A 216,787-nucleotide genomic window follows, 5' to 3' on the forward strand; every position below is an offset into this window, starting at 1 on the left:
GATCAACATCAAGCTCGACAAGACGGGCGGCCTGACGGAAGCCCTGGCGATGAAGGCCGAGGCCGAACGCCTCGGCTTCCGCATCATGATCGGCTGCATGGTCGGCACCTCGCTTGCCATGGCGCCTGCCGTGCTGCTCGCCCAGGATGCCGATTTCGTCGATCTCGACGGCCCGCTGCTGCTTGCCCGCGACCGCGAACCCGGCCTGCGCTACGCCGCTTCTCTGGTCTTTCCGCCGGAAAGCGCGCTCTGGGGCTGAAGGTAGTAGGCCGAGATGACCAGGCCGAGGCCGGAGAACGCGACCAGCGCCATGACGTAATAGCTGACGACCCCGAGCCAGGCATAGAGATAACCCGACGCGAGCGTCATCAGCGCCATCGCCATGCCGACATAGAAGAAATAGGCGCCTTGCGCCGAGGATTCCTGCGTCTCCTGCACCGTCGCCATGATCCGACGCTGCACGCCGGTATGCACGAAGGCATAGGTGAACCCGTGAAAACATTGCAGCAGGAAAAATCCGGCAAAACCGGCATTCATCGGAAACAGGATCCAGCGGCAGACGCTGACGGCGCAGCCGAAGCGGATCAGCGTCCAGGCGTTGAAGCGCCGGTTGAGACGCTTCGACAGGAAGAACACCGTCACCTCGGAAGCCACGCCGGCGCTCCAGAGCAGGCCGACCTGAGCGCCTGAAAAGCCAAGCTGATGCCAATAGATCGAGGAGAAGGCGTTGAGCACCGCATGGCTCGACTGCTGGATGGCGACACCGATCAAAAGCAGCAGCAAATGCGGCTCGCGCAACCCGCTGCCGGTGGCGGCTGGAATGTTGATCGGTTGGCCGCGGCGCCGCGTCGGCCCGATGCGCGGACAGAAGATCGCCATCACGACGGTCATGGCAAAGCCGAACACCATGACGACGAGCACCATCCCGCCACCGAACCGGCTGACCAGCTGGCCGCCGACCAGCGTCGAGACGATGAAGGCAATCGAGCCCCAAACCCGCATCGACCCGTAATCGAGCCCCCAGCGGCGCACGCCCGAGATGACGATCGACTCGACGACGGGCACATAAGGCGCGAAGGTGGCGCCCTGCAGTGCATAGACGATCGTCACCGGCCAGAAGCTCGTCGTCCAGAACAGCGCGATCGCCGTCAGTAGCGAGAGGCCGCCCGACCAGAGCAGCACGTCGGCGCGCTCCTTCAGACGGTCGGCGATCATGGCGACGACAGGCGCCACCAGCACGCGAACCACCATCGGTATGGCAAGGATGATGCCGATCTCGTGGTCGCTGAAGCTGTGGGTTGCGAGCCAGACGGGAAAGAACGGCAGAACGATGCCGTTGACGAGCAGCGGCGCGCAATAGGAAAGCGCGCTGAGCAGCCGGAAGCGCGGCGGCGCTCCCTCACTCGGGGAATATTGAGCGGGAATCATCGGTGGACCTGAAGGAAACTGATCGTTGTCCTAACACACCACCCTGGAGGCGACTATTGCGAGAAATAGCCGTACTGAAACGTTTTAGAAAATAAATTGGGCCTGTCGCCTGACGGTAACGGCTATATTCTTGGGCAGCGCAGGCGCGAATGCGCCGGCGCCGAAATCAGGCGACCAAAATCAAGCAGCCAAAATCAAGCAGCTTGGGGGGCCAGCTTGGCATCTTCGAGATGCTCGAGAGCAACAAGCGCCGGCACGCTGCTGGCAAGCGACCGCCAGGTGATCAGTTCGAACGTGCCGTCCTCATGCTCGGCCACCGCCGTGCAGCTTTCCACCCAGTCACCGGTATTGATGTAGCGGATGCCGTCCATCTCCTGGATGACGGCATGGTGGATATGGCCGCAGATCACGCCGTCGGCGCCGCTCTTGCGGGCTTCCTCGGCCACGACGCGCTCGAAATCGCCGATGAAGTTGACGGCATGTTTGACCTGCAGCTTCGCCCAGGCCGAGAACGACCAATAGGGCATGCCGAGGCGGCGGCGCACCGCCGCCAGGATGATGTTGATGCGGATCGCCGTATCGTAGGCCCAGTCGCCGAGATAGGCGAGCAGGCGGGCGTTGCGCACCACGACGTCGAATTCGTCGCCATGCAGGATCAGATATTTCTTGCCGTCGGCGCCATCATGCATCATGCCCTCGACGACCTCGATGCCGCCGAAATGCATTCCCGGGAAGGCGCGCAGGAATTCGTCGTGATTGCCGGGAATATAGACGACGCGCGTGCCCTTGCGCGACTTGCGCAGCAGCTTCTGGACGACGTCATTGCAGACCTGCGGCCAATACCAGCTGCGCTTCAGGCGCCAGCCGTCGACGATGTCGCCGACGAGAACGATCGTATCGGCCTCGTGATAGCGCAGGAAATCCAGCAGGAAGTCAGCCTTCGCGGCTTTCGAGCCGAGATGGACATCGGAAATGAAGAGCGTGCGGAAATGTCTGGGTTCCATCATGTCTATCACGAGCTGTCGCTCATGCCCCATCTTTCATCTAGCCTTCCAAAACCAGACTCGTGTTTCAGGAAGATGACAAACTGGGGAAAAGCCCCGCAAACCCGATCCAACACAGGCAGGTAGCGTATCGACGGCTGCTTCCTTCCGACAATATTGCCCTCTCCATCGAGCGCGTTCATGATGGCGGCGATTCCATATCCGACAATGCGGGATGGCTGATGCGTCTCTTTCTCGTTCGCCACGGCGAATCTCTCGGCAACCTCAACGAACAGGCCTATCGCCAATTCGGCGATCACAACGTGCCGCTGACGCAGTGGGGCCATCGCCAGGCAGTGGAAGCCGGCGGCGCCATCGCCTCCTATTTGAAGGCATTGCCGGGCGCGGATTTCGGCAAGCTGCAGATCTGGTACTCGCCATTCCTCAGGACGCGGCAGAGCAAGGATGCCTTGCTCACAGCCTTGCCCGAGAGCGTCGTCGGCGAGATCCGGGAGGATTACCTGCTGCGCGAACAGGATTTCGGTCTTTTCACCGAAATCTACGACCACGCCGAACAAAAGCAGAAATTTCCCGAAGAGTTCGAAAAATGGGCGAGGATGCGCAGCAACAGCGGCAAATTCTACGCGCGGCCGCCGGATGGCGAGAGCCGGGCGGATGTGGCTCAGCGGGTGCGCCTCTTCCTCCAGACCGTCATGCGCGACGCCGAAAACAGCAGCGACAACGTCGTCATCGTCGGCCATGGCGTCACCAACCGGGCGGTCGAAATGAGTTTTCTGCACCGCCCTGTCGAGTGGTTCGAGCGTTCCGACAACCCCGGAAATGCCGATATCACCCTGATCGAAGGGACGCGCTTGCAAGGATACGAGTCGATCCTGCTGCACCAGGCCTCCGACCGGCAGCCGGGCCAGGAAAATGAACTGCGCGATGCCTATGGCGCCGACGTGACGATCACGCCGAAGACCCGCGGGTAGCCCCTCCCGCGGTCGCCGGGTTTCCTATCAATTTCCTCAGGCAGCACGCACGGCAGCCGCCGGTTTGACGTTCTGGTTCATGCGAAACAGATTGTTCGGATCATAGCGTAACTTGATTTCGGCAAGGCGCCCGTAATTGGCGCCGTATGCCGTCTCGACCCGATCGGCCTCATCCTCCGGCATGAAGTTGATATAGGCGGTGCCGACTGCATGCGGTTTTGTTGCCTCGAAGAGTTCGCGCGCCCAGCCGATGCAGCTTGCGTCCATCACAGCCTCCCGCCAGCGCGCATGCACATTCATCACGAAATGCGAGCTGCGCTGCGGAAATGCGGTGGCTTCCGTCGGAATGCGGCCGGCCGCACCACCGACATGGCCGATGAATATCTCGCATTCCGGTCCCGGCAGTTTGCGCACCGCGTTGAGCAAGACGTCGATTGCTGCATCCGGGAGGGAGGCGAAATCCTGGCTCTTCCAATAATTGCGCGCACCTGGTGCAAGCAACGGATCGAATGCCTGCTGCCAGCCGGTGAACGGCACCGGACCGACGACATCGGCAATTGGTTTTCCGATCGCCCGCAATCTTTCCGTCGCCTTTTCTCCGGCCGCGATATCCCCGCAGTAACACATGGCGAGCGCCAGGATCTCCTTGCCGTGCCATTCCGAGGGGAGGAACGGCAGCGGCGGCGCCTGTCGCATCACCACCCAGCAGGTCAGTTCGTCGGGTGCCGCTTCCAGCGCCTGCCGGTATTCCCTCAGCACCTTTTCGGCGTCCGCGAAGGGATGCACGACCAGTCCGGCCAAAACCTCGGAATGGAGCGGGTTGAGCTGGAACTCGAAGGAGGTGACGACGCCGAAATTGCCGCCGCCGCCGCGCAAGGCCCAGAAGAGGTCCGGCCTTTCCGGCTCGCTCGCCTTGACCAGTTCGCCATCGGCCGTCACCACGTCGACCGAGACCAGATTGTCTATCGTCAGTCCGAATTTGCGGGTCAGCCAGCCGAAGCCGCCGCCGAGCGTCAGGCCGGCGATGCCGGTGGTGGAATTGATGCCAGTCGGCAGCACCAGCCCGAAGGCCAGCGTTTCCTGGTCGACATCGGCAAGGGTTGCGCCCGGCTCGATCCTGGCGCGGCGTGTCTCTGGGTCGACCCGCACCGATTTCATCGCCGACAGGTCGATGACGACGCCGCCCTCGCAGACGGCGTTGCCGGCAATGCCGTGTCCACCGCCGCGCACCGAAACGAGCAGATTGTTGTCGCGTGCAAACCGCACGGCGCGCACGACATCGGCAGCACCGGCGCAGCGAGCGATAAGCCCGGGCCGGCGGTCGATCATCGCATTCCAGATCGCCCGCGCCTCGTTGTAATCCATATCTTTGCTGGTCAGGAGATTGCCGCGAAATCCGGCGGCAAATGCATCGATGGCCACGTCATTGACCATCGTCTGCCCCTTTTGCAGGTTCGTCAGGTTCAAATTGTCCATGATTTCCTCCATGCGACCGGCGCCCCGCACCGTCGCGGCGGAATATTGCGCTTGCTGCGACCGTCAAACAAGTTTTCCAAAAGGATTAGCTAGCCGCTGCTCCTGCCACGATACGCCACAACTGGTTGTACCGTGGGGCCACCCCACGAAAACTTCTCCCATCCCCCATTTCCATACTGTCGCCTGTATCCGATTGATGTATGGAGGAACTTCAAAAAAGACGTGCACGGAGGCGGCAATGGATCACCAGGAAAAATCCAAGACGGACAAGAACCTGACGAGCGGCGATCTCGACGAGCAGGCGCTGTTCTTCCACCGCTATCCCCGCCCCGGTAAGCTGGAGATCCAGGCAACCAAGCCGCTCGGCAACCAGCGCGACCTCGCGCTCGCCTATTCGCCCGGCGTCGCCGCTCCCTGCCTTGCGATCCGCGATAATCCGGAGATGGCGGCCGAATATACCTCGCGCGCCAATCTCGTTGCCGTGATTTCCAACGGCACCGCCGTGCTCGGCCTCGGCAATATCGGCCCGCTGGCCTCAAAGCCGGTGATGGAGGGCAAGGCCGTGCTCTTCAAGAAATTCGCCGGCATCGACGTCTTCGATATCGAAATCGACGCGGCAAGCGTCGAGCAGATGGTCTCGACCGTCTCCTCGCTGGAGCCGACCTTCGGCGGCATCAATCTCGAGGACATCAAAGCGCCTGAGTGTTTCGAGGTCGAGCGGCGCCTGCGCGAAAAAATGAAGATCCCGGTCTTCCACGACGACCAGCACGGCACGGCGATCATCGTCGCCGCCGCGATCCTCAACGGCCTGGAACTCGCCGGCAAGGCGATCGAAAACGTCAAGATCGTCGCCTCCGGCGCCGGGGCCGCCGCCCTTGCCTGCTTGAACCTGCTGGTCATTCTTGGGGCAAAACGCGAAAACATCTGGGTCCACGATCTCGAAGGCCTCGTCTATGAAGGCCGCACCGAGCTGATGGACGAATGGAAATCCGTCTATGCCCAGAAGAGCGACACGCGCACGCTGGCCGAAAATATCGGCGGCGCCGATGTCTTCCTCGGCCTGTCGGCCGCCGGCGTGCTGAAGCCGGAGCTGCTGGCGCAGATGGCCGACAAGCCGCTGATCATGGCGCTCGCCAATCCGACGCCGGAGATCATGCCGGATCTTGCTCGTGCTGCCCGTCCCGACGCGATGATCTGCACCGGCCGCTCGGATTTCGCCAACCAGGTCAATAACGTCCTCTGCTTCCCCTATATCTTCCGCGGCGCGCTCGATTGCGGCGCCGAGACGATCAACGAGGAAATGAAGATGGCGGCGGTGCGCGCCATCGCAGCCCTTGCCCGCGAAGAGCCGTCCGATGTCGCCGCCCGCGCCTATTCCGGCGAGACCCCGGTCTTCGGCCCGGATTACCTGATCCCCTCGCCCTTCGATCCCCGCCTTATCCTGCGCATCGCCCCGGCGGTCGCCAAGGCTGCCGAACAGAGCGGCGTGGCCCGCCGCCCGATCCAGGATTTCGACGCCTATCTCGACCAGCTGAACCGCTTCGTCTTCCGCTCCGGCTTTGTCATGAAGCCGATCTTCGCCGCGGCCAAGGCTGCCGAGCGCAAGCGCGTCATCTTCTCCGAAGGTGAGGACGAACGTGTGCTGCGCGCCGCCCAGGTGCTGCTCGAAGAAGGCCTCGCCGAACCGATCCTGATCGGCCGCCCGCAGGTCATCGAGACGCGCCTGAAGCGCTACGGCCTGCGCATCCGGCCGCTGCAGGATTTCGAAGTCATCAATCCGGAAGACGATCCGCGCTTCCGCGAATATGTCGATCTCTATTTCTCCCTCGTCGGCCGCCGCGGCGTCATCCCGGAAGCCGCCCGCACCATCGTGCGTACCAATACGACCGTGATCGGCGCGCTGGCGCTCAGGCGCGGCGAGGCCGATGCGCTGATCTGCGGCCTGGAAGGCCGCTACGAGAAGCATCTGCGCGACGTCCGCCAGATCATCGGCAAGCGTAAGGATGTCCGCGATTTCTCCGCCCTCAGCCTGATGATCTCGCAGCGCGGCGCCACCTTCTTCACCGACACCTACGTCACCTTCAATCCGAGCGCTGAGGAAGTGGCCGAGTCGACTGTGCTGGCGGCCGAGGAAATCCGCCGTTTCGGTATCACGCCGCGTGCTGCCCTCGTCTCGCATTCCAACTTCGGCTCGCGCGAATCCGAAAGCGCCACGAAGATGCGCAATGCGCTGCAGCTGGTGCGCGACACCGCGCCCGACCTCGAGGTCGACGGCGAAATGCATGGCGAAAGCGCCATCACCGAAGCGCTGCGCAAACGCGTCATGCCGGATACGACGCTGCATGATGAAGCAAATCTGCTGGTCTTCCCGAACCTCGATGCCGCCAACATCACGCTTGGCGTCGTCAAGTCGATGACGGACGGCCTGCATGTCGGCCCGATCCTGCTCGGCACCGCCCTGCCCGCCCACATCCTGGCGCCCTCGGTCACCTCGCGCGGCGTCGTCAACATGGCGGCGCTGGCCGTCGTCGAGGCATCGCAGCCGGCATAGCCGGCTGCGAACATATCAGCCGCCCGCTATCGACAGGCGCCCTCTATCCGCAAGCGCGTCCGCGCGTTCATTGCCGATAATTCCCGAATGGCCCTTGCACCAGGCAATGCTTACCAGGGCGTTTTGGGATAGCTGAAGATCGACCGTTTTCCAGAGCTCCGCATTGTCGATCGTTCGCCTTCGCCCATTCCAATTCGGGCTGCTTTTCTTCCAGCCGTTGTTCTTCCAGATATGTCGCCGGCTGTTGCAGCCTTTGACGGCATAGATGGAATCCGACCAGATGACCGCGGCTTCGCCGGCTGTTTGGCTATTGATCCACATGGCTGCCCTCAGAACGGCGGTCAATTCCATCGCATTATTGCTGGAATCTTCAACGCCACCGAAACCGGACGCGATTTCCACCGCATCGCGGTAAGCGACAAACGACCAGCCTCCATGCCCGGAACCGGGCTCGTAACAACCGTCCGCGAAGACGTGAAGGCCGTGTCGGGATTCCGGTACACCTGATGCCGGTGCGAAGGGTGGGATCTCGTCGCGAATGCCTGTCATTTTCACCGGGTCTTGGGCGATTACTGGATAAGGTCGCGAAAATACGCTAGGATTTCATCTGAGCTTATTAAGAGAAACACGTTAAGGGAAAACGCGCGGCCGTTGAAGTCGCCCGTGACCCATCGACACTTTCTCATCCGGAACGAGCCGTGAATCGCCGAAACCTGTCTCTTGCGCTTCTTCTTGCCGTCGCAGCGCCCGCCGCCGCGCAGACCAGCGCCATCTGCGAGGACCTGCGCGGCCGTCTCGCCGATCTGCCGCGATCGATCGGCAACGGCAATGGCCCGGAAGCGCGCCAATATGCCAGCGCCATGGCCGAGCAGAACCTTGAGCTGCGCAAGGTGCGCAACGACCTGCGCAGCTACGGCTGCACCTCGGGCAGCATGGTGGTGATCGGCGGCGAGAATGCCGGTTATTGCGACGAGCTCTCGCAGGCCGAAGCCCGGATGATCGACAATATCCGTTATCTCCAGGACCGCCGCGCCGAGCTGCGCGCCCAGGGCGGCGGTGATGACGGCGCCCGCCGCGAACTGATGGCCGCTCTCGATCAAAATGGCTGCAACAGCGAAAATTTCTATGCGCCCGACGAGCGCAGTGCCAACGACCCCGCCCCGAGCGTCGAGGAACAGGCGATGCGCGCCGATACCTTCATACCGCTCGGCGGCGGTGGAGAGCTCGATCCGCGTTACGGAATGCCGCGGGCCGAGATGATGTCGCCGGTCAGCACCATGTGCGTGCGCAACTGCGACGGTGGTTTCTTTCCGATCAGCTCAAACGCCACCTCGGTCGATTTCGGTCGCGATGCCCAGACCTGCGCCAAGATGTGCCCCGGCATCGAGACGGAGCTCTTCTATCGCGACGTGACGAGTACCGAAGCCTCGAACATGATCTCGGTTGCAACCGGCACGCCCTACAGCGCCATGAAGAACGCTTTTGCCTACAAGAACCGCACGCCGGGCGAAAAGACCTCCTGCGCCTGCAATCTCACCGCCTATTACGACGAGATGCGCGGCAAACAGGCGGTAAGCCAACCGCCGCAGCAGGGCTCGATCACCACCATCCACACCAATCCGCCGGCGAAGGATACCGCGGCAGCCGCCGCGCCGCAGCCAACGGTTCCGGAGCGTCCCTACGACCCCACGCAGAACAAGGTCCGCCAGGTCGGCCCGCAGTTCCTCGCCGGCGACCAGGGCTCGATCGATCTTGCCAACCCTGCCGCACCAGGCCCACAGCCGCAGCAGCAGTGATTGGCTACGGCTCGCTCCGTCCCCAACCGTCATGAAACACCAGCTCCTCAAGCGGCAGCCGCTGCCGCCAGCCTTTGACGGAAAGTTCCGGCTCGTCATAGAGCCGATCGACGAAACCGGCGCAGAGCCAGGCGACCACCTCGATATGCTCGGGTATGCCGAGAATGTTTTTCAGGTCGCCTTCACGAAAGATGCTGACCCAACCGATGCCGATCCCCTCAGTGCGGGCCGCAAGCCAGAGATTCTGGATGGCGCAGACTGTGGAATAACTATCCATCCTCGGATTGTGCGTGCGCCCCAGCACCACGCTGCCGCTGCGGGTCGGATCGCAGGTCACACATATGCCGAGCGGCGCCTCGACGATGCCTTCGAGCTTGAGCGAGCGATAGGCCTGCCGCCGCTCACCCGTAAACATCTCCGCAGCTTCCTCATTGGCCTTGGCAAAAGCATCCCGCACGCGAGCCCGAACTGTTGGGCTTTTCACCAGAATGAAATTCCACGGCTGCATGAAGCCGACGGAGGGTGCGTGGTGGGCGGCCGTCAGCAGCCGTTCCACCACGTCGTCGGGCAAGGGATCGGGCAGGAACTGGCTGCGCACGTCCCGCCGCGTCATGATCGCATGATATACGGCCTCGCGTTCGGCCACGGAAAAACCGGACGCCACTGACAGGGCATCCTCATCAAAGGGTCGCATCGTCAAATCCCCAACAACGCAACCGCCCGCCGTCCGCGCGGGTTGGGTCTATCTTGCCAGGCCGGTCTTCTGACTTGGCGTCATCCACCTGCCGCAGCCTTCCCGGCAAAAGCCAGTGGCATGATGAAACGGCAGACGTCGGCCTTACAGCGTTGGGCACGTTCCGGTCTTGCACCGGATTCCCGATTCTCCCGCTTTGACGGCGGGCACCTGACGGCGCATCTATTTCAGGAAACGGGTGCTGCGGCAAGCCAGGAATCCCTTCTCCCCAGCGGGGGTCCGAAGGACGGGTTGAGACCCATGGCTCATGGGGCTCGGGCTCGGCGCGCCCTGCTCTTCCTGATGCCACTGATGCTGCAACACGGTTTCGGGCTGATGCCGCTGCAATCGGGCTCGGTCACCTTCGAAGAGGCAATCGCGGAAAACAACTGAGCAAGGCCAATCTTCGGCGGGTTCAACGGCAAATTGACACGCACGTGCTCCCGTATGCCATTCCACTTTATCATTTATTCACACATCAAATACACACTGCGTTTGCGCGTTTTGGGTTGCTATCAGGACATGGGCATGAGCGCTCGTGATGTGACCGTCGGCGTGGATGCCCGTGTTGACATGCCGGTCGGGAAATAAGTCCGATCGAGCCGCAATCCCAGGCCCCCGCGGAATGTTCCAATTTTTGAAAACGATGCCTCTGACAGCCAAGCTGGCGGCGATTATCGTGACCGTCAATCTCTGCGGCATTTCCGCTTTTGCCACCTATACCTGGATGTACGAAACCAGGGCGTTGATCGATGGCGCCAAGGCGAACTGGTCCAAGGATACCGAGCAGTTTGCGTCACTGGCCGCCGGCGGCGTGAAATGGGGCAAGGCGAATGCTGTGCGCGAGGCCTATTCGCTCTACCGCGACGACCCCTCGCTCGACCTGGTGCAGTTTGCCGCCTTCAACGCCGAACCTGCCGCCGTCGATACATGGACGCGCGACGGCGTCGGCGGTCTGCCCGCACCGGCCGATCTGGCAAAGAGCCTCAGCGCCAAGCCTGAGAAAACGACGATCGATGACAGCGGAATATCGGCCGGTATCGTGACGATCGTTGCGCCGCTGCCGCTGGATAAATCAGGCAAGGCGACCGGCTACGTCGTCACCAACTGGTCGGTCGAAAAAATCGCTGCCGAAGTCAAGCAGAAGGTCCTGATTTCGCTGCTGACGCAATTCATGATCACCGCCATCGCCGTTGTCGCTTTCCTTCTCGCCATGCGCAGCCTCGTCGGCCGCCCCTTGAGGATTCTCAGCGAACGGATCAGCGCGTTGCAGAAAGGCGATCTGGCCTCTCCCGTCACCTACCGGGAAAATGGCGACGAGATCGGTTTCCTCGCACGTGCCTTGGAAGTTTTCCGTAACGAGGCGATTGCCAAGGTCGAAAGAGAGAAGGCCGCGGCCGAGCAGACCGCTTCATTCGATGCCGAACGGGCGCGCAACGCATCGTTGACGGAAGAGGCCAGCAACGCTCAGCGGCTGGTCATGACCGCGCTCGCAAATGAATTGGAAAAGCTCGCCGCCGGCGACTTCTCGATACACCTGGCCGATCTCGGCCCGGAATTTGATAAACTGCGGCAGGATTTCAACCGCATGGTCGAAGCGGTTGCGGCCGCATTGACCGAGATCAAGATCGCTTCCGTCGCGGTTGAAGGCGGGTCGAGCGAGCTTGCCTCCTCCGCCGATCAGCTCGCCAAGCGGACCGAGCAGCAGGCGGCAGCCTTGGAACAGACCGCCGCCGCACTGGATGAGGTGACCACCACGGTCAGAACGTCGTCGCAGCGGGCCGAAGATACCGGCAAGCTGGTCGAGGAAACCAAACGCAGCGCCCATGTCTCGGCGACGGTGGTGCGTGACGCGATCGGAGCGATGGACCGGATCCAGACCTCCTCCAGCCAGATCGGCCGCATTATCGGCGTCATCGATGAGATCGCTTTCCAGACGAACCTGCTGGCGCTGAATGCCGGCGTCGAGGCGGCGCGCGCCGGCGAAGCCGGCAAGGGCTTTGCCGTGGTCGCACAGGAAGTGCGCGAACTCGCCCAGCGCTCCGCCAATGCGGCAAAGGAAATCAAGAACCTGATCAACGTCTCCGGCCAGGAAGTGGCAGCCGGCGTCGGGCTGGTGAACGAAACTGGCGATGCCCTCCTGAAAATCGAGGAGCAGATCAACCGCATCAGCGACAGCATCGCTTCCATCGTCCAATCGTATCGCGAACAGGCGACCGGCCTGCAGGAAATCAACGGCGCGATCAATCAAATGGACCATGCGACGCAGCAGAACGCGGCAATGGTCGAGGAGACCAACGCGGCCTGCCAGGAACTGCTGATGCAGGGACGTCTTTTGCAGGATTCGGCCGGCAGGTTCACTGTCGGCGCCACCGCGGCCAGCCAGCCCAAATTCGCTCAACCCGTTCGCCAGTCTCGCCCCGAGCCCAGAGCCTTCGTGCAGCGGCATGCAGGAAATGCCGCCGTTGCCGCTGCTCCCGGTGCCTGGGAAGAGTTCTGACCTCGTCTTCGCTCGATAAACTTTTATGCCTCATCACCCCATAATCAGGAAGGGAACAGTTATGAAGAAAGTTGTGTCCGTATTGCTTTTGGCCTGCACCGCAGTTGCCATGACCACCGGCGTATCCATGGCGCAGGATGCGAAGCTCGCCCCGATCTCCGACTACGTGACAAGCGATGTAAAGCCCTGGCTGAACGACCCTGCCATCATCGAGGCCATCAAGGCGCAGAACGTCGCAAATGCCAATCTCGGCCAGGCCGACATCGACGCCCTCGACAAGAAGTGGCGCGCCGAGGTCGATGGCTCTGACCATACGATGATCGACGGCGTGCTCGGCAATGCACTGTCGAAATTCCTTCAGGAAAAGAAGGCTGCCTCCAACGGCAAGATTTCGGAAATCTTCGTCATGGATGCCAAGGGCCTGAATGTCGGTCAAAGCGATCCGACTTCCGACTTCTGGCAGGGCGACGAAGGCAAGTTCCAGAAGTCCTTCGGAGCCGGCAAGGACGCAGTCTTCGTCGATGAGATCGAAAAGGACGAATCGACCCAGACGCTGCAGTCGCAGGCAAGCGTCACCATATCAGATGACAAGGGAACGCCGATCGGCGCCATCACCGTCGGCGTGAACGTCGACGCCCTTTAATTTCCTGCATTTGACCTGTTAAAAGGCGCAAATTCACATTGCCCGGACGCATATGCGGTTCGGGCGATGTGCATAAAAACACGCTGCCCAACTTCAGAAAATTCTGCGTGACATCATGCGGCGGCAACGCTACATACGCCTGATGTCGACCACGTCTATCTACGCCTCGCGATTTTATTGGTACCGCTGCTCACAGCGGATGCGGGTCTATGCGTAACTGAAGTCGACGCGACGACAACCCGAACAGCCGCTAGTCTACCTGGCGGCTTTTTTGTTCCGCACGGTATGACCAAACAGGAGCCATACCGTGTCTGATACCATTGATGATCTGCGAATCCTCGAGATCACCCCGCTGACCAAACCTGCCGATATCATTGCGGAAATCCACCGCGACGCCGGGGTCACCGAGACCGTGACCAGCAATCGCGACGCGATCCATAAAATTCTCCAGGGCAAAGACGATCGCCTGGTTGTCGTCATCGGCCCCTGCTCCATCCATGACCCGGTTGCCGCCCGGGAGTATGCCGAGCGGCTCAAGGAGCAGCGACAGCGTCTCTCGGACGACCTCGAAATCGTCATGCGCGTCTATTTCGAAAAGCCCCGCACCACCGTCGGCTGGAAGGGCTTGATAAACGATCCGCATCTCGACGGCAGCTACCGCATCGAGGAAGGGCTGCGCATCGCCCGGCGGCTGCTGCTCGACATCAATGCTATGGGGCTTCCGGCCGGCGTTGAATTCCTCGACACGATCACGCCGCAATACATTGCCGATCTTGTCAGCTGGGGCGCAATCGGCGCCCGCACGACCGAAAGCCAGATCCACCGGCAGCTCGCCTCCGGCCTCTCCTGCCCGATCGGCTTCAAGAACGGCACCGATGGTAGCGCCCGCGTCGCACTCGATGCGATCCTGGCCGCGTCGCAGCCGCACCATTTCCCCGCCGTCACCAAGGACGGCCAGGCGGCAATCGCCTCGACGACAGGCAATGAGGACTGCCACATCATTCTGCGCGGCGGCAAACAGCCGAACTATGAAGCGGCCGACGTCGAAGCGGTGGTCGGCCAAGCCGTCAAGCTTGGCATGACCCCACGCATCCTGATCGACGCCAGCCATGCCAATAGCGGCAAGGATCCGATGAACCAGCCGAAGGTCGTCCACGACGTCGCCGGCCAGATCGTCGCCGGCAATGACCATATCAAGGGCATGATGATCGAGAGCAATCTCGTCGCCGGCCGCCAGGATCTCGTGCCGGGCAAGTCGCTCGTCTACGGCCAGTCGATCACCGATGGCTGCATCGGCTGGGACATGTCGGTAACGACGCTGGAAGATCTGGCGCAATCCGCCCGCGCGCGGCGCAAGGCAGCCGTCGCAGCCTGATAGACAGCACCAAGCGCGGCGGGCAGACACCCGCCCCCAACAGGGCGGTGGGTGAGTAACGTGGGGTTACTAACCCACCGCCCCGCCATCATGGGTGGAGCCGGGCCGGATCGCCAGCACGCGGAATAGGAGCAGATTTAATAGAGCAGCCTTAGAGCCATTGAAGCGGGCTCGTGTTTCAGTCGCAACCCTGTAATAGGTACGCATGTTGTCGCGCTCTTTTTAGTAAGTCCACTTCAAGCCCCATCTGCATTCGTCCGTCATGCACTCACGGATCTTCGATTCGTACACATCGAGTTGAAATGCCTCGCCATTGATCTCACCGGTGATCGAGCCGGTTTTCCCCTTGTCCTTCGATATGAGTTCAAACGTCCCTGCCCGACCATCCAGACAGTAGATATTCCCGCGATAGGTTCGCTCGCCGGTTTCCAGCTTCCAGAAATTTGTCTTCACCTGCGATACGCTGTAGCGACCCCTGCATTGCTGCCTTTCGGCCGAGCCGATTTCAACCGTTCCACCCATCTGCTCACTCTCGTTGCTTGCTGTCACCTTTCCGAGTACCGGAGTACCCGTTGCGAGGTAGCTTCCCTCGACACCACGGACAAAAAGATATGAACATCCTGCGAGCGTGAAACCCATTGCCACCACGGAGCCGGCGATCGTGAAACCACGCAGCGTCGACGCGCATCTAAAGACAGCCAGCAAGTCTATACCTCCAGGTTCATCTTCATGTTTGCGGATGCCAAAAGAGCGAGCAGCAGCAGTGGACGACCAGTCGTTACCAGCCAGTACAGCACTGATATTCAGGTCACAATATTTCCCCACAATAGGAAGCTGAATAAATGCCACAGCTCATCTTGAAATAGAATACACCGTCCGCTTCGGCGAGTTACACGGAACTGGAGGCAGCAACTGCAATCAAACCTTGGCAGTCCCCCAATCATCCACCCCTCAAAAGCGTGCGCATCAGCAATTCGAAGATGAGGCCGGACGCGACATTGTCACGCACACTGTGACGTGCAATCCTGCCGAATAAACATTTTCGATAGCGGACGCATGCCTGTAGAAACTCTTCCATCTCCACCTTGGTGGAGAGTAGCGATTGCGTTAATCGTGGTTCCCTTAATCGCGTCCTTCGCGTACGCTGTTTACAGCCCACTGTATCAGGGCCTGCCGGATATAGCGGCAAGGATCCGATGAACCAGCCGACGGTCGTCCACGACGTCGCCGGCCAGATCGTCGCCGGCAATGACCATATCAAGGGCATGATGATCGAGAGCAATCTCGTTGCCGGCCGCCAGGATCTCGTCCCCGGCAAGCCGCTGGTCTACGGCCAGTCGATCACCGATGGCTGCATCGGCTGGGACATGTCCGTCGATCCGCTCGAGGATCTGGCCAAAGCCGTCCGCGACCGCCGCAAGGCTGCTGTTGCGGCCTGAGTGGCTTCATCAGTTGCGGCGGGGCAACCCCCGCCGCCCATTCACAAAATGGCTTGTGGAGTCGGCGGCTTCGATGCAATCGTAACGACTTATAATGGAATATTTTAAGGACAAGAAGCTTGATTGCCGCTCCTACTCGCCTGCTTTTTGCCTGCTGTATAGCGTCAGCCTTGGGATTCAATGCCGAGCTCGCCAACGCTGACACAGCTGATAGCCCAAGTGTTTTTAAGCTAGGTAGTTCACTAGATGAGGCCCGTCGCATGTCCAGCGAGCGGGGTTGGAAGGTGAGAGTGCTTTCACCTGACCTTCCCGGTCAATGGTATGTTGATGGCGCAGAGGTTGGTCTTTTCGTTTGCGATAACAACCAAATCGTCGGGGTGACAAAAACTCGAGATGGAGGCGTTGATGAGTTCGCCTCGATCGTGTTCTATTCGTTTACATCCAAATATGGTCGACCTGAGACAACCGTAGTGAAATTTCCACTGGGACCGACCACAGTTTCAAGTATCGATTCAAAATTCCCCCCTTCTGGAGGCGAGTCTGTTTCGGTGCAACTCCAAAGCATCGGAGGGCATTCAAGAGTTACTGTGCACCGCGCTTCTGAAACATTGTGTCCGGCGGAAACAGACCCCGCTAATCAGTGAGTGCCCACCACCCCGTCATCAAATGGCGATGCGCCGCTCTCAAGATCTCGCTGGAAAATACCTGACATAAGCAAACTCGTCACCGTCTGGTGACCAGCAGGGCACGTTGATCGTGCCCTGCCCGCCGAAGAGTTCGAACAGCGTCTTCAAATTGCCGCCGTCCATATCCATCAGCCGCAGCCGCACGTCGAGATCGCGCGGATGGTCGAAAACCGATGGGTCGTAGGACAGGATCAGCACCTTGTCGTTTTTGGGCGACGGGTGGGCGAACCAGTTGCCGTGATTGTCCGAGGTTACCTGCTCCAGCCCGCTGCCGTCGGGGTGAATGCGCCAGATCTGCATCAAACCGGTGCGGCTGGAATTGAAATAGATCCACTGCCCGTCGGCGGAATAATCCGGTCCGTCATTGCGGCCCTCGCCATGCGTCAGCCGCGTCTCGGCGCCGCCGTCGACGGCGATCGTATAGATGTCGAAGAGGTCGTCACGGATGCCGCAATAGGCGAGTTGGCGGCCGTCAGGCGACCAACCGTGCCAATAGGAGGGCGCGTTCTCGGTAACGAGCCGCGGCGTGCCGCCTTCGATCGGCAGGACATAGATCGTCGACTTGCCGAATTCGGTCTTGTCCGAGATGACAATCTCAGTGCCATCAGGTGAAATGCCGTGATCATTGTTGCAGTTGACGGCAAAGCCGGTATCGACCTTGACCACCTCGCCGCCATCGAGCGGCAGCCGGTAGAGCAGCCCGTCGCCGTTGAGCAGCAGGTAGGAACCATCAGGCGAGAAGTTCGGTGCCTCCACCAGTTGGTCCGTCTGCCAGACTTCGCGCGCCCTGCCCGTCCTGACATTGTAGATCTCAACCGAGCTGCGCATGTTTCCTCCCTGATAGCCAAAGCTTAATGCCTAGAAGTGTCAGCGGTTTTCGGGCGACATCATGCTCTATTTCCAGGCATGATGCCGAAAAGTGTCAGCGGTTTTCGGACGACATCATGCTCTATTTCCAGGCATGATGCCGAAAAGTGTCAGCGGTTTTCGGACGACATCATGCTCTATTTATTGGCGCTCAGCGATCCCGGAACCGGTTGGTGATCGGATAGCGCCGGTCGCGGCCGAAATTCTTCTTGGTGATCTTCACGCCGGGCGCCGATTGCCGGCGCTTGTATTCGGCAAGATAGAGCAGGTGCTCGACCCGGTGAACGGTGGCCACGTCGTGGCCGCGCGCGACGATCTCTTCGACCGCCATCTCCTTCTCCACCAGGCATTCGAGGATATCGTCGAGCACCGGATAGGGCGGCAGCGAATCCTGATCCTTCTGGTCGGGACGCAGTTCGGCCGATGGCGCCTTGTCGATGATATTCCGCGGGATCACCTCGCCGGACGGCCCCAGCGCACCCGGCGGCACATTCTCGTTGCGCCAGCGCGACAGTGCATAGACCTGCATCTTGTAGAGGTCCTTGATCGGATTGAAGCCGCCATTCATATCGCCGTAGAGCGTGGCGTAGCCGACCGACATTTCCGACTTATTACCAGTCGTCACCACCATCGAGCCGAACTTGTTGGAGATCGCCATCAGGATGACGCCGCGCGCACGGCTCTGCAGGTTCTCCTCGGTGATGCCGCTGTCCGTGCCGGCGAAAAGGCTGGACAGCGCGCTGCTGAAGCCCGTCACCGGCTCTTCGATCGGCACGATGTCGTAGCGGCAGCCGAGCGCCTTGGCGCAGTCGGCCGCGTCCTTCAGCGAATCCTCGGACGTGTAGCGGTAGGGCAGCATGACGGTGCGCACCCGCTCTTCGCCCAGCGCATCGACGGCAATTGCCGCACAGATGGCCGAGTCGATGCCACCGGAAAGGCCGAGCACCACCGTCTTGAAGCCGTTCTTGTTGACGTAGTCGCGAAAGCCGAGCAGGCAGGCGCGGTAATCGGCCTCTTCGCCTTCAGGAATATGCGCCATCGGCCCTTCGGCGCAGTGCCAGCCCGCTTCGCCGCGCTTCCATGTCGTCACCGCCAGTGCGGTCTCGAACTGGCTCATCTGGAAGGCGAGCGACTTGTCGGCGTTGAAGGCGAAGCTGGCGCCGTCGAAGACCAGTTCGTCCTGGCCGCCGAGCTGTGCGGCATAGACCAGCGGCAGACCGGTTTCGATCACCTGTTTCAGCACCACCTGATGACGGATGTCGACCTTGCCGCGATAATAGGGCGAACCGTTCGGCGACAGCAGAATCTCAGCCCCGCTTTCGGCCAGCGTCTCGCAAACGCCGAGCTCGCCCCAGATATCCTCGCAGATCGGAATGCCGATGCGTACGCCGCGAAAATTCACCGGCCCCGGCATGGCGCCCTGGTTGAAGACGCGCTTCTCGTCGAATTCGCCGTAGTTCGGCAGATCGATCTTGTCGCGCACCGCGATCACCTTGCCGCCGTCGAGCACCGCGACGGAATTGTAGCGCCCGGTCTCGTCCTGCCGGGGAAAACCGATGACGACGCCAGGCCCGCCATCGGCGGTATCCGCCGCCAAACTCTCCACCGCCTTCCAGCAGGCACGGATGAAGGCCGGCTTCAGCACCAGATCTTCAGGCGGATAGCCGGAGATGAAAAGTTCGGTCAGGACGAGCAGATGCGCGCCCTCCCGGCCCACATCGGCGCGCGCTTCGCGTGCCTTGGCGAGATTGCCGGCGACATCGCCGACCGTTGGGTTCAGCTGCCCGATGGCGATGCGGAAGGTATCAGAAAGAGCGTTTTCCTGTGTCATGTCATTTATTTAGCCTGCGCCTTCCGCGACCGCAACATGTCGATGTCGAAAGCGGTCTTGGCGCTGACGAAATTTTTGTGAACGGACGCGCCGCGGCCTCGCGGCATAGACACGCATTGCAATTTGCCGGAGGAGCGGAATACTGCACGAAAAAGCCACTGCATCGATAACGGGCACCGGAAACAGACCATGTCTAATCTTTCGAACTTCATGCACCATCATTTCGACAAGCCGGCCGACCAACTCGGCGACACCGAAAAACGCGTGCTGGCGAAGGCGCACGAGCGCAAGGTCATCTCGACCGACGTCAATGCCGCCTTGTCTGCCAAGACCTCGTTCGGCGAGCGTGTCGCCGACGGCATTGCCCGCGTCGGCGGCTCCTGGTCCTTCATCATCGCCTTCCTGGCCTTCCTTGTCATCTGGACGTTGATCAACACCATCATCCTGGCGACCGGCGCCTTCGACCCCTACCCCTTCGTCTTCCTGAACCTGATCCTGTCGATGATCGCAGCCATCCAGGCGCCGATCATCATGATGTCGCAGAACCGCCAGGCCGAACGCGACCGCTTCGAGGCCGCCAAGGATTACGAAGTCAACCTCAAGGCCGAGCTCGAGGTGCTCTCGCTGCACCAGAAGATCGACATGCGTGTGCTGTCCGAGCTGACGGCGCTGCGCGAGGACGTCGCTCGCCTCAGCGCCGAGCTTGCCGCCAAGAGCTGAACGCCCACGCAAGGATCAATCGCCCGGGCCAGCAAACAGGATAAGATTTCCATCCGGGTCGAGCACGATGAAGTTTCTGGCGCCCCAGGGTTCTTTCCTCAAGTTTTGATGAAATGGCACTCCAGCAGCCTGGAAATCCAGGAAGAGACGCTTGATATCGTCCGATGTATCGACGGTAATCGAGGCTGAAAGCAGATGTTCCCGTTGCCTGATGTCGCCGATGAACACAGGCTCGCACACCTTCCTCAGGGCGAGTTGCGCGTTGTCGCGGATAACCTGCCCGTAAAAAGGCGGATCGCCGTAAAGGAAATCGATCTTGAACCCGAGTTGGCTGGTAAAGAATTCACACGACGCCTCAATGTCAGCAACGAACAGCTGCGCCGATGTCGAACGCAGAATGGGCTCAGCTGCGGATCGCTTTTTCGGATCTGCCATGACTGCGGCTCCTGTTTTGAGCGCCTGCCATCCCTCGAACCCCAATTGACGCGCGATCAGATCCTGCGCATCGGCGAGCTTGAAACTAGCTTCCAGCACTTCCCTGTCATCAAGATGCTGGAAGCGCGGCAAGGCCACTCTGATTTCAGCCGCCACCGGATAGTAGCCTTCACGATGCCACCGCAGATATTGCTTGGCCTGTTTTTTTAGGTTTTCGAGATTCGGCATAGGCGCAACTGTTGATACAGTGTAGGCGGGCATTGCCCTTTCGGTATTGACCCGAAGCGCCCTACGCAGCACGCTGAATCTAGCCTTGGCAACCGACTATTGTCAATCTAAATGGGGAACCTGTCATATTGCGGCAGGCCATCTGATATCTCGTAGAAATCGCCCTTGTCGGCGCAGTAAATATGGTGGCTGAAGGCAAGACCGCTTGGTTCGTCGAAGGCGACCGCCATCACGGAAACCTCGGCCGATTGATCGCCCTGCCAGAACAGCGCGGAACCGCAATTCGAACAAAAGCCGCGCTGGGCTTCGGCGCTCGAGCGATACCAGCGGATCGCGCCGGCGTCTTCCACCGAGAGGGCTGCGCGCGGCACGTTGACTGCGGCATAATAGAACCCGGTCTGCCGGCGGCATTGCGAACAATGGCAGCCGACGACCGGTCCGGGCTTTGCCCCAACTGAAAATCGCACGGCGCCGCAAAGACAGCCGCCTGTATGCCGTTCGGTCATGATCGCTCTCCCCTTTATGAGTGAAAATTGCCGCCGATCGCGCTTGCCGTCAAATCCATTCCGCTCAACAAAATCATCAGAAATCTTGAAGGTCGACCGTGGTTTCACTGGAGACATCCTGTTGCTGGTCGACAACAATCACCACCCTCCTCCCATCGCCGGTTGCATCAATCGCCGTTGTAGGCGATAATTGCGTTGCAATTCATACAACCTGCGGGAGACTGACATGAGAGCGACCCTGTCCAAACAGAAAGGAAACATCGCCCACAAGGACATTCTGCCTCATGAATATTCGGTTCGCCCGCGCGAGGAAAAGCTCGCGACGCCATAACCCCTTCCTGAAATTCTTCGCCGACCATTCGAACGCCGCCGACCGCGAGCGGCGCCGGTCGCGCATGAGAAAATTCCTCTCCTACTATCGCCCGCATCTGCCTTTGCTGCTGGCGGATCTGCTTTGCGCCATCCTGGTCGCCGGCACGGCGATCGCGTTGCCGCTCTGCGCCAACGTCGTCACCAGCCGGCTTCTCACGCTGCCTGACGCACCACAAGCTTTCGCACACATCCTTGCGATGGGCGGCGTCATGCTGGCCGTTCTGGCGGTCCAGATGGTCGCTATCTTCTTCGTCGATTATCGCGGCCACGTGATGGGCGCCCGCATCGAGGCGACGGTCCGGCAGGAGCTCTTCGAGCACTGCCAGAAGCTCTCCTTCAGCTTCTACGACCGCCAGCGCACCGGCCAACTGATGAGCCGCATCACCAATGATTCCCTTTGGTTGGGCGAGCTGTTTCACCACGGTCCCGAGGATCTTTTCATCGCCGTGCTGAAATATGGCGGCGCCATGCTGGTACTATTCTTCATCGATCCGCTCTTGGCCGGCCTGATCCTGCTGCTGACCCCTATGGCGGTGATCTATGCGCTCTATTTCAACCGGCGCATGAACCGCGCTCTGGAAGCCAGCAAGCACCAGATCGCCGCCGTCAACGAGCGCGTCGAGGATGCGCTCGCCGGCATCCGCGTCGTTCAGTCCTTCGCCAACGAGGCGCTGGAAAGGGAGCGCTTCGCCGAACAGAACCGGCGCTTCCTGCAAAGCCGGGCCGATGGCTACCGCAGCGAGGCTTGGTTTTCGGTCGGCACCGAAACCTTCGCCCAGCTCGTCACCATATTGGTGATCGTCGTCGGGGGCTTACGCATCCTGACAGCGGAACTGACCGTCCCCGATATGCTGACCTTCCTGCTCTGCGTTGCCGTCCTTGTCGACCCCGTCCAGCGGCTCGCCAATTTCGTGCGTCTCTGGCAGGAAGGCTATACCGGTTTCATCCGGGCGATGGAAATCCTGGAGATCGACCCTGATATCACCGATCGGCCGGCCGCCCAGCCGATGCCGGCGCCAAGGGGAGAGATCAGTTTCTCCAACGTCGCCTTCGGCTACGAGGCCGATGGCCCGCGCGTGCTGGAGCGGGTTTCTCTCACCATCGCCCCCGGCGAGTTCGTTGCTCTCGTCGGTCCTTCCGGGGTCGGCAAGAGCACGCTTTGCGCGCTCATCCCACGCTTCTACGATGTCGAAGCAGGCGCAATTCGCATCGACGGCACCGATATCCGCGATGTGACGCTGGCCTCGCTGCGGCGCCATGTCGGGGTGGTGCAGCAGGATGTCTATCTCTTTGCCGGCACAGTGGCGGAGAACCTGCGCTACGGCAGGCCCGACGCCAGCGATAGGGAGTTGGAAGCGGCCGCCCGCGCCGCCAATGCGCACGACTTCATCACAGCCCTGCCCGAAGGCTATGACACCGATATCGGCCAGCGCGGCGTCAAGCTTTCCGGCGGCCAGCGCCAGCGCATCACCATCGCCCGCGCCTTCCTCAAGGACCCGCAGATCCTGATCTTCGACGAGGCGACCAGCGCCCTCGACAATGAAAGCGAGCGGGCGGTGCAGCAGGCATTGCTCAGCCTGGCGAATGGCCGGACCACCCTGGTCATCGCCCATCGCCTGTCGACCGTCCGCCATGCCGACCGCATCCTGGTGCTGACGGCAGACGGCATCGTCGAACAGGGCACCCATGACCAGCTCATGGCGCAAGATGGCGTCTATGCCAATCTGCACAGCGTACAGGCGAGCATTTGAAATGCTGGATGCTTGAGCATCAGAGCGTCAATTTGGCGAGAAAGCCACCCCACGCTCCGGCATCCTCGGCCTTGTGCCGAGGATCTGCTGCAGCAATTGCAGATGCTCGAGACAAGCCCGAACACGACGCCGAGACCAGGAGCAAAAACTGTAAAAAAAGCCCGGGCAAACCGGGCTTTTTTTCATTCATTCGTGCCGGCCTCAGCCGTTGGCGACCATGCGCTTCTCGTCGCGGCCGCCCTTCATGCGCTCGGCAAGCAGGAAGGCGAGTTCGAGGGCCTGGTCGGAATTGAGGCGCGGATCGCAATGGGTGTGGTAACGATCCTGCAGGTCGTCGGCGGTCACAGCGCGGGCGCCGCCGGTGCACTCCGTCACGTCCTTGCCGGTCATCTCGACATGGATGCCGCCGGGATGTGTGCCCTCGGCGCGGTGGATCTGGAAGAAGCTTTCGACTTCCGACAGGATCCGCTCGAAGGGACGGGTCTTGTAGTTGTTGAGCGTGATCGTGTTGCCATGCATCGGGTCGCAGGACCAGACGACCTTGCGGCCCTCGCGCTCGACGGCGCGGATAAGACGCGGCAGGTTTTCGGCGACCTTCTCATGGCCGAAGCGGCAGATCAGCGTCAGCCGCCCGGCTTCATTAGCCGGATTCAAGATGTCGATCAGCTGCAGCAGATCGTCGGCCTGCAGCGAAGGGCCGCATTTCAGGCCGATCGGATTCTTGATGCCGCGGCAGTATTCGATATGCGCATGGTCGGCCTGGCGTGTACGGTCGCCGATCCAGATCATGTGGCCAGATGTGGCATACCAGTCGCCGGAGGTGGAATCGACGCGGGTCAGCGCCTCCTCGTAGCCGAGCAACAGCGCCTCATGGCTGGTGAAGAAATCGGTCTCGCGCAGGCTCGGGTGATTTTCCGAGGTGATGCCGATCGCCTTCATGAAATCCATGGTTTCACTGATGCGGTCGGCAAGCTTGCGATAGCGCTCGCCCTGCGGGCTATCCTTGACGAAGCCGAGCATCCACTGATGGACGTTTTCGAGATTGGCGTAGCCGCCCATCGCAAAGGCGCGCAGAAGGTTCAGCGTCGCGGCCGACTGGCGGTAGGCCATGGCCTGGCGTTCCGGGTTCGGAATGCGCGATTCCTCGGTGAACTCGATGCCGTTGATGATGTCGCCGCGATAGGCCGGCAGCGTCACGTCGCCCTGCTTCTCGACATTCGACGAACGCGGCTTGGCGAACTGGCCGGCGATGCGGCCGACTTTGACGACTGGCAACTGCGCGCCGAAGGTCAGCACGACCGCCATCTGCAGGAAGGCGCGGAAGAAGTCGCGAATATTGTCGGCGCCATGCTCGGCAAAGCTCTCGGCGCAATCGCCGCCCTGCAGCAGGAAGCCGTTGCCCTCGGCGACATTGGCGAGATGCTTCTTCAGGCGGCGCGCTTCACCGGCAAAGACGAGCGGCGGATAGCTGGCGAGCGTGGCCTCCGTTGCCGCCAAAGCGGCCGCATCCGGATATTCGGGAACCTGCAGGATCGGTTTTTGCCGCCAGCTGCTCGGGGTCCAATTCTCTGCCATCTCACTTACCTCACTCACATCCGTCCCTGGGATGCACCTATCCTTGATTGCGGCGGCTTATAGACCTTTAGATCGGGCTTGCAAAGGCCATTCCCCCGAAGCTCCACGCCGTGCCGCCGCCGTCGGCCGAAGCTCGCATATAGGTAGCAAAAATCCGCGATTCCATCGTTAAACCAGCATATACCACGTCGATTTCCCGATATTTCAGACTTTGAATGTAAAACGGAAGGAGTTTCAACATCGGGGACATGTGATGGCGCTCCTTCCGCCCGGCTTCGTATCAGATCGTTCGGGCAATTTCGGCATCATGACCGCATTGCTGATGGTGCCGCTTCTTGGCACGGCGGGCATGGCGGTGGATTTCGGTCACGCCATGAGCCTGCGCACGCAGCTCTTTGCCGCTGCCGATGCCGCCGCCGTCGGCTCGATCTCCGAAAAATCCGGCGCAGTCGCCGCCGCCATGACCATGAGCGGCAATGGCACGATCTCGCTCGGCAAGACCGACGCCCGCAGCATCTTCATGTCGCAAGTATCGGGAGAACTGGCGGACGTTAATGTCGATCTCGGCATCGACGTTACCAAGACCGCCAACAAACTGAATTCGCAGGTTTCGTTCACGGCAACAGTGCCCACGACCTTCATGCGTGTTCTCGGCAAGGATTCGATCACCATTTCCGGCACGGCAACGGCCGAATACCAGACCGCGTCTTTCATGGATTTCTACATCCTGCTCGACAACACCCCCTCGATGGGCGTCGGCGCCACCGCGACCGACGTCGCCACGATGGAAAAGAACACCAGCGATAGCTGCGCCTTCGCCTGCCACGAAACGGAAAACAAAAACAATTACTACAATCTCGCCAAGAAGCTCGGTGTCAGCATGCGCATCGACGTCGTGCGTCAGGCGACCAAGGAGCTGACGCTGACCGCGAAGTCGACGCGCGTTTCCGACAACCAGTTCCGCATGGGCGTCTACACCTTCGGCACCAAGGCCGAAGATGCCAATCTGACGACAATATCCGATCCAACGATCGATCTCGACAAGGTCCGCGGCTATACGGACGCGGTCGATCTGATGACCATCCCGAAACAGGGTTACAATAACGACCAGCAGACGAGCTTCGACAACGCGCTGACGCAGATGAAAACCATCATCACCACCCCCGGCGACGGCAGCACTGCCACGACGCCGCAGAAGATCCTGTTCTTCGTCTCGGACGGCGTCGGCGACAGCGAAAAGCCGAAGGGCTGCACCAAGAAACTGACCGGCAACCGCTGCCAGGAGCCGATCGACACCTCCTTCTGCCAACCGCTGAAGGACAAAGGCATCAGGATCGCGGTGCTCTACACCACCTACCTGCCTCTGCCGAAAAACAGCTGGTACAATACGTGGATCAAGCCCTTCCAGGGCGAAATTCCGACAAGAATGCAGGCATGCGCTTCGCCGGGTCTCTATTTCGAGGTGACGCCGACCGAAGGTATTGCCGATGCGATGAAGGCGCTCTTCCTCAAGGTCATCCGCGCGCCGCGCATCACCAGCTAGGCGCACACAGAAGACTCAGACGCGCTGCCCGTCACGGATCCGATAGGTCGGGGCATACATGGTGACGAGCTCTTCGGCCGCCGTCGGATGCAGCGCCATTGTCTGGTCGAAATCGTCCTTGGTGCACCCGGCCTTCAGCGTGACGCCGAGCAGCTGCGCCATCTCGCCGGCGTCGTGGCCGAGGATATGGGCGCCCACCACCTTTCGGCTTGCCGCATCGACGATCAGTTTCATGATCATTCGCTCGGCTCGGCCGGAAAGCGTCGCCTTCAGCGGCCGGAACTGGGCGCGGTAAACCTCGAGCTCGCCGTGACGCTTGCCCGCCTCCTCTTCCGAAAGACCGACGGTGCCGATCTCCGGCTGCGAGAAGACGGCGGTCGGGATCAGCTCGTAGTCCGGCCGGGTCGGATTGTTCTTGTACTCGGTCTCGATGAAGCACATCGCTTCGTGGATGGCCACCGGCGTCAGCTGTACCCGATTGGTGACATCGCCGAGCGCATAGATGTTTTCGACATTGGTGCGGGAATAGTCGTCGACGATAATGGCGCCGCGCTCGTCGACGGCGACGCCGGCCGCCTCGAGGCCGAGGCCTTCGGTGTTCGGATCGCGCCCGAGCGCCAGCATGACGACGTCGGCCTTCAGCGTACCGCTGTTCAGCGTCTCCAGAACGAGCCCGCCCTCGCCCTTCGAAACCTTCTGCAGCGTGTCGTGGCAGAGGATGCGGATGCCCTTGGCGACCATCGCCTCATGCAGCCCGCGCCTCAGATCCACGTCGAAGCGCGACAGGATCTCGGCGCCGCGATAGATCAGCGTGGTCTCGACGCCGAGGCCGTGGAAGATATTAGCGAACTCGACAGCGATATAGCCGCCGCCTGCTATCACGATCGATTTCGGCAGCTCTTCGAGATGAAAGGCCTCGTTGGAGGAGATGCACAGCTCGTGGCCAGGAAGGGCTGCATGCGGGTTCGGTCTTCCGCCGGTGGCGATCATGATCGTCTTTGCCGTCACCGTCTGACCTGTTTTCACAAGCCGCACCGTATGGGCGTCGACGAGTTCGGCGCGCGTTTCCAGGATCTCTGCATTGGCGCCGGCGAGGCCCTTCTTGTAGAGGCCCTCAAGCCGGGTAATTTCGGCATCCTTGGCCGCCACCAGCTTTTTCCAGTCGAAGCTGCTTTCGCCGACCGTCCAGCCGAAGCCGGCCGCATCCTCGAAATGCTCATGGAACTGCGAAGCATAGACGAAGAGCTTCTTCGGCACGCAGCCGCGAATGACGCATGTGCCGCCGTAGCGGTATTCTTCGGCGATCGCCACCTTTTTGCCGAGCGAGGCGGCGACTCGCGCGCCGCGCACGCCTCCGGAACCGCCGCCGATGACGAAGAGGTCGTAGTCGTAGGAAGACATGAGGAGCTCCGGAAGGGAATCGCAGGAAGGATGTTCCTGATATAGGGGCGATCGACCTGAAAATAAAAGCCCGCTCCTCTCATCATCCCGTTCCCCTCGCCGAATCTTCCCGGCAAACGGTTGACCCGGTCGCCTGAGGCTGGCAGGCAATCCACGCAGTAAAAAAGAAGCCGGAGCAAACGATGGATCAAACTCTCTTCGCCAACCTGTGCAAGGCTGGCAAATTCAAGGAAGCGCTCGGCCTCGCCATCCAAGGCCACGAGAACGAAAAATACGCGCCGAGCCGCTTCGCGATGGACAAGAAAACAGGACTGCCGATCTTCTACCGCGGCAATAAGCGCGTCGAGCCGGATGAAACGGGCGTATGGCAATTGGCCAAAAGCTTGAAGGATTGGGGCTGAGCGTCCGGCGCATCTGAGACGCCCGTCTCTTGGGGCATTGCCGCTTTCAACCGGTGATGCGGAAACCCGTCGGCATCTCCGCAAGCTGGGTGGCTTCCGTCTCGACGCCTGAAACCGATGCCCCCGTAGGCCCGCGGCTGAAACGCTCGATCATTGTCGAGATGGCGATATCGGGGCCCGCGATCAGAGCGGCGACAGATCCGTCCACTTCATTGCGCACCCAACCTGTGAGCCCGAGCCGCAACGCCTCATCACGCGCCCACATGCGGAACCCGACACCTTGAACCCTGCCGTATACCCGCACTCGCACAGCCTCGTCATGAGCAGACATGTTGCCTCACCAAAACCTCATCGGTATGCGGCGTCCATCATAGCAAAAAAGCCCGGACGATGCCGGGCTTTTGCAAATCCGCTGAGGCAGGGGCCTTACTTCTGGGCAGCCGGCGCGGGAGCCGGTGCAGGAGCCACTGGGCTGTCGGTTGCCGGCGGCGGCGCCTTGATGACCTTGGAGAGCTCGGCATTGCTCTGCTTTTCCAGGTCGCGGGAAATGCCCTGCGCCCAGATGTCGGCAGCCTTCGCCGTCTCGCGGGAGGCGACGGGGCCGTCGCGCAGCAGCTTCTTGCCGACATCGGAATTATAGAAGTCGGCGATCGCCTTCAGTTCGTCGGCGGTAAAGGTCTTGGCATAGGTGAGTGCCGCCTCCTTCTCCAGATCGCCGCGGCGCGGCGCCAGCGCCAGCGCCTGCGCATCGACTGTCGAGGAAATGATGTCCTGGTAGTTCGGCGAATCCTGGATCAGGCCGGCCTTCAGGCGCTCGGCCAGACCGGGCAGGATGTTGTCGAACTGGGCGGTGGCGCCGATCGCGTCGATCGCGGCGCGAGACGCCTTCAGTTGCTCCTCGGAGACTTCCTGCGCCTTGACGGCGGAGCCGAAGGCAAGCCCGGAAAGAACGATGGTCGCAGCGGCAAAACGGCCAAGACCTGCAATGTTCATCATGAGTGTATGCTCCTGTTATCTGTTTGCCTGCAGCGTGCGCGCACCTGCAGGACCGGCAATGATCGCAAGTGCCGCCATATTGATAAAGAGCCCGTGTTCGACGACGCCGGGTATGGAATTCAGCTCGCTCGAAAGCGCCTCTGCATCAGGAATGCGGCCAAAAGATGCATCGATAATGTGATGGCCGCCATCCGTGGTAAACTCTCCGTCACCGGATTGGCGCAGGCTGAGTTCGCCGGAAAGGCCGAGCCGGGCAGCGACCTTCTCGATCGCAATCCGTGTCGAGACCAGCCCGAACGGATTGACCTCGATCGGCAGCGCGTAGGCGCCGAGCGTGTCGACCAGCTTGCTCTCGTCGGCAATGACGATCATCCGCTCGGAAGCGGCCGCGACGATCTTTTCGCGCAGCAACGCGCCGCCGCCGCCTTTGATCAATCGGAGCGCCGGATCGACCTCGTCGGCGCCATCGATCGTCAGGTCGAGTGCCGGCAGTTCGTCAAGCGACTTCAGCGGCACGCCGAGTTCGACGCAAAGCCGCGCCGTCCGTTCAGACGTCGGAACGCCTTCGACCCTGAAGCCGCCAGCGACCTTCTCTGCCAGCAGACGAACGAATTCTTCCGCCGTGCTGCCCGTGCCGATGCCGAGCCGCATTCCATCTTCGACATGGGCGAGTGCGGCCGCGGCGGCCTTGATCTTCATTTCGCGCGCATCCATGCGCCGCCAGCTCCTGATATTGCGTTCGATGTGCTGTTTACACGGCTCGCCTGGCAAACGAAAGTCAAAATCATCACGGAAAATGAAAAGCCGAAACAAATGCCTGCGGCCTTCCCGGCGAGCATCCCGGCGTTGCTTTCCGCCGCGCGATCGCCTACCTCAGGACCGATCCATCGTTCCGGGGCGACCTGTCGTTCCCTGCATTCGTTCTGCCGAGGACCACCCGTGGCTTCAGAACGACCCATCGCGCAAAGAGACAAAGCCTTGACCCCTTCTCACGCTCGCCCGGCACTCATCGTCTTCGATCTCGACGGTACCCTTCTCGACACCCATACGGATCTGGTCGAGAGCCTGAACCATACGATCGCAGCCCTTGGCCTCGACCCGGTCAGCTATGACGACCTCACCCATCTCGTCGGACACGGCGCGCGCGTGATGATCGAGCGTGCCTGCCGCCTGCGCGGTCATCCGCTCGAAAGCGACGCCCTGCCGCCGCTGGTCGAGCGCTTCGTCGCCCACTATGCCGCAAACATGCCCGGCCGTACCGAGCCCTATCCCGGCCTCGTCGCCGCGATGGACCGGCTTAAATCTGCCGGTTACCGCCTCGCCGTCTGCACCAACAAGATGGAGAGCCTGGCGCTCGGGCTGCTCGACAAGCTCGATCTCACCGGCTATTTCGCCGCCATATCAGGCGGCGACAGCTTCGCCGTACGCAAGCCCGACGCCCGCCACCTCACCGGCACCATCGAACGCGCCGGCGGCGACATCGCCCGCACCGTGATGATCGGCGACAGCATTAACGACATCGCCGTCGCCAGAAATGCCGGCGTGCCGTCGATTGCCGTTCCTTTCGGTTATTCCGATGTGCCGGTTTCCAACCTCGACCCGGATATAATTATTACCCATTACGATGAGCTGACGCCGGAACTGGTGGAGAGGCTATTGCGGGAGTTTGCGGCGAAGGTCGCCGTTTAGATGCGAGGCGCCTCTGACCGGTTTCCGTGCACCCCCCTCTGGTCTGCCGACCATCTCCCCCACAAGGGGGGGGAGATTGGCCAGAGGCCTGATTTTCGCACATCACTAACGTTGCGCAGTTTCCGGCGCTGATTATTTCTGGAAACCGGCGCTCCCGGTCAATCTCCCTCCTTGTGGGGGAGATGTCCGGCAGGACAGAAGGGGGTACCACACTGCACACCCTATCCGAAGGACCACTGCCAAAAACAAAACGGGCGGCCCAAAGACCGCCCGTTCAATCACCCAATAAACCTACGTCAGATCTGCGCGCCACGCGCCTTTGTCGTCGCGTCGAAAGCCTTGTCGACATAGGCATCGCGGCCATAGACGTCGTCGAAATATTCCACCACGCCGTCCTTGTTCGGCCAGGCGGTGAAATAGGAAACGTAGACCGGGATCCTCTGCGGCACCTTCACCGCATGGTTCTGGCCGGTGGCGATCTGCTTGGCGACGTCGTCGACGGTCGTGCCGAGCACGGCGGCGGCCATCGCACGCGGATTGGCGAGACGCACGCAGCCGTGGCTGAGCGCCCGCATATCGCGTTTGAAGAAGCTCTTCGACGGCGTGTCGTGCATGTAGATCGCGTGGCTGTTCGGGAACAGGATCTTCAGTTCGCCGAGCGCATTGTCGCTGCTCGGCGGCTGGCGCACCGAGACGTTATCGGTCGAGCCGTACCAATCGACACTCGATGAAGCGACGGCATGGCCGTTCACCTCGACCTCATAGCCGAGCTGGTCGAGATAGTTCGGATCCGAACGCAGCTTTGGCAGCATCTCGTTGATGATGATCGACTGCGGCACGCCCCAGAACGGGTTGAACTCCACGGTCTCGATCTCGTCGTCGAAGAAATAGGTCTGATTGTTCTTGCCGCCGACAACGACGCGCATCGACAGCTGTTCCTTGCCGTCATTGTGGTAATAGACCATGTAGGCCGGCTGGTTGATCATGACGTAGCGGGAACCGAGATCCTCCGGCAGCCAGCGCGCCTGTTCCATGGCGACGACGAGCTTGTCGATCTTCGAGGCATTGGTATCGCCGCCGGTCATGGCGCGCACGGTCGCCTGGCCGATGACCCCATCGGCCTTCAGTCCGCGTTCCTTCTGGAAATCCTCGACCAGCGAGACGATATCGGGTGAATAGTCGATGCTGCCCGCGTAAGCGGCAAGCGTTGCCGCGTGATCGGTCTTCAGTGTTTCGGAACCGTGCTTGCCGATCGCCTTGACGATGTTGGCAATCTCCGGCGAGCTCTCACCGGGCTTCAGCAGCTTGTCGAGCGAAACAACGATTCGCTCCTCATTGCCGCCATCGGCGGCGCGAAGCTTGGCAAGCTCCGACTTCAGCGCCTCGAACTGCGGACCGTCAGGCGAACGATTGGCGATGTAGGCGCCGACATCGGGGCTCATGCGGGCAAGCTTCAGCACCGGCGCCAGGTTGACGGCCTTGCGCTGGAAGTCGTGATAGCCGGAAATTTTGTTCGGATCGACGCGCCCACGCACGGTGTCCTGCACGAAAGCCAGCACCTTGGCCGACAGTTCGAGCTCGAACTGCGTCAGCGCCCGGTCACGGAAGGCCGGATCGGGATTGGCCGGGTCGATCGCCGGCGTCTGAACGACGTAATCCGCCGGGTCGAGACCGACGGAAGCCGCATCGGCAAGGGCGGCCATCGCCGACTTGGCGCGGTCGTTGATCTGGTTGCCGTCGACCCAGACGAGCGGATTGCGGCTGTCGCCGTAATAGGCTTCGAGCGCTTTTGCGACGTCGGCGTTGGCGCGCACCTTGGCCTGCGCCAGGAAACGTCGCTGCACGGCGGGTTCGGCGCTGGCATCGCCGCTCGCGGAAACATCGGCGACCGCGCCGGTAACAATCGGATCGGCGAACTTGCTGGTATCGACGAACTGCAGCGTTTCGGTTTTATAAGTATAATAACGCGGGCCGCTCACCTTCGGCAGCGGCGCTTCCGGATCGAGCCCGCCGAGCGAGCCGCCGACGCCGTTGCGCGGCACCGGACGACCGGGCGCCTGATCCATGAAGATGGTGCTCTGGGTCCGCTGCCTGTCGCCGCGCAGCATGTCCATCAATGTATAAGCATGCGCTGGTGCGGCACTCATAACTGCCACGCCGCAGGAAATTGCCAATGCGGATGCCGCGCTTTTCAAAACGAACGTCATATATCTTCCAGTCCCGGTGTCATGCTGTTCTCAGCTCAAATCCCGCGATACTCAGCGTCCGGCTCATTGATCAGAAACCGGCCTGCGCCGCCAGCGCCGGCGGACTCAATTTTGTGTGACGGAGACCCTGCACGGCGCCGTGCAGAAGTTCACACAAAATTATGAAATTATTAGTTAATTTTTTACCCAATTTTCGCATCCGGGCCAGTGGGGCGAAAACGCTCAGACGCATAAAATTTTCAAAGTGGCCTAAAAAGCACGCCCCATAACCCGCGCAAACATGACTTTCGATTTCAATATTTCGTAGGGCGTCCGGTTTTCTTGTCGGGCTTTCCAACCTATAAGACCTCATCCTTTGAAGATGACCGAAAACAGCATGTAAAGGGAAGGCAAGGCCGATGACCGCAACCCGTACCGAAACCGATACTTTTGGCCCGATCGACGTCGCCGCCGACCGATATTGGGGCGCCCAGGCCGAACGTTCGCTTGGCAATTTCAAGATCGGCTGGGAAAAGCAACCGCTGTCGATCGTGCGCGCACTTGGCATCGTCAAACAGGCGGCCGCCCGCGCCAACATATCCCTCGGCCAGCTCGATCCCGCTCTCGGCCAAGCCATCATCGATGCCGCCCAGGAAGTAATCGACGGCAAGCTCGACGAGCATTTTCCGCTTGTCGTCTGGCAGACCGGTTCGGGTACGCAGTCCAACATGAATGCCAACGAAGTAATCTCCAATCGCGCTATAGAAATGCTCGGCGGCGTCATGGGTTCCAAGAAGCCGGTGCACCCGAACGATCACGTCAATATGAGCCAGTCGTCGAACGACACCTACCCGACGGCGATGCACATCGCCTGCGCCGAACGGATCGCCCATCACCTGCTGCCCGCCCTCAAACATCTGCATGCCGCCCTCGACATGAAGGTCACGGAATTCAGCCACATCATCAAGATCGGCCGCACCCATACCCAGGATGCGACGCCGCTGACGCTCGGCCAGGAATTTTCGGGTTATGCCGCCCAGGTCGGCTCCGCCATCAAGCGCATCGAAATGACCCTGCCCGGCCTCTGCGAGCTTGCCCAGGGCGGCACTGCCGTCGGCACCGGCCTCAATGCGCCGATGGGCTTTGCCGAAAAGGTCGCCGAAGAGATCGCCGCCATAACCGCCATGCCCTTCGTCACCGCGCCGAACAAGTTCGAGGCGCTCGCCTCGCATGACTCGATGGTGTTTTCCCATGGCGCCATCAATGCGGCGGCGGCCGCGCTGTTCAAGATCGCCAACGACATTCGCCTGCTCGGCTCGGGCCCGCGCGCCGGCCTCGGCGAGCTGGCGCTGCCGGAAAACGAGCCCGGCTCCTCGATCATGCCGGGCAAGGTTAACCCGACCCAGTGCGAGGCGCTGACGCAGGTCTGCATCCATATCTTCGGCAATCACGCAGCACTAACCTTCGCCGATAGCCAGGGCCATTTCGAGCTCAACGTCTACAATCCGATGATGGCCTATAATTTCCTGCAGTCGGTGCAGCTGCTGGCCGACGCCGCCGTCTCCTTCACCGACAACTGCGTCGTCGGCATCGAGGCGCGCGAGGACAACATCAAGGCAGGCCTCGAACGCTCGCTGATGCTGGTGACCGCACTCGCCCCGAAGATCGGCTACGACGCCGCCGCCAAGATCGCCAAAACAGCGCATAAGAACGGCACGACGCTGAAGGAAGAGGCCCTTGCCAGCGGCTTGGTGACATCGGAAGAGTACGACGAGATCGTGCGCCCGGAAACGATGATCGGGCCGAAGTAGGAAGGTCGCAAAGGCCACAGCCGCCGCCCATCCGGCTGCCGCCACCAACCGGGGTCGAGCCACAGGTCTCGACCCGTCCTTCGGACCCCCGCTCGCGGGGAGAAGGGGATATGCCGCAACGCCTCGACTCCCTCCAGCCTATAGCAAGGCAAACAGCGAAAAATTGTCCATCACGACAGAATTGCCCATGAAGTCGAAACGGATTTCTTCGATGTCTTCGAGATTGACCTCGAGAGTGGGGCCGGTGACCTCGAGTTCCTGCTGATAGACGATCTGGCCGTCGTTCAGCGCGGTGAGCGTCAGGTGAAAGGGCGCTGCCGACAATTCGGCAATCGAAACGCTCTGAAAGGTGAATTCCCCGCCATCGAGCATTTTCAAGCTTACGGGCGCAGAACCGGGCGATAGAACGGTATCGCTGAAACCGTCCTCGGTGATGGCGTTGACGCCCGGGATCGTGTCGTAGACGATGCCGTTCAGAAGCGTCACCTCGTGGCTGCCATTCACCGAGAGCGCAAAGTTGCGATAGTCAGGCAGAGAGAAATTATCGGCTCTCGATAAGACGCCCAGATCGTCGAAATTCAGGATTTCGTGGTATTTTTCGCCTACGTCGACGCCGTCGATCGCAAGGGTCAGCACGCCGAGGTCCGTGCCTCCTGAGCCATCGGACATCTTGAAGCTCAGCTTCTCGATGAGCTGATCGTATTTCGTTAAATTTTTCACGACGTCGAGCGTGTAGTCCAGCTCGTACTCGAAGTGACCGTCAGGTTTCAGTTTGAAGGTTCCGTATTCGCCCCTTATGATCGTTTCGTGGTCAGGCCCATGTTTGGCGTCGATACGCACGCCATTGACGAAGCGAACATACATGTCCGCTCCCTCGGGATCGCTGGAGAGGCGCAGCAGATTCCCACGGATCCAATTGTCTTCGAAAAAAACGAGAAGGTCGTCGACAGCAGTTGGCTTTGCATTTGTCATTGGAAGCCCCGGCAAGTTAACGCTGCCGGGAATATGTACCGGCCTCGAACAGAAGGCAACTTGAAGTCGTCTTTTTGTCGGACCGATCTCGACGGTTCGCCTCATCCGCCGCGCGTGGTCCTGATTGCTTTTGCCCCGCAGCGGATTTAGACCGGTTCCAATCTAGCGACGCCCTACCAGAAAGGTCACTTAGATGGCTGACGATCTCTTCCCCCTCGGCAAGGATGCCACCCTCTATCGCAAGCTCAGCGGCGACCATGTCTCGGTCGACACGTTCAAGGGCCAGGAGATCCTGACCGTCGAGCCGGAAGGCATCCGCCTGCTTGCCGAAACCGCCTTTGCCGACATCAACCACCTGCTGCGCCCCGGCCATTTGAAGCAGCTCGCCTCGATCCTCGACGACCCCGAGGCGACCGACAACGACCGCTTCGTCGCCTACGATCTCTTGAAGAACGCCAATATCGCCGCCGGTGGCGTGCTGCCCATGTGCCAGGACACCGGCACGGCGATCATCATGGGCAAGAAAGGCCGCAGGGTCTGGACCGAGGGCGAGGATACGGCGGCGCTGGCCCGCGGCGTCATGGACGCCTATGAGAAAAAGAACCTGCGTTACTCCCAGTTGGCACCGGTCAAAATGTTCGAAGAGAAGAACACCAAGAACAACCTGCCGGCCCAGATCGACATCTATGAGGAAGGCACCGACGCCTACGAGTTCCTCTTCGTTGCCAAGGGCGGCGGCTCGGCCAACAAGACCTTTCTCTATCAGGGCACGCCTTCGCTGCTGACCCATGACCGGATGATCGACTTCCTTAAGGAGAAGATCCTGACGTTAGGGACGGCAGCCTGTCCTCCTTATCATCTGGCGATCGTCATCGGCGGCACCTCGGCCGAGATGAACCTGAAAACCGTCAAGCTCGCCTCGACCCGCTATCTCGACGAACTGCCGACCGAGGGTTCCGAGAGTGGTCACGCCTTCCGCGACATCGAGATGGAGAAGGAAATCCACAAGCTGACACAGCAGATGGGCGTCGGTGCCCAGTTTGGCGGCAAGTATTTCTGTCATGACGTGCGTGTCATCCGCCTGCCCCGCCACGGCGCCTCGCTGCCGATCGGTCTCGGCGTCTCCTGTTCCGCCGATCGCCAGGCCAAGGGCAAAATCACCCGCGACGGCATTTTCATCGAGCAGCTCGAAACCGATCCGTCGAAATACATGCCTGAAATCGACGAGGCGAAACTGTCTGAATCGACCGTCCGCATCGACCTCAACCGGCCGATGGCCGACGTGCTGGCCGAGCTCTCCAGGCATCCCGTCAAGACCCGCCTGTCCCTGACCGGCACCATCATCGTCGCCCGCGACCTTGCCCATGCCAAGATTCGCGAACGGCTGGAAAAGGGCGAAGGCATGCCCGAATACCTGAAAAATCACCCGGTCTATTATGCCGGTCCCGCCAAGACGCCGGCCGGTTACGCCTCCGGCTCCTTCGGCCCGACGACGGCCGGCCGCATGGATAGTTACGTCGACCAGTTCCAGTCCTTCGGCGGCTCGATGGTGATGCTTGCCAAGGGCAACCGCTCGCGCGCCGTGCGCGAGGCCTGCAAGAAACATGGTGGCTTCTACCTCGGCTCGATCGGCGGCCCCGCCGCCCGCCTCGCCCAGGACTGTATCCGCAAGGTCGAAGTGTTCGAATATCCCGAACTCGGCATGGAAGCAGTCTGGAAGATCGAAGTCGAGGATTTCCCCGCCTTCATCGTCATCGACGACAAGGGCAATGATTTCTTCCAGGAATTGAACCTGGGGTGATTGCGGCAGGTGCCATTCGACGCCCAGCGGATTTTCTACCGCAGCGCCCCGTTCGAAATATCCGCCGCATTCACCACGTCACCGTCATCCACCCTCGCCAGGATTTCCGTCCGGAATGCGCTGGCGAGGAAGCCGCTCTGCTCCAGCAGCAACGCGCCTACGGTCATGACGGCGACGGTGAGGATGGCGAAAGAAATATGGCGCGACCTTTGCATGTTTCACGCCTGAATTTGCAGGCTGTGACCGAGGCCGCGGTCGGCAAGTATCGTTACAAAATACCCGTTCTGAAATATGAGGCGGCCAAAACAAGCTGTCGACAAGATGAATATGATCCCCAACGCACAGAAGAACTGTAAGTTTTTCGGACACTGCTCCCGCGTAACGGGTATGCACCGTCTCGCAAAATATACATTTTCCCGTGCAGAATCATAGGCCTGCATGAAGAATTGGCCCATGAAGCAGTTGTCGTATGTAATCTTTGGTATATGTCGCTTTAATCTTTTCCCAAGAAATTTAAGCTAACAACTAAAATATTGCCTTTGAATATATGAGGAGTATCGCCGGATGAATACGGCTGTCGCGCCCAAGGTGCAGGTTCCCGACGTAGCGGGCCAGATCACCTATGCCATGCGCTCGATGGGCGTTGCGCCGATACCGCGCAATTACGAACTCTTCTACGAGGCCTATATCGGCTCCAATCCGACCCTCACCCGCGAGCTCGCGGCGCTCGGCGCCCAGGCCACGCAGGCCGAACTCGACGCGCTCGGCGCGCAATATTTTACCAGCAATCCGGCCCGTGTCGTCGACGACGCCCATAGCCGCATATCAGGCGAACTGGATGGCCTGTTGCGCATCCTGAGACAGGAACAGAGTTCGCTGGAAAGCTATACAAGACTGCTCGGCGAGACCCATAAGCGTATCACCTCGAAGAGCAATGCCAGCGTCGAATTGATCGAAAACGCCATCGAACTTTTGAGCCAGGCGACCGGCGACACCATGGCGCATGGCGAACGCACAGTCGAGGACGTCGTCCAGCGCTCGCAGGAGATGGATCAGGTCCGCAAGGAACTCGACGAATACAAGCGCATCGCCAACACCGATTCGCTGACGCGCCTTTCCAACCGCCGCGCCTTCGACGAGCGCCTGGCCGCCGTCTTCAACAATCCCGGCATGCGGCCCGTGACGGCGCTGCTGCTCGCCGACATCGACAACTTCAAGAAGATCAACGACACCTACGGCCATCCGGTCGGCGACAAGATCCTCGCCACCGTCGCCTCGGTGATCCGCAGCAACGTCAGGCGCGACGTCTTCGTCGCCCGCGCCGGCGGCGAGGAATTCGCCCTCATCATCGACGGCAATACACCGGAGGAAATCACGGCGATCGCCGAGCGCATCCGCCGCACGCTGGAAACGACGCCGTTCAAGAATTCCCGCACGCGGGTGAATTACGGTCCGATCACCGTGTCGATCGGCATCTGCATGGCCTCCAGCGCAGAGGATGCCGGCGAACTCTACAGCAAGACCGACATCGCCCTTTACGGCGCCAAGAATGCCGGCCGCAACTGCACCATCCTCTATCAGGACGGCATGCAGAAGGATTTCACCAAAAGCTGGCTGATTTACAAGAGCTGAGGCAATTCCGCGCCACGGGCCGCTTTACCACATCGTCTTCGCCGCGCGTCCGGGCCATTCCCGGTCGTAGGTTTCCTGGTCGAAATCGGCAACGGCGGCCTTCAGCATCTGTCCCGGGCTCGGCAGGCCCGCCGGATCGGCGAAGTGCGCGGCATTCCAGAGCTCCGCACGCATCACCGCCCGCGCGCACTGGAAATAGACCTCGTCGATCGAAATCACCACGACGGTGCGCGGATGTTTGCCGTCCATCTCGAAACTTGAAAGCAGCACGGCATCGTCGGAGACGACGCCGCGGCCGTTGATGCGCATCGTCGTATTCGAGCCGGGGATCAGGAACATCAGTGCCAGCCGGGGATCGCGCACGATATTGGAAAGCGAATCGACGCGGTTGTTGCCGCGCCAGTCCGGCAGGTGCAGCGTCGCGTCGTCGACGACGCGCACCACGCCGCCGAGATCGCCGCGCGGTGAACAGTCGAGCCCCTCCGGCCCGACGGTCGCAAGTGCTGCGAAGGGCGAGATCTCGATCATCTCCCGATAGAGCGGCGTCAGTTGCTTTGTCACCTTGTCGACCGAGGCCTGCGATAGCCCGGCGCCATAGATCGTATTGAGTTCGTCGATGTTGCTGATGATTTTCATAAGGCGTCCCGCCGCGGCTTGATCTTGCGACGGACGCTACAATGCCGCGCGCCGCGCCGGAAGCTCAAAAAACGGAATGATCTCCGCATCTTTTTTGATGCTTTCGCAGGCAGCACCCGCTTCGCTTAGATCGCCCGCCAGAAATGCCGCGATCGCGGCAAGGACAGGGACCGCGGCGACGATCCGCCGATGGCCGAAGCCATTCGCCCAGAACAGCCGGACATTCCCGCCCGCCGCGCCATAACGCCTGGCATGGGCCGGCGACACCTCCTTGTCGTCCTCGGCGTGAATGACCAGCACCGGCCGGCCGATGGCGCCGGCGGTGTTGCCGGCGTCGAACGCGTCAAGTCTCCGACCGGTGACGCGGTGAACCTCATTCTCCAGCGCCGCCTGCGCGGCAGGGCGAAGACCGATCATCCGGCCGAAATCGGTAAACAGCCAGCGCATCTCGCTCGGCGCGCCGATCAGCACCAGCCGCTCGCAGGTAACAGGGGCCACACCGGCCAGCAGGCCTGATGCCGCCACCATCAGCGCCGCACCGCCGAAGGAATGGCCGATCACAGCATCGAAAGCGCCGAAGCGCTCTTCGGCAGCGGCAATCGCCCCGACCGCAAGCCCCATATGCAGGAAACGCCCGCCCGCGCCTCCGTGACCGGGAAAATCGAGCGCCACCACCTCGGCACCGGTCGCCGAAAGCATCGAAATGAGCTCGGCCATATATTCCGCGCTCGAACCCCAGCCGTGTGTCACCAGGAAGCGCTTGCGTTTGCCCCGCGCCCCGCCGTTAAGCCGATAGGCATGGGCTTTCGCTCCGCCGGCAAGCGTGAGGGTGAAACGTTCGGCCCCGGCAAGCCGGGCCGCGCCCGCCGCATGCGCCGCCTTCGCCCTTGCTCCCTTCGGCCGCGGCGACGGTGTGCGGCAGAACAGCCGGAACGCCGCCCTGCCCGCCAGATCAGGCGAAACCGCCTGCAGAGCCGAAAACCCGAGACGGGTGACCTCAAGCGCAAAATTTGCCATAGTGAGAATCCAAAAGACTGTTCAACACTGAACAATAAAGTACAACGATGAACAAAAATCAATCCCTTCCCTGGGATCATCCGCGTTTTCGCAGCTGGATCGCGGTGGCGCGCGCCTGCCAGCTGATGCAGCAATCGCTGTCCCGCTCGCTTGCCGAACTCGATATCAAGCCGCCGCACCTCGATATCCTGGTCAATCTCTACCGTTTCGAAGGCATTTCGCAGCAGGAACTGGCCCGCAAGCTGCTCGTCGGCCGCTCCAATATGAGCATGCTGTTGCCGCAGATGGAAAAACGCGGGCTGATCGAGCGGCGCGGCGATGAACGAGACAAGCGCGTGCTGCGCCTCTATCTTACCGGCGAAGGCCGCAGGCTGACCGAGGCGGCGATGGCGATCCAGACCGATCTCATCGAACGCACGCTCTCCGACGAACCGATCGAACAATGCATGGCGACCGCCACCTCGATGGAGCGCATCGTCACTATCCTGCTCAAGGATCTCAGCGACGAGGATTGATGATCAATGCAGCGTCGGCGCTGCCGCCGTACCGGTCAGCGAGCGGTATTCCCAGGCAGCGACGATGATCAGCACCAGCGTCGCCAGAATGCCCAGCAGATAGATCTCGATGAAGGGCGCTGCGAAGGCAAACAGGATCAGCAACACCAGGCCGGCAAGATGCGACAGCGGCAGCCGGCCGCTGGTCGCGCCCTTGAACCAGAGATTGCCGATCAGGAACAGCCCGGAGCCGCCGAGCACCGCCGCAGCAATGCCGAGATCGCCGGTCTCGTGCGGATGCGAGAACATGAACTCGACCGCCACCGCATGCACGATAATGCCGGCGAGGATCGGGATATGCCCGTAGGTGAAGGCCTGCCGCGCCAAGCTCCCCGGCGTCGCCTCATGTTCGATTCGGTGAGCGGCACGCTGGTGGCCGAAGCGGAAATACAGCCACCACATGGCGACCGTGCCGACGAAGCCGGTGACGAAGACGATGCCGGTCAGCCCTGAAACCGGCAGCTCCGAAAAGGTGCGGCCGGAAACCAGGATCGCCTCGCCGAGGCAGATGATGACGAAGAGCGCGCAGCGCTCGGCCATATGCGCGCCAGAAACATCCCAGTCACTTGGCCTCGAGCGGCCAAGCCCCGGCATGGCAAAACCTGCGGCCGGCCCGGCATATTCGATGGTGAGCGCGATCACCCAGGCGATCAGCCGGGCCTCATGCTCGAGCAGCCCGCCGGCAATCCAGAAGACGGCGGCCACTGCGAGCCAGGTGGTGATCCGGATGAAATTCAGCGTATTGGCGCGGTCGACGCGCGTCATTGCATAGGTGGCAAACAGCGAGCGCCCGACCTGCATCGCCACATAGGCGCCGGCAAAGAGCAGCCCCTTGTCGCCGAAGGCTTCGGGAATGGAGGCCGACAGCAACAGCCCGAGCATCATCAGCGCCACCAGCATGCCGCGCACCGGCATCTTGTCCGGATCGAGCCAGTTCGTCACCCAGGTGGTGAAGATCCACACCCACCAGACGGCAAAGGTCATCAGCGCCGCTTCGGCCGCACCGAGCGGCGTATAATGGGCGGCAAGCGCATGCGACAGCTGCGAGATCGAAAAGACAAACACCAGGTCGAAGAACAGCTCAAGGAAGGTCACCTTGTTGCCGCTCGCACTCCCCTTGGCGCGCAGCCAGTTCTTTCCCGTTTTCGTCATATCGCCCCCGATACTTATAAAATTTCAGCGTGAGCGTCAGCGCGGCTTTTCCGCCGTGTCGCGGCTCATGCCCTTTTCGCTGAGTTCATCCTCATAGGCCGAAAACAGCTCAGCGCCCCGTTCGCCGAGTTCGCGCAGATAGGTCCAGGTGTAGATGCCGGTATCGTGCATGTCGTCGAAACCGATCCTCACCGCATAATTGCCGGTCGGCATCATCGAAATGATCGCGACGTTGCGCTTGCCTGGCACCGTCACCTTCTGCCCCGGCCCATGCCCCTGCACCTCGGCCGAGGGCGACAGCACGCGCAGCATCTCGGCCGAGAGGTCGTAGCTCTGGCCGTCGTTGAAGGTCACCACCAGCCGCTGCCTGTCTTTCGAGACGCGGAGTTCGCTCGGCCAGATATCGCTCATCTCTATCACCCTCATTCTCTTGGAGAAGTAGGCGTTCGTCTTTTTCGAGGCAAGCGTAAATTAGCGTGGACGAAATCCGTTTCCCTTGACGGCGCAATCACATATGCACACATAGAAAGATATCGCTTGAAAATCCGGTCTGGCGCGCTTCAGATCCGCTCGCGGAGGAATTGGTGAATACGAGAATCGGAACGATAGGCAATGCATCGCTGCTGGCGGCGGATGCACATCCGATGATCGACCCTTTCGGCCGGGCCGTCACCTATCTCCGCGTCTCCGTTACCGACCGCTGCGATTTCCGCTGCACCTATTGCATGGCCGAGAACATGACCTTCCTGCCGAAGAAGGACCTGTTGACGCTCGAAGAGCTTGATCGGGTCTGTTCCGCCTTCATCGCCAAGGGCGTGAAGAAGATCAGGCTGACCGGCGGCGAGCCGCTGGTGCGCAAGAACATCATGTATCTGGTGCGCCAGCTCGGCCAAAAGATCGGTTCCGGCCTCGACGAGCTGACGCTGACCACCAACGGTTCGCAGCTCGCCCGCCATGCCGAGGAGCTTTATGATTGCGGCGTGCGCCGCATCAACGTCTCGCTCGATACGCTCGATCCCGACAAATTCCGCAAGATCACCCGCTGGGGCGATTTCGCCAAGGTCATGGAAGGCATCGACGCCGCGCAAAAGGCCGGGCTGAAGATCAAGCTCAATGCCGTGGCGCTGAAGGATTTCAACGAGGCCGAGATGCCCGATCTCCTGCGTTTTGCCCATGGCCGCGGCATGGATCTGACCGTCATCGAAACCATGCCGATGGGCGAGATCGAAGAAGACCGCACCGACCAGTACCTGCCACTCTCCAAGCTGCGCGCCGACCTCGAAGACCAGTTCACCCTCACTGATATCGACTATCAGACCGGCGGCCCGGCACGTTACGTCAGGGTCGCAGAAACCGGCGGCCGCCTCGGCTTTATCACGCCGATGACCCATAATTTCTGCGAAAGCTGCAACCGCGTCCGCCTCACCTGCACCGGCACGCTCTACATGTGCCTCGGCCAGAACGACGCCGCCGACCTGCGTTCAGCCCTGCGCGCCACCGAAGACGACGCCCTCCTCCTCACCGCCATCGACGAAGCCATCACCCGCAAGCCGAAGGGCCACGACTTCATCATCGACCGCACCCATAACCGCCCGGCCGTGGCCAGGCATATGAGTGTTACGGGGGGGTGAGGCCCGGTCCCCGCAAAGCGGGGAGCGATCGATCCAGTGAATCGATCGCAGGGCCGAACGCCCTGAGCCCAAGCGAAGGGCCGGGATACGGTGCGGCTTGCTCCCTGCTGCAGCACAGCGGCCAAAGAGAGCCTGACGATGAGGAGGGTTGGAGGATGCCGCACCCCAGTAAGAGGCGCTGGCGGATGCCACACCCCCCTCTGCCCTGCCGGGCATCTCCCCCACAAGGGGAGAGATCGGATGGGCGCAACGGCTTCCCCAAACAATGACGGATCGGTATGCCGCGCGTCGGTAGAGCGGGATCGACGGTCCAACCTCCTGCCGATCTCCCTCCTTGTGGGGGAGATGCCCGGCAGGGCAGAGGGGGTATCCCACGGTGAAACCTTGAACTAAGTTGTGCCGCCAGATGCGCCGGCGTCGTATGCATGCAAGGAACAGGTTGCAGCAGGTCGCGGGCACTCGGCGCAATCACCCAGGCTTACGCGCACAAATCGCAAACCGATCCTGCACCATCCGCTCGAGCCCCCTCAGCAACGGCATCTTGCGCGCCTGCGCCCAGTGAATGTCGCCAAGCTTGCGATCGACCACAATGTCCACGAAACCGGCCTTGCGCAAAAGATCGACGATCGCTTCGGCCGGCATCTCCTTGGCAAAGTGCACGCGGGAACGGATCTTCTGGTGCCGCGCCATCATCTCCGGCGACATATGGCTTGCCGCCGGCTTGCCGGTCAGCCTCGTCCAGAGCTTCTGCAGACCCTTGACCCAGGTCTCCTTGCCCATATTGCCGTCGACGATCAGCACCTTTCCGCCCGGCTTCAGCACCGCGAACCATTCCTTGAAGGCCGATGCCGGGTCCACCAGTGTCCAGACGAGATGCCGGTTGGTAATGGCGTCGTAGCTGTCCCGCGGCTCCATCGTGTTTTCGGCGTCGCCGGAAACGAAGCGGATATCGGTGCCGCGCTTCTTCGCCTTGGCGCGCGCCTGCGCCAGCATCGCATCCGACCAGTCGAGCCCGGTGACCTTGAAGCCGACATCATGCATCAGATGCGAGATGACGGCGGTGCCGCAGGCCACATCGAGCAGCGGGCGCCCTTGCCCCTCGCCGAGATGCTTTCTGATCAGCCGCTGCCAGCCCTTCCGTTCGCCTTCCGAAAAAATTTCATGGCCGACGCTCTGGTCGAAGGTATCAGCCCGTTCCGACCAGAAGTCGCGGATTTCGTCACGGATGGAGTAGTTTGTATTCATGGAATTCATCGCAGGCACCCCGGCAGTGGATCAGTTTGGAAACGCTCTAAAACATATAACTTGATTCATAAAGTCATATTTCTTATGGCTGCGGACATTATTCAGACCTCGGGGAAATTTCCAGATGAATTTCGTGAAAATATTGGCAGTCTCGGCAGCTGCGCTTGCCGGCTTGATGCCGCTTTCGGCTTGGGCGCAATCCTTCACCATCAAGGATGTGGCAGGCCGCGAAGTGAGCTTCGATAAGCCGGTCGAACGTGTGATCCTTGGGGAGGGCCGCATGCTCTATGCGGTCGCCCCGATCGAGAAGGAAGATCCGTTCGCCAAGATCGTCGGCTGGCGCAACGATCTCTGGACCACCGACAAGGATGGCTTCAATGCCTATGTCGAGAAGTTTCCAAAGGGCAAGGACCTGCCCTTCCTCGGCAATCTGACTGACGGCACGCTGCAGACCGAAACGGTCGTCAAGCTGCATCCCGATGTGCTGCTGCTGCCGATCGGCAACAAGACGGCGGCCGACGAGGTGAAGCTCGAAGAGATGCTCGCCGGCATCGGCGTCAAGATCGTCTATATCGATTTCCGCGAGCACATTCTCGCCAACACCGAGCCGAGCCTGAAGATCCTCGGCAAGCTCTTCGGCCATGAGGATCGCGCCGAAGCCGTTGCCAGCTTCTGGAAAGAACAGATGGCGCGCGTGACCGACAAGTTGAAGACCGCCAATCCGCCGAAACCTGACGTTTTCATGTACCGCGCCGCGGGACTGGTGGATTGCTGCGGCACGTTCGGCCCCGATAATTTCGGCATGATGGTCGATTGGGCCGGCGGCCACAATCTCGGCTCCGATTTCCTGCCGGGTTATACCGGCTCGATCAATGCCGAACAGGTCGTCGCCTCCAATCCGGACGTCATCGTCGTCACCGGCTCCAACTGGAGCCAGACCAAGGATGCCAAGGACTTCGTCAATGTCGGTCCGAACGCAGCCGCAACCTTCGGCGACAGCCGCAAAGCGCTGATCACGCTGATGGAAAACCCCGCCTTCACCGGCTCCAGGGCGGTTGCCGGCGGCAATGTCCATGCGATCTGGCACCAGTTCTATACCAGCCCCTACCAGTTCGTCGCCGTCCAGCAGCTGGCCAAGTGGTTCCACCCGAACCTCTTTGCCGATCTCGATCCGGATGCCACCTTCAAGGAATTCCACGAGAAATTCCTGCCGGTCGCCTATCAGCCGGGTTACTGGGTCGACGCCAAGGCGGGCAAGTAATCCCCGATGGCCGAGATCGCCGCAACATCGATCGACGCGGAAGCCGGGAGGGAGCGCTACCGCGCCCTCGCCCGGCGCAAACTGCTGATTCTGGCCGCCATGACGGCAGCACTCTGCCTGTCCTTTGCCGTCGATCTCGCCTGGGGGCCGGCCCGCTACAGCCTCGGTGAGGTTGTCGCCGCCCTCCTCGACCCCACTTCCGTTTCCGACCAGGTGCGGGCCGTCGTCTGGAATATCCGCATGCCGGTCGCCGTCATGGCGATCGTCGTCGGCGCCTCGCTCTCCGTCGCCGGCGCCCAGATGCAGACGATCCTCGCCAATCCGCTCGCCAGCCCCTTCACGCTCGGCATCTCGGCCGCGGCAAGCTTTGGTGCGGCACTGGCGATCGTCACCAGCGTTCCGCTTCTGCCGGTCGCCGCCGGCCTGCTGGTGCCGGTCAATGCCTTCATCATGGCGCTGATCGCCACCCTCTTCATCCATTTCGTCTCGCAGGCCCGCGGTGTGTCGGTGCAGACGGTTGTGCTGCTCGGCATTGCGCTGGTCTTCACCTTCAATGCGGCTCTCGCCTTCCTGCAATATCTCGCCTCCGAACAGGCGCTGTCTTCAGTCGTCTTCTGGACGATGGGCAGCCTTACCAAGGCGACATGGCCAAAAATCTGGGTGACGCTCGCCGTTCTCTTGGCCGCACTCCCGCTCTTTGCCCGCAATGCCTGGGCGCTGACCGCAATTCGCCTCGGCGAGGACAAGGCCGCAAGCTTCGGCGTCAATGTCCGCCGCATCCGGCTGGAAACCATGCTGGTTGTCTCTCTGCTTGCCGCCGTCCCGGTGAGCTTCGTCGGCACCATCGGTTTCGTCGGCCTCGTCGGGCCGCATATCGCGCGCATGATCCTCGGCGAGGATCAGCGCTTCTTCCTGCCGGGCTCGATCCTTTCGGGCGCGCTGCTGCTGTCGCTGACCTCGATCGTCTCGAAATCGATCATCCCCGGCGTGGTCTTCCCGATCGGCATCATCACCGCGCTGGTCGGCGTGCCCTTCTTCTTCTCGCTCATCCTCTCGAACAGGAGCCGGTCATGGTAGCGCTTCAATTGCAGTCGGTCGGCGCCTATCACGGCCGCAAGCTCTTCGTCGAAGGCGTGACGACGCCGATGATGAAATCGGGCGAGATCGTCGCGGTCATCGGCCCGAATGCCGCCGGCAAGTCGACGCTGTTCAAGCGCATCACCGGCCTGCTCAAGGGCCCGGGCCATGTTGTGGTCGAAGGTTCGAAGGCGAAAAACGCCATCAGCTACATGCCGCAGGATACCTCGGCCAATGCGGTGCTGACCGTCTACGAATCCATCCTGCTCGCCCGCAAACAGGGCCAATCCTGGGCCGTCGGCGACGGCGACCTGCGCTTCATCGACGAGATCATGGCAGCGCTCGATATCACCGCCATCGCCTTCCGTGACCTCGGCGCGCTCTCCGGCGGCCAGCGCCAGCTCGTCTCGATCGCCCAGGCGCTGGTCCGCGAGCCGGAAATCATGCTGATGGACGAACCCACAAGCGCCCTCGACCTCCACCGCCAGGTGGAAGTTCTCGATTTCATGCGCCGCCAGGCCCGCGCCAAAGGCATGCTCGTGCTGATCGCCATCCACGACCTCAACCAGGCGCTGCGCTTCGCCGACAAAGTCCTCGTCATCGCCAACGGCCGCATGCGCGCCTGCGGCGCCCCAAGGGATGTCGTCACCGCCGAGATGCTGCGGGAGATCTATAGGGTCGAAGCCCGGGTTGAGAAATGCTCGCTGGAATATGACCATGTGATCGTGGATGGAACGGCGCATTGACCCGGTGAGCCTATCCTGAGGCGCCAATACCCGAGAGAGCCTCATCCTTGTACGCTGCCATTGCTGTATAGCGGGGTTGTGCGACGGGAATGCGTATTTCAGGATGAGAGTGGACGGGCATGCCGTGTGGCACCCCCTCTGTCCTGCCGGACATCTCCCCCACAAGGGTGGAGATTGGCAAGTGGCCTGATCCTTGCTCCCTCTCAGTCGGCAGCGACAATCACGTTGCTTTAGTTGTTTGGAGAGGCCGTCACGCCCAGCCGATCTCCCTCCTTGTGGGGGAGATGTCCGGCAGGACAGAGTGGGTGCCAAACGGCACGCCGGCAAAGGAAAAAAGAAACTGTCTCACGCCCAAGAGAGCCTCATCGTTGCTGAGGCGCGAAGGACGAGGCGGGCACTTCATCACCCTGCCCCCGTCAGTCGATCAATCGCTGCGCCGTAAATTTGTCGGTCACCAGCATGTCGATCACCCCGACGCGGAGAGCGCCTGAAATGGCGTCCGTCTTCTTGGCGCCGCCGGCCAGCGCAATGACCCGGTCCACCCGTTCGAGATCCTCGAGCGGAAGTCCCATGACCCGGTCATCCAGCGGCGTCTTGACCGGCTTGCCGTTCTTGTCGAAGAAGCGCAGCGAGATATCGCCGACGGCTCCGGCTTCCGCGAGATCGGACAGTTCGCGGGACGAAAAGATGTTGCCGGAGCGTGCGAGAAGTTCGGAGGGTTCGACGGCTCCGATTCCGACAATTGCAAGCGTGATGCTGCCGAACAAGTCGATCGTCTCGCGGACGAACGGATCGGCCTGCATCAGAAGCTTTGCCTCCCTAGATGGCGTAACGCCCTGCACGGCGAGCAGTTTTGGCTCGGCGCCGGTCAGCCGGGCAAGCCGCGTGGTCAGCTGCGTCGCATGCGTCTGCACCGAGGGATCGCCCATGCCTCCAAGGGTTTGCACGACATACTTCGCCTGAGCGCTCTTCTGCGGATGAATGTTCTCGACCATCTTGAAGATGGTCTGGCTCCAGCTCGAAACGCCGATGATCTCGCCTGGCGCGAGCGTCACCTCCAGGAGATGAGCCGCGGCCTCCCCGATCCGGGCCATGATGGCGCCGTCCCGATCTTCCGTGCACTCGACGACGATCGCCTCCGGCAAATCATATTTCTCGCGAAGCGCGCCCTCGAGTTCGCTGTAGGTGCCGACGGGAGGCGTCACGCTGGTTCGCACGATATCTTCCGCCTCGGCACGCTTGAGCATGCGCGACACCGTCGCCTGCGACAGGCGAAGGTGTTGCGCGATCTCCGCCTGTCGCCGCCCCTCCAGGTGGTACATCTGGGCGACCCTCGATATGAGGCGGAGTTCGTTGAGGCGAGTCATCGCTAATCCTGGCGTGAATTTTTATTCATCATTAGCCGTTGTATCGCGTAACGTCGAGCGGGCAAGCGCATCATTCCATGTATCCAGAAGCACCGCTCGATCCACGGCTTCCGGGTCGATGACGTGCGAGCTCCGCGGCAGCTCCGCGATGACATCGAGATCGCTCCACAAGCCAAGTGAGAGACCCGCAAGATATGCAGCCCCCAAGGCCGACGCCTCGGGTGCTTCGCATTGGATCACGGGATGTTCGATGAGGTTGGCGACACACTGCATCAGGAAGCGGTTCTGGCTCGGTCCGCCATCGACATAAAGCGCCCCGAGCTCGCCGCCGCTTTGTGCCCGCATGGCGGCGATCACGTCGTGCACCTGCAGGGCGATCGAGTCGGTGACCGACCGCGCCATTTGCGCTCGCGTCGTATTGAAGTTGATCTGGGAAAACAGCGCACGGGCGTCGGAATTCCAATAGGGTGCGCCCAATCCGACGAATGCCGGCACGAAGCCCGGTCCGCCCGGTTCGGCGCTCGCCGCAAGCTCGACAAGGGCAGCCACATCAGAAAGGCCGAGAATGCCTGCCATCCAGGGGAGACTGGCGGCGCAAACGAGAATATTGCCTTCGAAAGCGAAAGTCGGTTTTCCCCCGATACGCCATGCGACGGTGGTTGTGACGCCATTGCGTGGGGGAATAAATTGCGCAAGCGTCGTCATGACCGAAGAGCCGGTTCCGAAGGTTACCTTGCCGTCGCCCGGCTTGAAGGCTCCATGACCAAACAGCGCCGCATGACTGTCGCCGATCGCGGCCATGATCGGAGTGCCATCCGGCACGCCCGGCAATCCTTGCGTCCTGCCGAAATCGGCAGAGCTGTCGAGCACTTCGGGCAGCAGCGCGATATCGACGCCGAAAATCTCGCCGAGTTCCTCGCTCCATCGCTGCTCCCGGAGATCGAACAACTGGCTCCTGGCGGCATTGGAAGCATCGCAGACATGCCGGCGTCCGCCCGTCAGGCAGTGGATCAGCCAACTGTCGACCGTTCCGAGCCGCACCGATCGCCCAGCCGGAATACGGTCGAGCAGCCATCGGAATTTCGACCCCGGAAACATCGGATCCAGTGGCAGGCCTGTGAGCGTCTGCACCCGGTCAAGCTGGCCTACGGCAATGAGCCGTTCGCAATCCGGTGCCGTTCGACGGCACTGCCAGCTGACCACCGGTCCAAGGGCTTCTCCCGTTTCGGCATCCCAGGCAGTGACGGACTCACGCTGGTTGGAAATCGCCACGGCCGCGATAGCCACGTCAGGGCTGGCCTTCAGGCAGGCGTCGATCGCCTCGCAGACCGATGCGTAAAGGCGGCCTGGGTCCTGTTCGACCCAGCCCAGCTTCGGATAGGTGATGCCGACTGGAGCCGAACCTCTGCCGACGATTTCTCCCTTTTCGGATACGAGAACCGCCTTTGAATTGGTCGTGCCCTGGTCGATTGCCAGAATTGCCCGCATTCCATCCTCCCTGGATCAGGTGGCGGCCGGGACGTCAAGAAAACGTCCAGGCTGATCACATGATCCCAATTATTTCCGCCTGAGCAGCGACTCTGCCGCGTCGGCGATTGCGGCCGGCGCCATCCCGAATTCGTCGAGCAGGAACTCTGCCGAACCGGTCGGAGCGTAGATGCCGGGAACGCCGAGACGTTTCATCGGGACTGGAGCATTGTCGACCACCACTTCGGCGACCGCGGAACCGAGCCCGCCAAAGATCGAATGTTCTTCGGCCGTGACGATCGCTCCGGTTTCCCTAGCGGCAGCGATGATGGCGTCCTCGTCGATCGGACGAACCGTTGCAAAGTTGAGCACTCTGGCATTGATGCCGCGATCTGCAAGGATCTCGGCGGCCTTCAGAATTCGATGCGTCAAAGTACCGTTGGCGATAAGGGTGACGTCGGAACCCTGGCGAAGGAGGTTTGCCTTGCCAAGTTCGAACCTATGACCCTCCGGAAGCAGATCGGGCACACCGACGCGCGACAGCCGCAGGAAACAGGGCCCGTTATAGGCGGCCGCCCACTCGACCGCGGCAGCTGTCTCGATGCTGTCACAAGGCGCAATCACCGGAAGATTGGGCAGAACCCGCGTCCAGGCGAAGTCTTCGATCGAGTGGTGGGTCGGGCCGAGTTCGCCATAGGCCATTCCGGAAGAAATGCCGACCAGCTTGACGTTGGCATTCGAATAGGAAATGTCGGCCTTGATCTGCTCCAGCGACCGCCCCGTGAGAAACGGCGCGGCGGCGCAGACGAACGGAAGGCGTCCGCCATTGGCAAGGCCCGCTGCAACCCCCACCATGTTCTGCTCGGCGATACCGACATTGACGAGGCGCTCTCCAAACTTCGCCTTGAAGCCGCCGAGCTTGGAGGAACCGACGGAGTCGTTGCAGACGGCAACGATCGTTTCGTTTTCGCCTGCCAGCCGTTCAAGCGTGGAGGCGAAGGCGTCGCGGCAATCGTAGAGCTTGGGTGCGTTGATTGGCGCGTTCATCACAGTGCCTCCGACAATTCTGCCAATGCCATCTCGTATTGTTCTCTGCTCGGCACCTTGTGGTGCCAGTCGACCCGGTCCTGCATGAACGAGATCCCATGGCCCTTGTTGGTATGGGCCACAATGCAATGCGGTCTCGATCCCCGGTGTTCGAGGGCCGAAACCACTTCGCTCATCTTGTTGCCGTTGATCTCGGAGACCTCCCAATCGAAGGCCTCGAGCTTCGGGCGAAGCGGGGCAAGATCGTTGGTTTCGGAAAGTGCGGCGCCCTGCTGGAACCTGTTATGGTCGATAACCAGCGTCAGGTTATCGAGCTTGAACTGTGCGGCCGCCATGATCGCTTCCCAGTTTGAGCCCTCCTGCATCTCACCATCGCCGGTGACGACGTAGGTGTGATATTTGGCGCCGGAAAGCTTGGCGGCTTTCGCCATTCCTATTGCAACGGGAAGACCGTGGCCGAGCGGCCCGGTATTCGTTTCGACGCCGGGAACCTTGTTGCAATTCGGATGCCCGTTCAGCCTGGAATGCGGCTGCAGGAAGGTGGAAATCTCTTCCTCCGGGATGAAGCCGCGTTTGGCGAGCGTCACATACAGAGCACATGCCGTATGTCCCTTTGAAAGAACGAACCTGTCGCGGTCGGGATGTCGAGGGTGATCGGGCCAAACATTCAGCACACGAAAATAGAGGGCGGTCAAAATGTCGATGACCGACATTTCCCCGCCGATATGGCCGGCGCCCGCTTCGAAGACCGCCTGGAGATCGCGCAATCGGATCTCGCGAGCGACCCGCTCGAGTTCTGTCGTTTCCATGAATTCCTCTTTGTGCATAAATATTCAGTCATCAATATTTTTGCATAAGAAACCGATTAGTCAAGCCTTTTAAGCGACGACGGCGGGATAGACGTCGGGAAAATCCGGTTGACAGCCATGTAGCAACTTGTTAATGAATTTTCCAGCATCGGTGAATATTTATTCTACAGATGACCTAGCTGTTAGCCTAGTGCAGAGGGAGGAACAATGGTGGCGCTCGATATCAATGAAAACGGGCTTTCGTCCGGCGCCTGGTTGAGCAAGCTCAAGGGAGCCACCGGCCCTCTTGTCGGGCTGCTCGCGCTTTGCGTCTTTCTGAGCCTCAGCACCGACACGTTTCTTTCGGTTCGCAACGGCCTCAACATCCTCGATCAGATCACCGTCCTCGGCATCATGGCCGTCGGAATGACCTTCGTCATTCTGATCGGCGGCATCGATCTCTCCGTCGGCTCGGCACTCGCTCTTGCGATGATGGTCATGGGCTGGACCGCGAATGTCGCCGGCCTGCCGCTGCCGGTCGGGATCGTCTTTGCCCTGGTCGCAGCGGGGGTTTCGGGGCTGATCGTCGGACTTCTGGTGACGCAGTTCAGGGTTCCAGCCTTTATTGCCACTCTCGCGATGATGTCCGCGGCTCGCGGCGTCGCCAATATGATCACCGACGGCCAGCAGATCGTCGGATTCCCCGACTGGTTCATGATGCTGGCAATCGACCGCCATTTCGGGGTGTTGACCGCCACTGTGTTTCTCATGCTCGCGGTTGTTCTTGCGGCGTGGCTTTTCCTGCATTTCCGGTCCGAAGGGCGGATGCTCTACGCGGTGGGCGGAAATCCGGAAGTCGCGCGCCTTGCGGGCATCAACGTCCCGCTCGTGACGATTGGCGTCTACATCGTCAGTTCAGTCCTGGCAGGGCTTGCAGGCATCGTGCTCGCCGCCCGGCTGGATTCCGTCCAACCATCAAGCGGTCTGGGCTATGAGTTGGACACCATCGCTGCCGTCGTCATCGGCGGAACCTCGCTCTCCGGCGGCGCCGGCGGCATCGGAGGAACGCTGATCGGTGTTCTCATCATCGGCGTCCTTCGCAACGGTCTCAATCTTCTCAACGTCTCGCCGTTCCTGCAGCAGGTGATCATCGGCATCGTCATCGTGCTCGCGGTCGGGGCGGAGACCATTCGTCGGCGTCGCGCCTGACGTACTGCGTCCGCCGCGTCGGCGGGCCTGGAATTCCGTCCCAGGAGTTTGGGGCGGATCAATACCCCGAGGGGGAGGACATACCCGAGGGTTCCATCAAACAACGGAGGAAATACAATGAAAATTGCGCGCACCATGCTCGCGTCCGCTGCCCTGCTCGGCCTCACGCTCGGCCCCGTACACGCCGCGGAACTGAAGAAGCTCGGCCTGGCCGTTGCCAACCTTCAGGCAAACTTCTTCAACCAGATCAAGCAATCGGTCGAGGCCGAAGCCAAGAAGCGCGGCATCGAAGTCATCACCGTCGACGCAAAGGGCGACGGGCCGACACAGGTCAACCAGATCCAGGACCTCCTGACCCAGAAAATCGACGCGCTGATCTACATTCCGGCAGGTGCGGCGGCTGCGACCGTTCCGGTCAAGCTCGCCAAGAGCGCCGGCATTCCGGTCGTAAACGTTGACCGCAACGCCGAAGGAGCACCCGGCGATACCTTCCTTGCAACGGATTCCGTCGCCTCTGCCAAGGCGGTCTGCGACTACATTCTGAAGGAAGCCGGCGGCAAGGGGAAGATGGTCATCATCCACGGCCAGAAGGGCACGACGCCGGAGGTCGACCGCTCGAAGGGCTGCGCTGAATCTCTGAAGGCCTATCCCGACGTCAAGGTTGTCGCCGAGCAGTTCTCGAACATCTGGAGCCAGGATGAAGGCTTCCAGATCATGCAGAATATGCTGCAGGCAAACCCGGACGTTTCGATCGTGTTCGCCCAGGCCGACGGCCTCGCCCTTGGCGCCGCCCAGGCGATCAAGGTTGCCAATCCTTCCCAGAAGATCGTGGTCGGCGGCTTTGATGGTGACACCGCGGCTCTCGAAGCGCTCAGCAAGGGCGTCTTCAACGTGACTGCGACCCAGCAGACGCAGAAGATGGGCCGTGACGCGGTCGAAAATGCCGCCAAGCTTGTCGCCGGAGAAAAGGTGCCGCCGGTCCAGCTCCTGGATGCCACGCTGACAACCAAGGAAAACGTCGCAGGCTTCATCGCCAACCACCCCTAGCGCCTTGGCCCCGAAAATCGGAATCGATTTTCGGAAGCACAACGGCGCTCTAATAAAGTCAGGTCTTGAGGAGGTGTGCCATGACTGATCCGGTTCTTTCCCTGAAGGGCATATCCAAGTGGTATGGGCCGCTCCAGGTTCTGAAGAATGTCAGCTTGGACGTCTATCCGGGCGAAGTGGTCGCACTTCTCGGTGAAAACGGAGCGGGCAAGTCGACGCTATCGGGCATCATCGCCGGCTCGCGCACGCCGTCCGAAGGATCGATGACATGGCTGGGGCAGCCTTATGCCCCGGTCACCCCAAGAGAAGCCATCGACAAGGGCGTTGTCCTGATCCATCAGGAGCTGCAGCTTCTGCCGCAGCTGTCGATCGCGGAAAACGTCTTCATCGGACGCTGGCCGATGAAGAACGGCGTCGTCGACCGTGCCCAGATGGTGCGCCGCGCCCAGGACCAGCTCGCTCGCTTGAACCTTCACATACCCGCAACGCGGACCGTCGCCGGCCTTTCCACCGCAAATCAGCAGCTTATCGAGATCGCCAAGGCGCTGGCTCTCAACGCAAAGCTCCTGATCCTCGATGAGCCGACAGCCGCCCTTGGCGGCGCCGAGACGGAGGCTCTCTTCGAACAGGTTCGCAAGCTTCGGTCGGAGGGCGTCGGCATCGTCTACATTTCCCACCGCATGGAAGAGATCAAGCAGATCACCGACCGTATCGTCGTTCTTCGCGACGGGGAGCGGGTGCAGGAATTCTCAGACAGCGCAACCCCGGTGCGAACGATTGTCGAGAGCATGGTCGGACGCCCGCTTGACCGCTTATTCCCTGCCCTGCCGGTCCCGACAGATCGTCCGGTCCTCCAGGTATCCGGGCTAAGCTCGCCGGACAATTCGTTCCGTGACGTTACCTTCGAGGTGCGGGCCGGGGAGATTCTCGGCATCGCCGGATTGGTCGGCGCCGGCCGCACCGAATTGGTGCGTGCGATTTCAGGAGCAGATCCGATCAGTGCGGGTTCGGTCACGCTGGAAGGCGAGGAACTGAGGCTGCGCGATCCGGCGGACGCGATCGCCAAGGGCCTGGTGATGGTCCCGGAAGACCGTAAGGAACAGGGCCTGATCGTCGGGCACCGGATCAGCGAGAACATTATCTACGCCAATCTCGACAAGCTGGGCGGTGGTTGGATTACACCACGCATCAAGCGCTCGTTTGCGGAGAAGGCAGTCGCCAAATTCGGCGTCAAGGGCCGTGCCGAGCAGTACGCCTCGGACCTGTCAGGCGGCAACCAGCAGAAGGTCGTGATCGCCAAGTGGCTGACGCGCGATCCTAAGGTCGTCGTGCTCGACGAACCGACGAGAGGCATCGACGTCGGCGCCAGGGCGGGCATCTACGACATCATCGTCAATCTTGCCAAACAGGGCGTCGCAGTCATCGTCGTCAGCTCGGACCTCGAGGAAGTTCTCGGAGTCTCCAATCGCATTCTCGTGCTTGCCCAAGGCAAACAGGCGGGCATTCTCAATCGTGACGAGGCGAATGACGTTTCGGTCATGGAGCTAGCCACCATCTAAAGCACTTTTGCCGGGAATTGCGTGAAAACAAAACAGACAGAGAAAGGAAGAGCGGTGTCCGACATCACTCTGAACGCCCCGAAGCTTTTCGATCTCAGCGGCCAGGTTGCCATCGTTACCGGGGCTGGGAGCGGCATTGGGCAGCGCATTGCCATCGGCCTTGCGCAGTGCGGCGCGGACGTGGCGCTGCTCGACCGTCGGACCGACGACGGGCTGGCCAATACGGCCGAACATATTCGCGCCGCCGGCCGCCGCTCGATCCAGATCGCGGCGGATGTCACCAGCAAGTCTTCCCTTGGAGAGGCGATAGCACGGACCGAGGCAGATCTCGGCGCATTGACGCTAGCCGTCAACGCAGCGGGCATCGCCAACGCCAAGGCGGCCGAAGAGATGGAAGAGGACCAATATCAGACGTTGATGGATATCAACCTAAAAGGCGTCTTTCTCTCCTGCCAGGCCGAGGCTCGCGCCATGCTGAAGAATGGACGCGGCGCCATCGTCAACATCGCTTCCATGTCCGGTGTGATCGTAAACCGGGGGCTGAGCCAGGCGCATTATAACGCCTCCAAGGCGGGCGTGATCCATATGTCGAAGTCTATGGCGATGGAATGGGTCGACCGCGGCATTCGCGTCAACACCATCTCCCCCGGATACACGGCAACGCCGATGAACACCCGTCCGGAAATGGTCCACCAGACCAAACTCTTCGAAGAGCAGACGCCGATGCAGCGCATGGCAGCTGTGGACGAGATGGTCGGTCCGGCTGTGTTCCTGCTGTCGAATGCAGCAAGCTTCGTGACCGGCGTCGATCTTCTTGTCGACGGTGGTTTCTGCTGCTGGTGATGCGGTGAAAGAGCGCTTTGCCGGCAACTGGAAAACGGTCTCGCTTCCTCCCTGGCTGAGATCGCGGCGCTGAAGGGACCAACGGGCAAGACGGCGTGCGATATCGTCGTCTGCCCGCCCTTCACGTCGATCGAACAGGCTGTCGCTTTAGCTCCAAGAATGCTCGCAGGCAGCTCGCGCCCAGATTTGCTGTTTATGTCAGGATACCGGAAGGAAAGAGCATGAAACGCTTCGAACAAAAGACTGTCGTCATTACAGGGGGCAGCCGCGGCATCGGCGCGGCCATCGCCAGGCGCTTTGCCCGCGAAGGCGCCAATCTCGTCGTTTCGGCCAACGAGGACCTCGTCCACGGCGTCGCCGAGCAGATCCGCGCCGAAGGCGGCAAGGCGATCTCCTTCATCGGCGACGTCACCGACAAGGCGAGCGTCACCGCCCTCTACGATGCTGCCGAGGCGGAGTTCGGGTCCGTCGACGTCTCGATCCAGAATGCCGGTGTCATCACCATCGCCCGCGTCGAAGACCTCACCGAAAACGAATGGGACAAGGTCATGGCCGTCAATACCAAGGGCGTCTTCCTCTGCGCCCAGGAAGCGATTGCAAGAATGCGCAAGCATAAGCGCGGCGGCCGCATCATCAACACCGCCTCCGGCCAGGCCCGCGACGGCTTCATCTACACCCCGCATTACGCCGCCTCGAAAATGGGCGTCGTCGGCATCACCCAGAGCCTGGCCAAGGAAGTCGCGACCGACAAGATCACCGTCAACGCCTTCTGCCCCGGCATCATCGAGACCGATATGTGGGCCTATAACGACCAGGCCTGGGGCAAACTGCTCGGCAACTATGCCCCCGGCGAATTGATGAAGGAATGGGTCGAAGGCATCCCGATGAAACGCGCCGGCTCCGGCGAGGACGTCGCCGGCCTGGTCACCTTCCTCGCCAGCGACGACGCCGCCTACATCACCGGCCAGACGATCAATGTCGATGGCGGCTTGATCATGTCGTAGGGGACGGCGGCACTGAATCTAGATGGAAGATTTGCCTTGAAGCAGCCATATGCCTTTCGCTTGCCGCTCAAGGCGTTCGTCGCCGACGCTCCTCACCCCCCTCATCTGCCCTGACGGGCATCTTCTCCCCGCTGGGGAGAAGGGGGAGCAAGCTGCTTGCCTTCGTTCCGCGACGAACGTCCCAAAAGAGGCGAGACGCCACTACGAGTCCCTTCTCCCCAGCGGGGAGAAGATGCCGGCAGGCAGATGAGGGGACTACGCGGCACATCTTTCATTGCCTGCCATCGGTGAGCGCAACGGATGGCAAAATGAACGCACACCCCCTCGCCCCATCCTACGTCCTGCTGATCGAAACCCCACCATCCGCCAGCATCGCCGTCCCCGTCACGAAGCTCGCCATATCCGACGCCAGGAACAGTGCCGCATTGGCGATCTCTTCCGGTTGTGCCATGCGCTTCAGCGCATGCAGCCCCTCGACGAAAGCGAGCACTTCTGCCGTCGCATCCGGCGCGTTGGTGATGCTGGCCGGCGTGTCGGTGCCACCGGGAAGCAGGGCGTTGACCCGGATCTTTTGTCGCCCGAGCTCGGCGGCGAGCACCTGCACGAAGCCGATCAGCCCCGCCTTGCTCGCCGCATAGGCGGCCATGCCAGGCATGCCGGCGGTATGGCCGACGAAGGTCGAGGTGAAGATCAGCGATCCGCCGCCTTTGCCCATCGCCGCCGATTGGTGTTTGGCACCGAGGAAGGCGGCAGTAAGATTGGTCTCGATCGTCTCGCGCCAGCCCTCCAGCGACAGCCCGGCAACCGGCCCCATCTCGCCGAGAACGCCGGCATTGTTGAAGGCAATGTCGAGCTTGCCGAAGCGCGAGACCGCCGTGTCGACGAGCCTTGCCTGCAGCGCCTCGTCCCTGACATCACCTGATATGGCGACGGCCTGCCCGCCCTCCGTCTCGATCTCGGCGACGACGGCATCGAGCGCCTCTTGTCGCCTTCCGGTGACCACGAGTTTTGCGCCCTGCCGCGCAAAGAGCGTCGCTGCCGCACGGCCGATACCGGAGCTTGCACCGGTGATGATCGCGACCTTGTCGTTCAGAAGTGTCATGTCCGTTTCTCCTCAATTGTCGAGGCATCTGAAATCTCAAACATCAGGCAAGGCAGCCACCCGTTTCCCGCGCGGACAAATGAAAAACTAGGGATGGCCGATGATTTCAGCCGGCGATCAGGTCGGCCGCCGAACGAGGGCGGCAGCCTCGATCGCCACCTCGAAATAACGAAATTCACGTTGTAAAACGATGCTTTGCTGCGGTTTCCGCATGCGCCCTGCCGCACTGTCAGTACCATTGTGCGCTGCATCATCGATTTATCCCGGGTGTGACATTCATCCGATTCCCTTGATGTATCTTCCCGACTAAGAAGGGGCGCACAGGTAAAGGGAATCTCTTCATGCCGCGGTCACGCAATACTGAGGGCGCCATCTATATGAGCATGGCGATGGCCGGCTTTTCCGCAAGCGACGCTCTCTCCAAATCGGTGGTCGCCTATATGAACGCCGGCGAGATCATGTTTCTGCGCGGCCTCTTCACCAGCCTGCTCGTCTATCTGATCGCCCGGAAAATGGGGGCTCTGCGCTCCTGGCGCATCGTACTGCAGCCGATCATCATCCTCCGCATCATCTGCGAGATGTTGTCCGCCGTCACCTATATTACCGCGCTCGGCATGATGCCGATCGCCAATGCCTCGGCGATCCTGCAGTCGCTGCCGCTGGTCGTCACCTTCGGTGCGGCGCTTTTCTTCCGCGAGCCCGTCGGCTGGCGGCGCTGGTCGGCGATAACAGTCGGCCTCGTCGGCGTGATGATCATTATCCGCCCTGGACCGGAAGGATTCACCGCCGCCGCCCTGCTCTGCGTCGGCGCGGTATTGACGACGGCCGGCCGCGACCTCGCCACCCGCTCGATCGATCCGGAGATTCCCTCGCTGATGATCACCGTCATCACCGCCATCTCCATCTCCTTTTTCGGCGCTCTGCTCATCCCCCTGCTCGGCGGCTGGCAGCCGGTCAGCGCGACTTCGCTCGGGCATCTCATGCTCGCCTCGGTGCTGGTGCTCGTCGGATACCAATCGGTCATCCTCGCGATGCGCACCGGCGAGATCTCCTTCGTCGCGCCGTTTCGCTATACCAGTCTGATCTTCTCGTCGCTGCTCGGCTTTTTCTTCTTTGCGGAAGTTCCGGACAACTGGACGCTGCTGGGGGCTGCGATCGTCATCGCTTCCGGCCTCTATACGTTCTATCGTGAGGCCAAGCGCCGCGTATCGCCGATTGCGCAGGAATCCGCGCCGCGCTCACCGGTTTGAGGCAGGGTGATGACTGAATTCTCGCTCGACAGATCCGATATATCAGGCGTCGTGTTGGCCGGCGGCCGCTCGCAGCGCATGGGCCGCGACAAGGCGGGCGTCATGCTCGGGGCCGAAAGCCTGCTCCACCATGTGCTGACCCGCCTTTCGCAGCAGGTCGGCCCCGTTGCCGTCAATGCCGATGCCGCCGCCGAGAATGTACCCGTCGTTCCCGACCGTCTTCTCGGCAAGGTCGGGCCGCTCGCCGGCATCCATGCGGCGATGGTCTATGCGACCAACCTCCCCGCGATCACACATGTCGCCACCGTCTCGGTGGACTGCCCGTTCTTCCCGGCTGATCTGGTCGCCCGGCTGGCGTCAGCGCTCGAACACCCGTCGCAGATTGCCGTTGCCGCCTCAGAGGGCCGCAGCCATCCCGTCTTCGGTCTCTGGCCGGTGACGCTCGCCGCCGATCTTGAAGCCTGGATCGCCACCGACGAAAAGCGCCGGGTACGCGACTTCCTGTTGCGGCATGACGTTACGGAAGTAAGCTTTCCCCTGCATCCGACACGCGCCAGCCTGCTCGATCCCTTCTTCAACATCAACACGCCTGACGATCTCATCGAGGCGGAACGCTGGCTGGAGGCCCTTCGCCCATGACCGCCCCTAAAGTCTTCGGCATTGCCGGCTGGAAGAATTCGGGCAAGACGGGTCTCGCCGTCCGCCTGGTGACCGAATTCACCCGCCGCGGCTACAAGATCTCGACGATCAAGCACGCCCATCATGATTTCGACATCGACAAGGTCGGGGCCGACAGCTACCGCCACCGCCAGGCCGGCGCCCACGAGGTCACCATCGTCTCCGGCACCCGCTATGCCATCATGCACGAGTTGCGCGGCGCGTCCGAACCCGCGTTCGAGGAAATCCTCGCCCGTCTCGCTCCCTGCGACCTCGTGCTGATCGAAGGCTACAAGCGCGAGCCGATCCCGAAGATCGAGGCTCGCCGACTGGAGGCCGCCAACCGCCAACCGCTGGCGCCGAGCGATCCCCATATCTCAGCCATCGCCGCCGATCATGCCGTCACGGATACGGCCCTGCCGGTCTTCGATCTAGACGACATAGGCGCCATCGCCGATTTCATCGCTGGCATCGTCGGCCTTGAGACGCCTCGGCCCTGAGCCGCGGCTATCGAACCTGGGAGGCGGATCCGCTTTGCTTGCCACCGCCTTGCGGATTTCCTTGGCAAGCTGGGCTTGGTTATAGGGCTTCGCCAGTCTCGGAAGATCGATGTCGGTGCCGGCGGGCAGATCGGCATAGCCCGTTGCCAGCACGATCGGCAGCGCCGGATCAATGTCCCGCGCCGCCTCGGCGAGTTGTGCGCCGGTCATGCCGGGCATCGAGTAGTCGGTGATGACAAGATCGAAATGCTGACCGCTGCGGATCAGCTCCAATGCCTCGGAGCCGGAATTTGCCTCGAAGACCTCGTGACCGAGATCTTCGAGCATGTCGACCGAACTCATGGCGATCAAGGCATCGTCATCGACCAGAAGGATCTTCAGTCTGGATGCAGCCTGCGGGACGGAGAACTCAGCCTCAGCCGGCCGCTCGGGGCGCCGTTTGGTAGCCGGGAGCCACAATTCGGCGGTCGTCCCCACTCCAAGCTCGCTTGTCAGAAGAAGTGCGCCGTTGAGCTGAACGGCAAGTCCGTGGATCATCGATAGGCCGAGGCCCGTGCCCTTTCCGACTTCCTTGGTCGAGAAAAATGGATCGACGGCCTTCTTCAACGTCTCCGCATCCATGCCGGTGCCGCTGTCGGCTACCGCGAGGACAAGATAGGCTCCCTCACTGAGATCGCCGACATTGCCGACAACCTCTTCCTCGCGCAGCGATATGGACAGCCTTCCCCCCTCCGGCATCGCATCGCGGGCATTGACGGCAAGGTTGAGCAGCGCCAGTTCGAGCTGGTTCGCATCGACCAGCGCCGGCGGCAACGTCGCCGGCAGGATAGTCTCGATGCTGACAGAAGATCCGACCGAGCGCCGCAGCAGGTCGCTCATGCCGGAGACCAGTTCGGCGAGATCGACGGGCCTGACCTGCAGATCCTGCTGTCGGGCAAAAGCCAATAAGCGCTGCGTCAGCGCCGCCCCCCGGCGCGCGCCCTGAAGTGCCCCATCGACCAGACGCGTCGCCTTGGCATCTCCGGCTACGTGCTTGCCGAGCAACTCCAGATTTCCGAGAACCACCATCAGCAGATTGTTGAAATCATGCGCAACCCCGCCTGTGAGTTGGCCGATCGCTTCCATTTTCTGTGATTGGCGAAGCTGTTCCTCGGCTCTTTCGCGCTGGGCGACTTCCTCGAGCAGGGTCCGGTGAGCGGCCTCGACATCCCTGGTCCGTTCCCTGACGCGCTCTTCGAGGTTTTCATTGAGTCGCTTCAGTTTTTCCTCGGCGAGCTTCCTGGCGGTCGTATCGGAGCAGACGCCGACGAGCTTCCTGGCGGAACCATATCTGTCGGCATGGAGCTGCGCATGAACCTCGGTCCAGTGCTCTGACCCATCCGGCCAGATCGTCCTGTGATCAATCGAATAGTCTCGTCCCGTGTCGATCGTCTCGCGCAGGCGTGCCTGCACGAGGTCTCGGTCGTCTGGGTGAATGCTTGCAAGTAGGTCGTCGTAGGTCACTTCGTCGTTCGGCCCTCGGCCGAAGATCGCCTTGCATGTCACCGAGACTGCCAAAGCCCTCGAGGATAGTTCCAGCTCCCATGCCCCTAGATGACCGGCGGCCAACGCCGTCTGCAACCGCCGCTCTGCGTCGCTGAGAGCCTCGAGTTGAGCGCGCGCCTCATATTGGCGCAGGCGCCCCTTTAACGCGGTTCGGACAATGCTGATGAAGGAGGTCGCATGGAATGGCCTTTCCAGAAAGGTGACGTTGCCGAGAACCTCGGAAAGCCGGGCAGCGGCCGGATTTCGCTCAGGCCCGCCGCCACGTGTCGTGAGTACGATGAACGGTAGGTCTGACCAACTCGGCTGAGCCGAAACCCAGGCGGCAATCGGCCTGAGATCGCGCGAGCGAACGGCCTCTTCCGTCAGAACGCCGAACGCTATGTCATCGCTGAGTGAAGACGCGAAAATGGAAAGGTCCGCGGTAGCAATCGAGGCCAACCCGGCCTCATCGATCAACGATGTCGCCACCCAGGCATCGCGGCCGCCGGGGCTGTAGATCAATGCTTTCGGTTTGCCGGAATTAGGAATTGCCGCTATCCCCACCATCGGTCGCCAGGAGCGGCGTTGCTGTCGCGATGAATTCTGGAACGCCGCGAAGTACGCCCTGGAACCCGACGAGAGGATCTCCGAACCGCAAGCCGGAAGCGTCGATGCGATACTCCCGGATGGTGTCCTCGTGAAAGCCGGTCCTCTTCTTGATCACGGAGACCGCCCGCCGCACCTTTCCCGCGGCCTCGAAGTAGCGCAGCAGAATGACGGTGTCGGCGAGATAGGTAACGTCGACGGGTGCCTTCATGTCACCGACCAGCCCGTGCTGGGCAACGGTGAGGAATGTGTTGGCGCCTTGCCTGTTCAGATATTGCAGCAGCTCATGCATGTGAAGGATCAGCGAATTCTCATCCGGCATCGAAGCCTGATAACCGTTGATGCTGTCGATGATCACGGTTTTCGCATCCGACTTGTCCACGCAACGGCGCACCCGATGGGAAAATTCGCCCGGTGACAGTTCAGCGGCATCGAGCTGTTCGATGTGGATGAGACCCGCATCCCTCATCGCTTCGAGATCCATGCCGAGCGCCTTCAGTCGCGCAAAGAGCAGACCGAGTTCCTCGTCGAAAATGAAGGCCGCCACTTTTTCGCCGCGCGCCACCGCCGCCATCAGGAATTGAAACGAGAAAGTGCTTTTGCCTGTCCCGGCAGGCCCGAGGATGAGTGTGCTGGAACCCCGCTCGAGGCCACCCCCCAGGAGAAGGTCCAGTTCCGGGATATCGCAGGAAATCTGGTCGCGAAGGTAACTCGACCTGTGTTCGGCGGCGACCAGTCGCGGAAACACCATGACGCCGCCGGTCTGGATGATGAAGTCGTGATAACCGCCGCGGAAGGCCTGGCCTCGGTATTTCATGATCCGAAGGCGTCGGCGCTCGGAGCCGTAGCTCGGCGCCAGTTCCTCGAGATGGATGACACCGTGCACGACGCTGTGCACCGTCTTGTCGAGCACGTCGGCCGTTAGATCGTCGAGCAGAAGGACTGTCGCTCCCTGCCGGGCAAAATAATGCTTAAGCGCCAGGATCTGCCGGCGATAGCGCAGTGAACTTTGGGCGAGCAGCCTTATCTCCGACAGGCTGTCGAGAACCACACGACGTGGCTTGACTCGCTCGAACGCGGCAAAGATTTCCTTTGTCGTCTCTCCGAGTTCGAGATCCGAAGAATAAAGCAGGCTTTGCTGCTGGTCGGCATCCAGCAGGCTTTCAGGAGGCACGAGCTCAAAGACCTCGATATTGCCGTCGATCACCATGCCGTGCGATGCCGCGCCGGCCCGGAGCTCGCTCTCGGTTTCCGAGAGAGTGATATAGAGCCCCGGCTCGCCGAGCCGTGCGCCTTCAATCAAAAACTGTAGCGCGATGGTCGTTTTGCCCGCTCCCGGATTCCCCTCCAGGAGAAACACGTGGCCCGTCGAAAGGCCTCCTGCCAGAATTGTGTCCAAACCGGACACACCGGTGCGGGCTTTCGTGGCAGGTGCAGCAGTATTCATTCATTGTTTCCTTCAGTTTTAAGTGTGAATTAGTGGCGAGCGATAGAATGTCAAATCGCCGGCACAGCATGTTTCGTCCCGGCAAAGAGGCTGTCGGGGCGTTGGTACAGGTGCTGTGTGGATACCCGCTCGTTGGCGGGACTCTGAGAATGTCGGCCCTATCCTCGATGGCGAAGCGCATCGACAACAAGGGTGAAGGCCGCCGAGGCGTGCCGGCGGCTCGGATAATAGAGATGGTAGCCGGGAAACGGCGGGCACCAATCCTCCAGCACCCGCACCAACCGCCCATCGGCAAGATGCGCCTGAACGGCGTCTTCAGGTAGATATGCCAGCCCCGCTCCGGCGAGCGCGGCATTCAGCCGCAGGGCGATAGTGTTGAAGGTCAACTGTCCTTCGACGCGAACCTTCAGCTCGCGCTCGTCCCGCTCGAATTCCCATGCATAGACACTGCCATGGGTCGGCAGGCGCAGATTGATGCAGTTGTGATCAGGAAGATCCTGCGGCATGAGCGGCTTCCGGCGCCTTTCGAAATAGGCGGGAGCGCCGACCACGGCCATGCGCATGTCAGGACCGATTCGCACCGCGATCATGTCCTTCGCCACCTGTTCGCCCAGCCGCACGCCGGCATCGTAGCGTTCCGCAACGATGTCGGTCAGTCCGTAGTCGACGATGATCTCGACATTGATATCGGGATAATCCGGCAGGAGCCTTTCCAGGGCGGGCCAGAGGATCGCATCCGCTGCATGCTCGCCGGCATTGATGCGGATTGTGCCGGCCGGCTTCTCCCGATAGGCGCTCAAGGCGGCAAGCTCGGTCTCGATCTCGTCGAGCCGCGGGCCGACGGTGAGAAGCAGTCTTTCACCAGCCTCCGTCGGCGAGACACTGCGCGTCGTGCGTGTCAGCAGTCTGAGCCCAAGCCGCTCCTCCAGCCCCCGGATCGTGTGGCTGAGCGCCGACTGCGACACACCGAGTTTCGCCGCCGCCTTCGTGAAGCTTTGTGCGCGGGCAACGGCAAGGAAGGCGATCAGGTCATTGACGGCAGGACGCGGCATTTATGAAACTTTCTCATAGGTCCTTGCCATTCCTACCATCTAATCGCGATCAAAGACACGCGCTAAATATACCTCCATCTTCGATTGAGCTCGTTCGCCGCGTGCGGACGAGCGTTCCCCACGCTCCGGCACAGGAAGGAAAGATCATGGAAATCAAACGAAGCGCCTCGCAACCATCGGCCAAGGGACCGGCGGACTGGTTCACCGGTACGGTGCGCATCGATCCTCTCTTTCAGGCGGATCCGGCCCGCGCGGCCGGCGCCAGCGTCACCTTCGAACCCGGCGCCCGCACCGCCTGGCACACCCATCCGCTCGGCCAAACGCTGATCGTCACGTCAGGCTGCGGCCGCGCGCAGCGCGAAGGGGGGTCGATCGAGGAGATCCGCGCCGGCGATGTCGTCTGGTTCGCACCGGGTGAACGCCACTGGCACGGCGCATCGCCGACGACGGCAATGACCCATATCGCCATCCAGGAACAGCTCGACGGCAAGGTCGTCACCTGGATGGAGCATGTCACCGACAACGAATACCAGGATTAGGAAGGAAGAGGCGATGCAGACACGTGAACTCGGAAAGAGCGGGCTCCAGGTCTCGGCCATCGGTCTCGGCTGCATGGGGCTGAGTTATGGTTACGGCCCGGCGACGGATATTCAAGAAGCGGTGGCGCTGATCCGGCAGGCCTTCGAACGCGGCGTCACCTTCTTCGATACGGCCGAAGCCTACGGCCCCTATAAGAATGAGGAGCTTCTGGGAGAGGCACTCGCCCCCTTCCGCAGCGAAGTGGTGATCGCCACCAAATTCGGCTTCAACTTCGATGCCAATGGCGGCCAGAGCGGCATGAACAGCCGCCCGGAACAGATCCGCGCGGTTGCCGATCAGGCGTTGAAGCGCTTGAAAACCGATGTCATCGATCTGTTCTACCAGCATCGCGTCGACCCGGATGTTCCGATCGAGGATGTCGCCGGCACGGTCAAGGCGCTGATTTCAGAAGGCAAGGTGAGACATTTCGGCCTCTCGGAGGCCGGCGTTCAGACGATCCGCCGCGCCCATGCCGTCCAGCCGGTGACGGCGCTGCAGAGCGAATATTCGCTGTGGTGGCGCGAGCCCGAGCAGGACATTCTGCCGACGCTCGAAGAGCTTGGCATCGGTTTCGTGCCGTTCAGTCCGCTCGGTAAGGGCTTTCTTACCGGCGCAATCAGCGAGACGACGACTTTCGACAGCAAGGATTTCCGCAACATCGTGCCACGCTTTTCGTCAGAAGCGCGCAAGGCCAACCGGGCGCTCGTCGATCTCCTCGCCGACATCGCCGCAGACAAGAAGGCTACCTCAGCCCAGGTGGCGCTCGCATGGCTGCTGGCGCAGAAACCCTGGATCGTACCGATCCCCGGCACCACCAAGCTGCATCGCCTCGAGGAGAATATCCGGGCCGCCGAGGTCGAACTGACGGCCGAGGATCTCGGCAAGATCGAAAGCGCGCTCGCCACCATCAAGGTGGAGGGCGATCGTTATCCCGCGCATTTGCAGGCAAGGGTCAATCGCTGAAAAGCGGAAGCGGCCACCACCCTTTTCGTCATGCTCGGGCTTCTGCCCCAAGCATCTGCAGCCGGTCGATCAATTGGTGGCAGATCCTCGGCACTCGGAAAGTAGCGACCCAACCGCGATCCGCCGGCCGACAGGCACACGCTATGACATCGCGAATATACCAAGACCTGCTACGTCACAGGTTTTGGTCGCAGACGGGCGTCGTACAGCAGGTGAATCTGGCGGCAAGTCATTGGTCGGTCGTGTCTTCCCGAACCTGCAGAATGCGGTCGATAAGACCCCATTCCACAGCCTCTTCCGCTGTCATGAAACGGTCGCGGTCCATCGCCTGCTCGAATTCTTCGTAGGTCCGCCCGCAATGTTCGGCGTAGAGCCGTGTCATGCGATGCTTCGTCCGTCTCATTTCTTCGGCATGGATGAACATATCAGATGCCTGTCCCTGGAAACCGCCCAATGGCTGGTGAATATGGATGCTGGAATTGGGAAGCGCTGTCCGCTCGCCCGGCTGGCCTGACATCAACAGGAACGAGCCCATCGAACGGGCGGTCCCCATGCATAGCGTATGCACCGGCGCGCGGATGTAGCGCATGGTATCGTACATCGCGAGACCGCTGGTCACGACGCCACCTGGCGAATTGATGTAAAGATGGATCGGCCGCTTGGGATTTTCAGCTTCAAGAAACAGCAATTGCGCGCAGACGAGCGCGGAGACGGTATCGTTTACCTCGCCGTTGAGGAAGATGATCCTCTCTCGAAGCAGACGGGAATAGATATCGAATGATCGCTCCCCTCTATTGGATTGTTCGACGACCATTGGGACGAGTTGCATCGCTTCGCGCATTGGCGAACTCCAATTCTTCCGGAAATTGATAGGAAAGGCCTGCCGCGTCAGGCGGCGAGCATCAGGGTCTGGCTGTTGCTGTTGGCGACGGTTTTCGCCAGCCGCTCCAAGGTCGCGCCGGTCAGCTCGTGGATGATCCGCAGGCTGATTCCGCCCGACGTATTCGGGGCGATCGTGAAGGTGACAAAGCTTTCAAGGAATGGTGGGGTGTCGTCGCGCAATCTGTAGCGGACTTCCTTGCCCGGTGTCTCGGAGACGGATTGCGGATCGGCAAGCGCTTCTTTCGGCAGCCACCTCTCCCGAAATTCGGCAATGCTGATCGCGCGCCAGACTTTTTCCGGCGCCGCGTCCAGCTCGTATTGCTGTTCGAATCCGGTTTTCTGCACCTTGGCCTTGATGTCGTTCATTGGTCCATATCCTTCAGCAAGAGCTTGAGAGCGTCAATACGGGTGGGCCAATAGGCACGATATCTAGCCAGCCATTGGACGATGAGGCCGAGCCCGTCCGGATCGACTTCGTAATTCACGAAACGTCCCTCCCGCTGTTCGCGCACAAGTCCTGCCTCCCGCAACACGGCAAGGTGTTGGGACATCGCCGGCTGGCTGATATCCATGCCCTGCCTGAGTGCGCTGGCATTCATGGTGCCGTTCGCCAGCCTCTCGAAAATCGTGCGGCGGGTTGGATCGGCCAAAGCTCGGAAAATATCATGTTCCATCACAGCGTCACATAAGCACACACTTATGTGATTTGCAAGTCCGCTTCAGGCTTTTGTCAATTCGCGGGCAAAGGCTGCGATGGGCGAGGAACGGAGACGTTGCGGCATGTCCCCTTCGCCCCTCTTGCGGGGGTCCGAAGGACGGGTCGAGACCCGTGGCTCGACCCAGGCAAAGGTGGCGGCAGTCGGATGAGGGGCTGCTCGCCGATCTTTGGGCGGGGGGTATCAACAAACCGAATCGACCGTCGTCCCTTGCGGCCGCTTTTGCATCACCGCCGCGGCGCCGGCGCATTCTCCTGAAAAGCCGGTATCGCCTCGAGCCTGCCGACAATCTCCGCAATATTCGGCCACCGCGCGAGATCGAAGCCCATGCGCCGGGCGCTGATTGCCTGCGGGAAGAGGAAGATATCGGCGATGCCAGGCCGATCCCCGACCGCGAAGGCGCCTTGCCGGCGGCCGGCGATCATCGTCTCCACAGCCGCCATTCCCTCGCCGACCCAGTGGCGGCTCCAGGCGGCAACTGCATCGGCATCCGCCTGGAAGGCGGCGCCCAGGTGCAGGCCGATCCGCGGCGGCAGCAGCGCATGGATCTCGGCTGCGATCGCCAGCGCGATCGACCGCGCCAGCGCCCTGCCCTCCGCCGTATTGGGCAGCAGCGGCGGCTCGGGCTTGATCTCGTCGAGATATTCGACGATCGCCAGCGACTGGGTGATGAGGACGCCGTCATCCGTCAGCAGGGCCGGCACCAGCCCCTGCGGATTGACGCTGCGATATCCGGCCTGCCGGCTCTCGGCCTCTTCACCGAGAATGGTGACCGGCAGCGCTTCGGCCGTCAGCCCCTTCAGGGCGAGCGCGATGCGGACTCTCGACGTCGCCGAAGAAATTTCGTTCTGGTAGAGCTTCACTGTCCTTCTCCCTGATGGCCTGAAGTGGAAACCGCAGATGCCACTGTGACCAGGCCGGCAAGCGGCGAAGGCTCCCGCGAGCTGATGTCGTAGATGCAGGGCGCGGCGAAGACCGTCGCTCCCAAAAGGCAAATGATCATCAATCTCATCAAATCCTCCGTCGACGAGGCCCGATCGGCGTCGTCTCGCTGGCTTTCGGCTTCGATATTCTGCCCGCCCACGGCCAAGGGCCTTGGGCGGGCAATGCCATCGGTCAGGCGACGGTCAATTCGACATGGATATTGCCGCGCGTGGCCTTCGAATAGGGGCAGGTCCGGTGTGCCTCATCCAACAGCGCCTTTGCGACATCCGCTTCGATACCCGGCAGGCTCACTTTGAGCCGGGCTTGCAGGAAATAGTCGCCGTCGGTCGTTCCGAGATCGACCTCGGCATTCACCGCGGTCTCGGCCGGAAGCCGGACCTTCAGCTTGCCCGCGGCAATGCCGATTGCGCCGAGAAAACAGGCCGACCAGCCGGCAGCAAAAAGCTGCTCGGGGTTGGTGCCGGGCCGCGTGCTGCCGGGAGGCGAGAGCTTGATATCCAGCTGGCCGTCGTCGCTCTGCGAAGCGCCGTCACGCCCGCCGGTGGTGCGGGTCTTGCCGGTATAGAGAACCTTGTCGATCTTAGTCATGGAACACTCCTAGTGTTGCGTCGTTAAAGGCGACGCGGGTTGACGGAGTGTGGTTTGACCGATCGATATATCCGGCATGTTTCTGAAATCAGCCGAAGTGTCACAAAACGTAGCATTCGGTATCCCGGACATTTTCCCATACAAAACCGCCGGAAAAATTCCGACGATCGCAATCGTCACCGAAGGGTGACTTCTGCAGCCAGCCCGCCGCCGGCGCGATTGTAGAGCCGCAGCGATCCGCCGATCTTGGCGGTCAACTGCTGGGCGATCGCAAGACCGAGGCCCGTGCCGCCGGTCTCCCGGTTGCGGGATTGCTCCAGCCGGAAGAAAGGCTGCATTGCGGCCTCGAGCATGTCGTCTGGAATTCCAGGCCCCCGGTCCATCACCGTGATGACGACATCGTTTTCCGCGTTGTGTTCGACGCTGATTTCGGCAGCGCCCGCAAATTTCAACGCATTGTCGATGAAGTTCGACAGGATACGGCGAAGGGCATGCGGCTTGGTCAGGGCGGCGCCCTGAACCAGCCCGACGACCGTGACTGCCTTTCCGGTGTCCTGATAATCGTAGGCTATGCTGTCGATGAACGAGGCGAGATCGATGCGCGCATTCTTCTCGCCGTTGCCGTGGGCGCTGCGCGCATAGGCGATGCCGTCCTGGACGAGGCGCTGGATCTCGCCGAGATCCTGCACCAGCTTGTCCCTCTCCGGCGAATCCTCCGCCATGTCGGCGCGCAGCCGCATGCGGGTGATCGGCGTCTGCAGATCGTGTGAGATCGCCGCCAATATCTGCACGCGCTCTTCGAGGTAATGGGCGATCCGCTCCCGCATCGCATTGAAGGCGCGGGCCGCATGCGCGACCTCGCTCGGACCCGCCTCGCTGAGCGCCGGGCCATCCTTGTTGGGGTCGAGGGCATCGGCGGCGGCGGCAAGCGCGCCGAGCGGCCGGATCGCCTGGCGAACCGCAAACCAGGTACAGAGGATGAGCAGCAGCATCTGGATGACGAAGACATAGGGCAGCCATGCGGCGATCGGCATGACGCCTCTCGGCGTGACATCGATCGTCAGAGGCGTTCCGTCGCTCAATGTCAGATGCGCCTGCAGCCGGTTCACCTCGCCCGGAATCCGTTCGATACTGATCGGAAAGCGGTGCCCGGCGGCCGCCTCTATCTTGCCTGCGATCTCCCTTGCCTTGCTGGAGCTGTCGGGCACACCGGCCAGACCAGGTCCGAGTTCGAAGCGGTAATTGCCGCGGCTCAGCCAATCCAGCAGGTCGCCGCGCTCACTGGACGGCAGCCGGTCGAGAACGGCAATCGACGTTGCGACGTCATTCTCCAGCGTGCCGAGCATCACCGCCTTGGCCGACATGGTGCGCTCCATATAGAGCACACTGAAGGAGAGCCCGTAGGCGAAAGCCAGGCCGATCAAAAGGATCAGAAAGATCCGCGATCGCAACGTCCTCGGCCACGTCAAAGCCGAGACTGAGGGGATTGCCGCTCTCATTGGCGCGGTTCCGAGATTTCGACCGGAACGGAAAATACATAGCCTTCGCTGCGCACCGTCTTGATGTAAGTCGGTTCGCGCGCATCGTCCCCCAGCCGCTGCCGCAGGCGGCTGACCAGGAGATCGATCGAGCGATCGAAGAGGTCGGCGTCACGGCCCTGCGTCAGGCTGAGAAGCTGGTCGCGATTGAGCACCCGCTGCGGGTGATCGATGAAGACGCGAAGCAAGCGGTATTCGGCGCCGCTGAGCGCAATCGCGGTCCCCTCCTTGTCGAGGAGATGCCGGGCGACCGTATCGAGCCGCCAATCGCCGAAGCTCAGCAGCTGCCCCGCCTCGCTGATCTGCAGATTGGGCGGCAGCATGCGCGTCCGCCGCAGCACTGCCTTGATGCGGGCAAGCAGCTCGCGCGCGGCAAAGGGTTTGGGAAGGTAATCGTCGGCGCCCATCTCCAGCCCGAGGATCCTGTCCATCTCGTCGGTGCGGGCCGTCAACATCAGGATCGGGATCGCCTTGTGCCGGCCGGAGCGCAACTCGCGGCACAGCACCAGCCCGTCGTCGCCGGGCATCATCACGTCCAGCACGATCAGGTCAACGGCATTGGCTTCGATAAAACTGCGCATCTGGCGTCCGTCCGCGGCAACGCTGGTCCTCAGGCCATTCTTCTGCAGATAGCTCGACACCAGCTCGCGGATTTCGCGATCGTCATCGACGATCAGGATGTGATCGACATGATCCATTTTGCCTATTCCTCAACGATACTGCGGTCGCGCCCTCCGCCTCGCTCCGGTGTCGAGACGGCTGACGCGACCTACGCATATTCCATCGACCGGAGCAACGAGGCTCCGCGACGACCTAAAAACGATCGACGTCGATGACCGCCTGCGCGAAGGCCTGCGGCGCTTCCTGCGGCAGGTTATGGCCGATGCCGCCGCCGATGGTGCGATGCTCGTATCTGCCGGAGAATTTTGCGGCATAGGCGGAGGGCTCTGGATGCGGCGCACCGTTTGCATCACCCTCCATGGTGATCGTCGGCACCGAAATCATCGGTAAGGCGGCAAGCGTCTTTTCATAGGCATCGTATTTGGCTTCGCCTTCGACAAGCCCCAGGCGCCAGCGATAATTGTGGATGACGATCGCGACATGGTCGGGATTGTCGAAGGCGGCGGCCGACCTGTCGAAAGTCGCATCGTCGAATTTCCACTTCGGCGAAGCCGTCTGCCAAATCAGCTTTGCGAAATCATGGGTATTACTCTCGTAACCCAGCCGCCCACGTTCGGTTGCAAAATAAAACTGATACCACCAAGCCAGTTCGGCCTTCGGCGGCAGGGGCTTCAGATTGGCTTCCTGGCTGCCGATCAGGTAGCCGCTCACCGATACCATCGCCTTGCAGCGCTCCGGCCACAATGCCGCCATAATGTTGGCGGTCCGCCCGCCCCAGTCATAGCCGGCAATCACCGCCTTCTCGATATCGAGCGCATCGAGCAGCGCGATCATGTCGGCAGCCAGCGCCGACGGCTGGCCATTGCGAGCCGTCTGGTCGTCCAAGAAGCGGGTCGTGCCATAGCCGCGCAGATAAGGCACGATCACCCTATAGCCTGCCGAGGCAAGCAACGGCGCAACGTCGACGAAACTATAAATATCATAGGGCCAGCCATGCAGCAGCAGTACCACCGGGCCATCCGCCTCCCCCGCCTCGGCATAACCGATATCGAGCACGCCTGCCTTGACCTGCTTCAGCGCTTCGAACGACGTATTGGTTCCGGCTTTCACATCAGGCAGGGATACGGAGCCCTGCGCCGACTGGGCAGCCGCGGTGCGGGCCACGCCGAATTCGACTGCCGCAAGTGCGATTGCCGTCATGCCGAAGAAACGGCGGCGGTTATGATTGATTTGCTCTGACATCGGTCTCTCCTGTCGAATGACTCACGGCGCACAGAAGGCATTTGGCTTGTATCACCGATGTGTCGCAAGCCGTCGCCTTTTGAATGCGGATGTAGCTCCGGGCCGCGGAGATACAGTCTGATACAATCCCGCCGTCCGGGCAAAGCATCCCACCGTCCGCAGCCATTGTCGCTGCCGAAACGGCAATTGTGTCGTTTTGTATCGCCCCGCCCGACCGCAACACTTCGCTACAATTTCGGCAAAACCGGACACATCGGCGATACGTCCGCCAGGCCATATCGCCGCCGTGCTGGTTCAGGCCCATCGCCGTCCAGAGCCCGATCAATCGGTTTCAAAGGAAACGATGATGACACTTCTGATCATTGCCTATCTCGGAGGCGCGCTGACGATCCTCAGCCCGTGCATCCTCCCCATCCTCCCCTTCGTTTTCGCCCGTGCCGGACAGTCCTTCGTCAGGAGCACGCTGCCCATGCTCGCCGGCATGGCCGCCACATTCGCGCTGGTCGCAACGCTTGCCGCCGTCGGCGGCAGCTGGGCCATTCGCGCCAATGAATATGGCCGCCTCGTCGCGATCGTCCTGCTGGCGCTCTTCGGCGCCAGCCTGCTTTCGCCGCGTTTCGCCAGCACGCTTGCCCGGCCGGTCGTCGACCTCGGAAACAATCTTCTGAACGCCTCGGGTGGTGGACGCACCGCCACGGTGAAGAGCGCACTTCTCCTCGGCGTCGCCACCGGGCTGCTCTGGGCGCCCTGCGCCGGACCGATCCTCGGCCTCATTCTGACCGGCGCCGCCTTGCAGGGCGCCAACCTGCAAACGACCTTCCTGCTCGCTGCCTATGCCGCCGGCGCCGCCAGCTCCCTTGCCGTCGCCCTGCTTGTCGGCGGCAGGATATTCGCCGCCATGAAGCGTTCCCTCGGCCTTGGCGACCGGATTCGTCAGGTGCTCGGCGCTGCGGTACTGGCCGGCGTCGCCGTCATCGCGCTCGGCCTCGATACCACCCTGTTGGCACGGCTTTCCTATGCCAACACCGCGTCGCTGGAACAGGCCGTGCTCGACAGGCTGCATGCCAAGCCGCTGGGCGGCGCATCCGCAGCGATCGCGAGCAACGACGTGATGGTTGCCGATGCGAACAAGCCCTTCCGCGCCGATCTGCCCGTCGAAGGTTATGCGCCTTCGCTTGACGGCGCTGTCGAGTGGCTGAACTCCAAACCCCTCACCACGGAACAGCTGCGGGGCAAGGTGGTGCTCGTCGATTTCTGGACCTATTCCTGCATCAACTGCATTCGCACGATCCCCTATGTCAAAGCCTGGGCGGAAAAATACGCGGATCAAGGCCTCGTCGTGATCGGCGTGCACGCCCCGGAATTTGCCTTCGAGAAGAAGGTCGACAACGTCAGGAAGGCGGTCGGTGACTTCCAGATCGGCTATCCCGTCGCGATCGACAATGATTACAAAATCTGGCGCGCCTTCGAAAACAGCTATTGGCCGGCCGCCTATCTGATCGATACCGAAGGTCAGATCCGCTACCACCATTTCGGCGAAGGCAATTATGGCAGGACCGAGAAGGCCATTCAGGACCTGCTGCGCGAGGCCGGCAGCCAGACGACGGCCAGCGCGCCGGTGGCACCGGACGCCAAGGGCGTGGAAGCAGGGCCCGACCTCAGCAACATCCGCTCCGGCGAGACCTATCTCGGCTACGAACAGGCGGCGAATTTCGCCTCTCCTGAAGGGCTCCAGGCCGATACGCCGCACACCTATTCGATCAGCGAGCCGAGCCTCAACGGATGGGGTCTGTCGGGAAGCTGGGTTGTCGGCCGCGATCAGGCCACGCTCGATCAGGCCGGCGGCGGCATAACCTACCGTTTCAGCGCGCGCGACCTACATCTTGTTCTTGGGCCCGGCGGCAACACCAAACCGATCCGCTTCCAGGTGAAGATCGACGGCAAGGCGCCAGGCCCGGACCGCGGCTCCGACATCGATGCCGACGGCAACGGCACGGTGACCGCGACCAGGCTTTACCAGCTCATCCGCCAGTCCGGCACCGTCACCGCCCGCAACTTCGAAATCCGCTTTCTAGATCCCGGCGTCCAGGCCTACGCCTTCACATTCGGCTGAGCCTGAACCCCGCAATATCCCGATCCTCGACAACGACCCAAAGGAATGACACCCATGAACAGACGTCTTCTTTTCACCGCAGCCCTCGCATTTGCCACCACCTCAATCGCGTTTGCAGCCGAGGCTGCCGCGGTCAAGAACATCGTGATCGTCCACGGCGCGCTGGCCGACGGCTCTGGATGGCGCAAGGCGACGGAGATTCTCCAAAATCGCGGTTTCAAGGTCACCATCGTCCAGGAGCCCCTCACCTCGCTCGACGACGATGTGGCGGCAACGAAGCGGGTTCTCGACCTCCAGGACGGACCCATCCTGCTCGTCGGGCACAGCTATGGCGGCATGATCATCACCGAAGCCGGCAATGATCCGAATGTGGCGGGTCTCGTCTATGTCGCGGCATTTCAGCCCGACAAGGATGAGAACGTGCTCAGTCTCGCCAGCTCTAAGCCCACCGGCGGCATGGATATAAAGGAAACCAAAGACGGCAAATATCTCTATCTCGATCCGGCCGCCTTCGCCGCGGATTTCGCAGCCGATCTTCCCAAGGCCGAAACCGACTTCATGGCAAGGTCGCAGGTCTTCGTCTCGAAGCAGGCCTTCGCCGCCAAGATCGCTCAACCGGCCTGGCGCACGAAGCCCAGCTGGTCGATCGTCGCCACGGAAGACCGCTCGATAAACCCCGAACTTGAGCGCGACATGGCAAAACGAGCCGGCAGCGACGTAACCGAGATCAAGGCCAGCCACGCCGTCTTCGCGTCCCAGCCGGAGAAGGTCGCTGAAGTTATCGAAAAGGCAGCCAACAAAGCCGGTGAGTAGAACTCCGGCAGGCAGATGAGGAGGTGAGCGGCAGAGCCGCGAATGCCATGCCTCAGCCCCAGCGAGAACAAAGCCAATTGCCCCTCCCCATAATGGAGAGGGGCAATTGGTACTTACTGGTTGGCCGCGACCGGGCGGACCAGCGCGGTGACGCGGCGGATGGTGACGCGGCGGTTTTCCTGTTCGGGGCCTACCGTATTGACCTTCAGGTAGCGCTCGCCATAGCCCTGCGTCGCCAGGTTTTCCGGCGGGATGCCGTAGACGTCGGAGAGCACGTTGGCGACCGATTCGGCCCGCTGGTCGGAGAGGACCAGGTTGCTCTGATCGGAGCCGACGGCGTCCGTATGGCCCTCGATCAGGAAGGTCTCGCTCGGATCCTTCTTCAGCACCTGGCTGATCGCGTCGGCGACCTTGCGCAGGGTGCGCGCCTGGGTCATCGGAATATCGGCGCTGCCGGTGGCGAAGGTCACCGTATCGAGATCGATGCGGCGCACCTTGTCACGGATACGGGCGGAATACTTCACCTCATCCAGCGAATAGACGCGCTCGACCGGCTCGACGGGCGGCTCGCTCAGGAATTCGTAATAGTCCCGGTCCGGGTCGCTGCGGGTGTCGATAATGTAATCGCTGAGCGGCACGCGCAGCCGCATCGGCGGCAGGTCGGCGCCCGGATCGTCGAAATAGTCGCGGTCCGGATCCTCATAGAGGTCCTGCGAGTAATAGAGCACGCTCTCGCGCCCGCGCGCATCGACGCGCGACCGCTGGATGATATCTCCATAGCGGTTGCGGATCGTGACGATGCGGTAGCCTTCCGGCCGCGTAATCGTCTCGCGGTAGCGATCGCCCGAAAGCTCTTCGTAGCTCGGCCGCTGGCCGTCGCGCAGGAAGCGCCTGTCGTCGTCGCCGCGCACGATCACCTGATTGTTGTACTGGATGATCACGCGGCTGTCGTCCTGGCTGTCGCTGTACCGCGCGCCGTCAGGGCGGGCAAACCGCGGCCGCTCGTCGAGCTTCGTGCCCTTCTCGCTGGTCACCGCTTCGAGCTTGACAGGCGCTGGCGCCTTGGTGCCGGTTGCGGCCTGCGCTTCGGCATCCGAGGTCGGCACCTTGAAGTCCTGGCTGTCGGCGCGCTGCTTGTCACGGTCGCGACGGCCTTCACGGCCCTTTCCGCGGTCGGCATCCTTGTCGCTGTCGAGCACGGCGGCACCGTTCTCGACCGGCAGCACGACGGTCTCGTTGCTCTTGGCCGGATCTTCGGCGATCTTCTTGCGGCGCTGCAGTTCCTCGGGCGAAACCTTTTCCGGGGCCGGAATGGCCTGCTCTACCTGCTGGCCGCCGCTGGCATCCGGCAGCGGCTGGGCGGTGTCAGTCGCGGGCGCGGCCGGCTGTTCAGCCGCAGGCTTTGCCACCGTGCCGTCCTTCGGCTTTTCAGCGGGTGCGGCCTCCGGTGTCACTGCTTTAACTTCAGGCGCTTTATTTTCGGTCGCCTTGCCTTCGGTCGGCTTATCCGCGGGTGCTGCGGTTTCGCCCTTTACCGGCTTCTTCTCTGCCGGCGCCTCGGCGGCGGGTTTTGCCTCGGGCTTGACCTCGGGTTTGGCTTGTTCCTCGGCCGGCGTCACGGCATCGGGCGCAGCGGTCTCGGCCCTACCCTTGCCTTTGTCCTTGCCTTGGGCCTTGTCCTGCCCTTTGGCCCGCTTGCCGCCCTCCGGCTTGGCTTCCGGCTGCGCCTGGTCCGTCTCCGGCTGCGCTTCCTTTGCTGCCGGCTGCTGTTCGGGCTGCGGCTGAGCCTCTGGCTCGGCCTGCTTCTTCGGCTTCCTCGGCTTCTCCTGCGTTACAGGCTGCTCCTGCTGCGGCGCGGCCTCCGGCTTTGCCTCGGGCTGGGCTTCCTGCTTGGCCTTCCGCTCCGGCTTGCTTTCGGCCTTCGGCGCGGGCTCTTCCTTCGGCGCTTCGGCCTTCGGCTGCTCCGGCTCCGCCTTGGGTTCAGGCGCCGGTGCCTCCTTGCGCTCGGCTTTCGGCTTTTCGGCAGGCGCCTCCTTCGGCTGTTCGGCAGCCGGGGCTTGTTCGGCCGGAGCCTCTTCCTTCTGCTTCTTCTTTTTCTTCAGAAGCTCCTCCTCGGACGGCGCGTCCTGCGCCACCTCGAAGCTGCCCTGTTCGACCTGACGAACGGCTGCGGCCTCTGTCGCCACGCCGCGCGCGGCCGCCATTGCCGATGCCGGCTGCAGAGCCAGCGAAAGGGAAAGCAGCGGAAAAGCCGCACTCGCGAACAATCTTGATTTCATGCCCATCGGGTATCCTCGATCCTGTTTGAGCTTCCTGAAGGCCGACAGGCCCTGTTTCCGCCCCTAGCGTCGCAATGAGGCGAAACGGCGAAATGGCAATCGCCGAGCCGCCGATTTGTTCCGGTTCTAGGAAGCCGCGGATTAACCTCGCGTGAATGTTGCAGTCTGCCGGCGTTCATCTCGCCTGCTATTTGCACCGCCCAATTGCGATGGGATTTGTGTTGCAATTCCATAAAAAAAAGTCTGATTATCGCCGCAAGGCGGTCTTGGACCGTTGAACTGCGGCCGTCAGCCCATGAGAAAAAGAGCGACGGCTACCAACAGAGAGGATCCTCATGCATATCTCCACCCGTATTTTCGCGGCAGCCTCGATCGCGGCGATGTCCCTTTTCGCCGGTTCGGCCATGGCCGATGGCGAGAAATATGTGATCGGCACCGATTCGACCTATCCGCCCTTCGAATTCGTCGATGCCAGCGGCACGATCCAGGGCTTCGACATCGACATCACCAAGGCGCTGTGTGCGGAGATGAAGGCCGAATGCTCCTTCGTCAGCACCGACTGGGACGGCATCATTCCGGCGCTCAACGCCAAGAAGTTCGACATGATCGTTTCCTCCATGTCGATCACCCCGGAGCGCCTCAAGCTCGTCGACTTCTCCAATAAGTACTACAACACCCCTCCGGCCATCGCCGTGCCGAAGGATTCCAAGATCACCGATGTTGCCGGCCTCAAGGGTAAGGTGATCGGAGCACAGACCTCCACGACCCACGCCAACTACGCCGAGAAGCACCTCGCCGACACCGAGCTGAAGCTTTACCCGACGGCTGACGAATACAAGCTCGACGTTTCCAGCGGCCGCGTCGATGCCGTCATCGACGACGTCGTCGTGCTCTCCGAATGGGTCAAGTCCGACGCCGGCGCCTGCTGCAAGATCCTGACGACCCTGCCGGTCGACAAGGAAATCAACGGCAACGGCGCCGGTATCGCCATCCGCAAGGGTGATCCGCTGAAGGAAAAGCTCAACACCGCCATCGCTGCGATCCGCGCCAGCGGTGAGTACAAGAAGATCCAGGACAAGTACTTCGATTTCGACGTTTACGGCGAATAAGAAATTCGGTATCTGCCGATGAAAGCTACTGCATAATTCCTTAAATCTGAATCGATTTAAGGTTAAAATTATGCAGCCATTCAAAATGTTACAGCGTCCTTTGCGCGTCTAAAAAGACGCGCGGCGCTGTAATGGCGGAAGGCTTGCTCTTCCGCCATTTTTGTTTGACAAAGGTGGCAAGATCAAAACGGCAAAAGCCGTGAGGGGAATTCACGCATGGGCGGATTATTTTCCGCGCTCGGCTCCTTCTGGAGCTCACTTGTGCACATTTTCGATCCGCTATGCGGACCCGTCGGCATCTTCACCTGGTTTGGTCAGTCGACGCTTCTTGCGTGTGGCGATACCGGCTGGGGCGACGAGATCGCGCTCGGCCTGCAGATTACCGTTTCGGTGGCAATCGTCACCTTGCCGATCGGCCTCGTCATCGGTTTTCTGGTCGCGCTGGGCCAGCAGTCGGAGGAAAAGCCGCTGCGGCTGGCGGCCGGCATCTACACCACAATCTTCCGCGGCCTGCCGGAGCTTCTGACGCTCTTCATCATCTATTACGGCATGCAGATGCTGATCCAGTCTCTGCTGTCATTCGTCGGCTATGACGGACCGCCGGTCGAGATCAACGCCTTCCTCGCCGGCGTCATCGCACTGTCTGTGGTCTTCTCCGCCTATTGTTCGGAAGTGCTGCTTTCAGCCTTTCGCGCCATTCCCGATGGCCAATATGAGGCGGGATACGCGCTCGGCCTGCACCGTGGCCGCACGCTGCGCCTGATCGTCCTGCCGCAGCTCGTGCGCATCGCGCTGCCTGGTCTGACGAACCTCTGGATGGTGCTGCTGAAGGACACCTCCTACGTCTCGATCATCAGCCTTTCCGATATTCTGCGCCAGACGAGCGTCGCTGTGCGCGTGACCAAGGAACCCTTCTTCTTTTATGGCCTGGCCTGTTGCCTCTATCTGGTGCTCGCCGTTCTCTCCTCCTTCCTGCTCGTCTATGTCGACCGCTGGGCCAAGCGTTCGGAGGTCCGGCGATGAGCTACGCTGAAACATTGATCCCGCCGCAGCCAGCCCCCCGTACAGTGGCGAAGCCAATGACGACGGCACGCCTTGCCGGCTACATCTTCGTTGCCATTTGGGCGCTGTTTGCCGCGCTGCTGATCTACACTGTCATCAATGGTTGGGATCTGGAGAAGTTCACCCGCTACGGGCCGCGTTACCTGCATGGCCTCGGGGTGACGCTCGGCCTCGTTTCCATCTCGGTCATCTGCGGCGCCGTCCTGTCGCTGCCGCTCGCCATGGCGCGCCTGTCGAACAATAGGGTGCTGAACTGGCTCGCCTATGGCTATATCTATTTCTTCCGCGGCACGCCGCTGCTTGCCCAGCTCTTCCTGGTCTATTACGGCCTGGGCGTGTTTCGGCCGCAGTTGGAGTCCGTCGGCATCTGGTGGTTCTTCCGCGATGCCTGGTATTGCGGCATCTTCGCCATGACCATCAATACCGCGGCCTATCAAGCGGAAATCCTGCGCGGCGCGATCGAAAGCGTACCGCACGGCCAGCGCGAAGCGGCCGCGGCACTCGGCATCCACAAGCTGATCGCCTTCCGCAAGATCATTCTGCCGCAGGCTCTCATCGTCGCACTTCGCCCTTATGGCAACGAGATCATCCTTTTGATCAAGGGCTCGGCGGTCGTCGCCATTATCACCGTGCTCGACCTGATGGGCGAAACCCGCTACGCCTTCTCCCGCACCTTCGACTACCAGACATATCTCTGGGCGGCGATCTTCTACCTCTCCATTGTTGAGGCATTGCGCCATGTCTGGGCCTGGATCGAGCGCCGCCTGACCCGGCATCTCAAGCGCTGATGCATGACGCCCAAAAGTGGGTCGCGGTTTTGGGATAACGGCATGCATTAAACAAAAGCCGGCTGGCAGCACTCTCGGCATCGTGCTGCCAAGCCATTGATATTAAAAATCAATTGTCCTTTCATGAAGTATCTGTAAAGTTTCCGTTAACCACTCGCATGTTTCCCTATCACGTAGCGCTAATAAGCGCGCGAGTGGGAACGAGAAGAAGCGGAACACAATGCACAAGGACATGGAAAAACAACTGCAGGGCTATGGTTTGACGACCGCCCAAATCCTCTACCACCTGCCGGACCATCCGGCGATCCTGCAAAGCTACCTCTGGCAGGAATATGATCTCGCCCCGGATTTCCCCGAAATGCGCGGCTTCCTGAAATTCTGGGAAGAAAAGCTCGACGGGCCGCTGCATTCGGTGCGCTACGTCCACCGCAAGCTGATCTCGGCGACCGAGTGGCGGGCGCTGAAAGGCGAGTTCATCCTCCACTGATCCGAGCCCGCTATTCAGACATGCGCCTCGCCATGACCGAACTCGCCCTCATCGCGGTCGGGGCGCAGGGCAAAGGCGAGCATGCCAAGATAGAAGGCGAGGACGATGGCAATGACGAGAAGGCCGGGAATAGGCCCGAGCACCGCATTGTCGATGACATAGGTCCATGATTGCGCCTGCAGCGCTGGCATGCCCTCCGTCTGCAGTTTCGGCGTCGTGATCTTCAGGCACCAGGCAAGCAGCAGGATCAGGTACATCCAGCCGTAATTGCGCTTGAGACGGCGGTGCATCGCCTCGTGATAGCTTAGCAGGAAACGCGGCTTGCGCAGGCTGCTGGCGATAACCGTTGCCCATTCGTTGCCGGCACTAGCGTCAGGCGCCATGATCTGGGCGAAATAACAGCGCTCGACCTGGCGAATGCGGGCGCGGTAGATGTCGAAGAAGCGGTAGCGGCGCGCCTCGATCATCAGAAGCAGCGTCACCAGCATTATCCCGAAGAGCAGCACACCGTGATGCGAGGTCGGCGTCGACAGTGATACCGACAGCAGCGCCGCCACAACGGTGATCGCCCAGTTCGACGTCCGGTCTATACGGTCGCGCCAGCTCGTCATCCGCCCGAGTTCGCCGCGGTAATAATGGCTGAGCGAGTTGGTGATCTCGCCAGGCGTACTAGGAAGCAGCACTGCGCGCCCAGCCTCGCCTTCCATTGTCGACAACGCCCTGTCTTTTTCCGATTTCATGGCCTTTCCTCCCTCATCTTGTTCTCAGCCATTCTGCGCCCACAGCCACGGCATTGCAAAACATCGAAAGCCGCCTTAGACGCATGGCTGAAACAAAAGGACGATGGACCGCGATGGCAAAGAAGATCGACGAAGAAGCCCTTGGCGAGGCCTATAACCGCGCGCTGGCGCTGGAAAAGGCCGGCGATGTCGATGCGGCCGTGGCAGCCTATGAGGAAGTCCTGGCGATCGATCCAGACGATCACGGCGGTGCGGCCGTGCGCATCGCCGCGATGGGCCGCGGCGAAACGCCGGTCAGGGCGCCCGACGCCTATGTCGAGACCTTGTTCGACCAGCATGCCGAGGTTTTCGAGGACGTGCTCGTCGAGCAGCTCGGTTATCACGTGCCGATGCTGGTGCGTCAGCGCCTGCAGGCGCTGAAGCTCGGGCCGTTCAAGCGGCTGCTCGATCTGGGCTGCGGCTCGGGCCTCACCGGTGGCGCGCTGCGCGACCTCTGCGAGGATATGACCGGCCTCGACCTTTCGGAGAAGATGGTCGAGATCGCCCATGAGAAGGATCTCTACGAGACACTCTTCGTCGCCGAGGTCGAGGATTTCCTCGACGACAATGATGAGGAAGCCTTCGACATCATAACTGCAACCGACGTGCTGCCTTATCTCGGCGCGCTCGAACCGCTGTTCTTCGGCGCTGCCGAGAACCTGACGCCCGGCGGCCTGTTCATTTTCTCCTCGGAGACCTTGGCCGAGGAGACCCTCGCCGGCCGCGCCTATATGGTCGGTCCGCACCAGCGCTTCGCCCATGCCGATGCCTATGTGAAAGAGCGCCTCACGGCCACCGGTTTTGAACTCGTCGAGATCTCCGATATCAACGTGCGCATGGAAGACGGCCAGCCGACGCCCGGCCATCTGGTCATCGCCAGATATATCGGCTGATACAATAGTTACACGATCGGCGAACTATCTGTTGCGCATTGCTTTCCGAGCTGATACTTAGTCGGCCGGTAAAGTTTTCCAAATAGGAAAGGTCGCCGCATGTCGCTCGTGTTCTATGGGCATCCGCTCGCCTCCTTCTGCCACAAAGTGCTGATCGCGCTTTACGAAAACGGCACACCCTTCGAAAACCGCCTCGTCGATCTGTCCGACGAGGCCTCGCGCGCCGATCTTTTCCGCTTCTGGCCGGTCGGCAAGATGCCGCTGCTGCGGGACGAAGCGCGCGACAGCACGGTTCCGGAGACGTCGATCATCATCGAGTATCTCGACCACTATTATCCCGGTCCTGTTTCCCTGCTGCCGCTGGAAATCGACCGGGCGCTGCAGGTCCGCCTCTGGGATCGCTTCTTCGACCATTATGTACAGGCGCCGATGCAGACCATCGTCAGCAATCGTCGGCGCCCCGAGGGCAAGGAAGACGAGACAGAGGTGGCAGCCTGCAGGGCGACGCTTGCCACCGCCTATGCGATGATCGAAAAACAGCTCTCCGAGACCTCATGGATCTCGGGCGAGGCCTTCACCATGGCCGATTGCGCCGCAGCCCCCGCCCTCTTCTACGCCGAGACGCTGGTCCCCTTTTCAGAGGAGCAGCCGAAGCTTCGCGCCTATTACGATCGGCTTCTCGCCCGCCCATCCTTTGCAAGGGCGCTGGAAGAGGCCCGCCCCTATTTCAAATTCTATCCCTACCATGACAGGCTGCCCAGCCGCTTCCGGGATACTGCGGGATGATCGACGGCCAGGCGGGTCTCGACCGCATGTTCCACGCGCTTTCCGATCGCAGCCGCCGCGGCATGATCGACCGCCTCGGCCGCGGCCCGGCTTCCGTCTCCGAACTGGCCGCGCCGCTAGCGGTTGCCCTGCCGACGGTGATGAAACATCTGCAGGTGCTGGAGGAAAGCGGCCTCGTACTCTCCGAAAAATCCGGCCGGGTGCGAACCTACCGCCTGCAGCAGGACGCGCTTGCCACGGTCGAGCGCTGGGTAGAACAGCGAAAGAACCGCTGGACCGCCACCTTCGACAGGCTGGATCAATATCTCGCCGAAGAACCGGAGACCCTTTCCGAATGACGACACGATCCGCCGAACACGCCACCCTCGTCATCGAGCGCCGCCTGAAGGCGCCGGTCGCCCGTGTCTTCCGCGCATGGTCGACACCGGAGGCCAAGCGCCAATGGTTCGCCTGCCACGGCGAATGGGCGCCACTGGAATACAGGCTCGACTTCCGCCCCGGCGGTACCGAGCGAAACTATGTCGCCGATAGCGAGGGGCTTCTGCATGCTTTTGACGCCCATTACATCGATATCGTGCCGGATACTCGCATCATCTATGCCTATGAAATGAAGCTCGGCGAAAGACGTATCTCCGCCTCGCTCACCACCGTCGCCTTCGAAGCCGACCCCGAGGGAACCAGGATGATTTTCACCGAACAGGTGGTCTTTCTCGACGGCTACGCCGACAACGGCGCCCGCCTCCAGGGCACCGAAATCGGCCTCGACAATTTCGAACTTTTTCTCGAGCGCGAGGCGAGCCCGATCCATTAGTCCAACCGAGCCTCAGCCGCTTGATTTCTTCCGGGAGGCGACAGCCTTCGCCGAGGTATTCAGCGCTGCGGCGGCGCGAAAGAGCGCCTTCAATGCCTCCTCGTCGATCTCGTCGCCCTCATGGAAGTCGATGGCGCGCCGAATGTTGCCGTCGAGGCTGGAATTGAAGAGACCTGAAGGGTCCGGCAATGAGGCGCCCTTGGCGAAGGTCAGCTTCACCGCGCTCTTATAGGTCTCGCCGGTGCAGATGATGCCGGAACGCTCCCACACAGGAACCCCTCGCCACTTCCATTCCTCGACCACCTCGGGCTCGGCCTGCTTGATGAGCGCACGGACCCGGGCGAGCATATCGCCGCGCCAATCCTTGAGCTCCTCGATCCTCGCATCGATCAGTTGAGAGGGAGATGTTCCCCCGTTTCTGTCGCCGGAATCGCTCTTCTTCATGGTTGCGGTCGCTTTCTTCATGTTTGTCGCTCTCCCGTCACTCGGCATCGAAGACCTCACATCCGTTCCCCAGGCAATCGGCGCGCCTGTTCCACCCAGGAGACGATCTGCGCCTCGTCGAACGGTTCGTCCTCGCGGATGTCGAGGTAACGCACGTCCTTCTGCTTGGACGCGCCGGGCGGCAGAGGATGCAACGATGCCCCCTTGAAGAAGGCCACCTTGATGTATTTCGTGAAGCAATGGATACCGAGGAACCAGCCCTGCCCTTCGATTCCGTAGAAGGGCGAGTTCCATTTGACTGCCTTGTCCACATTGGGCACGGTACGCGTGATCAGTGCATCGAGTCGGCGCCCGACGTCGCTTTTCCAGCCCGGCATCGCGGCGATATAGGCCTGCACCGGAGCGTCGCCGTATCCCTTGGCGATCTGAGGATTGCCGCCCGAGAGCAGGGTCGGCTCTGCAGCGGCCGGCTTGGCGGCGGTCTTGTTGGTGAGCTTCACTTCGGTGTTGGACGTCTTGCCGGCCATTGCTTCACTCCTATCTCCCACGCCACCTGGCGGCATAGGGCAGCAGGAAGAGGTAAAGACCGGTCAGCAACAGCAGGCCAAGCGGCAGCAGCGCCAAGAAGCCCACCCAAACGGTCGATTTCTCCTGTACCATGGCGATCATATTGAGAACGACCGCCACGGTAAAGGCAACGGACAGCCAGCGGTGGATCTGCCGTAACCAGTTGTTCCAGTTCAAAGGGACCTCCCCGGTTTAAATCAACCAAGACGATGGGCGGTCTCACTCCACCCGCGCCAGCACCTGCTCCAGATTTGCAAGGAATTGCGTCCACCCGCTCCTGGCGCCGCCGTAAGCCTGCCGCTGATCCGGTCGGAAACCCGACTGCTCCATGCGCAGATGCGTGCCCGTGCCGGTCGGAGTGAGAGTCCAGGTGACGGTGCTTTCGAGACCGTAGGCATCCCAGCTATAGGACAGGGTCTTGTTCGGCTCGACCTCCAGGACTTTACAGTCGACCGAACCCCAATCGGCATTAAAGCTGAAGCGATGATCAACGGCCGGCTTGAAATCGCTCTTCATCAGCCACTCCTGGATCAGATGCGGCTGCGTCAGCGCCCGCCAGATCTTTTCCGAAGGAAAAGGGATTTCCCGTTCGATGACGACGGAGCGCGTTTCTGTCGATATGTCGGTCATTGATCCATCCTTTTCAGCAAATCTTCGAGATCGTTGAAGCGGTTTTGCCAGAACCCGGCCATCTCACTCGTCCAATCGACCAGCGGAGCAAGTGCGCCGAGCTGCGCGCTATAATGCGTCTGCCGGCCTTCGTGGCGGTCGCGCACCAATCCGGCCTGCTTCAGAATGCCGAGATGTTTTGAGACGACCGGCTGCGAGACCCCGGCCCGGGCTGTCAGAGCCCCAACCGTCTTCTCGCCTTCGCGGCACAGCCGCTCGAACAGCGCCCTCCGAGTTGGATCGGCAAGTGTCCTGAACAGTACGTCCGGAGCATTGGACATTTGGAATTCATACCTCTTCAGCTATGAATTAACGTATAGCTGTGGAGGCATATGTTCGTCAAGCACAAACACAAGAGAGATGACAGCTGGGCGCAACGGCTGTCGGCCACAGAATGCATACGAGTTCGGGAAGGCTTCCGCCAAGCCTGCATAGCCTGCTGACTATACATCGATGTTGTTCGCCGAATGTCCCGCAGCCCGCGGCCTTGTCGCTGGTGACAAAAAGCCGAAAGCCGCGAGCGGCTTCCGGCGATATCGAGTGCTGCGTCTTCGGTCGGGCTCAGGAACCGGAGACGACTTTCAGATTGCCGCCGTGGCTGCCGCCTGCGAAGATCTGCTTGCGACCAAATTCGTTGTTGAAGGCCAGGCGTTGCTGCTCGCGGGTGATGCCAAGCTCGGGGAAAAGCAGCTCGGCGACGCGATAGGCCTCTTCCAGATGCGGATAGCCGGAGCCGATCACCGTATCGATACCGATCTCTTGATATTCGCGCAGGCGCGCCGCGACCGTCTGCGGCGAACCGACCAACGCCGTGCCGGCACCGGCGCGCACCAGACCGACGCCGGCCCAAAGGTTCGGCGAAACCTCGAGCTTGTCGCGGCGGCCGCCGTGAAGGGCGGCCATGCGCTTCTGGCCGACCGAGTCGGATTCGTGCACGAAGCGCTCCTGCGCCTCGCGGATCGTATCGTCGTCGAGATGACGGATCAGCCGCTCGGCCGCCTCCCATGCCTCTTCGTCGGTTTCGCGCACGATGAAGTGCAGGCGGATACCGAAGCTCACCTCGCGGCCGCGCTCGGCGGCCGCCTTGCGCACCTTGGCGACCTTTTCGGCCACCTGCGCCGGCGGTTCGCCCCAGGTCAGATACTTGTCGACGCGGCCGACCGAAAAATCGATGCCGGCATCCGACGAGCCGCCGAAATAGAGCGGCGGGCGCGGGTTCTGCACCGAGGGAAAGCCGAGCCGCGCATTGGTTGCCTTGATGTATTTGCCGTCGAAGCTCGCCGTGCCCTTGTCCAGCAACTCCTCGAACACGGTGAAGAACTCCTCGGCATGGGCATAACGCTCGTCATGCTCGAGATGGATGCCGTCGCCGGCAAGCTCCGCCGGGCTGCCGCCGACGACGATGTTGAGCAGCAGACGGCCGTTGGAGATGCGGTCGAGCGTCGTCGCCAGACGCGCATAATAAGCAGGCGACGCCGTGCCGGGGCGGATCGCCACCAGGAACTGCAGCTTCTCGGTCTTGGCGGCAAGCGCCGCCGCCGTCACGAAGGATTCCTCGCAGGCAACCCCGGTCGGCAGCAGCACGCCGGAATAGCCAAGGCGGTCGACGGCCTGGGCGATCTGCGTGAGATAACCGATCTCGGGCGCGCGGTTGAGATCGGCGGAACCGAGATAGGTGCCGTCGCCCGACGTCGGGATGAACCAGAGGAAATTGATGGGATCGGATGCGGCGGTCATGGAAACGGTCCTTTGTTGCGAAATTTTGAATCAGGTCGCGCGGCCAACCTGGCCCTTGGCAAGCGACGACAGCAGAATATGCCTGCGCGCCGCCGCTGCCGCGCGGATGCTTGGGAGGATCGCGAGGCGGCGGGAGGAGTGCCGGTTCTTTGTCTGCGCGTGAACATCTGAAATATCCTGTCGATCGATGGCGGCTGGCCGGGCCATCAGGTGCCACCTTCGATCGCGAGAATATTGGCATAGACTACAAATTATATCGATAACATCAAGTTGCCATTGTCATCCGCTTCGAGGAATAATTTTTCCCGTTCCGGCGTTCGTCGGGAAGCGCCTGCTGATAGCGGCGGGTCTCGCCGCTACCGCTCCCGACGTTCGGCGGCCAGTCGCTCGCCAATAAAGCCGGCGCCGCCCGCAAGGCGCGTCGCAAGCAGGCTCTGGGGATCCACCACGCGCCAATAGGGTGTGACCGTCGAAACAAGCTCGCCCTTTTCCAGCGCGCCGAAGGAGATCTCGGCGATCGCCCGCAAATGCCGCTGCACAGTCACCGGGCAACAGGCGTCCGCCCCGTACTGGCTGGCCAGACGGCGGCGAAGGACGCCGCCCTCGGTGAAAACACCTGCCGGTGCCAATCGAATCTGCTCTGCGACCATCTGCTGCGATGGGATAAGCATCGACTGCATTCCACTGCGGCCTTTGCGCCGCTGCTTGATCATCGGAATTTCGCTCATGTCTCCCCCGGAAACATTGTCGTCCTGCTCAATCTAGCGTCCGAGCAAATGACGGCCACCCACGGCGCGTCAATTGGAAGGAAGTCGGTCTTCACGGCTTTTCTGCTCCGGCCGTTTCGGTTAATCCTCAGGGCCTCGCACTCCCGATAAGGACAGGACATATGGCTAAAGTCGCATTCATCGGTCTCGGCGTCATGGGCTTTCCCATGGCCGGTCATCTGAAGACGAAGGGCGGCCACGATGTCACCGTCTACAATCGTACGGCCGAAAAAGCCGCCGCCTGGGCAGAGAAATTCTCCGGCAAATCCGCCCCCACTCCAGCCGAGGCCGCCGCGGACGCCGATTTCGTTTTCGTCTGCGTCGGCAATGACGAAGATCTCCGGTCGGTGACATCAGGCAAGGACGGCGTCCTGCACGGCATGAAGCCGGATTCGGTGCTGATCGACAACACCACCGCCAGCGCCGAAGTCGCCCGCGAGCTTTATGCCGCCGCAAAAGAAAAGGGCGTCGACTTCATCGACGCTCCCGTCTCCGGTGGCCAGGCCGGCGCCGAAAACGGCGTCCTGACCGTCATGTGCGGCGGCGACGAGGCCGTCTTCGATCGTACCAGGCCCATCATCGACGCCTATGCCCGCATGGTCGGTCTGATGGGGCCGGCAGGCTCCGGCCAACTGACCAAGATGGTCAACCAGATCTGCATCGCCGGCCTCGTCCAGGGCCTTGCCGAAGGGCTGCATTTCGGTAAGCGCGCCGGCCTTGATATCGAAAAGGTCGTCGAGGTGATCTCCAAGGGGGCCGCCGGCTCCTGGCAGATGGAAAACCGCCACAAGACCATGAACGCCGGCAAATATGATTTCGGCTTCGCGGTCGACTGGATGCGCAAGGATCTTGGCATCGTGCTCACCGAAGCCCGCCGCAACGGCGCCAAGCTGCCGGTTACCGCCGTCGTCGACCAATTCTACGGCGACGTCCAGGCGATGGGCGGCAATCGCTGGGACACATCCTCGTTGCTCGCCCGCCTCGAAAAATGATCACACCCGCCTCCGGCGCAGCCGACTTGATCGCGCATCTCGAAACGCTGCGTTCGGAGGAGAATGTCGCCGGCATGGCGCGCTTCGGCATCGTCACCACACGCGCCCTCGGCATCTCCAATCCCGATATCAGGGCGATCGCCAGACGGGCGAAGAAGAATCACGCCAGAGCGGTCGAGCTCTGGCAAAGCGATATCCGTGAAGCCCGCCTGCTCGCACTCTGCACCGCCGAGCCGAAACGGTTGACGGCGGAAGAAGCCCGCAATTGGGCCAATGACTTCAGTTCGTGGGAGATCGTCGATTGCGCCGCCGATCTCTTCGTCGAGGCCCGGCTGGACGAACTCATCTCAGAATTCGCCGACGACGAGCGCGAATTTGTCAGGCGCACTGCTTTCGCCATGATCGCAGGTGCCGCCGTCCATCGCAAGAACGAGCCCGACGCCATCATTCTTGCCTGGCTGCCGCTGATCAAGTCTCATTCCGGCGATTCTCGAAACTTCGTGCGCAAGGCGGTCAATTGGGCACTCCGCAGTATCGGCAAGCGCAATCTCGCCTGCCATGCACCGGCGCTCGTCCTTGCAAAGGCGCTGGCGGAAAGCGCTGACAAAACCGCCCGCTGGATCGGCAAAGATGCCGTCAAGGAACTGGCCGGCGAAAAGCTGCTGGCACGGCTGAAATAAGCGCATGCCGGTTCCAAGGCTGAAGCCTTCTCAATGCTGCCGGGATTTTTCCACCAGGAAATCGATCAGCACCCGCACTGCCGGCGGCATCCCCTTGGCGGTGGTAAAGACGATATAAAACTGGCTTTCCTCCGACTGCCAATCCGGCAGCACCCGCACCAGCTTGCCGGCCTGGAGATCGGCTTCGCAGGCGCTTTCGAGCAAAAGCCCGAAGCCAACGCCGGCACGGGCGGCGTCGAGTATGGCGGTCATGCTGCGGCAGGTGAGCCGCGGCTGATGCCGAATCACTCGTTTGGCGCCATTCGGCCCGATCAATTCCCAGCTGTGAAAAGACACCCATGACGTCATCGCCAGCGTCGGAAGGTCGGCCAGCTCGTCCACGCAATTCAGGCCGCCGATGCGCTCGACCAAAGATGGACTTGCGACGAGAATACGCCGCGCCCGGTCGAGCTTGCGCATCGTCAGGCTCGTCTGCGTCTCCGGCTCGTTGGTCGCCCTCACCTCAAGATCGATCCGTTCGTTGATGAGGTCGGCGCGCCGGTCGGAGCCGATGATCTGCAATTTGATCTTCGGATAACGCTCCAGGAATTCAGGCAGGATTCCGCCGACCGAGATGTCGACGAGACCGAGCGGGCAGCCCATCCGCACCACGCCTTGCGGATCGGATTGAGCCTCGCTGACGATTGACTTGGCGCGGTCGGCCTCCTGCAAAATAGTCTGGCATCTTTCGTAGAAAGCCTGGCCGATCTCCGTCACCCGGAAGTGACGAGTCGAGCGCTCTATGAGCCTTGCGCCAAGCCCGTCCTCGAGCCGGCTGACCCGCCTGCTCAGCTTCGAACGCGGTATCTTGAGATCGCGACTTGCAGATGCGAAGCCGCCGCTGGAGACGACAGCGGCGAAATAATAGTAGTCGTTGAGATCGTCCATAAGAACAAGCTATCCGCGAGAAGGAATGAATGCCAGCCCCCTGCCAAAGGTTGTATCCCCTCACCAAAAAAGCTGTAATCACATTGTCGGCATTGGATTTTCTTTTCGCGACCTGTTGCGGCAAAGCCAGCCGGCGGCGAATACGGCCCATCCGCGCGACGATGCTATCGACAGATAAGCTCGCTTGAAAATTGAAATGGGAGTGCCTCAATAACAAGGCCGGCAAGAAGCCGGCGTGCGATCAGCAACGAACCGGTTCGGCTTACCTGAAAAGGTTTCTGAGAAGCGTTCAGAGGACTGTGCGTTAAAAACGCTGCAAGGACGGTCCGGCAGGGAAGACCGGACCCGTCCCCGTAGCTGATCGGAGGTCACTCGGATCAGAAACTGATTTGAAGTGCCCCCGGCCCGGAGACCGGGGGCATCCACTAAGTGGATTAGAACGAACGCTGCAGACGGAAGTAGCCCGTCGTGGAGTCGTCAGCATCTTCCGGATCGAGGTACTGAACCGAAGCCTTGGCGTAGAAGTTGTCGACGATCTGGTAATCAACCGTCAGACCAACCTTCCAGGCATCGCCACCGCTGAAGTCGTCGCCAGCAACGTAGTAGTCGCCGTAGTACTGGACGCCAGGAGTGATCTTGAGCTTGTCGGTTGCCTTGATAGCGTATTCGGCAGCGACAGCCCATTCAGCTGCGGAGTAGTACGAGTTCGGGCCGGAAGAGTACACAGCAGCGAGGCCGAGCGTACCGGGACCGATGTCAACCGTACCCATAGCGCGGATTGCGCCGTCTTCGTTGTCGAAGTCCCAGCCGCCGGTGACCTGGTAGCTGAACGCACCGGCCGTGCCGCCAACGCCGAAGGCAACGCCAACGTTGTTAGGTTCTTCGTCCGTCTTGTAGAAGCCGTCTTCCAGCTCGTCGACGCTGATGCCAGCGTAGAAGGTGCCGCTTTCGTACTGATAACGCAGCGAGTTGTGCAGCGTTACGATCGAGCCGATGTCGTCGGTTTCACCCGAGAGACCATCGTCCCACCAGCTGTAGAAGAGACCGGCGCGGAAGCCCGCGACGTCGAGGTAAGCGGAATCGAGGATGGCGTTCTGATCGGTGGCGTTGTCAGCATTGAACTGCATGACGATGACGCCGGTCAGCGGACCGTACTCGGTGTCGCTCTTGGCCGTGAACTGAACCTGACCGCGAGTGACGGCATCCCAGTCGGAGTCGTTACCGCGCGTCAGCGAATTGCCAACCCGATCGCCAACGTTAACCTGGAAACGGATGTAGCCTTCGATCTTGAGGCAGGTTTCGGTGCCCGGGATGTAGAAGTAGCCGGTGCCGTAAGCGTCGCAGACGCGAACATATTCAACCGGTTCCGGCTCAGCAGCAACGATAGCGTCAGCTGCAAGAACCGGCGTCGATGCAGCAAATGCTGCTGCTGATGCAAGCAAAACCATTCTGATGTTCATTTACCAATCCATTCCTTTGTCGATCGGGGCTGGCTTCCAATCGGGTAGTCGATTTGAAGCCGGCCCAGTTTGAACAGCCATCTCGGCGTGCGGATCGATCGAACCGCCAAACCGTCATCCCATACACCGCCTTATCAAGCAATTCTCGATACACGTGAGATCGGCCAACCGAGGCTACTTTCCCCGTAAGCGTGATTTTTATACAACAATTTCAATTATCTAGGCCAAAGAACAAGCCAAGCGGCCCCGCGACGGAAATCCTCCATCGCAAGCCGCAAACGCTATAACCCATCTGTCAAAATCTCCACCGTTCGACCCCCGTCGAACACAATGGTGAAGCGCATAAACTCTACCGCCGGCCAATCAACACATACAAGGCAGCGGTTTAGAACATAGTGTCCTGAATTCGATACCAATGAGACGAAATGATGACACAACGCTCACGGGTTCCGGGTCAACATAGCCCCGTATTCGTTACCAGGCTATTTATTTTTTAGAATTTGGTGAAATTCAAGCGTTTTTTCGCTATTTCTAGGACTTTTCTGCAGTCTCGACCACATCATGCCTGGCGCCAGGATCGTGATCGGCGCAGGCAAACGTGGCCGGATTGCCTCAGGAACTCAATCCTGGCGCGATTCGCCGTGCGGCCGCAGGCCGCACGGTGGTTCAGTCCTCGTTGGATTTGGCGTTGTCGAGAATCATGTAGTCGAGCGGCAGCTGCGTCGAATACTTGATCTGCTCCATCGCAAAGGCGGAGGAGACGTCGCGAATCTCGATCTTGGCGATCATCCGCTTATAAAAAGCGTCATAAGCGGCGATATCGGGCACGACGACTCGCAAGAGATAGTCGACATCGCCGCTCATCCGGTAGAATTCCACCACCTCAGGGAATTCGGCGACCACCTCGGAAAAGCGCCGCAGCCATTCGATCGAATGGGTGGCCGTGCGAATCGACACGAAGACGGTGACTTTGGTGTTGACCTTCTCCGGATCAAGGATGGCGACTCGCCGCTTGATGACGCCGTCTTCCTCCATCTTCTGGATGCGCCGCCAGCAGGGCGTCGTCGAAAGACCGACTTTCTTTGCCAGATCGGCAACGGCAAGGGTCGAATCTTCTTGCAGCAGACGCAGTATTTTGCGGTCGAGGCGGTCCATGCGCACAACAGTCCTTTCGAATTATTTTTCTTTGTATAACGCGATTCCGCACGGCGAAAAGAATTTTGTTTCAGGAAAGCAGTATTTTCGTCCGCTCTCGCAGGACCGGGAGCAGTTCATTCTCGAACCAGGGATTGCGCTTCAGCCAGCCGCTGTTGCGCCAGCTCGGATGCGGCAGCGGCAGCACCGCCGGCGACCGGCTAGACAGGAGGTTGACCCGCCATGCCCGCACCGTCTCGGTCATATTATCCAGCCGCTCGCCGGCCATATGCCAGGCCTGTGCATATTGGCCGATGACCAGCACCAGTTCGATCTGCGGCATCGCCGCAATCACCCTTTGCCGCCAGAACGGCGCGCATTCGCGGCGCGGCGGCAGATCTGCACCCTTGTCGTCATAGCCGGGAAAGCAGAAACCCATCGGCACGATGGCGAATCGGTCGCGGTCGTAGAAGCTTGCCCTGTCAACGCCGAGCCATGACCGCAGCCGGTCGCCCGAAGCATCGTCGAACGGCAGGCCGCTCTCATGCACCCGAAGCCCGGGCGCCTGCCCGGCGATCAGGATGCGCGCAGTCGACGAAATCACGGCCACCGGCCGCGGCTCGTGCGGCAGCCGATATGCGAGACCTTTCGCCGGCGCGTCACGGCAGATGCGGCAGGAGGCGATCTCCAGTCGCAACATCTTCAGCGTGGCTTCGTCGGTCATCGCTTCACTCCCATCCGAAGATCCGTCTGATGAAGCGCAGCGGGCCGCCGGAATCGGAACTCTGGCGCGCATGGTCGCGCACATCGCGCGGCCGCTCGAAAGTCCCGGCCCAGAGCCCCGCCTTCGCCGCTCTCGCCTCGGCCTCCTCCCGGCCATAACCGCCATAGGAAATCGCCATGCCCTGGCGCACCATGGCGGCGTTTATGTCGCCGCCCACCCCGCTCCGGCAGATGACAAGCAGCCTGTCGTAGCGGTCGCGCCTGCTGCCCTGGCAAAGCGTACCCGATGCCATGACCATGCCCTGCAGCGCCTCGCGCGCCGCCCGCCCGCAGGCCCAGGCATGTCCCGCTCGCTCGCAGCTCTGGTTGAGTTCCGGTGCATCGATGCCTTCAAGGCGCAAGCGTGCGGCTCCCAAAGTCAGACTGTCGCCATCGGCAGCATGGAAAGCGCCCGCATGCTCGATCTTTGCTGCATCGTTGAACTTGGCGGCGATCAGCGCCAGGAGCGCCAGCAGGGCAAAAGCGGTCACGCCGTCGCGAATCAGGCGCAGGCTCTGTGTCACGCTTTCGCCTCCTTAAAAAACAAATCCTTGGTAAAGATGGCAAACATCTTCTTAAGAATTGTCGGTTAAGCTCTTATCCACCCTGGGATGAAGTTTCAACGTGCACATGAGTACCGGCGTAAGCACATCGACCGACAAGATTATCGTCGACAGGTCGCGCAGCCACCGCAATAAGGCCGTTTCCAAGGCCGTGCGGCAAACGCGCGAACGTCTTCAGTCCGGCCATGCGTCCAACTCCTCCTTCGATCGTGACGTGCTCAAGATGTATGTGGCGTCCGTGCTGCAAGGCGCGACGATCATGCCGCTCTTCGTCGTCATCATCACGGCGCTTGGCGTTTATTTCACCCAAAACACGCAATTGCTCTTCTGGGCGCTACTGACGCTCACCTGTCACGCCGGCAATATCCTGCTTGCGCGGCGCGCACGGCGGCAGGAAATCACCTCCGAGAGCGCCCGCAAATGGCGCCGCCTGCTGCTGTCCGGCCAGTTCCTGCTCGGCTGCTGCTGGGCCATATTCGCCCTGCAGGGCTGCGATACCTGCGAGCCGTCGAGCTTCATCCTTTATAAGGGTGCGACGCTCTTGGTCGCGCTCTCCGTCACGGCAATGTCGAATTTCATGCTGACGCCTGCCGTGCTCGCTGCCTTCGCGCCGGCGGTCCTGGCGCTCGCCGCCAAGAGCGGCCTGTCGCGCGACCTCCTCGAAATCAGCCTGACAGGGCTATTCACCAGCACCCTGGTCTTCTTCAATTATATCAGCGACCGCCTGTTCAAGTCGAACCTCAAGATCCTTTCTTATCAGTCGGAGAAGGACGACCTGATCGCCGAGCTTGAAGTGGCGAAATCGATGTCGGACGAGGCGCGCCGCCGCGCCGAAGAGGCAAACCTCGCCAAGTCCCGCTTCCTTGCCTCCATGTCGCACGAGCTCAGGACCCCGCTCAACGCCATCCTCGGCTTCTCCGAAGTGATGTCGGCGGAAGTCATGGGGCCGCTCGCCAATCCGACCTACAAGGAATATGCCGGCGACATCCACCGCTCCGGCCAGCATCTGCTCGATCTCATCAACGAGATCCTCGACCTCTCGCGCATCGAGGCCGGCAAATACGAGCTGAGCGAGGAGGCGATTTCGCTTCTCGATATCACCGAAGATTGCATCGGCATGGTCCAGCTGCGCGCCCGCGCCAAGAACATCGCCATTTCGGATCAATTCGAACGGCAGTTGCCGGCCATCTGGGCGGACGAGAAGTCGATGCGCCAGGTGGTGCTTAATCTTCTCTCTAATGCCGTCAAGTTCACGCCGCAGGGGGGCGAAATTCACGTCAAGGTCGGCTGGACTGCCGGCGGCGGACAATACATCTCCATCAAGGACAACGGCCCCGGCATTCCGGAAGAGGAAATTCCCGTCGTCCTGTCGGCCTTCGGCCAGGGCTCGATCGCCATCAAGAGCGCCGAACAGGGCACCGGCCTCGGCCTGCCGATCGTCCAGGCGATTCTTGCCAAGCATGACGGACAATTCGTGCTGAAATCCAAACTGCGTGAAGGCACTGAGGTCATCGCCATCCTGCCCGCCAAGCGCGTGCTGCAGAGCCTGCCGGCTGTCGAAGAGGCCCAGGCGGTCGCCCGCAAGCGTAAGAGTTTTGCCTGACTCAGCCGCGCATGTCTGCCCGAAAACTGTGAGCGGTTTTCGGGCAGATATCATGCTTGATTTGTGGGCGTCATGACTGAGGCCCGGTCGGTCTAAGTTACCCGAGAGTGAAAAACAGGTGCTTGGCGAGGACGAAGCCGAGATAGAGGCAGCAGGCGGCGATCATGCAGCTCACCGCGAAAGAGCCGAGATCCTTGGCATGTTTGCCGACGATCGAAATCTCCGGCGAAATCCGGTCGATGACCTCTTCGACGGCGGTATTCATCGCCTCCATCGAAAACAGCCCGAGAAACAGAACCACCGCAACGACAATCTCGCCGGCGGTCGCCCCAACCAGCGCCAGCGCCGCGATCGAAACGACGAAGAAACCGAGTTCCTGGCGGAAGGCTGCCTCTCTCAGAACACGCAGGAAGCCTGCCCAAGAATAGCTGGCGGCGGCGGTGAAGTGCCGAAATCCGGTCTCTTTCGTCACCGCAGGCTTCATCAAGGCGCCCCTCTCCTCTTGCAGACCGAGGCTTTGCCGCCCCGTTTGATGACCCGAATACGCAGATACCGAATCCATCTAGTCGGCGCAAGCGAAGCCGCGCGGCCTCAGTCTTTGTTGGTCACACCGGCCTGGGCGAAGGTCGCCATGCCGGAATGGCAGGCGGCGGCGGCTTTGACGATGCCGGCGGCGAGCGCCGCCCCGGTGCCTTCGCCGAGCCGCATGCCAAGCGCCAGAAGCGGCGTCTTGCCGAGCATCTCGATCGCGCGCAGATGTCCGGGCTCGGCGGAAACATGGCCGATCAGGCAATGGTCGAGCGCGGATGGATTGGCGGCTTTGAGGATCGCCGCCGCAGCGGTTGCGACATAACCGTCAATCAGCACCGGGATGCGCTCCATGCGGGCGGCGAGGATGGCGCCGGCCATCGCCGCGATCTCACGGCCGCCGAGCCGGCGCATGATCTCCAGCGGATCATCGAGATGATCGCTATGCAGCGCCACCGCCTTTTCCACCGCCGCGATCTTGCGCTCCAGCATTTCGCCTTCCGAGCCGGTGCCGGGTCCGACCCAGTCTCGCGCCGAACCGCCGTAGAGCGCATAGTTGATCGCTGCGGCAATCGTCGTATTGCCGATGCCCATTTCGCCGATGCAGAGCAGGTCGGTCCCGCCGGCGATCGCCTCCATGCCGAAGGCCATGGTCGCGGCGCAATCGCGCTCGGAAAGTGCTGCTTCCTCGGTAATATCGCCGGTGGGGTAATCGAGCGCCAGATCGAAAACCTTCAGCCCGAGATCATAAGCGACACAGATCTGGTTGATCGCAGCCCCCCCGGCGGCAAAATTCTCGACCATCTGCTGTGTCACGGCTGGCGGAAAAGGTGTGATGCCCTGCCTGGTGACACCGTGATTGCCGGCGAAGATCGCCACCAGCGGCCGGTTGACGGCAGGGCTACGGCCCGTCCAGGCGGCAAGCCAGAAGGCGATTTCCTCAAGCCGTCCGAGCGCACCCGGCGGCTTGGTCAGCTGCGCGTCGCGGTCGCGCGCGGCCACCAGCGCCCGGGCATCCGGCCCCGGCAGGTCGCGGAGCAGGGTACGGAAATCGTCGAACGGCAGGCCTGAAACGCTCATCTGTGCGGTTTTCCTATGAATCCGGGTATTCTTGTTTTCACGCAAACCACTTGTTTGCGTCGAGCAAATCAGCTTCTTTGCGGGTCGCACTCTCTTAAAGCGGGCCGGCGGGGCGAACAACACCAAAAGCACCGCCGCGACCATAAGCCGGGCCATAAGTGAAACCTTGGGCAGAACGAAGCAGAATGAAGATCAAGGACCATGCGGTCGACACCGCCCGCGCCGTCGCCTTCCTCAGCCGCATCCCCATGCCGCAATCGCTGTTCAAAACCTATGACGGCAGGCTCGGCCGGCTGGTGCGCGCCTTTCCCTTCGCCGGCATCGTCATCGGCTTTATCCCCGCGCTCGCCCTGCTCCTTCTTCTGGGGCTGCGCGCCGATCCGCTGATGGCGGCGCTGATTGCGCTTTCCATCCAGGTTGTCATCACCGGCGCGTTGCACGAGGACGGCCTGGCCGATACCGCGGACGGCATCGGCGGCGGCAAGAGCCGCGAGCAGAGCCTCGACATCATGAAAGACAGCCGGATCGGCACCTATGGCGCGATAGCGCTGATCCTCTCCTTCGCGATCCGCGCCGCAGCACTTGCCGCCATTGCCCGCCACGCGTCACCGCTCACTTCAGCCCTTGCCATACCCTCCGTCGCGGCGCTCAGCCGCGGCGCCATCGCCTGGCACTGGCAGCGGTTGCCGCCGGCCAAGGCCGATGGCGTGGCCGCCTCGACCGGCCAGCCGGACGAGGCGGCGATGCAGTTTGCGCTCGCCGCCGCCGGGCTCATCGCAGCGCTTCTGATCTGGCCGGCCTTCGGCCTGCGGCCGCTGGTCGCAAGCCTGCTTGCCGCCGGCATCATAGCGCTTGCCTTTACCGCCCTCATCCGCCGCAAGCTTGCCGGCCACACCGGTGACACGCTGGGCGCGACGCAGCAAATTTGCGAGATCGCCGCGCTTTGCGCCCTTGCCACGGCTCTTTGAAACTCCGATATGTCCTTCATGCGAACACCCTGCATTCACGTCTGCTCGCTGGTTTCGGCTACCGGATTTTGCGCCGGATGCGGCCGGACTCTTCAGGAAATCGGCAGCTGGGCGAGCTACTCCGACAGCGAACGAAGACGGATCATGGCCCTGCTGCCGGCACGGCTTGCAGGCGCCGCCGCGGTATCGAACGACATGGAAACGGGCCATACCAGCGGGCCGGAGCAGGTTTTATGATCCGTTTGACCGTCTTCCTTGTCGTGATCGGCATCGGCCTTGCGGTGCTGATCGTCAACAATGACAGCAGCCGGATCCTCGGCCTGCAGAGCGATGACTTCGTCCGCGTCGTCTATCTGCTGCCGATCGCGCTGATGCTGTCTGCCGGCATCTGGGCAAGCCGGCGCAGCCTCGGGGAGACGATGCGCCAGATGATGATCTGGCTGGTGATCATCCTGGCGCTCGTGACCGTCTATCTCTATCGTCAGGAAGCGCTCGGCGTCGGCAACCGGCTGCTCGCCGGCCTCGTTCCCGGCCGCGCCGTCGTCGTCACCACAAGCGAAGGCGGCCAGGAGATCATCCTGCACAAGCTGCTGAACGGCCATTTCGAGGCCGATGTCGCCGTCAACGGCCAGACGATCGAAATGCTCGTCGATACAGGCGCCAGCATGGTGGCGCTGTCGCACGCAGATGCCGAGCGGATCGGCATCGACCTCTCCCGCCTCACCTATTCCATGACCGTGATGACCGCCAACGGCCGTGGCCGCGCGGCACCCGTCACGCTCGACCAAGTGGCGATCGGCCCGATCGTCCGCAACAATGTCGCAGCCAGCGTCGCCGAGGACGGCCGACTCGATCAGAGCCTGCTCGGCATGAGCTTCCTGGAAACGCTGGGCTCGCTGCAGATGCAGACCGACGAGTTGCGCATGCGCGACTGAGCCGCAGCGCTCGCGATCTGCTGTCGCCGCGGCTTTACGGCAGCGCTCGCATCTGTCACCTTCACGCGCAACAACAAGACCACAAAGAGCAAAAAGAAACTTCTAGTCTGGTGGCACCCCGCATGCTCGACCGGCCTTCGCTTCAGGCGAAAGCCCTGACCCATGGGTGCGACAGGAGTTTCGCAATGAATTCACTCTGGCCGATCGTCATCGGTGGCATTCTGCCCGCTGTTTTCTGGGGCATCACCGCCATCTTCCAGAAGCAGAGCGCCACGGCCGCCACCGGCTCCGCCGTCTATCTGATCGCCTTCGGCGCCGCCTGTGCTCTGGCCGGACTGATCGCCGCATTGATCTGGCGCCCCGCCCCTTGGACCGCCGAGGGCCTCGCATTTGCCGCCACCGCAGGCGCCTGCTTCGCCGTCGGCACCGGCCTCATCAGCTTCACGCTCTTCGCTTACGGTATCCCGGTCTCCAAACTCGCCCCGATCTGGAGCTGCAACGTGCTGGTGACTCTGGCAATCGGCGCCCTGTTTCTCGGCGAAGCCGCCGAGCTCAACATCGTCAAACTCGTCGCCGGCACTCTGCTCATCCTGTCAGGCGCCCTGCTCGTCAGCAGCGCCTGAGGGGGAAAGGCGCAACAGAGGCGGCCCCTTCGTCGCCAAAATGCTCCTGCGTTGCAGCAGGTTCCGCTTTATTGATATCCTGCATCAAGGCGCCTGCGCGCCCACCGGAGCTCGAGATGAATCCACGACAATTGAAGACATTCCTTGCGGTCATCCGGCACGGGAATCTCACGCGCGCCGCTGCCGAGATCAATCTCGCCCAGTCGAGCCTCAGCGACCAGATACAGGCATTGGAGGAAGAGCTCGGCGCAGAGCTTTTCCTGCGCTCTCGTCAGGGTGTCGTCCCGACTCCGGCAGGTGCGGCGCTGAAGGCCTATGCGGAGGAAATTCTGGCACTGAACGACGAGGCGAAGGGCGCCGTCCGTGCCGCCGCCGGCAACGCCGAACAGTCCATCAGCGTAGGCACGCTTGAAACCATTGCCGCCGAAAGGCTGGCACCGTGGCTGTCGCTCTTTGGCAAGCAGAACCCGGGCCTTGGCCTGAAGGTCAAGATCGGCGGCAGCGGCGAATTGCTTGCGCAATTGCAGGCGGGCTTGATCGACGTCGCCTTCACCTTCGATCGCGGGCAGCGGGACCAGCGCTTCGCCATGCACCGAGTCTCCAGCGAGCCGCTGGTGCTGATCGCCGGCAGTCATTTGCAGGCCCGGCCACCCGAAAGTCTCGCAGCATTGAGCACGGCGCCCTTCATCGCCACCGAAACCGGCTGCGTTTACCGCCACCTGTTTGAGACCGCCTTTGCCGAGGCAGGTGTGCCTGCGGCGCCTATCGTTACGGAAGCCGACAGCATCGCGACGATCATCCGGCTCGTTGCCTCAGGCGCCGGTTATGCGCTGGTCCCTGCTCTTGCGGTCGGGCCGTCCGCGGCGCGCGGCGATGTCATCGAGCTGCCATGGCCAGGCGAACCACCCACGGCCGCGCTGGTGATGATGTGGCGGCGCCGGCGGGTGCAGCCGCCGGCGCTCGCCCTCCTGCTGCAATCGGCAAGCGACGAATTCATGCCGGTCAGACCAACCGGTGCCCGCCTTCGACATGCAGGATAGTGCCAGTGGTGAAGCCGTTGCCGATCAGGAAACGGATCGCGTCGGCAATATCTCCCGGCTGGCCGACACGCCCGGCCGGCAGGCGCTGCGCCATCGCCTCCAGCGTCGCATGCTTGGCGTCCCCGGCAACGAAGTTCCAGATCGGTGTATCCACCCATCCCGGCGATACGGCATTGACGCGGATCGGCGCCAGTTCGACGGCAATCGCTCTGACCAAGCCTTCAAGCGCCGCATTGACGGCAGCGACCACCGATCCGCGTGCTGCCGGCCGATAAGCCGCGACACCCGAGGTAAAGGTGATCGATCCAGACGGCGGCAGATGGTTCGCACCATATTTCGCGAGCAGCAGCGGCCCGTAGAACTTGCTCTCGACCACCCGTTGCGCCGCCGCGAGATCGATCGACGGCAGCAACTGGTAGGCGCCTTCGATATCGGCCGCGGTGCTGACGATATGGTCGACCGGTCCGCTCTCTTGAAACAGCGCCGCGACTTCCTCCTCCCGCGATATGTCGACGACCTTGGTCGCAAGCTTCGGACGCTCGCCAAGCTGGCGGCAGGCCGCCGCAAGCCTGTCTGCGCTGCGTCCCGCAATCGTCACCGACGCCCCCTCGTCAAGCAGGCGCATGGCAAGCGCCAGCCCCATGCCGGAGCTGCCGCCGACGATTATCACCTTCGAACCTTCGATCCCGATACCAGTCATCTCGCTTCTCCATTTGGTTGGGAAAGCAGATGCCTTGGACCGAAGCAGAAGAAAAACGGAAGAAACCGATAGCATCATCGGATTTTCCGATGATGCTATCGAGCGATCAGTTGCGCAGCCGGTAGCCGGTCTTGAAGATCCAGGCGAGCGTGCCCAGGCAGATCGCCAGGAACACCGTGATCATCGCCAGGCTGATCGCCGGGTTGACGTCGGCGATCCCGTAAAAACTCCAGCGGAAGCCGCTGACGAGATAGAGCACCGGATTGAGGTGGCTGACAGCCTGCCAGAAGGGCGGCAGCATATTGACCGAATAGAAGCTGCCGCCGAGGAAGGTCAGCGGCGGCACGACCAGCATCGGAATGAGGTTCAGCTGCTCGAAATTGCCGGCCCAGATGCCGATCATGAAGCCGAAGAGGCTGAAGGTGACGGCCGTCAGCAGGAAGAACAGGATCATCATGAAGGGATGCTCGATCCTGACGTCGACGAAGAGATTGGCGGTCAAGAGGATGATGAAGCCGATGATCATCCCCTTGGTCGCCGCGGCCCCGACATAACCGAGCAGGATCTCGGTCATCGCCACTGGCGCCGACAGCACCTCGTATATCGTGCCGGTGAATTTCGGGAAATAGATGCCGAAGGAGCCGTTGCTGATGCATTGGCCGAGCAGCGTCAGCATAATCAGGCCGGGCGTGATGAAGGCGCCGTAGGAGACGCCCTCCACCTCCTGGATGCGTGAGCCGACTGCGGCACCGAAGACGATGAAATAAAGCGAGGTCGAGATGACGGGAGAGATGACGCTCTGCAGCAGCGTGCGGCGCGTCCGGGCCATCTCGAAGAAATAGATGGATTTGATCGCCTCAACGTTCATTTGCCTGCTCCTACCAGCGCCACGAAAATGTCTTCGAGCGAGCTCTGCCGCGTCGACAGATCCTTGAAATGGATATTGTTTTCACCCAGCCGGGTGAGCAGCGTCGCGATGCTTTCCTGCTCGTTGTCGGCGTCGAAATCATAAGTCAGCCGGCTGCCCTCCGCCTCCAGCGTCAGTCCGTTGCCGGCAAAACAATCCGGAAGCCGCTCGAGCGGTTCGGTGAGATCGAGGATGAGCTGCTTGCGGCCGAGCTTGGCCATCAGCGCCGCCTTGTCCTCGACGAGCAGCAATTGCCCGCCATTGATGACGCCGACACGGTCGGCGATTTCCTCGGCTTCCTCGATATAGTGCGTGGTCAAGATGATGGTGACGCCCGAGGACCGAAGGTCCTGTACGACATTCCACATGTCCTTGCGCAACGTCACGTCAACACCGGCGGTGGGCTCGTCGAGGAAAAGGATATCCGGCTCATGCGACAGCGCCTTGGCGATCAGCACTCGCCGCTTCATCCCGCCCGAGAGCTGGCGCAGCATATTGTCCTTCTTGTCCCAAAGCGAAAGCGCGCGCAGCACCTTCTCGATATGGGCGGGATTGGCTTTCTTGCCGTGCAGCCCGCGCGAAAAGCTCACCGTGTTGAATACCGTCTCGAACTGATCTGTGGTCAGCTCCTGCGGCACCAGTCCGATCATCCCACGCGTGGCGCGGAAATCCTTCACGACATCATGGCCGGCGACCAGCACCTTGCCGCCGCTCGGATTGGCGATGCCGCAGATGATGGAGATCAGCGTTGTCTTGCCCGCGCCGTTCGGCCCGAGCAGTGCCAGGATCTCGCCCTTTTCGACGTCGAGGTTGATGCCTTTGAGGGCCTCGAACCCGTTGGCGTAGGTCTTGGTAAGATTCTGAACGGAAATGATGGGGGTCATGCGTTACTCTTGAGGATTATCGAAGTATTTCGCTCGCTATATAGTCGCTTCATGACGCTTTAACATCCTTTCGAACGTGAACACTGCATTCGCCTTGCTCACACAGTTCCTTATGCAAGCTGATGTCCGCTGGTGCAGTCAGCCCGCTGGCGCGGTGACGTAGCCGGCATCGGGTCGTCGCGACGGACGGCCTGTCGGGGACAAAGAAAGGCAGCGGCCGGTTTCGGATGTCATCATCCGGTGATCTTCATGCCCGATAAGAAGACCGAGGCCAGCACCGGCATCCGCCCCGCCGCCCACTCCTTTGCGGAGCCGTCTCCGGGTGTTCTCGTTGCACCCTTTTTCGCTGCCTCGGCATGTAGTTAAAGTTATTGTTCAGTCACGAAGTGTTTGGAACCGGCCAGTATCCCCCTGTCCAGCCGCGTTCGTCTTAGCCGGCCCTGTGCCGGCTTTCTTTTTGTGGGCTTCGTAGTAACGCAGTGGCCGCCCTCGTCCTTCGAGGCCCTGCGGAATACCCCTCACAATTCGTCGTAATTGAACCAATCGAAATCCGCGACCCTGCCGCGCCCTGACGTGTCGAAAGCAAAGACGCCGGCAAAGGCGCCGGTGAAGGAGCCGTGTTCGCCGCGCCCGCCCTCGTCGGAAATCATGCCGGCATCGAGCACCGGACCGATCGGCTGCCAGGCGCCCTTGCCCTCGGTCTGCCAGAAAAATTGCAGATCGTTCTCTCGGATTTCCATGGCGAGCTGGACACGACCCTCGGCGGCGATCGGAATCCCGCTTTCGGCGGGAAAGCTGAGGCGTCCGTTCGGATAGTCGCCATTGCAGGAGAGGATCGTCACGCAGCGGCCGAGTGTTTCGTGAAGCGTCACGGCGACGGCGTGGAATTTGTGGCGGTTGTAATAATGCGTCAGCCCGGCGACCTGCTGATAGGTGTCGGGTGAGAATTCGACCACGGTTTCGGCGCGGAAGCTGTGATGCTCCTGCCGGCGAGCGACCAGCGACTGTTCGAACCACGAGCCGATGCTTTCACGCCCGATCAGGCGGAGATGGCCGGGGCGGCCCGTCAAGTTGAAAATGCGGTTGGGTTCGGGCGTGCGCAGCCACTGGAAATCGCCCGGCAGCGTACCGCCGTCGAAGCTGTATTCGCTGCGCATCGGTTTCTCCGAAGGCACGGCGCCGAAGAGGCCAGGCACATCGACATCGGGCACGGAGGTACCGTTTTCGAGATAGAGCCAATCATTGTCGCGCCAGACGCATTTCTGCAAGGCGGTTTCGCGCCCCAGCGTGCAGCGCCGCTTCGGCGGCAGCGGCCGGCCGCAGAGATGCGTGTGATAGGCCTCACCGTCCGGCGTTTCGACATATTGGCCATGCCCTGCCCGTTGCAGCACCGCGCCCGGATGATTCTTGGAGGTGATCAGATGCATGTTCGGATGCATCTCATAAGGCCCATCGATGTGGCGCGAACGCGCCATGGTGACGGCGTGGTCGTAGCCGGTGCCGCCCTCGGCGGCCGTCAGATAATACCAGCCGTTGCGCTTGAAGAGATGCGGGCCTTCGACGAGGCCGAGCGGACTGCCGGCGAAGATGTTCTTGATCGGCCCCTTCAGCGCCTTGGTCGCCGGATCCCATTCCTGCAGCAGGATACCGTCGAAGGCCGGCGATTTCGGCGAGCCGCCGTAGCTTTCGGTGCGGTGGTTCCACTGCATGTTGAGGAACCACTTGCGGCCGTCCTCGTCGTGGAACAGCGAGGGATCAAAGCCGGAGGAATTGACATAGACGGGGTCGGACCATTCGGCTTCGATCGAGGGCGCGGTGACGATGTAGTTCGGCGCATCCTTGAAACTGCCGTCGAAGCGCTTGACGTCGGTATAGACGAGCCAGAACTGGCCATCGGCATAGGAAAGGCACGGCGCCCAGATGCCGCAGCTATCGGGATTGCCCCGCATGTCGAGCTGCGATCGGCGCTCCAGCGGCCGGCGCACCAGCGTCCAGTTCACCAGGTCACGTGAATGGTGGATCTGCACGCCGGGATACCATTCGAAGGTCGAGGTAGCGATGTAATAGTCGTCGCCGACGCGGCAGATCGAAGGATCGGGGTTGAACCCCGGCAGGATGGGATTGCGGATCATGGATGCGGCCTCCAGGTTATTGTTGTGGTACGTACGTCAAATGCGATTTGCTAACGGACACTGCCGCCGCTCGCTCTATCTCCGTCGTGGGCATGGAACTACTCCGACAAAGAAGAAAGGAAGAAGGCGCTGCCCCTTGCCCCTTCTCCCCCGCGGGGAGAAGATGCCGGCAGGCAGATGAGGGGGTGAGCGGCGAAGCCGCGAATGCGCTGAGCGAAAGTGAAGGCAAGCAAGGGCGAGCCGTGTGGCCCCCTCATCCGACCCTGCGGGCCACCTTCTCCCCGCTGGGGAGAAGAGGACGCAAGCAGCGCCCCCATCGTCTTTCTCTGACCTTCCCCCTTTGACATGACAACTTCCCGATCTCAAATCACCGTCGCTATTCCCGCTCCGCCGACTTCGCCCACAGATTGATATCCGCCTCACGGGCATAGACGTCGATCTCGGCAAGCTCCTCGGCCGAAAATTCGAGATTATCCAGCGCCTTGACGCAATCGACGATCTGCGACGAACGGCTGGCGCCGATCAGCGCCGAGGTCACGCGTCCGCCGCGAAGCACCCAGGCGATCGCCATCTGCGCCAGCGTCTGGCCGCGCCTTTCGGCGATCTCGTTGAGCTTGCGGATATTGTCGATGATCGACGGGCGGATGTAGTCCCTCTTGAGAAAATGGTTCTGCGCCGCGCGGCTGTCTTCAGGAATACCGCCGAGATATTTCGTCGTCAGCATCCCCTGGGCAAGCGGTGAGAACACGATCGAGCCCATGCCGACATCGTCGAGCGTATCGAGCAGCCTGTCGTCCTCGACCCAGCGATTGAGCATCGAATAGCTCGGCTGGTGGATCAGGCAGGGCGTGCCGAGATCCTTGAGGATGGCGGCGGCTTCGCGCGAGCGCTGGGAATTGTAAGAGGAGATGCCGACATAGAGCGCCCGGCCGGAGCGGACAATATGGTCGAGCGCGCCGCAGGTTTCTTCCAATGGCGTTTCCGGGTCGAAGCGGTGCGAATAGAAGATATCGACATAGTCGAGGCCCATGCGCTTCAGGCTCTGGTCGCAGGAGGCGACCAGGTATTTGCGGCTGCCCCATTCGCCATAGGGACCCGGCCACATCTCGTAGCCGGCCTTGGAGGAGATGATCAGCTCGTCGCGAAGCCCGGCAAATTCGGTGCGCAGGATCTCGCCGAAGGCGGTCTCGGCGCTGCCGGGAGGCGGGCCGTAATTGTTGGCGAGGTCGAAATGGGTGATGCCGAGATCGAAGGCCGTGCGGCACATGTCGATCTTGCGGTCATGCGCCGTGTCGCCGCCGAAATTGTGCCAGAGGCCGAGGGAAACGGCCGGCAGCTTCAGGCCGGAACGGCCGACGCGGTTATATTTCATCTTCGAATAACGGTCTGCAGCCGGTTTCCAGCTCATCTGAGGTCTCCTTCGTACAAAATCGTGTAATCGTCACGCGACATCCTCAGCCCAAGAGAATGCCGAGACTTGCCCCTCATCGCCTGCCGGCACCTTTGCCTGGGTTAAGCCACTCGTCTCAACCCGTCCTTCGGACCCCCGTAAACGGGCGAAGGGACATGCCGCACCGCCTTCCTTAACCTCAAACTCGACGCCGTGTGTGGCACGTCCCCTCTCCCCGTGTTTACGGGGAGAGGGTTAGGGTGAGGGGCAGCCGTCGACGCGAACCGGACAACCACGGGACAGGCCCAGGGATGACGGAACTATTGTAACAAGCGCGCCGATACGGCAAGCGCACGGCGCGAGTTTGTACTATCTCAACAGCGCCTGCGCCTCTTCGATACCCAGCGCGGCCGGCTGCGTGCAGGTCGTGGTCAGGTCGATGAAGCGCCCCTCCTCGCCCGATTTCAGGATCGAGGTCATGACGTCGACCCCATGCAGCGTGCGGTCGAGCGAGCAGCGTGCGTCGCGGCCTTCGATCAGCGCCATCGCCATGTCGGCAAGACCGGCGGTGCGGTAGTTGGCGCGCGCCCCGTTCGGGTTTTCCTGGTTGATCTTCCCGAAAGGATGGTCCCAGTCTTCCAGCGGCTTAATCTCCTTGTCGCGGCCGCTTGCCTCGACCGTGCCGCCGAAGAAGTTCGGGTCCGGCACGTAGAGCGAGCCGTCGGTGCCGTAGAGCTCCATATTGGCATGGCGGTGCGACCACACATCCCAGCTCGCCGACAACGTCACGGTGGCGCCGCTGACGAATTCGAGCAGCGCCTGGATCGTCGTCGGTGTCTTGACCGGAATGATCTCGCCGTTGCGCGGCTCGCTGGTGATGGTACGGGTCGGCGACGCCATCGAGGTCATGGCGCCGACGCGTTTGACCGGGCCGATCAGGTTGATCAGGTTGGCGATGTAATAGGGGCCGAGATCGAGGATAGGACCGCCGCCCGGCAGGAAGAAGAAATCCGGGTTCGGATGCCACATCTCCATGCCCGGGCTCATCACGTAGCAGGCGCCCGAGGTCACCCGGCCGATGCCGCCGTCGTCGATGAACTTGCGGGCAAGCTGATGGGCGCCGCCGAGGAAGGTATCCGGCGCGCAGCCGACGGCAAGGTTCTTTGCCTTGGCAAGGCGGCGAAGTTCCTCGCCCTGCTCCAAGGAAAGCACCAGCGGCTTTTCCGAATAGACATGTTTTCCAGCTTCGAGGATTGCCTTCGACACCGGAAAATGCGCATCCGGGATCGTCAGGTTGACGACGACGTCGATCTCGTCATTGGCAAGAAGCTCATCGATCGTCTGTGCTTTAACGCCGTATTCCTTGGCGCGCGCCTCGGCCGCCTGCACGTTGATATCGGCGCAGGCCAGCACCTTCAGCCCCTTGAAGAGCGGTGATAGCGAGAAGTAGGTGGTGGAGATATTGCCGCATCCGATGATGCCGACGCCAAGTTCCCTGGTCATGATGTGCCTCAAAAAGTCTGGAAGGATGCGATCGAGCGGCTGATATTGCGGTCGATATCTTTAGGATTGTCATGTTCGACGACGAAGTGCTTGGCCTTGGTGGCGCGCAGCGCCGTCGTCAGCTTGGCCCACTCGACCTTGCCATGGCCGACATCGGCCCAGCCGTCCTCATCCGTCGCTTCACCGGCCGGCGCGATGTCCTTGACGTGCACGGCGGTGATGCGCGGCCCAAGCTTTTCAACCCATGCGAAGGGATCGGCGCCGCCGCGGATGACCCAGGCGATATCGGCTTCCCAGGAAATATCGGGCGCGCCTTCAAAGATGCGCTCGATCGGCAGCGAGCCGTCGGCCAGCTTGACGAATTCGAAATCGTGATTGTGCCAGCCGAATTCGTAGCCGGCTTCCTTGAAGGGCTTGGCTATCTCCTGCAACCGCTTGCCAAAAGCAAGCCAGCCGGCCGCGTCCGAGGGGCGCTGCTCAGCTGCCAGATGCGGCGCGTAGATCGAATCCATGCCGAGGATCTTGGCGATGTTCAGCGACTTCTGCACGTCCTTCTCGAGGAAGTCGGGGCTGAAATGGCCGCTCGCCATCACAAGGCCGTTCTTGTCGAGCTCGGCGCGAAGGCTGTTCAGTCCCGCATCGTCGAGATCGGCATAAATGCCGCCGAAGCCCTCGACCTCGGCATAGCCTGCCTTGCCGAGCTTTTCGAAAATCCCCGAATAGGGCTGGAAGTTGCGGGCGCTGTAGAGCTGGTAGCTGAGTTTCGTCATCATAGTCTCCTTGGGCCTCGTGCCCATGCTTGGAAGGATCAATCTGCCGACTGGCAGGAATGCAGGTCGTAGAACCGGAATTCCGGAAGCTTGCCGCGCTCGAGCGGCCGCCCCGGGGTGAAGGTGATGCGGCGGCTCTCGCCTGATGCAAGATCGAAGGCGTTGTCGGAATATTTGCCGTCCGTCTCGGTCTCGATCATCACGAAGAGCGCAAGTCCCCTCGCGGTGACGTTGATGTCGACGGCGCCGTTCTCCTCGACATATTCATGAGTGACGGCCAGGCCCGCGGGCTCCAATTCCAGCGCCTTGTAGGTGCCGTTGATATGGTGCCCCTCGCCGCCCATGCCGTTCGACCCGGTGAAATGCCAGGCAAGCAGCGTGCCTTCGGGAATATCGGAGACGTCGATGGCCGCAGCCGTCACCGCCGCATCCGGCGAGCACATGGCTTGCACATCTTTCAGGTGCTTCCGCTCGCCCTTCATCGTCAGGATCGAGATCGACAGATCGACGCTGACATCGTCGAGCGTGTCGTTAACAAGCGAGAAGCGGATCGTCTTGCCGTCCTCGGAAGGAATGGCCGCGACCGCAACCGGCTGGAAGAAGCGCTTGACGAGATAATGCATTGCCTTCCAGCGGCCGCCATAGTCGAGGCTCGACCAGGAGGCGACCGGCCAGGTGTCGTTCAGCTGCCAATAGATCGTGCCCATGCAATGGGGTTTGAGCGACCGCCAATATTCCACCGCCGTCTTGATCGCCAGTCCCTGCTGGATCTGGGAGAGATAGACGAAGTTCGGGAAATCCTTGGGGAAGCGGAAATAGCGGAACATCGTGCCGGCAATGCGCTCGTTGCCGCCGGCATTCTTCTGATGCAGTTCCATGACGGGAGAAGCGACGTTCATATCCTTCTCCTCGGCATAGGTCCTGACGACGGGCAGCGATGTATAGGACTGGAAGCCGAATTCCGAGCAGAAGCGCGGACGCACCGAACGGTAATTGTCGAATGACTTGTTCTCGTGCCAGACCGACCAGTAGTGCATGTCGCCGGAGCCGTCGGCATGCCAGGCATCGCCGAAATCGAGGTAACCGGAGGCTGGGCTCGACGGCCACCAGAGTGCGCCGGGCAGCGCCTTTTTCACCGCCTGCTCGATCGTCCGGTTGAGGCGGTCGTAGGAAACAAGATAGCGGTCGCGGTCCTTCCTCGATTCCTCGAACCAGGTGAGCGCGCCGACAAGCTCGTTGTCGCCGCACCAAAGCGCGATCGAGGGATGCGAGGAGAGCCGCTTGACCTGGTAATCGACTTCGATCGTCACATTGGCGAGGAAGTCCTCGGTCGACGGGTAGAGGTTGCAGGCGAACATGAAGTCCTGCCAGACCATCAGGCCCAGCCGGTCGCAGAGATCGTAGAAATGCTCCTGCTCGTAGAATCCGCCGCCCCAGACACGGATCATGTTCATGTTGGCGGCTTTCGCCGATTGCAGCAGATCCTCGGTCTTCTCGGGCGAAGACAGCGAAAACAGCGCGTCGGCCGGTATCCAGTTGGCGCCGCGGCAGAAGATCTCGCGGCCGTTGACCTTGAAGGCGAAGCGGCTGCCTGATGCATCCGGCGTGGTGATCAGCTCGACAGTGCGAAGGCCGATCTGCTTGGTCACCTCGTCCGTCGGCAATCCGACGGAAAGCGTATAGAGCGCCTGCTCGCCGCTGCCGGAGGGCCACCAGAGACGCGGATTGTCGATATGGAAGAGATGGTGGACATCAGTCTCGCCCTTGACGCCAACATCGAGACGCACGCGCTCGCCGTCGAGATCGAAATAGACCTGGGCGATGCCGGCATGCTTGGCAAACAGGCTCGCCGTCACCATAAGATCAACCGAGCCGTCGCTATTGTGGGACTGGCGGGTGACGACCTGTTCGATGCGCGCCGTCTCGAGCTTCTTCAGCGCGATCGTGCCGTAAAGGCCGAAGGGCGCAATGGCGATATTCCAGTCCCAGCCGAAATGGCATTGCGGCTTGCGCAGCATGTTGCCATCGGGGATCGGCGAATTGCCCGTGCTGTAGGGAATGTAGAAGGGCTGCTTTTTCTGCCGTTCGGCCCCGACGGCGGGGTTGGAGGCAAAGACGATGCGGATGACGTTGTCACCAATCTTCAGCATGCTCGACACGTCGGGCCGGTAGCGGCGGAAGCTGTTGTCAGCTTCGAGCGCCAGGAAGCCGTTGACGTGGACGCTGGCAACCGTGTCGAGGTAATCGATATCCAGATACCAGTCGCCGTCGACCTCCGGCAGCGCGAAGCTGCGCTCGACCGCCCATTCCCGCTCGGCGACCCACTGCACCTTCTCCTCGTTGCGGCCGAAATAAGGATCGGGGATCAGCCCTGCCCGGTGCAGCGCGGTATGCACGTCGCCCGGCAGCGTGATGACGCTACGGATTTCGCCATCGATAGAGGTCAGCTGCCACGAACCGGAAAGGTCGATATGGGGGGATGTCGATGAATGCGTCACGATGTCGTTTCCGAATTACGTTTTTGAAATGGACGGCGCTTGGTCGCCGTCCGGATAGTTGTCGTTCGTCAGGGGCCGACTTAGCGCCCTCTTCTCTCAAGCGGGGGTCCAAAAGACGGGTCGAGACCCGCGGCTCGGCCCCGCTCGGTGGCCCCGAAGGCATGGCACGCCCTAAATTGCCCTTCGCTTGCGCTCAGGCCTCGCTCCCGTCGTCGCTCACCCATCATCCGCCTGCCAGCACCTTTTCCCCGCTGGGGAGAAGAGATGTAGAGCAGCGCCTTGGTCTCCTTCCATCCGCCCCACTCTCCGTCATCCTCGGGCTTGACCCGAGGATCCACACCGCATCCACCAGCAGCAGCGGGCATAGATCCTCGGGTCAAGCCCGAGGATGACGGAGAGTGGGGTTGGGCTTCTCGCCAAACCCGCCCTGGCCTATTGGCCTTGCAGCATGCAGGCGACACCATCCGGCCCGCCCACCGAACTCTCTAAAGACGCAACTCGCTCTCGGCATCAAACACCGAGGCCAGCGCCATGTCGAAGCTGAGCTTCACCTTGGCTCCGACATTGAAGCGGCGCGCACCGTTGACGCGTACCGACATCGTGTGACCGGCATGTTTCAGCCACAGAAGATTGTCCGCGCCCATCGGCTCCTCGATATCGACGGTGGCATCATGTTCTTCGCCGCCGGCATTCTCGTTGACCTTGATGTGTTCCGGGCGAACGCCGAGCACCACCTTGCGGCCGGGCTGCAGCGCTTCGTTGGCGTCGTAGGCCGCGAGCGAAAAAATGACGCCATTGGCAGAAAAGGCAATGCCGTCGCCCGCCTTGACCAATTCGCCATGCAGGAAATTCATCGACGGCGAGCCGATGAAGCCGGCGACGAAGAGGTTGCGCGGCCTGTTGTAGATCGTCGTCGGATCGTCGAGCTGCTGGATGATGCCGCTCTTCATGATGGCGATGCGGTCGGCCAGCGTCAGCGCCTCGATCTGGTCATGGGTGACATAGATCATGGTGTTCTGCAGCGACTGGTGCAGGCGCTTGATTTCGACGCGCAGTTCCGAGCGCAGTTTGGCATCGAGGTTAGACAGCGGCTCGTCGAACAGGAAGACGTCGACATCGCGTACCAGCGCCCGGCCGATCGCCACGCGCTGGCGCTGGCCGCCGGATAGTTCGGCGGGTTTGCGCTTCAAAAGCGGCTGGATCTGCAGGATCTCGGCTGCCCGCGCCACGCGCTTGTCGATCTCGGCCTGTGGTATCTTGGCGACGCGCAGGCCGAAGGAGAGGTTCTTCTCGACGGTCATCTGCGGATAGAGCGCATAGGACTGGAACACCATGCCGATGCCGCGGTCCTTCGGCTCTTCCCAGGTGACATTCTTGCCTTTTATGAAGATCTGGCCTTCCGAGGCGTCGAGCAGGCCGGCGATGCAGTTCAGCAAGGTCGACTTTCCGCAGCCGGACGAACCGAGCAGCACCAGGAATTCGCCGTCGTTGATATCGAGGTTCAGATCCTTCAGCACGCTGACCGCGCCGAAGTTCAGCGACAGATCCTTGATCGAGACACTTGCATTGGAGACACTTGAATTCATGTTCATGGGATCAACCCTTCACTGCGCCGGCGGCGATTCCACGGACGAAAAGCCGTCCCGAAACGAAATAGACGATCAGCGGCACGAGACCGGTGAGGATCGTTGCCGCCATGTTGACGTTGTATTCCTTCACGCCCTGGACGGAATTGACGATGTTGTTGAGCTGCACCGTCATCGGATAGGTGTCCGGCCGGGTGAAAACCACACCGAACAGGAAGTCGTTCCAGATGCCGGTCACCTGCAGGATCATCGCCACCACGAAAATCGGCAGCGACATCGGCAGCATGATCTTCAGGAAGATCTGCCAGAACCCCGCCCCATCGACACGCGCCGCCTTGAACAGCTCTTCCGGAAGAGACACGAAATAATTGCGGAAGAGCAGCGTCAGGATCGGCATGCCGAAGATCGAATGGACGATGACGAGACCGCTCAGCGTGCCGTAAATGCCGATTTCGCGGAGGATGATGACGATCGGGTAGATCATCACCTGATAGGGAATGAACGCCCCGATGATGAGGATCGAGAAGAACAGCTCGGATCCCTTGAAGCGCCAGTTGGCGAGGGCATAACCGTTGACCGAAGCAATTGCGATCGAGATGATGACCGATGGCACGGTGATGCGCACCGAATTCCAGAAGCCCCGCGACAGGCCATCGCAGTTGAGGCCGGTGCAGGCCTCCGCCCAGGCCTTCACCCAGGGTTCGAAGGTGATCTCCATCGGCGGCGAGAAGATGTTGCCGAGACGGATTTCCGGCATGCCCTTCAGCGAAGTGACGACCATCACGTAGAGCGGCAGCAGATAATAGAGCGCCGCCACACCAAGCGTGCCGTAGAGCATGATGTTGCGCGACGACAGTGCCGGGCGCGGCTTGGCGCCCCGCGGGCCTTCGCCAAGTCTCGGCGCAACGGCGTCGATACCGGCGGCTGTGGTGTTCAGAGTTTCGATATTAGCCACGCTTGCGCCCTCCTCCGAATTCCAGATAGGCCCACGGAACGATGATGATCGCGACGGTGACGAGCATCATGGTCGAGGCGGCAAAGCCCTGCCCCAGGTTCTGCGCCTGGAACATGTAGTCGTAGACATATTTCGCCGGCACTTCCGAAGAGATGCCCGGCCCGCCCGACGTCTGTGCGACGACGAGGTCGTAGACCTTGACGATGCCGGAGGCGATGATGACGATGGTCGTGATGAACACAGGCCGCATCATCGGAATGACGATGAAGAGATAGGTCTTCCACATCGGGATGCCGTCGACGCGCGCCGCCTTCCAGATATCCTCGTCGATACCGCGCAGACCGGCGAGCATCAGGCACATGACGAGCCCCGTTCCCTGCCACAGCGCCGCGATCAAAATGCCGTAGATGACGATTTCAGGCGTATAGAGCGGATTGAAGGTGAAGCTCGTCCAGCCCATCGAACGCACGACCGATTGGATGCCGAAATCCGGGTTCAGTACCCATTGCCAGACGAGGCCCGTCACGATGAAGGACAGCGCGAAGGGGTAAAGGAAGATGGTGCGGAAGGTATTTTCGAAACGGATTTTTTGATCCATCAGGGCGGCGAGCATGAAACCGATCACCAGGCTGAAGATCAGCGAGAGCACGCCGTAGAGGGCGAGATTTTCGATCGCCGTCACCCAGCGGGGCGCCGCCCAAAGGCGCTCATACTGGTCGATGCCGACAAAGCTCAACCGCGGAAGCAGCTTGGAATTGGTGAAGGAATAAAAGACTGTCCAGAACGTGCCGCCGACAAAAATTACCAGCGCTGTCAGGATCATCGGAATCGACGCAATCTTGGCATTCAGATTGCGTAGTAACTTGTTTGGCCGGCCTGCTTGCGCTTGACCCGTCATGAATACTCCTCCTCAAATCGCAACTGCGACCTGTGACGAAATGGCATAGCGCCGCCCGTCGTCCCCACGTCCGAAATCTGCTGAAGATACCGGAGAGATGCCGCCGCCGGCCGGACCATCAAGATCGTCCGGAGAGGATCCGGCCCCGTGGGAGCCGGATCGCAAAGAGCAGCAAATCTACCGATCAATCAGCCGAAGCGATGATCCCAGCGAAACGCTTCTGCGCGTCCTCAGGCGTCATCGACGGATTGGCGAAGAATTCGGAGAAGAGGTCTTCCTTCTGCTTCTGGCTGTCGGCCGAAAGCAGCTGGTCGGTGCCTTGGATCACATTGCCCTTCGCCAGGATGTCGAGACCCTTCTTCATGCAATCGTTGGCGGCAGCCAGATCGACGTCGCCGCGAACCGGCAGCGAGCCCTTCTTCAGGTTGAAGGCAACCTGGGTCTTGGGATCGAGAAGGGTCTTGGCAAGCACTGCCTGAGCCTTTGACTTTTCTTCGTCCTTCAGCAACGGGAAGTAGAAGGCGTCGCCGCCGGTCGAGATGATCTCGTTCACGCCGAGGCCCGGCAGGCAGGTATAGTCGGTGCCGGCCTTCTGACCGGCGAGTGCGAATTCGCCCTGCGCCCAGTCACCCATGATCTGGCCACCGGCCTTGCCCGTGATGACCATGTTGGTCGCCTGGTTCCAATCCTGGACATTGCTGCCCTTGGACATTTTGCGGGCATCGTCGGCAGCCTTGAAGACCTTGGCGATCTCTGGGCCGGCAGCGACTTCCGCGTCCTTGTCCTTGAAGACCTTGTTGAAGACGTCCTTGCCGGCAACGGCGACCATCAGCACGTCGAAGGCGCCTGTCGCCTGCCACGGCTGACCGCCGACGGCGAGCGGAATGATGCCGGCCTTCTCGAGAGCCGGAGCGGCCGCGACGAACTCGTCCCAGTTCTTCGGCACTTCGACGCCGGCCTTCTTGAAGGCGGCGTTCGAAAGCCACAGCCACTGCCAGGAGTGGATGTTGACGGGAGCGCAGTAGATCTTGCCGTCAATGGTGCAGGAATCGAGCAGGCTCGACGGACGAATAATGTCCTTCCAGTGCTCGGCAGTCGCCACATCGGTCAGGTCGCGCATCAGGCCGGCCTGTACGAGTTCCTCGGCCTGGCGGCCGTGGTTGAATTGGGTTGCGCCCATCGGGTCGCCGCCGGTGATGCGGCTGATCATGATCGGACGGGCAGTGCCGCCGGAGCCGGCGATAGCGCCGTCGACCCAGTGGTTGCCGGTGGCGTCGAATGCCTTTGCCAGCTCGGCGACGGCAGCGGATTCGCCGCCGGATGTCCACCAATGCGTGACTTCGAGATCGGTGGCATTGGCGGCGCCGAACGGAAGCGCGACCGAAGCGGTAAGCAGGGCCGCCATCATACGGATTTTCATGAGTTCTCCTCCCTCACTGAAACGTTGCCGGAAAAACTTAGATCAATCGATTTGACCACGCAACTGCCCGCCCGTAAATTTTTCTTTAAAGATCCCGATTGCTACTTATGAGTGTTTAAAATCGCCTCACCACACCCGCGAAATTGGCAACCGGGCAGGCTTTGCCGCACATGCACACACGAATTATACAATTGAAATACCAGACGATTTTTGAACTTCCGATTTCCATCTGTATATCAACTATTTCGCACATGCAGAAAAATTGAGCCAGAACCAGCGATTCAACCTCTGCGAACAATGTTGCGTCGCACACAAGAAAAACCCCTCGACATTTCTACTGTATCGTTACAGATTGAATTCCTCAGGGAGGCGCGATTTTGGCAGGCGGCGGGCTTACGGCGTCTGGAAAAGCCTCTATAAGCGAGACCAATTCGCGCGGGGCGGCCTACAGGGATGGAAAACAACGGAAATTTCGGACAGGCGGCATCGACGCCAGCGGCGCGCGAGCGCCCGACATTGAAGACGATTGCCTTCATGACGGGCCTCGGCGTGACGACGGTGTCGCGCGCGCTGAAAGATGCGCCGGATATCGGGGCGGAAACCAAGGAGAGGGTGCGCATGGTCGCCCGCCAGCTCGGCTATCAGCCGAACAGGGCGGGGGTGCGCCTGCGCACCGGCAAGACCAATGTCATCGCCCTCGTCCTCAGCATCGACGAGGAGATCATGGGCTTCTCGAGCCAGATGGTCTTCGGCATCTCCGAGGTTCTGTCCGGCACGCCCTATCATATCGTCGTGACACCGCATTCCCACAGCAAGGACCCGATGCTGCCGGTGCGCTATATCCTCGACACCGGCTCGGCCGACGGCGTCATCATCTCGCGCATCGAACCGGACGATCCGCGTGTGCGGCTCTTGACCGAGCGCGGCATGCCCTTTGCCACGCATGGGCGCACCGATGCGGGTCTCACGCATCCCTTCCACGATTTTGACAACGAAGCATTCGCGCACAAGGCGGTGGAAAAGCTCGTCAAGCGCGGTCGGCGCCGCATCGCCCTGCTGCAGCCGCCAAGCAAGCTCACCTACTATGCCCATATCCGTATCGGGTTCCAGACCGGACTGCACGATTACGGCGCCGAGGAAGTGCCGCTGCGCATCAACATCGACGCACCGCTCGCCGACATCCGTGACGCCGTCGAGATGATGATGCGCTCGGCCAATGCGCCCGACGGCATCGTCTGTTCCGCCGGCAGCGCGGCGATCGCCGTCAATGCCGGCATCGAGGCCGCCGGCAAGGCGCTCGGCCGCGATCTCGATATGGTTTCAAAGGAGTCAGTGCCGATTCTGAACTGGATCCGCCCGGAAATCATCACCGCCCAGGAAGACGTGCGCCATGCCGGCCGCGAAATGGCCAAGGCCGTCATCGCCCGCATCGACGGGGTCGAACCGGAACTGCTGCAGAGCATCAGCCAGCCGATCTGGCCGGAGCACGGCAGATAAAGAGGACGCCGACCCCGGCGAGTCGAAGAAAAGCTGGTTCCGGATTCACAAGCAGTTGTCGGCCCGAAAAAGCCAAGATTTCCCGCCATCTCATGAGCGAGTCACGGGGATATCGACAGAATGCAGCAAAGCGGCGTGCCCTATTTCAGCCAATGGGAAACACCCGGCATGACGCTGCCGGTATTAGCCGAGGGATCGCAAGCGCTGCTGCGCGATCCGCTCTGGCGCCATTCGGGAGCCGGCACGATCGAGGAATATGCGCGCTGGGCGGTGAATGTCTGCGGCATGGCCTGCCTGAAGATGATCCTTGCCGCCCGCGGCGAGATCCATCCGACCCTGGAGCTCGCCCGCGCCTGCACCAGATATGGCGGTTATGTCGTCAACGAGATTGACGCCTCGATCAAGGGACTGATCTACGCGCCCTTCGTCCACTTCCTGGGTGAGCGTTTCGGGCTCGGCGCCGAGGTGATGACTGGTGTCACGACACCGGCCATTCCTGAGTTGCTGTCGAAGCGCCGGTTCTTCATCGCCTCGGTGCATTCGGCCATCCGCTGGCCGGAGCGCGAGCCGCCGTCGAAGGGCGGTCATCTGGTGCTGGTGACGGCAGCCAGCGATGAGACGATCCGCTTCCACAATCCGTCCGGCCAGGATGCGGCGAGCCAGGTCGATGTGACGCTGCCGCTTGCCGTCTTCGACCGCTTCTTCGCCAATCGCGGCATATCGGTCGACGCCTGACCTTTTCAACACCAGATCGCTTCGGAGGCTTTCATGACCCCTTCCCCAACCAGGCTGCGCATTGCCGTGCTCTTCGGCGGCCGCTCGGCCGAGCATGAAGTTTCCATCCTTTCGGCGACCAACGTCATGGCCGCGCTCGCCCCCGAGAAATACGATGCCATCCCCGTTTTCATCACCCGCGAGGGGCAGTGGCTGCTGAGCAGTTTCGCCGATGGCGCCTTGGCGGCCCCTTCATCCGGCACGGAAATCTGCCTCGTTCCGGGCGGACGAGGACGGGCGATGGCGATCCCCGCCGATAGTGCACCACACGAGCTTGCGAGGATCGACATCCTTTTCCCCGTGCTGCACGGCCCGCATGGCGAAGATGGATCGGTGCAGGGTGTGGCGGAGGTCGCCCGCGTGCCGCTCGCCGGCTGCGGCATCCTCGGGTCCGCCGCCGCTCTCGACAAGGATATTGCCAAACGCCTGCTGCGAGCGGCCGGCCTGCCGGTGGCGCGCGCCATAACGATCCATGAAGGTGCGTCCCCTTCGCTTGACGCGCTCGAAGGCGAACTCGGTCTGCCGCTCTTCATCAAGCCGGCGCGGCAGGGTTCATCCGTCGGCGTCGCCAAGGTCCATGCCAGCCAGGAGTTTGCGGCAGCCCTTACGGGAGGATTCCGCCACGACCGGACGCTGCTTGCCGAGGAATTCATCGCCGGCCGCGAGATCGAGTTCAGCGTGCTGGAGGATGCGGCGGGAGAACTCTTCGTTTCCCGGCCGGGCGAAATCGTGCCGGCGGATATGCACGGTTTCTATAGTTACGACGCCAAATATATCGACGAGAACGGAGCAGCACTGAAAGTGCCGGCCGACCTGCCGCCGGACGTGGAGGCCGCCATGCGCGACACGGCGGCAAGGGCCTTCCGTGCTGTCGGCTGCGATGGCATGGCACGCGTCGACTTTTTCCTGACGGATGACATGCGCTTCCTCGTCAACGAGCTCAACACCATTCCCGGCTTCACCGATATCAGCATGTATTCCAAGGCGATGGCGGCAAGCGGCGTCGGTTATGCCGAGATCATCGACAGGCTCGTCGACCACGGTTTAGCGCGCGCCAGCCGGGCGGCTTAAGACGAGAGCCTAACATGAGCCGCTTGGTCTTGATTTCCGGATGTTCCGGCGGCGGAAAATCGACGCTGCTGACGGAACTCGGTGGACGCGGTCATGCGATCATCGAAGAGCCCGGCTGGCGGATCGTCAAGCAGGAGCTCGAGGGCGACGGCATCGCCCTGCCCTGGAACGACATGATGGCCTTCGCCCGCCGCGCGATCGAGATGGCGATCGCCGATCACACGGCGGCGCAGGGCAAAGCCGGCTGGACGTTTTTCGATCGTGGGCTGATCGATGCCGCAGCAGCACTTCAGCATCTGACCGGAGAACCGATCCTGGAAGGATTGAGTGCCGCCCACCGCTATAACAGGAGCGTTTTCCTCACCCCACCATGGCCGGACATCTATGTCACCGACCCCCACCGGCGCCATGGCTTCGACGAGGCAGTCGCCGAATATGACCGCCTCGCCGCGATCTATCCGGTGCTTGGCTACAACGTCGTCATATTACCGAAACTCTCGGTCGCCGACCGGGCGGATTTCATCCTCGACCGCCTGGAAACGCCGTAGCCGCCTCTCGGCTGCTTTCTCAAGGGAAGCCTCAGCGCCTGCGAAAGATGCACCACTGAAACCACTGCCGGCCACCGCGAGGCGTCATGTGCTCCTCCCGCCACTCGCGCTCAAGCGCGAAGACGGATGAGAATTCATTCACAAGGGCGGCCGCGTCGTAACGCTGGACCGGCAAGCCGCTGCACCGTTCCGGCCCGTCAGGCGCGAAGGTCGCGATGATCACCACGCTGGCCGGTGATGTGCCGGTTTGGAGTGCGCGGCGATAAGCCAGGCGCTGCTCGGGTTCGGTGAGGAAGTGAAAGACGGCGCGGTCATGCCAGACATCGTACTGCCGCTCCGGTCGCCACACGGTGACATCATCAATTACCCAGGCGATGCGGGCGGTTTCGTCCTCCAGCCGCGTTTTGGCGATGTCGAGCGCCGGCGCGGCGATGTCGAGAACGGTAAGATCGAGCCAGCCGCGCTCGACGAGACGGTCGACAAGGCTCGATGCGCCGCCGCCGACATCGATCAGCGAGGCCGTGACCGGCAGCTGCAACTCGTCAATTGCCCGCAGGGAAGGCCCTGGCGTCGGCTGATACCAGCTGACGCTGTCGGCAGCTTTCGTGCGATAGACCTCGTCCCAGTGCTCCCGCTTCGGGTCCGTCATGCGGCATGCCCATTCTTTTGCAGCGCCCGACATCCTGTAGGATTTGAGACGTCCGCACAGCCGCCGCGCGGTGAGTGTACATCTTTCCAGGCAGCGAAATGACGATAAACGAAATCCACCGGATCAGTTCGAGGTGCCGTCAGATCGAGACGCCCGCCCAACCGTTGCGCGACAGCAATCGACGCGGCGTTGCCAGGGGCGATATAGCTGACGAGCGACGGCAGGCTGAGCGTTGCAAAGGCCCAGTCCCGTAACGCCATGGCCGCCTCGGTCGCATAACCCCTGCCCTCATGGGCCTTATAGACGAACTAGCCCAACTCCTTTTCCGGAAAGAGCGGCCCGTGATTGATCCCTACCTGACCGACGCATTCGCCTGTCTCGGCAAGGTCGATCATCAGCGCCCCGTGTCCGAAAAGCTGCCAGAGCGCCACGTCGTGACAGAACATTCCCCAGGCTGCGCGCAGATCGAACGGGCCGCCCATGTCAACGGATCGCGGTGAAGCCATGAGCTGCGCATAGGCGGTGAAATCGCCCAGCACAGGCATGCGGAGCTTCAGACGCTCCGTTCGGATGTTTATCACGCCGGTTTCGGACATGTCGTCGCCTCTGTCAGGTGGGGTTTGGGGTTTCAAAGGCCGGGGAAAATTGCAAAACTCAGCTTGGCGTGGAGCCGCGAAAAACAATCCGTTGCACGAGCCGCTTATCGAGGTCGAGATACACCAGCTGCCCGTCGCTGCTGAAGCCCATACGGCTATAGATGTCTGGGTTTCCGATCAGCGCACAGCCGGCGGCACCCATCTCGTTCAACCGTTCAAGCCCCCTGACAATCAACGCCCTGCCGATACCTTGCCGCTGTCCCTGCGGTTTCACCGATATCGGCCCCAGGCCGAACTAGCCGTCATGCACACCATTGATCGTAACCGGCGAAAACGCGACATGGCCCCGAATTTCCGCACCCTCCTCGGCGACCAGCGATATCGCCAGATCGCCGTTCGCGCGAAGTCTGCGAATGATCTCCGCCTCCGTTCCCTCACTGTAAGGCATCGGGGCGAAGGCAATCGAGGTCAGATCGTGGATCGCGCCAATATCCGCCGGCCTTTCGTATCGGATCAGCATCTCTGTCACCGCAGGTCCTATTCGCCCTTCTCGTCTTTTAATCACCCTCGGTGACATCGATAGCATCATTCTTCGTCGAGGCGCAGTTCCTGCCCCCCGGACATGATCCTGAGGATGTAGACCGTTTCTCCCTCAACGGTGAAAGCAATGCTCAGGCTTCGTTCGAAGCCGACGATCCTCAGGCCATCACGGATCTCGCCCCGAACCGTCCCTCGCTTCGGAAAGTTTTGAAACCCTTCCAGAAAGGTTTGAAGACGATCGATATAATTTTGAGCAGCCACCTCTCCGGCGCGAGGCACAAGATAATTCAACAACGCGTCGACATCATCTCGGGCGGCGACACTTAGCCGGACCGTGTATCTCATTACTTGGCTTTGGCCGCGATGGATTTGATGCGCTTGCCAAAACCCTCGAAAGCATCGTCGAGGGATACCGACCTCTCGGGATGCGCCTTGAGTTCATCATAAACGGGTGCGACCTCTTCGCGGAGCCAACGCTCCACCGCAGCATCACGCGCAGCAAGGGTTCGCAAGCCATCGCGGATGACCTCGCTTTCGGTGGCGTATTCTCCCGAAGCGACTTTAGCCTTGACCATTTCAGCCATTTCGATCGGCAAGGTGATGCTTAAAGATTGAGTTGTGCGCATGGAATTTGCCTCTCTCGGTCCTTTTGCCTTTATCGCACAGAGCACGATTAAATCCTACACTTTCCCAACAGTCTGGCATCTCGCGTCGGGGTTATATCGAGCAGCGCGACGTACCCCACGAAAAAGCCCGGCGCGACGCCCGGGCTCTTCCTTGACATCTGTCGGCAGGCCTCAGAAGGTCGCCGCACCGCTGCCCCAGGGGCCGTGGTGGAAATCCTTGCCATCGAGGCGGTCGAAACCGTGGGCGCCGAAGAAGTCGCGCTGCGCCTGGATGAGGTTGGCCGTTCCCCTGCCCTGACGGTAGGCGTCGAAATAGGTCAGCGCCGAGGTCAGCGCCGGCACCGGCAGGCCGGCGGAAATCGCTGCACCGACAACGCGGCGCAGCGCCGGGATCGATTCCTTGACCATGTCGGAGAAGGCCGGCGTGACGATCAGGTTTGCGGCGTCGGGCGCCTTGGTGAAGGCCGAGGTGATCTCGTCGAGGAACTGCGAGCGGATGATGCAGCCGGCGCGCCAGATCCTGGCGATCGTCGGCATCGGCAGCGACCAGTTGAACTCACGCGAGGCTTCCGCCATTACCGCAAATCCCTGCGCATAGGCGCCGATCTTGGCGGCAAACAGCGCCAGCTCCAGATCCTTGTTGAGCTCGGGACCATAGGCGATCGGGAAGGACACGGCCTGCGTGCCGAAGATCTTTTCGGCGGCTTCGCGCTGTGACTTCATCGACGACAGACTGCGGGCGGCGACCGCGGCTTCGATCGCCGTTGCCGGAATGCCCATGTTCTGCGCCTCGATCGCCGACCATTTGCCGGTGCCCTTCTGGCCGGCCTTGTCGAGGATCATGTCGACCATCGGGCCGCCGGAAACCGGATCGTTGGCGGCCAGCACCTTTTCGGAGATCTCGATCAGGTAGGAATTCAGCCGGCCCTTGTTCCATTCGCCGAAGATGCCGGAGATGTCGGAGGCACTCTTGCCGAGGCCGTCGCGCAGGATGCCGTAGATTTCGGCGATCATCTGCATGTCGGCATATTCGATGCCGTTATGGATGGTCTTGACGAAATGGCCGGCGCCGTCATTGCCGAGCCAGGCGACGCAGGGCTCGTCATTGTAACGGGCGGCAATCGAGGTCAGCACTTTCTCGACGCGCTTCCAGGAGTCTTCGGTGCCGCCGACCATGATCGACGGGCCATGGCGCGCACCTTCCTCGCCGCCGGAAACACCCATGCCGATGAAGGTGAGATCGGTGTTCTTCAGGCGGTCGAAGCGGGCGACGGTGTCGCGGAAATTGGCGTTGCCGGCATCGATCATAATGTCGCCCTTGGACAGGTGCGGACGCAGCAGCTCCATCTGCTGGTCGACGGCATCACCCGCCTTGATCATGATGATGATCGGGCGCGGCGGCCGGATCGCATCGACGAACTCTTCGATCGTCTTGCAGGGAATGATCTGCTTTTTCAGATCACCGGCGCTTTCGTAGAATTCGTCGGTTTTCTCAGGCGTACGGTTGAAGACCGCAATTTTATTGCCTTTCTCCGCGATGTTGAGCGCCAGGTTGGAGCCCATGACCGCAAGACCGATCAGTCCGATTTCTGCCTTTTCCACGACAAACCTCCGATGTGTCATTTGGATCGGTGTTGTGGCACTGTCTCGGTCAAACGGCAAGTCTCGCAAGGGTCTAATCGGTTCGCAAAAGCAACGAAATCAAGCTGCAATATCCTGACTTGTCCGACAACCGCTTGCACCGGCTCACCGGCAACCAAGTTTTTGCACCACCCTGCCATTGATGCCCTATCTGATGGTATCATCGGCGTTTCGGGAGATATCGCCTTGGCACCGGAAAGACGAAAAGATACGGCGCTGCTCGCTGCCCGTGCCGGCCGCTATCGCGAATATGCGCCGCCGCCGGCGCTGCGACGCCATTTCAGCCGGTTCTGGTCGCATGCGCTCCATGGCGGACCGCCGGCACAGGTGGCGATCGTGCCGGACGGCTATTGCGACCTCCTCTGGGTCGACGGCCGACTGGTCGTCGCCGGGCCCGACAGGACGGCGGCCTTTCCCGTTCTCCGGCAGGGAACGACAGTCATCGGCGCACGTTTTGCGCCGGGCGCCGCGGCACCCTGGCTGAAGACGCCGCTCTCGGCGCTGGTCGGCTGTTCGGTGCCGCTTGCCGACATTGGCTGGAAGGACACGGCCGAATTCGAGGCGCGGCTTGTTGATTGTCCCGATTCCTCGGATGCGATGGCGCTATTCGGCCGGCTGCTCGAAGAGGCCGCGCGCGATGCGGACGAACCCGCCCGGGACGCCGCCGTGATCTTCGCCGCCGCCGACAGCGGTCGCCCGGCGTCCGGGCTGCTCGGCCGGCTCGGCATGAGTGAAAGGCAGCTGCGCCGCCGCTGCCACCATCATTTCGGCTATGGCGCCAAGACGCTGGAACGGATCCGCCGGTTCCAGCGTTTCCTCGAGCTCTGCCGCAAATCGGGCACGATGCCGCTCGCCCGCCTTGCGCTCGAAGCGGGCTTTGCCGATCAGGCCCACATGACCCGCGAGGTCGGCGAGCTCTCGAGCCTGACACCCGCCGCCGTTCTTGGCCAACTCAACATGCCGAGGCCAGCCTGACCGTTTTGTTCAAGACGCCGCCAGCCGGCCTGCTATTCCAGGGGAACAGATACGAAGGACCTGCAAGCCATGTCGACAATGCCCGCGAAAATCATCCACCAATCGATCGAGCGCGACTGGCGCGACGTCTACGACTTCGCCGGCAAGCCGGAGAACATGCCGCTCTGGGCCTCCGGCCTTGCCAGCGGCCTCGAACCTCACGGCGCTGACTGGATCGCCCACGGCCCGCTCGGAACCATCAAGGTGAGTTTCGTACCTGCCAATGAATTCGGCGTAATCGACCACACAGTGACGATCGAATCCGGCCTCAGGGTCTATAATGCGCTGCGCATCGTACCGAACGGCGATGGCTGCGAGGTCATGTTCACCCTGTTGCGCCTGCCCGGCATGACAGACGCGCAGTTTTTTGCCGATGCCGCGCATGTCGAGAAGGATCTCGCCATGCTGAAAGCCCTGATGGAGAGATAGATGGCCGATAAGTCAGAAAACCACGACCGCCGCATCGACTATGTCGAATTCAATGTCGCCGACATCGCCGCCGCCAAAGCTTTTTACGGCTCGGCCTTCGGCTGGCGTTTCACCGATTACGGCCCGAACTATTGCGAATTCGACGATGGCCGGCTGAAGGGCGGTTTCACCGATTACGGCCCCGTGCGGCCGGGCGGACCGCTTGTTGTCGTCTATGCCAGGGATCTGGAAGAGGTGCTGACCTCGGTCGAGAGGGCCGGCGGCACCATCGTCCGGCCGATCACCGATTTTCCCGGCGGCCGCCGCTTTCATTTCCTCGACCGTGACGGGTACGAGCTCGCCGTCTGGGCGACCGCCTGAGGCTACCGATCGGGCAGCCTGGCCATCCGGCCAGGGGTCAGGCAGAGTTGGGCTGCTGATCGAGGTCGTGCATGACGATCAGCGCGCCGATCACCGTGCCGCCCCCATCGCGCAGCGGCGACATGCGACAACGCACCTGCCGTGATCCTTCGCTGCCCGGCGAGCGCTCATAGGTGTAGTCGATATGGCCGCCGGCAAAACAGGCGTCGAGCTTGTGCTTGGCGCATCCGGCAAACCGCTCTTCACCGATGAATTCAGAAAGATGGCGGCCGATCAGCTCCATCGGCTTCTTGTTGAGATGAGCGCTGTTGGCCGGATTGGAGTAGAGGTAGCGGTAATCCCTTGTCAGCACCGCCACCCGGTCCGGGATGCTGTCAAGGATCATCGCGTTGAGGAACTGGCCGTTATCGGTATCCGGCACGTAGGCCGGCGGCGGCTCGATACGCACGTCCTGCGGCGAAGGCACACGCCAGTCCGGCCCATGCGTCCCGAAATAGCGGTCGAGCAGGAAGGAAAGCACCGTCGTGTGCTCGGTGACGCTGGCGCTGTCGTCGGCGTCCTGGCCGATGAGATGAGTGACAAACTGCAGTTGCATGTAGACTTCGAGCAGATTGACGGCCCGGTGAGCGAGGATAGCCTCGACCAACGGCTCGACATGGCGGTCGAGCGCCGTGACGCGCTGGTCGTCGCCCAGGCGTATGGCTTCCTCTATCTGCGTGCAACGCAAGGAAAAAGCTCGAAAAAGCTCCAGCAAGACGCCTCCAACTACGATTGCCCCAAGAGACGAGTCCGAAACCGGACCTGGTTTACACCTCTAAAATGCGCCTAGCGGTAGACATTATTCGCGCCTTGGTGGTGACGGGTAACATGAAGTGTGCTCTGTTTCAATCCGAGAGCACCTGCCGCTTTTCACCGCTGATAATTCAGGGTGGACCTTTTTAATTTGGAACAGGTTTCGGATCTTAGGCCGAGCCAGCATAAAATCATTGGGTTCTAAGGTGCGAGTGTGTTCTTGATCTGCCAGCGGTCGTGATACCAGAGCCACTGTTCCGGGTATTCCCGCACCCAGCTTTCCACCTTGTCGTTGAGCAGCTGGGCGGCTGCCGGCAGGTCCAGATTGCCCTTGGCGTCGCGCGGCATGTCCAGCCGCGGCTCGATTTCCAGCCGATAGCGGTTGCCGGGCAGCCGTATGCAGCGCGCCGGATAGACCTCGCAATCGAACTGGCGCACCAGCTTCGGCAGCAGCGGATTGGTCTTGACCTCGCGCCCGAAGAAGGTGCCCTTCACCCCCTTGCGGAATTTCTGGTCGACGAGCACGCCCACGCCCTGGCCGGCTTCGAGCTGCCGGGCGAGCGCGAAGGAGGAGCCGGCATGCGACGGCACCAGCTTGCCCATCCGTGCGCTCCTGAAATCGAAGACCTTCTTGGCGACATAGGGATTGTTCGGCGGCCGGAAGAGCACGGTCACATGAAGCCCGAAGGCCGCACCCGCCACCGGCAGCAGCTCGAAATTGGCGGTATGACCGGTGAAGACGATGAAGGGGCGCGGATTGTCGCGCAGGTCGAGAAAGACGGGGACACCCGATACCTCCACCCTGCCCGGCTCCGATTTTTCGGGATCGTAATCGAACAGCTCGTCGAGGAAGACGTATTCGGCCGCAAGCCGGCCCATATTGCCCCAGCTTGCGAGTGCGATCTCCTCGATCTCGGCAACGCTCTTCTCAGGGAATGCGTTGCGCAGATTGACGAGCATCAGCCTGTGACGACGCGTCCGCCGGCCGAGGCGGCGCATCATCCTGTCGGCGAAGCGAATCGCGCCATCAGCCGGAAACAGCTTCAGCACGTTCAGAACGCCGAACATCACCTGCGCCACCAGCCATTGCTGGAAGTGCCTGAGCGCCAGAACGATCCGGGTGATGAAGAGCTTCACTTGGGGCTCAATCCATTTTCAGAATGATCTTGCCGAAGATCTGGCGCGATTCCATCCGCTCCAGCGCCCGGTCGATATCGCTGAAGCTCACCTCGGTATCGATGACCGGATGCACGAGCCCGCGGCCCATCTTCTGCATCGCATCCGCCATGTTCTCCATGCGGCAGCCGAAGGAGCCGAACAGCTTCAGCTGCTGCTGGAACAGCATCATCAGGTTCATCTCCGTCGAAACGCCCGAGGTCGAGCCGCAGGTGACGAGGCGCCCGCCGCGCTTCATGCAGAGCATCGAGCCCGCCCAGGTATCCTTGCCGACATGTTCGAAGACGACGTCGACACCCTTCTTTTTGGTGAGCTTGCGCACCACCCCTTCAAAACGGTCGGTGCGGTAGTTGATGACGTGATCGGCGCCGAGCGCCTTGGCCTTTTCGATCTTGTCGTCCGAACCGACGGTGGTGATGACGGTGCAGCCGATCTTCTTGGCAAGCTGGATCGCTGCCGTGCCGATGCCTGAGCCGCCGGCATGGACGACGATCGTTTCGCCCGGCTCCAGCTTGGCGTTGTCGAACAGCATGTGCTCGACCGTGCCGAAGGTGACGGGAGCGAGTGCTGCACCGATCGCATCGACGCCGGGAGGGGCCGGAACCAGCAGCCGCGCGGGAAGATTGACCTTCTCCTGCGCAAAGCCATCGAGATGGAAGCCGTGCACGCCGGAGACATGTTCGCAGAGATTGTCGCGGCCTTCGCGGCAGGGGCGGCAAAGGCCGCAGGTGCGCGCGCCATAGATGGAGACCAACTGGCCCGGCAGCACATTGGCGACGCCGGGGCCGATCGCTTCCACCACGCCGGAGGCTTCCGCACCGATGACCAGCGGCATCTTACGCTTGGCGAAAGCCATGCCGCGCCAGCCCCAGACGTCGATATGGTTGAGCGCCACGGCCTTGACGCGCAGCGTCACCTCGCCGGCGGCGGGCGCATCCGGTTCCGGCAGGTCGGTGATCTCAAGCTTGCGGTCATCGATCAGTTGCAAAGCGCGCATGGCAAAATCCCTCGCCTTGAAGGCGTCATCTCGTCTTAAAAATGTGTCGGGAACCGCTTAAGCCGGTTCGAGCGCCATGACAAGGCTGGCATTCTGCCCGCCGAAGCCGAAGGAGTTGGAAAGCACGGCTGAAACCTGCGCTTCCCGCTTCTTGTTCGGCACGACATCGAGAACGATCGACGGATCGGGATTGGCATAGTTGATCGTCGGCGGCAGCGTGCCGGTCAGCATCGTCTGCAGCGAGAACACCGCTTCGACGGCGCCCGCCGCCGTCAGCGTATGGCCGATCATCGACTTGTTGGAGGAAACTGGAATGCCGACGATCCGCTCGCCGAAGACGGCCGACATCGCCCCATATTCCATCTTGTCGTTTTCGGGCGTCGAGGTGCCATGGGCATTGATATAGCCGATGCCGCTCTCGTCGATGCCGGCGTCGGCAAGGGCCGCGCGGATCGTCGCGATCGCCGGGCCGCCATCCGGTGAGGAGCGCGTGCGGTGGAAGCTGTCGGCCTTGTCGCCGGCGCCCTTCATGATGCCGAGCACCTTGGCGCCGCGGATAACTGCCGATTCCAGCGATTCCAGCACCAGAGTCGCAGCACCCTCGGCGATGACGAAGCCGTCGCGATCCTTGCTGAACGGCTTGGAAGCCTTGGTCGGCGGATCGTTCTGTGTCGAAAGCGCCGACAGCAGCGAGAAGCGGATCAGCGCTTCGGCGCTGAGAGAGCCGTCGGTCGCAACCGTCAGCGCCCGTTCCGTGCGCCCCTGGCGGATCGCCTCGATGCCGAGCTGGATCGCCGTAACGCCCGATGCACAGGCCGTCGACAGCGTCACTGGCAGGCCACGCGTGCCGAACCGGTCGGCAAGCCGTTCGGAAATCGCCCCGAACAGCGCCGCCTCGTGGAAAGCAGGATCCGGTCGCTGGCGCAGCGCCGTCAGGAAACGCTCATAGGCGTCGCCTGGATGTTCGGAGGCCGGCGAACGGTCGGCAAGCTCGAAACGCGCGCTCCATTCCGGCTCGATCGGCGGGGCAGCGAGAAACAGTGGGCCGTTGAAATCGCCGGAAAGGCCAGCATTGGCCAATGCCTCGATCGTCGTTTCCCGGGCGAAGGCATAGGAGCGCTCGACGGCATTCGGCGCCGGAATGCCGATGAAATCGACGGTGCCGGCAATGCGCGTCGACAGTCCCTCGGTCGGGAAGCGGTTGATCTCGTGAATTCCCGACGTGCCTGAGGTCAGGGCCGCCCAGTTGTCATTGAGACCCTGGCCGAGCGAGGTGATGATACCCATGCCTGTGACGGCAACGATCGGACGGCCGAGATGATCTCTGTAAGCGGAAGCTGTCATATCTCTCACTCCTCACGCATCTGCGGAAAGAACGGCGACGCCCTCGCCGCGCTGGTGCCCGACCGTGGTCACGACGGCGGCCATGGCGCCTTTGCGCATCGGCGCCTCATGGGCGGCATCGAACGTCGGCACCTTGGCCTTGCCGTCGACAGCAAGGGCTGCAAGCGCCAGACCGAGCGTGAACTGCGTCTCGATCGTATGGCCGGTCACGCCGCCGAAGCCGCGGATCGCAACGTCGGGCAATTGATGTTCAAGCACCGCCCGCTCGCGGGCGGCGAGATCGTGCATGCCGGTCGAGCCGGAGAAGATCGCCGTGCTTTCGGCGGCAAGCCCTGCGGCGGGTGCCAGAAGCCGCTCCAGGCGGACTTCGAGATTGCCGGCATTGCGATTGCCGCGGTCGCCCTCGACCGCGTCGATGACCGCATAGATATGGGCGCCGCGGGCTTCGGCGTGCTGGCGTGATTCGAGCACCAGGAAGGCGCCGGCCGAACCGGTGATCATGCCGCCGCCGTCGCTGGGTCTGCGTGACCAGAGCGGCACCCAGTCGCCGCGCGCATGGGCGCCGATCGCTTCGGTGAGCAGGATCATATCGGGCCGCTCGGCCGCAAAGGCGCCGCCGACCAGCGCATGCGAGGATTCACCTGACTTGATACGGTAGAAGGCGGTCTCGACGGCTGAAATGCCGGCCGCTTCCTCGCCCATGAAGGTGCGCGACGAGCCGGTGACCTTGTGCACGATCGAAATGTTGCCGGCGAGCAAGTTGGAAAGCTGGGCGAGGAACAGCGTCGGACGCAGCTCCGTCGTCAGCTTTTCGTTCAACAGCAGCTCGCGGTCGTTGCGCTTCAGCGCCTCGTCGACGATCAGCGTGTCGACATTGATGTCGCGTTCGCCGCCGCCGGCTGCGACGATCATATCCATCGCGCCGCAGGCTTCGATATCGTCCTTGAAGCCGGCATCGTCGAGCGCCAGACCGGCCGCGAAGACGCCGATGCGCTGCCAGTTCTCCATCTGGCGCTGGTCTCCGCGCTTGGCGATCTGCTGCGACCAATCGATCTCCGGCAGCGGATGCACCGGATAGGGCTTGAATTTCTCAGTCTCGACGATCGCCTTAGGTGCGCTAGCCGCCGAAAGCAGCGCGATATGCGCCTCCTTGCCGACGCCCTGACAGGTGACGATGCCAATGCCGGTGATGACGACGTCGTTTGCAGCCTTGCTCATCCAATCACTCCCTGCGCCGCGATCGCTTCGAGAAGCCCGATCTCGCCGGCACGTTTCTTCACGATATCGCCGAGCGGAACCTCGCTGAACGGCATGGTGCGCAGCTTCAGTTGCGCATCGCAGACCTTCTTGCCGGCGCTGGTGATTTTAGCCTTGGTGACCGCGAAACCCGAACCGTCGTGTTCGAGCACCGCCTCGATGTCGAGCACGGCCTCCGGTTCGACGAAGGTACGCATCTTGGCGCCGTCGACCGTCATCAGGAAAGGCATGGCGGCAAAATCGGTGACGGCAAGCACCAGCATGCCGGAGGCCTGCGCCATGGTCTCGATCAAGAGCACGCCGGGAACGAGCGGCATGCCGGGAAAATGGCCTTCGAAGACGGGGCTCTTGGCCGGCACGACGGATCGCGCCTTCAGCGTGCCCTTCTTCAGGTCCACCGCTTCGACGCGGTCAATCATCTGGAAATATTCCAGCAGCATTCGGATCCTCCGGCCCGACAGGCCAGATCCGACCGCCGGTGACGCCTACTTAGAGCAATTCCAGGAAAAGTGCGACGCGGTTTTCCGAGGAAGTGCGAATTTGGCCTGATCTAGGAACGAAACCGCCCGGCCGCCATATTCACGGCGGCAGGGCGTGCAAAAAAGATTGATATGTCGCTCAGGCCTTGGCTGCTTTGAGCTCGTCGATCTTGGCGCAGAGGTTCTTCAGCACGAAGTATTCTTCGGTGGAAACCTTGCCTTCGTTGACTTCCTGCGTCCACTTTTCGAGCGGAATCTTGATGCCGAATTCCTTGTCGATCGCAAAGACAATGTCGAGGAAATCGAGGCTGTCGATACCGAGGTCGTCGATCGTATGGCTCTCCGGCGTGATCGTGGCGCGATCGATCTCGCTGGTTTCTGCAATAATGTCGGCAACTTTATCGAATGTAGCGGTCACGCGCTGTACCTCATGAAATGACGATTTAAACCTCCTCATAGGCAAATCCATTTCAAAAGCCAATGCTTTCGTCCGAGCGTTGCGGCAATTTGCCGATCGGGTGTTGCCTAAACAGCAATGGAATGCGGGCCTCTTGCCGTCACCGGGCTGCAGGCGATGCCACTGCGGGGATCCCGCTTCAGCGGCGGAGCGCCCAAGCCGTCCGAATCAAAACCGCGCACAGCCTCGCTTTGGCACACTCCCCGGCAGGAGCCGTGGGCACCGGCACTTGATCTGGATCAAGTCGCGATCCCCGCGAAATTGATAATCATCAAGCCGCGCTGGAAGAAATCGGGATAGCCGATCCCGCAGTCGCGGCGTAATCGTTGGAGAAATGCCGGGCATGCGAGCCATGCCCAGGTATCCCCGGGTGCATCAGGATTTCGAAGGGATCAGGATATGGACGTCGCACACAGTCAGGGTCTTGAGCTTGGCGTTCCCGTCGCCTGCCGGTCCTGCCAGGCGCGGCATGGCGTCGTTTGCGGCGCCTTGTCGAGCGACCAGCTCCGTGAGCTCGGACGCCACTCGCTGCGCCGCAAGGTCGATGCCGGCAGCGAGATCGTGGCACAAGGGTCGGAAAGCTCGTTCTATTCGAACATCATGCGCGGCGTGGTGAAGCTCTGCAAGGTGATGCCGGACGGGCGCCAGCAGATCGTCGGCCTGCAGTTCGCCCCCGATTTCGTCGGCAGGCCTTTCGTGCGCGAAAGCACGCTGTCGGCCGAAGCTGCGACCGATGCGGAGATCTGCGTCTTCCCCCGCAGCCTGCTCGACCGCATGATATCGGAGACGCCGGAACTGCAGAGGAGCCTGCACGACCAGGCGCTGAAGGAGCTGGATGCAGCGCGCGAATGGATGCTGACGCTCGGCCGGCGCACAGCCGAGGAGAAGGTCGCAAGCCTGCTCCACCTCATCGCCACGCACGCCGAACCGCAAACGGCCACGAGCACCGCCTTCGACCTGCCGCTATCGCGCGCCGAGATCGCCGATTTCCTCGGGCTGACGATCGAGACCGTCAGCCGCCAGATGACCAGGCTGCGCAAGAGCGGCGTCATCCGCATCGAGAACTTCCGGCATATCGTCGTCCCCGACATGGATGAACTGGAAAAGAAAATCAGTGCGTAATCACCACGCGGGTATTGGCAAGGCCGGCTTGGCGCGCCAGCGAGAAGAACTGGGCCGCATTGTCCGGATGAAGGCGAACACAGCCATGCGAGGCCGGCCGGCCCAGGCGCTTCAGGTCGAAGGTGGCGTGAACAGCATAACCGCCGTTGAAGAACACGGCGTAGGGCATCGGTGCATTGTCGTATTTCCGCGAACGGTGATCGCGCGACAGCCACTTGGCGCTCCACGAACCGGTCGGGGTGACATAGCCGTTGCGTGCGGTCGAAACTTTCCAGCGATACTTGACGAAGCCGTTCTCGGAGACGGTCATCGTCTGCTTGCCGATGCTGATATTGGCAACCAGCGTCGCCGCCTCAGCGGCAACGGGAGAAAACTGCAGCAATAAACTTGCGGCCGCAGCCGCCAAAATCGTCTTCATGATAGCCCCTCTTCGACCGCGCGCAGATCAATTGCGCCGCCACGGAAGAGAGACTAGGGCAATACTTATTATATTGCTTTAATCCGAATGGTAATCACAACTCTAACAAGTGAGAGCAGGAATTGGGCGCCGGGAAAGCGGCGGCACCTCTTCACTGAAGCTTGCGCGCCGCCGAAGGCTGCTTGAGCTGCCGGTAGGCCTTGTTCATCTTCTCGCGAATAGACGCCATCGTGCCGAGATTATGACCGCAGGCGGCACAGGTGATGATGTCGGTTTCCCGGATTTCGGCACGCTCGAACTTCATCTTGGTGCTCTTGCACTTCGGGCACGGTAATTCAACCTGAACTGTCATTGCTCTGCTTCCGGTCTGATGAGATATGAGGCGGTTCAAATAGACGTTTGAGCGGGGGCTGTCCACCGAGACGTGGTTGCCTTGTGTTACCCCCCTCTGCCCTGCCGGGCATCTCCCCCACAAGGAGGGAGATCGGATAGGCGTAATGGCTTCCCCAAGCAACTGCCGTATATTTCTTCCGCGGCGGTAGCAAGGGAGCGATGGTCGAGCCTCTTGCCAATCTCCCTCCTTGTGGGGGAGATGTCCGGCAGGACAGAGGGGGGTGCCACACGGCACGCCCTTTCATTCCGCCCGACGGATCACCCTACAGAAAACACAAGAACAACCCGAAGATCACACCGGTGAACACCATGCAGCTGGCATAAAACACCGACACGCCGTCTTCGATATCGCCGGCGGTGGCAATGTCGCGGCCGGCGTTGTTGATCATCGGCTCCGTCACGATGACACCGCCGTAGATGCGCGGGCCGGCGAGCTGGACGTTGAGAGCGCCGGCCATCGCCGCCTCCGGGCGGCCGGAATTCGGCGAGCGGTGCAGGCCACCGTCGCGCATCGCCACGCGGATCGCCTCACGGCAGGGACTGATGCCCCGCCGGATCCAGGCGCCTGCGGCAATCAGCAGGATGGAGAGACGCGCGGCCGGCCAGTTGGCGATATCGTCGAGCCGGGCCGCGGCCCAGCCGAAATCGATGTATTTTTCCGACCTGTGGCCGATCATCGAATCCGCCGTGTTCAGCATCTTGTAGGCGAGCAAGCCTGGCAGGCCGAAGACGGCATAGCACAGCGCCGGCGCCACAACGCCGTCGGAAAAGTTTTCGGCGAGGCTTTCGATTGCCGCGCGGCAGACAGCCGGCTCGTCGAGCGTCTCGGGATCGCGCCCGACGATCCGGGAGACGGCGACCCGGCCGCCGGCAAGCCCCTCGCCGCGCAAGGCGGTAGCGACGGCCGCGACATGATCGGCAAGGCTCTTCTGCGCCAGGAAGATCGCCACCAGACCGGCCTCCAGCACCAGGCCGGCAAGGCCGAAGAGTGCGAAGAACCGGTCGAACACGAAGCCTGCGGCGATCGACAGCAGAAGCAGCGTCAGGATCGCGGCAACGCCGTTCATCCGGCGTTGGGAGCCCGTCAGGCTTGAGGGATTGAGCTGCTGGTCGACGTAAGAGATCGCCGCGCCGAAGATGACGACGGGATGCGGCACCCGCGACCATAGCCATTGTGGATCGCCGGCAATCCGGTCGAGCAGCAGCGCCAGAAGCAGTACCAGAAGGTTTTCGTCGATCGTCATCGCTCAAATCCCTGAAGGGCTTCGCCAAGCCGCCTGTCCGCCGCCGGATCGGGCGTCAACCCGAAACGCAGCCAATCCGGCGCATAATCGAACTTGCGGACGAGAATATGATGCCGGCAAAGATGCGTGTAAATGTCGCCGGCTCGCGCATCGACGACCAGGGTAAAAAGCGTCGTTCCTCCGGCTATCCGCAGCCCGGCGCCGGCCAGCACCGCAGACAGGCCGGCGCAGCGTTCATCGATACGGCCGCGGAGCGCAGACACCTCCGAACGCAGCAGCGAAGCGGCCAGTGACAGCGCCGGGCCTGAGACCGCCCAAGGGCCGAGCCAGTTCTCGAAACGCTCGAGAATATCGTGGGGCGCAATCGCAAAACCGAGCCGCAGGCCGGCAAGCCCGAAAAACTTGCCGAAGGAACGGAAGATGATCAGATTGGAAAGATTTTGCGCGTGTGCTGCGAGGCTCAGCGCCGGATCGGTATCACCGAAGGCCTCATCGACGACGAGAAGCCCGTCTACCGCCTTCATCCTGTCGTGCAGGGCAATCAGCGTCTCGGCCGGCCAGACCCTGCCGTCCGGATTGTTCGGATTGACGACGACGGCCAGCCGATGCTCCGCCCCGATTGCAGCGAGATCGCCGACCGCATCGACGGCGAAACCGGCCGAGGCGAAGGCCCGCGCATATTCGCCATAAGTCGGCGACACCACGGCGATACGATCGTCCGTCACGGCAACCCTGTTGTCCGTCATGGCGATACGATCGTCCGTCTCCGCGAACTGAACTCCCTGCCGAAGCAGGCGCGGCAAAAGTTGGATCACCGATTGAGTCCCGGGCACCGGCAGCGGTAGAATCTCCCCGCTGCGGTAATGATCGCGCGCCGCAAACCTTGCCTCGTCGACGAGATGGCTGTCCGGCAGACGGTGCCAGACCCTTGCCGGGATCTCGGGCAGGGCGACGGGACACGGGTTGATGCCTGTGGAAAGGTCGAGCCAGTCTTCCGGCCTGCCGCCGAAGGCGGCGGCAACAGCGGTAATGCCGCCGCCATGGGCGATCGGCGCGCTCATGCGGCCGCTCTCGCAAGATCGATCAGATGCATATAGGAGCCCGCCACCTGGCCGCGCCTAAGCCCGACGGCACCGAGATCGGTTCCGAGCGCATCTTGCGCGGCAAACAGCCGCTTTCCCTCACCCTCGGAAACGACAGTGGAATAGTGAAATTCATGCGCCGTCATCGTCCGCGCGAAGAAGGCGCCGTCGAGCGGCGTGACACGGCGATAGCCGAGATGGCGCCGGCGCTCGGCATAGCTGGTGACAACCGGCAGCAGGCCGAGCATTTCGTGGCGGTTGCCCCCCGCATCGATCAGCCCATCGCCCAGCACCATGTAGCCGCCGCACTCGCCGTAGATCCTGATGCCGCGCGCCGCCGCGTCGAGCATGCCGGCACGGAAATTCTGCGCTTGGGAGAGCCGCCCGGCATGCAGCTCGGGATAACCGCCCGGCAAATAGATCGCGTCGGCATCACCGGCCGGCACCTCGTCGGCGAGCGGCGAGAAGAACGAAATATCAGCCCCGCGGCGGCGCCAGCCGAGCAGCATATGCTCGTAGGAAAAAGCAAAGGCGACATCGCGCGCCACGGCGATGCGGGCACCGATCGGCATCAGCCGGTCGATATTGGCGGCCGACGGCCGGTTGAGCCCCTGCCGTGCGATGCGCAGCAGGAATTCGAAATTGCATTCCTCGGCAACGGCGTCCGCCGCATGGTCGATGAAATTCTCAAGCGTCGAATGTTCACCGGCCTGGACGAGGCCGAGATGGCGCTCCGGCAAGGCAAGCGCCTTGTCGCTGCCGATCACGGCAATAACAGGCATGCGGATCGCCTCCAGCGCCTGGCGCAGCATCGCCTCATGCCGATCGCTGCCGACCTTGTTGAGGATGACCCCGGCAATGCGGACATCGGCGCGGAAACCGGCAAAGCCTGATACCAGCGGCGCCACCGACTGCGACATGCGCGAGGCATCGACGACGAGCACCACGGAAAGGCCAAGCTGGGCGGCAAGATCGGCCGCCGTTCCCTTTCCGTCGGCGGCTCCGTCAAAGAGACCCATCATTGCCTCGATGACCAAAATGCGGTCGCCGAAGCGGTGAAGGGCGGCATTGGCCGAGATCAATTCCCCACGCATCGCCCAGGGATCGAAATTCAGGCAAGGCGTGCCGCTCGCTGCCGCATGAAAGGCCGGATCGATGTAATCGGGGCCGGCCTTGCCGGGTGCCACCGGGACGCCGCGCCGGCGAAGCGCCCTCAGCAGCCCGAGCGTCACCGTCGTCTTGCCGGCGCCGGAGGAAGGGGCTGCGATCAGGAGGCCGCTCATATCAGCACCTTGCCGGACCGGCGGAACGGATCGGGTTGAAGGCGCCGGCCCGCCAGCGCGCCGAGCCAGTCGAGCGAGGCTCTGAGCCGTACCACCTCGCCGACGACAACCACAGCCGGCGGCTCGAGCCCGGAGGCGGCGACCGTCTGGGGCGCGTCGCCAAGCGTCGTTTCCAGGACTTGCTGCCGGCCGGTAGCGGCATTGCAGACGAAGGCGACGGGTTCGGAGGGCAGCCGGCCGGCGGCGATCAGGCGCCTGCTGATCTCGGTGATGTGTTTCATCGCCATATACATGACGATAACGGGCGAGCCGCGGCCGATTGCTTCCCAGTTGATCCTGTCGGGCACGATTCCGGAGGAATCATGGCCGGTAAGGAAGGTGACGGCATGGTTGATGTCGCGATGGGTCACCGGGATGCCGGCATAGGCAAGCCCGCCGATGCCGGCGGTGATGCCGGGCACGATGCGAAAGGGGATATTGTGCTCGACCAGCGTCAGCGCCTCCTCGCCGCCGCGGCCGAAGACGAAGGGATCGCCGCCTTTCAACCGCAGCACCCGCTTGCCGGCCAGCGCCAGTTCCACCAGCCGCAGCGAAATATCGCGCTGTTTCGCCGAAGGCTTGCCGCCGCGTTTTCCCGCATATTCCACCAGCGTTTCCGGCCGCGCCAGCGCCAGGCATTCCTCGTTGACGAGTGCGTCGTGCACGATGACATCAGCCTCGGAAAGTCCCTTGGCAGCCAGCAGCGTCAACAGCCCGGGATCGCCGGGGCCGGCCCCGACAAGCCAGACGCTGCCCGGCTCCAGTGCGGGAAGATGGGAGAATGCGGCATCGATCATCCCGCTGATCTAGGCCCCGCACGGGGCAAGGTCAACGCCGCGCGACCCACCTCACCTGAAGTTGCTGAGATCACCATGACTCACTTTGCAAAGAAGCGGATTCGAATTCTCCGAATTCCAGCACAACAATATGAATATTCTATCATATTCCATCGAAGGCCGACCGCAATGCAGCCAGCCTTGCATGCGGTCAGCCACGAAGAAGCGTATTGCGGATGAGGTCGATGACCTTCTCCGATTCGATGCCGGTGCAGACGATCTGACTCGGCAGGCCATCCCAGTCGCCCGGCGGGAAATGGCGACCGTCCCGCTTGACGATCGTCTGGCCGTCGGCGATGCCGCCGCAGACGACGCGCACTGTGCCCGATATCGAGGAAAACAGTTCAGGCGCCACCACATAGACCGAGGCGCAGCTGTCATGCACCATCATGCCGTCCTCGACCGCATGCTTGTAGAAATCGATGTAGGACTGCGACAGTGCGTCGAGTAGCTTCACCGCTCCGTCTCCCCTGGCCGCCATCTCGCCGAGATAGCTGCGGCTCATGGTGGTGACCGACGTGACGTCGAGGCCGATGACGGTCACCTTCCAGGGTGCTGTCATGACGATGTCGGCAGCTTCGGGATCGCCGTGAATATTGGCCTCGGCGACCGGCGAGACATTGCCCGGCACATAGAAATTGCCGCCCATAATGACGACGTCCTTGACCAGGCCCGCAATCTCCGGGTCTTCCTTCAGCGCCCTCGCCAGATTGGTCATCCGCCCGACGGCCACCAGCCTGACTTCGCCGGGGTTGGCGCGCACGGTGTCGATGATGAAGCGATGCGCCGGGCGTGGATCAAGCGGCAGGTCGATCGTGCGAGGCACCTCGATATCGCCGAGGCCGTTGTCGCCATGCACCATGGCCGGCCATTCCCGCTCGGCGCGCAAGGGATCGATGGTGACGCTGGCGCCCTTGGCAACAGGCGCTGCAATGCTCCATTCGCGCTTGAGGAAGAGCGCATTGCGCGTCGTCGTCTCGACTGAGGCATTGCCGAAAACGGTGGTGATGCCGATCAGATCGATTTCGGGATGGCGGTGCAGGAAGAGAAGCGCCATGGCGTCATCGACGCCCGGATCCGTGTCATAAATGACCTTGTGCATGTGTATCCTCTAGGGCAATTCCAGCAAAACTGTGTAGCGGTTTTGCGTCCGGAATTGCGTTAAAACAAGATGTGAATCGCGAGGCTGCCGAACGGCGCCGCAAATTGCCGCCACCATAACGCCCGTCAGGCTTTCTGCAACCCGATGCGGGCAATCGATGCTGTCGCATGCGCGGATTTGATCTTGCCGAGCAACAACTCCGCATCCGGGCCGATAGCCGCAAGGGCGGCCGATTCGGCCACGCCATGGCAGCCGACGCGGGCAAAGACGATCTCGGAGGGATTTTTGAGCCGCGGTGTTTCCTCTTCCAGCCGCGGCGCATCGAAGAAGACCGCGGGTACGGCAAAGTGCCTGGCGACGGCAAGGATTGCCGCCTCGTCGCGACGGCTGCTGATCGAGGCGATGGCCGCAAGCTCCGCCGTGTCGATACCGGCCGCCCCTAGCGCGGCCATGGCCAGCGACAGCACTTCGGCGGGCGGCGTCCCGCGCTCGCAGCCGAGCCCGAGCACATGGCGCCGTGTCGTATCTAAGGGAATGTCACTCATGGAAGCCGTCGAATGCGCGCTGCTATTTCCTTGCAGCCATTGCAGTCCGAGGCGGGAAATGCAAGAAGGCTGCCCCAAACCCCTCGGAATACAATCTTGCCTGACATCACCTTCCATCTGCTTCTGTTGCTCTGCGCGGCGGCCTTCTTTGCCGGTTTCGTCGATTCGATTGCCGGCGGCGGCGGTCTCATCAGCGTTCCCGCCATGCTGATCGCCGGCATTCCGCCGCTGCAGACGCTCGGCACCAACAAGGTGCAGTCGATCTTCGGCGCAGCCTCGGCAACACTCGCCTATGCTCGCAAGGGCCACGTGGAGCTTCACGAACAATTGCCGATGGCGCTGATGGCGGTCATGGGCGGGGCGCTCGGCGCCGCTCTTGCAACGATCGTGCCCGGACAAATGCTGCAGGCGATCATGCCGGTGTTGCTGCTGTCGATCGCGATCTTCTTTGCCGTCAAGCCGAACCTCAACGACGTCGATACCCATCGCCGCATCACGCCCTTCGCATTCGGTCTGACGCTGGTCCCGGCCATCGGCTTTTACGACGGCGTCTTCGGCCCCGGCACCGGCTCTTTCTTCATGCTCGCCTTCGTTACGCTCGCCGGCTTCGGCGTGCTGAAGGCAACCGCCCATACCAAACTTCTCAATCTCGGCTCGAATTTCGGCGCGCTGATCGTCTTCGCAAGTTTCGGCGCGATACTCTGGAAGATCGGCCTGTTGATGGGCGTCTGCCAATTCCTCGGCGCGCAGCTGGGTTCGCGGCTGGCCATGCGCATCGGCGCAAAGCTGATCAAGCCGCTGCTCGTCATCGTCTGCGTCGCCCTTGCGGTCAAACTGCTCGCCGATCCGGCAAATCCGCTGCGCACCTGGCTCGGCATTTAGCCTAAATACTTGACCGGCCCTCATTACCTCTGACGTAATTGATAGGCAGCATCGGCTTCCCGCATGATCGCACTGCCTGGAATGGACGGGCGATCAAAAGGAGATGACCCAATGAACGACGCAAACAGCAATGCAGAGCGCTACCTCGCCGTCTGGAACGAGACGGATGCCGCTCGCCGCCGCGCTCTGATCGCCGAGAGCTGGGCGGAGGCCGCAACCTACATCGATCCGCTGATGCGCGGCGAAGGCCATGAGCAGATCAATTCGCTGGTCGAGGCCGTGCAGAACCGCTTCCCCGGTTTCCGTTTCGAACTGATCGGCACAGCTGACGGCTATGGCGACAATCTGCGCTTCTCCTGGGGCCTCGGGCCTGCCAATGGCGAAGCACTGATCAAGGGCACGGATTTTGCCGAACTCGAGGGCGGCAAGCTGAAATCCGTCCGTGGCTTCATCGATCAACTCCCGGAAGCCGCCTGATGCCGTCGACCGCCCGCCCTCTTGGAGATCACCTGCGCGAATGGCGCCAGCGCCGCCGGATGAGCCAACTCGACCTGGCGCTGGAGGCCGATATTTCGCAGCGGCATCTGAGCTTCATCGAGAGCGGGCGAGCGACGCCGAGCCGCGACATGCTGCTGCATCTTGCCGAACGCCTCGGCGTGCCGCTGCGCGACCGCAACCCGCTGCTGCTGGCGGCGGGTTTCGCCCCCGTCTTTGCCGAGCGCACACTCGACGATCCCGCTCTGGAACCGGCCCGCCGCGCCATCGACATGGTGTTGAAAGCTCATCAGCCCTTCCCAGCACTCGCGATCGACCGCCACTGGACGCTGGTTGCCGCCAATGCGGCGCTGGCGCCGCTGATCTCGGGCATTGCCGAACCCTCCCTGCTGGAACCGCCGGTCAATGTGCTGCGCCTCAGCCTGCACCCGCAAGGACTGGCGCCCCGGATTGCAAACCTCTCGGAATGGCGCGCCCATCTTATTGACCGACTGCGTCAGCAAATATCGGTCTCGGGCGATCCAGTGTTGGAAAGGCTGCTGAAAGAGCTGTTGTCCTACCCGGCACCCGAAGCTGCGAACGCCCACATGCCGACCACGCCGGCATCGCCATTCCGCTGACGCTTTCGACCAAGGCCGGTCGGCTATCGCTGATCTCGACGACCACCGTCTTCGGCACGCCCGTCGATATCACGCTGTCGGAACTGGCCGTGGAATCCTTCTTCCCGGCGGATGAGGAAACGGCGGCGATCCTGCGCGCTCTTGCAATGAACTGAGAGTTTAGAGCGGTTCAGGTTTTCACGGAAGCGCAGAACCGCTCTAACCTTTTGTTTTACGCAATTCCGGACGGAAAACCGCTTCGCACTTCTCCCGGAATTGCTTTAGAACTCCACGCCCGGTTGCCCCTTGATGCCGGAGCGGAAGGGATGTTTGACGAGCTCCATCTCGGTGACCAGATCGGCGATCTCGATCAGTTCCTCCTTGGCGTTGCGCCCCGTCAGCACGACATGGGTCATGGCGGGCTTCTCGGTCTTCAGGAATTCCACCACTTCGTTGATATCGAGATAGTCGTAGCGCAGCGCGATGTTGATCTCGTCGAGCAGCACCATGGAATTACGCTCGTCGCGGATCAGCTCCTTGGCCTTTTCCCAGGCGGCCGAGGCTGCTGCGACGTCGCGGGCACGGTCCTGCGTCTCCCAGGTGAAACCCTCGCCCATGGTATGGAACTGGCAGAGATCGGAGAAATGCTTCTCGATCAAATCGCGTTCGCCGGTCCACATCGCGCCCTTGATGAACTGCACGACGGCCGAAGGTTTGCCATGGGCGATGTGACGGAAAATCATGCCGAAGGCGGAAGACGACTTGCCCTTGCCCTTGCCGGTATGGACGATGATCAGCCCCTTGCCATCGGTCTTGGTCGCCATGATCTTGTCGCGGGCGGCCTTCTTCTTCGCCATCTTCTCGGCGTGGCGCGCATCATCCTTGCCGGTTTCGTTTTCCGGGGTCTCGTCGTTCATGGCTTTACCTCATTTTGTTGTTTGCCAGAGCATGATGCCGAAAAGTGTGGGCGGTTTTCGGAAAACATCATGCCCTCGTTCTTTGATTAAGCTCGAACCGGGCCGAATTGCTGCGCGGCGTCCAGAGGCTGCGGTCGATCGCCTCGCTGAGCCGCGCGGTCATCTCGTCGAATGCCGCCGGGTTCTTCTCCATCATGAAGCTGCGCACGGCGGGATCGGCGACGAAAGCCTGGTAGACCGCCTCGAAATGATGCGCGCCGACAGCATTCGTCGTCGCCGCGAAAGCGAAGAGATAATCGACGGTGGCGGCGATCTCGGCCGCACCCTTGTAGCCGTGGCGCATGACGCCAGCGATCCATTTCGGATTGACGACGCGCCCGCGCACGACGCGGCCGATCTCCTCCTCCAGCGAACGGATCACCGGCCGCTCCGGTCTGGAATGGTCGTTATGATAGATCGAAGGGCGCGCACCGGTCAGCTGTTCAGCCGCCGCCGCCATGCCGCCCTCGAACTGGTAGTAGTCGTCACTGTCGAGCAGGTCGTGCTCGCGATTGTCCTGGTTCTGGATCACCGCCTGCACTGAGCGCAGCCGCTCCTCGAACAGGCTGCGTTCGGCTTTGCCTTCCTCGCCGGCGCCATAGGCATAAGAGCCCCAGACCAGATAGGCCTCTGCAAGATCGGCGCGCCGCTCCCAGCCCTTTTCGTCGATCAATGCCTGCAAGCCGGCGCCGTAGGCTCCGGGTTTCGAGCCGAAGACCCGGTAGCCGGCCCGGCGTTTCGCCGTGGCGGCGTCGAGACCGGCAACGGCCAGCCTTGCCGCCTCGCCGCGCATGCGCGCTGCGATCGGGTTGTCGGCCTCGTCCTCCTCAAGCGCGCCGACAGCGCGGACCGCCTTGTCGAACAAGGCGATCTGCTCGGGAAAAGCATCGCGGAAGAAACCGGAGATCCTGAGCGTCACATCGACACGCGGCCGCCCGAGCATTGCTTGCGGGATGATCTCGTAGCCGGTGACGCGGCGCGAACTCATGTCCCAGAGCGGTTTGACGCCGATCAGTGCTAAGGCCTGGGCGATATCGTCGCCGCCGGTGCGCATATTCGACGTGCCCCAGGCTGTCAGGCCGAAGGAGACTGGCCATTCGCCGTGATCCTGCACATAACGGCGCACCAACAGCTCGGCCGATTTTTTGCCGAGCTCGAAGGCCGCCGGCGTCGGCACCGCGCGGCTGTCGACCGAATAGAAATTGCGGCCGGTGGGCAAAACGTCGGGCCGCCCGCGCGTCGGGGCACCCGATGGGCCGGGCGCCACGAAGCGGCCGTCGAGTCCGGCAAACAGGCCCGCGATTTCCGCCGGGCCGCAGGCAAGGATTGAAGGCTTGAGACGGGTCTCGATCTCGGCAAGCACCGCCCGCGTCGCCGTCCATTCCGCAGGGCATCCGATCGCGCCTGCGACCAGCTTGGCCGCCAGCAATTCGACACGTTCGACGGTATCGCCGTTGGTGCGCCAGGGGGCGTCGAGAAGGTCGGCGAGGATAGCGGGACGTTGGCCGGCCCAGGAGGCGGCCATGTCGCAATCGAGGGGATCGAAGGTGGGGATACCCCCCTCTGTCCTGCCGGAAATCTCCCCCACAAGGGGGGAGATTGAATCGTGGCACTGGCTTCCCCAAGCAACCGACGTGGAATTGCGGTCTAGCCTCTTGCCGATCTCCCCCCTTGTGGGGGAGATGTCCGGCAGGACAGAGGAGGGTGCCACAAGCACACTGCCCACCCCCGCATCCCCCGCTATCGCCCGCTGCAAACTCGCATCCCCGCCCTCACCCAGCCCCCGCGGCACCCGCGCCAGCGCCACGGTCAAATCCGTCAGCAGCCGCCCCTCCGGCGACACGCCGAACACATGCAGCCCATCGCGGATCTGCATTTCCTTGAGGTCGCAGAGATAGGCGTCGAGCTTTTTCAGCGCCTCGCCTTCGCTTTCGCCGCTCGTTATCCCGGCATCCCGATCAAGGCCGATATCGGTGACGAGATCGAGGATCTGCCGGCTGAGGAGGCGGATGCGGCGGGGATCGCCGCCGGAGGCCTCGTAATATTCGTCGACCAGCGCTTCCAGATCCTTGAGCGGCCCGTAACTCTCGGCCCGCGTCAAAGGCGGCGTCAGGTGGTCGATGATGACGGCCGCAGTTCGGCGTTTGGCCTGGGTGCCCTCGCCGGGATCGTTGACGATGAAAGGATAAAGATGCGGCAGCGGCCCGAGGATCGCTTCCGGATAACATGTCTCCGACAGCGCCAGCGCCTTGCCCGGCAGCCATTCGAGATTGCCGTGTTTGCCCATGTGGATGACGGCATCTGCGCCGAATTCCCGCCGCAGGAAAGCATAGAAAGCAAGATAACCGTGCGGCGGCACGAGATCCGGCGAATGATAGCTCTCCTTCGGATCGATATTGTAGCCGCGCGCCGGCTGGATGCCGACGAGAACGCCGCCGAAGCGCGCAAAAGGCAGGGCGAAGGCGCCATCGCGAAAATATGCATCGCCTTCGGGATCGCCCCAGCGGGCTCTCACTTCATCCTGAATCTGATCGGGAAGAGTTTGCAGGAAGCTGTTGTAGCGACTCAGCGAAAGCGTCTCGCGGATGAGCCTGCCGTCACGTCCTGAATTGGTCGGCCCCTCCATCAGATGGCGGATCAGCGCGTCGCCGTCGGCTGGAATATCGGCAGCGGGATAACCCGCTGCTGCCATCGCGCGAAGCACTTCGATGCTGCCGGCCGGCGTATCGAGGCCGACGCCATTGCCGAGCCGGCCGTCGCGGTTCGGATAGTTCGCCATGACCAACGCGATGCGCCGGTCCCGTGCCGACGTAATCCTCAGCCGCGCCCAATTGGCGGCAAGCGCGGCGGTATAATGCACCCGGCCGGGGTCGGCCTGGCTGGAAACGATGTTGGTCTCGACGACAGCGTCATAGCGCGCCGCCGTTTTGAACGAGACCGCCCGCGCCAACACCCTTCCGTCGACTTCCGGCAGCGCCACATTCATGCCGAGATCGCGTGCCGACAGGCCTTGCGAGGAGGCGGACCATGCCTCCCGCGACGAGGCCGACAGGATCGCCTGCAGCACCACCGCCCCACTCGCCTCCAGCACCGTCGGCTGCCGGTCCGCCCCCGGTGCAGAGACCGCAAAGCCGGTGGTATTGATGACGACATCGGGTTTCAGCGCCGAGAACACGCTCTCGAGAATGCCGGTGGAAACGGGATCCTTGAGGCTGTAGGCAAAGACCGGCAAGGGCCGGAGGCCAAGCGACTGCAAGGCGTCGATCAGCGCCTCGATCGGCCCGGTCTCGCCGCTTTGGACGAGGGCGCGGTAAAAGCTGATGGCGACGACGGGGGAAACCGTAGGTTCGAATTCGACCTCTTCTGTCGAGCGTGGGGCACCCCCCTCTGTCCTGCCGGACATCTCCCCCACAAGGGGGGAGATCGGCAAGTCGCCTGGGCTTCCAACAAAAGAAACGTTTGAAGATGCCGCGCTTTCGGCTGAAGAGATGGAGCAAGGCCTCTCATCCCTGATCTCCCCCCTTGTGGGGGAGATGTCCGGCAGGACAGAGGGGGGTATCCCACGCTCGACGGATGAAGGTGGCGCAATACGCGAACTAGCAACCCGCCGCCACTCCTCGACCCCGATCAGCCCTCGCCCCGGCCACCAGATGCCAGCTTTCATCAAAGGCGCAGCCGGCGCCGGCTTCTCCGCCCCCGACAGCATCGCTTCGGCATAATCGAGAAAGGCCCGCGCGTTGCTATCGCCGCCCTCGATCAGATAGGCCCAGAGCGCATTCAGATCATCGAGATCGACATTCGAAAAAGGCACAAGCCCCGCATCCGGCCTGGCATCGCCCGGCAGCACCGCGATCAACGCTCCCTTGCGGGAAGCTGCCGCGTGCAGCGCCTCCAGCGCATAGTGGAAATAGCTGGCGCCGCCGAGCGCGCGCACGATGATCAGCCTGGCGTGCCGCACTGTCCGCTCGACATAGGTGTCGACCGACATCGGATGCTTGAGGCTCATCAGGCTCGCAAGCCTCAGCGAATACGGCCCGCCGCCCGAACGATGGGCGGCCGCGATCGCCGCAAGCTCGCTGTCGGCGGCCGACAGGAACAGGATATCGCCCGGCGTCTGCCCGAGATCGATCGCCTCCTCACCGTCACTGATCGTTCCCTGCTGGGCCTGAAGCAGATGCATGGGTCTATGCCAGCGCCTCGATCGCCGCCCTCACCGCGCCCTCATCCATCTCGTGCAGGCCGATGACAACGAGACGTGTGGCGCGCGTTTCCCCCGGTGCCCAGGCACGGTCGAAATAGTGGTCGATGCGGCTGCCGACCGCTTGGAGCTGCAGGCGCATCGGCTTGCCCGAAACATCGACGAAGCCCTTGAGGCGCAGCACGTCATGGGTTGATATGATCGTCTTCAGCTGTTCGACGAAGCCGGCAGTGTCGGCGACCGGGCCGAGTTCGACGACGAAGCTGTCGAATTCGTCGTGGTCGTGCGGCGCGCCGTCCTCATGCTCCAGCTCGTGATGCGACTTGCGGTTGGCGATATCATCCTCCGTGCCAATGCCGAGGCCTAGCAGGATGCCGGCCGGCACCTCACCGTTTTTCGCCTCGATCATGACAGGCTTGCGCAGAGTGCGGGAGGCGACCTCGTCGCGCACGCGGCCAAGGCCGGCGACGTCGATCAGGTCGGTCTTGTTGAGCACAATGAGATCGGCGCACGTCAGCTGATCCTCGAAGAGCTCCTCGATCGGGCTCTCGTGGTCAAGCGATTCATCCTCGGCGCGGCGTGCATCAACGGCATCATGGTCGTCGGCGAAACGGCCTGCGGCCACAGCCGCGCTGTCGACCACGGTGATGACGCCGTCGACGGTCACCTGCGTGCGGATATCGGGCCAGTTGAAGGCGGCGACCAGCGGCTGCGGCAAGGCAAGGCCCGAGGTCTCGATGACGATATGATCGGGCCGCTGTTCGCGCTCGAGCAGCTTCGTCATCGTCGGAATGAAGTCGTCGGCGACGGTGCAGCAGATGCAGCCATTGGTGAGCTCGATGATGTCGTCCTCGGTGCAATTCTCCGCGCCGCAGCCCTTCAGCACATCGCCATCGACGCCGAGGTCGCCGAACTCGTTGATGATCAGTGCGATCTTCTTGCCGCCGGCATTGGTGAGCAGGTTGCGGATCATCGTCGTCTTGCCGGCGCCGAGGAAGCCGGTGATGACGGTGGCGGGAATCTTCTGCTGGTTCATAGACTTAACCCTTCATTTTCAGCGGCAGGCCCGCCGCGATAAAATAGACTTCGGCGGCCTTCGCCGCGATTGACTGATGCAGCCGGCCGGCATGATCACGAAAATCCCGCGCCATGCGATTGTCGGGCACGATACCGAGGCCGACCTCGTTTGAAACGAAAACGAGCTGCGCCTTCGCCCGCGGCAGGAAATCGACAAGCGCCAAGAATTCCCCTGCCATATCGCGCTCCTCCATCATCAGATTGGTGACCCAGAGCGTCAGGCAATCAATCAGCACGACGCGGCCCTCGCCGTCGATGGCAGTTAGCTTGCCGACGAGATCAAGCGGCTCCTCATGCGTCGTCCAGCTCGGACCGCGGTCGGCCTTGTGCTGGTTTATGCGCGCTTGCATCTCATCGTCCCATGCGCGCCCGGTCGCGATGTAGTGGCGTTCGAGGCCGGTCGCGACGACGAGGGATTCGGCGAAGTGCGATTTGCCGGAGCGCGCGCCGCCGAGGATGAGGGTGGTTCCAGTCATGCCCATGCCGCCTCCAGACGAAAGGCGCTGAGCCACCCACCACCCTCATTCCTGTGGTTGTCACAGGAATCCAGCGTGCCCAAGTCCTTGGGCACGGAAGACCCATTCAACGATGGCGTAGAGTTATTCACGGCGCAGACGCGCCGTGGCTGGATTCCTGTGACGAGCACAGGAATGAGGGAGGAGAGGAAAGTGCCTCCCAGTCGCGCTCTTCGACAAGGTACCCGAAAAACACTTCCCATGCGCGCCGCACCAGGCCGCGCTGAATTCAATCGTTCAGCCAAAACAACCTCCGTGCTGGCAGCGGGCCTCTTGCCCAGGGGTGGGCTTTTCGCCCGGCACGAATGGCAGGTCTCCTGGCTCGCGGTTATCGGCCGCGATCGGGGCGGACCGGAAACCGGTCGCCCCTGATCGTGCCAGCGGATCTGCCTCGCCTTCCCGGCAGCATGGAGAAAAGGTGGACGATTCGTAGATAGAGAGGCGTCCGACCCCGGTTGATCACCATGCATGTCCAGTGGCTTTTCCGGCATGTCGCCCATCCCACCCACCTGCACCATTGCAAGACGGCCCTGGATGGACTTCGATGCCGGATGGAAGACCCTGACCGCTCTACAGTCGCGGGGTCGGCTGTGATGAAGGCGCCCGGTTTGGGTCCGCCCCGTCACATTCCCTTTTCATCCGGAAGGGCGTTACACCGATCCGGAACCATCCGTTATGTCAGGATGGTCATTCAACCATCCGTTAGATCGGATGGTTAGGCAAGGCTGGGGGTGAAGTCAACCGGCCTTGGCGGCGGGCCAATCGCCTGCGAGGCGGCACACCCGGCAAAACACGACTTACCCTACCATAATTATCGTCATTTATCAGAGACTTACGTCATAAATATTTGACCCGCCAGCCGGCTTTTCGCCGCAATTGCACTGCAAGCGGACTGCGTCACCGCCGCCCTTGACCGGGCCTCTCCCCGCCTAGTTGTCTTAGCCATGCTTATGAAATTGGATCGGCGCCGTCTGCGTGCGCTGCGTGTTTTCTTTGATCCGGGGCGGCTGCGTGCGCTGACCCGCCGCAGCGAGGTCGGCCTGTCTTTGGCGGGCGCCGTCGTCGGCATTGCCTCGGGGCTTGCCGTCACCGGCATGAGCTTCGTCTCCAATGAATTGCACCGGCTGATCTTCGGCATCGCCGACGACGAAAGACTGAGCTCGTCTGTCATCGAAGACAAGCTGCTGCTGCTCACCGCCCCCGTCGTCGGCGGCGTCCTGCTCGGCCTACTGCTCTTCGTACTGGCGAAACGGCGCAAGAAGCCGATGGTCGATCCGATCGAGGCCAATGCGCTGCATGGCGGCCGCCTGTCTTTGACCGACAGCATCATCGTTGCCGTGCAGAACCTGATTTCCAACGGTTTCGGCGCTTCCGTCGGGCTCGAGGCCGGTTATACCCAGCTTGCCGCCGGCCTTGCCTCGAAATTCGGCCTGAAGCTGCAGCTTCGCCGCTCCGACCTGCGCGTGCTCGTCGGCTGCGGCGCGGCCGGCGCCATCGCCGCCGCCTTTAACGCGCCGCTGACCGGCGCCTTCTATGCCTTCGAGCTGATCATCGGCACCTATACGATCGTGTCGCTGACCCCTGTCGTCGTCTCGGCCCTCGTCTCGACGCTCATCGCAAGGCTGCTCACCGAGGGCGATTTCACCATCGATATCGGCAGCTTCGGCTCGGTCGTGCCGGCCGATTATATCCCGGCCCTGCTGCTCGGCGTCTTTTGCGCCGGCGTCGGCATCCTGCTCATGCAGGGCGTCGCCTTCATCGAGGAACTGGCCCGCAAGAGCGCGATCGCCCCGCCCTTCCGCCCGGCACTTGGCGGCATCATCGTCGGGCTGCTGGCGATGATCTCACCCCAGGTACTCTCGGCCGGCCACGGCGCGCTGCATCTCAATCTTTCCCGCGAGGTTGCGATCCCGGCGCTGGTCGGCCTCTTCCTGTTGAAATCGCTGGCCTCGGCGATCTCGATCGGCTCCGGCTTCAGAGGCGGCCTGTTCTTCGCCTCGCTGTTCATGGGCGCCCTGCTCGGCAAGCTCTTTGCCTATTGCGGCCCCTACTTCGCCGACGCGACGCTGACGCCTGTCATCTATGCCGTGGTCGGCATGAGTTCGCTCGCCGTCGCCGTCATCGGCGGGCCGCTGACGATGACCTTCCTGGCGCTCGAAATCACCGGCGATTTCCCGATCACCGCGCTGGTGCTCGCCGCCGTCATCACCTCTTCGCTCGTCGTGCGCTCGACCTTCGGCTACTCCTTCGCCACGTGGCGCTTCCATCTGCGCGGCGAAAGCATCCGCAGCGCCCATGACGTCGGCTGGATCCGCAACCTGACGGTGGACAAGCTGATGCGCGCCGACGTCAAGAAGGCCAGGGCCGGCATCACGCTGGAAGACTTCAAGCAGGCCTTTCCGATCGGTTCGACCCAGCGCGTTATCCTCGTCGAGGAGAACGATAAATATGCGGGCCTCGTGCTGGTGCCGGAGATCTACGCCAACCCGACCGACGCGCAGGACGAGGGCAAGACGCTTGCCGACTTCATCCACTATCGCAACGATTTCCTGCAGCCGCAGATGAATGCCCGGCAAGCGGCGGCGATCTTCGACAAGAGCGAAAGCGAAGCGCTCGCCGTCGTCAACAACCTGATCGAACGCAAGGTGATCGGCCAGCTCAGCGAAAGCCACACGCTGCGCCGCTACAGCGAAGAGCTCGACCGGCGCCGGCGCGAGGTCTCCGGCGAGATCTGAGCCATCGGCTCGAGCCTCAAGACGCGGTGTCAGCGAGCTTGAATACGTCGGCCCGCTTAGAAACGCCGCGCAATTCGAACGATCCCAGATACTCGTTGGCGACAGCGCAAGTGGCCGCGAAGCTTTCCGACATCACCAGGTGCTGCCCGAGCGCGCCGCAGAGCTTTTCAAGCCGCGACGCCTCGTTGACGGCCCTGCCGATCACCGTGAAATCCAGCCTGCCGCGAGCACCGACGTTTCCATAGAAAACCTCGCCGAGATGCAGCACGACATCGACGCCGATATCAGGGCCACCCCTCTGCGTCCGCTCACGATTAAGTGCCTCATTCGCCTTCAGAACATGCTTTGCAGATGCGAGTGCAGCGATGCAGGCCTTTTGCGGGTCGTCAGCATCTGTCGGAAAGATCGCGAGCACACTGTCGCCCATGAATTTGAGGATCTCACCGGAATTCTCCTCGACATACCCGCCGATCAGCTCGAAATGTTCGTTCAGAAAACCGACGATCTCGCTAGGATTATACGCTTCGGTCAACGCCGTAAAATTTCTGAGGTCCGCAAGCAGGATCGCGGCATTGATGGAGCCGCCGGTTCCCCTCTGGGTTTCTCCTGCAAGAATGCGGGCGCTGGTTTTGGCACCGGTATAGACCGCAAGGATATCCGTCGCGGTCTTCGATGCCGCCACGCGGTAGCAAGCCAGTCCCAGCGCCGGCACAAGTTCTTTGACGATCGCCAGCTGATCATCCGAAAATCCGCCCGGGAGGTCGCTAGTCAGAGAGAATCCGAGCCCGCGCAACGCGACCCCTTTCGGGAATTCGAAAAGGCTGACCAGATGGTCCGTGCCTCCGGCGAGCGCGAATTGGGCAAGCTGGGGATATTCAAGACCCTCGCCCTTCTCCAATCTCCAACGCCCGGCTCTTTCGCCGCGGCTCAATAGATGGAATATCGGCGTTTGCTCGAAGTTGCGCTCTTCCACGCTGCCGTGCTCCGCATTTTCGAGAACGGTTGCGCCGCCCCGCACAAAATTCGCCGAGACGCCGCGATACATCGGATGAAGGGACGGCATGGTAATGCTCGCCCGCCAGATGGGAAAACCATCGGCGATCAACCGGTCGCATAAGCCGGCGACGAGGTCGCCGATGTGCTCGCTGGTGATTCCCTGCTCTATAAGCCACTGGATATGATCGTTAATTTTTGAATCTCCGCATGGGCCGTTGCAATTCTAAGATCGGGAAGCAAGGGCTGACCGTTTCGGCCATCGACCCGGCAACGAGAACCGCAGGCCGGCACTGAAAGAGCGATATCGCCTATCCCGTTCATTAGCCTGCTTCGCGTCGCAACACCACTCCCGCGCGAATGGAAGAGATGCGGAATTCGGTGCGTCACATCCGCACTGTCATGCCGCCATCGATGGTCAGGACGTGACCGTTGACGAAGGAGGCCGCACCGCTTGCGAGAAACAGCGCCGCGCCGGCGATCTCGTCCGGGCGTCCCCATCGCTGGACCGGGATGCGCTGGCGCACGAAAGGCATCAATTCTTCGTTTGCGGCCATCGCCGCGTTCGTCTCAGTGGCGAACCAGCCCGGCGCGATGGCGTTGCTGGTAATGCCAAACGGGCCGAACTCGACCGCCATACCGCGCATCAGGCCGGTCAGCCCCTGCTTGGCCGCCGGATAGACGCAATCGCCGGGCAGTGCGACATGGCCACTGATGGAAGTCACGGCGATCAGCCGGCCGTGATTGTGCCGCTTCATCAGTGCGGCAGCGTCGCGCGAAAGCGTCATCGCTGCGGCAAGGTCCGTGTGCAGCAGTTCGATGATGGCATCATCATCGAATTCGGCCAGCGGTCGCCTGTCACGGGCGCCGACATTGTTGATCAGGATATCGAGACGGCCGTGGATCCTGTCGATATCCGCCATCAACGCGCGCTGGGCCTTGCGGTCGGCGATGTCGAAAGCAGCGGCGTCTGCCGTGCCGCCCGCGGCCCGGATGGTCTTTGTGGCCTCGTCTAGTGTCGCCGCCGTGCGTCCTGTGACGATGACATGCGCACCGGCTTCGGCAAGGGCTCGTGCCATCTCGAAACCCAGCCCGCGCCCGCCGCCGGTCACCAGCGCCACCTGACCCGCCAATGAAAATCGATCCATTATGCTCACGGCTTCGTCGCTCCTAACCAGGCTCATGACGCTCTAATAATGGACTCAGTCAACTAATTTTGGCAATAGCCGGACCGTGGTTCGGCCATGCCCCCCAAACCGAAACACTCACATCGCTTCTTTCCCGCCCGATAGGGATTGCCGCGTTTCCTCCAGGATCTCGTTCGACAGTTCCTCGTCGCCGACCGCGCGAGCCATGACGAGGGCGCCGATCATGCTCGACAGGTCGGCGATGGCCTTGCGGCGATCGGACGCTCCACCTTCGGTACTCTGCAGCTTTTCCATCTGCCGGACGCGCACGATGACATATTCGGTGACCGATCCCCGCTTCTCCCCCGGCAAGCGGGCGAGCTCCGGTCCGAGTGCAGCGATCGTGCAGCCCTCGCCGCTGGCGTCGCGATGCTCCCGCGAGAGATAGGCGGCCGCAAACTCGGCGATTGAGCCGAAGGGCGGTTCCGATTCAAGGCTTTCACGCATGGCGTGGCTGACGGCCTCGGCCGTCAGCTCGTCCTTGGATTTGAAGTGACCGTAGAACCCGCCATGCGTCAGCCCGGCCCCCTTCATCACGGCGTCGACGCCGACCGCATGGATGCCATTTTCCCGAAACAGCTGCGCAGCCGTCTCGATTATCCGCCGCCTGTTTTCTCTTGCCTGTTCGCGTGTGGGCCGCATGTTCAAAACCTCGTTCGATGCGCTCTTGACAAAATGTATGACGATCGGCATTTAAAATCAACATGACGATCGTCATTTAAATTCGTACAGCGAAAGGAAGTGATCACCATGCGCTACAGGATTTTCGGCCGGACGGGCCTTCGCGTTTCCACATTCGCCCTCGGCACCGGAAACTTCGGCACCGGCTGGGGTTATGGTTCGAGCCGGCAGGAGGCAAAGGCCGTCTTCGACACCTATCGAGACGCCGGCGGGAACTTCATCGATACCGCCGACCAGTATCAGTTCGGCCAGTCGGAAACGATGATCGGCGAATTCATCGCCGGCGATCGCGACAGCGTCGTCGTCGCCACCAAGTTCTCGCTGGGCGACACTAACGGCGCCGGACTGCACCGCACCGGCAACAGCCGCAAGGCAATGGTCCAGTCCGTCGAAGCCAGCCTCAAGAGGCTCGGCACCGACAGGATCGATCTGCTCTGGGTGCATATGCCGGATGCCGTGACGCCGATCGACGAGATCGTCCGCGGTCTTGACGATCTCGCCCGCGCCGGCAAGATCCTCTATTCCGGCCTCTCCGACTTTCCGGCGTGGCGCGTGTCAACGGCGGCGACATTGGCGGAGCTCAGGGGCTGGAACCCGGTCTCGGCGCTGCAGTTCGAATATAGCCTCGTCGAGCGCACCGCCGAACGCGAACTCCTGCCGATGGCCGCCGCTTTCGGTCTCGGAACGGTTGGATGGTCGCCACTCGGCGGCGGATTGCTGACGGGCAAATACCGCAAGGGTGAAACGGGCCGCGCCCAGGGTCTCGGCGCCGTCATCCACGGCGAAAGCGACGCGCGCAAGACCGCGACCGTCGATGCGGTTCTGGCGATATCGGAGGAGACAGGGATCCCCGCCGGCCGGGTCGCCATCGCCTGGGTCCTCGACAAGGGCACCCTGCCGATCCTCGGACCGCGGACACCGGAGCAGCTTGCCGACAACCTCGCATCGCTCGACGTCAGGCTGACCGTCGACCAGCTCGCCCGCCTCGACGCGGCAAGCGCCATCCCGCTCGGCTTCCCGCACGACGTCGTCGCCGGCAGCCGCGATACGCTTGCAGGCTCGAAGGCCGACCTGATCGACTGGCCTGCCGTGCCCGTCCGTTGAACGGTTTAAACAGGGTCGAAGACAGCTTGCCTCCGACCCTGCCGCTGCGGCGCAGTGGACAGTATTGCCGGACGCGTCAGCATCGGCATCTGTCTTCAGACGGCACGCCTGAACGCGCGCGCGATCGCGATCAGAATGCAAGCTCCGACAAAGCCGGCGATGAGATATCCTATCCATCCCCCGAGCACGATCCCGAAGAGCGATAGGATGGCATTGGCGACGATTGCGCCGATGATGCCGAGGATGATGTTCATCAGCACGCCCATATTGCTCTTCATGAACATTTCGGCGAGCCACCCGGCGATACCGCCAATGATGATGGCGGCGATCCAGCCGATACCTGCATTTTCCATAGCGTGTCCCCTCCCGGTTGATATCAGGGGGAGATAGCGCTCCCGATTGTGCTTTCAATCGCCCGGGACTGTAGCGCTGCTTCCGCCCTGCCCTTCTGGCTGGAGCTGCCCGCTCCGCGCTCCCCTTACGCTGCTTTTGCTTGCGCTCAGCGCATTCGCGGCTTCGCCGCTCACCCTTCATCTGCCTGCCGGACCAATCCCATCCCCGGTTCAAGCCAAGGGGGGTGCGGTCCCGGCCGTCCGCGCCCCGCACACCAATCATCCAACAAGTTAGCGCGAAATGAACATGCAAGGGGGCCGCACGGCACTCCCTTCATTGACACCTTCCGCTTGCACTGACGCTAACCAAGCAGCCCCGCCAGCCAGCGCGGGTCGAGGTGACGTTCCAATTCCGCGGCAACCTCATCGAGCGCCTGTTCGACGCTCTCGCGGTAATTCCTCTGTTCACCGGAAAGGCCGAAGCTGGCAAGCAGCCGGGCGCGGTAGGCATCGCTGCTGAAGAGCCCGTGCAGATAGGTGCCTATGATCCGGCCGTCGGCCGAAATCGCCCCATCTGGCGCACCGTCGATGATCGCCGAAGGCCTGATGCAATCCGGGCCGCGGGTGATGCCGAGATGGATCTGGTAGCCGGCAAGCGGCGTGTCGTATTCCGTCGAGCGGGCCGTGCTGTTGCGCACGGTCTTCTCCGGCGCCATCTCGGTCTCTACGTCGAGAAGCCCAAGCCCCGGCATCTCCAGTGTCCTTCCCTCTATGCCGAGCGGATCGTGGACCATGCGACCGAGCATCTGGTATCCGCCGCAGATGCCGATCACCCGGCCGCCGCGCCTGGCATGCGCCTGGAGATCGCGGTCCCAGCCCTCAGCCCTAAAGTCGGCGAGATCCGATATCGTCGATTTCGAGCCGGGAAGGACGACGAGGCTTGCATCCGCAGGCAGCCGCTCGCCCGATCGCACGAATACCAACTCGACATCCGGCTCGGTCCGCAGCGGGTCGAGATCGTCGAAATTGGCGATGCGCGGCAGCACCGGAACGGCGATCTTCAGGGCGCCCGCCCCGCCCTTCGCCAGCCGTTCGAGCACGACCGAATCTTCGGCCGGCAGCCGACCGGCACCCGGCAGCCAAGGCACGACCCCGAAGCATGGCCAACCGGTGAAGCCTTCGATAGCTCGGATGCCGTCGTCAAACAGCGAAACGTCGCCGCGGAACTTGTTGATGATATAGCCCGCAATCATCGCCCGGTCGCCATCATCGAGGATCGTATGAGTGCCGACCAGCGAGGCGATGACGCCGCCCCGGTCGATATCGCCGACGAGCACGACAGGCACGCCGGCCTGCGTCGCAAAGCCCATATTGGCGATGTCGCCGGCCCTCAGATTAATTTCGGCCGGCGATCCGGCGCCCTCGACGATGACGAGGTCGGCGCCCGCAGCGACTTTTTCGAAGCTTGAGAGCACGGCGCCGAGCAGCTGCGGCTTCAGCCGCTGATAGTCGCGCCCCTTCGCCTGGCCGAACACCCTGCCCTGCACGATAATCTGGCTGCCGTTTTCCGACTGCGGCTTGAGCAGCACAGGGTTCATGTGCACCGAGGACGGCGTGCGCGCGGCCATCGACTGCAGCCACTGCGCCCGGCCGATCTCGCCGCCGTCATCGGCAACCGCTGCATTGTTCGACATATTCTGCGGTTTGAACGGCCGGACGATCAGCCCGCGATTGGCCGCCAGCCGGCAGAGGCCCGCGACCAGCACCGTCTTGCCGACATCCGAGCCGGTTCCCTGCAGCATGATCGCTCTTGCCATGGTGGCCGCCTTTCGCTGAGGCGAGGCCTACAATGGGCCGTTATACCGGGTCAAGGCTTGGTCCGGGTCTGGCGCCGCACAGAAACGCGAAAACCGCGCATGGCCTTGGCTCTGCGCGGTTTGCCGAAAACTCAGGCGTCTTCGCCCCTACACGGCGAAGCTCGCTTTCTCCGGTACGCACTACCTGAACCGGAGAAGCGGCGGTCATTCCCGCCACGACCCAACTGATAACGGCACATTCTTACCGGAGAGTTATTGAAGGCTTACGCAAACGTTAATTTCGATCTTTTTTGACTTTCGCGCCGAAATTTCTACCGACGATCCGTGGGCGATCGCCAAGAGCGTGCAGTCCGCTTGAAGGCGCCATTTTCGGCATATTGAGATAAATTCTTCGAATTCAATCATTTAGTCCAGCAACCATCAGCAGAAGACGGTTGATTTCTGCGAGCGAACGCGTAGGCTTCCCAAAAACGCCATTTTCGAGCCATGACCTGCGATAAGCTGCCCGAGCCGCAAGGACGAAGGCGCCCATGAACCGGAAACGTCTGTCGCGGCTCGCTCGCGAGGCATTTCTTTTCAGGCGCCGGAGAAACGTTTCGCTGATATCCGAGCTCCGGCTGCGCGTCCGTAGATTCAACGTATCACAGCATTCTTAGCGCGCCCGATAAGACGCGGCGCTGTAAAGAAGAATTCGGGGGATGACGATGAAGACGTTTCTGATTCCAGCCGTCTTTGCCGCGGCTCTTTCTACCGGTGCGCCGGCCGAAGCCGCAGAATGCGGCAAGGTTTCGATCGCCGAGATGAAATGGGCCTCGGCCGGTATTGCGGCGAATTTCGACAAGATCATCCTGGAAAAGGGCTACGGCTGCTCCGTCACCATCGTCGACGGCGACACCCTGCCGACCTTTGCCTCGATGAACGAGAAAGGCACTCCGGACATCGCCTCTGAATATTGGATCAATTCCGTCAGGGCCTTGCTCGATCAGGCCGTCAACACCGGCCGGCTGGTGCAGGGAGCCGAGATCCTGGCCGACGGTGCGGTCGAGGGCTGGTGGATCCCGAAATTCATCGCCGACGCTAATCCCGACATCCGCTCGGTCGAAGATGCGCTGAGACATCCGGAACTCTTCCCCGCCGAGGACGATGCGTCGAAGGGCGCAGTCTACAATTGTCCCGCCGACTGGAGCTGCCAGATATCGACCACCAACCTGTTCAAGGCGCTAGCCGCGGACAAGAAGGGTTTCGAACTCGTCGAAACCGGCAGCCCCGAACGGCTCGATGCCTCGATTGCCCGCGCCTTCGCAAACAAGGTCGGCTGGCTCGGTTATTATTGGGCGCCGACGGCCGTCCTCGGCAAATACGATATGACGCGGCTGAGCTTCGGCGTCGGTCACAACAAGACCGAGTGGGACCGATGCACAGCGGTTGCCGGCTGCACCAGGCCGGAACTCAATTCCTACCCGGTCTCGCGCGCCTTCACCTTGATGACCCGGTCTTTTGCCAGCCGGGCCGGACCTGTCACCGCCTATCTCAAAACCCGCAAATGGGACAATGCGACGATCAACCAGGTGCTTGCCTGGCAGGATGAAAACCGCGAAAGCAACGAGGATGCCGCGATCCATTTCCTTCGCAATTACGAGGGCCTGTGGATGAAATGGGTTCCGGCCGATGTAGCCGAAAAGGTCAAGGCGAGCTTATAACGACAAACAAGATCAAGCATGGACGATTCGATGACCGGCAATGTTCCCTTTCCCGACCGCGATACCGTTGCGGAAAAGCTCGCGGCGCTGTCGGAGACGGACAAGTCATATCTGACGTTGCTCATGGAAAATATCGCCCAGGACGATAACCTGCTTGACGGCCTGCGTCGCCATCTCGATCTCGCCGCCGGTTCGCGTTTCTTGAACTCGCTGAAGCTCGAAAATCTCGGCCTATGGCTCGGCGCCCAAGCGCCGGATCGGCTGCAGATCCGGCTGATGGAAACCGCCCGTTCCAGCCAGCACCCGGCCTACCAGGCCTTCCGGACCGGTCTTGACCGATCCGGCGGGCTGGAAAAGGCATATCCCCCGGCCATCTGACGATAGTCCGGTGCGCCAGCTAGCAAACCTGTCTGCCGATTACTTCTTTGCGGCGCGGTCTACCGAGCGGCCGGCGTCCTGCGTGGCGTTCACGGTGTTTGCGGTATCTTTTCCTATGCCGCGGATCGTGTTGCCGCAGGAGGAAAGGGCAAGAAGAACCATCAAGGCTGCGGCGATTTTGGCCGTTGTCGTCATTTCGAATATCCTTGTTTAAAATCAACCCCGAACGCCATTTATGCCGTTCGCGCCGATAACGCACAAGGGAGCAAAAGGTTCAACGGCCGAACGACAACCTCAGGCAGCGACCGCCTTCGCTCTTTCGGCAAAGGCGCCGCGAATGCTGTCGGCCACCGTCTCGATCGGTCCCGACACCTGCAAGGCGGTCAGCAGGCGGATATCGAATGCGCCGAGTTCCGGAAGTCCTTCCTGAGGTCCGAGGATCGCCATGTCCTCGTTGACATAGGACAGCGGCAGCGGCGCAATGGCGAGATCGGAGAGCACGGCGGCGCGCTGCGCCATCGTGTGGCCGCTGAGATAGGCCACCCGATAATGCCGCTTGTTGCGTTCGAGCTGAGAGAGTGCCTCCTGGCGCCATATGCAGCCGTCCTCCCAGATCGAGATCGGCAGCGGATCGCGGCGATGCGCTGAACCGCATCTGGCGCCGGCCCAGACCAGCCGCTCGCGGAACACCACCTCGCCGCCTGTCGGGAACGGCCGCGTCGCACAGTTGATCAAGGCAAGGTCGAGTCGTTGTTCCTCCATGCGCTTTTTCAGCCCCATGCTCATGTCGATCGTCACATCGACCATGATGCCGGGATAGCTCTCGGCGAAACTCTTCAGGATGCTCGGCAGCAGCCGCTCGCCAATATCCTCCGGCGCGCCGAGCCGCACCACGCCGCTGAGTTCCGGCATGATGAAGCGCGACACCGCCTCGTTCGACAGCGCCAGGATGTTGCGGGCGTAGGACAGCAGCATCTCGCCGTGGCGCGTCAGCGATACCGAGCGGGCGTCGCGCAAAAACAGCGTCGCGCCCAACTGTTCCTCGAGCTTCTTGATCTGCATCGACACCGCCGAGGGCGTGCGGAAGACCGCCTCCGCGGCGGTCGAAAAATTGCCTGTCTCGGCGATGGCGACGAAGGTACGCAGCACATCATTGTCAAGCAGCGGAATGGGACGGCGAAAGGGAATGCTCATCGTCGCATCTTTCAATTTTTCTGATTTACAACCCAATATCATTTTGTTTGATTGAATGTCAATCAAACCGGCCTCTGGACGGCGGTCATGTACGCAGCGCCCTCATTACTTCCTTTACTAAGCCGCTCGACCAACGGACTCAAATCTCGAAAGTGCCGCTAGGTGACCCCGTTTGCTACATAGCGCTGTATCTGTCTTAATAGCAGGTCGAAGAGCAATGTTACTACCACGCCCGGTTCCCATGAATATTCTCAAATTGTCAGCGTCTGCGGGCGTATTCATGTTGGTCTCCTTTGCTCACACATTCTCCGCTGAGATCAACGGTATTGAAATATCTGTCCTAACTGGTAGTTGCAACACACTGATTGTTGGCGATGAGAATATCACCAATTTATGCGCAGTAATCCTGGTCATCACTTCCTACCCGAGCGGCAGGCGTGGCTTCTATTTTCAAACGACTGACGAAAAGGCCTTCGCATTTTCCGGCATTCATCACGCCACACCACTTGGAGGGGTGTACCTGACCAATATCGATATATTCCTGGTTAATCTCAAGCCCCAAGCGGACACAGCGAGCTTGTCACATGCCAAAGGCTATTGCACCTACGAAGACTTCCGAGGCCGCCATCCCGTCAGTGTAAAATGCTCGGAAAAACAGAGGATGGCCGCCTAGTCACCGGAGCGTTTACGTCGGATGGAATTCCGCCGAATTAGAAAAATCATGGCCGTTAGATACCGAGGCCCGACTTCGCAGGTTCATTTTTTCTGATTTATAATGCCATATCATTTCATTTGATTGAACCTAAAGCCCGCCCCATAGTCTCCCTATCGGAAACAGCAAAGGAGGCTCGACATGGCGCAGAAAAGCACCTGGAATATCCTAGAGGCCCTGTCCGCATTCAAATCGCGCCGGCTCAGGGATGCGAATCACGAACATGCAATGCGGGAATTGAAGCGATTTCCGTCGCATCTGCTGGCCGATTGTCAGGGTGAAATGGACTTGCCCCTCCTGCGAGGGGCAACCAGACCCAAGCGGATTAGGATAGTGGAATCACCTGTCGCGCATAAGGCAGGGCCCTTGGCTGTCCCGCGGCCTGCTTAATTGCCGCTCGACCTCAGCCACACCGCCCGGCCGATCGGCCTCACCCTGTGCGTCAACTGGATGCCACACAGGCGCGAAAGTACTATTCCTGCAGCTCGTCTCGTCCAATCTCAAAACGTCCGTTACATCCCGCCCAGCAGCTTAAACGCGATGATCCACATGGTGAAAGCGACGAGCGTTTCCAGCATCCGCCAGGACGAAGGCCTCGAGAAAATCGGCCGCAGCCATGTCGCGCCATATCCGAGGGAAAAGAAGAACAGAAAAGAACCTGTCACCGCGCCTGCGGCGAACGAAGCCTGCTGTCCCGGATAACGCGTCGAGATCGTGCCGAGCAGCACGACCGTATCGAGATAGACATGTGGATTTAGCCAGGTGAGCGCGAGGCAGGTTGCGAGCGTCTGCCGAAAGCTCGCTGTCTTGGCCTCCGCCGCAGTCAGGGTAGCGGAGGACCGAAAGGCGGAATAGAGGCTTTTCGCGCCATACCAGGCGAGAAACGCCGCTCCTCCATAACGCATGAGCGGGTCGAGCCAGGGCATGAACCTGGCGATCTGCTGCAGGCTGGTCACGCCGAGCACGATCAGCGCGGCATCCGACAACGCGCAGGCGAGGCAGACGGCGAAGACATGCTCGTTGCGCAGACCCTGGCGGAGGATGAAAGCGTTCTGCGCGCCGATCGCAATGATCAGACTGAGGCCCATCATCAGGCCGGTGACATAGATCGAAAAATTCATCGCCTTGGCAACGCCCCTCACTTCGGTGGTGGGTGGGTATCGCCCTTGTTCGAATTAGGCTAGTTAATCTGACTTACCCGAATTAAGTGAAACTAATCCATGCTCGACTATCCCGCTCTCCGAGCCGTCGCAACCATTGTCCAGACAGGCAGCTTCGAAAGGGCTGCGACGGTGCTGAACGTCACCCCTTCGGCCATTTCGCAGCGGGTGAAACAGCTCGAAGAGCGTCTCGGCACCGTCCTCATCGTCAGAGGCACTCCCTGCACTGCAACCGAAAAGGGAGAATGGCTCTGTCGCCATATGGAGAATGTCGGCATGCTTGAAGCCGAACTCTTCGGCCACCTGCCGGCTCTCGTCGATCCCGACGATCCGCGCCAAAGGGTGACGCTGCAGATCGCGACGAACGCCGACAGCCTCGGAACGTGGTTCGTGGAGGCGATGTCGAATTTCGCCAGGAATTCTTCGCATCTGCTGAACATCGCCGTCGACGACCAGGACCACACCGCCGATTGGCTGCAGCGCGGACGGGTGATCGCCGCCGTCACCAGCCTGGAGAAACCGGTTCGCGGATGCCGGCGGTTTGCCCTCGGCGTCCTGCGCTATCAGGCCACGGCAACGCCCGACTTCGTCGCCCGCCACTTTCCGGGCGGCGTGACCGCCGAGGCCATCCGCAACGCCTCGGCTCTGACCTTCAACCAGAAAGACAGGCTGCAGAGCAGTTGGATACGCAGCGTGTTCGGACGCGATCTCGACTATCCCACCCACTGGCTGCCGTCGCCGCAAAGTTTCGTCGAGGCGAGCGTCTCGGGCATGGGATGGGGAATGAACCCGACCCAGCTGACCCGCGAACATCTTGCATCGGGAAGACTGGTGGAACTGGTTCCCGACACACCGCTCGATGTGCCGCTATACTGGCAAATAAACCGCCTCGCCGCCGATCGGCTGGCGGAGCTGACGCGCGAAGTCATCAAGGTGGCCAAGCGTAAGCTCAGACCGGCGGATCACACTGGTTCGCCAAACCCGTGATGTCGGCGGCCGGACCGACTACTCCGGAACAGATGCGATCACACATAGGCCGCGCGGCCGCCGAATTCGCTGGTTTCGTCGAAATTCTTCGTGCCGATGCGCTCGCTTTCGCCGGAGAGCTCCTGCGGCGCCTCGGCGGCGGGCGTCGATGAGGCAGCAGTCTTGCTGCTCTCGGACGCTTCGAGCTTGGCAATCTTGGCTTCCAGCGTCTCGATGGATTTCTCGATCGTCGCCTTCTCTTTCTCGTCCTGTGTCTGCGACAGGGCTGCCTGCTTTTCGGCAAGCTGCGCCTGTAGAGAAGCCAGTTGATCCGATGGGGAGGACGAAGTTGAAGCGGCTGAACTCAAAATGGTGGATGCAGAACTGGAAATTGCGCTGACCATAAGCGTGACTTTCGATGATGGGATATCATCTTCTAGGTCACGAATGGTAAATGCCCGATAAATAAGGTACCAATAGGTACCATTTTTACGGCGATGATTGCATGTGTCCGAACCCGGCGCCATTCGGACTGTCGCGTCCTATGCGATAGCGATGATCTCCAGCTCCTGGCCGCCCGTTTCCACCACCTCGCCGACTGCCTTGCCCATCAGCAACCGCGCCACCGGAGACACATAGGAAATCGATCCGGCCCTGGGATCGGCTTCGTCCTCGCCGACGATCCGATAGGTCTGCACGCGCCCATCGTCACGGCCGAACGTCACCGTGCTGCCGAAGGCGACGGTGTCGGTTGACGTCGGATCAGGCATGATCTGGGCAGTGCGCAGCCTTGCCTGGAGGTAGCGCAGGTCGCGCAAGGGACCCGCCGCCTGCCGCCGTCGTTCGTTCACGTCTTCGATGGTGCTCGCCGCATCATAGGCCTCGCGCGCCTGTTGGAACTGTAATTCCAGGGCCCTCAACCCCGCTTCCGTCACCAGGTTCAGATGCGGCGAAACCGGACGATCGGGCAGCAGGGTTTCCGAAGCAGTTTCGAAACTCTCTTCCTTGGTGAAGGCGACGGCCAATTCTATACTCCGTTTTGGGGGCATGGCCCTTTGGTAAACCCTACATACACCGGCTGCAGCCGAACCGCCAATCTTGACCTGTCGGCGGCGACGCCGGCAACGGGGAACGTCCTGCGCTACATGGCGTTTAGACCCCTGATGCATCGAGACTAAGGAGGATCGCATGCCCGGCGAGCAGCGGAAAGGCCGCGACGAAGTCTGGAGCGAGACATGCCTTCATTCCTGACCGACGCCATGCCGCTGACGCCGAGCTGGTGGGATATCGCCGCCCGCATCGCAATGACGGTGGTTGCCGGCGGTCTCATCGGCCTCGATCGCGAGCGCGGCGGCCACGCCGCGGGCTTCAGGACCACCATCCTGGTGGCGCTCGCAGCCTGCATCGCGATGGTCCAGGCAAATCTGCTTCTCTCGACCTACGGCAAAACGCTGAGTTTTTTCACGCAGATGGACGTGCTGCGCTTTCCCCTCGGCGTCCTCACAGGCGTCGGCTTCATCGGCGGCGGAGCAATCCTCAGGCGCGGCGACATGATGACCGGCGTCACCACCGCGGCAACCCTATGGTTCATGACGGTGGTCGGCCTCTGCTTCGGCGGCGGTCAGATCGTCACCGGGACGGCGGCGACCGTGATCGCCTTCATCGTGCTGTCGCCGCTGAAACGTCTGGACACCTGGCTGCGCTGCGAACGAAAGGCAACGCTCGTCGTCTACGGCTCGAATTCCGATATTCCCGACTTGTCGAATGTGCTGGAAGCTCTCGAATGCAGCGCATTTTTCGTCTCGCTGGGACAGACCGGAGATGGCCGGATCGGGGTGACGTTCGAATTGCGCTGGCTGGCGAAAGATCAGGATGCGTCCGCACGCGCAATCCTTTTTGCGGTCTCCGAGACGCGCGAGGTCGCGAATTTCTCGATGCATTCGACGACGACGTGAACCGGACGGGCCGCCGTCGCGGCCCCTGTTCTTCGGCCTATTTGGAGGCGTGCTCCGGTTTCCCCTTTCTTTTGGTGGATGCGAACTCCTCGAGTTGCTTCTCGCTCATGGATTCCTCCATCTGCTTCGAAGCACCTTTGAGTTCCTTCTTGGGCGTCTCACCGCGCTTGGCCGAGAGTGCGGCACCCGCCGCCTTCTGCTGCGCCTTGGACTTGGCTGGCATATCGATCTCCTTTTCGTTGGGATCAGCCGCCCTCAACGCTTCCTGAGTTCATCTGGCTTGTGTGCGGCGCGTTTTCCCGATTTGTCGCTCTCGACGATATATTGCGGTTCCGCCACCGACGCCTTCACCTTCTGACCTTTGATCTTCGTTGGGCTGGTCTGCTTCTTCACCACTCTGCCCTCGGTTTCTCCCTGGCTGGTATCCCAGCTCACTTCGTCACCCGTTTTCAACTGCTTGGACATGTAGGCCCCTTGCGGCGAGGAGGCTGCGGCATAGGCCGCAGCCGACCGCTCGTCAGTTGATGGTGGCCCACTGGCTGCGAACATCCCTGGCGTTCTTCGACAGGTGAACATGTGCATCGACGTGATCGACCCAATCGATCGGGATCAGGTGGTGCTTGCCGTCTTCCGAGTCGGTCTTCGTCAGCTTGATGCGGGTGGGACCGTCGAGATGATCGACCGTCCCCATATGGGTGCCGTCGGCAGCCCGCACTTCCATATGTTCTTGGATCTGGTCTGCGGAAATCATCGTTTCCTCCTTTGCGTCATTGTCAGCTACGAAACGGCAACGACGTGGCGCGGACTTGGTTCCGATGCTTCTTGCCGCAGCGAATTATCGTGGCCGGGACCGGGCTCGAGATGCCACCCGACTGCCCGGCAAAGGCGCAGCGATCATTCAATATCTCTGATGTTATCCATAAGCTCTATTCGTTTGAATGATGAGTTCCCGAGGCCCATATTAGGATCGTGGACATGGACGAACCTCCCATCAACGACCATGCCCCTGACCCTTAGAAAGGAACCGGACAATGACCACGCTCACCTATCGCGGTGGCGGCAAGCCCCTCACCTCCGGCCACGGCCATTTCGATCTGACGCATTATGCCCGCAGGCTTGTGCTCGCCTGGACACGCTGGCAGACCGCCCGTGAGATCGAAGCCATGCCCTTCGACATCCGCAAGGACATCGGCTGGCCGAGCGCGGACGATAACAAACACCGGACCGTATAATGAATGCGACATTCCTCCCGAGATGAGGGCGGCGTTTGCATCACGCAACGCCGCCTTTTTCTTGGTCTGAGCGTCCCTTCTGCGGCCGTTGTCGGCCTTGAATTTCAGTCGCCAATCAGCTTGTTCTTTGCCAAACCCGCGGCCATTCCGGCGGCTTGACCAGTCAAATCGCGGTCAATGTCGCATATTTGCTCTTCCCGGCCGCATTTTTCCATGCCAGTGTCGCTTTCAGGACATCAGCGCGACGCATTCCGCGCAACCAATACGCATCGCCCCTCGAGCATGGATTTCGCTATGAACAGGATGCAGATCAAGAAGCGTTCACTGGTCTTCTTTATGGTACCGCAATTCACCATGCTCCCCTTCTCGGCGGCCGTGGACACGTTGCGTATCGCCAATCGCATGCTCGGCTACCAGGCCTATACCTGGCGGCTTGCCTCCCTCGACGGGGAAAAGGTCTATTCCTCCTGCGGCATTGGCGTCGAGGCTAATTCCTCGCTCGCCGAAGAGCGCCGCCATCTCGGTGGCGAAAACCGGCCGGGCATGGTGCTCGTCTGTTCCGGCATCGATGTCGAGCAGTTCAATAACAAATCGGTCAATGCCTGGCTGCGCGAATGCTACAATCGCGGCGTTGCAGTCGGCAGCCTCTGTACGGGCGCGCATGTGCTGGCTCAGGCCGGGCTCCTCAACGGCAAGCGCTGCGCCATCCACTGGGAAAACCTGCCGGGCTTCTCCGAAGCCTTTCCGCAGGCCGAGGTCTATGCCGATCTCTATGAGATCGACGGCAATCTCTATACCTGCGCCGGCGGCACCGCCTCGCTCGACATGATGCTGAACCTCGTCGGCGAGGATTTCGGCGAAAGCCTCGTCAACCGCATCTGCGAGCAGCACCTGACCGACCGCGTGCGCAACCCGCACGACCGCCAGCGCCTGCCGCTGCGCGCCCGCCTCGGCGTGCAGAACGCCAAGGTGCTATCGATCATCGAACTGATGGAAGGCAATCTGGCCGAGCCGCTGTCGCTGATCGAGATCGCCGACGGCGCCGGCCTTTCCCGCCGCCAGATCGAACGGCTGTTCCGCCAGGAGATGGGCCGCTCACCCGCCCGCTACTATCTGGAAATCCGCCTCGACCGCGCCCGCCACCTGCTGGTGCAGTCCTCGATGCCCGTCGTCGAAGTCGCGGTCGCCTGCGGCTTCGTCTCGGCTTCGCATTTCTCAAAGTGTTATCGCGAACTCTACCATCGCTCGCCGCAGCAGGAGCGCGCCGAGCGCAAGATGACTATGGCGACGGCAAGGCAGGCGGTCGCGGCCTAAGGGTTTGAAAGCAAGAGTGCGCCGCCTGAAGTGAAAGGGCGGCGGCTCGCCCGAACGCTCTACTGCGCCGCTTCTTCCGTCATCCTGGCGTCGGAATAGACCTGGTTGCGGCCTCTATGCTTGGCCATGTAGAGGAATTGGTCGGCGGCATTGAGGTAGTTCTCGAAGGTCTCGTAGCCGCCGATCTCGGCGATGCCGATCGAAATCGTGACGCCGAGTTCCTCGTCGTCGGCGGTGACCTTCAGCCGGGAAATGTCCGAGCGGATCTCGTCGCAGAGCTTGGTTGCGGCGAGGGAATCCATCTGCGGGAAGAGGATGGCGAATTCTTCGCCGCCCAGCCGCGAGAGAAGATTGTCGCTGCCTTCGAAGATCGTGAACAGTCTGTTTGCGACAGCCTTCAGCACCTTGTCGCCGATCTCGTGGCCATAGGTATCATTCAGCCGCTTGAAATGATCGATATCGAGAATGGCCACCGAACTCGGCACTTTCAGCCGCAGACACTCGTTCACCAGCTTCGGGCCGTTGTCGTAAAAATAGCGGCGGTTATAGAGGCCGGTCAGGTAGTCGCAGGCCGCCGCCGCCCTCAGCTGCCGCATCTGCGTCAGCGTTTCGGCATTGTTGGCGATGCGGCATTGCAGTTCCTCGGCGACGAAGGGCCGGTAGACGAAATCGCTGGCACCGGCCTTGAGAAAACTCGCAGACAGCATGCGGTCGCTGGAGGAGGAAACACCGATGACGCGCAGCCGATCCGAACCGAAGCGATGGCGGATGCGCCGCGTCAGCTCGTAGCCGCTCATATCGGGCATGTTGTGGTCGGTGACCACGAGTTCGATATCGGTGTAGGCTTCGAGTGCTGCCAGCGCCTCGAGCCCCGAGCTTGCCTCGATGACCAGATATTGCTGTGCCTTCAAGAGGTCGACGAGCACCTGGCGCGCCGAGGCGACGTCGTCGACGACCAGCACCCGCGTCTTGCGGTTGGAGATCGCCCGCCGGACAGTGGAGACCAGGTTGTCGAGCGCGAATTCATTGTCCTTGAGGACATAATCGATGACATTGCGCTCCATGATCTTGTTGCGCGTGTTGAGATCGAATGTCGCGGTGAAGACGATCGCCGGGATATCGTGCTCGATCGTGCAGTCGAGCGCCTCGCCATAGGGCGAATCCGGCAGGTTGAGATCGACGACGGCTATGGTGTAGCCGTGACCTTCCTCGGCAAGTTCTTCGCGAAGCGCCTTCAGCGACGGGCAGGATTTGACTGCAAGGCCGAGTTCCGTCTGGAACCGATGACAGAGCACGGCGGAAAACATCCGGGAATCCTCAACCAGAAGTAGCTTAAGCCCGCCGGAGCGCAGCCCGATGCCATCTCGCTGAAAATCCGCTTGAAAAGCCACAGCCGCTACTCCCCCATGCGCCCTCTGGCCTCGACTCGGCCCTCTCCCCGGCGGGGCGGACGATAACCGAGAGGCCTGCGCGCGTGAAGGGGACAAATGACGGCGTTACTTATAATTGCAGAAATTCGATAACGGCCTACGACCGTCATCTCCGCCCCCCTGGCGAAGCCGATACTGGAAGGGCCGTCAGGCAACCGCCCGCTCCCTGCGCATCGACTGGATTTGCAAGAGCGTATCGAGGTTCTGGTTGACGCGGCAGTAGAACTCCTCGTCGATGAAGGGGCGCAGCATGAAGTCATTGCCGCCCGCCTTCAGGAACCGCGCCGAAAGCAACCGGTTCGAGGAGGAGGAAACGCCGATGATGCGCAGCTCGTGCGAACCGATGTTGGAGCGGATGCGCCGCGTCAGCTCGAAGCCGTCGATGTCGGGCATGTTGTAGTCGGTGATCATCAGGCCGATATCGCGGTTGGCTTTCAGGATCTCCAGGGCCTTGGCGCCGTTCTCGGCGACGCTGACGCGGAAATTATAACGCTTCAGCCGGCTCGACAGCAGGGCGCGCGCCGTCGCGCTATCGTCGACGATCAGCACGTGATGGCGGTGGTTGGTCAGGAACCGGCAGATCGATTCCGCCAGAAGGTCGACGGCGAAGATATTGTCCTTGAGGATATAGTCGACAATGTCCTTGGCCATCAGCTTGTCGCGCATGCCTTCCTGGAAGGTGCCGGTGAAGACGATAGTCGGGATCGAGAGGTCGACCAGATATTCGAGCGCTTCGCCGTTTTCGGCACCCGGCAGGTTGATGTTCGAGATCGCCAGGGTGATCGGCTCGGAAGACTTGTCGTAGGAATACTGCAGATCCTCGAAGCTGCGGCAGATCTCGACCTCAATGTCGAACAGCTCCTTCAGGCGTTTGCTGATCATCGAGGTGAATACGTTGGAATCTTCCGCGACAAGAATACGCGCGCCGGCAAACATCTCCCCGGAATATTGCATCCCCGAAATACCTAGAAACGCCATAGCAAACCTTTGATGTAAAATCTGTCCCCGGATCAATTTGGTACATCAATTGATTTGAGTAATTATTAATCGGCCCGCCGGGATATGAAACGAAGAAGCGGCTCGATGGCACCGCCTCCGATTTCTTGCAGATATGATTAAGAAATCAGGCGCGAAGCGCCGCATTCTCGGCCATCGATCGGCTTTCGCCGAAAACCGTCGCATGACAGGCCGTGCCGAGGATCTTGATCTTCAGCCCCGCCGGCCCTCGACTGGCAGAGATTAGACGAAGCGATTATAAACGAGCGATCGACCCGACCCCGCTGAGGTTCGCCCCATGACCCATTCCGACCCAGTGATCGAATGGCTCCTCGACTCCGATCCCTCGATCCGCTGGCAGGTGATGCGCGACCTGCTCGACCTGCCCGCGCGGGAATGGATGACCGAGCGGGCCAGGGTGGAGAGCGATGGCTGGGGCGCCAGGCTGCTCTCCTGCCAGGATGCGGACGGACAATGGGCGGGCGGTGCCTTCATCCCCGTCGGTTTCGACGAGCAGCAGTGGCGTGAGCATGGCCAGCCCTGGACGGCCACGAGTTTTTCGCTCTCGCAACTCAGGGAATTCGGTCTCGATCCATCCTCCGAGCGGGCGAAACGCACCGTCGAACTGATCGGCGCCAACGCCCGCTGGGAGGAAGGCGGCCAGCCGTTCTGGCAAGGCGAAGTCGAAGAGTGCATCAACGGCCGGACCGTTGCCGACGGCGCTTATTTCGGCATCGACGTCTCCCCCATCGTCGACAGGCTGACCAGCGAGCGTCTTGAGGACGGCGGTTGGAACTGCGAGAGGATCAACGGCTCTCACCGCTCGTCTTTCGCCAGCACCATCAATGTGCTGGAAGGCCTGCTGGAATTCGAGAGATCGACCGGCGGCACGCCGCAATCCCGAGAGGCGCGTAGAACGGGCGAAGAGTTCCTGCTCGAGCGCCACCTCTTCCGGCGTCTCGCCACCGGCGAGCCGGCCGACAAAAATTTCCTGCAGTTCCTGCACCCGAACCGCTGGCGCTACGACGTTCTGCGCGCCCTCGATTATTTCCGCGCCAGCGCCGTCCTGACCGCCGCCGCTCCCGATCCCCGCCTCGGTGAGGCGATCGACTATCCGCTCCCGGCGCCTTCAGGACGGTCGCTGGGCACTCGACTGGAGCCTGTCGGGGCGTGTGTGGTTCCAAGTCGACGACGGACATGGCGAGCCCTCGCGATGGATCACGCTCCGCGCGATGCGGGCGCTCAAATGGTGGGACGGTCAGCTCTCAATCGATACCTGACGCCAAGCCCAGCGCGCGCAGGAAATGCGTCTCGATCTTGCGCAGCAATTCGGCGCGATCAGCGGGTGTTTCGTCGATGGGCTGATTGACCACGCCGTGCAGGGCATTGAACAGAAACACTGCCGTAAAGCCGGGGTCATCGACCGACCAAGCTTTTCCAGCTGCCCCGGCGGCAAGCAGTTCGCTCAGATGGTCTATCAGGATGTTGCGTGAAAGCCCTTCCCGCGTTGCGGGGGCTGTCGCCACGAAGACGAGATGATGCAGTCCGCCCGCGTCGAGATAACCCGTGGCGCACGCAGTCGACCACGCGGCGAGCTTGCCGCGCCAATCCTGGCCCTTCCTGCTTTCGACCGCCGCGACGATGCCATCCAGCACACCCTGCACGAAACGAGCGCGTAGCCCTTCCAGAACATCGGCCTTCGAAGAGAAGTGCAGGTAGAACGTGCCCTTGGCGACCCCTGCTCCCGTAGTGATCTCCTCGATCGTGGTCTGCTCCAGACCATTCTGCAGAAACAGCCATTCGGCCGAGGCCATGAGCTCGTCACGCCGCTCTTCGGCGGGCTTGGTTCTCGGCTTTGAAACGGGGTTGTCTGACATCAGGACAGATCTACTCGTGTTGACGGCGCGCCGGGTCGGTCCTGTGCAGATAGCCGGCAAACACGTCGCGCATGGCGGTGCTCTCGATATCGGGCAGCAGACGACCGACCTCACCGCGATGATAACCGGCATGCGTCACCACATGGGCCAGCATCTCCTCGCGCGACATTCGCCCGCGCCCGCCATCGGTAAAGGTGAAATCGACGACCTCCTCCAACTCCTCGGGCGTCAGGCGTGAGGTGTAAGCCATATACCATCGGTCCGTCTCCCGGATGTCCGAAGCCAGCAGCGCCAAGGGCGGCGCCTCGCTGCTCCAGCTTGCTGCATAGGAGTGTGGCTGCCGCTGAAGATTGGCGGCGAAGATGCGGTCGACGAGATGGGCATGGTTGAGTACACGAAGAGCTGAGGAAAACGCCTCGGATCGTGCCTCCGCGCCGAGCCCGTTCAGGGCGTCGAGAAGCTCGTCGTCGGTGCTGGCTTTGTATTGAAACAGGGAGTTCAACAGGGTCTGCGCGCTCATGACGATCTCCGGGCGGTGAACGGGTGATGCCGGAATCAGGCCGGCAATCATCTCTAATTGACTGACTGATGGTCAGTCAATGCCATCTAGACGTTTCATATCGATGCACAGCGGTGCAAACGAGACCCAAGAATTGGCCCCTCCGGGCCGTGATGATATGGTGGCCGAACTCTCTCGGCTGGCCTCGGCCTAATCTGTGTACCTGCAATCAAGGAAGGGAACTGCAATGACCACAGAGCGCGTCTACAATGTGCTTTTTCTCTGCACCGCCAATTCCGCCCGCTCAATCCTCGCCGAATCCATCCTGGAGACCGAAGGCAAGGGCCGGTTCAAGGCCTATTCGGCCGGCAGCCAGCCGAAGGGCGAGGTCAACCCGCTGGCGCTGAAGGAACTGCGGGCGTTGGGTTATCCTCGGCCGGTTTCCGCTCGAAGAGCTGGGATGAATTCGCCGATCCCGACGCTCCGGAGATGGATTTCATCTTCACCGTCTGCGACACCGCCCACGGCGAAACCTGTCCGGTCTGGATCGGTCATCCGATGACGGCCCATTGGGGCATCGAGAACCCGGCCGTGGTCGAAGGCAGCGAAGTTGAGAAGGGCCGCGCCTTCGCGCAGGCCGCCCGCTTCCTTAAGAACCGGATCATGGCCTTCCTCAGCCTGCCGCTGGCCTCAATCGACAGGATGGCTCTGCAATCGCACCTGCACCAGATCGGCGCCATGGAAGGCACGTCGGCAAAACCGGCCCGGCCGGCTGATGGCTTCGTTCGATCTGCAGCGCTGCCGGAGACGCATAGGGGCGCCTTTGCCAAGGAAGACGGCAGGAAGGTCCTCGACGCCGATGGCAAGCGGATCGCCTGATCCGCCTACTTGACGACGGCCGAGCCCTTGACGATGTCGATCGTCTCGCCACCGTCGAGCCCGATACGATCCCCGTCGGGCGTCGTCATGAAACAGCCGGAGGAGCAGAGGCTTTGCGAAGCGCCGGCATCGACGACGACTTCGACGCGCTGGCCGCTCTCGGTGATGACGAGCACCACGGCGGCGGGATCGGTGTTGGTGATGGATGCCGCCTCGGCCGCGGGCGCGGCAAGCAGCGGGATAAGCAAAACGGCGGCAAACCTTGCCATCATGTGCGGCGGCGCGGACGCGCCCTCCCCTCGAACGATCGGTGCTGCCCTCGGCAGCGATCCCGATGGAGGAGATGATGCACATAGACCTGTGAATGATGGCTGAATGAGCCGTTCAGCTCTTCAAGCTGCCATCCGCCGTCCGCCCGCGCAGCTGCCGCACCGGCCGCTCCTCTTCTTCGACGGGCTTGTTCCTTGGGTCGTCCTGGCCGTCCGTCCGCTCCTTGACGGCATTGGCAAGGACGGGCGCCGCATCGCGATGGATGGTGAGATCGCTCTGCGGCAGCGGGATCTCGATGCCTTCGGCCTTGAAGCGCCGGAGGATCTCGATCCTGAGATTGTTGCGCACCGTCATGCCGTCGCCCATGTCGGCAAGGAAGAAGCGCAACTCGAAATCCAGCGAATAGGGTCCGAAGCGCAGGAACTCGACATGCGGCTCGGGATTGCGCATGACGAGCGGTATCTTGGCCGTCAGCTCCAGCAGAATGTCCATCACCTGCTGCGGATCGGCATTGTAGCTGACGGAAACCGGAATTTCCGAGCGGCCGATCTTGTTGCGGTGCGTCCAGTTGCCGACCAGGCCGTTGATCAGCTCCGAATTCGGCACGATGATCGACTGCTTGCGGAAAGTCTCGATCTCGGTGGCGCGCACCGAGATGCGTTTGACGATGCCTTCGGCCGTACCCGACACCACATGGTCGCCGACCTTGAACGGCCGCTCGACAAGCAGGATCAGGCCGGAGACGAAGTTGGAGACGATGTTCTGCAGGCCGAAACCGATGCCGACCGAGAGCGCCGAGGCGACGAGCGCGAAGCTCGACAGGTCGATACCGGCGGCCGAGACGCCGATGATCGCCGCGATGCCGACGCCGAGATAGCCGATGCCCGTCTTGACCGAATTGCGCACACCTAGATCGACATGGCTTCTTGCCATCACATTGCCGTCGAGCCAGCGCTGCAGCCAGCGCGTCAGCAGGTAGACGCCGGCAAACAGCAGGATGCCGGTGCAGATGCCGAGCAGCGAGATGCTGATGCCGCCGAGCCTCACCTCGGTAAACAGCCGGTAGGCGATAAGCTGCAGGTCCTGTATGTGGAAGCCCCACAGCAGCAGGATCAGCGGCAGGCCGACCACCAGCGCCACCGCATAGATCGCAAGGCCGACAACCAGACCCGCCTGGTCGATCGCCACCGGCCCGAGATTGAAGCGGCGCGTCAGGAAGCGCGCGAAGAAGGTATCGCCGAAGCTCTCCTGTTTTGATATCGCTTTGCCGGAAAGCAGGCCGACATACATGGTGACGACGACCGCGCCGGTGATGATGAGCTGGGTGGCGACGAAGCGCGCTAGCCCGACGTAACCCGTCAGCGCAGCGATGATCAGGCCAGCGCCGACGACGCGCAGGATGATCGCCATGCCGCGCGGCCAATGCCGGCCCGGCGCATCCGGATCGCCGTTCTTTGCCAGCATCGGCTTACCGAAGGACGCTGAGATCAAAATGATGCCGATGATCAACGCAGCGATCAGACTTCTGACCACGGTCAGCACCAGGGGCGAACCCATCGCCTCGCTGACCGTGCTGAAGAGATAGTCGAGCGCATTGACGATCGCCATCGCCAGCAGGCAGTAGCCGATCGAGCGCGCGCCGAGATTGGAAAGATGCACCAGCCGCCAGCGCGGTTCGTTTGGCGCGAAGATGGCGTTGACGAAGCGGCCGACGAAATAGACGAGCCCGATCGCCGCGAACAATGCGCCGATCACGGGCGCGATATCCGGCCGCAGCACATTGAAACCGTTGAGGAAGAAGAAGGAGGTGACGAGCAGCACCGAAAGCGCCAGCGTTCGGATCAGCGTCGACCAGAAGGCAATCGACAGACGGCCGATATAGGACGGGTTCTCGACTGCCTCGTCGCGGCGCAGATAAGAGCCGAACAGCCGGTAGCTGCCCGAAAGCAGGATGAGGGCCGAGGCGAGCGACAGGAAGATCGCCGCAAACATCGGAAAACGCTTGAATTTCCAGACGAAGGCGGCCCAGCTCGACAAGGCTTGCGAAAATTCGCTGATCTCGTGCACGAAGGCCCTTGCCGCATCATCGAGCACCGAAACGGAGATCTCGGTGCGCCTGAAAAGCGTATCGGCAAAAAGCCGCCGCCGCATCTCGATGATTTCGTTGACGAGCTTCGTCACCGTAATCGACAGGTTTTCGGCATCACCCGTCACCGCGTTGATCTGCGCCCGCTCGGCGGCGAGCGCGTTGCGCTCCTGGGTAACGATCTCGGCTTCCGGAGGCTGCCCATCCTTCGGCGGATCGCCGATCTCGGCAAGCCGGTTCTTGATCTGGTCGAAACGCGGCCTGAGATTGACCGAGATGGTGATCACGGCGCGGCTGAGCTCGTCGGCCTTGGTCGCAAGCCCGACCAGCGCATCGTCATTATCGGCATTCTGCTTGACGCCGTCCTGAAGCGCCGTCAGCTGGACTTTCGCCTTGTCGATCTCCTTCGCCGCCTGGTCGAGCGGCGTATCGGCAAGCGGCGCCTGCGCGGCCGCCGATGCCGGCGGCTCCTGTGCGAAGGCCGCAGCACCCTCGAATTGCGCGCCGGCGAGCGCCAGCGTCACGAAAAGAATGGTGCGAAGCAGGATGGACCTCAGCCGCAAAAGCGCCTCCGGAAAGGTTGTCGTCGGGATGGAATTCCAGCTTTTCCTAACAAAGAAAGGCGACAGAAAGGCGGAAGCGCCTGGAAAGGTTTAGAAGCCGGCGCCGGGTTGAGAGAGATAGTCGTATTCCACAGCCGTCGACTCCCGCCCGAGCATGACATTGCGGTGCGGAAAGCGGCCATAGGCGGCGATCACCTCGCGATGGCGGATCGCATAATCCAGATATTCCGCATCGCCGAGGGTTGTGAACAATGCCACCGAACGTTCCTGCTCGCCAAGGTCTTCGGCATGTTCGAATGGCAAGTAGAAGAAGGTGCGGCAAGCGGTCTCGACCGCCTGGTCGGCGCCGGCGGCAAGCGCGAGCTTGGCCTCCCGAAGCGCCATCCCGTCGGTGGCGAAGGCGAGCGGCGTGCCGCGATAAATGTTGCGGGAAAACTGGTCGAGCACGATGATGGCCGCGAGCCGGCTTTCGGCATCCGCCCGCCATTCGTCGCCGACACCAGCCGCAAGCGCCAGATGCGTATCGCGGAAGCCGTCGCGGATCTCGACGTCAAGCTCCGGCGGCGGGCGGAACCACAGCTCCCGGCCGCATCGGACAAACCAGAAATCGTAAACTTCCCGCGGCGTACAGATTGCCATGTTTGCTTCCCCTAGCGTTAGGCCTCTTATTTTACTTTAGTAAGTTATTGGAAAGGCCGGCGAATGGTATGTCACGAAGCCCCTCATCCGCCTGCCGGCACCTTCTCCCCGCATGCGGGGCGAAGGGGATTTGCCGCGACCTCTCCGTTCCTCGCCTACGTCTCGCGGGGCACGTCCCTCTCCCGTCAGAACGGGGAGAGGGTTAGGGTGACGGGCAGGCTTCTTGAATTATAGCCGCCATTTCGCGAATTACGGTGCGCAGAATCCTACTTCCCCTCACACAACGAAAACACCAGCGTCGCCTTCGTCCCATCATGCCCGGGGTCATAAGCAAAATCCGACTTCAAACTTGCCGCCATGGCCGTCAGGATGCGTGTACCGAGGCCGCCTCCTCGCGCAGAGTTCGACGGATCGAACCCAGCCCCATCGTCCTCGACGACGACCCTCAACGCCTCGTCCGTCTGCTCGACGAGGACGCGGATCTCGCCCGACACGTTGTCGGGATAGGCATATTTGAAGGCATTGGTTACGAGCTCGCTGACGATCAGCCCGAGCGTTATCACCTTGTCGGTGGACAGATTGACCGGCTCAGCGGTCAACACAATGCGGTGCGGCCGCTTGTCGTCGCGCATCGAGGCTTCGAGTTCGGTAAGGAGGCTGTCCAGATATTCGTCGATCTGCACCGAACCGACCTGCCGATTGGTATAGAGTCGGCGGTGCACGCTGGCGATGGCGTTGATGCGCATCTGCGTTTCGTGCAGCGCATCGATCGCCACCTGGTCCTTGGTCATCGAGGATTGCATGCGGATCAGCGCGCCGACGAGGCCGAGACTGTTGGCGATGCGGTGATTGACTTCGGAAAGCAGCATTTCGGCAACGTCGCGCTGCTGTCGGATCACCTCCTGCGCCCGCGCCGTCTCGCGGCGAAAGCGCGCCCGCTCCAGCGCCTGTTCGAGGGCGGCGGCGAGCAGGTCGAAATAATCGGCCGACATCCCCTTGAGCATGTAATCGTCGGCGCCGGCTTTCAGCGCCGCGACCGCGATGCTGGTATCGTCCGAGCCCGTCGCATAGATGACCGGCGGATGATCCGGCAATGCCGTGATGCAGGGCAGGATGTCGAGACCGGTTTCATCCGCCAAAAGATGATCAAGCACGACCGCGTCGATACCGCCCTCGCCGAGCCTGGTAAGGCCGGCAGCACCGTTCTCAGCCCATTCGACCGAAAAGCCGCGCCGGCCAAGGTTCTCCTGCATCAAGAGGGCTAGCCCCTCGTCGTCATCGATATAGAGGATGTGACTCAAAGCATCCGCATCACCGCTAGAATTGCTCATTCCGTCTCCCGGCTTTCTCTCGCAGCGACGACCGCCCGCAAGCGTCCGAGTCGTCCGCATGGCAATGTGGTATTCCATTGGCCGCCTGCGGTAAACAGCGGTTATCCCTCGCCCTTGTCGCAGGCAGCGCGGAAGAAGGAGGCCGGCATTTTCAGACCATGACTCTGGGCTGGAAGAGCATCCCATGGAAGCCGTTGAAGGAGATCGGAAACGGAAAACCTGAAATGAAATGCCGAAACGCTGAGCTGCCCGATCGGTTCCGCCGGCGGGCTAATTTTTCTGGAATTTCCGATGGCCGGATACTTCGGCCCCCGCCTCCGCCGGCAGTTGCAGGAAGCGCAGCGACGACATGAGGCCGATCGCGCCGACCACGACGAAAGCCCAGCGGAAGTCGGCAAGTACGGGATTGTCGGCGCCCCTGAGGGCCGATGCGATATTGAGCACGGCCGCTGCAACGGCGACGCCGAGCAGCATCGACACCTGCTGCAACATGCTCGACAGCGTCGAGGCCGAGCTTCGCTGCGCCGGACCGATATCGGCGAAGGCCAGCGTATTCAGCGCGGTGAACTCCATCGACCGCGACAGGCCAGCGAGAAAAAGCAGCGCATGGATGAGAAACTGCGGCGTCCCAGGCTCAAGGAAACCGCAGGCGGCGATCGAAAATGCCGCGATCAGCCCGTTCAGCACAAGCACCGTGCGAAAACCGACGAAGCGCAGAAGCGGCGTCGTCACCGTCTTCATGCCGAGATTGCCAAGGAAATAGACGAGCAGATAGGTGCCGGCGGCAATAGAACTCAGCCCGAAGCCGAGCTGGAACAACAGCGGCAGCAGGAACGGCGTCGCATTGATCGCCACCCTACAGGCGGTGCCCGCCGACAGCGTCGACATCGAGAAGGTCTGGACGCGGAAGGCCGAAAGGTCGAGCAGCGGATTGTCGACGGCGAGGAAATGCCGCGTCGCCATCACAGACAGCACGATGCCGGCTGCCAGCATCGATATGACCGGCAAAAACCCACCGTCCCATTTGACCGAAAGCTCCAGGGCGGCAAGCAGGAAGGTCAGACCCGCAGCACTCAGGACGAAGCCGGCGAAATCCAACCGGCCGGGATCGATCTCGCGCTGCTCCGGCACGAAACGCAGCACCAGTCCCATGCCGAGAATGCCGATCGGGATGTTGATGAGGAAATTCCAGTGCCAGCTGGCATAGGTGGTGATGAAGCCGCCGAGCACCGGGCCGATCACCGGCGCCGTCAGCGCCGGCCACGTGATCAGCGCGATCGCCTGGACGAGTTCGGATTTGCGGGCGTTCTTCAGCACGATGATGCGCCCGACGGGCGTCATCAGCGCGCTTCCCGCGCCCTGGACGGCGCGCCACAGCACGAATTCCGTAAGGCTGTCGGAAAGCCCGCAGAACAGCGATGCGGCGGTAAAGACGGCGATCGACATCAGGAAGATACGGCGCGCACCGAACCGGTCGCCGAGCCAGCCTGACAGCGGAATGAAGGCGGCCATCGTTAGCATGTAGACAGTGATGCCAATGCTCATCGACACCGGCTGCACGTTGAAGCTTGCCGCCATCTGCGGCAGCGAGGTCGCGACGATCGTGCCGTCGAGGATCTGCATGAAGAAGGAAACGGCAACGACCAGCGCTACGATCTTCGCCTGGCGACCGCTCGCCGCCTCTTGCCCATTCTCGCTCGTCTCTGCCGTGGTCATCGATCCGCCAATGAAAATTCCGGATGACGCGGCAGGGAAGTGGGAAAGGAAGCCGATCGGAGATTGCCGCGCGAGGGAGCGCGATTTGGAAAACCGCGCAGTGGCTGAATACGCCGGTTGCGGCCGGCCGGAAAGGCTAAATCTCGCACTGTGCAGGAAAATTCCCAATGCGGTCAGCGGCGCGACCTGAAGAAAAAGGCCCCGCCGGAGCGAGGCCAAGTTTGAACCGCTCCCGGGAAAACAGGAGCGGCGTCGAGGTCCATAGCCTGTGGACCGTTTCGCAGCGAGGTCAGTTTTCGCCCTATCGGTACGGCTTCGCGGGAATTTCCGGGTTTTCGCGCCAAAAACCCGCCATTCGCCCTCGCCGCCTTCACGACGCGGTTGTGCACCGCAACAACGATTACGGCTTGCGTTGTTTATAAAATCATCTATCACTAAACATATTGCTAAACATGATGATTGAGGAGTTCATGTGAGCATTCTCTGACGTGGGTGAACGTGCGACGCCGGCGGGGAGCCGGCATGGTTCTGGGAGGAACTTATGCAGAAAACATCGAAAGCCCTTTTGGGGCTGGCCTCGGCATTCCTAATGTCGTCGGCATTGCCCAATCTCGCCAAAGCCGATGAACTGACGCTGTGCTGGGCCGCCTGGGATCCTGCCAATGCGCTCGTCGAGCTGTCGAAGGATTTCACCGCCAAGACCGGCACGCAGATGAAGTTCGAGTTCGTGCCGTGGACGAGCTATGCCGATCGCTTCCTCAACGAGCTGAATTCTCATGGCAAGCTCTGCGACCTGATCATCGGTGACAGCCAGTGGATCGGCGGCTCGGCCGAGAACGGCCATTACGTCAAGCTCAACGACTTCTTCGACAAGGAAGGCATCAAGATGGATGACTTCGTGCCGGCGACGGTCGTCGGTTACTCGGAATGGCCGAAGAACACGCCGAACTACTGGGCGCTGCCTGCCATGGGCGATGTTGTCGGCTGGACCTACCGCAATGACTGGTTCGAGAAGCCGGAACTGCAGAAGGAATTCAAGGAGAAATACGGCCACGATCTCGCAGCTCCGAAGACTTACGATGAACTGAAGCAGATCGCCGAATTCTTCCAGAAGCGCGAGATCGACGGCAAGACCGTCTACGGCGCCTCGATCTATACCGAGCGCGGCTCTGAGGGGATCACCATGGGCGTCACCAACGTCCTCTACGACTGGGGCTTCCAGTACGAGAACCCGAAGAAGCCGTACGACATGGAAGGCTTCGTCAACTCGGCCGACGCGGTCAAGGGCCTCGAATTCTACAAGTCGCTTTATGATTGCTGCACACCGCCCGGCAGTTCCAACGTCTACATGGTCGAATCCGCCGACGCCTTCAAATCCGGCCAGGTCGCCATGCAGATGAATTTCGCCTTCACCTGGCCTGGCCTCTACAAGGACGAGAAGGTCGGCGGCGACAGGATCGGCTTCTTCCCCAACCCGGCTGAAAAGGCGCATTTCGCGCAGCTAGGCGGCCAGGGCATCTCGGTCGTCTCCTATTCCGACAAGCGCGATGCCGCCCTGCAATACATCAAGTGGTTCGCACAGCCAGACGTGCAGGCCAAGTGGTGGGAACTCGGCGGTTTCTCCTGCCTGAACTCCGTCGTCAACGCGCCGGACTTTGCCAAGAGCCAGCCCTATGCCCAGGCCTTCCTGGACTCGATGGCGATCGTCAAGGACTTCTGGGCTGAGCCAAGCTATGCCTCGCTGCTGCAGGCCATGCAGAAGCGCGTCCACAACTATGTGGTCGCCGGCAACGGCACCGCGAAGGAAGCGCTCGACGGTCTGGTGAAGGACTGGAGCGACGTCTTCAAGGACGACGGCAAGATCTAGTGTCCGAGCGGACAGGCGGCATCCCTCTGCGCGCCATCCTGGCAAGGATGGCGGCCCGGATCGGCAGCCGAGCCGGGCCGCCGGATCCCCCATATCCAGAAAGACCTGATACCCCAAAAAGACCAGGTGAAAACTTGACCATATCCTCTTCCATTGTCGACAAGGCGGCCGATGCCACCGCAAGGGCAACGCCGATCTCGCTCGCCCGGCATGTGCGTGGCCTCTCCGACAGAGCGATCGCCTGGCTGTTCATCGCACCCGCCATCATCCTGCTTCTGGCGATCAACATCTTCCCGCTCCTCTGGGCGATCTACCTGTCCTTCACCAATTACCGCGCCAACCGACCAAATGCGCCTGTTCAGGGCGTCGGCCTTGGTAATTACCAGCGTGTGCTCAACGATCCCGATATCTGGCAGGCGATGCAGACCACCGCGCATTTCGTCTTCTGGACGATCGTGCTGCAGACGCTGATCGGCTTTGCCCTCGCCTATCTGATCGACCGCAAATTCCGCGGCCATGCCTTCTGGACGACGATCATCCTGATCCCGATGATGCTGTCGCCGGCCGTTGTCGGCAATTTCTGGCGCTTTCTCTATGAGCCGCAGATCGGCCTCTTCGCCTATGCCGTATCGCTGATATCGGGCATTCCGACCTCTGATATACAGATGCTCGGCAATGTCCGGCTGGCGCCCTGGGCGATCATCATCGTCGATACGTGGATGTGGACGCCCTATGTGATGCTGATCTGCCTTGCCGGCCTGCGCTCGATCCCCGACTACATCTACGAGGCGGCCGAGGTCGACCGCGCCTCGCCGTGGCGGCAGTTCTGGTCCATCACCGTGCCGATGGCCCTGCCCTTCATCATGCTTGCCGTGCTCTTTCGGGGCATCGAGAATTTCAAGATGTTCGACATGGTGACGCTGCTCACCGGCGGCGGGCCTGGCTCCGTCACCGAGGTCGCCTCGATCACGCTGAAGCGCGCCGCCTTCGAAAGCTGGGCGACCGGCCGGGCCTCCGCCTTCGCCATCGTCCTCTTCGTCGCGGTGTTCGGCCTCGCCAACATCTACGTCAAGGCTCTGAACAAGGTGAAGCAAAGATGAGCGCCGCCAACTCCGCCCATTCGGTCGTCGAACCGAGCCTTTCCAGCAAGCGTATCGCCGGCGCGATCGTCATCCTCTACGCGCTGATCACGCTGATCCCGCTCGTCTGGATCTTTCTCACCAGCATCAAGTCGCCGCCGGATTCGATCAGCTATCCCCCCAAGATCATCTTCACGCCGTCACTCGAAGGTTATTGCAATCTGTTCACCACGCGCACCCGGCAGACGCCGGACTATATCGCCTCGCTACCGGCGCCGACCGGCACCTGCGATGAGGTGACGCGCAAGCGCAACATGGTGATCGCCGGCCCGTCGAACTTCGTGCCGCGCTTCGTCAATTCGCTGGTGATCGCCTTCGGCTCTACCTTCCTTGCGGTCTTTCTAGGGACGCTTGCCGCCTACGGCTTTTCCCGCTTCAAGGTGCCGCTCGCCGATGACCTGCTGTTTTTCATCCTGTCGACGCGCATGATGCCGCCGATCGCCGTCGCCATCCCCATCTACCTGATGTACCGCGAGCTCGGGCTCTCCGACACAGCCGTTGGCATGATCCTGCTCTACACCGCCGTCAACGTCTCGCTCGCCGTCTGGCTGCTCAAGGGTTTCATCGACGAGATCCCGCGCGAATACGAGGAAGCCGCGATGATCGACGGCTATACCCGCCTGCAGGCCTTCCGCAAGGTCGTGCTGCCGCAGGCGACCACCGGAATTGCCGCAACCGCGATCTTCTGCCTAATCTTCGCCTGGAACGAATATGCCTTCGCCGCCCTTCTGACCTCAGGCCAGGCGCAGACCGCGCCACCCTTCATTCCGACGATCATCGGCGAAGGCGGGCAGGACTGGCCGGCGGTCGCAGCCGGCACGACGATCTTCCTGATCCCGATTCTCGTCTTCACCATTCTCTTGCGCAAGCAGCTCCTGCGCGGCATCACCTTCGGAGCCGTCCGCAAATGACCCATCTGATCGAGACACCAGTCCCTGCCCGTCCGAAACGGCCGTTCTTCCTGCGCCGCGGCCCGATGGAGACCATCGCCACCGTGCTGATCGGCGTCGGCTTCCTGATGTTGTTTCAACCTTTCCTACTGGTGCTCTACACCTATTCGCTCGTGACCCTGCTTGCAGGCACCGTCATGTTCATCATCGTCTCAAAATTCCCGGAGTGAACCATGGCGGAGATCAAGATCGAAAATCTCCGGAAGGAGTTCGGCAGCTTCGTCGCCGTCGAGAATTCGAGCTTCACCGTCCATGACGGCGAGTTCCTGGCGCTACTCGGCCCTTCCGGCTGCGGCAAGACGACCACGCTTCGCATGATCGCCGGCCTTGAGTTGCCGACCAGCGGCGAGATCTATCTCGACGGTGAGGACGTCACCTTCAACCGCGCCAGCGCCCGCGACATCGCCTTCGTCTTCCAGCTCTTCGCGCTCTATCCGCACATGAACGTGCGCAAGAATATCGGCTTTCCGCTACTGTCACAGGGCATGCCAAAGGCCGAGATCCGTCAGCGGGTCGAAGAGACCGCCCGCCTGCTGCAGATTGACCATATTCTCAACCGCTCGGTATCGGGCCTTGCCGGCGGCGACCGGCAGCGGGTTGCGCTCGGCCGCGCCATCGTCCGGCGGCCGAAATGTTTCCTGATGGACGAGCCGCTCGGCACGCTCGACGCCGAGTTTCGCGAGATCATGGTCCACGAGCTGCGCGAGCTGCACAACCGCATCCACGCTACCACCGTCTACGTTACCCACGACCAGCACGAGGCGATGGCAATGGCCGACAAGATCGCCGTCATGAACCACGGCGTCATCGAACAATTCGGCACGCCGCAGGAAATATATGCCAAGCCGGCGACCATGTATGTCGCCGATTTCATCGGCTCGCCACCGATGAACTTCATGCGCTTCACTTCGGGGCTCAAAAGCGGTGACCGCTCGATCCGGCTCGACGGCATCGATGTCGCCGTCCCCGAGATCCATCAGGACATCGCCGAAAGCGAACTGGCGCTTGGCGTGCGGCCAGAGCATATCCGCTTCAGCGACGCCTCGGCGCTTCGCGGCGCCGTCTACGGCAGCGAATATCTCGGCACCAACCAGGTCGTGGCTGTGGAAACGCCGGGCGGCTTGATCAAGGCCCGCGTTCCCGCCAATCGCAGCTTCCAGATCGGCGAGACCGTCGGCCTCGAATTCAACCCGGCCAAACTCGCGCTCTTCGACTGCACCTCGGGCCGCGCCGTGCAGTCCTCGCTCTATCAGGAGACCCGACATGGCTGATGTTGTCCTTAGGAACCTCGCCAAGCGTTTCGGCGACACCCAGGCTCTCGCCGACCTCGATCTTTCGATCCGCGACGGCGAGTTCGTCGTGCTGCTCGGTCCCACAGGCGCCGGCAAGACCACGACGCTCAGGCTGATCGCCGGCCTCGAGAGACCCGATAGCGGCCGCATCGAGATCGGCGGTCGCAATGTCGCGGCCGAAGCGCCGGCCGGGCGCGACGTCGCCTTCGTCTTCCAGCAATATTCGCTTTATCCGCACATGACGGTCTACGAAAACCTCGCCTTTCCGCTGAAGGCGCCGGTCCGCAAGCTCAGCGCCCAGGAGATCGACCGGCGCGTCCGCGAGGTCGCACGCATGGTCCGGATCGACCACAAGCTGGAGAACCGCTCGACCAGGCTTTCCGGCGGCGAGATGCAGCGTGTCGCCATCGGCCGGGCGCTGGTGCGGCGGCCGGCGATCTACCTGATGGACGAGCCGCTGTCCTCCCTCGATGCCAAGCTGCGCGCCGAACTGCGCCTGGAACTCAAGCGCATCCAGAAAGAAATGGGCTCGACGCTGCTCTATGTCACCCACGATCAGGTGGAAGCCATGACCATGGCCGACCGCATCGGCATCGTCGCCGAGGGGCGGCTGATGCAGGTCGGAACGCCGCGCGAAATCTACGGCAATCCCGCCAACCTGCACGTCGCAGCCCGTCTCGGCCAGCCGCACATCAACCTTCTGCCGGCCGACCTGCTTCCCGGCGGCCAGCCACCCGCCGGCACCAAAACCGTCGGCGCGCGCACCGAACATCTCGACATCATGATTGGCGAGGACGCCAATGCCGAAATCGACTGGATCGAGCATCTCGGCGACCAGAACCATCTGCACATCCGGGCGGGTAATCACAAGCTCGTCACACTTGCCGATCCATATCTGGCAATCGCGCCGGGCGATCGGATCAGCCTGACGCTACGCGATCCGCTTTATTTCGACGCGGCTGGACAGCGCCTTTCCTGACCGGCAAACAGAATGATGATGGCATGAAAAACGAACAGACGAGTCTCAATCGATGAAACATTTCTTCAACCGCAGGGAAAATATCGTCACCGAAGCCCTGGACGGTCTGCTGCTGACAAGCAGCAATGGTCGTCTTGCCCGCCTCGACAGCTTTCCCGAGATCAAGGTGATCCTGCGCGCGGACTGGGACAGGTCGAAAGTAGCGATCATCTCGGGCGGCGGCGCCGGCCATGAACCCTCGCACGCCGGCTTTGTCGGCAAAGGCATGCTGACTGCGGCCGTTTCGGGCGAAATCTTCGCCTCGCCGAGTGTCGATGCGGTGCTGACGGCGATCCGCGCGGTGGCCGGTCCGAAAGGCGCCCTGCTCATCGTCAAGAATTATACCGGCGACCGCCTGAATTTCGGCCTCGCCGCCGAGAAGGGCCGCGCAGAAGGGTTCGATGTCGAGATGGTCATCGTCGCCGACGATATCGCCCTGCCCGAGATCAACCAGCCGCGCGGCGTCGCCGGCACGCTTTTCGTCCATAAGATTGCCGGCTATCACGCCGAAAGGGGCGAGGACCTGGAGACGGTCGCAGCCCATGCCAGAAGTGCTGCCGGCGATATCGTCTCGCTCGGCATGTCGCTTTCCACCTGCAGCGTGCCCGGCCAGGCGCATGAGGACCGCCTCGGCGCCGATGAGGGCGAACTTGGCCTCGGCATCCATGGCGAACCCGGCGCCGAGCGCATTACCCTGCGGCCGGTCGCCGATTTCGTTGCCGCCATTGCGGTCCGCCTCTCCGCAACGCTGAAAGGTGCGGAAGACCATGCGCTGCTCATCAACAATCTCGGCGCCGTGCCACCGCTCGAAATGGCCGTGATCGCCAATGCCGTGCTGTCCTCATCACTGGCCGATCGCGTCCGGCTGATCATCGGGCCGGCGCCGATGATGACGGCGCTCAACATGAACGGCTTCTCGCTGTCCTTGATCCGGCTGGATGCCGGTCGTGAGGCAGCCCTGACGGCTGTTGTCGAACCACATGCCTGGATGCCGGTCGTTGCACGTCACGAGATCGAGATCATCGCCGCGCCGAGAGCGGCGACGGGATTGAACGCGGCCGCGGCGGGGACCAACGGCCAAGCCCTGGTCGGGGAAGACAACCGCATCCGGCGCCTGATCACGGCGCTCTGCGAGCATCTGATCTCCCTGGAAAACGAGCTCAACCGCCTGGACGGCCGCGTCGGCGACGGCGATACCGGCTCGACGGTGGCAACGGGCGCCCGCAGCGTGCTGGCCCGTCTCGACACGCTGCCGCTCGATCGGCCGGCGGCAACACTTGCCGCGCTCGGCGATATTCTCGGCACCAGCATGGGCGGTTCGAGCGGCGTGCTTCTGTCGATCTTCTTCACCGCTGCGGCCAAGGCGATGACCGATAAGGACGATATCCCTGCCGCCCTTCTTGCCGGGCTCGACAGGATGACGTTCTATGGCGGAGCCGGGGTCGGCGACAGGACGATGGTCGATGCGCTGGCGCCTGCGCTGCAGGCACTCGCCTCTGGCGATATCTCGGCGGCGGCAAGGGCAGCGGCATCGGGTGCCGAGTCGACGAAGGCGATGGTGAAGGCGAGAGCTGGACGCGCCTCCTATGTCGGCGAAAGAGATCTGGCCGGTGTCGCCGATCCCGGCGCAGTCGCCGTGGCCGGCGCGTTCGGCGTGGCGGCAAGGTTCGCAACCGGCATGGCATGAATTGCATGGGCCGCGCGGGAGGCGCGGCGACAGGGAGGATGGCAGTGCAGGCGGAACCGGTTCTTTTAGCGGGACTGATCGAGGTGTGTCGCGCGACAATCGCAGCAAACAGCGATCACCTCTGCGCGCTCGATCGCGCCATCGGCGATGGTGATCATGGAACTAACATGCGGCGCGGCTGCGAGGCCGTCAGCGCCGAAGGCGAGACCCTGTCCAGCCTGCCCTTCCCCGACGCCGTCGAGAAGATCGGCCTGACGCTGGTGATGAATGTCGGCGGTGCCGCCGGGCCACTCTACGGCACGTTGCTGATCGAGATCGGCCGAGAGCTTCGCAAACGCGAGCAGAAGGCAGATTTTCCCGTGGTGCTGAAACAGGCGATCGATGCCGTGGCAAGGCGCGGGCGATCGCATGCCGGCGACAAGACCCTGCTCGACGTTCTCTACCCCGTCCACGCGGCGCTGGTGAAGCGGTCGCCGCTCGGTGACATCGCCCGCAAGGCCGAGCGTTCCGCCGGCCGTACCGCTGCTATGAAGGCAATGCGCGGCCGCGCTTCTTATCTCGGCGACCGCTCGATTGGCCATGTCGATCCGGGCGCATCGAGCTGCGCGCTGCTGACCACCGCGATCTGCCGTTATCTCGGGGAGCACCGCCCCCAATGAATGCAAAAACCGCAAACGTGGGTATCGTCATCGTCTCCCATTCGCCGCTGGTGGCAAGAGGGATCGCCGACATGGTGCGGCAGATGGTCGGGGACTGCGTGCCGCTCGCCTGGTCGGGCGGCAATGTCCATGGGGAACTCGGCACCGATGCCGGCGGCATATTGCGGGCGATCGAGGCCGCCTGGTCCGATGCCGGCGTTGCCGTTTTCGTCGATCTCGGCGGCGCTGAAACCAACAGCGAAATGGCAATCGAAATGCTTGGCCTCCCCCGCGCAGCCCTCGTCGCCATTTGCAACGCGCCTCTCGTCGAAGGCGCCGTCATCGCTGCCGCCGAGGCCTCGGGGGGCGCCTCGCTCGCCAAGGTCGTCGCCACAGCCGAGGAGCTGTCGCCCTGATGACCGGCCGATTGCGCATAGAGAAACAGGAGCCCGGTCCATTGCCCGAGCCATTTAAGGTGAACTGCCAGACGGAAGTGGAAGTCAAGCACGGCGTCGGGCTGCACGCTCGCCCCTCCGTCACCTTCACGCGGCTTGCCAAATCCTTCCCCTGTTCGATCGAGATCGCCGTCAATGGCAGCGATGTCTGGCTGAACGGCAAGAGCATCATCAAGATCATGGGCGCACGAATCCGCAAGGGATCGATCCTTAGGATCCGCGCCGACGGCATCCTCGCCGAAGAGGCGATCCGGGCTTTGAAGGAACTCATCGAACGCAATTTCGATGAGGAAAAGAAACATGGCCGAACCGTTTAGGTTAAATGCGAAGAGCGCATCCCCCGGCGTTGCATCCGGCCCCGCCTTCCTCGCGGAAGAGCCAAAGGCTGTTTCCGCCGCAGCGCCGGACATTCCCGCTGCGCCGCAAACGCCCGGCGGATACGGCGTGCTGGCGGATGCGATCGACGTCGCCATCGGCGAACTCGAGCGTCTGGCCGAGGGAGCCGATGCCGAAAGCCGCGATATCATCGATTTCCAGATCGAGGTTCTGGGCGATCCGACGATCGCCGAAGCGACGGGCGCGCGCATCGACGCCGGCGAAAATGTCGTCTTCGCCTGGGTCGCCACCCTCGACGCCTATATCGGCGCGCTCGAAGCGGCCGACGAGGAGCAGATGCGGGCGCGCGCCGTCGATATTCTCGACATCAAGAACCGCGTGCTCGGCGCGCTGACCGGCACTCCGGTCGCCGATTTCCCGGCCGGTTCGATCTTTATCGGCAGGGACATGGAGCCGAGCCGTTTCCTTGCCCATGACTGGTCGAAGGGCGGCGGCATTGCGCTGTTTTCAGGCAGCACCGCCGGCCATGTCGCCCTGCTCGCCCGGTCGAAAATGGTGCCTATGGTGGTTGGCACAGGGCGTTTTTCGGCCGCGGACGGAGATCCCGTCGGGGTGGATGGCGATGCCGGCGCAGTCGTCCTGCAGGCAGGCGGTACGCCGATGCCGTCCCCACCGCCGGTTGAGAGGCCGGCGGGTGACGCGGATACTGGCGAAGGACTGCGCACCGCAGACGGGGTGCCGATCCTGCTCTCCATCAATATCAACGATGCCGCCGAGATCGACGCGCTCGATCCTGCAACCGCAGGCGTCGGTCTGATGCGCTCGGAATTTTCCGTCCTGTCGCTCGCCGATGCCGCCAACGAGGAACGACAGTTGGCGATCTATCGCCGAGTGCTGGAGCGGGCGGGCGAAAGGCCGGTCACGATCCGCATGCTCGATATTGGCGGCGACAAGCCGCTCGCCGGTCTTGACGATCTGCCAGCTCTTTCCGCCTCGGGCCTGCGCGGCATCCGGCTGCTGCTTGCCCGACCGGAAATCGCCCGCGTTCAGGTCCGCGCCCTGCTGCGCGCTAGCGCCTTCGGCAGGCTTTTGGTGATGCTGCCGATGGTGACCTTTCCGGACGAGATCGACGCGATGCGGCAGATATTCCGAGATGAGGCGGCGCAACTCACCCGCCGCGCCCTGCTGCATCGGATGCCGCCGATCGGCATGATGGTGGAGGTGCCGGCTGCCGCCCTGATGCTTGACACCTTCGAAGCGGCCGAATTCTTCTCGTTTGGAACCAACGATCTCACCCAATATCTCGCCGCCTGCACACGCGACGGCATCGAGGCCGATTCAGACAAGGCGGCACCGGCCGTGCTTCGGCTGCTTGCCCAGGCGGTGAAGCTTGCCGTCCGCAAGCCCGTGAGCATCTGCGGCGACATGGCCGGCGATCCCAGCTATCTGCCGGCATTGCTCGCCGCCGGCCTCCGGCATTTTTCCGTGGCGCCGGCCCGACGTCCCGCGATAAGATCGGCGATCATCGGCCTCAATGCCGATGGCACAAGGGCAGCCGGAGAGTAGAATGGCGCGCGAAGACACCGAAGACGCCATTATCGCCTACAAGTCCATTCTGGCGCAGATCATCGACAACAGGCCATCGGGCACACGTCAGCGCCTGGCGACGGCGCTTGGCAAACACCGCAGCTTCGTCACCCAGATCACCAGCCCGACCTATGCGACGCCGCTGCCGGCGCGCCATCTCGCGACGATCGTCGGTGTCTGCCATTTCAGCGCCGCCGAGCAGGAGCGTTTTCTCGAAGCCTATCATGCCGCCCATCCCGGCAAGCTGCCGGACCTTGGCCATTCCGAGAAATTGCGGCACCTGTCGCTGATGGTGCCCGATTTCGGCGACGACAGAAAAAACCGGCTGCTGGAGGAGGCAATCTCCGATCTGGTGCAGAAAATCGTCGCGATTTCAGGCGGATCGGAATGAGCGGTGACCTGAAGATTGACGTAACGTAATGACCTCGGGCTTGGGAGGGGCTTGATGAAGAAGTTCATGAACTCTGCGGAAACCATGGTGGCCGAAAGCGTCGAAGGCTTCGTGCGCGCCCATGAGGCTTTCGTGGTGTTCGGGCCAGAGCGCAAATGCATCCGCCGCCGCCATCTCACCCCTGACAAGGTGGCGCTCATCTCTGGCGGCGGCGCCGGCCACGAGCCGATGCATGTCGGCTTCGTCGGCCACGGCATGCTGGATGCCGCCTGCGTCGGCCATATCTTCACCTCGCCGACGCCGAGCCAGATCATTGCTGCAATCGAAGAGACCGATACCGGCGCCGGCTGCCTGCTCGTCGTCAAGAACTATGACGGCGACCTGATGAATTTTGAAATGGCGATCGAGATGGCCGGAGACCACCACCGCATCGAGATGGTCGTCGTCAGCGACGACATCGAGACGTCGAGGATCGGCGACGGCCGCGGCCGACGCGGTGTCGCCGGCACGCTGATCGTCGAAAAGATCCTTGGCGCCGCAGCCGAACGCGGCATGCCGCTTGCGGAATTGAAAGAGCTCGGCGAAGGATTGAACACGCGCATCCGCTCGATGGGGGTGGCGTTGAACGGCGTGACGGTGCCGCAGACCGAGCGCTCGACGTTTTCGCTCGGACCCGACGAGATGGAAATGGGCGTCGGCATCCATGGAGAGCCTGGCCAGGACAGGCAGGCCTTTGCCGCCTCCGACGCCATCATCGGGCACCTCTGCGACACCATATCAGGCGACATCGCGGCAGTGCCGGGCGCAAGGGCGCTACTCCTGGTCAACGGTCTCGGAGGCACGCCGCCGGCCGAACTCTACCTCGCCTATAATGCCGCCCGCCGCTTCATCGAGGAGAGCGGCATCCCGATCGAGCGTTCTCTTGTTGGAACCTACGTCACCTCGCTCGACATGCAGGGACTGTCCGTTACCCTGGCCTTACTGACTGACGAGGAGATCGCCCTCTGGGACGCGCCGGTGGCGACAGCGGCATTGCGTTGGCCCTGACCCCTGCCCAAGGGCGTCAGATATAAAGCGCCGCCATCTTCCGCCAGGCGCCGGCGCGGTGGGCGCGGCCATCCCAGACATGCAGTTGATGGCCGACATTCTTTTCGGCGAGCAGCCGGCTGAGATAGCGGTTGTTATCGAGGAAAGGGTCAGCATCGCCGATGGTGAGAACGATGTCGAGCGAACGTAGCCTGTCGAGCTGCCAGTCGCTGCCGAGACCGGGCAGGAAATGTGTTGGCGTGTGGAAATAGACGCTGTCGTCATAATAGCCATCGAACAGGTCACCGAAGGATTCCACCTTCATCGTCAGGTCGTATCGCCCTGAGAAGGCGACGAGCTTGCGGAAAAGATGCGGATGGCGAAAGGCGAGGCTTGCCGCCTGGAAGGCGCCGAGGCTGCATCCGTGCACGATGGTACAGTCATGCGGGTTCTTCGCCGCCATCAGCGGCAGCACCTCGTTGAGGATATAATCCTCGAGCGCGGCATGCCGGCGAATGCGCTCGGCCGGATGGCGGTGGAAACCATAGAGGCTCTCGGCCGCCAGCCCCTCGATGCAATAGAGCTGGAGATGGCCGGCCTGCAGCTTGTCGGCAAGCGTCGCGACCAGCCCGAGCTGTTCATACTCGAAAAAGCGCCCGTCCCGCGTCGGAAATACCAGCACCTTGGCGCCGGCATGGCCGAACACCAGTATCTCCATGTCCCGATGCAGCCGCTGACTGTACCAGCGCAGATATTCGCGATTCATGGCACCCTGAAAAACTGTCCGATCTTGTCGCGGAGAACCGCCTCTTGTTCAGCGCTTCCAGGGTAGTCGAAATGCCCGGCATCCAGGATGAAGATTTCATTAAAGTTTGGTATCGAATTGGCGACAGCGAACTGGCAGGGCGGCGCGACGGCCGGATCGAAAAGCGCCACCGCCGTCAGCATCGGCACCTTGATCCGGCAAGCGGCCGTTGCCGCATCATAGAGCCGCAGCGTCTTGAGCACGTCTCGATGTTCTACCTGATACTCCTGCACCGATTGCGCGCTGCCGACGCTCGGCAGCGTCAGCCGCAGCGGCTGGTGCCCGAAGCTCGGAAGCGCCAGATGGCCGCGATCGATGCGCTGGTCATAGGCGATCGCCATCGCTCCGATGCCGCCGCCGAAGCTGATGCCGCTATAGCCGATATGCCCCGCGAGCCAGGGATAGAGTGTTTCAAGCGTCGAGACGGCCAGCCAGGTATCATCGACGCAGCCGCCGATAATATAGTCCTCCGGCTTGTCGATATCGTGCAGCACATGCCAGGAGGGATTCTGCGAAATCGCCGGATCGGCGCTGAGCGACAGCCCGCGGCAACAGGGAAATAGTAACGCCGTTTGCTTAACCGGCAGCTCGAAATCAGGCCCGTCCCGCCCGCCGTAACCGTGGCCGACGACCAGACCGCGCCGCACCTCGCCTTCACGCGGCAGCAACAGCCAGCCGCCGATCCGGAACTGGCCGGTCGAGAAATAAACGAGATCGAGCACGTGCCAGTCCGGATGGGTGAGCTCGCTGCGGGAAAGCGCCGGCCGCGGATCGACCGCCAGCGCCTTGAGATAACGCGCCTCCCAGAACGCGTCGAAACCATCAGGCTCTTCCGGCGGCTTAACCGCGCGAAGTTCTTCGAGCCGCATGCCGTAGGTCGGATCGAAGGCGAAGGGATGTGTCTTGGGAATGCTCATCCGAAATTTGTCGCGTGAAAGGGCCGGCCGCGCAAGACTCTGCCGATGAAAGCGCCGCACAGTCTATTCACTGACGGGTCGTCCCTACGCCCGTGCTATCTTGCCCGCGGCCGTTGCAGCCTTGTCCAAGGCGCCGGCCTCACAGGAGACAATGCCATGACCATGATCGTCAAAATGCGTAACAGCGCAGGCTCGGCATCCGTAAACCTCGACAGACGCAAGTTCTTGACTGCCACCGCGTTAGGGATCGCCGCCACCGGCGCGGCCGGTCTCTTGGCCTCCCCTTCGGCATCGGCTGCGACCAGCGATGAGATCCGTGCGTTCCGCGTCGACATTCCCGAGGCAGATCTCGTCGAGCTCCGCCGGCGGGTGCTGGCGACACGCTGGCCCGAACGCGAGACGGTCGACGACCAGTCGCAGGGCATAAAGCTCGAAAAGATCCAGCAGCTCGTCGCCTATTGGGGCAAGGGCTACGACTGGCGCAAAGCCGAAGCGAAGCTGAACGCCCTGCCGCAATTCATCACCGAGATCGATGGCCTCGACATCCACTTCATTCATATTCGGTCGAAAGAGCCCAACGCACTGCCCGTCATCATCACCCATGGCTGGCCGGGGTCGGTGTTCGAAAACCTGAAGATCATCGGCCCGCTGACGGACCCGATCGCCCATGGCGGAAAGGCCGAGGATGCCTTCGACGTGGTCATTCCGTCGATGCCGGGCTTCGGCTTCTCCGGCAAGCCGACCGGCACCGGCTGGGGCACGGACCGCATCGCACGGGCCTGGGCCGAATTGATGAAGCGCCTCGGCTATACCAGCTACGTCGCCCAGGGCGGCGACTGGGGCTCGCCGGTCTCCAGCGCGATGGCGCGGCTTGCGCCACAAGGCCTGCTCGGCATCCACATCAACCTGCCGGCAGCCGTGCCGCCCGAGATCGCCGCGGTGCTCGCGGTGAACGGGCCGGCGCCGGAGGGGCTTTCCGAGAAGGAACGCGCGACGTTCGACATGCTCGCCGCCGGCGCCAAGATGGGCAGCAGGTCCTATGCCACGATGATGGGCACGCGGCCGCAGACGATCGGCTACGCCATATCGGATTCGCCTGCCGGCCTTGCCGCATGGATGCTCGGCCATCCCGGTTTCACGAACTGGACCTATGATGACAGTGATCCGGAAAAATCTCCCGACGAGGTGCTGGATGACGTGACACTCTACTGGCTGACCGACAGCGCCGCCTCTTCGGCTCGGATCTACTGGGAATATGGCGGCGGCCGCAGTCCCGTCTTGGCGGCAGGCGAGATGACCGATCAGATCGGGCTGCCGGTCGCCATCACGGTCTTTCCGGGCGAGATCTACCGGGCCCCGGAGAGCTGGGCCCGTCGCGCTTACCGCAACTTGAGCTACTTCCACGAGGTCGACAAGGGAGGCCACTTCGCCGCCTGGGAGCAACCGGAACTCTTCTCCACCGAACTCCGAGCCGCCTTCCGGCCACTGCGGAAACCGGCATGAGATGAAGATGCGGACTTCGGCGCGAGGCGGTCGGCCCGATTGGCATGACCGCCTCCGCGCCGGCATCAGTCCGTATTCTGCCCGGCCGCTTCAAGGATCAGCCGGGTGATCTCGTCGGGATGGGAGATCAGCGAGAGATGGCTGGCCTTCACCTCGATCGTCTTCGCGTCCATGCGCTTAGCCATGAAGCGTTCGAGATCGGGATCGATCGTCCGATCCTCCGTCGAAACGGCATACCAGCTTGGCTTCGAACGCCACGCGGCCTGCGTCGTCTTGCCGGTCAACAGCGCCTTCTGAAACGGCTGCTGCACGGCATAGAGCACTTTCGCTTTCGCCTCCGGCAGGTCGCCGGCGAAATCGCGCAGGAAGGCCTTTTCGCTCAGCCGGCCCTCGTCGCCGTCGAAGACGATGCCGGCCGATGCCGGCGGCGTCGGGAAGGTCTTGGCGAGAGCGGTATAATCCTCACCGGCGTCCGGCGCCCGCGCCGCGACATAGACGAGCGCCGAAACGCTGGGATGCACGCCCGCCTCGGTGACGAGCATGCCGGAAAACGAATGTCCGACCAGCACCGTCGGGCCGTCCTGCCGATCGAGCACGCGCGTAACCGCGGCGGTTGCCTCGGGCAGCGTCGTCAGCGGGTTCTGCACCGCCGTGGCATTCAGCCCCGCCGCCTGCAGGCGGACAATCACCTCCGTCCAGCATGAGCCGTCGGCAAACAGCCCGTGGGCCAGCACTACATTGCGCGCTTTGACGGGAGCGGCTGTCGTAGCCATGCCGCGGGTGGAGAGAAGAGTGGCGCCAGCAACGAGGGCCGCCGAGAAAGCTCGTCTGTTCATCATCATGATCTGATTTCCTTACGAGTGGAGAGCGTTGAAGGATCGAAAGCATGTTGGCTGGCGACCGGAGTTCCGGCGTCGCTGAAAATCGGTTGGTCTATGATGCTGTGTCGAGGCGCTCATCCCGTCCGGCGCGAGGCGCTGGCCTCGGTCGCTTTACGTGAACTCCCCATGCATATTCCATTCAGCATTTGAAGCGGCATGCCTATGCGAGAACCTGCTTGCCGAGATATATGTATTCCCAATATGCAGAAAGTCACCCCGCTCAGTCGCTTCATCGAAGCGGGCAAACTGACGTGAGCTTGCATTCTTACAGCACGGGGCAGCGGCAATTGGGGCTTGGGGGTGGTCGGCCCCAAAGCAACGGCCGCCCCCAAACAGGCGGAGGAAATATGCTACCGCCCGTCCGCTCACCCGTTCCTCGCATAACCCGTCCCTGCTGGAGGAACGAGGCTACCCGCTGAGCTGGATCAAGGCATTCGGCTACTGGGTAGAGGGTAAGGCCGACGCGACGGAGAAATTCGCCTAACCCGTCGCGCTACTGGCGCACCGACCGGAACGCCGTCCTGAGCTCGGCAGTGAAGGCCGCCGGCTGTTCCCAAGCGGCGAAGTGGCCGCCCTTGTCGAGCTTGTTGTAGTGGATCAGCTTCGGATAGGCCTGCTCCGCCCAGCTTTTCGGAGCCGCATAGATCTCGTCGGGAAAGGCGCTGACGGCAACCGGGATCTTGATGCCCCTGGGGTCGAAGAAGCCTCCCGTCGGAAAATGCGCATTGTCCCAGTAAAGCCGCGCCGAGGAGATTGCCGTGTTCGTCAACCAGTAGAGCGTGACATTGTCGAGGATATCATCCTTGGTCAGCCCTTCCGGCTTATCGTCGAAAACGCGGGCGATCATCTGGTAGCTTCGAATGTCGTGATCGAGCATCCATGCCGCCAGACCGACCGGCGAGTCGACGATCCCATAAAGCGTCTGCGGGCGATTGTTCATCTCGATAGCGTAGCCGAGGCCGTTCTTGTAGAAGTCGGCCAGCTGATCCCAGGCACGTTTTTCATCCGGCGACAGGCTTGCCGGTGGCGGGCCGCCTGATGCGAGCGCCTTGGCGATATCGGCCGGAACCGTAGCCGCCATATTGGTGTGGATCGCCAGCAATCCCGGCGGCTCCTGCAAGGCCATCAGCTCGGTCACGGCATTGCCCCAGTCGCCGCCCTGCGCCACGAATTTCGTGTAGCCGAGGCGCTGCATCAGCGTCACCCAAGCCCGCGCGATGCGAACCGGATTCCATCCCGGCGCCGTCGGCTTGCCGGAAAAGCCATAGCCCGGCAGCGACGGGATCACCACATCGAATGCATCGGCTTCGCTGCCGCCATGCGCGGTCGGATCGGTGAGCGGCTCGATGATCTTCAGCTGCTCGATGATCGAGCCGGGCCACCCATGGGTAATGATGACAGGCAAGGCGTTTTGATGCTTGGAGCGGACATGAATGAAGTGGATATCCAGCCCGTCGATCTCGGTGATGAACTGCGGCAGCGCACTGAGCCGCACCTGCATCTTCTGCCAGTCGTAATCCGTCGCCCAATGCTTTGCGAGTTTCTGGATGGTCGAGAGCCGCACGCCCTGCGTATCGTCCGCAACGGTTTCCTGGTCAGGCCAACGGGTCGCTGCGACGCGCCGGCGAAGATCGACCAGCTGCTCCTCGGGGAAGCTGACGCTGAAGGGGTTGAACCCATCACCCTTCGCCGCAGCACTGCGCGTTCCGAGCATGCCGATTGCCCCGGCCGCAGCGGTAGCTGCAAGCAGTTCGCGCCGGGTGGGCGATGATAGGGAAATTGGGGGCATGACGCTCTCCTCTCCGTTCGGCCTGCCTGGAAACGGAAGAGGATCGACTGACCAACCCCGTTTGCAGCAGCAGGTCATTCGCGTCTGGCCGGGACTATGCGCCTGGGCAATGCGAGGGTCAACTTACCCTGTCAGGCTATGCCTCGGCCGGCTTGACGGGCTTTCGCCTCGGCGAACCCGCAAGTGAGAACAGAGGGAATCGCCGTATGATCATTGCAAAGAGCCGCAGCAGTGGGCAGCATCGGCGCGAAACCGACGGAGAAGACGGCATGCCAGAGATCGCGCTGGGCGCCTTGAGAGAGAACGGAAGCATTCTTCTTGCAAGACGAAGCGCCGGGCGCAAGATGCATCCCGATCGCTGGAGCCTGCCGGGCGGCCACGTTGAAGATGGCGAAGACGCCGAGACGGCGATGCGCCGGGAATTGATCGAAGAGATAGGTGTGACGCCGACCCGCTGGCAATTTGCGGGAAAATTCGTATCGGAAGGCCTAGCCGGGGCGTCAGCCGTGTTCCATGTCTATAGCGTCGATCAGTGGCAAGGCCGTCCGCGACTGATAGATGATGAACACACCGAGCTTCGATGGTTTACCGCCGCCGCGATACAATTCGAAGCTGAACTGGCGCCGGCTCAGCTCGGTGAAATGCTGGCAAAGCTCGCCATCCGGTGAAGCTCTTTCAAAGGGGTGAAATGTCGTCCATCACAACGGACAACGCCGGCCAGTATGGCGATAGCCGTAAGCTCGCCGTGCGGGCGCGGTTGCACAGCGAATACACCATCGCCGAGACGGGCTGGTTTCCATGGGTTGCGGCGCAGTTGCCGTTGAAACCAGGCGATCGCGTCCTCGACATCGGCTGCGGTCCCGGCTGGTTCTGGACGGCAGTGGCAAATCTTTTGCCGGAGCAACTCGACCTCACGCTCGCCGACCTTTCGCCCGGCATGGTCGACGAGGCGGTGGCGCGCTGCAGCGCGCTGTCCTTAAGCTCCGTTCGGGGCAAACAAGCCGACGCGGCTGCACTCCCCTTCGAAGACGGCGACTTCGATCTCGTGATAGCCATGCATATGCTCTACCACCTGCCCGACCCGGCTGCCGGCATTGCTGAGATGTGGAGGGTGCTGAAACCGGGCGGCTTCCTCGCGGTCACCACCAACGGCATCGGCAATATGCGCGAGATCTATCGCCTGACGGCCGTATTCGGCAGCGCGCCGACCGATCCTGCCGCCGAGGCCTTTGGATATGAGGCTGCCGAACGATTGATGCGTTCGCAATTTGGAAACGTCGCCATGTCGGAATATCCGGCAAGCCTCAGGATTACCAAGCCAGAGGATGTTTTCCTGGCCCTCACCTCCTACCCACCCGGCGAAGGCGCCGGCGGGCCTGAGATCGCGAGCTTCCGCCAAGCCATTGCCGAAGCGTTCAGGCAAAGCAACGGCGTGCTTGAGGTCCGCAGGGAGTCCGCGCTGTTCCTGAGCAGAAAGACCGCTTGATCGGAATCCTTACGACCGCGGCCGGCCATCGTCGAACAGCGTGGCGAGCCACTGGTAGTATCGCGGCTGATTCTCCCGCAGTTGGCTGCGCGAATAAGGCGGCCGGTCGATATTGCCGAACAGATAGACGCTCGCCGTGACAGCGAAGAATTCCCGGTCATTGCTGATCATGTAGGAATCGCCCGGCCAGAGCCGCCGGCCGATATCGAAGTATTGCCTGATATCGGAATTGTTGAATCCGCCCGGCAGCATCTTGTCGTTATAAGCATGCAGAAGTTCATGCAGGATGATCGGCTTGTCGGGTTCGAGGCTTTTGACGCGCAGGTCGATGCCGGTCTTGCCGCTGTAATAGCCGGGTCCGAATTTTGCCGCGGCGGGATTGGCCCAGATCCTGATCGTCCGCATGAAGGTCAGCACATCAGGTTTCAGATCGACATGCTCGACGATGTCGAGCTGCCGCTTGACGGCCGCGACCATATCCCGATCGGGCTCGGCACCCTTCGCATTGGTGAGATCGACTTGCCATCCGTGATAACTGAAAACCAGCGGATCGGCCGCCGCTATACCTGCTGTCGCGATGCTCATGGCAATGGCGGCGCAAAGCGCCAGGATTTTCGACATCGATTTCATGGCGCGCTCCCCAGCATGTCACGCGCAAACTGTCGCACAGGCAAGCCGAGGGCACAATCGCGCCATCGCGACCTTGAAGTCACGGGCAGCAGTCAGACCTTTTCCTTCTTCTTGATCTTTTCCTTCGGCTCGACCGGCGCATCCGGTGTCGGCGCCAGGAGCTTGCGCAGCGATGCGATCTTGTCTTTCACTAGCGGCCGGAAACGTGTCGCGCGATACGGCATGTCGGCAGCGCCATAACCTTCCGGCCCGTCATCATTGCCGCGATCGATTTCGGCGAGCTTTACCCCGATGAACGTGCCGTCGATATAGTGAGTGTATTCGCCCACCCAGCGGATCGTATATATCTCGCCCTTGCGGATCAGCTGGTCGATGCTGACGTGCTTGAAGGTATCGTTGATGCAGACGACCTTCTGGCCGACATGGAAATCATAGCTCATGGATCATACTCGCAAAACGGCAATCGGCCTCGCCGATCTATAACGCGTGAGGCGGCGGGGATGAACCGTTTTCTGACAGCACGGCTCGATTGCGGCGGCGAAAGCCACCTTCACCTTTAATCGCAATAGACCTTGCCGCTCTTGCGGGAGCGCAGGTCGAAATGGAAGTGGTTCCAATGTTCCGGGTTGCTGCCGGGGCCGAGCACGGTGTTGAAATAGCGGCAGCTGTCGGTGCGCACCGCCTTCAACAGCCGGCCTTCGCGCAGCGAGAACAGGCCCTTTTTGCGCACGTCGATCTCATGGCCGTTCTTCAGCACGAACTTGCCGACGTCGATGGCGTTGCCGTGGGCGTGTTCCGACATCGGATTATATCTCTGCCGGCTGTTGTTCATGCGGCGGCAGGAATAGCCGCCGAGCGGCTGGATCGTCTTAATGCCGCTCCAGTAGCGGTAGCGGGCAGACGGCGCCAGTTCGTTCTTCACCCATTTTGCGAAGGCGAGCGTCACCTGGCAGTTCAGCGTGACGGCAGGGCGGACGCCGATATTGCCAGAAAGCCCCTTCAGCGATACCGGATAGGGAACCTGGCAGGCCGGCCCGTTCGAGATCGGCGGCTTGTCGTCGAAGAGCACACCCATGCGCTTCAGCTCGCGCCGGCAGGCAAGCTCTGAGGCCGGCATGACGCTGGGATCGACGGGTGCTGCCGGCTCGCTCATCATCGGATTGTTCGGCCGCAGCATCGCGACCTCTTCGCTCTCGTCCTCTTCCGGAACGCGGGAGGGCGCCACCACGGGGCTCCCGTCGTTCCAGGCGGGCGCCCGGCTCATCTGCGCCTGTGCTGCCGGCTGCGGCATCGCCTGCGGTAGGGGCTGGCGCATCGGCCGGTTCATCTGCGTCGGATTGTCGGTGCCGATGCCGTCGACGACCGGTTCGGTCGCGTTGCCCTCGGCGATCTGCTGCTGTTGCTCCTGTGCCAGCCCGACAACCGGCTCGGCCCCGAGTTCGTCATCCATGTTGACGCCACCGGACGGGATCGCAAGATTTTGTGTACCACCCCAGTTGCCGTTCGGCTGGCCTGCAGCCAGCGCCTCGTCGCTGTCGATCATCGGCAGCCTGCGGCCTTGGGTTGCCGGGGCACGCAACGGCTGCGGCGCCTGAGCCGTGTGACCGGCGCCGGCAAGATTCGGCGTATCGAGGTAATCGACGGACCCCTGGCTATTGCCGACGGGTGCGCTGGAAACGGGATAGGAGGCCTGGCTTTCCACCGGCGCCATACGCACCGCAGGCGCCATACGCGCTGCCCCCCGTGCCGGCGAGATCGAACTGACCCTGGTGCCGCTATCGACATTGGCCGGTGGTACCAGCCCATCGCTGATCGAACAGGTCGTCAGCGCAGCCGAGAGCAGCAGGGGCAAAAGGGATCGCCGAGGAAAGGAAACAAACGCCATACTCTTATCGCTTCCGCAGGCCGACTGGGCAGTGACAGAAAAAACTCACTCTAATTTTAATTAAAAACGGTGAACGAAAACTTACCGGCACAATCTGGACGCGACGGAGATGAAAAAGGCCGCTTTCGCGGCCTTCGATCTGTCGTTTAACTCACGCTGCCCGTGTGTACCGGGCGCCAGGCGATTGCCCTGCCCCCCGCAGCCGGAAATTCGAAAGCAGCGTCTTCAACTGGGTGCTTTCGTCGGCAAGTGTGCGGCTCGCCGCCGTCGTCTCCTCGACCATCGCTGCATTCTGCTGCGTCATCTGGTCCATATGATTGACGGAACCATTGATCTCGTTCAGCCCGGTCGATTGTTCGCGTGCCGCCGTCGCGATCGACGCGACGTGGTCGTTGACCTGATTGACCAGCGCCTCGATCTCCAGCAGCGCCTCCCCGGTCGAGCGCACCAGCGCCACCCCGCCCTCGACCTCCGTCGCCGACCGGCTGATCAGCTCCTTGATCTCCTTGGCCGCATTGGCGGAACGCTGGGCGAGTTCGCGCACTTCCTGGGCGACGACGGCAAAACCGCGGCCCGCCTCGCCTGCCCGCGCCGCCTCGACGCCGGCATTCAGCGCCAGAAGGTTCGTCTGGAAGGCGATCTCGTCGATCACCGAAATGATCTGGTTGATGCGGCTCGACGATTCCTCGATCCGGCCCATCGCCGTCACCGCATTGCGGACGATATCGCCGGAGCGCCCGGCGCTCGCCTTGGTCTCGGCCACCATCTCCCGCGCCTCGTTCGCCCGCTCGGATGCGGTCTTCACAGTCGCGGTGATCTCGTCGAGCGCTGCCGCCGTCTCTTCAAGCGCGGCCGCCTGCTGTTCCGTCCGCTTCGACAAATTGCCGGTCGCTTCGCTGATGTCGGAAGCGCTCTCGTTGACGACGCGGCTCGATTCGGCGATCGCATGGATCACCCCGTTCAACGCATCGACGGCGGCGTTGAAGTCGCCTCTCAGCTTGGCATAGTCCTCGCCGATATCGCCGATCGCGACCGTCAGGTCACCGCCCGCGAGCTTCTCCAGGCCGACGCCGAGCGCCTGCATCGCGAGGGTCTGCCGCTCAGAGGCCGAACGCAGGCTCGCCTCGTTGCCGCGGCGCTCGTCCTCGATCTGCCGCTGTCTCTCGTCTTCCCGTCCGCGTAGCGCGCTGCGCTCGTCGACAGAATCGCGCAGCACCAGCAGCGCCTTGGCCATCTGGCCGATCTCGTCGCGACGATCGCTGCCCGCGATCTCCACCGATGCCTCTTCGGCGGCGATCGCGTTCATTGCCGTTTTCAGCCGGGCGATCGGCGCCGTCACACTGCGCACGATGGCATAGGCGATGGCAATCGTGGCGGCCGCGCCGAGCAGGCAGAGCACCGCCGCCCAGATCGCGTTTTGGCGATAGAGCGCGGCAAGGTCGTCGGCATAAACGCCGGTGCCGACGATCCAGCCCCAGGGCTCGAAACCGGCGACATAGGAATATTTCAGCACCGGCTCGTCGGCGCCCGGCTTCGGCCAGTAATAATCGACGAAGCCCTTGCCGTCCTTCTTCACCTTGTTGACGAATTCGACGAACAGGAACTTGCCGTTCGGGTCCTTCATCTGCGAAATGTCGGTGCCGTTGAGCTGCGGCTTGATCGGGTGCATCACCATGGTGGGATGCATGTCGTTGATCCAGAAATAACCGTCGGCGCCGTAGCGCATCGCGCCGATCACGTCCTTGGCGGCGGCCTGGGCCTGTTCGCGGGTCATCGTGCCCGCCTGCTCCATCTTGTAATATTTGTCGAAGATGCCGAGCGCCGTCGCCTCCATCTTCTCCAGCCCCGCCTTCCGCTCCGCTTGCAGCTCGGAATAGGAGTAGTTCAGGAAAAAGACCATCGTCGCCGCCAGCACGGCAAGCGTAAATCCGACGAGGCAGTAAAGACGGGTAGAAATCTTGACGTTGCGCATGAGGTTCCCGGCGATTCTTATATGTGAAATCGATCACACTCTGAACGACCGGAATTACTGGAGCGTAAAGTTTATTTAGAAATTGATTAAATAACGTAAGGTGAGGCGATGGTTGTAAGATTCAACCATTTGAAATCGAACCAAATTAAATCGAGCCGGCGCAGCCGTCTTTTACAGCCTCCAGCCTTTGCACTAGGGTATTCATCAGTGAATCGCCGGCCCATGGCCCGTACAGATGGAGAACTCTTGATGACCGATGCCGCCAAGCCGAGAGGCGAACTGACGCTGCGCACACTCGCAATGCCGGGTGATGCCAACCCGGCCGGCGATATTTTCGGCGGGTGGGTCATGGCGCAGATGGACCTTGCATCGGGCATTCGTGCCGCCGAGCGCGCCAAGGGCCGCGTCGTCACTGCCGCCGTCAAGGAGATGGCCTTCGAGCTGCCGGTCAAGATCGGCGATACGCTGTCGGTCTATACCGATGTCGACCGGGTCGGCCGCACGTCGATCACCCTCATCGTCGAAGCCTGGGCGCATCGTTCCCGCTACGCCAAGATGGAAAAAGTCATCGCCGGCACCTTCATCATGGTGGCCCTCGACGAAGAGGGCAAACCGAAGGTCGTGCCCGCGGAGTAACAGGCTCAGACCGGAGGATTGGGGATGGAAACGGTCGGCTCGCCGGAGGTCTTCCTGCACATCAAGGTGGTGATGGGCATGGTCATCAGCCTTTCGCTGGCCAGGCTGCTGACCGGCGTTGCCGGCATCGTCCAGCATCCCGGCAAGGCGAAGGTCTACGCCGTCCACCTCGGCTGGGCGTTGTCCTTGTTCCTCTTCATCATCCACATCTGGTGGTGGGAATATCGCCTGCAGGCCGTGCCGGCGATCGGCTTCGGCATCTACCTCTTCCTGGTCTGCTTCTGCAGCCTGTTTTTTCTGCTCTGCGCCCTGCTCTTTCCGGCGAGCCTCGACGAATATGGCGGCTACGAGGAATATTTCATTTCCCGGCGCAAATGGTTCTTCAGCATCCTCGGCCTGACCTATGCCATCGATATCCTCGACACGGCGATCAAGGGACCGGAGCGCATCCTCTCGCTCGGCTGGGAATATCCCGCCCGCAACATCATTTACATCCTGCTCTGCGCCCTCGCCGCCTGGACCCCCAACCGCCGCTTCCACACCACCTTCGTGGTCGTCAACCTGGTCTATCAGGTGAGCTTTATCTTCCGGCTTTATGATGTATTGGGGTGAGGAGCGGTCGGGCGCAGCCCGAGCAATCGATCCAGTGAATCGATTGCAGCGACGAACGCCCTGAGCCTACAGCGAAGGGCCGGGCAGCGGCTTGCTCCCCCTTCTCCCCAGCGGGGAGAAGATGCCCGTCAGGGCAGATGAGGGGGTGAGCGGCAAAGCCGCGAATGCGCTGAGCGCAAGCGAAGGGCAATGAAAGCCGTGCCGTGCCGCCCCTCATCCGACCCTTCGGGCCACCTTTTCCCCGCTGGGGAGAAGAGGGAGCACGCCGCCTGACCACCGCCTCACCCCTTCAAAAACTGCGATCCCTTGTCAAACCCCAGCCCCGGAAAAATCTTCCCCGTCAGATCATCCACACCGACATCGAACTGCCGGTAGAGCATCGCCGCCGCAATCTCCCGCACATCCGCCGTCGGCATCAGGTCGCGGTCGTCGAGCAGCTGGCCGTCACCGACGCCCGGCCAGCGGCCGAGGATGCGGCCGCCATTGATGGCGCCGCCTGATAACACTGCGCAGCCGCCGGTGCCGTGGTCGGTGCCGGCGGAACCGTTCTGGCGGACGGTGCGGCCGAATTCGGTCATGGCGAGCACCACCGTCTTTGCCCAGATTTCGGGGCCAAGCGTCGTCTTCAGCGTGTTGATCGCCTGCGCCAGCTCCCCCACCGGCCGCTTGAACTGGCCGGCCTGGCCGATATGGGTGTCCCAGCCGGTGATCGAGAAGCTGGCGATACGGTAATCGCCCTTCAGCATGTTGGCAGCGAGCGCTGCTACGTCAGCAACTTTTTCGCCGCGCTGGCCATCCTGCTCCACCATCATCGAGGCGGCGTCGGCCCGCGTCGCCTCGGCAAGTGCTGCGGCAAACGGCGGATCGCCCGCATAGAGCCGCGCCAGGAACTGCATCTCGTCGCGCGCCGGCGCCAGATTGGAATCCGAGGCCCAGACGTCGACATTGTTCGGCCCGGAGAGGATCAGTTCCGTCGAGGTGTTGACGTCGATCGCCTTGCGCGCATCCGAACGCGGAATGACGGCAAGCGCCCGGTTCAGCCAGCCGGTCTTTTCCTCGGCGACATGTTCGCCACCGGATTCCAGCATGTCCTGCCCGTCGAAATGGCTGCGCTGGTCACGATAGGGCGTCGACACCGCATGGACGAAGGCAAGCTCCCGGCTTTTCCAGAGCGGCATCAGTTCGGCAGCGGCGGGATTGAGGCCGAAATGCCCGTCGAGGTCGAGAAGCCCGGTATCGGGCGTCAGCGCCAAGGTCGGCCGGAGTGCGGCAAAGCCTGCATCGCCATAGGGCTGCACCAGATCCAGCCCGTCCATTGCGCCGCGCAGCACGATGGTGACGAACCGGTTGTCGCCCGGCATCGCCGCGAAGGTGACCGGCGTGAAGACCGGGGCGGCGGCCAGACAGCAGGCGGATGTCAGAAAGCCGCGGCGGGACAGCGAGATCCGGTTCATCGACAGTGTCATGGCGAAAGCCTCCTATCGGCGGTTGAATTCGGGCGATGCCAGCACCAGCGTCAGGCCGCTGATCTTGTTCGGCGCCTGCGACACCACGCGGATCGTCTCGTCGCGCGCAGCATCCGCAAGCGTCGCTTTCAGGAATTCGCGCGGATCTTCGTCGCGGCCGAACTGGGTGGCGGCCCGCCGTGCCCAGGCCAGCCGCTCGGCGAGCTGGCTGCCGGTGATCCATGCGGAAAAACCCTCCTCGAAACCGGCCGGGCTCGGCGGCAGCCAGGTCGGCTGGCCCATGCGCTTCAGCGCCCCCTGTCCCAGCGCCCGCGCCGTCCGGAAGGCCTTGAGCCGCTTGTCCCTCGCCTCGCCGGCTGGATCCGTGGTCACCGGCGATCCTGCCATGCCAGGCGTATTCGCCGCCATATCGCCCTCTTCAGTGCCCTGCTGGTTTGCAGCCAGGAAGCTGCCGACGACACCGTTGACCGGCCCAGCATTCAGCGCCCTCAAACCGGCAACGACATAATCGAAAGGCTGCCGCGCCTTGGCGCCCTCGTCGCGCCAGGCGGCGGGATGGTCAAGCATGGCGCTGTAGACGGCTGTGAGATCACCATCCGTCTTCTTCCAGGCCGCGGCCATGTCGGAGACCATGCCATCGTCCGGCTGGTCGGAGATAAAATGCACCGCGAGCTTGCGGCTGATATGAGCCGCCGTCTTCGGATGGACCGAAAGATCGTCGAGCATGTCGAGATAATCGTCGCGCGAGCGCTTGCGCCCGCCATAGCTGACACCGAGCACCTCATGCGTGCCGGGCTCGGAAATATTCGGCCGGAAGGCGATGTCCATCTCCTTGCGGTCGATGGTCAAGCCCGTCAGCACCATGGCCGCCGCGGTAACATCCGCCTGGGTATAACCGCTGCCAGCGCCGAGCGTATGCAGCTCAAGGAGTTCGCGGCCGAGATTTTCGTTCAGCCCCTTGTTGCGCTTGATGCCGCCTGATGAATCCGGGCCGAGCGAATCCGCCTGATCGAGATAGATCAGCATGGCGGGATGGGCCGTGGCGCTGCGCAGGAGATCGCCGAACCTGCCTGCCATGAACGGCCGGATCGCCTCGGATTCGTAAAGCGGCACGATGAGCCGCATCGGCAGGCTCTTGTTGGCGCTGGTGGAGAAGTGATCGGTCCAGAAGGTCGCCAGCCGCTCGTAAAAGCCGTAGGGCGACAGCACCGCCTGCATCAGCCGCAGGTTCGCATCGTGCTGGAACTGCTGCTGCGCCTGGCGCTGCACGCCCTTGCGCATCTCGCGCCGCGTCGGATCGTCGGTCACCGTCTTGGCGTCCTCCCGGATCTGCTTCAGCTGCTCCTGCAGGCTGAGGATCGCCCGGTGGCGCATCTCAGGACCGCCGAGCGGAAAGTCGGGCGTTGCCGCCGTCCCTTTGCTGAGCTGGCCGATCAGCTCATCCTTGCTTTGCGGCGGCGCCTCGCCCGGCCGAAAACCATAGCCGAACCGGATCGCCGCCATCGTCGGGAAAGAGAGACTCATGTCCGGTCAACTCCTGATCACTAGATAGTGACAGGCTGACAGCGGATTGCGACGGGAATCTGTAGGAAATGCGGCGTTTTCCCGACATGGACGATTTGTAATCAACTGAAAAAGCTAATGTTTACGCCCGAAAGATGAAGGATGCTCCGATTGCGATGAGCGCGAAGCCGATCGCATGGCTCCAGGTCAGGTTCTCGCCGAGCCAGAAGATCGAGAAGCCGGAAAAGACGATCAGTGTGATCACCTCCTGCATCGTCTTCAGCTGCGCGGTCGTATAGACCGCCGAGCCGATACGATTGGCCGGCACCGCCAGGCAGTATTCGAAAAAGGCGATTCCCCAGCTGACGATGATGGCGAGGAAGATAGCACTGCTCTTGTGCTTGAGATGGCCGTACCAGGCAAAGGTCATGAAGATGTTGGAGGCAAACAGCATGACGACGGGCCAGACGGCTGCGGGAGAAAACGGCATGGAAAAACTCGGGAGCTATGGAGGGAATAGGTGATCCGGCGAGATGCCGGCAGGCCCTACCTAGCACGCTGTCGTTCGGCGGCAAGTCCCAGGACATGGACCGATCGTCTCACGTCACGATGCGGATCGTCGGCAGGGCGCAGCGGCTCGCCTTCAAGTCTGTTGTGGCCGACCCGCCTAGCCGCATAGAGCCCGATGTCGGCGCCGCCGATCTGTTCACGCAGCGATCGGTCGCCCAACGGCCGCTTTGCAGAGTGCGGCCTCCTCCGACATCCCTCATCCTGAGGTGCGCAGACCGCAGGCCGGAGGCTCGAAGCACACGCCGCAACATGCTTCTTGCACCTATCAGCCACCGGTGGCCGACTTCGCCTTTATACCGGAGAACCAATCACGCCCTATCCGCCCTCCAGCACCCTGCCCCGGCAGGCCCAGGCCACCGATGCGAACGATCGCGGCCCATCGGGCTCACCGGCTTCGTATGCGGCCCGGAGGGCGGCATCGACGGCTTTTCGTTTCGCCGGATCCAGCCCCGCGACATATTTGCCCAGCGGCCCCTCGCCGGCGGCGATCGGTTGCCAATAATCATCAAAGGAAGCGTATTCCATCCGGATCAGCAACGACGTCTCCTCGACGTCGGCCAGGCCCTGGGCGATGAAGCTTTCTTTCATTTCCCCCGGACGCATCATCGGCTGGAAACAATATCTGCGGCGCAGCGGTAGCGCCTGCTCGTCGAGCATGACAACCGTGTCCCACATCATCCGCATGCCGGACATGCCGCCATAATGATCCCAGACGGCAGCGGCGACCACGCCGCCAGGGCGGACCACACGGCGCATCTCGGACACTGCCTTGGCCGCCTCCGGCACGAAATGCAGCACGAGCAGCGACATTGCCCTGTCGAAGCGGCCGTCCTCGAAGGGCAGCGCACAGGCATCGGCTTGGCGGACGGATATACGCGGATCGGTATTGCGCCGGGTCGCCGCCTCGACGAAGACGGGCGAATAATCGATGGCGGCGATCTCGCGTAGGCCGGCCGTTTCGGCGAGCGTGAACGTCAGGCTGCCGGTGCCGCAGCCGACGTCGAGCACGCGATCCCCATCCGCAAGGCCGGCGAAATCGATCAGCATCGGCGCCAGTCTCTTGCTCCACCGCCCCATCAGCCGTTCATAACCATCCGCATTTTCGACATTGAAACTCGACGGCATTAACGTCTCCCCCTTCAAGGACGATGGCCTGTTGTTGATCATATGGCTCAGCGGCAGGCGGCCGCAAGTATCTGGTCGACCGCGGAAGTTGAGAGTGCCGCCGTTGGCATAGGGCGAGCTCCCCAACGTATCATAAGATGATACATCTTGCTTGACCCCCGCCCGTATCACGCTATGATACAGGCATTCAGGAGCCAAGCAGTGATCCGTTCGTATAAAGACTCCGTTACGGAAGCGGTTGCAGGTGGCAAGGCTCCGAAGGGCTTTCCGGCTGACCTCGTCAGGCCAGCCATTCGGAAGCTGACGATGATCGAGGCGGCGCACGTGCTCGAAGACCTTCGCTCGCCGCCGGGTAACCGCCTGGAGGCCCTGAAGGGTAACCGAGTTGGCCAGCATTCGATCCGCATTAATGATCAATGGCGCGTTTGCTTTATCTGGAATGAGAATGGCGCCGAAGACGTTGAAATTGTCGACTATCACTAGGCGAATTGTAGCCTGCTACTCGGCGATAAGCCGATGACGAAGGAGGTCAGACATGACCAATACGCTTCTGCCGGTCCACCCCGGCGAAATCCTCCGCGAGGAGTATCTGATCCCGCTCAAGATGAGCGCCGGGGCGCTCGCCAAAAAGCTCAATGTCCCACGCACCCGTATCGAACGCCTCGTATCGGAGGAAACGGCAGTGACGACGGACACGGCGCTTCGCCTTGCCAAGTTCTTTCGCACCACGCCTGAGTTTTGGATGAATATGCAGGCAAGTTATGATCTGAGGACGCAGGCCCCGGCGCTTGCCGGGGAATTGGACAAAATCCCGGAGATTGATGTCGCCGCCTGAGGTAGTAAATCCTTCCTTGGAGGATAGCGAAGCGCGACGCCTCATGTGACGAGTTCGGAAACCGGCCGCCAGCGCTCCTGCCCGCCGCCCTCAGAATTCATCAGACGGCACCCCGACATCGCTGCTTGGTGACATCGGGGGGACGCCAACAGCGTAACGGAGAACGTATTACCCAGCCGCCTTGTCGAGCACACTCCAATCAAACCCCTTGGCCCAGTCGGCGTAGCGGTGCCAGCCGACGTCGGGGAAATCGCGGCGCAGGGCGGCGATATCGGCGTCGTAGCCGGTGCGGTCGAACCATTCGAACATCAGCGCCATGTCTTCGCTCTGCTGGCGCATCGCGGCGATCGGCAGTTCGTGATAGGCGATCGGGCGGCCGAGGACATCGGACAGGGCCTTCACCTGCTCTTCGCCGGACAATTCGTCGCCGGCAATATCGAAACGCCTGCCGAACACCTTTTCGCGCCGGTCGGTGAGTGCCGCGACGAAACCGCCGATATCGGCAATGGCGATGTGCTGCAGCACGCGGGCCGGCGGCAGCGCAGCCGCATAGACGCCCTGGCGCAGCCCGTCGATCGCCCACGGCGCCGCGGTATTCTCCATGAAGGCCACAGGCGCGCTGATCGTGTAGGGAATGCCGAGCCCGGCAATATGTTTCTCGACGAGATACTTGCTCTCGAAGTGCGGAATGCCGGTCTTCTTGTCGGCGTCGGCGACGGAGGAATAGATCAGGTGGCCGATACCGGCGGCCTTCGCCGCATCGGCGGCGGCCATGCCCTGGCGG

Annotated in this window: 217 protein-coding genes, 8 pseudogenes and 2 riboswitches (2 of these 227 cut by a window edge); of the genes and pseudogenes, 94 read left to right on the forward strand and 131 right to left on the reverse strand. The window is 61.8% G+C overall.

Annotated features, from left to right (window positions below):
• Positions 1-259: the 3' portion of an N-acetyl-D-Glu racemase DgcA gene (gene dgcA / locus RLEG4DRAFT_RS20750; RefSeq protein WP_003579623.1), read on the forward strand. The gene continues 725 nt to the left of window position 1, outside the view; only the last 259 of its 984 coding nucleotides appear in the window; its start codon lies beyond the left edge, outside the window; it ends in the stop codon at positions 257-259.
• Here the strand turns inward: dgcA and RLEG4DRAFT_RS20755 are convergent.
• The 3 genes from RLEG4DRAFT_RS20755 to RLEG4DRAFT_RS40940 all read right to left on the reverse strand — a co-directional run bounded on the left by RLEG4DRAFT_RS20755 (position 211) and on the right by RLEG4DRAFT_RS40940 (position 2,677).
• A complete protein-coding gene (locus RLEG4DRAFT_RS20755; protein WP_003579627.1) occupies positions 211-1,428 on the reverse strand; it encodes an MFS transporter in 1,218 nt (405 codons plus the stop codon). The genes dgcA and RLEG4DRAFT_RS20755 overlap by 49 nt on opposite strands.
• A 194-nt stretch (positions 1,429-1,622) precedes the next feature.
• Positions 1,623-2,465 (reverse strand): UDP-2,3-diacylglucosamine diphosphatase, encoded by an 843-nt coding sequence (locus tag RLEG4DRAFT_RS20760; RefSeq protein ID WP_003579628.1) that lies wholly within the window; start codon positions 2,463-2,465, stop codon positions 1,623-1,625.
• A complete protein-coding gene (locus RLEG4DRAFT_RS40940) occupies positions 2,441-2,677 on the reverse strand; it encodes a hypothetical protein (protein WP_171898208.1) in 237 nt (78 codons plus the stop codon). Before RLEG4DRAFT_RS40940 ends, RLEG4DRAFT_RS20760 begins: the two co-directional genes overlap by 25 nt.
• Between RLEG4DRAFT_RS40940 and RLEG4DRAFT_RS20765 the strand changes: the two genes are divergently transcribed.
• Positions 2,654-3,403 carry a histidine phosphatase family protein gene (locus tag RLEG4DRAFT_RS20765; RefSeq protein WP_003579630.1) on the forward strand — a complete coding sequence of 250 codons (750 nt, stop codon included), beginning with the start codon at positions 2,654-2,656 and terminating at the stop codon, positions 3,401-3,403. The genes RLEG4DRAFT_RS40940 and RLEG4DRAFT_RS20765 overlap by 24 nt on opposite strands.
• A gap of 36 nt (positions 3,404-3,439) precedes the next feature.
• Here the strand turns inward: RLEG4DRAFT_RS20765 and RLEG4DRAFT_RS20770 are convergent, their stop codons facing one another.
• Entirely contained in the window at positions 3,440-4,879 is a 1,440-nt protein-coding gene (locus tag RLEG4DRAFT_RS20770) for an FAD-binding oxidoreductase (RefSeq protein ID WP_003579631.1), read from the reverse strand.
• Positions 4,880-5,117: 238 nt separating this feature from the next.
• On the opposite strand from RLEG4DRAFT_RS20770, the gene RLEG4DRAFT_RS20775 reads away from it, so the two are divergent.
• Positions 5,118-7,430, forward strand: coding sequence for an NADP-dependent malic enzyme (locus tag RLEG4DRAFT_RS20775; RefSeq protein ID WP_003579633.1), 2,313 nt, complete (start codon positions 5,118-5,120; stop codon positions 7,428-7,430).
• Between the two features lie 15 nt (positions 7,431-7,445).
• Here RLEG4DRAFT_RS20775 and RLEG4DRAFT_RS20780 read toward each other — a convergent pair whose 3' ends face one another.
• A complete protein-coding gene (locus tag RLEG4DRAFT_RS20780) occupies positions 7,446-7,979 on the reverse strand; it encodes a ribonuclease H family protein (protein WP_003579636.1) in 534 nt (177 codons plus the stop codon).
• Positions 7,980-8,128: 149 nt separating this feature from the next.
• On the opposite strand from RLEG4DRAFT_RS20780, the gene RLEG4DRAFT_RS20785 reads away from it, so the two are divergent.
• Positions 8,129-9,226, forward strand: a complete 1,098-nt coding sequence (locus RLEG4DRAFT_RS20785; RefSeq protein ID WP_003579637.1) for a DUF2865 domain-containing protein — start codon at positions 8,129-8,131, stop codon at positions 9,224-9,226.
• A 4-nt stretch (positions 9,227-9,230) separates the two neighbouring features.
• Here RLEG4DRAFT_RS20785 and bluB read toward each other — a convergent pair whose 3' ends face one another.
• Positions 9,231-9,920 carry a 5,6-dimethylbenzimidazole synthase gene (bluB, locus tag RLEG4DRAFT_RS20790; protein ID WP_003579640.1) on the reverse strand — a complete coding sequence of 230 codons (690 nt, stop codon included), beginning with the start codon at positions 9,918-9,920 and terminating at the stop codon, positions 9,231-9,233.
• A gap of 42 nt (positions 9,921-9,962) precedes the next feature.
• Positions 9,963-10,149: riboswitch (cobalamin riboswitch) on the reverse strand.
• A 71-nt stretch (positions 10,150-10,220) separates the two neighbouring features.
• On the opposite strand from bluB, the gene RLEG4DRAFT_RS52975 reads away from it, so the two are divergent.
• The 4 genes from RLEG4DRAFT_RS52975 to RLEG4DRAFT_RS20810 all read left to right on the forward strand — a co-directional run bounded on the left by RLEG4DRAFT_RS52975 (position 10,221) and on the right by RLEG4DRAFT_RS20810 (position 14,477).
• Entirely contained in the window at positions 10,221-10,352 is a 132-nt protein-coding gene (locus tag RLEG4DRAFT_RS52975; RefSeq protein ID WP_280805592.1) for a hypothetical protein, read from the forward strand.
• 232 nt (positions 10,353-10,584) lie between these two features.
• On the forward strand, positions 10,585-12,459 hold the full coding sequence (locus RLEG4DRAFT_RS20800) for a methyl-accepting chemotaxis protein (RefSeq protein WP_003579641.1): 1,875 nt from the start codon (positions 10,585-10,587) through the stop codon (positions 12,457-12,459).
• A 61-nt stretch (positions 12,460-12,520) separates the two neighbouring features.
• Positions 12,521-13,102, forward strand: coding sequence for a hypothetical protein (locus RLEG4DRAFT_RS20805; protein ID WP_003579644.1), 582 nt, complete (start codon positions 12,521-12,523; stop codon positions 13,100-13,102).
• A gap of 307 nt (positions 13,103-13,409) precedes the next feature.
• Positions 13,410-14,477 (forward strand): 3-deoxy-7-phosphoheptulonate synthase, encoded by a 1,068-nt coding sequence (locus tag RLEG4DRAFT_RS20810; RefSeq protein ID WP_003579645.1) that lies wholly within the window; start codon positions 13,410-13,412, stop codon positions 14,475-14,477.
• 137 nt (positions 14,478-14,614) lie between these two features.
• Here RLEG4DRAFT_RS20810 and RLEG4DRAFT_RS20815 read toward each other — a convergent pair.
• Positions 14,615-15,182 (reverse strand): annotated as a pseudogene (locus RLEG4DRAFT_RS20815) (hypothetical protein).
• A 476-nt stretch (positions 15,183-15,658) separates the two neighbouring features.
• Here RLEG4DRAFT_RS20815 and RLEG4DRAFT_RS20820 point away from each other — a divergent pair.
• Positions 15,659-15,916: pseudogene (locus RLEG4DRAFT_RS20820) on the forward strand (3-deoxy-7-phosphoheptulonate synthase); the annotation flags it as partial.
• Between the two features lie 683 nt (positions 15,917-16,599).
• On the opposite strand, the gene RLEG4DRAFT_RS20825 reads toward RLEG4DRAFT_RS20820, so the two are convergent.
• The gene (locus tag RLEG4DRAFT_RS20825; protein ID WP_003579658.1) at positions 16,600-17,430 is read right to left on the reverse strand and encodes a TolB family protein; all 831 of its coding nucleotides are present in this window, start codon (positions 17,428-17,430) and stop codon (positions 16,600-16,602) included.
• Positions 17,431-17,620: 190 nt separating this feature from the next.
• Positions 17,621-19,300, reverse strand: a complete 1,680-nt coding sequence (locus RLEG4DRAFT_RS20830) for an NAD+ synthase (protein ID WP_003579659.1) — start codon at positions 19,298-19,300, stop codon at positions 17,621-17,623.
• A 189-nt stretch (positions 19,301-19,489) separates the two neighbouring features.
• Here RLEG4DRAFT_RS20830 and RLEG4DRAFT_RS20835 point away from each other — a divergent pair, with 189 nt between their 5' ends.
• On the forward strand, positions 19,490-20,020 hold the full coding sequence (locus RLEG4DRAFT_RS20835) for a DUF1003 domain-containing protein (protein WP_003579662.1): 531 nt from the start codon (positions 19,490-19,492) through the stop codon (positions 20,018-20,020).
• A 15-nt stretch (positions 20,021-20,035) separates the two neighbouring features.
• Here RLEG4DRAFT_RS20835 and RLEG4DRAFT_RS20840 read toward each other — a convergent pair whose 3' ends face one another.
• Positions 20,036-20,683, reverse strand: a complete 648-nt coding sequence (locus tag RLEG4DRAFT_RS20840) for a VOC family protein (protein WP_003579663.1) — start codon at positions 20,681-20,683, stop codon at positions 20,036-20,038.
• A 107-nt stretch (positions 20,684-20,790) separates the two neighbouring features.
• Positions 20,791-21,189, reverse strand: a complete 399-nt coding sequence (locus RLEG4DRAFT_RS20845; protein ID WP_003579664.1) for a GFA family protein — start codon at positions 21,187-21,189, stop codon at positions 20,791-20,793.
• A 284-nt stretch (positions 21,190-21,473) separates the two neighbouring features.
• On the opposite strand from RLEG4DRAFT_RS20845, the gene RLEG4DRAFT_RS20850 reads away from it, so the two are divergent.
• The gene (locus tag RLEG4DRAFT_RS20850; RefSeq protein WP_003579665.1) at positions 21,474-23,312 is read left to right on the forward strand and encodes an ABC transporter ATP-binding protein; all 1,839 of its coding nucleotides are present in this window, start codon (positions 21,474-21,476) and stop codon (positions 23,310-23,312) included.
• Positions 23,313-23,513: 201 nt separating this feature from the next.
• On the opposite strand, the gene RLEG4DRAFT_RS20855 is transcribed toward RLEG4DRAFT_RS20850, so the two are convergent.
• The gene (locus RLEG4DRAFT_RS20855) at positions 23,514-24,887 is read right to left on the reverse strand and encodes a class II 3-deoxy-7-phosphoheptulonate synthase (RefSeq protein WP_003579666.1); all 1,374 of its coding nucleotides are present in this window, start codon (positions 24,885-24,887) and stop codon (positions 23,514-23,516) included.
• A 67-nt stretch (positions 24,888-24,954) separates the two neighbouring features.
• Complete coding sequence (locus RLEG4DRAFT_RS20860) at positions 24,955-25,137, reverse strand: hypothetical protein (RefSeq protein ID WP_003579669.1); 183 nt, start codon at positions 25,135-25,137, stop codon at positions 24,955-24,957.
• A 3-nt stretch (positions 25,138-25,140) separates the two neighbouring features.
• On the opposite strand from RLEG4DRAFT_RS20860, the gene RLEG4DRAFT_RS20865 reads away from it, so the two are divergent.
• Entirely contained in the window at positions 25,141-26,430 is a 1,290-nt protein-coding gene (locus tag RLEG4DRAFT_RS20865; protein ID WP_003579671.1) for a pilus assembly protein TadG-related protein, read from the forward strand.
• A 15-nt stretch (positions 26,431-26,445) separates the two neighbouring features.
• Here the strand turns inward: RLEG4DRAFT_RS20865 and gor are convergent, their stop codons facing one another.
• Positions 26,446-27,831: a glutathione-disulfide reductase gene (gene gor, locus RLEG4DRAFT_RS20870; RefSeq protein ID WP_003579673.1), complete on the reverse strand. Its 1,386-nt coding sequence runs from the start codon at positions 27,829-27,831 to the stop codon at positions 26,446-26,448.
• 182 nt (positions 27,832-28,013) lie between these two features.
• Here gor and RLEG4DRAFT_RS20875 point away from each other — a divergent pair, with 182 nt between their 5' ends.
• The gene (locus RLEG4DRAFT_RS20875) at positions 28,014-28,232 is read left to right on the forward strand and encodes a hypothetical protein (RefSeq protein ID WP_003579675.1); all 219 of its coding nucleotides are present in this window, start codon (positions 28,014-28,016) and stop codon (positions 28,230-28,232) included.
• Between the two features lie 46 nt (positions 28,233-28,278).
• Here the strand turns inward: RLEG4DRAFT_RS20875 and RLEG4DRAFT_RS20880 are convergent, their stop codons facing one another.
• The 3 genes from RLEG4DRAFT_RS20880 to rpiA all read right to left on the reverse strand — a co-directional run bounded on the left by RLEG4DRAFT_RS20880 (position 28,279) and on the right by rpiA (position 29,942).
• Entirely contained in the window at positions 28,279-28,563 is a 285-nt protein-coding gene (locus tag RLEG4DRAFT_RS20880) for an acylphosphatase (protein ID WP_003579677.1), read from the reverse strand.
• A 95-nt stretch (positions 28,564-28,658) separates the two neighbouring features.
• Positions 28,659-29,228 carry a DUF2059 domain-containing protein gene (locus tag RLEG4DRAFT_RS20885; RefSeq protein ID WP_003579679.1) on the reverse strand — a complete coding sequence of 190 codons (570 nt, stop codon included), beginning with the start codon at positions 29,226-29,228 and terminating at the stop codon, positions 28,659-28,661.
• 15 nt (positions 29,229-29,243) lie between these two features.
• Complete coding sequence (rpiA, locus tag RLEG4DRAFT_RS20890; RefSeq protein WP_003579681.1) at positions 29,244-29,942, reverse strand: ribose-5-phosphate isomerase RpiA; 699 nt, start codon at positions 29,940-29,942, stop codon at positions 29,244-29,246.
• Positions 29,943-30,206: 264 nt separating this feature from the next.
• Between rpiA and RLEG4DRAFT_RS20895 the strand changes: the two genes are divergently transcribed.
• Complete coding sequence (locus RLEG4DRAFT_RS20895; RefSeq protein ID WP_003579682.1) at positions 30,207-30,917, forward strand: HAD family hydrolase; 711 nt, start codon at positions 30,207-30,209, stop codon at positions 30,915-30,917.
• Between the two features lie 296 nt (positions 30,918-31,213).
• On the opposite strand, the gene RLEG4DRAFT_RS20900 is transcribed toward RLEG4DRAFT_RS20895, so the two are convergent.
• Positions 31,214-33,124, reverse strand: a complete 1,911-nt coding sequence (locus RLEG4DRAFT_RS20900) for a L,D-transpeptidase family protein (RefSeq protein ID WP_003579684.1) — start codon at positions 33,122-33,124, stop codon at positions 31,214-31,216.
• 398 nt (positions 33,125-33,522) lie between these two features.
• Here RLEG4DRAFT_RS20900 and fumC point away from each other — a divergent pair, with 398 nt between their 5' ends.
• A complete protein-coding gene (gene fumC / locus RLEG4DRAFT_RS20905) occupies positions 33,523-34,914 on the forward strand; it encodes a class II fumarate hydratase (protein ID WP_003579685.1) in 1,392 nt (463 codons plus the stop codon).
• Positions 34,915-35,052: 138 nt separating this feature from the next.
• On the opposite strand, the gene RLEG4DRAFT_RS20910 is transcribed toward fumC, so the two are convergent.
• Complete coding sequence (locus tag RLEG4DRAFT_RS20910) at positions 35,053-35,886, reverse strand: VCBS domain-containing protein (RefSeq protein WP_003579687.1); 834 nt, start codon at positions 35,884-35,886, stop codon at positions 35,053-35,055.
• A 193-nt stretch (positions 35,887-36,079) separates the two neighbouring features.
• Between RLEG4DRAFT_RS20910 and RLEG4DRAFT_RS20915 the strand changes: the two genes are divergently transcribed.
• Positions 36,080-37,687: a fumarate hydratase gene (locus RLEG4DRAFT_RS20915; protein ID WP_003579688.1), complete on the forward strand. Its 1,608-nt coding sequence runs from the start codon at positions 36,080-36,082 to the stop codon at positions 37,685-37,687.
• 35 nt (positions 37,688-37,722) lie between these two features.
• Here RLEG4DRAFT_RS20915 and RLEG4DRAFT_RS20920 read toward each other — a convergent pair whose 3' ends face one another.
• Positions 37,723-37,902, reverse strand: a complete 180-nt coding sequence (locus tag RLEG4DRAFT_RS20920; RefSeq protein ID WP_003579690.1) for a hypothetical protein — start codon at positions 37,900-37,902, stop codon at positions 37,723-37,725.
• 349 nt (positions 37,903-38,251) lie between these two features.
• On the opposite strand from RLEG4DRAFT_RS20920, the gene RLEG4DRAFT_RS20930 reads away from it, so the two are divergent.
• Positions 38,252-39,319: a GGDEF domain-containing protein gene (locus RLEG4DRAFT_RS20930; protein ID WP_003579691.1), complete on the forward strand. Its 1,068-nt coding sequence runs from the start codon at positions 38,252-38,254 to the stop codon at positions 39,317-39,319.
• 24 nt (positions 39,320-39,343) lie between these two features.
• On the opposite strand, the gene RLEG4DRAFT_RS20935 is transcribed toward RLEG4DRAFT_RS20930, so the two are convergent.
• Complete coding sequence (locus tag RLEG4DRAFT_RS20935) at positions 39,344-39,955, reverse strand: pyridoxamine 5'-phosphate oxidase family protein (RefSeq protein ID WP_003579693.1); 612 nt, start codon at positions 39,953-39,955, stop codon at positions 39,344-39,346.
• A gap of 36 nt (positions 39,956-39,991) precedes the next feature.
• A complete protein-coding gene (locus RLEG4DRAFT_RS20940) occupies positions 39,992-40,972 on the reverse strand; it encodes an alpha/beta hydrolase (protein WP_003579695.1) in 981 nt (326 codons plus the stop codon).
• A gap of 47 nt (positions 40,973-41,019) precedes the next feature.
• Between RLEG4DRAFT_RS20940 and RLEG4DRAFT_RS20945 the strand changes: the two genes are divergently transcribed.
• Positions 41,020-41,487 (forward strand): MarR family winged helix-turn-helix transcriptional regulator, encoded by a 468-nt coding sequence (locus RLEG4DRAFT_RS20945; protein ID WP_003579696.1) that lies wholly within the window; start codon positions 41,020-41,022, stop codon positions 41,485-41,487.
• 3 nt (positions 41,488-41,490) lie between these two features.
• On the opposite strand, the gene RLEG4DRAFT_RS20950 is transcribed toward RLEG4DRAFT_RS20945, so the two are convergent.
• Positions 41,491-42,678: a low temperature requirement protein A gene (locus RLEG4DRAFT_RS20950; RefSeq protein ID WP_003579698.1), complete on the reverse strand. Its 1,188-nt coding sequence runs from the start codon at positions 42,676-42,678 to the stop codon at positions 41,491-41,493.
• Positions 42,679-42,714: 36 nt separating this feature from the next.
• On the reverse strand, positions 42,715-43,089 hold the full coding sequence (locus RLEG4DRAFT_RS20955; protein ID WP_003579700.1) for a gamma-butyrobetaine hydroxylase-like domain-containing protein: 375 nt from the start codon (positions 43,087-43,089) through the stop codon (positions 42,715-42,717).
• Between the two features lie 173 nt (positions 43,090-43,262).
• On the opposite strand from RLEG4DRAFT_RS20955, the gene moaA reads away from it, so the two are divergent.
• Positions 43,263-44,309 (forward strand): GTP 3',8-cyclase MoaA, encoded by a 1,047-nt coding sequence (gene moaA / locus RLEG4DRAFT_RS20960; protein ID WP_003579702.1) that lies wholly within the window; start codon positions 43,263-43,265, stop codon positions 44,307-44,309.
• A gap of 468 nt (positions 44,310-44,777) precedes the next feature.
• Here the strand turns inward: moaA and RLEG4DRAFT_RS20965 are convergent, their stop codons facing one another.
• On the reverse strand, positions 44,778-45,563 hold the full coding sequence (locus RLEG4DRAFT_RS20965) for a class I SAM-dependent methyltransferase (RefSeq protein WP_003579704.1): 786 nt from the start codon (positions 45,561-45,563) through the stop codon (positions 44,778-44,780).
• Positions 45,564-45,678: 115 nt separating this feature from the next.
• On the opposite strand from RLEG4DRAFT_RS20965, the gene RLEG4DRAFT_RS20970 reads away from it, so the two are divergent.
• From RLEG4DRAFT_RS20970 to RLEG4DRAFT_RS20980, 3 genes are read left to right on the forward strand one after another with little or no spacing between them, the layout of a single operon-like run.
• Positions 45,679-46,815 (forward strand): ABC transporter substrate-binding protein, encoded by a 1,137-nt coding sequence (locus RLEG4DRAFT_RS20970; protein ID WP_003579707.1) that lies wholly within the window; start codon positions 45,679-45,681, stop codon positions 46,813-46,815.
• A 6-nt stretch (positions 46,816-46,821) separates the two neighbouring features.
• Positions 46,822-47,892, forward strand: coding sequence for a FecCD family ABC transporter permease (locus RLEG4DRAFT_RS20975; protein ID WP_003579709.1), 1,071 nt, complete (start codon positions 46,822-46,824; stop codon positions 47,890-47,892).
• Positions 47,886-48,638: an ABC transporter ATP-binding protein gene (locus RLEG4DRAFT_RS20980; protein ID WP_003579710.1), complete on the forward strand. Its 753-nt coding sequence runs from the start codon at positions 47,886-47,888 to the stop codon at positions 48,636-48,638. Before RLEG4DRAFT_RS20975 ends, RLEG4DRAFT_RS20980 begins: the two co-directional genes overlap by 7 nt.
• 416 nt (positions 48,639-49,054) lie before the next feature.
• Here RLEG4DRAFT_RS20980 and RLEG4DRAFT_RS20985 read toward each other — a convergent pair whose 3' ends face one another.
• From RLEG4DRAFT_RS20985 to RLEG4DRAFT_RS21000, 4 genes are all read right to left on the reverse strand, one after another.
• The gene (locus tag RLEG4DRAFT_RS20985; RefSeq protein WP_003579712.1) at positions 49,055-50,005 is read right to left on the reverse strand and encodes a sugar-binding transcriptional regulator; all 951 of its coding nucleotides are present in this window, start codon (positions 50,003-50,005) and stop codon (positions 49,055-49,057) included.
• A gap of 21 nt (positions 50,006-50,026) precedes the next feature.
• Complete coding sequence (locus RLEG4DRAFT_RS20990; protein ID WP_003579714.1) at positions 50,027-51,493, reverse strand: FGGY family carbohydrate kinase; 1,467 nt, start codon at positions 51,491-51,493, stop codon at positions 50,027-50,029.
• 69 nt (positions 51,494-51,562) lie between these two features.
• Positions 51,563-52,519, reverse strand: coding sequence for a transketolase family protein (locus RLEG4DRAFT_RS20995; protein WP_003579715.1), 957 nt, complete (start codon positions 52,517-52,519; stop codon positions 51,563-51,565).
• On the reverse strand, positions 52,519-53,328 hold the full coding sequence (locus RLEG4DRAFT_RS21000; protein WP_003579717.1) for a transketolase: 810 nt from the start codon (positions 53,326-53,328) through the stop codon (positions 52,519-52,521). The genes RLEG4DRAFT_RS20995 and RLEG4DRAFT_RS21000 overlap by 1 nt, the downstream gene beginning before the upstream one ends.
• Positions 53,329-53,535: 207 nt before the next feature.
• On the opposite strand from RLEG4DRAFT_RS21000, the gene RLEG4DRAFT_RS21005 reads away from it, so the two are divergent.
• From RLEG4DRAFT_RS21005 to RLEG4DRAFT_RS21025, 5 genes are all read left to right on the forward strand, one after another.
• Positions 53,536-54,516, forward strand: a complete 981-nt coding sequence (locus tag RLEG4DRAFT_RS21005; protein ID WP_003579718.1) for an ABC transporter permease — start codon at positions 53,536-53,538, stop codon at positions 54,514-54,516.
• Between the two features lie 117 nt (positions 54,517-54,633).
• Positions 54,634-55,563: a sugar ABC transporter substrate-binding protein gene (locus tag RLEG4DRAFT_RS21010; RefSeq protein WP_003579719.1), complete on the forward strand. Its 930-nt coding sequence runs from the start codon at positions 54,634-54,636 to the stop codon at positions 55,561-55,563.
• Positions 55,564-55,643: 80 nt separating this feature from the next.
• Positions 55,644-57,122 (forward strand): sugar ABC transporter ATP-binding protein, encoded by a 1,479-nt coding sequence (locus RLEG4DRAFT_RS21015; RefSeq protein WP_003579720.1) that lies wholly within the window; start codon positions 55,644-55,646, stop codon positions 57,120-57,122.
• Between the two features lie 54 nt (positions 57,123-57,176).
• Positions 57,177-57,965 (forward strand): SDR family oxidoreductase, encoded by a 789-nt coding sequence (locus RLEG4DRAFT_RS21020; RefSeq protein WP_003579721.1) that lies wholly within the window; start codon positions 57,177-57,179, stop codon positions 57,963-57,965.
• 221 nt (positions 57,966-58,186) lie between these two features.
• Entirely contained in the window at positions 58,187-58,969 is a 783-nt protein-coding gene (locus RLEG4DRAFT_RS21025; RefSeq protein WP_003579722.1) for a glucose 1-dehydrogenase, read from the forward strand.
• Between the two features lie 334 nt (positions 58,970-59,303).
• Here RLEG4DRAFT_RS21025 and RLEG4DRAFT_RS21030 read toward each other — a convergent pair whose 3' ends face one another.
• Positions 59,304-60,071 (reverse strand): SDR family oxidoreductase, encoded by a 768-nt coding sequence (locus RLEG4DRAFT_RS21030; protein WP_003579723.1) that lies wholly within the window; start codon positions 60,069-60,071, stop codon positions 59,304-59,306.
• A gap of 341 nt (positions 60,072-60,412) precedes the next feature.
• Here RLEG4DRAFT_RS21030 and RLEG4DRAFT_RS21035 point away from each other — a divergent pair, with 341 nt between their 5' ends.
• Genes RLEG4DRAFT_RS21035 through mobB form a run of 3 tightly spaced genes read left to right on the forward strand, consistent with a single transcriptional unit; the run spans position 60,413 to position 62,478 of the window.
• Positions 60,413-61,321, forward strand: a complete 909-nt coding sequence (locus RLEG4DRAFT_RS21035; protein ID WP_003579724.1) for a DMT family transporter — start codon at positions 60,413-60,415, stop codon at positions 61,319-61,321.
• A gap of 9 nt (positions 61,322-61,330) precedes the next feature.
• Positions 61,331-61,960, forward strand: a complete 630-nt coding sequence (mobA, locus tag RLEG4DRAFT_RS21040) for a molybdenum cofactor guanylyltransferase MobA (protein WP_003579725.1) — start codon at positions 61,331-61,333, stop codon at positions 61,958-61,960.
• Positions 61,957-62,478, forward strand: a complete 522-nt coding sequence (gene mobB, locus RLEG4DRAFT_RS21045; protein WP_003579726.1) for a molybdopterin-guanine dinucleotide biosynthesis protein B — start codon at positions 61,957-61,959, stop codon at positions 62,476-62,478. Before mobA ends, mobB begins: the two co-directional genes overlap by 4 nt.
• Here mobB and RLEG4DRAFT_RS21050 read toward each other — a convergent pair.
• The 3 genes from RLEG4DRAFT_RS21050 to RLEG4DRAFT_RS21060 all read right to left on the reverse strand — a co-directional run bounded on the left by RLEG4DRAFT_RS21050 (position 62,410) and on the right by RLEG4DRAFT_RS21060 (position 67,107).
• Complete coding sequence (locus tag RLEG4DRAFT_RS21050; RefSeq protein WP_003579727.1) at positions 62,410-64,569, reverse strand: hybrid sensor histidine kinase/response regulator; 2,160 nt, start codon at positions 64,567-64,569, stop codon at positions 62,410-62,412. The two genes, mobB and RLEG4DRAFT_RS21050, sit on opposite strands and share 69 nt — an antisense overlap.
• Positions 64,544-66,055, reverse strand: coding sequence for an ATPase domain-containing protein (locus RLEG4DRAFT_RS21055; protein WP_003579728.1), 1,512 nt, complete (start codon positions 66,053-66,055; stop codon positions 64,544-64,546). The genes RLEG4DRAFT_RS21050 and RLEG4DRAFT_RS21055 overlap by 26 nt, the downstream gene beginning before the upstream one ends.
• A gap of 158 nt (positions 66,056-66,213) precedes the next feature.
• Entirely contained in the window at positions 66,214-67,107 is an 894-nt protein-coding gene (locus RLEG4DRAFT_RS21060; protein ID WP_003579729.1) for a LysR family transcriptional regulator, read from the reverse strand.
• Positions 67,108-67,253: 146 nt separating this feature from the next.
• On the opposite strand from RLEG4DRAFT_RS21060, the gene RLEG4DRAFT_RS21065 reads away from it, so the two are divergent.
• Both RLEG4DRAFT_RS21065 and RLEG4DRAFT_RS21070 read left to right on the forward strand, forming a co-directional pair.
• On the forward strand, positions 67,254-67,646 hold the full coding sequence (locus RLEG4DRAFT_RS21065) for a (R)-mandelonitrile lyase (protein ID WP_003579730.1): 393 nt from the start codon (positions 67,254-67,256) through the stop codon (positions 67,644-67,646).
• A gap of 13 nt (positions 67,647-67,659) precedes the next feature.
• Positions 67,660-68,649, forward strand: a complete 990-nt coding sequence (locus RLEG4DRAFT_RS21070; RefSeq protein ID WP_003579737.1) for an aldo/keto reductase — start codon at positions 67,660-67,662, stop codon at positions 68,647-68,649.
• Between the two features lie 229 nt (positions 68,650-68,878).
• On the opposite strand, the gene RLEG4DRAFT_RS21075 is transcribed toward RLEG4DRAFT_RS21070, so the two are convergent.
• From RLEG4DRAFT_RS21075 to RLEG4DRAFT_RS21115, 9 genes are all read right to left on the reverse strand, one after another.
• The gene (locus tag RLEG4DRAFT_RS21075) at positions 68,879-69,490 is read right to left on the reverse strand and encodes an ATP-dependent Clp protease proteolytic subunit (RefSeq protein WP_003569127.1); all 612 of its coding nucleotides are present in this window, start codon (positions 69,488-69,490) and stop codon (positions 68,879-68,881) included.
• A 47-nt stretch (positions 69,491-69,537) separates the two neighbouring features.
• Positions 69,538-69,897: an SRPBCC family protein gene (locus RLEG4DRAFT_RS21080; RefSeq protein ID WP_003579738.1), complete on the reverse strand. Its 360-nt coding sequence runs from the start codon at positions 69,895-69,897 to the stop codon at positions 69,538-69,540.
• A complete protein-coding gene (locus tag RLEG4DRAFT_RS21085) occupies positions 69,894-70,205 on the reverse strand; it encodes an ArsR/SmtB family transcription factor (RefSeq protein ID WP_003579739.1) in 312 nt (103 codons plus the stop codon). The genes RLEG4DRAFT_RS21080 and RLEG4DRAFT_RS21085 overlap by 4 nt, the downstream gene beginning before the upstream one ends.
• Positions 70,206-70,474: 269 nt before the next feature.
• Positions 70,475-71,110, reverse strand: coding sequence for a maleylacetoacetate isomerase (gene maiA, locus RLEG4DRAFT_RS21090; RefSeq protein ID WP_003579740.1), 636 nt, complete (start codon positions 71,108-71,110; stop codon positions 70,475-70,477).
• Complete coding sequence (locus RLEG4DRAFT_RS40945) at positions 71,107-71,259, reverse strand: hypothetical protein (protein WP_037094698.1); 153 nt, start codon at positions 71,257-71,259, stop codon at positions 71,107-71,109. The genes maiA and RLEG4DRAFT_RS40945 overlap by 4 nt, the downstream gene beginning before the upstream one ends.
• Positions 71,260-71,363: 104 nt before the next feature.
• Entirely contained in the window at positions 71,364-71,780 is a 417-nt protein-coding gene (locus RLEG4DRAFT_RS21100) for an organic hydroperoxide resistance protein (RefSeq protein WP_003579741.1), read from the reverse strand.
• A gap of 176 nt (positions 71,781-71,956) precedes the next feature.
• Positions 71,957-73,279 carry an ATP-binding protein gene (locus tag RLEG4DRAFT_RS21105; RefSeq protein ID WP_003579742.1) on the reverse strand — a complete coding sequence of 441 codons (1,323 nt, stop codon included), beginning with the start codon at positions 73,277-73,279 and terminating at the stop codon, positions 71,957-71,959.
• Positions 73,276-74,016, reverse strand: coding sequence for a response regulator (locus RLEG4DRAFT_RS21110; protein ID WP_003579743.1), 741 nt, complete (start codon positions 74,014-74,016; stop codon positions 73,276-73,278). The genes RLEG4DRAFT_RS21105 and RLEG4DRAFT_RS21110 overlap by 4 nt, the downstream gene beginning before the upstream one ends.
• A gap of 115 nt (positions 74,017-74,131) precedes the next feature.
• Positions 74,132-75,181: an alpha/beta fold hydrolase gene (locus tag RLEG4DRAFT_RS21115; protein WP_003579744.1), complete on the reverse strand. Its 1,050-nt coding sequence runs from the start codon at positions 75,179-75,181 to the stop codon at positions 74,132-74,134.
• Between the two features lie 346 nt (positions 75,182-75,527).
• On the opposite strand from RLEG4DRAFT_RS21115, the gene RLEG4DRAFT_RS21120 reads away from it, so the two are divergent.
• On the forward strand, positions 75,528-77,294 hold the full coding sequence (locus RLEG4DRAFT_RS21120; RefSeq protein ID WP_037093933.1) for a cytochrome c biogenesis protein DipZ: 1,767 nt from the start codon (positions 75,528-75,530) through the stop codon (positions 77,292-77,294).
• Between the two features lie 54 nt (positions 77,295-77,348).
• Positions 77,349-78,107 carry an alpha/beta hydrolase gene (locus tag RLEG4DRAFT_RS21125; RefSeq protein WP_003579747.1) on the forward strand — a complete coding sequence of 253 codons (759 nt, stop codon included), beginning with the start codon at positions 77,349-77,351 and terminating at the stop codon, positions 78,105-78,107.
• Positions 78,108-78,220: 113 nt separating this feature from the next.
• Here the strand turns inward: RLEG4DRAFT_RS21125 and RLEG4DRAFT_RS21130 are convergent, their stop codons facing one another.
• Positions 78,221-80,392 (reverse strand): OmpA family protein, encoded by a 2,172-nt coding sequence (locus RLEG4DRAFT_RS21130; RefSeq protein WP_003579749.1) that lies wholly within the window; start codon positions 80,390-80,392, stop codon positions 78,221-78,223.
• A 329-nt stretch (positions 80,393-80,721) separates the two neighbouring features.
• On the opposite strand from RLEG4DRAFT_RS21130, the gene RLEG4DRAFT_RS21135 reads away from it, so the two are divergent.
• From RLEG4DRAFT_RS21135 to RLEG4DRAFT_RS21150, 4 genes are all read left to right on the forward strand, one after another.
• Positions 80,722-81,495, forward strand: a complete 774-nt coding sequence (locus RLEG4DRAFT_RS21135) for a transporter substrate-binding domain-containing protein (protein WP_003569151.1) — start codon at positions 80,722-80,724, stop codon at positions 81,493-81,495.
• Positions 81,496-81,711: 216 nt separating this feature from the next.
• Positions 81,712-82,518 carry an ABC transporter permease gene (locus RLEG4DRAFT_RS21140; RefSeq protein ID WP_003579751.1) on the forward strand — a complete coding sequence of 269 codons (807 nt, stop codon included), beginning with the start codon at positions 81,712-81,714 and terminating at the stop codon, positions 82,516-82,518.
• Entirely contained in the window at positions 82,515-83,345 is an 831-nt protein-coding gene (locus tag RLEG4DRAFT_RS21145) for an ABC transporter permease (protein ID WP_003579752.1), read from the forward strand. The genes RLEG4DRAFT_RS21140 and RLEG4DRAFT_RS21145 overlap by 4 nt, the downstream gene beginning before the upstream one ends.
• 220 nt (positions 83,346-83,565) lie before the next feature.
• Entirely contained in the window at positions 83,566-83,832 is a 267-nt protein-coding gene (locus RLEG4DRAFT_RS21150; RefSeq protein WP_003579755.1) for an usg protein, read from the forward strand.
• Positions 83,833-83,846: 14 nt separating this feature from the next.
• On the opposite strand, the gene RLEG4DRAFT_RS21155 is transcribed toward RLEG4DRAFT_RS21150, so the two are convergent.
• Positions 83,847-84,572 carry a DUF2270 domain-containing protein gene (locus RLEG4DRAFT_RS21155; protein WP_003579757.1) on the reverse strand — a complete coding sequence of 242 codons (726 nt, stop codon included), beginning with the start codon at positions 84,570-84,572 and terminating at the stop codon, positions 83,847-83,849.
• 113 nt (positions 84,573-84,685) lie between these two features.
• On the opposite strand from RLEG4DRAFT_RS21155, the gene RLEG4DRAFT_RS21160 reads away from it, so the two are divergent.
• From RLEG4DRAFT_RS21160 to RLEG4DRAFT_RS21175, 4 genes are all read left to right on the forward strand, one after another.
• Positions 84,686-85,504: a class I SAM-dependent DNA methyltransferase gene (locus RLEG4DRAFT_RS21160; protein ID WP_003579759.1), complete on the forward strand. Its 819-nt coding sequence runs from the start codon at positions 84,686-84,688 to the stop codon at positions 85,502-85,504.
• 99 nt (positions 85,505-85,603) lie between these two features.
• Positions 85,604-86,290 (forward strand): glutathione S-transferase family protein, encoded by a 687-nt coding sequence (locus RLEG4DRAFT_RS21165; RefSeq protein ID WP_003579760.1) that lies wholly within the window; start codon positions 85,604-85,606, stop codon positions 86,288-86,290.
• Positions 86,287-86,628 carry an ArsR/SmtB family transcription factor gene (locus RLEG4DRAFT_RS21170; RefSeq protein WP_003579762.1) on the forward strand — a complete coding sequence of 114 codons (342 nt, stop codon included), beginning with the start codon at positions 86,287-86,289 and terminating at the stop codon, positions 86,626-86,628. Before RLEG4DRAFT_RS21165 ends, RLEG4DRAFT_RS21170 begins: the two co-directional genes overlap by 4 nt.
• On the forward strand, positions 86,625-87,101 hold the full coding sequence (locus tag RLEG4DRAFT_RS21175; RefSeq protein ID WP_003579764.1) for an SRPBCC family protein: 477 nt from the start codon (positions 86,625-86,627) through the stop codon (positions 87,099-87,101). The genes RLEG4DRAFT_RS21170 and RLEG4DRAFT_RS21175 overlap by 4 nt, the downstream gene beginning before the upstream one ends.
• 12 nt (positions 87,102-87,113) lie before the next feature.
• On the opposite strand, the gene RLEG4DRAFT_RS21180 is transcribed toward RLEG4DRAFT_RS21175, so the two are convergent.
• From RLEG4DRAFT_RS21180 to RLEG4DRAFT_RS21210, 8 genes are all read right to left on the reverse strand, one after another.
• Positions 87,114-87,566, reverse strand: a complete 453-nt coding sequence (locus tag RLEG4DRAFT_RS21180; RefSeq protein ID WP_003579767.1) for a DUF1801 domain-containing protein — start codon at positions 87,564-87,566, stop codon at positions 87,114-87,116.
• A 35-nt stretch (positions 87,567-87,601) separates the two neighbouring features.
• Positions 87,602-88,072 carry a DUF1801 domain-containing protein gene (locus RLEG4DRAFT_RS21185; protein ID WP_003579769.1) on the reverse strand — a complete coding sequence of 157 codons (471 nt, stop codon included), beginning with the start codon at positions 88,070-88,072 and terminating at the stop codon, positions 87,602-87,604.
• A gap of 10 nt (positions 88,073-88,082) precedes the next feature.
• Positions 88,083-88,289: a hypothetical protein gene (locus tag RLEG4DRAFT_RS21190; RefSeq protein ID WP_003579771.1), complete on the reverse strand. Its 207-nt coding sequence runs from the start codon at positions 88,287-88,289 to the stop codon at positions 88,083-88,085.
• A gap of 42 nt (positions 88,290-88,331) precedes the next feature.
• Positions 88,332-88,742, reverse strand: a complete 411-nt coding sequence (locus RLEG4DRAFT_RS21195) for an SRPBCC family protein (protein WP_003579773.1) — start codon at positions 88,740-88,742, stop codon at positions 88,332-88,334.
• Complete coding sequence (locus RLEG4DRAFT_RS21200) at positions 88,739-89,062, reverse strand: ArsR/SmtB family transcription factor (RefSeq protein WP_003579775.1); 324 nt, start codon at positions 89,060-89,062, stop codon at positions 88,739-88,741. The genes RLEG4DRAFT_RS21195 and RLEG4DRAFT_RS21200 overlap by 4 nt, the downstream gene beginning before the upstream one ends.
• Before the next feature lie 280 nt (positions 89,063-89,342).
• A complete protein-coding gene (ssuD, locus tag RLEG4DRAFT_RS21205; protein ID WP_003579777.1) occupies positions 89,343-90,518 on the reverse strand; it encodes an FMNH2-dependent alkanesulfonate monooxygenase in 1,176 nt (391 codons plus the stop codon).
• A gap of 30 nt (positions 90,519-90,548) precedes the next feature.
• A complete protein-coding gene (locus RLEG4DRAFT_RS40950; RefSeq protein ID WP_003579779.1) occupies positions 90,549-90,725 on the reverse strand; it encodes a hypothetical protein in 177 nt (58 codons plus the stop codon).
• 149 nt (positions 90,726-90,874) lie between these two features.
• Entirely contained in the window at positions 90,875-91,246 is a 372-nt protein-coding gene (locus tag RLEG4DRAFT_RS21210) for a hypothetical protein (RefSeq protein WP_037093937.1), read from the reverse strand.
• Positions 91,247-91,407: 161 nt separating this feature from the next.
• On the opposite strand from RLEG4DRAFT_RS21210, the gene RLEG4DRAFT_RS21215 reads away from it, so the two are divergent.
• Together RLEG4DRAFT_RS21215 and RLEG4DRAFT_RS21220 are read left to right on the forward strand one after the other, a co-directional pair.
• A complete protein-coding gene (locus RLEG4DRAFT_RS21215) occupies positions 91,408-92,277 on the forward strand; it encodes an NAD(P)-dependent oxidoreductase (protein ID WP_003579782.1) in 870 nt (289 codons plus the stop codon).
• Positions 92,274-92,957, forward strand: a complete 684-nt coding sequence (locus tag RLEG4DRAFT_RS21220) for a DNA alkylation repair protein (RefSeq protein ID WP_003579783.1) — start codon at positions 92,274-92,276, stop codon at positions 92,955-92,957. Before RLEG4DRAFT_RS21215 ends, RLEG4DRAFT_RS21220 begins: the two co-directional genes overlap by 4 nt.
• A gap of 30 nt (positions 92,958-92,987) precedes the next feature.
• Here the strand turns inward: RLEG4DRAFT_RS21220 and RLEG4DRAFT_RS21225 are convergent, their stop codons facing one another.
• The 5 genes from RLEG4DRAFT_RS21225 to RLEG4DRAFT_RS21245 form a co-directional block, all read right to left on the reverse strand.
• Positions 92,988-93,884 (reverse strand): LysR substrate-binding domain-containing protein, encoded by an 897-nt coding sequence (locus tag RLEG4DRAFT_RS21225; RefSeq protein WP_003579784.1) that lies wholly within the window; start codon positions 93,882-93,884, stop codon positions 92,988-92,990.
• A gap of 434 nt (positions 93,885-94,318) precedes the next feature.
• On the reverse strand, positions 94,319-95,344 hold the full coding sequence (locus RLEG4DRAFT_RS21230; protein WP_003579785.1) for a porin: 1,026 nt from the start codon (positions 95,342-95,344) through the stop codon (positions 94,319-94,321).
• 666 nt (positions 95,345-96,010) lie between these two features.
• Positions 96,011-96,499: an Lrp/AsnC family transcriptional regulator gene (locus RLEG4DRAFT_RS21235; RefSeq protein WP_003540387.1), complete on the reverse strand. Its 489-nt coding sequence runs from the start codon at positions 96,497-96,499 to the stop codon at positions 96,011-96,013.
• A gap of 70 nt (positions 96,500-96,569) precedes the next feature.
• Positions 96,570-97,202 carry a uracil-DNA glycosylase family protein gene (locus tag RLEG4DRAFT_RS21240; protein WP_003579786.1) on the reverse strand — a complete coding sequence of 211 codons (633 nt, stop codon included), beginning with the start codon at positions 97,200-97,202 and terminating at the stop codon, positions 96,570-96,572.
• Positions 97,203-97,206: 4 nt separating this feature from the next.
• A complete protein-coding gene (locus tag RLEG4DRAFT_RS21245; protein ID WP_003579787.1) occupies positions 97,207-97,764 on the reverse strand; it encodes a thermonuclease family protein in 558 nt (185 codons plus the stop codon).
• A 106-nt stretch (positions 97,765-97,870) separates the two neighbouring features.
• Here RLEG4DRAFT_RS21245 and RLEG4DRAFT_RS21250 point away from each other — a divergent pair, with 106 nt between their 5' ends.
• Positions 97,871-99,406, forward strand: coding sequence for a sensor histidine kinase (locus RLEG4DRAFT_RS21250; RefSeq protein ID WP_003579788.1), 1,536 nt, complete (start codon positions 97,871-97,873; stop codon positions 99,404-99,406).
• Between the two features lie 97 nt (positions 99,407-99,503).
• Here RLEG4DRAFT_RS21250 and RLEG4DRAFT_RS21255 read toward each other — a convergent pair whose 3' ends face one another.
• Positions 99,504-99,893, reverse strand: a complete 390-nt coding sequence (locus RLEG4DRAFT_RS21255; RefSeq protein WP_037093941.1) for a diacylglycerol kinase — start codon at positions 99,891-99,893, stop codon at positions 99,504-99,506.
• 104 nt (positions 99,894-99,997) lie between these two features.
• Positions 99,998-101,014 (reverse strand): nicotinate-nucleotide--dimethylbenzimidazole phosphoribosyltransferase, encoded by a 1,017-nt coding sequence (cobT, locus tag RLEG4DRAFT_RS21260; RefSeq protein WP_037093945.1) that lies wholly within the window; start codon positions 101,012-101,014, stop codon positions 99,998-100,000.
• A gap of 185 nt (positions 101,015-101,199) precedes the next feature.
• Here cobT and RLEG4DRAFT_RS21265 point away from each other — a divergent pair, with 185 nt between their 5' ends.
• From RLEG4DRAFT_RS21265 to RLEG4DRAFT_RS21285, 5 genes are all read left to right on the forward strand, one after another.
• The gene (locus tag RLEG4DRAFT_RS21265) at positions 101,200-101,982 is read left to right on the forward strand and encodes an adenosylcobinamide-GDP ribazoletransferase (RefSeq protein WP_003579791.1); all 783 of its coding nucleotides are present in this window, start codon (positions 101,200-101,202) and stop codon (positions 101,980-101,982) included.
• Between the two features lie 18 nt (positions 101,983-102,000).
• Entirely contained in the window at positions 102,001-102,219 is a 219-nt protein-coding gene (locus tag RLEG4DRAFT_RS21270) for a DUF1289 domain-containing protein (protein WP_003579792.1), read from the forward strand.
• Positions 102,216-102,917 (forward strand): TIGR02281 family clan AA aspartic protease, encoded by a 702-nt coding sequence (locus RLEG4DRAFT_RS21275; RefSeq protein WP_003579794.1) that lies wholly within the window; start codon positions 102,216-102,218, stop codon positions 102,915-102,917. Before RLEG4DRAFT_RS21270 ends, RLEG4DRAFT_RS21275 begins: the two co-directional genes overlap by 4 nt.
• A 185-nt stretch (positions 102,918-103,102) precedes the next feature.
• Complete coding sequence (locus RLEG4DRAFT_RS21280; RefSeq protein ID WP_003579796.1) at positions 103,103-103,540, forward strand: EamA family transporter; 438 nt, start codon at positions 103,103-103,105, stop codon at positions 103,538-103,540.
• A gap of 116 nt (positions 103,541-103,656) precedes the next feature.
• Positions 103,657-104,580, forward strand: coding sequence for a LysR family transcriptional regulator (locus RLEG4DRAFT_RS21285; protein ID WP_003579798.1), 924 nt, complete (start codon positions 103,657-103,659; stop codon positions 104,578-104,580).
• Here RLEG4DRAFT_RS21285 and RLEG4DRAFT_RS21290 read toward each other — a convergent pair.
• From RLEG4DRAFT_RS21290 to RLEG4DRAFT_RS21345, 12 genes are all read right to left on the reverse strand, one after another.
• Positions 104,543-105,280: an SDR family oxidoreductase gene (locus RLEG4DRAFT_RS21290; RefSeq protein ID WP_003579800.1), complete on the reverse strand. Its 738-nt coding sequence runs from the start codon at positions 105,278-105,280 to the stop codon at positions 104,543-104,545. The two genes, RLEG4DRAFT_RS21285 and RLEG4DRAFT_RS21290, sit on opposite strands and share 38 nt — an antisense overlap.
• A gap of 106 nt (positions 105,281-105,386) precedes the next feature.
• Complete coding sequence (locus RLEG4DRAFT_RS21295) at positions 105,387-106,148, reverse strand: ABC transporter permease (RefSeq protein ID WP_003579801.1); 762 nt, start codon at positions 106,146-106,148, stop codon at positions 105,387-105,389.
• Positions 106,145-107,071 carry an ABC transporter ATP-binding protein gene (locus tag RLEG4DRAFT_RS21300; RefSeq protein WP_003579804.1) on the reverse strand — a complete coding sequence of 309 codons (927 nt, stop codon included), beginning with the start codon at positions 107,069-107,071 and terminating at the stop codon, positions 106,145-106,147. The genes RLEG4DRAFT_RS21295 and RLEG4DRAFT_RS21300 overlap by 4 nt, the downstream gene beginning before the upstream one ends.
• Before the next feature lie 518 nt (positions 107,072-107,589).
• Positions 107,590-109,203 (reverse strand): glycoside hydrolase family 43 protein, encoded by a 1,614-nt coding sequence (locus tag RLEG4DRAFT_RS21305; RefSeq protein WP_003579805.1) that lies wholly within the window; start codon positions 109,201-109,203, stop codon positions 107,590-107,592.
• Between the two features lie 376 nt (positions 109,204-109,579).
• Complete coding sequence (mgrA, locus tag RLEG4DRAFT_RS21310) at positions 109,580-110,611, reverse strand: L-glyceraldehyde 3-phosphate reductase (protein WP_003579807.1); 1,032 nt, start codon at positions 110,609-110,611, stop codon at positions 109,580-109,582.
• A gap of 351 nt (positions 110,612-110,962) precedes the next feature.
• On the reverse strand, positions 110,963-112,096 hold the full coding sequence (locus RLEG4DRAFT_RS21315; protein WP_003579809.1) for a Gfo/Idh/MocA family protein: 1,134 nt from the start codon (positions 112,094-112,096) through the stop codon (positions 110,963-110,965).
• Between the two features lie 8 nt (positions 112,097-112,104).
• Positions 112,105-112,866 carry a sugar phosphate isomerase/epimerase family protein gene (locus tag RLEG4DRAFT_RS21320; protein WP_003579811.1) on the reverse strand — a complete coding sequence of 254 codons (762 nt, stop codon included), beginning with the start codon at positions 112,864-112,866 and terminating at the stop codon, positions 112,105-112,107.
• Between the two features lie 38 nt (positions 112,867-112,904).
• Positions 112,905-115,364 (reverse strand): beta-mannosidase, encoded by a 2,460-nt coding sequence (locus RLEG4DRAFT_RS21325; RefSeq protein WP_003579814.1) that lies wholly within the window; start codon positions 115,362-115,364, stop codon positions 112,905-112,907.
• Positions 115,365-115,849: 485 nt separating this feature from the next.
• A complete protein-coding gene (locus RLEG4DRAFT_RS21330) occupies positions 115,850-116,956 on the reverse strand; it encodes an ABC transporter ATP-binding protein (RefSeq protein ID WP_003579816.1) in 1,107 nt (368 codons plus the stop codon).
• Positions 116,957-116,960: 4 nt separating this feature from the next.
• Complete coding sequence (locus tag RLEG4DRAFT_RS21335; RefSeq protein ID WP_003579817.1) at positions 116,961-117,905, reverse strand: carbohydrate ABC transporter permease; 945 nt, start codon at positions 117,903-117,905, stop codon at positions 116,961-116,963.
• Positions 117,898-118,803: a carbohydrate ABC transporter permease gene (locus tag RLEG4DRAFT_RS21340; protein ID WP_003579818.1), complete on the reverse strand. Its 906-nt coding sequence runs from the start codon at positions 118,801-118,803 to the stop codon at positions 117,898-117,900. The genes RLEG4DRAFT_RS21335 and RLEG4DRAFT_RS21340 overlap by 8 nt, the downstream gene beginning before the upstream one ends.
• Before the next feature lie 184 nt (positions 118,804-118,987).
• The gene (locus RLEG4DRAFT_RS21345) at positions 118,988-120,223 is read right to left on the reverse strand and encodes an ABC transporter substrate-binding protein (RefSeq protein ID WP_003579819.1); all 1,236 of its coding nucleotides are present in this window, start codon (positions 120,221-120,223) and stop codon (positions 118,988-118,990) included.
• A gap of 453 nt (positions 120,224-120,676) precedes the next feature.
• On the opposite strand from RLEG4DRAFT_RS21345, the gene RLEG4DRAFT_RS21350 reads away from it, so the two are divergent.
• The 4 genes from RLEG4DRAFT_RS21350 to RLEG4DRAFT_RS21365 all read left to right on the forward strand — a co-directional run bounded on the left by RLEG4DRAFT_RS21350 (position 120,677) and on the right by RLEG4DRAFT_RS21365 (position 124,113).
• Positions 120,677-121,720 carry a LacI family transcriptional regulator gene (locus RLEG4DRAFT_RS21350; protein WP_003579821.1) on the forward strand — a complete coding sequence of 348 codons (1,044 nt, stop codon included), beginning with the start codon at positions 120,677-120,679 and terminating at the stop codon, positions 121,718-121,720.
• Between the two features lie 120 nt (positions 121,721-121,840).
• Positions 121,841-122,455, forward strand: coding sequence for a C39 family peptidase (locus tag RLEG4DRAFT_RS21355; RefSeq protein WP_003579822.1), 615 nt, complete (start codon positions 121,841-121,843; stop codon positions 122,453-122,455).
• Positions 122,456-122,488: 33 nt separating this feature from the next.
• Positions 122,489-123,565, forward strand: a complete 1,077-nt coding sequence (locus tag RLEG4DRAFT_RS21360) for a D-alanine--D-alanine ligase family protein (RefSeq protein WP_003579824.1) — start codon at positions 122,489-122,491, stop codon at positions 123,563-123,565.
• A 14-nt stretch (positions 123,566-123,579) separates the two neighbouring features.
• Positions 123,580-124,113: an AAA family ATPase gene (locus tag RLEG4DRAFT_RS21365; RefSeq protein WP_003579825.1), complete on the forward strand. Its 534-nt coding sequence runs from the start codon at positions 123,580-123,582 to the stop codon at positions 124,111-124,113.
• Between the two features lie 31 nt (positions 124,114-124,144).
• Here RLEG4DRAFT_RS21365 and RLEG4DRAFT_RS21370 read toward each other — a convergent pair whose 3' ends face one another.
• The 6 genes and pseudogenes from RLEG4DRAFT_RS21370 to gndA form a co-directional block, all read right to left on the reverse strand.
• The gene (locus RLEG4DRAFT_RS21370; RefSeq protein WP_003579827.1) at positions 124,145-124,762 is read right to left on the reverse strand and encodes a class I SAM-dependent methyltransferase; all 618 of its coding nucleotides are present in this window, start codon (positions 124,760-124,762) and stop codon (positions 124,145-124,147) included.
• Positions 124,763-124,851: 89 nt separating this feature from the next.
• Positions 124,852-125,358: pseudogene (locus tag RLEG4DRAFT_RS21375) on the reverse strand (GNAT family N-acetyltransferase); the annotation flags it as partial.
• A gap of 58 nt (positions 125,359-125,416) precedes the next feature.
• A pseudogene (locus RLEG4DRAFT_RS21380) lies at positions 125,417-125,878 on the reverse strand (GNAT family N-acetyltransferase).
• A gap of 65 nt (positions 125,879-125,943) precedes the next feature.
• The gene (locus RLEG4DRAFT_RS21385) at positions 125,944-126,243 is read right to left on the reverse strand and encodes a type II toxin-antitoxin system RelE/ParE family toxin (protein ID WP_003579829.1); all 300 of its coding nucleotides are present in this window, start codon (positions 126,241-126,243) and stop codon (positions 125,944-125,946) included.
• Positions 126,243-126,524: a ribbon-helix-helix domain-containing protein gene (locus tag RLEG4DRAFT_RS21390; RefSeq protein WP_003579830.1), complete on the reverse strand. Its 282-nt coding sequence runs from the start codon at positions 126,522-126,524 to the stop codon at positions 126,243-126,245. The genes RLEG4DRAFT_RS21385 and RLEG4DRAFT_RS21390 overlap by 1 nt, the downstream gene beginning before the upstream one ends.
• Positions 126,525-126,695: 171 nt before the next feature.
• Positions 126,696-128,147 (reverse strand): NADP-dependent phosphogluconate dehydrogenase, encoded by a 1,452-nt coding sequence (gene gndA, locus RLEG4DRAFT_RS21395; protein ID WP_171898225.1) that lies wholly within the window; start codon positions 128,145-128,147, stop codon positions 126,696-126,698.
• 204 nt (positions 128,148-128,351) lie between these two features.
• On the opposite strand from gndA, the gene RLEG4DRAFT_RS21400 reads away from it, so the two are divergent.
• The 3 genes from RLEG4DRAFT_RS21400 (at position 128,352) to RLEG4DRAFT_RS21410 (ending at position 129,968) form a co-directional block, all read left to right on the forward strand.
• A complete protein-coding gene (locus RLEG4DRAFT_RS21400) occupies positions 128,352-129,140 on the forward strand; it encodes a helix-turn-helix domain-containing protein (protein WP_003579834.1) in 789 nt (262 codons plus the stop codon).
• A gap of 69 nt (positions 129,141-129,209) precedes the next feature.
• On the forward strand, positions 129,210-129,608 hold the full coding sequence (locus tag RLEG4DRAFT_RS21405) for a hypothetical protein (RefSeq protein ID WP_003579836.1): 399 nt from the start codon (positions 129,210-129,212) through the stop codon (positions 129,606-129,608).
• A complete protein-coding gene (locus RLEG4DRAFT_RS21410; protein ID WP_003579838.1) occupies positions 129,609-129,968 on the forward strand; it encodes a VOC family protein in 360 nt (119 codons plus the stop codon).
• 37 nt (positions 129,969-130,005) lie between these two features.
• On the opposite strand, the gene RLEG4DRAFT_RS21415 is transcribed toward RLEG4DRAFT_RS21410, so the two are convergent.
• The 7 genes from RLEG4DRAFT_RS21415 to RLEG4DRAFT_RS21445 all read right to left on the reverse strand — a co-directional run bounded on the left by RLEG4DRAFT_RS21415 (position 130,006) and on the right by RLEG4DRAFT_RS21445 (position 136,431).
• Positions 130,006-130,722, reverse strand: coding sequence for a PAS domain-containing protein (locus tag RLEG4DRAFT_RS21415; RefSeq protein WP_003579840.1), 717 nt, complete (start codon positions 130,720-130,722; stop codon positions 130,006-130,008).
• Between the two features lie 239 nt (positions 130,723-130,961).
• On the reverse strand, positions 130,962-131,897 hold the full coding sequence (locus RLEG4DRAFT_RS21420; RefSeq protein ID WP_003579841.1) for a lipid A biosynthesis lauroyl acyltransferase: 936 nt from the start codon (positions 131,895-131,897) through the stop codon (positions 130,962-130,964).
• 7 nt (positions 131,898-131,904) lie between these two features.
• A complete protein-coding gene (locus RLEG4DRAFT_RS21425) occupies positions 131,905-132,933 on the reverse strand; it encodes a zinc-binding dehydrogenase (protein WP_003579843.1) in 1,029 nt (342 codons plus the stop codon).
• Positions 132,934-132,990: 57 nt separating this feature from the next.
• Positions 132,991-134,277, reverse strand: a complete 1,287-nt coding sequence (locus RLEG4DRAFT_RS21430; protein WP_003579845.1) for a beta-ketoacyl-ACP synthase — start codon at positions 134,275-134,277, stop codon at positions 132,991-132,993.
• Positions 134,278-134,289: 12 nt separating this feature from the next.
• Entirely contained in the window at positions 134,290-135,495 is a 1,206-nt protein-coding gene (locus RLEG4DRAFT_RS21435; RefSeq protein WP_003579846.1) for a beta-ketoacyl-ACP synthase, read from the reverse strand.
• Entirely contained in the window at positions 135,492-135,974 is a 483-nt protein-coding gene (locus tag RLEG4DRAFT_RS21440) for a 3-hydroxyacyl-ACP dehydratase FabZ family protein (RefSeq protein WP_003564235.1), read from the reverse strand. Before RLEG4DRAFT_RS21440 ends, RLEG4DRAFT_RS21435 begins: the two co-directional genes overlap by 4 nt.
• Positions 135,975-136,152: 178 nt before the next feature.
• Positions 136,153-136,431 carry an acyl carrier protein gene (locus tag RLEG4DRAFT_RS21445; protein WP_003540486.1) on the reverse strand — a complete coding sequence of 93 codons (279 nt, stop codon included), beginning with the start codon at positions 136,429-136,431 and terminating at the stop codon, positions 136,153-136,155.
• 438 nt (positions 136,432-136,869) lie between these two features.
• Between RLEG4DRAFT_RS21445 and RLEG4DRAFT_RS21455 the strand changes: the two genes are divergently transcribed.
• Positions 136,870-137,592: a Crp/Fnr family transcriptional regulator gene (locus RLEG4DRAFT_RS21455; RefSeq protein ID WP_003579848.1), complete on the forward strand. Its 723-nt coding sequence runs from the start codon at positions 136,870-136,872 to the stop codon at positions 137,590-137,592.
• Here the strand turns inward: RLEG4DRAFT_RS21455 and RLEG4DRAFT_RS21460 are convergent.
• From RLEG4DRAFT_RS21460 to RLEG4DRAFT_RS21495, 8 genes are all read right to left on the reverse strand, one after another.
• Positions 137,582-138,010 carry a L,D-transpeptidase gene (locus RLEG4DRAFT_RS21460; protein WP_003579850.1) on the reverse strand — a complete coding sequence of 143 codons (429 nt, stop codon included), beginning with the start codon at positions 138,008-138,010 and terminating at the stop codon, positions 137,582-137,584. The two genes, RLEG4DRAFT_RS21455 and RLEG4DRAFT_RS21460, sit on opposite strands and share 11 nt — an antisense overlap.
• 151 nt (positions 138,011-138,161) lie before the next feature.
• Positions 138,162-138,362 (reverse strand): ECs_2282 family putative zinc-binding protein, encoded by a 201-nt coding sequence (locus RLEG4DRAFT_RS21465; protein WP_003579852.1) that lies wholly within the window; start codon positions 138,360-138,362, stop codon positions 138,162-138,164.
• A gap of 304 nt (positions 138,363-138,666) precedes the next feature.
• The gene (gene cbiB, locus RLEG4DRAFT_RS21470) at positions 138,667-139,647 is read right to left on the reverse strand and encodes an adenosylcobinamide-phosphate synthase CbiB (RefSeq protein ID WP_003579854.1); all 981 of its coding nucleotides are present in this window, start codon (positions 139,645-139,647) and stop codon (positions 138,667-138,669) included.
• Positions 139,644-140,708, reverse strand: coding sequence for a threonine-phosphate decarboxylase CobD (gene cobD / locus RLEG4DRAFT_RS21475; RefSeq protein ID WP_003579856.1), 1,065 nt, complete (start codon positions 140,706-140,708; stop codon positions 139,644-139,646). Before cobD ends, cbiB begins: the two co-directional genes overlap by 4 nt.
• Positions 140,705-142,012 (reverse strand): cobyrinate a,c-diamide synthase, encoded by a 1,308-nt coding sequence (locus RLEG4DRAFT_RS21480; protein ID WP_003579859.1) that lies wholly within the window; start codon positions 142,010-142,012, stop codon positions 140,705-140,707. Before RLEG4DRAFT_RS21480 ends, cobD begins: the two co-directional genes overlap by 4 nt.
• Complete coding sequence (gene cobA / locus RLEG4DRAFT_RS21485; protein ID WP_003579861.1) at positions 142,009-142,848, reverse strand: uroporphyrinogen-III C-methyltransferase; 840 nt, start codon at positions 142,846-142,848, stop codon at positions 142,009-142,011. Before cobA ends, RLEG4DRAFT_RS21480 begins: the two co-directional genes overlap by 4 nt.
• Positions 142,849-143,038: 190 nt before the next feature.
• Positions 143,039-143,989, reverse strand: coding sequence for a nucleoside hydrolase (locus RLEG4DRAFT_RS21490; RefSeq protein WP_003579864.1), 951 nt, complete (start codon positions 143,987-143,989; stop codon positions 143,039-143,041).
• Between the two features lie 125 nt (positions 143,990-144,114).
• Positions 144,115-144,534 (reverse strand): cobalamin biosynthesis protein, encoded by a 420-nt coding sequence (locus RLEG4DRAFT_RS21495; RefSeq protein WP_003579865.1) that lies wholly within the window; start codon positions 144,532-144,534, stop codon positions 144,115-144,117.
• 96 nt (positions 144,535-144,630) lie between these two features.
• On the opposite strand from RLEG4DRAFT_RS21495, the gene RLEG4DRAFT_RS21500 reads away from it, so the two are divergent.
• The 3 genes and pseudogenes from RLEG4DRAFT_RS21500 to RLEG4DRAFT_RS21510 all read left to right on the forward strand — a co-directional run bounded on the left by RLEG4DRAFT_RS21500 (position 144,631) and on the right by RLEG4DRAFT_RS21510 (position 146,686).
• On the forward strand, positions 144,631-145,416 hold the full coding sequence (locus RLEG4DRAFT_RS21500; RefSeq protein WP_037093952.1) for a TSUP family transporter: 786 nt from the start codon (positions 144,631-144,633) through the stop codon (positions 145,414-145,416).
• 111 nt (positions 145,417-145,527) lie between these two features.
• Positions 145,528-145,893, forward strand: a complete 366-nt coding sequence (locus RLEG4DRAFT_RS21505) for a nuclear transport factor 2 family protein (RefSeq protein WP_003579869.1) — start codon at positions 145,528-145,530, stop codon at positions 145,891-145,893.
• Positions 145,893-146,686: pseudogene (locus RLEG4DRAFT_RS21510) on the forward strand (helix-turn-helix domain-containing protein). The gene RLEG4DRAFT_RS21505 and the pseudogene RLEG4DRAFT_RS21510 overlap by 1 nt, the downstream one beginning before the upstream one ends.
• 105 nt (positions 146,687-146,791) lie before the next feature.
• Here the strand turns inward: RLEG4DRAFT_RS21510 and cobO are convergent.
• The 4 genes from cobO to cobU all read right to left on the reverse strand — a co-directional run bounded on the left by cobO (position 146,792) and on the right by cobU (position 153,223).
• A complete protein-coding gene (gene cobO / locus RLEG4DRAFT_RS21515) occupies positions 146,792-147,427 on the reverse strand; it encodes a cob(I)yrinic acid a,c-diamide adenosyltransferase (protein WP_003579873.1) in 636 nt (211 codons plus the stop codon).
• A 67-nt stretch (positions 147,428-147,494) separates the two neighbouring features.
• A complete protein-coding gene (gene cobN, locus RLEG4DRAFT_RS21520; RefSeq protein WP_003579874.1) occupies positions 147,495-151,646 on the reverse strand; it encodes a cobaltochelatase subunit CobN in 4,152 nt (1,383 codons plus the stop codon).
• 4 nt (positions 151,647-151,650) lie between these two features.
• On the reverse strand, positions 151,651-152,700 hold the full coding sequence (cobW, locus tag RLEG4DRAFT_RS21525) for a cobalamin biosynthesis protein CobW (RefSeq protein ID WP_003579876.1): 1,050 nt from the start codon (positions 152,698-152,700) through the stop codon (positions 151,651-151,653).
• Positions 152,701-152,704: 4 nt separating this feature from the next.
• On the reverse strand, positions 152,705-153,223 hold the full coding sequence (gene cobU, locus RLEG4DRAFT_RS21530) for a bifunctional adenosylcobinamide kinase/adenosylcobinamide-phosphate guanylyltransferase (RefSeq protein WP_171898227.1): 519 nt from the start codon (positions 153,221-153,223) through the stop codon (positions 152,705-152,707).
• 323 nt (positions 153,224-153,546) lie between these two features.
• Positions 153,547-153,942: riboswitch (cobalamin riboswitch) on the reverse strand.
• Between the two features lie 258 nt (positions 153,943-154,200).
• On the opposite strand from cobU, the gene RLEG4DRAFT_RS21535 reads away from it, so the two are divergent.
• Positions 154,201-155,991, forward strand: coding sequence for a chloride channel protein (locus RLEG4DRAFT_RS21535; RefSeq protein ID WP_003579879.1), 1,791 nt, complete (start codon positions 154,201-154,203; stop codon positions 155,989-155,991).
• 16 nt (positions 155,992-156,007) lie between these two features.
• Here RLEG4DRAFT_RS21535 and RLEG4DRAFT_RS21540 read toward each other — a convergent pair whose 3' ends face one another.
• From RLEG4DRAFT_RS21540 to RLEG4DRAFT_RS21550, 3 genes are all read right to left on the reverse strand, one after another.
• Complete coding sequence (locus RLEG4DRAFT_RS21540) at positions 156,008-157,180, reverse strand: adenylate/guanylate cyclase domain-containing protein (protein WP_245278013.1); 1,173 nt, start codon at positions 157,178-157,180, stop codon at positions 156,008-156,010.
• Positions 157,181-157,370: 190 nt separating this feature from the next.
• Entirely contained in the window at positions 157,371-158,141 is a 771-nt protein-coding gene (locus RLEG4DRAFT_RS21545) for an SDR family oxidoreductase (protein ID WP_003579882.1), read from the reverse strand.
• A 108-nt stretch (positions 158,142-158,249) separates the two neighbouring features.
• Entirely contained in the window at positions 158,250-158,813 is a 564-nt protein-coding gene (locus RLEG4DRAFT_RS21550; RefSeq protein ID WP_003579884.1) for a TetR/AcrR family transcriptional regulator, read from the reverse strand.
• Between the two features lie 108 nt (positions 158,814-158,921).
• On the opposite strand from RLEG4DRAFT_RS21550, the gene RLEG4DRAFT_RS21555 reads away from it, so the two are divergent.
• A complete protein-coding gene (locus RLEG4DRAFT_RS21555) occupies positions 158,922-159,956 on the forward strand; it encodes an aldo/keto reductase (RefSeq protein ID WP_003579886.1) in 1,035 nt (344 codons plus the stop codon).
• Positions 159,957-160,051: 95 nt separating this feature from the next.
• Here the strand turns inward: RLEG4DRAFT_RS21555 and RLEG4DRAFT_RS21560 are convergent, their stop codons facing one another.
• On the reverse strand, positions 160,052-160,309 hold the full coding sequence (locus RLEG4DRAFT_RS21560) for a GlsB/YeaQ/YmgE family stress response membrane protein (RefSeq protein ID WP_003579888.1): 258 nt from the start codon (positions 160,307-160,309) through the stop codon (positions 160,052-160,054).
• Positions 160,310-160,650: 341 nt separating this feature from the next.
• Positions 160,651-162,105, reverse strand: a complete 1,455-nt coding sequence (locus RLEG4DRAFT_RS21565; RefSeq protein WP_003579890.1) for a cobyric acid synthase — start codon at positions 162,103-162,105, stop codon at positions 160,651-160,653.
• 698 nt (positions 162,106-162,803) lie between these two features.
• Between RLEG4DRAFT_RS21565 and RLEG4DRAFT_RS21570 the strand changes: the two genes are divergently transcribed.
• Complete coding sequence (locus tag RLEG4DRAFT_RS21570) at positions 162,804-163,805, forward strand: glycine betaine ABC transporter substrate-binding protein (protein WP_171898228.1); 1,002 nt, start codon at positions 162,804-162,806, stop codon at positions 163,803-163,805.
• Between the two features lie 18 nt (positions 163,806-163,823).
• The gene (locus RLEG4DRAFT_RS21575; protein WP_171898229.1) at positions 163,824-164,183 is read left to right on the forward strand and encodes a hypothetical protein; all 360 of its coding nucleotides are present in this window, start codon (positions 163,824-163,826) and stop codon (positions 164,181-164,183) included.
• A 39-nt stretch (positions 164,184-164,222) separates the two neighbouring features.
• Here RLEG4DRAFT_RS21575 and RLEG4DRAFT_RS21580 read toward each other — a convergent pair whose 3' ends face one another.
• Both RLEG4DRAFT_RS21580 and RLEG4DRAFT_RS21585 read right to left on the reverse strand, forming a co-directional pair.
• A complete protein-coding gene (locus tag RLEG4DRAFT_RS21580; protein WP_003540537.1) occupies positions 164,223-164,378 on the reverse strand; it encodes a hypothetical protein in 156 nt (51 codons plus the stop codon).
• Positions 164,379-164,477: 99 nt separating this feature from the next.
• Positions 164,478-165,419, reverse strand: coding sequence for a LysR family transcriptional regulator (locus tag RLEG4DRAFT_RS21585; RefSeq protein ID WP_171898230.1), 942 nt, complete (start codon positions 165,417-165,419; stop codon positions 164,478-164,480).
• 199 nt (positions 165,420-165,618) lie between these two features.
• Here RLEG4DRAFT_RS21585 and RLEG4DRAFT_RS21590 point away from each other — a divergent pair, with 199 nt between their 5' ends.
• Together RLEG4DRAFT_RS21590 and RLEG4DRAFT_RS47120 are read left to right on the forward strand one after the other, a co-directional pair.
• A complete protein-coding gene (locus RLEG4DRAFT_RS21590; protein WP_037093956.1) occupies positions 165,619-166,050 on the forward strand; it encodes a hypothetical protein in 432 nt (143 codons plus the stop codon).
• Positions 166,051-166,230: 180 nt separating this feature from the next.
• Positions 166,231-166,479 carry a hypothetical protein gene (locus RLEG4DRAFT_RS47120; RefSeq protein ID WP_003579899.1) on the forward strand — a complete coding sequence of 83 codons (249 nt, stop codon included), beginning with the start codon at positions 166,231-166,233 and terminating at the stop codon, positions 166,477-166,479.
• Positions 166,480-166,601: 122 nt separating this feature from the next.
• On the opposite strand, the gene RLEG4DRAFT_RS21595 is transcribed toward RLEG4DRAFT_RS47120, so the two are convergent.
• On the reverse strand, positions 166,602-167,210 hold the full coding sequence (locus RLEG4DRAFT_RS21595) for a LysE/ArgO family amino acid transporter (RefSeq protein ID WP_003579900.1): 609 nt from the start codon (positions 167,208-167,210) through the stop codon (positions 166,602-166,604).
• 99 nt (positions 167,211-167,309) lie between these two features.
• Between RLEG4DRAFT_RS21595 and RLEG4DRAFT_RS21600 the strand changes: the two genes are divergently transcribed.
• The gene (locus RLEG4DRAFT_RS21600; RefSeq protein WP_003579901.1) at positions 167,310-168,236 is read left to right on the forward strand and encodes a LysR family transcriptional regulator ArgP; all 927 of its coding nucleotides are present in this window, start codon (positions 167,310-167,312) and stop codon (positions 168,234-168,236) included.
• A 38-nt stretch (positions 168,237-168,274) separates the two neighbouring features.
• On the opposite strand, the gene RLEG4DRAFT_RS21605 is transcribed toward RLEG4DRAFT_RS21600, so the two are convergent.
• Positions 168,275-168,619 (reverse strand): hypothetical protein, encoded by a 345-nt coding sequence (locus tag RLEG4DRAFT_RS21605; RefSeq protein ID WP_037093958.1) that lies wholly within the window; start codon positions 168,617-168,619, stop codon positions 168,275-168,277.
• Between the two features lie 138 nt (positions 168,620-168,757).
• Positions 168,758-169,240 carry a transcription elongation factor GreA gene (gene greA, locus RLEG4DRAFT_RS21610; protein WP_003579903.1) on the reverse strand — a complete coding sequence of 161 codons (483 nt, stop codon included), beginning with the start codon at positions 169,238-169,240 and terminating at the stop codon, positions 168,758-168,760.
• A gap of 210 nt (positions 169,241-169,450) precedes the next feature.
• Between greA and RLEG4DRAFT_RS21615 the strand changes: the two genes are divergently transcribed.
• Entirely contained in the window at positions 169,451-170,170 is a 720-nt protein-coding gene (locus tag RLEG4DRAFT_RS21615; protein WP_003579904.1) for an MgtC/SapB family protein, read from the forward strand.
• 37 nt (positions 170,171-170,207) lie between these two features.
• Here RLEG4DRAFT_RS21615 and RLEG4DRAFT_RS21620 read toward each other — a convergent pair whose 3' ends face one another.
• From RLEG4DRAFT_RS21620 to RLEG4DRAFT_RS21630, 3 genes are read right to left on the reverse strand one after another with little or no spacing between them, the layout of a single operon-like run.
• Complete coding sequence (locus tag RLEG4DRAFT_RS21620; protein ID WP_003579905.1) at positions 170,208-170,393, reverse strand: DUF3008 family protein; 186 nt, start codon at positions 170,391-170,393, stop codon at positions 170,208-170,210.
• Between the two features lie 32 nt (positions 170,394-170,425).
• Positions 170,426-170,635: a DUF2945 domain-containing protein gene (locus tag RLEG4DRAFT_RS21625; RefSeq protein WP_003579907.1), complete on the reverse strand. Its 210-nt coding sequence runs from the start codon at positions 170,633-170,635 to the stop codon at positions 170,426-170,428.
• Between the two features lie 52 nt (positions 170,636-170,687).
• Complete coding sequence (locus tag RLEG4DRAFT_RS21630; RefSeq protein ID WP_003579909.1) at positions 170,688-170,921, reverse strand: DUF2171 domain-containing protein; 234 nt, start codon at positions 170,919-170,921, stop codon at positions 170,688-170,690.
• Between the two features lie 280 nt (positions 170,922-171,201).
• Between RLEG4DRAFT_RS21630 and RLEG4DRAFT_RS21635 the strand changes: the two genes are divergently transcribed.
• Positions 171,202-171,402: a hypothetical protein gene (locus RLEG4DRAFT_RS21635; protein ID WP_003579911.1), complete on the forward strand. Its 201-nt coding sequence runs from the start codon at positions 171,202-171,204 to the stop codon at positions 171,400-171,402.
• Positions 171,403-171,696: 294 nt separating this feature from the next.
• A complete protein-coding gene (locus tag RLEG4DRAFT_RS21640; RefSeq protein ID WP_003579912.1) occupies positions 171,697-172,716 on the forward strand; it encodes a GlxA family transcriptional regulator in 1,020 nt (339 codons plus the stop codon).
• 59 nt (positions 172,717-172,775) lie between these two features.
• On the opposite strand, the gene RLEG4DRAFT_RS21645 is transcribed toward RLEG4DRAFT_RS21640, so the two are convergent.
• Both RLEG4DRAFT_RS21645 and RLEG4DRAFT_RS21650 read right to left on the reverse strand, forming a co-directional pair.
• Positions 172,776-174,107: a diguanylate cyclase gene (locus RLEG4DRAFT_RS21645; protein WP_003579914.1), complete on the reverse strand. Its 1,332-nt coding sequence runs from the start codon at positions 174,105-174,107 to the stop codon at positions 172,776-172,778.
• A 186-nt stretch (positions 174,108-174,293) separates the two neighbouring features.
• The gene (locus tag RLEG4DRAFT_RS21650; protein ID WP_003564302.1) at positions 174,294-175,124 is read right to left on the reverse strand and encodes a response regulator; all 831 of its coding nucleotides are present in this window, start codon (positions 175,122-175,124) and stop codon (positions 174,294-174,296) included.
• Between the two features lie 316 nt (positions 175,125-175,440).
• Between RLEG4DRAFT_RS21650 and RLEG4DRAFT_RS21655 the strand changes: the two are divergent.
• Positions 175,441-176,422 (forward strand): annotated as a pseudogene (locus tag RLEG4DRAFT_RS21655) (squalene cyclase).
• On the opposite strand, the gene RLEG4DRAFT_RS21660 reads toward RLEG4DRAFT_RS21655, so the two are convergent.
• A complete protein-coding gene (locus RLEG4DRAFT_RS21660; RefSeq protein ID WP_003579917.1) occupies positions 176,408-177,019 on the reverse strand; it encodes a TetR/AcrR family transcriptional regulator in 612 nt (203 codons plus the stop codon). The pseudogene RLEG4DRAFT_RS21655 and the gene RLEG4DRAFT_RS21660 overlap by 15 nt on opposite strands.
• Positions 177,020-177,029: 10 nt before the next feature.
• Positions 177,030-177,539 carry a DinB family protein gene (locus tag RLEG4DRAFT_RS21665; RefSeq protein WP_003579919.1) on the reverse strand — a complete coding sequence of 170 codons (510 nt, stop codon included), beginning with the start codon at positions 177,537-177,539 and terminating at the stop codon, positions 177,030-177,032.
• Positions 177,540-177,765: 226 nt separating this feature from the next.
• Here RLEG4DRAFT_RS21665 and RLEG4DRAFT_RS21670 point away from each other — a divergent pair.
• A pseudogene (locus RLEG4DRAFT_RS21670) lies at positions 177,766-178,277 on the forward strand (arsenate reductase ArsC); the annotation flags it as partial.
• A gap of 125 nt (positions 178,278-178,402) precedes the next feature.
• On the opposite strand, the gene RLEG4DRAFT_RS21675 reads toward RLEG4DRAFT_RS21670, so the two are convergent.
• The 5 genes from RLEG4DRAFT_RS21675 to RLEG4DRAFT_RS21695 form a co-directional block, all read right to left on the reverse strand.
• Positions 178,403-178,669, reverse strand: coding sequence for a hypothetical protein (locus tag RLEG4DRAFT_RS21675; protein WP_003579923.1), 267 nt, complete (start codon positions 178,667-178,669; stop codon positions 178,403-178,405).
• A gap of 112 nt (positions 178,670-178,781) precedes the next feature.
• Positions 178,782-181,316: a mechanosensitive ion channel family protein gene (locus RLEG4DRAFT_RS21680; protein ID WP_003579925.1), complete on the reverse strand. Its 2,535-nt coding sequence runs from the start codon at positions 181,314-181,316 to the stop codon at positions 178,782-178,784.
• 90 nt (positions 181,317-181,406) lie between these two features.
• Positions 181,407-181,955 carry a DUF924 family protein gene (locus RLEG4DRAFT_RS21685; RefSeq protein ID WP_003579926.1) on the reverse strand — a complete coding sequence of 183 codons (549 nt, stop codon included), beginning with the start codon at positions 181,953-181,955 and terminating at the stop codon, positions 181,407-181,409.
• 266 nt (positions 181,956-182,221) lie between these two features.
• Positions 182,222-183,286 (reverse strand): sensor histidine kinase, encoded by a 1,065-nt coding sequence (locus RLEG4DRAFT_RS21690; protein WP_003579927.1) that lies wholly within the window; start codon positions 183,284-183,286, stop codon positions 182,222-182,224.
• 270 nt (positions 183,287-183,556) lie between these two features.
• Positions 183,557-185,002, reverse strand: coding sequence for an MFS transporter (locus RLEG4DRAFT_RS21695; protein ID WP_003579928.1), 1,446 nt, complete (start codon positions 185,000-185,002; stop codon positions 183,557-183,559).
• A 541-nt stretch (positions 185,003-185,543) separates the two neighbouring features.
• Here RLEG4DRAFT_RS21695 and RLEG4DRAFT_RS21700 point away from each other — a divergent pair.
• The 13 genes from RLEG4DRAFT_RS21700 to RLEG4DRAFT_RS21760 all read left to right on the forward strand — a co-directional run bounded on the left by RLEG4DRAFT_RS21700 (position 185,544) and on the right by RLEG4DRAFT_RS21760 (position 197,409).
• Complete coding sequence (locus tag RLEG4DRAFT_RS21700; protein ID WP_003579929.1) at positions 185,544-186,869, forward strand: ABC transporter substrate-binding protein; 1,326 nt, start codon at positions 185,544-185,546, stop codon at positions 186,867-186,869.
• Positions 186,870-187,003: 134 nt separating this feature from the next.
• Positions 187,004-187,969 carry a carbohydrate ABC transporter permease gene (locus tag RLEG4DRAFT_RS21705; RefSeq protein WP_003579930.1) on the forward strand — a complete coding sequence of 322 codons (966 nt, stop codon included), beginning with the start codon at positions 187,004-187,006 and terminating at the stop codon, positions 187,967-187,969.
• Complete coding sequence (locus RLEG4DRAFT_RS21710; RefSeq protein ID WP_003579931.1) at positions 187,966-188,919, forward strand: carbohydrate ABC transporter permease; 954 nt, start codon at positions 187,966-187,968, stop codon at positions 188,917-188,919. Before RLEG4DRAFT_RS21705 ends, RLEG4DRAFT_RS21710 begins: the two co-directional genes overlap by 4 nt.
• Positions 188,916-189,128, forward strand: a complete 213-nt coding sequence (locus RLEG4DRAFT_RS21715; RefSeq protein WP_003579932.1) for a hypothetical protein — start codon at positions 188,916-188,918, stop codon at positions 189,126-189,128. Before RLEG4DRAFT_RS21710 ends, RLEG4DRAFT_RS21715 begins: the two co-directional genes overlap by 4 nt.
• Before the next feature lie 3 nt (positions 189,129-189,131).
• Positions 189,132-190,229, forward strand: coding sequence for an ABC transporter ATP-binding protein (locus RLEG4DRAFT_RS21720; protein ID WP_003579933.1), 1,098 nt, complete (start codon positions 189,132-189,134; stop codon positions 190,227-190,229).
• Positions 190,222-191,229: an ABC transporter ATP-binding protein gene (locus tag RLEG4DRAFT_RS21725; protein ID WP_003579935.1), complete on the forward strand. Its 1,008-nt coding sequence runs from the start codon at positions 190,222-190,224 to the stop codon at positions 191,227-191,229. The genes RLEG4DRAFT_RS21720 and RLEG4DRAFT_RS21725 overlap by 8 nt, the downstream gene beginning before the upstream one ends.
• Positions 191,230-191,281: 52 nt before the next feature.
• Positions 191,282-192,955 carry a dihydroxyacetone kinase subunit DhaK gene (locus RLEG4DRAFT_RS21730; RefSeq protein ID WP_003579937.1) on the forward strand — a complete coding sequence of 558 codons (1,674 nt, stop codon included), beginning with the start codon at positions 191,282-191,284 and terminating at the stop codon, positions 192,953-192,955.
• A gap of 38 nt (positions 192,956-192,993) precedes the next feature.
• Positions 192,994-193,614, forward strand: a complete 621-nt coding sequence (gene dhaL, locus RLEG4DRAFT_RS21735) for a dihydroxyacetone kinase subunit DhaL (protein WP_037093962.1) — start codon at positions 192,994-192,996, stop codon at positions 193,612-193,614.
• On the forward strand, positions 193,611-194,009 hold the full coding sequence (gene dhaM, locus RLEG4DRAFT_RS21740; protein WP_003579940.1) for a dihydroxyacetone kinase phosphoryl donor subunit DhaM: 399 nt from the start codon (positions 193,611-193,613) through the stop codon (positions 194,007-194,009). The genes dhaL and dhaM overlap by 4 nt, the downstream gene beginning before the upstream one ends.
• Positions 194,009-194,365: an HPr family phosphocarrier protein gene (locus RLEG4DRAFT_RS21745; protein ID WP_037093964.1), complete on the forward strand. Its 357-nt coding sequence runs from the start codon at positions 194,009-194,011 to the stop codon at positions 194,363-194,365. The genes dhaM and RLEG4DRAFT_RS21745 overlap by 1 nt, the downstream gene beginning before the upstream one ends.
• Positions 194,349-195,950 (forward strand): putative PEP-binding protein, encoded by a 1,602-nt coding sequence (locus RLEG4DRAFT_RS21750; RefSeq protein ID WP_003579943.1) that lies wholly within the window; start codon positions 194,349-194,351, stop codon positions 195,948-195,950. Before RLEG4DRAFT_RS21745 ends, RLEG4DRAFT_RS21750 begins: the two co-directional genes overlap by 17 nt.
• A 1-nt stretch (position 195,951) precedes the next feature.
• Positions 195,952-196,362 carry a hypothetical protein gene (locus tag RLEG4DRAFT_RS21755; RefSeq protein ID WP_003579945.1) on the forward strand — a complete coding sequence of 137 codons (411 nt, stop codon included), beginning with the start codon at positions 195,952-195,954 and terminating at the stop codon, positions 196,360-196,362.
• Between the two features lie 54 nt (positions 196,363-196,416).
• Positions 196,417-197,409, forward strand: coding sequence for a dihydroxyacetone kinase subunit DhaK (locus tag RLEG4DRAFT_RS21760; protein WP_003579947.1), 993 nt, complete (start codon positions 196,417-196,419; stop codon positions 197,407-197,409).
• 16 nt (positions 197,410-197,425) lie between these two features.
• On the opposite strand, the gene RLEG4DRAFT_RS21765 is transcribed toward RLEG4DRAFT_RS21760, so the two are convergent.
• Together RLEG4DRAFT_RS21765 and RLEG4DRAFT_RS21770 are read right to left on the reverse strand one after the other, a co-directional pair.
• Positions 197,426-198,154 carry an esterase family protein gene (locus RLEG4DRAFT_RS21765; protein WP_003579948.1) on the reverse strand — a complete coding sequence of 243 codons (729 nt, stop codon included), beginning with the start codon at positions 198,152-198,154 and terminating at the stop codon, positions 197,426-197,428.
• Positions 198,151-199,110 carry an acetylxylan esterase gene (locus tag RLEG4DRAFT_RS21770; RefSeq protein WP_003579949.1) on the reverse strand — a complete coding sequence of 320 codons (960 nt, stop codon included), beginning with the start codon at positions 199,108-199,110 and terminating at the stop codon, positions 198,151-198,153. Before RLEG4DRAFT_RS21770 ends, RLEG4DRAFT_RS21765 begins: the two co-directional genes overlap by 4 nt.
• 156 nt (positions 199,111-199,266) lie before the next feature.
• Between RLEG4DRAFT_RS21770 and RLEG4DRAFT_RS21775 the strand changes: the two genes are divergently transcribed.
• Positions 199,267-200,613, forward strand: coding sequence for an epoxide hydrolase family protein (locus RLEG4DRAFT_RS21775; protein WP_003579950.1), 1,347 nt, complete (start codon positions 199,267-199,269; stop codon positions 200,611-200,613).
• Positions 200,614-200,678: 65 nt separating this feature from the next.
• On the opposite strand, the gene RLEG4DRAFT_RS21780 is transcribed toward RLEG4DRAFT_RS21775, so the two are convergent.
• On the reverse strand, positions 200,679-201,455 hold the full coding sequence (locus RLEG4DRAFT_RS21780; protein WP_003579951.1) for an alpha/beta fold hydrolase: 777 nt from the start codon (positions 201,453-201,455) through the stop codon (positions 200,679-200,681).
• Positions 201,456-201,885: 430 nt separating this feature from the next.
• Here RLEG4DRAFT_RS21780 and RLEG4DRAFT_RS47125 point away from each other — a divergent pair.
• Positions 201,886-201,978: pseudogene (locus RLEG4DRAFT_RS47125) on the forward strand (siderophore-interacting protein); the annotation flags it as partial.
• Between the two features lie 9 nt (positions 201,979-201,987).
• On the opposite strand, the gene RLEG4DRAFT_RS21785 reads toward RLEG4DRAFT_RS47125, so the two are convergent.
• Positions 201,988-203,283, reverse strand: coding sequence for an epoxide hydrolase family protein (locus RLEG4DRAFT_RS21785; RefSeq protein WP_003579952.1), 1,296 nt, complete (start codon positions 203,281-203,283; stop codon positions 201,988-201,990).
• 269 nt (positions 203,284-203,552) lie between these two features.
• Here RLEG4DRAFT_RS21785 and RLEG4DRAFT_RS21790 point away from each other — a divergent pair, with 269 nt between their 5' ends.
• Together RLEG4DRAFT_RS21790 and RLEG4DRAFT_RS21795 are read left to right on the forward strand one after the other, a co-directional pair.
• Positions 203,553-203,951, forward strand: coding sequence for an NUDIX hydrolase (locus RLEG4DRAFT_RS21790; protein WP_037094701.1), 399 nt, complete (start codon positions 203,553-203,555; stop codon positions 203,949-203,951).
• Positions 203,952-203,971: 20 nt separating this feature from the next.
• A complete protein-coding gene (locus RLEG4DRAFT_RS21795; protein ID WP_003579954.1) occupies positions 203,972-204,769 on the forward strand; it encodes a class I SAM-dependent methyltransferase in 798 nt (265 codons plus the stop codon).
• Positions 204,770-204,778: 9 nt separating this feature from the next.
• Here the strand turns inward: RLEG4DRAFT_RS21795 and RLEG4DRAFT_RS21800 are convergent, their stop codons facing one another.
• The 4 genes from RLEG4DRAFT_RS21800 to RLEG4DRAFT_RS21815 form a co-directional block, all read right to left on the reverse strand.
• Positions 204,779-205,399: a hypothetical protein gene (locus RLEG4DRAFT_RS21800; RefSeq protein ID WP_003579955.1), complete on the reverse strand. Its 621-nt coding sequence runs from the start codon at positions 205,397-205,399 to the stop codon at positions 204,779-204,781.
• 92 nt (positions 205,400-205,491) lie between these two features.
• Positions 205,492-205,839 (reverse strand): hypothetical protein, encoded by a 348-nt coding sequence (locus RLEG4DRAFT_RS21805; protein ID WP_003579963.1) that lies wholly within the window; start codon positions 205,837-205,839, stop codon positions 205,492-205,494.
• A 116-nt stretch (positions 205,840-205,955) separates the two neighbouring features.
• Positions 205,956-207,284 (reverse strand): extensin-like domain-containing protein, encoded by a 1,329-nt coding sequence (locus RLEG4DRAFT_RS21810; RefSeq protein WP_003579964.1) that lies wholly within the window; start codon positions 207,282-207,284, stop codon positions 205,956-205,958.
• A 151-nt stretch (positions 207,285-207,435) separates the two neighbouring features.
• Positions 207,436-209,256, reverse strand: a complete 1,821-nt coding sequence (locus RLEG4DRAFT_RS21815) for a methyl-accepting chemotaxis protein (RefSeq protein ID WP_003579965.1) — start codon at positions 209,254-209,256, stop codon at positions 207,436-207,438.
• 249 nt (positions 209,257-209,505) lie between these two features.
• On the opposite strand from RLEG4DRAFT_RS21815, the gene RLEG4DRAFT_RS21820 reads away from it, so the two are divergent.
• Together RLEG4DRAFT_RS21820 and RLEG4DRAFT_RS21825 are read left to right on the forward strand one after the other, a co-directional pair.
• Positions 209,506-209,892 (forward strand): acyl-CoA thioesterase, encoded by a 387-nt coding sequence (locus tag RLEG4DRAFT_RS21820; RefSeq protein WP_003579966.1) that lies wholly within the window; start codon positions 209,506-209,508, stop codon positions 209,890-209,892.
• A gap of 24 nt (positions 209,893-209,916) precedes the next feature.
• Positions 209,917-210,504 (forward strand): hypothetical protein, encoded by a 588-nt coding sequence (locus RLEG4DRAFT_RS21825; RefSeq protein WP_003579967.1) that lies wholly within the window; start codon positions 209,917-209,919, stop codon positions 210,502-210,504.
• A gap of 281 nt (positions 210,505-210,785) precedes the next feature.
• Here RLEG4DRAFT_RS21825 and RLEG4DRAFT_RS21830 read toward each other — a convergent pair whose 3' ends face one another.
• The 4 genes from RLEG4DRAFT_RS21830 to RLEG4DRAFT_RS21850 all read right to left on the reverse strand — a co-directional run bounded on the left by RLEG4DRAFT_RS21830 (position 210,786) and on the right by RLEG4DRAFT_RS21850 (position 215,168).
• Positions 210,786-211,970, reverse strand: a complete 1,185-nt coding sequence (locus RLEG4DRAFT_RS21830; protein ID WP_003579968.1) for a DUF1501 domain-containing protein — start codon at positions 211,968-211,970, stop codon at positions 210,786-210,788.
• A 12-nt stretch (positions 211,971-211,982) separates the two neighbouring features.
• The gene (locus RLEG4DRAFT_RS21835) at positions 211,983-213,494 is read right to left on the reverse strand and encodes a DUF1800 domain-containing protein (RefSeq protein WP_003579969.1); all 1,512 of its coding nucleotides are present in this window, start codon (positions 213,492-213,494) and stop codon (positions 211,983-211,985) included.
• A 121-nt stretch (positions 213,495-213,615) separates the two neighbouring features.
• Positions 213,616-213,963 carry a DMT family protein gene (locus tag RLEG4DRAFT_RS21840; protein WP_003579970.1) on the reverse strand — a complete coding sequence of 116 codons (348 nt, stop codon included), beginning with the start codon at positions 213,961-213,963 and terminating at the stop codon, positions 213,616-213,618.
• 395 nt (positions 213,964-214,358) lie between these two features.
• Positions 214,359-215,168 carry a class I SAM-dependent methyltransferase gene (locus RLEG4DRAFT_RS21850; protein WP_003579971.1) on the reverse strand — a complete coding sequence of 270 codons (810 nt, stop codon included), beginning with the start codon at positions 215,166-215,168 and terminating at the stop codon, positions 214,359-214,361.
• A gap of 201 nt (positions 215,169-215,369) precedes the next feature.
• Between RLEG4DRAFT_RS21850 and RLEG4DRAFT_RS21855 the strand changes: the two genes are divergently transcribed.
• Together RLEG4DRAFT_RS21855 and RLEG4DRAFT_RS21860 are read left to right on the forward strand one after the other, a co-directional pair.
• A complete protein-coding gene (locus RLEG4DRAFT_RS21855) occupies positions 215,370-215,651 on the forward strand; it encodes a type II toxin-antitoxin system RelE/ParE family toxin (RefSeq protein WP_003579973.1) in 282 nt (93 codons plus the stop codon).
• A gap of 52 nt (positions 215,652-215,703) precedes the next feature.
• Positions 215,704-216,003, forward strand: a complete 300-nt coding sequence (locus RLEG4DRAFT_RS21860; protein WP_003579975.1) for a HigA family addiction module antitoxin — start codon at positions 215,704-215,706, stop codon at positions 216,001-216,003.
• A 168-nt stretch (positions 216,004-216,171) separates the two neighbouring features.
• Here RLEG4DRAFT_RS21860 and RLEG4DRAFT_RS21865 read toward each other — a convergent pair whose 3' ends face one another.
• On the reverse strand, positions 216,172-216,787 hold the 3' portion of the coding sequence (locus RLEG4DRAFT_RS21865; RefSeq protein WP_003579977.1) for an NmrA/HSCARG family protein. 266 nt of this gene lie beyond the right edge of the window; the window shows 616 of its 882 coding nt (coding positions 267-882); the start codon falls outside the window, past its right edge; it ends in the stop codon at positions 216,172-216,174.

This window comes from Rhizobium leguminosarum bv. trifolii WSM2297 (assembly GCF_000271845.1).

Excerpts from the sequence above, each read along its gene's own strand:
- RLEG4DRAFT_RS20755 (WP_003579627.1), bottom strand. The coding sequence starts at position 1,428 with ATGATTCCCGCTCAATATTCCCCGAGTGAGGGAGCGCCGCCGCGCTTC.
- RLEG4DRAFT_RS20760 (WP_003579628.1), bottom strand. The coding sequence starts at position 2,465 with ATGGGGCATGAGCGACAGCTCGTGATAGACATGATGGAACCCAGACAT.
- RLEG4DRAFT_RS20765 (WP_003579630.1), top strand. The coding sequence starts at position 2,654 with ATGCGTCTCTTTCTCGTTCGCCACGGCGAATCTCTCGGCAACCTCAAC.
- RLEG4DRAFT_RS20770 (WP_003579631.1), bottom strand. The coding sequence starts at position 4,879 with ATGGACAATTTGAACCTGACGAACCTGCAAAAGGGGCAGACGATGGTC.
- RLEG4DRAFT_RS20775 (WP_003579633.1), top strand. The coding sequence starts at position 5,118 with ATGGATCACCAGGAAAAATCCAAGACGGACAAGAACCTGACGAGCGGC.
- RLEG4DRAFT_RS20780 (WP_003579636.1), bottom strand. The coding sequence starts at position 7,979 with ATGACAGGCATTCGCGACGAGATCCCACCCTTCGCACCGGCATCAGGT.
- bluB (WP_003579640.1), bottom strand. The coding sequence starts at position 9,920 with ATGCGACCCTTTGATGAGGATGCCCTGTCAGTGGCGTCCGGTTTTTCC.
- RLEG4DRAFT_RS52975 (WP_280805592.1), top strand. The coding sequence starts at position 10,221 with ATGGCTCATGGGGCTCGGGCTCGGCGCGCCCTGCTCTTCCTGATGCCA.
- RLEG4DRAFT_RS20800 (WP_003579641.1), top strand. The coding sequence starts at position 10,585 with ATGTTCCAATTTTTGAAAACGATGCCTCTGACAGCCAAGCTGGCGGCG.
- RLEG4DRAFT_RS20805 (WP_003579644.1), top strand. The coding sequence starts at position 12,521 with ATGAAGAAAGTTGTGTCCGTATTGCTTTTGGCCTGCACCGCAGTTGCC.
- RLEG4DRAFT_RS20825 (WP_003579658.1), bottom strand. The coding sequence starts at position 17,430 with ATGCGCAGCTCGGTTGAGATCTACAATGTCAGGACGGGCAGGGCGCGC.
- RLEG4DRAFT_RS20830 (WP_003579659.1), bottom strand. The coding sequence starts at position 19,300 with ATGACACAGGAAAACGCTCTTTCTGATACCTTCCGCATCGCCATCGGG.
- RLEG4DRAFT_RS20835 (WP_003579662.1), top strand. The coding sequence starts at position 19,490 with ATGTCTAATCTTTCGAACTTCATGCACCATCATTTCGACAAGCCGGCC.
- RLEG4DRAFT_RS20840 (WP_003579663.1), bottom strand. The coding sequence starts at position 20,683 with ATGCCGAATCTCGAAAACCTAAAAAAACAGGCCAAGCAATATCTGCGG.
- RLEG4DRAFT_RS20845 (WP_003579664.1), bottom strand. The coding sequence starts at position 21,189 with ATGACCGAACGGCATACAGGCGGCTGTCTTTGCGGCGCCGTGCGATTT.
- RLEG4DRAFT_RS20850 (WP_003579665.1), top strand. The coding sequence starts at position 21,474 with ATGAATATTCGGTTCGCCCGCGCGAGGAAAAGCTCGCGACGCCATAAC.
- RLEG4DRAFT_RS20855 (WP_003579666.1), bottom strand. The coding sequence starts at position 24,887 with ATGGCAGAGAATTGGACCCCGAGCAGCTGGCGGCAAAAACCGATCCTG.
- RLEG4DRAFT_RS20860 (WP_003579669.1), bottom strand. The coding sequence starts at position 25,137 with ATGTCCCCGATGTTGAAACTCCTTCCGTTTTACATTCAAAGTCTGAAA.
- RLEG4DRAFT_RS20865 (WP_003579671.1), top strand. The coding sequence starts at position 25,141 with ATGGCGCTCCTTCCGCCCGGCTTCGTATCAGATCGTTCGGGCAATTTC.
- gor (WP_003579673.1), bottom strand. The coding sequence starts at position 27,831 with ATGTCTTCCTACGACTACGACCTCTTCGTCATCGGCGGCGGTTCCGGA.
- RLEG4DRAFT_RS20875 (WP_003579675.1), top strand. The coding sequence starts at position 28,014 with ATGGATCAAACTCTCTTCGCCAACCTGTGCAAGGCTGGCAAATTCAAG.
- RLEG4DRAFT_RS20880 (WP_003579677.1), bottom strand. The coding sequence starts at position 28,563 with ATGTCTGCTCATGACGAGGCTGTGCGAGTGCGGGTATACGGCAGGGTT.
- RLEG4DRAFT_RS20885 (WP_003579679.1), bottom strand. The coding sequence starts at position 29,228 with ATGATGAACATTGCAGGTCTTGGCCGTTTTGCCGCTGCGACCATCGTT.
- rpiA (WP_003579681.1), bottom strand. The coding sequence starts at position 29,942 with ATGGATGCGCGCGAAATGAAGATCAAGGCCGCCGCGGCCGCACTCGCC.
- RLEG4DRAFT_RS20900 (WP_003579684.1), bottom strand. The coding sequence starts at position 33,124 with ATGACGTTCGTTTTGAAAAGCGCGGCATCCGCATTGGCAATTTCCTGC.
- fumC (WP_003579685.1), top strand. The coding sequence starts at position 33,523 with ATGACCGCAACCCGTACCGAAACCGATACTTTTGGCCCGATCGACGTC.
- RLEG4DRAFT_RS20910 (WP_003579687.1), bottom strand. The coding sequence starts at position 35,886 with ATGACAAATGCAAAGCCAACTGCTGTCGACGACCTTCTCGTTTTTTTC.
- RLEG4DRAFT_RS20915 (WP_003579688.1), top strand. The coding sequence starts at position 36,080 with ATGGCTGACGATCTCTTCCCCCTCGGCAAGGATGCCACCCTCTATCGC.
- RLEG4DRAFT_RS20920 (WP_003579690.1), bottom strand. The coding sequence starts at position 37,902 with ATGCAAAGGTCGCGCCATATTTCTTTCGCCATCCTCACCGTCGCCGTC.
- RLEG4DRAFT_RS20930 (WP_003579691.1), top strand. The coding sequence starts at position 38,252 with ATGAATACGGCTGTCGCGCCCAAGGTGCAGGTTCCCGACGTAGCGGGC.
- RLEG4DRAFT_RS20935 (WP_003579693.1), bottom strand. The coding sequence starts at position 39,955 with ATGAAAATCATCAGCAACATCGACGAACTCAATACGATCTATGGCGCC.
- RLEG4DRAFT_RS20940 (WP_003579695.1), bottom strand. The coding sequence starts at position 40,972 with ATGGCAAATTTTGCGCTTGAGGTCACCCGTCTCGGGTTTTCGGCTCTG.
- RLEG4DRAFT_RS20945 (WP_003579696.1), top strand. The coding sequence starts at position 41,020 with ATGAACAAAAATCAATCCCTTCCCTGGGATCATCCGCGTTTTCGCAGC.
- RLEG4DRAFT_RS20950 (WP_003579698.1), bottom strand. The coding sequence starts at position 42,678 with ATGACGAAAACGGGAAAGAACTGGCTGCGCGCCAAGGGGAGTGCGAGC.
- RLEG4DRAFT_RS20955 (WP_003579700.1), bottom strand. The coding sequence starts at position 43,089 with ATGAGCGATATCTGGCCGAGCGAACTCCGCGTCTCGAAAGACAGGCAG.
- RLEG4DRAFT_RS20965 (WP_003579704.1), bottom strand. The coding sequence starts at position 45,563 with ATGAATTCCATGAATACAAACTACTCCATCCGTGACGAAATCCGCGAC.
- RLEG4DRAFT_RS20970 (WP_003579707.1), top strand. The coding sequence starts at position 45,679 with ATGAATTTCGTGAAAATATTGGCAGTCTCGGCAGCTGCGCTTGCCGGC.
- RLEG4DRAFT_RS20975 (WP_003579709.1), top strand. The coding sequence starts at position 46,822 with ATGGCCGAGATCGCCGCAACATCGATCGACGCGGAAGCCGGGAGGGAG.
- RLEG4DRAFT_RS20980 (WP_003579710.1), top strand. The coding sequence starts at position 47,886 with ATGGTAGCGCTTCAATTGCAGTCGGTCGGCGCCTATCACGGCCGCAAG.
- RLEG4DRAFT_RS20985 (WP_003579712.1), bottom strand. The coding sequence starts at position 50,005 with ATGACTCGCCTCAACGAACTCCGCCTCATATCGAGGGTCGCCCAGATG.
- RLEG4DRAFT_RS20990 (WP_003579714.1), bottom strand. The coding sequence starts at position 51,493 with ATGCGGGCAATTCTGGCAATCGACCAGGGCACGACCAATTCAAAGGCG.
- RLEG4DRAFT_RS20995 (WP_003579715.1), bottom strand. The coding sequence starts at position 52,519 with ATGAACGCGCCAATCAACGCACCCAAGCTCTACGATTGCCGCGACGCC.
- RLEG4DRAFT_RS21000 (WP_003579717.1), bottom strand. The coding sequence starts at position 53,328 with ATGGAAACGACAGAACTCGAGCGGGTCGCTCGCGAGATCCGATTGCGC.
- RLEG4DRAFT_RS21005 (WP_003579718.1), top strand. The coding sequence starts at position 53,536 with ATGGTGGCGCTCGATATCAATGAAAACGGGCTTTCGTCCGGCGCCTGG.
- RLEG4DRAFT_RS21010 (WP_003579719.1), top strand. The coding sequence starts at position 54,634 with ATGAAAATTGCGCGCACCATGCTCGCGTCCGCTGCCCTGCTCGGCCTC.
- RLEG4DRAFT_RS21015 (WP_003579720.1), top strand. The coding sequence starts at position 55,644 with ATGACTGATCCGGTTCTTTCCCTGAAGGGCATATCCAAGTGGTATGGG.
- RLEG4DRAFT_RS21025 (WP_003579722.1), top strand. The coding sequence starts at position 58,187 with ATGAAACGCTTCGAACAAAAGACTGTCGTCATTACAGGGGGCAGCCGC.
- RLEG4DRAFT_RS21030 (WP_003579723.1), bottom strand. The coding sequence starts at position 60,071 with ATGACACTTCTGAACGACAAGGTCGCGATCATCACCGGTGCAAGCTCC.
- RLEG4DRAFT_RS21035 (WP_003579724.1), top strand. The coding sequence starts at position 60,413 with ATGCCGCGGTCACGCAATACTGAGGGCGCCATCTATATGAGCATGGCG.
- mobA (WP_003579725.1), top strand. The coding sequence starts at position 61,331 with ATGACTGAATTCTCGCTCGACAGATCCGATATATCAGGCGTCGTGTTG.
- mobB (WP_003579726.1), top strand. The coding sequence starts at position 61,957 with ATGACCGCCCCTAAAGTCTTCGGCATTGCCGGCTGGAAGAATTCGGGC.
- RLEG4DRAFT_RS21050 (WP_003579727.1), bottom strand. The coding sequence starts at position 64,569 with ATGGTGGGGATAGCGGCAATTCCTAATTCCGGCAAACCGAAAGCATTG.
- RLEG4DRAFT_RS21055 (WP_003579728.1), bottom strand. The coding sequence starts at position 66,055 with ATGAATACTGCTGCACCTGCCACGAAAGCCCGCACCGGTGTGTCCGGT.
- RLEG4DRAFT_RS21060 (WP_003579729.1), bottom strand. The coding sequence starts at position 67,107 with ATGCCGCGTCCTGCCGTCAATGACCTGATCGCCTTCCTTGCCGTTGCC.
- RLEG4DRAFT_RS21065 (WP_003579730.1), top strand. The coding sequence starts at position 67,254 with ATGGAAATCAAACGAAGCGCCTCGCAACCATCGGCCAAGGGACCGGCG.
- RLEG4DRAFT_RS21070 (WP_003579737.1), top strand. The coding sequence starts at position 67,660 with ATGCAGACACGTGAACTCGGAAAGAGCGGGCTCCAGGTCTCGGCCATC.
- RLEG4DRAFT_RS21075 (WP_003569127.1), bottom strand. The coding sequence starts at position 69,490 with ATGCGCGAAGCGATGCAACTCGTCCCAATGGTCGTCGAACAATCCAAT.
- RLEG4DRAFT_RS21080 (WP_003579738.1), bottom strand. The coding sequence starts at position 69,897 with ATGAACGACATCAAGGCCAAGGTGCAGAAAACCGGATTCGAACAGCAA.
- RLEG4DRAFT_RS21085 (WP_003579739.1), bottom strand. The coding sequence starts at position 70,205 with ATGGAACATGATATTTTCCGAGCTTTGGCCGATCCAACCCGCCGCACG.
- RLEG4DRAFT_RS40945 (WP_037094698.1), bottom strand. The coding sequence starts at position 71,259 with ATGAGATTGATGATCATTTGCCTTTTGGGAGCGACGGTCTTCGCCGCG.
- RLEG4DRAFT_RS21100 (WP_003579741.1), bottom strand. The coding sequence starts at position 71,780 with ATGACTAAGATCGACAAGGTTCTCTATACCGGCAAGACCCGCACCACC.
- RLEG4DRAFT_RS21105 (WP_003579742.1), bottom strand. The coding sequence starts at position 73,279 with ATGAGAGCGGCAATCCCCTCAGTCTCGGCTTTGACGTGGCCGAGGACG.
- RLEG4DRAFT_RS21110 (WP_003579743.1), bottom strand. The coding sequence starts at position 74,016 with ATGGATCATGTCGATCACATCCTGATCGTCGATGACGATCGCGAAATC.
- RLEG4DRAFT_RS21115 (WP_003579744.1), bottom strand. The coding sequence starts at position 75,181 with ATGTCAGAGCAAATCAATCATAACCGCCGCCGTTTCTTCGGCATGACG.
- RLEG4DRAFT_RS21120 (WP_037093933.1), top strand. The coding sequence starts at position 75,528 with ATGACACTTCTGATCATTGCCTATCTCGGAGGCGCGCTGACGATCCTC.
- RLEG4DRAFT_RS21125 (WP_003579747.1), top strand. The coding sequence starts at position 77,349 with ATGAACAGACGTCTTCTTTTCACCGCAGCCCTCGCATTTGCCACCACC.
- RLEG4DRAFT_RS21130 (WP_003579749.1), bottom strand. The coding sequence starts at position 80,392 with ATGGGCATGAAATCAAGATTGTTCGCGAGTGCGGCTTTTCCGCTGCTT.
- RLEG4DRAFT_RS21135 (WP_003569151.1), top strand. The coding sequence starts at position 80,722 with ATGCATATCTCCACCCGTATTTTCGCGGCAGCCTCGATCGCGGCGATG.
- RLEG4DRAFT_RS21140 (WP_003579751.1), top strand. The coding sequence starts at position 81,712 with ATGGGCGGATTATTTTCCGCGCTCGGCTCCTTCTGGAGCTCACTTGTG.
- RLEG4DRAFT_RS21145 (WP_003579752.1), top strand. The coding sequence starts at position 82,515 with ATGAGCTACGCTGAAACATTGATCCCGCCGCAGCCAGCCCCCCGTACA.
- RLEG4DRAFT_RS21150 (WP_003579755.1), top strand. The coding sequence starts at position 83,566 with ATGCACAAGGACATGGAAAAACAACTGCAGGGCTATGGTTTGACGACC.
- RLEG4DRAFT_RS21155 (WP_003579757.1), bottom strand. The coding sequence starts at position 84,572 with ATGAAATCGGAAAAAGACAGGGCGTTGTCGACAATGGAAGGCGAGGCT.
- RLEG4DRAFT_RS21160 (WP_003579759.1), top strand. The coding sequence starts at position 84,686 with ATGGCAAAGAAGATCGACGAAGAAGCCCTTGGCGAGGCCTATAACCGC.
- RLEG4DRAFT_RS21165 (WP_003579760.1), top strand. The coding sequence starts at position 85,604 with ATGTCGCTCGTGTTCTATGGGCATCCGCTCGCCTCCTTCTGCCACAAA.
- RLEG4DRAFT_RS21170 (WP_003579762.1), top strand. The coding sequence starts at position 86,287 with ATGATCGACGGCCAGGCGGGTCTCGACCGCATGTTCCACGCGCTTTCC.
- RLEG4DRAFT_RS21175 (WP_003579764.1), top strand. The coding sequence starts at position 86,625 with ATGACGACACGATCCGCCGAACACGCCACCCTCGTCATCGAGCGCCGC.
- RLEG4DRAFT_RS21180 (WP_003579767.1), bottom strand. The coding sequence starts at position 87,566 with ATGAAGAAAGCGACCGCAACCATGAAGAAGAGCGATTCCGGCGACAGA.
- RLEG4DRAFT_RS21185 (WP_003579769.1), bottom strand. The coding sequence starts at position 88,072 with ATGGCCGGCAAGACGTCCAACACCGAAGTGAAGCTCACCAACAAGACC.
- RLEG4DRAFT_RS21195 (WP_003579773.1), bottom strand. The coding sequence starts at position 88,742 with ATGACCGACATATCGACAGAAACGCGCTCCGTCGTCATCGAACGGGAA.
- RLEG4DRAFT_RS21200 (WP_003579775.1), bottom strand. The coding sequence starts at position 89,062 with ATGTCCAATGCTCCGGACGTACTGTTCAGGACACTTGCCGATCCAACT.
- ssuD (WP_003579777.1), bottom strand. The coding sequence starts at position 90,518 with ATGACCGCCGCATCCGATCCCATCAATTTCCTCTGGTTCATCCCGACG.
- RLEG4DRAFT_RS40950 (WP_003579779.1), bottom strand. The coding sequence starts at position 90,725 with ATGGCCCGGCCAGCCGCCATCGATCGACAGGATATTTCAGATGTTCAC.
- RLEG4DRAFT_RS21210 (WP_037093937.1), bottom strand. The coding sequence starts at position 91,246 with ATGAGCGAAATTCCGATGATCAAGCAGCGGCGCAAAGGCCGCAGTGGA.
- RLEG4DRAFT_RS21215 (WP_003579782.1), top strand. The coding sequence starts at position 91,408 with ATGGCTAAAGTCGCATTCATCGGTCTCGGCGTCATGGGCTTTCCCATG.
- RLEG4DRAFT_RS21220 (WP_003579783.1), top strand. The coding sequence starts at position 92,274 with ATGATCACACCCGCCTCCGGCGCAGCCGACTTGATCGCGCATCTCGAA.
- RLEG4DRAFT_RS21225 (WP_003579784.1), bottom strand. The coding sequence starts at position 93,884 with ATGGACGATCTCAACGACTACTATTATTTCGCCGCTGTCGTCTCCAGC.
- RLEG4DRAFT_RS21230 (WP_003579785.1), bottom strand. The coding sequence starts at position 95,344 with ATGAACATCAGAATGGTTTTGCTTGCATCAGCAGCAGCATTTGCTGCA.
- RLEG4DRAFT_RS21235 (WP_003540387.1), bottom strand. The coding sequence starts at position 96,499 with ATGGACCGCCTCGACCGCAAAATACTGCGTCTGCTGCAAGAAGATTCG.
- RLEG4DRAFT_RS21240 (WP_003579786.1), bottom strand. The coding sequence starts at position 97,202 with ATGACCGACGAAGCCACGCTGAAGATGTTGCGACTGGAGATCGCCTCC.
- RLEG4DRAFT_RS21250 (WP_003579788.1), top strand. The coding sequence starts at position 97,871 with ATGAGTACCGGCGTAAGCACATCGACCGACAAGATTATCGTCGACAGG.
- cobT (WP_037093945.1), bottom strand. The coding sequence starts at position 101,014 with ATGAGCGTTTCAGGCCTGCCGTTCGACGATTTCCGTACCCTGCTCCGC.
- RLEG4DRAFT_RS21265 (WP_003579791.1), top strand. The coding sequence starts at position 101,200 with ATGAAGATCAAGGACCATGCGGTCGACACCGCCCGCGCCGTCGCCTTC.
- RLEG4DRAFT_RS21270 (WP_003579792.1), top strand. The coding sequence starts at position 102,001 with ATGCGAACACCCTGCATTCACGTCTGCTCGCTGGTTTCGGCTACCGGA.
- RLEG4DRAFT_RS21275 (WP_003579794.1), top strand. The coding sequence starts at position 102,216 with ATGATCCGTTTGACCGTCTTCCTTGTCGTGATCGGCATCGGCCTTGCG.
- RLEG4DRAFT_RS21280 (WP_003579796.1), top strand. The coding sequence starts at position 103,103 with ATGAATTCACTCTGGCCGATCGTCATCGGTGGCATTCTGCCCGCTGTT.
- RLEG4DRAFT_RS21285 (WP_003579798.1), top strand. The coding sequence starts at position 103,657 with ATGAATCCACGACAATTGAAGACATTCCTTGCGGTCATCCGGCACGGG.
- RLEG4DRAFT_RS21290 (WP_003579800.1), bottom strand. The coding sequence starts at position 105,280 with ATGACTGGTATCGGGATCGAAGGTTCGAAGGTGATAATCGTCGGCGGC.
- RLEG4DRAFT_RS21295 (WP_003579801.1), bottom strand. The coding sequence starts at position 106,148 with ATGAACGTTGAGGCGATCAAATCCATCTATTTCTTCGAGATGGCCCGG.
- RLEG4DRAFT_RS21300 (WP_003579804.1), bottom strand. The coding sequence starts at position 107,071 with ATGACCCCCATCATTTCCGTTCAGAATCTTACCAAGACCTACGCCAAC.
- RLEG4DRAFT_RS21305 (WP_003579805.1), bottom strand. The coding sequence starts at position 109,203 with ATGATCCGCAATCCCATCCTGCCGGGGTTCAACCCCGATCCTTCGATC.
- mgrA (WP_003579807.1), bottom strand. The coding sequence starts at position 110,611 with ATGAGCTGGAAACCGGCTGCAGACCGTTATTCGAAGATGAAATATAAC.
- RLEG4DRAFT_RS21315 (WP_003579809.1), bottom strand. The coding sequence starts at position 112,096 with ATGACCAGGGAACTTGGCGTCGGCATCATCGGATGCGGCAATATCTCC.
- RLEG4DRAFT_RS21320 (WP_003579811.1), bottom strand. The coding sequence starts at position 112,866 with ATGACGAAACTCAGCTACCAGCTCTACAGCGCCCGCAACTTCCAGCCC.
- RLEG4DRAFT_RS21330 (WP_003579816.1), bottom strand. The coding sequence starts at position 116,956 with ATGAACATGAATTCAAGTGTCTCCAATGCAAGTGTCTCGATCAAGGAT.
- RLEG4DRAFT_RS21340 (WP_003579818.1), bottom strand. The coding sequence starts at position 118,803 with ATGACGGGTCAAGCGCAAGCAGGCCGGCCAAACAAGTTACTACGCAAT.
- RLEG4DRAFT_RS21345 (WP_003579819.1), bottom strand. The coding sequence starts at position 120,223 with ATGAAAATCCGTATGATGGCGGCCCTGCTTACCGCTTCGGTCGCGCTT.
- RLEG4DRAFT_RS21350 (WP_003579821.1), top strand. The coding sequence starts at position 120,677 with ATGGAAAACAACGGAAATTTCGGACAGGCGGCATCGACGCCAGCGGCG.
- RLEG4DRAFT_RS21355 (WP_003579822.1), top strand. The coding sequence starts at position 121,841 with ATGCAGCAAAGCGGCGTGCCCTATTTCAGCCAATGGGAAACACCCGGC.
- RLEG4DRAFT_RS21360 (WP_003579824.1), top strand. The coding sequence starts at position 122,489 with ATGACCCCTTCCCCAACCAGGCTGCGCATTGCCGTGCTCTTCGGCGGC.
- RLEG4DRAFT_RS21365 (WP_003579825.1), top strand. The coding sequence starts at position 123,580 with ATGAGCCGCTTGGTCTTGATTTCCGGATGTTCCGGCGGCGGAAAATCG.
- RLEG4DRAFT_RS21370 (WP_003579827.1), bottom strand. The coding sequence starts at position 124,762 with ATGACGGACCCGAAGCGGGAGCACTGGGACGAGGTCTATCGCACGAAA.
- RLEG4DRAFT_RS21385 (WP_003579829.1), bottom strand. The coding sequence starts at position 126,243 with ATGAGATACACGGTCCGGCTAAGTGTCGCCGCCCGAGATGATGTCGAC.
- RLEG4DRAFT_RS21390 (WP_003579830.1), bottom strand. The coding sequence starts at position 126,524 with ATGCGCACAACTCAATCTTTAAGCATCACCTTGCCGATCGAAATGGCT.
- gndA (WP_171898225.1), bottom strand. The coding sequence starts at position 128,147 with ATGACACATCGGAGGTTTGTCGTGGAAAAGGCAGAAATCGGACTGATC.
- RLEG4DRAFT_RS21405 (WP_003579836.1), top strand. The coding sequence starts at position 129,210 with ATGTCGACAATGCCCGCGAAAATCATCCACCAATCGATCGAGCGCGAC.
- RLEG4DRAFT_RS21410 (WP_003579838.1), top strand. The coding sequence starts at position 129,609 with ATGGCCGATAAGTCAGAAAACCACGACCGCCGCATCGACTATGTCGAA.
- RLEG4DRAFT_RS21425 (WP_003579843.1), bottom strand. The coding sequence starts at position 132,933 with ATGCGCGCTTTGCAACTGATCGATGACCGCAAGCTTGAGATCACCGAC.
- RLEG4DRAFT_RS21430 (WP_003579845.1), bottom strand. The coding sequence starts at position 134,277 with ATGACAGCTTCCGCTTACAGAGATCATCTCGGCCGTCCGATCGTTGCC.
- RLEG4DRAFT_RS21435 (WP_003579846.1), bottom strand. The coding sequence starts at position 135,495 with ATGAGCAAGGCTGCAAACGACGTCGTCATCACCGGCATTGGCATCGTC.
- RLEG4DRAFT_RS21440 (WP_003564235.1), bottom strand. The coding sequence starts at position 135,974 with ATGCTGCTGGAATATTTCCAGATGATTGACCGCGTCGAAGCGGTGGAC.
- RLEG4DRAFT_RS21455 (WP_003579848.1), top strand. The coding sequence starts at position 136,870 with ATGGACGTCGCACACAGTCAGGGTCTTGAGCTTGGCGTTCCCGTCGCC.
- RLEG4DRAFT_RS21460 (WP_003579850.1), bottom strand. The coding sequence starts at position 138,010 with ATGAAGACGATTTTGGCGGCTGCGGCCGCAAGTTTATTGCTGCAGTTT.
- RLEG4DRAFT_RS21465 (WP_003579852.1), bottom strand. The coding sequence starts at position 138,362 with ATGACAGTTCAGGTTGAATTACCGTGCCCGAAGTGCAAGAGCACCAAG.
- cbiB (WP_003579854.1), bottom strand. The coding sequence starts at position 139,647 with ATGACGATCGACGAAAACCTTCTGGTACTGCTTCTGGCGCTGCTGCTC.
- cobD (WP_003579856.1), bottom strand. The coding sequence starts at position 140,708 with ATGAGCGCGCCGATCGCCCATGGCGGCGGCATTACCGCTGTTGCCGCC.
- RLEG4DRAFT_RS21480 (WP_003579859.1), bottom strand. The coding sequence starts at position 142,012 with ATGAGCGGCCTCCTGATCGCAGCCCCTTCCTCCGGCGCCGGCAAGACG.
- cobA (WP_003579861.1), bottom strand. The coding sequence starts at position 142,848 with ATGATCGATGCCGCATTCTCCCATCTTCCCGCACTGGAGCCGGGCAGC.
- RLEG4DRAFT_RS21490 (WP_003579864.1), bottom strand. The coding sequence starts at position 143,989 with ATGCACAAGGTCATTTATGACACGGATCCGGGCGTCGATGACGCCATG.
- RLEG4DRAFT_RS21495 (WP_003579865.1), bottom strand. The coding sequence starts at position 144,534 with ATGAGTGACATTCCCTTAGATACGACACGGCGCCATGTGCTCGGGCTC.
- RLEG4DRAFT_RS21505 (WP_003579869.1), top strand. The coding sequence starts at position 145,528 with ATGAACGACGCAAACAGCAATGCAGAGCGCTACCTCGCCGTCTGGAAC.
- cobO (WP_003579873.1), bottom strand. The coding sequence starts at position 147,427 with ATGAACGACGAGACCCCGGAAAACGAAACCGGCAAGGATGATGCGCGC.
- cobN (WP_003579874.1), bottom strand. The coding sequence starts at position 151,646 with ATGCATCTGCTTCAGGCCCAGCAGGGAACGATCAGTGACGGTGAGGAG.
- cobW (WP_003579876.1), bottom strand. The coding sequence starts at position 152,700 with ATGAACCAGCAGAAGATTCCCGCCACCGTCATCACCGGCTTCCTCGGC.
- cobU (WP_171898227.1), bottom strand. The coding sequence starts at position 153,223 with ATGGGCATGACTGGAACCACCCTCATCCTCGGCGGCGCGCGCTCCGGC.
- RLEG4DRAFT_RS21535 (WP_003579879.1), top strand. The coding sequence starts at position 154,201 with ATGCTTATGAAATTGGATCGGCGCCGTCTGCGTGCGCTGCGTGTTTTC.
- RLEG4DRAFT_RS21550 (WP_003579884.1), bottom strand. The coding sequence starts at position 158,813 with ATGCGGCCCACACGCGAACAGGCAAGAGAAAACAGGCGGCGGATAATC.
- RLEG4DRAFT_RS21555 (WP_003579886.1), top strand. The coding sequence starts at position 158,922 with ATGCGCTACAGGATTTTCGGCCGGACGGGCCTTCGCGTTTCCACATTC.
- RLEG4DRAFT_RS21560 (WP_003579888.1), bottom strand. The coding sequence starts at position 160,309 with ATGGAAAATGCAGGTATCGGCTGGATCGCCGCCATCATCATTGGCGGT.
- RLEG4DRAFT_RS21565 (WP_003579890.1), bottom strand. The coding sequence starts at position 162,105 with ATGGCAAGAGCGATCATGCTGCAGGGAACCGGCTCGGATGTCGGCAAG.
- RLEG4DRAFT_RS21570 (WP_171898228.1), top strand. The coding sequence starts at position 162,804 with ATGACGATGAAGACGTTTCTGATTCCAGCCGTCTTTGCCGCGGCTCTT.
- RLEG4DRAFT_RS21575 (WP_171898229.1), top strand. The coding sequence starts at position 163,824 with ATGGACGATTCGATGACCGGCAATGTTCCCTTTCCCGACCGCGATACC.
- RLEG4DRAFT_RS21580 (WP_003540537.1), bottom strand. The coding sequence starts at position 164,378 with ATGACGACAACGGCCAAAATCGCCGCAGCCTTGATGGTTCTTCTTGCC.
- RLEG4DRAFT_RS21585 (WP_171898230.1), bottom strand. The coding sequence starts at position 165,419 with ATGATATTGGGTTGTAAATCAGAAAAATTGAAAGATGCGACGATGAGC.
- RLEG4DRAFT_RS21590 (WP_037093956.1), top strand. The coding sequence starts at position 165,619 with ATGAATATTCTCAAATTGTCAGCGTCTGCGGGCGTATTCATGTTGGTC.
- RLEG4DRAFT_RS47120 (WP_003579899.1), top strand. The coding sequence starts at position 166,231 with ATGGCGCAGAAAAGCACCTGGAATATCCTAGAGGCCCTGTCCGCATTC.
- RLEG4DRAFT_RS21595 (WP_003579900.1), bottom strand. The coding sequence starts at position 167,210 with ATGAATTTTTCGATCTATGTCACCGGCCTGATGATGGGCCTCAGTCTG.
- RLEG4DRAFT_RS21600 (WP_003579901.1), top strand. The coding sequence starts at position 167,310 with ATGCTCGACTATCCCGCTCTCCGAGCCGTCGCAACCATTGTCCAGACA.
- RLEG4DRAFT_RS21605 (WP_037093958.1), bottom strand. The coding sequence starts at position 168,619 with ATGGTCAGCGCAATTTCCAGTTCTGCATCCACCATTTTGAGTTCAGCC.
- RLEG4DRAFT_RS21615 (WP_003579904.1), top strand. The coding sequence starts at position 169,451 with ATGCCTTCATTCCTGACCGACGCCATGCCGCTGACGCCGAGCTGGTGG.
- RLEG4DRAFT_RS21620 (WP_003579905.1), bottom strand. The coding sequence starts at position 170,393 with ATGCCAGCCAAGTCCAAGGCGCAGCAGAAGGCGGCGGGTGCCGCACTC.
- RLEG4DRAFT_RS21625 (WP_003579907.1), bottom strand. The coding sequence starts at position 170,635 with ATGTCCAAGCAGTTGAAAACGGGTGACGAAGTGAGCTGGGATACCAGC.
- RLEG4DRAFT_RS21630 (WP_003579909.1), bottom strand. The coding sequence starts at position 170,921 with ATGATTTCCGCAGACCAGATCCAAGAACATATGGAAGTGCGGGCTGCC.
- RLEG4DRAFT_RS21635 (WP_003579911.1), top strand. The coding sequence starts at position 171,202 with ATGACCACGCTCACCTATCGCGGTGGCGGCAAGCCCCTCACCTCCGGC.
- RLEG4DRAFT_RS21640 (WP_003579912.1), top strand. The coding sequence starts at position 171,697 with ATGAACAGGATGCAGATCAAGAAGCGTTCACTGGTCTTCTTTATGGTA.
- RLEG4DRAFT_RS21650 (WP_003564302.1), bottom strand. The coding sequence starts at position 175,124 with ATGGCGTTTCTAGGTATTTCGGGGATGCAATATTCCGGGGAGATGTTT.
- RLEG4DRAFT_RS21660 (WP_003579917.1), bottom strand. The coding sequence starts at position 177,019 with ATGTCAGACAACCCCGTTTCAAAGCCGAGAACCAAGCCCGCCGAAGAG.
- RLEG4DRAFT_RS21665 (WP_003579919.1), bottom strand. The coding sequence starts at position 177,539 with ATGAGCGCGCAGACCCTGTTGAACTCCCTGTTTCAATACAAAGCCAGC.
- RLEG4DRAFT_RS21675 (WP_003579923.1), bottom strand. The coding sequence starts at position 178,669 with ATGATGGCAAGGTTTGCCGCCGTTTTGCTTATCCCGCTGCTTGCCGCG.
- RLEG4DRAFT_RS21685 (WP_003579926.1), bottom strand. The coding sequence starts at position 181,955 with ATGGCAATCTGTACGCCGCGGGAAGTTTACGATTTCTGGTTTGTCCGA.
- RLEG4DRAFT_RS21690 (WP_003579927.1), bottom strand. The coding sequence starts at position 183,286 with ATGAGCAATTCTAGCGGTGATGCGGATGCTTTGAGTCACATCCTCTAT.
- RLEG4DRAFT_RS21695 (WP_003579928.1), bottom strand. The coding sequence starts at position 185,002 with ATGACCACGGCAGAGACGAGCGAGAATGGGCAAGAGGCGGCGAGCGGT.
- RLEG4DRAFT_RS21700 (WP_003579929.1), top strand. The coding sequence starts at position 185,544 with ATGCAGAAAACATCGAAAGCCCTTTTGGGGCTGGCCTCGGCATTCCTA.
- RLEG4DRAFT_RS21710 (WP_003579931.1), top strand. The coding sequence starts at position 187,966 with ATGAGCGCCGCCAACTCCGCCCATTCGGTCGTCGAACCGAGCCTTTCC.
- RLEG4DRAFT_RS21715 (WP_003579932.1), top strand. The coding sequence starts at position 188,916 with ATGACCCATCTGATCGAGACACCAGTCCCTGCCCGTCCGAAACGGCCG.
- RLEG4DRAFT_RS21720 (WP_003579933.1), top strand. The coding sequence starts at position 189,132 with ATGGCGGAGATCAAGATCGAAAATCTCCGGAAGGAGTTCGGCAGCTTC.
- RLEG4DRAFT_RS21725 (WP_003579935.1), top strand. The coding sequence starts at position 190,222 with ATGGCTGATGTTGTCCTTAGGAACCTCGCCAAGCGTTTCGGCGACACC.
- RLEG4DRAFT_RS21730 (WP_003579937.1), top strand. The coding sequence starts at position 191,282 with ATGAAACATTTCTTCAACCGCAGGGAAAATATCGTCACCGAAGCCCTG.
- dhaL (WP_037093962.1), top strand. The coding sequence starts at position 192,994 with ATGGCAGTGCAGGCGGAACCGGTTCTTTTAGCGGGACTGATCGAGGTG.
- dhaM (WP_003579940.1), top strand. The coding sequence starts at position 193,611 with ATGAATGCAAAAACCGCAAACGTGGGTATCGTCATCGTCTCCCATTCG.
- RLEG4DRAFT_RS21745 (WP_037093964.1), top strand. The coding sequence starts at position 194,009 with ATGACCGGCCGATTGCGCATAGAGAAACAGGAGCCCGGTCCATTGCCC.
- RLEG4DRAFT_RS21750 (WP_003579943.1), top strand. The coding sequence starts at position 194,349 with ATGGCCGAACCGTTTAGGTTAAATGCGAAGAGCGCATCCCCCGGCGTT.
- RLEG4DRAFT_RS21755 (WP_003579945.1), top strand. The coding sequence starts at position 195,952 with ATGGCGCGCGAAGACACCGAAGACGCCATTATCGCCTACAAGTCCATT.
- RLEG4DRAFT_RS21760 (WP_003579947.1), top strand. The coding sequence starts at position 196,417 with ATGAAGAAGTTCATGAACTCTGCGGAAACCATGGTGGCCGAAAGCGTC.
- RLEG4DRAFT_RS21765 (WP_003579948.1), bottom strand. The coding sequence starts at position 198,154 with ATGAATCGCGAATATCTGCGCTGGTACAGTCAGCGGCTGCATCGGGAC.
- RLEG4DRAFT_RS21770 (WP_003579949.1), bottom strand. The coding sequence starts at position 199,110 with ATGAGCATTCCCAAGACACATCCCTTCGCCTTCGATCCGACCTACGGC.
- RLEG4DRAFT_RS21775 (WP_003579950.1), top strand. The coding sequence starts at position 199,267 with ATGACCATGATCGTCAAAATGCGTAACAGCGCAGGCTCGGCATCCGTA.
- RLEG4DRAFT_RS21780 (WP_003579951.1), bottom strand. The coding sequence starts at position 201,455 with ATGATGATGAACAGACGAGCTTTCTCGGCGGCCCTCGTTGCTGGCGCC.
- RLEG4DRAFT_RS21785 (WP_003579952.1), bottom strand. The coding sequence starts at position 203,283 with ATGCCCCCAATTTCCCTATCATCGCCCACCCGGCGCGAACTGCTTGCA.
- RLEG4DRAFT_RS21790 (WP_037094701.1), top strand. The coding sequence starts at position 203,553 with ATGCCAGAGATCGCGCTGGGCGCCTTGAGAGAGAACGGAAGCATTCTT.
- RLEG4DRAFT_RS21795 (WP_003579954.1), top strand. The coding sequence starts at position 203,972 with ATGTCGTCCATCACAACGGACAACGCCGGCCAGTATGGCGATAGCCGT.
- RLEG4DRAFT_RS21800 (WP_003579955.1), bottom strand. The coding sequence starts at position 205,399 with ATGAAATCGATGTCGAAAATCCTGGCGCTTTGCGCCGCCATTGCCATG.
- RLEG4DRAFT_RS21805 (WP_003579963.1), bottom strand. The coding sequence starts at position 205,839 with ATGAGCTATGATTTCCATGTCGGCCAGAAGGTCGTCTGCATCAACGAT.
- RLEG4DRAFT_RS21810 (WP_003579964.1), bottom strand. The coding sequence starts at position 207,284 with ATGGCGTTTGTTTCCTTTCCTCGGCGATCCCTTTTGCCCCTGCTGCTC.
- RLEG4DRAFT_RS21815 (WP_003579965.1), bottom strand. The coding sequence starts at position 209,256 with ATGCGCAACGTCAAGATTTCTACCCGTCTTTACTGCCTCGTCGGATTT.
- RLEG4DRAFT_RS21820 (WP_003579966.1), top strand. The coding sequence starts at position 209,506 with ATGACCGATGCCGCCAAGCCGAGAGGCGAACTGACGCTGCGCACACTC.
- RLEG4DRAFT_RS21825 (WP_003579967.1), top strand. The coding sequence starts at position 209,917 with ATGGAAACGGTCGGCTCGCCGGAGGTCTTCCTGCACATCAAGGTGGTG.
- RLEG4DRAFT_RS21830 (WP_003579968.1), bottom strand. The coding sequence starts at position 211,970 with ATGACACTGTCGATGAACCGGATCTCGCTGTCCCGCCGCGGCTTTCTG.
- RLEG4DRAFT_RS21835 (WP_003579969.1), bottom strand. The coding sequence starts at position 213,494 with ATGAGTCTCTCTTTCCCGACGATGGCGGCGATCCGGTTCGGCTATGGT.
- RLEG4DRAFT_RS21840 (WP_003579970.1), bottom strand. The coding sequence starts at position 213,963 with ATGCCGTTTTCTCCCGCAGCCGTCTGGCCCGTCGTCATGCTGTTTGCC.
- RLEG4DRAFT_RS21850 (WP_003579971.1), bottom strand. The coding sequence starts at position 215,168 with ATGCCGTCGAGTTTCAATGTCGAAAATGCGGATGGTTATGAACGGCTG.
- RLEG4DRAFT_RS21860 (WP_003579975.1), top strand. The coding sequence starts at position 215,704 with ATGACCAATACGCTTCTGCCGGTCCACCCCGGCGAAATCCTCCGCGAG.